At 60.2% G+C, this 230686-nt stretch carries 206 protein-coding genes and 3 tRNA genes (1 of these 209 cut by a window edge); 94 read left to right on the plus strand and 115 right to left on the minus strand.

Translation table 11 applies throughout. The annotated features are described in order from the left end of the window. Nucleotides 1-254 precede the first annotated feature (254 nt). Together nadA and HBO09_RS11785 are read right to left on the minus strand one after the other, a co-directional pair. Nucleotides 255-1313 carry a quinolinate synthase NadA gene (gene nadA / locus HBO09_RS11780; RefSeq protein WP_029300280.1) on the minus strand — a complete coding sequence of 353 codons (1059 nt, stop codon included), beginning with the start codon at nt 1311-1313 and terminating at the stop codon, nt 255-257. A gap of 154 nt (nt 1314-1467) precedes the next feature. Further along, the gene (locus tag HBO09_RS11785; RefSeq protein ID WP_169993650.1) at nt 1468-2361 is read right to left on the minus strand and encodes a LysR family transcriptional regulator; all 894 of its coding nucleotides are present in this window, start codon (nt 2359-2361) and stop codon (nt 1468-1470) included. A gap of 108 nt (nt 2362-2469) precedes the next feature. Between HBO09_RS11785 and lldD the strand changes: the two genes are divergently transcribed. Then, nucleotides 2470-3612, plus strand: coding sequence for an FMN-dependent L-lactate dehydrogenase LldD (lldD, locus tag HBO09_RS11790; protein ID WP_070994429.1), 1143 nt, complete (start codon nt 2470-2472; stop codon nt 3610-3612). 10 nt (nt 3613-3622) lie between these two features. On the opposite strand, the gene HBO09_RS11795 is transcribed toward lldD, so the two are convergent. Continuing rightward, the gene (locus tag HBO09_RS11795) at nt 3623-4315 is read right to left on the minus strand and encodes an RES family NAD+ phosphorylase (protein WP_169993652.1); all 693 of its coding nucleotides are present in this window, start codon (nt 4313-4315) and stop codon (nt 3623-3625) included. Further along, nucleotides 4309-4713 carry an antitoxin Xre-like helix-turn-helix domain-containing protein gene (locus tag HBO09_RS11800; RefSeq protein ID WP_169993654.1) on the minus strand — a complete coding sequence of 135 codons (405 nt, stop codon included), beginning with the start codon at nt 4711-4713 and terminating at the stop codon, nt 4309-4311. Before HBO09_RS11800 ends, HBO09_RS11795 begins: the two co-directional genes overlap by 7 nt. Nucleotides 4714-5142: 429 nt before the next feature. Between HBO09_RS11800 and HBO09_RS11805 the strand changes: the two genes are divergently transcribed. The 4 genes from HBO09_RS11805 to idi all read left to right on the plus strand — a co-directional run bounded on the left by HBO09_RS11805 (nt 5143) and on the right by idi (nt 10190). Next, nucleotides 5143-5733, plus strand: a complete 591-nt coding sequence (locus HBO09_RS11805) for a hypothetical protein (RefSeq protein ID WP_169993656.1) — start codon at nt 5143-5145, stop codon at nt 5731-5733. Between the two features lie 858 nt (nt 5734-6591). Next, entirely contained in the window at nt 6592-8817 is a 2226-nt protein-coding gene (locus HBO09_RS11810) for a cytochrome P450 (RefSeq protein ID WP_169993658.1), read from the plus strand. Beyond that, a complete protein-coding gene (locus tag HBO09_RS11815; protein WP_169993660.1) occupies nt 8814-9629 on the plus strand; it encodes a class I SAM-dependent methyltransferase in 816 nt (271 codons plus the stop codon). Before HBO09_RS11810 ends, HBO09_RS11815 begins: the two co-directional genes overlap by 4 nt. A gap of 18 nt (nt 9630-9647) precedes the next feature. Beyond that, nucleotides 9648-10190: an isopentenyl-diphosphate Delta-isomerase gene (gene idi, locus HBO09_RS11820; protein WP_169993662.1), complete on the plus strand. Its 543-nt coding sequence runs from the start codon at nt 9648-9650 to the stop codon at nt 10188-10190. 263 nt (nt 10191-10453) lie between these two features. Here idi and HBO09_RS11825 read toward each other — a convergent pair. The 18 genes from HBO09_RS11825 to HBO09_RS11910 form a co-directional block, all read right to left on the minus strand. Continuing rightward, nucleotides 10454-10529, minus strand: a tRNA-Lys gene (locus HBO09_RS11825). A gap of 63 nt (nt 10530-10592) precedes the next feature. Further along, on the minus strand, nt 10593-11282 hold the full coding sequence (gene queC / locus HBO09_RS11830) for a 7-cyano-7-deazaguanine synthase QueC (RefSeq protein ID WP_169993665.1): 690 nt from the start codon (nt 11280-11282) through the stop codon (nt 10593-10595). A gap of 1 nt (nt 11283) precedes the next feature. Continuing rightward, nucleotides 11284-11931 (minus strand): 7-carboxy-7-deazaguanine synthase QueE, encoded by a 648-nt coding sequence (gene queE, locus HBO09_RS11835; protein ID WP_169993667.1) that lies wholly within the window; start codon nt 11929-11931, stop codon nt 11284-11286. Nucleotides 11932-12096: 165 nt separating this feature from the next. Continuing rightward, a complete protein-coding gene (ybgF, locus tag HBO09_RS11840) occupies nt 12097-12921 on the minus strand; it encodes a tol-pal system protein YbgF (RefSeq protein WP_169993669.1) in 825 nt (274 codons plus the stop codon). 6 nt (nt 12922-12927) lie between these two features. Then, on the minus strand, nt 12928-13428 hold the full coding sequence (gene pal, locus HBO09_RS11845; RefSeq protein ID WP_029300299.1) for a peptidoglycan-associated lipoprotein Pal: 501 nt from the start codon (nt 13426-13428) through the stop codon (nt 12928-12930). Nucleotides 13429-13483: 55 nt separating this feature from the next. Next, nucleotides 13484-14764 (minus strand): Tol-Pal system beta propeller repeat protein TolB, encoded by a 1281-nt coding sequence (gene tolB, locus HBO09_RS11850; RefSeq protein ID WP_169851059.1) that lies wholly within the window; start codon nt 14762-14764, stop codon nt 13484-13486. 17 nt (nt 14765-14781) lie between these two features. Next, a complete protein-coding gene (tolA, locus tag HBO09_RS11855) occupies nt 14782-15855 on the minus strand; it encodes a cell envelope integrity protein TolA (protein WP_169993671.1) in 1074 nt (357 codons plus the stop codon). After that, nucleotides 15855-16307, minus strand: coding sequence for a protein TolR (gene tolR / locus HBO09_RS11860; protein ID WP_162473200.1), 453 nt, complete (start codon nt 16305-16307; stop codon nt 15855-15857). The genes tolA and tolR overlap by 1 nt, the downstream gene beginning before the upstream one ends. A gap of 23 nt (nt 16308-16330) precedes the next feature. After that, nucleotides 16331-17026: a protein TolQ gene (tolQ, locus tag HBO09_RS11865; RefSeq protein ID WP_029300305.1), complete on the minus strand. Its 696-nt coding sequence runs from the start codon at nt 17024-17026 to the stop codon at nt 16331-16333. A gap of 1 nt (nt 17027) precedes the next feature. Beyond that, the gene (ybgC, locus tag HBO09_RS11870) at nt 17028-17483 is read right to left on the minus strand and encodes a tol-pal system-associated acyl-CoA thioesterase (protein WP_169993673.1); all 456 of its coding nucleotides are present in this window, start codon (nt 17481-17483) and stop codon (nt 17028-17030) included. A 138-nt stretch (nt 17484-17621) separates the two neighbouring features. Then, nucleotides 17622-18680 carry a Holliday junction branch migration DNA helicase RuvB gene (ruvB, locus tag HBO09_RS11875; protein WP_029300308.1) on the minus strand — a complete coding sequence of 353 codons (1059 nt, stop codon included), beginning with the start codon at nt 18678-18680 and terminating at the stop codon, nt 17622-17624. Next, the gene (gene ruvA / locus HBO09_RS11880) at nt 18681-19292 is read right to left on the minus strand and encodes a Holliday junction branch migration protein RuvA (RefSeq protein ID WP_169993675.1); all 612 of its coding nucleotides are present in this window, start codon (nt 19290-19292) and stop codon (nt 18681-18683) included. A gap of 63 nt (nt 19293-19355) precedes the next feature. Next, nucleotides 19356-19880 (minus strand): crossover junction endodeoxyribonuclease RuvC, encoded by a 525-nt coding sequence (gene ruvC / locus HBO09_RS11885; RefSeq protein WP_005790910.1) that lies wholly within the window; start codon nt 19878-19880, stop codon nt 19356-19358. A gap of 156 nt (nt 19881-20036) precedes the next feature. Next, nucleotides 20037-20783 (minus strand): YebC/PmpR family DNA-binding transcriptional regulator, encoded by a 747-nt coding sequence (locus HBO09_RS11890; RefSeq protein ID WP_038442836.1) that lies wholly within the window; start codon nt 20781-20783, stop codon nt 20037-20039. A 136-nt stretch (nt 20784-20919) separates the two neighbouring features. Continuing rightward, nucleotides 20920-22695: an aspartate--tRNA ligase gene (gene aspS / locus HBO09_RS11895; RefSeq protein WP_057960524.1), complete on the minus strand. Its 1776-nt coding sequence runs from the start codon at nt 22693-22695 to the stop codon at nt 20920-20922. A 110-nt stretch (nt 22696-22805) separates the two neighbouring features. Next, on the minus strand, nt 22806-23027 hold the full coding sequence (locus HBO09_RS11900; protein ID WP_057441377.1) for a zinc ribbon domain-containing protein: 222 nt from the start codon (nt 23025-23027) through the stop codon (nt 22806-22808). Between the two features lie 164 nt (nt 23028-23191). Next, nucleotides 23192-23542, minus strand: coding sequence for a ribbon-helix-helix domain-containing protein (locus tag HBO09_RS11905; protein WP_169993677.1), 351 nt, complete (start codon nt 23540-23542; stop codon nt 23192-23194). A 193-nt stretch (nt 23543-23735) separates the two neighbouring features. After that, nucleotides 23736-24209 carry a Dps family protein gene (locus tag HBO09_RS11910; protein ID WP_169993679.1) on the minus strand — a complete coding sequence of 158 codons (474 nt, stop codon included), beginning with the start codon at nt 24207-24209 and terminating at the stop codon, nt 23736-23738. A gap of 406 nt (nt 24210-24615) precedes the next feature. On the opposite strand from HBO09_RS11910, the gene HBO09_RS29135 reads away from it, so the two are divergent. Beyond that, entirely contained in the window at nt 24616-25218 is a 603-nt protein-coding gene (locus HBO09_RS29135; RefSeq protein WP_029300321.1) for a cold-shock protein, read from the plus strand. A gap of 82 nt (nt 25219-25300) precedes the next feature. Here the strand turns inward: HBO09_RS29135 and HBO09_RS11920 are convergent, their stop codons facing one another. Both HBO09_RS11920 and HBO09_RS11925 read right to left on the minus strand, forming a co-directional pair. Continuing rightward, entirely contained in the window at nt 25301-25507 is a 207-nt protein-coding gene (locus HBO09_RS11920) for a SlyX family protein (RefSeq protein WP_057441383.1), read from the minus strand. Between the two features lie 3 nt (nt 25508-25510). Further along, nucleotides 25511-25936 (minus strand): HIT family protein, encoded by a 426-nt coding sequence (locus tag HBO09_RS11925; protein ID WP_169993681.1) that lies wholly within the window; start codon nt 25934-25936, stop codon nt 25511-25513. A 725-nt stretch (nt 25937-26661) separates the two neighbouring features. Between HBO09_RS11925 and HBO09_RS11930 the strand changes: the two genes are divergently transcribed. Then, on the plus strand, nt 26662-27957 hold the full coding sequence (locus tag HBO09_RS11930) for an OprD family porin (protein WP_169993683.1): 1296 nt from the start codon (nt 26662-26664) through the stop codon (nt 27955-27957). Nucleotides 27958-28133: 176 nt separating this feature from the next. On the opposite strand, the gene HBO09_RS11935 is transcribed toward HBO09_RS11930, so the two are convergent. Beyond that, complete coding sequence (locus HBO09_RS11935; protein WP_169993685.1) at nt 28134-28976, minus strand: mechanosensitive ion channel family protein; 843 nt, start codon at nt 28974-28976, stop codon at nt 28134-28136. 124 nt (nt 28977-29100) lie between these two features. After that, entirely contained in the window at nt 29101-29586 is a 486-nt protein-coding gene (locus tag HBO09_RS11940) for a YajQ family cyclic di-GMP-binding protein (protein WP_057440144.1), read from the minus strand. 137 nt (nt 29587-29723) lie between these two features. Here HBO09_RS11940 and HBO09_RS11945 point away from each other — a divergent pair, with 137 nt between their 5' ends. Genes HBO09_RS11945 through HBO09_RS11955 form a run of 3 tightly spaced genes read left to right on the plus strand, consistent with a single transcriptional unit; the run spans nt 29724 to nt 33305 of the window. Beyond that, nucleotides 29724-30641, plus strand: a complete 918-nt coding sequence (locus HBO09_RS11945; protein WP_169993688.1) for a putative 2-dehydropantoate 2-reductase — start codon at nt 29724-29726, stop codon at nt 30639-30641. A gap of 46 nt (nt 30642-30687) precedes the next feature. Then, nucleotides 30688-32724: an ATP-binding protein gene (locus HBO09_RS11950; RefSeq protein WP_169993690.1), complete on the plus strand. Its 2037-nt coding sequence runs from the start codon at nt 30688-30690 to the stop codon at nt 32722-32724. Between the two features lie 2 nt (nt 32725-32726). Further along, a complete protein-coding gene (locus HBO09_RS11955; RefSeq protein WP_169993693.1) occupies nt 32727-33305 on the plus strand; it encodes a cob(I)yrinic acid a,c-diamide adenosyltransferase in 579 nt (192 codons plus the stop codon). A 126-nt stretch (nt 33306-33431) separates the two neighbouring features. On the opposite strand, the gene HBO09_RS11960 is transcribed toward HBO09_RS11955, so the two are convergent. From HBO09_RS11960 to secA, 3 genes are all read right to left on the minus strand, one after another. Further along, nucleotides 33432-34376 (minus strand): Nudix family hydrolase, encoded by a 945-nt coding sequence (locus tag HBO09_RS11960; protein WP_169993695.1) that lies wholly within the window; start codon nt 34374-34376, stop codon nt 33432-33434. 58 nt (nt 34377-34434) lie between these two features. Continuing rightward, nucleotides 34435-35652 (minus strand): bifunctional glutamate N-acetyltransferase/amino-acid acetyltransferase ArgJ, encoded by a 1218-nt coding sequence (gene argJ / locus HBO09_RS11965; protein WP_169993697.1) that lies wholly within the window; start codon nt 35650-35652, stop codon nt 34435-34437. Between the two features lie 120 nt (nt 35653-35772). Next, nucleotides 35773-38508 carry a preprotein translocase subunit SecA gene (secA, locus tag HBO09_RS11970; RefSeq protein WP_169993699.1) on the minus strand — a complete coding sequence of 912 codons (2736 nt, stop codon included), beginning with the start codon at nt 38506-38508 and terminating at the stop codon, nt 35773-35775. A 308-nt stretch (nt 38509-38816) separates the two neighbouring features. On the opposite strand from secA, the gene HBO09_RS11975 reads away from it, so the two are divergent. Continuing rightward, nucleotides 38817-39272, plus strand: a complete 456-nt coding sequence (locus HBO09_RS11975) for a DciA family protein (RefSeq protein ID WP_169993701.1) — start codon at nt 38817-38819, stop codon at nt 39270-39272. 129 nt (nt 39273-39401) lie between these two features. Here HBO09_RS11975 and HBO09_RS11980 read toward each other — a convergent pair whose 3' ends face one another. Then, entirely contained in the window at nt 39402-40880 is a 1479-nt protein-coding gene (locus HBO09_RS11980) for a helicase HerA-like domain-containing protein (protein WP_169993703.1), read from the minus strand. Nucleotides 40881-41077: 197 nt separating this feature from the next. On the opposite strand from HBO09_RS11980, the gene HBO09_RS11985 reads away from it, so the two are divergent. Continuing rightward, a complete protein-coding gene (locus HBO09_RS11985; RefSeq protein WP_169993705.1) occupies nt 41078-42967 on the plus strand; it encodes a methyl-accepting chemotaxis protein in 1890 nt (629 codons plus the stop codon). 51 nt (nt 42968-43018) lie between these two features. Here the strand turns inward: HBO09_RS11985 and HBO09_RS11990 are convergent, their stop codons facing one another. Both HBO09_RS11990 and purU read right to left on the minus strand, forming a co-directional pair. Continuing rightward, complete coding sequence (locus tag HBO09_RS11990) at nt 43019-43210, minus strand: hypothetical protein (RefSeq protein ID WP_133715367.1); 192 nt, start codon at nt 43208-43210, stop codon at nt 43019-43021. A gap of 86 nt (nt 43211-43296) precedes the next feature. Further along, on the minus strand, nt 43297-44145 hold the full coding sequence (gene purU, locus HBO09_RS11995) for a formyltetrahydrofolate deformylase (protein ID WP_029295472.1): 849 nt from the start codon (nt 44143-44145) through the stop codon (nt 43297-43299). 349 nt (nt 44146-44494) lie between these two features. Here purU and mvaT point away from each other — a divergent pair, with 349 nt between their 5' ends. After that, nucleotides 44495-44869 (plus strand): histone-like nucleoid-structuring protein MvaT, encoded by a 375-nt coding sequence (gene mvaT, locus HBO09_RS12000; protein ID WP_029295469.1) that lies wholly within the window; start codon nt 44495-44497, stop codon nt 44867-44869. An 89-nt stretch (nt 44870-44958) separates the two neighbouring features. Here the strand turns inward: mvaT and sbcB are convergent, their stop codons facing one another. Beyond that, nucleotides 44959-46386: an exodeoxyribonuclease I gene (sbcB, locus tag HBO09_RS12005; protein WP_169993707.1), complete on the minus strand. Its 1428-nt coding sequence runs from the start codon at nt 46384-46386 to the stop codon at nt 44959-44961. Between the two features lie 210 nt (nt 46387-46596). On the opposite strand from sbcB, the gene HBO09_RS12010 reads away from it, so the two are divergent. Genes HBO09_RS12010 through HBO09_RS12035 form a run of 6 tightly spaced genes read left to right on the plus strand, consistent with a single transcriptional unit; the run spans nt 46597 to nt 53264 of the window. Beyond that, on the plus strand, nt 46597-47289 hold the full coding sequence (locus HBO09_RS12010; RefSeq protein WP_159909291.1) for an RDD family protein: 693 nt from the start codon (nt 46597-46599) through the stop codon (nt 47287-47289). Then, the gene (locus tag HBO09_RS12015; protein WP_169993709.1) at nt 47286-48266 is read left to right on the plus strand and encodes a stage II sporulation protein M; all 981 of its coding nucleotides are present in this window, start codon (nt 47286-47288) and stop codon (nt 48264-48266) included. The genes HBO09_RS12010 and HBO09_RS12015 overlap by 4 nt, the downstream gene beginning before the upstream one ends. Continuing rightward, entirely contained in the window at nt 48253-49782 is a 1530-nt protein-coding gene (locus tag HBO09_RS12020; protein ID WP_169993711.1) for a DUF4129 domain-containing protein, read from the plus strand. Before HBO09_RS12015 ends, HBO09_RS12020 begins: the two co-directional genes overlap by 14 nt. Then, on the plus strand, nt 49779-50936 hold the full coding sequence (locus tag HBO09_RS12025; RefSeq protein WP_169993713.1) for a DUF4350 domain-containing protein: 1158 nt from the start codon (nt 49779-49781) through the stop codon (nt 50934-50936). Before HBO09_RS12020 ends, HBO09_RS12025 begins: the two co-directional genes overlap by 4 nt. Then, nucleotides 50933-51925: a MoxR family ATPase gene (locus tag HBO09_RS12030; RefSeq protein ID WP_169993715.1), complete on the plus strand. Its 993-nt coding sequence runs from the start codon at nt 50933-50935 to the stop codon at nt 51923-51925. Before HBO09_RS12025 ends, HBO09_RS12030 begins: the two co-directional genes overlap by 4 nt. Before the next feature lie 7 nt (nt 51926-51932). Continuing rightward, on the plus strand, nt 51933-53264 hold the full coding sequence (locus HBO09_RS12035; protein WP_169993717.1) for a DUF58 domain-containing protein: 1332 nt from the start codon (nt 51933-51935) through the stop codon (nt 53262-53264). Nucleotides 53265-53325: 61 nt separating this feature from the next. Here HBO09_RS12035 and HBO09_RS12040 read toward each other — a convergent pair whose 3' ends face one another. Together HBO09_RS12040 and HBO09_RS12045 are read right to left on the minus strand one after the other, a co-directional pair. Beyond that, nucleotides 53326-53685, minus strand: a complete 360-nt coding sequence (locus tag HBO09_RS12040; RefSeq protein ID WP_169993719.1) for a PilZ domain-containing protein — start codon at nt 53683-53685, stop codon at nt 53326-53328. A 226-nt stretch (nt 53686-53911) separates the two neighbouring features. After that, nucleotides 53912-54286 (minus strand): tetratricopeptide repeat protein, encoded by a 375-nt coding sequence (locus tag HBO09_RS12045; protein WP_169993721.1) that lies wholly within the window; start codon nt 54284-54286, stop codon nt 53912-53914. A 175-nt stretch (nt 54287-54461) separates the two neighbouring features. Here HBO09_RS12045 and pyk point away from each other — a divergent pair, with 175 nt between their 5' ends. After that, nucleotides 54462-55913 (plus strand): pyruvate kinase, encoded by a 1452-nt coding sequence (gene pyk / locus HBO09_RS12050; protein ID WP_169993724.1) that lies wholly within the window; start codon nt 54462-54464, stop codon nt 55911-55913. A gap of 229 nt (nt 55914-56142) precedes the next feature. On the opposite strand, the gene HBO09_RS12055 is transcribed toward pyk, so the two are convergent. Together HBO09_RS12055 and HBO09_RS12060 are read right to left on the minus strand one after the other, a co-directional pair. Then, nucleotides 56143-56892, minus strand: a complete 750-nt coding sequence (locus HBO09_RS12055) for an enoyl-CoA hydratase-related protein (protein WP_169993726.1) — start codon at nt 56890-56892, stop codon at nt 56143-56145. A 28-nt stretch (nt 56893-56920) separates the two neighbouring features. Next, nucleotides 56921-57853 carry an iron-sulfur-binding ferredoxin reductase gene (locus HBO09_RS12060; protein ID WP_169993728.1) on the minus strand — a complete coding sequence of 311 codons (933 nt, stop codon included), beginning with the start codon at nt 57851-57853 and terminating at the stop codon, nt 56921-56923. A gap of 300 nt (nt 57854-58153) precedes the next feature. On the opposite strand from HBO09_RS12060, the gene HBO09_RS12065 reads away from it, so the two are divergent. From HBO09_RS12065 to HBO09_RS12080, 4 genes are all read left to right on the plus strand, one after another. After that, the gene (locus tag HBO09_RS12065) at nt 58154-59677 is read left to right on the plus strand and encodes a fumarate hydratase (RefSeq protein ID WP_169993730.1); all 1524 of its coding nucleotides are present in this window, start codon (nt 58154-58156) and stop codon (nt 59675-59677) included. Nucleotides 59678-59929: 252 nt separating this feature from the next. Further along, nucleotides 59930-61696 (plus strand): ATP-binding protein, encoded by a 1767-nt coding sequence (locus HBO09_RS12070; RefSeq protein WP_169993732.1) that lies wholly within the window; start codon nt 59930-59932, stop codon nt 61694-61696. Next, on the plus strand, nt 61690-63024 hold the full coding sequence (locus HBO09_RS12075; RefSeq protein WP_169993734.1) for a sigma-54 dependent transcriptional regulator: 1335 nt from the start codon (nt 61690-61692) through the stop codon (nt 63022-63024). Before HBO09_RS12070 ends, HBO09_RS12075 begins: the two co-directional genes overlap by 7 nt. A 456-nt stretch (nt 63025-63480) precedes the next feature. Further along, complete coding sequence (locus HBO09_RS12080; RefSeq protein WP_029295432.1) at nt 63481-64800, plus strand: MFS transporter; 1320 nt, start codon at nt 63481-63483, stop codon at nt 64798-64800. 65 nt (nt 64801-64865) lie between these two features. Here the strand turns inward: HBO09_RS12080 and HBO09_RS12085 are convergent, their stop codons facing one another. After that, a complete protein-coding gene (locus tag HBO09_RS12085; RefSeq protein ID WP_169993736.1) occupies nt 64866-65621 on the minus strand; it encodes a hypothetical protein in 756 nt (251 codons plus the stop codon). Between the two features lie 185 nt (nt 65622-65806). Here HBO09_RS12085 and HBO09_RS12090 point away from each other — a divergent pair, with 185 nt between their 5' ends. Beyond that, on the plus strand, nt 65807-66439 hold the full coding sequence (locus HBO09_RS12090; RefSeq protein WP_169993738.1) for a flavin reductase family protein: 633 nt from the start codon (nt 65807-65809) through the stop codon (nt 66437-66439). Between the two features lie 147 nt (nt 66440-66586). Here the strand turns inward: HBO09_RS12090 and HBO09_RS12095 are convergent, their stop codons facing one another. Together HBO09_RS12095 and HBO09_RS12100 are read right to left on the minus strand one after the other, a co-directional pair. Next, nucleotides 66587-66868 carry a hypothetical protein gene (locus HBO09_RS12095; RefSeq protein WP_169993740.1) on the minus strand — a complete coding sequence of 94 codons (282 nt, stop codon included), beginning with the start codon at nt 66866-66868 and terminating at the stop codon, nt 66587-66589. A gap of 8 nt (nt 66869-66876) precedes the next feature. Then, nucleotides 66877-67218 carry an antibiotic biosynthesis monooxygenase family protein gene (locus tag HBO09_RS12100; RefSeq protein WP_024077189.1) on the minus strand — a complete coding sequence of 114 codons (342 nt, stop codon included), beginning with the start codon at nt 67216-67218 and terminating at the stop codon, nt 66877-66879. Nucleotides 67219-67545: 327 nt separating this feature from the next. Between HBO09_RS12100 and HBO09_RS12105 the strand changes: the two genes are divergently transcribed. Then, nucleotides 67546-68475, plus strand: a complete 930-nt coding sequence (locus HBO09_RS12105) for an AraC family transcriptional regulator (protein ID WP_169993742.1) — start codon at nt 67546-67548, stop codon at nt 68473-68475. A 60-nt stretch (nt 68476-68535) separates the two neighbouring features. Here the strand turns inward: HBO09_RS12105 and HBO09_RS12110 are convergent, their stop codons facing one another. From HBO09_RS12110 to edd, 4 genes are all read right to left on the minus strand, one after another. Continuing rightward, nucleotides 68536-69963, minus strand: coding sequence for an ATP-binding protein (locus HBO09_RS12110; RefSeq protein WP_169994045.1), 1428 nt, complete (start codon nt 69961-69963; stop codon nt 68536-68538). Between the two features lie 16 nt (nt 69964-69979). Then, nucleotides 69980-70711 (minus strand): response regulator transcription factor, encoded by a 732-nt coding sequence (locus HBO09_RS12115; protein ID WP_169993744.1) that lies wholly within the window; start codon nt 70709-70711, stop codon nt 69980-69982. Nucleotides 70712-70837: 126 nt separating this feature from the next. Beyond that, nucleotides 70838-71794 (minus strand): glucokinase, encoded by a 957-nt coding sequence (locus HBO09_RS12120; protein ID WP_169993746.1) that lies wholly within the window; start codon nt 71792-71794, stop codon nt 70838-70840. Further along, nucleotides 71791-73617 (minus strand): phosphogluconate dehydratase, encoded by a 1827-nt coding sequence (gene edd, locus HBO09_RS12125; protein ID WP_146492553.1) that lies wholly within the window; start codon nt 73615-73617, stop codon nt 71791-71793. Before edd ends, HBO09_RS12120 begins: the two co-directional genes overlap by 4 nt. A 221-nt stretch (nt 73618-73838) precedes the next feature. On the opposite strand from edd, the gene gap reads away from it, so the two are divergent. The 7 genes from gap (at nt 73839) to HBO09_RS12160 (ending at nt 82917) form a co-directional block, all read left to right on the plus strand. Further along, entirely contained in the window at nt 73839-74840 is a 1002-nt protein-coding gene (gap, locus tag HBO09_RS12130; RefSeq protein WP_169890980.1) for a type I glyceraldehyde-3-phosphate dehydrogenase, read from the plus strand. A gap of 217 nt (nt 74841-75057) precedes the next feature. Beyond that, entirely contained in the window at nt 75058-75576 is a 519-nt protein-coding gene (locus HBO09_RS12135) for a sigma-70 family RNA polymerase sigma factor (RefSeq protein WP_169954629.1), read from the plus strand. 82 nt (nt 75577-75658) lie between these two features. Continuing rightward, nucleotides 75659-76627, plus strand: a complete 969-nt coding sequence (locus tag HBO09_RS12140; protein WP_169993748.1) for a FecR domain-containing protein — start codon at nt 75659-75661, stop codon at nt 76625-76627. Nucleotides 76628-76742: 115 nt separating this feature from the next. Continuing rightward, entirely contained in the window at nt 76743-79310 is a 2568-nt protein-coding gene (locus tag HBO09_RS12145) for a TonB-dependent receptor (protein WP_169993750.1), read from the plus strand. A gap of 127 nt (nt 79311-79437) precedes the next feature. Then, on the plus strand, nt 79438-80046 hold the full coding sequence (locus HBO09_RS12150; RefSeq protein ID WP_169993751.1) for a biliverdin-producing heme oxygenase: 609 nt from the start codon (nt 79438-79440) through the stop codon (nt 80044-80046). Between the two features lie 201 nt (nt 80047-80247). Next, complete coding sequence (locus HBO09_RS12155) at nt 80248-80652, plus strand: YbaN family protein (RefSeq protein WP_169993753.1); 405 nt, start codon at nt 80248-80250, stop codon at nt 80650-80652. 126 nt (nt 80653-80778) lie between these two features. Continuing rightward, complete coding sequence (locus HBO09_RS12160) at nt 80779-82917, plus strand: methyl-accepting chemotaxis protein (RefSeq protein ID WP_169993755.1); 2139 nt, start codon at nt 80779-80781, stop codon at nt 82915-82917. Nucleotides 82918-83043: 126 nt separating this feature from the next. Here HBO09_RS12160 and HBO09_RS12165 read toward each other — a convergent pair whose 3' ends face one another. After that, nucleotides 83044-83607: a nitroreductase family protein gene (locus tag HBO09_RS12165; RefSeq protein WP_169993757.1), complete on the minus strand. Its 564-nt coding sequence runs from the start codon at nt 83605-83607 to the stop codon at nt 83044-83046. Nucleotides 83608-83755: 148 nt separating this feature from the next. On the opposite strand from HBO09_RS12165, the gene HBO09_RS12170 reads away from it, so the two are divergent. From HBO09_RS12170 to HBO09_RS12190, 5 genes are all read left to right on the plus strand, one after another. Further along, nucleotides 83756-85186: a di-heme oxidoredictase family protein gene (locus HBO09_RS12170; protein ID WP_169993759.1), complete on the plus strand. Its 1431-nt coding sequence runs from the start codon at nt 83756-83758 to the stop codon at nt 85184-85186. A 31-nt stretch (nt 85187-85217) separates the two neighbouring features. Next, entirely contained in the window at nt 85218-86282 is a 1065-nt protein-coding gene (locus tag HBO09_RS12175; RefSeq protein ID WP_029295394.1) for an imelysin family protein, read from the plus strand. A gap of 2 nt (nt 86283-86284) precedes the next feature. Beyond that, nucleotides 86285-87382, plus strand: a complete 1098-nt coding sequence (locus tag HBO09_RS12180) for a DUF1513 domain-containing protein (RefSeq protein WP_169993761.1) — start codon at nt 86285-86287, stop codon at nt 87380-87382. 136 nt (nt 87383-87518) lie between these two features. Further along, nucleotides 87519-88682: an efflux RND transporter periplasmic adaptor subunit gene (locus HBO09_RS12185; protein ID WP_169993763.1), complete on the plus strand. Its 1164-nt coding sequence runs from the start codon at nt 87519-87521 to the stop codon at nt 88680-88682. Between the two features lie 3 nt (nt 88683-88685). After that, nucleotides 88686-91718, plus strand: coding sequence for a multidrug efflux RND transporter permease subunit (locus HBO09_RS12190; protein WP_169993765.1), 3033 nt, complete (start codon nt 88686-88688; stop codon nt 91716-91718). Between the two features lie 232 nt (nt 91719-91950). On the opposite strand, the gene HBO09_RS28925 is transcribed toward HBO09_RS12190, so the two are convergent. From HBO09_RS28925 to colR, 5 genes are all read right to left on the minus strand, one after another. Then, nucleotides 91951-92178, minus strand: coding sequence for a hypothetical protein (locus tag HBO09_RS28925; protein WP_262381222.1), 228 nt, complete (start codon nt 92176-92178; stop codon nt 91951-91953). After that, complete coding sequence (locus tag HBO09_RS12195) at nt 92178-92894, minus strand: lipopolysaccharide kinase InaA family protein (RefSeq protein ID WP_169993767.1); 717 nt, start codon at nt 92892-92894, stop codon at nt 92178-92180. The genes HBO09_RS28925 and HBO09_RS12195 overlap by 1 nt, the downstream gene beginning before the upstream one ends. Nucleotides 92895-92898: 4 nt before the next feature. Further along, the gene (locus tag HBO09_RS12200; protein ID WP_169993770.1) at nt 92899-93579 is read right to left on the minus strand and encodes a class I SAM-dependent methyltransferase; all 681 of its coding nucleotides are present in this window, start codon (nt 93577-93579) and stop codon (nt 92899-92901) included. A 187-nt stretch (nt 93580-93766) separates the two neighbouring features. Then, nucleotides 93767-95047, minus strand: coding sequence for a HAMP domain-containing sensor histidine kinase (locus tag HBO09_RS12205; RefSeq protein ID WP_169993772.1), 1281 nt, complete (start codon nt 95045-95047; stop codon nt 93767-93769). Then, the gene (gene colR, locus HBO09_RS12210) at nt 95037-95720 is read right to left on the minus strand and encodes a two-component system response regulator ColR (RefSeq protein WP_029295378.1); all 684 of its coding nucleotides are present in this window, start codon (nt 95718-95720) and stop codon (nt 95037-95039) included. The genes HBO09_RS12205 and colR overlap by 11 nt, the downstream gene beginning before the upstream one ends. Before the next feature lie 201 nt (nt 95721-95921). Between colR and HBO09_RS12215 the strand changes: the two genes are divergently transcribed. Further along, complete coding sequence (locus HBO09_RS12215; RefSeq protein WP_169993774.1) at nt 95922-97859, plus strand: LTA synthase family protein; 1938 nt, start codon at nt 95922-95924, stop codon at nt 97857-97859. Nucleotides 97860-98255: 396 nt separating this feature from the next. Here the strand turns inward: HBO09_RS12215 and groL are convergent, their stop codons facing one another. From groL to HBO09_RS12235, 4 genes are all read right to left on the minus strand, one after another. Then, nucleotides 98256-99902, minus strand: coding sequence for a chaperonin GroEL (gene groL / locus HBO09_RS12220; protein WP_169993776.1), 1647 nt, complete (start codon nt 99900-99902; stop codon nt 98256-98258). Between the two features lie 49 nt (nt 99903-99951). Next, nucleotides 99952-100248: a co-chaperone GroES gene (locus HBO09_RS12225; RefSeq protein ID WP_169993778.1), complete on the minus strand. Its 297-nt coding sequence runs from the start codon at nt 100246-100248 to the stop codon at nt 99952-99954. 229 nt (nt 100249-100477) lie between these two features. Beyond that, a complete protein-coding gene (locus HBO09_RS12230; RefSeq protein ID WP_057439377.1) occupies nt 100478-100954 on the minus strand; it encodes an FxsA family protein in 477 nt (158 codons plus the stop codon). Between the two features lie 66 nt (nt 100955-101020). Further along, entirely contained in the window at nt 101021-101752 is a 732-nt protein-coding gene (locus HBO09_RS12235) for a HugZ family protein (protein ID WP_169993780.1), read from the minus strand. A gap of 75 nt (nt 101753-101827) precedes the next feature. Here HBO09_RS12235 and HBO09_RS12240 point away from each other — a divergent pair, with 75 nt between their 5' ends. Continuing rightward, nucleotides 101828-102586 carry an SDR family oxidoreductase gene (locus tag HBO09_RS12240; protein ID WP_169993782.1) on the plus strand — a complete coding sequence of 253 codons (759 nt, stop codon included), beginning with the start codon at nt 101828-101830 and terminating at the stop codon, nt 102584-102586. A gap of 97 nt (nt 102587-102683) precedes the next feature. Here the strand turns inward: HBO09_RS12240 and HBO09_RS12245 are convergent, their stop codons facing one another. Then, nucleotides 102684-103691 carry a DUF481 domain-containing protein gene (locus tag HBO09_RS12245; RefSeq protein ID WP_169993784.1) on the minus strand — a complete coding sequence of 336 codons (1008 nt, stop codon included), beginning with the start codon at nt 103689-103691 and terminating at the stop codon, nt 102684-102686. 165 nt (nt 103692-103856) lie between these two features. On the opposite strand from HBO09_RS12245, the gene HBO09_RS12250 reads away from it, so the two are divergent. The 4 genes from HBO09_RS12250 (at nt 103857) to HBO09_RS12265 (ending at nt 108666) form a co-directional block, all read left to right on the plus strand. Beyond that, nucleotides 103857-104210 carry an MGMT family protein gene (locus HBO09_RS12250; protein ID WP_169954607.1) on the plus strand — a complete coding sequence of 118 codons (354 nt, stop codon included), beginning with the start codon at nt 103857-103859 and terminating at the stop codon, nt 104208-104210. A 43-nt stretch (nt 104211-104253) separates the two neighbouring features. Continuing rightward, nucleotides 104254-105786, plus strand: coding sequence for an AmpG family muropeptide MFS transporter (locus HBO09_RS12255; RefSeq protein WP_169993786.1), 1533 nt, complete (start codon nt 104254-104256; stop codon nt 105784-105786). 190 nt (nt 105787-105976) lie between these two features. Then, a complete protein-coding gene (locus HBO09_RS12260) occupies nt 105977-107692 on the plus strand; it encodes a proline--tRNA ligase (protein ID WP_057439372.1) in 1716 nt (571 codons plus the stop codon). A gap of 20 nt (nt 107693-107712) precedes the next feature. Continuing rightward, nucleotides 107713-108666: a hypothetical protein gene (locus HBO09_RS12265; RefSeq protein ID WP_169993788.1), complete on the plus strand. Its 954-nt coding sequence runs from the start codon at nt 107713-107715 to the stop codon at nt 108664-108666. Nucleotides 108667-108694: 28 nt separating this feature from the next. On the opposite strand, the gene dinB is transcribed toward HBO09_RS12265, so the two are convergent. Beyond that, a complete protein-coding gene (gene dinB / locus HBO09_RS12270; RefSeq protein WP_169993790.1) occupies nt 108695-109753 on the minus strand; it encodes a DNA polymerase IV in 1059 nt (352 codons plus the stop codon). Nucleotides 109754-110044: 291 nt separating this feature from the next. On the opposite strand from dinB, the gene HBO09_RS12275 reads away from it, so the two are divergent. From HBO09_RS12275 to HBO09_RS12290, 4 genes are all read left to right on the plus strand, one after another. After that, nucleotides 110045-110121 (plus strand) — tRNA-Met (locus HBO09_RS12275). 272 nt (nt 110122-110393) lie between these two features. Continuing rightward, a tRNA-Met gene (locus HBO09_RS12280) sits at nt 110394-110470 on the plus strand. A gap of 279 nt (nt 110471-110749) precedes the next feature. Next, a complete protein-coding gene (gene mprF / locus HBO09_RS12285; protein ID WP_169993792.1) occupies nt 110750-113392 on the plus strand; it encodes a bifunctional lysylphosphatidylglycerol flippase/synthetase MprF in 2643 nt (880 codons plus the stop codon). After that, a complete protein-coding gene (locus tag HBO09_RS12290; RefSeq protein WP_169993794.1) occupies nt 113392-114672 on the plus strand; it encodes a virulence factor family protein in 1281 nt (426 codons plus the stop codon). The genes mprF and HBO09_RS12290 overlap by 1 nt, the downstream gene beginning before the upstream one ends. A 93-nt stretch (nt 114673-114765) precedes the next feature. Here HBO09_RS12290 and HBO09_RS12295 read toward each other — a convergent pair whose 3' ends face one another. Beyond that, complete coding sequence (locus tag HBO09_RS12295; RefSeq protein WP_169993796.1) at nt 114766-116667, minus strand: potassium transporter Kup; 1902 nt, start codon at nt 116665-116667, stop codon at nt 114766-114768. Nucleotides 116668-116983: 316 nt separating this feature from the next. Here HBO09_RS12295 and rimO point away from each other — a divergent pair, with 316 nt between their 5' ends. The 5 genes from rimO to tsaA all read left to right on the plus strand — a co-directional run bounded on the left by rimO (nt 116984) and on the right by tsaA (nt 121011). Next, nucleotides 116984-118312, plus strand: a complete 1329-nt coding sequence (gene rimO, locus HBO09_RS12300; RefSeq protein ID WP_169864525.1) for a 30S ribosomal protein S12 methylthiotransferase RimO — start codon at nt 116984-116986, stop codon at nt 118310-118312. 103 nt (nt 118313-118415) lie between these two features. Then, nucleotides 118416-118886, plus strand: coding sequence for a GNAT family N-acetyltransferase (locus HBO09_RS12305; RefSeq protein WP_169993799.1), 471 nt, complete (start codon nt 118416-118418; stop codon nt 118884-118886). A gap of 187 nt (nt 118887-119073) precedes the next feature. Then, on the plus strand, nt 119074-119784 hold the full coding sequence (locus HBO09_RS12310; RefSeq protein WP_169993802.1) for an rRNA pseudouridine synthase: 711 nt from the start codon (nt 119074-119076) through the stop codon (nt 119782-119784). A gap of 66 nt (nt 119785-119850) precedes the next feature. After that, on the plus strand, nt 119851-120312 hold the full coding sequence (locus HBO09_RS12315) for a DUF1456 family protein (RefSeq protein ID WP_029295331.1): 462 nt from the start codon (nt 119851-119853) through the stop codon (nt 120310-120312). A 3-nt stretch (nt 120313-120315) separates the two neighbouring features. Further along, nucleotides 120316-121011 carry a tRNA (N6-threonylcarbamoyladenosine(37)-N6)-methyltransferase TrmO gene (gene tsaA, locus HBO09_RS12320; RefSeq protein WP_169993804.1) on the plus strand — a complete coding sequence of 232 codons (696 nt, stop codon included), beginning with the start codon at nt 120316-120318 and terminating at the stop codon, nt 121009-121011. A 177-nt stretch (nt 121012-121188) separates the two neighbouring features. Here tsaA and fpr read toward each other — a convergent pair whose 3' ends face one another. Further along, a complete protein-coding gene (gene fpr, locus HBO09_RS12325; RefSeq protein ID WP_003172178.1) occupies nt 121189-121968 on the minus strand; it encodes a ferredoxin-NADP reductase in 780 nt (259 codons plus the stop codon). A 125-nt stretch (nt 121969-122093) separates the two neighbouring features. On the opposite strand from fpr, the gene HBO09_RS12330 reads away from it, so the two are divergent. Then, on the plus strand, nt 122094-123020 hold the full coding sequence (locus HBO09_RS12330; RefSeq protein ID WP_029295328.1) for a LysR family transcriptional regulator: 927 nt from the start codon (nt 122094-122096) through the stop codon (nt 123018-123020). Here HBO09_RS12330 and HBO09_RS12335 read toward each other — a convergent pair. The 3 genes from HBO09_RS12335 to HBO09_RS12345 form a co-directional block, all read right to left on the minus strand. Further along, nucleotides 123017-123379, minus strand: coding sequence for a diacylglycerol kinase (locus tag HBO09_RS12335; RefSeq protein WP_029295326.1), 363 nt, complete (start codon nt 123377-123379; stop codon nt 123017-123019). The genes HBO09_RS12330 and HBO09_RS12335 overlap by 4 nt on opposite strands. 74 nt (nt 123380-123453) lie before the next feature. Continuing rightward, nucleotides 123454-124104, minus strand: a complete 651-nt coding sequence (gene erdR, locus HBO09_RS12340; RefSeq protein ID WP_169993806.1) for a response regulator transcription factor ErdR — start codon at nt 124102-124104, stop codon at nt 123454-123456. Between the two features lie 161 nt (nt 124105-124265). Next, on the minus strand, nt 124266-124976 hold the full coding sequence (locus tag HBO09_RS12345; protein WP_169993808.1) for a tRNA-uridine aminocarboxypropyltransferase: 711 nt from the start codon (nt 124974-124976) through the stop codon (nt 124266-124268). A 193-nt stretch (nt 124977-125169) separates the two neighbouring features. On the opposite strand from HBO09_RS12345, the gene HBO09_RS12350 reads away from it, so the two are divergent. Both HBO09_RS12350 and HBO09_RS12355 read left to right on the plus strand, forming a co-directional pair. Continuing rightward, nucleotides 125170-125604 carry a PA3611 family quorum-sensing-regulated virulence factor gene (locus HBO09_RS12350; RefSeq protein ID WP_169993810.1) on the plus strand — a complete coding sequence of 145 codons (435 nt, stop codon included), beginning with the start codon at nt 125170-125172 and terminating at the stop codon, nt 125602-125604. Between the two features lie 270 nt (nt 125605-125874). Then, on the plus strand, nt 125875-126987 hold the full coding sequence (locus HBO09_RS12355; RefSeq protein ID WP_169993812.1) for a TIGR00730 family Rossman fold protein: 1113 nt from the start codon (nt 125875-125877) through the stop codon (nt 126985-126987). Between the two features lie 168 nt (nt 126988-127155). Here HBO09_RS12355 and recX read toward each other — a convergent pair whose 3' ends face one another. From recX to HBO09_RS12470, 23 genes are all read right to left on the minus strand, one after another. Then, nucleotides 127156-127623: a recombination regulator RecX gene (recX, locus tag HBO09_RS12360; protein ID WP_092237924.1), complete on the minus strand. Its 468-nt coding sequence runs from the start codon at nt 127621-127623 to the stop codon at nt 127156-127158. Nucleotides 127624-127631: 8 nt separating this feature from the next. Continuing rightward, on the minus strand, nt 127632-128690 hold the full coding sequence (gene recA, locus HBO09_RS12365) for a recombinase RecA (RefSeq protein ID WP_169993814.1): 1059 nt from the start codon (nt 128688-128690) through the stop codon (nt 127632-127634). A gap of 83 nt (nt 128691-128773) precedes the next feature. Continuing rightward, entirely contained in the window at nt 128774-129274 is a 501-nt protein-coding gene (locus tag HBO09_RS12370; RefSeq protein WP_169993816.1) for a CinA family protein, read from the minus strand. A gap of 81 nt (nt 129275-129355) precedes the next feature. Next, nucleotides 129356-129862 carry a lysis system i-spanin subunit Rz gene (locus tag HBO09_RS12375; protein ID WP_169993818.1) on the minus strand — a complete coding sequence of 169 codons (507 nt, stop codon included), beginning with the start codon at nt 129860-129862 and terminating at the stop codon, nt 129356-129358. Beyond that, a complete protein-coding gene (locus HBO09_RS12380; protein ID WP_169994048.1) occupies nt 129853-130401 on the minus strand; it encodes a glycoside hydrolase family 19 protein in 549 nt (182 codons plus the stop codon). Before HBO09_RS12380 ends, HBO09_RS12375 begins: the two co-directional genes overlap by 10 nt. Before the next feature lie 20 nt (nt 130402-130421). Next, nucleotides 130422-131432, minus strand: coding sequence for a contractile injection system protein, VgrG/Pvc8 family (locus HBO09_RS12385; protein WP_169993820.1), 1011 nt, complete (start codon nt 131430-131432; stop codon nt 130422-130424). Nucleotides 131433-131441: 9 nt separating this feature from the next. After that, nucleotides 131442-131654, minus strand: a complete 213-nt coding sequence (locus tag HBO09_RS12390; protein WP_169993822.1) for a tail protein X — start codon at nt 131652-131654, stop codon at nt 131442-131444. After that, nucleotides 131647-132030: a phage tail protein gene (locus tag HBO09_RS12395; RefSeq protein WP_169993824.1), complete on the minus strand. Its 384-nt coding sequence runs from the start codon at nt 132028-132030 to the stop codon at nt 131647-131649. Before HBO09_RS12395 ends, HBO09_RS12390 begins: the two co-directional genes overlap by 8 nt. Then, on the minus strand, nt 132030-133388 hold the full coding sequence (locus HBO09_RS12400; RefSeq protein WP_262381223.1) for a tail tape measure protein: 1359 nt from the start codon (nt 133386-133388) through the stop codon (nt 132030-132032). Before HBO09_RS12400 ends, HBO09_RS12395 begins: the two co-directional genes overlap by 1 nt. A gap of 128 nt (nt 133389-133516) precedes the next feature. After that, on the minus strand, nt 133517-134083 hold the full coding sequence (locus HBO09_RS12405) for a phage tail assembly protein (protein ID WP_169993826.1): 567 nt from the start codon (nt 134081-134083) through the stop codon (nt 133517-133519). Between the two features lie 181 nt (nt 134084-134264). Further along, nucleotides 134265-134771: a phage major tail tube protein gene (locus HBO09_RS12410; RefSeq protein WP_169993828.1), complete on the minus strand. Its 507-nt coding sequence runs from the start codon at nt 134769-134771 to the stop codon at nt 134265-134267. Continuing rightward, the gene (locus HBO09_RS12415; RefSeq protein ID WP_169993830.1) at nt 134771-135937 is read right to left on the minus strand and encodes a phage tail protein; all 1167 of its coding nucleotides are present in this window, start codon (nt 135935-135937) and stop codon (nt 134771-134773) included. Before HBO09_RS12415 ends, HBO09_RS12410 begins: the two co-directional genes overlap by 1 nt. A 2-nt stretch (nt 135938-135939) precedes the next feature. After that, nucleotides 135940-136143: a hypothetical protein gene (locus HBO09_RS12420; protein WP_029295291.1), complete on the minus strand. Its 204-nt coding sequence runs from the start codon at nt 136141-136143 to the stop codon at nt 135940-135942. 90 nt (nt 136144-136233) lie between these two features. Then, on the minus strand, nt 136234-136470 hold the full coding sequence (locus tag HBO09_RS12425; RefSeq protein ID WP_169993832.1) for a tail fiber assembly protein: 237 nt from the start codon (nt 136468-136470) through the stop codon (nt 136234-136236). Between the two features lie 11 nt (nt 136471-136481). Further along, nucleotides 136482-137234, minus strand: a complete 753-nt coding sequence (locus tag HBO09_RS12430) for a hypothetical protein (protein WP_169993833.1) — start codon at nt 137232-137234, stop codon at nt 136482-136484. Nucleotides 137235-137267: 33 nt separating this feature from the next. After that, nucleotides 137268-137801 (minus strand): phage tail protein, encoded by a 534-nt coding sequence (locus tag HBO09_RS12435; RefSeq protein ID WP_169993835.1) that lies wholly within the window; start codon nt 137799-137801, stop codon nt 137268-137270. Then, nucleotides 137798-138436, minus strand: a complete 639-nt coding sequence (locus HBO09_RS12440) for a phage tail protein I (protein ID WP_169993837.1) — start codon at nt 138434-138436, stop codon at nt 137798-137800. The genes HBO09_RS12435 and HBO09_RS12440 overlap by 4 nt, the downstream gene beginning before the upstream one ends. Continuing rightward, the gene (locus HBO09_RS12445) at nt 138433-139428 is read right to left on the minus strand and encodes a baseplate J/gp47 family protein (protein WP_169993839.1); all 996 of its coding nucleotides are present in this window, start codon (nt 139426-139428) and stop codon (nt 138433-138435) included. The genes HBO09_RS12440 and HBO09_RS12445 overlap by 4 nt, the downstream gene beginning before the upstream one ends. After that, the gene (locus tag HBO09_RS12450; protein WP_029295280.1) at nt 139425-139757 is read right to left on the minus strand and encodes a phage baseplate protein; all 333 of its coding nucleotides are present in this window, start codon (nt 139755-139757) and stop codon (nt 139425-139427) included. Before HBO09_RS12450 ends, HBO09_RS12445 begins: the two co-directional genes overlap by 4 nt. Before the next feature lie 9 nt (nt 139758-139766). Beyond that, on the minus strand, nt 139767-140378 hold the full coding sequence (locus HBO09_RS12455; RefSeq protein WP_169993841.1) for a phage baseplate assembly protein V: 612 nt from the start codon (nt 140376-140378) through the stop codon (nt 139767-139769). Between the two features lie 3 nt (nt 140379-140381). Next, nucleotides 140382-140894 (minus strand): hypothetical protein, encoded by a 513-nt coding sequence (locus HBO09_RS12460; protein WP_169993843.1) that lies wholly within the window; start codon nt 140892-140894, stop codon nt 140382-140384. Between the two features lie 21 nt (nt 140895-140915). After that, complete coding sequence (locus HBO09_RS12465) at nt 140916-141248, minus strand: phage holin family protein (RefSeq protein WP_032858418.1); 333 nt, start codon at nt 141246-141248, stop codon at nt 140916-140918. A 601-nt stretch (nt 141249-141849) separates the two neighbouring features. After that, nucleotides 141850-142578: an XRE family transcriptional regulator gene (locus HBO09_RS12470; RefSeq protein WP_071610020.1), complete on the minus strand. Its 729-nt coding sequence runs from the start codon at nt 142576-142578 to the stop codon at nt 141850-141852. Between the two features lie 198 nt (nt 142579-142776). Between HBO09_RS12470 and mutS the strand changes: the two genes are divergently transcribed. Together mutS and fdxA are read left to right on the plus strand one after the other, a co-directional pair. After that, complete coding sequence (mutS, locus tag HBO09_RS12475; protein ID WP_169993845.1) at nt 142777-145368, plus strand: DNA mismatch repair protein MutS; 2592 nt, start codon at nt 142777-142779, stop codon at nt 145366-145368. Between the two features lie 142 nt (nt 145369-145510). Beyond that, the gene (gene fdxA / locus HBO09_RS12480) at nt 145511-145834 is read left to right on the plus strand and encodes a ferredoxin FdxA (RefSeq protein ID WP_169993847.1); all 324 of its coding nucleotides are present in this window, start codon (nt 145511-145513) and stop codon (nt 145832-145834) included. Nucleotides 145835-146333: 499 nt separating this feature from the next. Here fdxA and apbC read toward each other — a convergent pair whose 3' ends face one another. Beyond that, nucleotides 146334-147428, minus strand: a complete 1095-nt coding sequence (gene apbC / locus HBO09_RS12485; protein WP_169993849.1) for an iron-sulfur cluster carrier protein ApbC — start codon at nt 147426-147428, stop codon at nt 146334-146336. 171 nt (nt 147429-147599) lie between these two features. On the opposite strand from apbC, the gene metG reads away from it, so the two are divergent. From metG to HBO09_RS12525, 8 genes are all read left to right on the plus strand, one after another. Then, complete coding sequence (gene metG / locus HBO09_RS12490) at nt 147600-149651, plus strand: methionine--tRNA ligase (RefSeq protein ID WP_169993851.1); 2052 nt, start codon at nt 147600-147602, stop codon at nt 149649-149651. Between the two features lie 106 nt (nt 149652-149757). Continuing rightward, nucleotides 149758-150309 carry an Rnf-Nqr domain containing protein gene (locus tag HBO09_RS12495; protein ID WP_169993854.1) on the plus strand — a complete coding sequence of 184 codons (552 nt, stop codon included), beginning with the start codon at nt 149758-149760 and terminating at the stop codon, nt 150307-150309. Further along, the gene (gene rsxB, locus HBO09_RS12500) at nt 150306-151514 is read left to right on the plus strand and encodes an electron transport complex subunit RsxB (RefSeq protein WP_169993856.1); all 1209 of its coding nucleotides are present in this window, start codon (nt 150306-150308) and stop codon (nt 151512-151514) included. The genes HBO09_RS12495 and rsxB overlap by 4 nt, the downstream gene beginning before the upstream one ends. Beyond that, nucleotides 151501-152466 (plus strand): RnfABCDGE type electron transport complex subunit D, encoded by a 966-nt coding sequence (locus HBO09_RS12505; protein ID WP_169993867.1) that lies wholly within the window; start codon nt 151501-151503, stop codon nt 152464-152466. Before rsxB ends, HBO09_RS12505 begins: the two co-directional genes overlap by 14 nt. Further along, nucleotides 152463-153068, plus strand: coding sequence for an RnfABCDGE type electron transport complex subunit G (locus HBO09_RS12510; protein ID WP_169993882.1), 606 nt, complete (start codon nt 152463-152465; stop codon nt 153066-153068). The genes HBO09_RS12505 and HBO09_RS12510 overlap by 4 nt, the downstream gene beginning before the upstream one ends. Continuing rightward, the gene (locus HBO09_RS12515) at nt 153061-153561 is read left to right on the plus strand and encodes an Rnf-Nqr domain containing protein (protein WP_169993885.1); all 501 of its coding nucleotides are present in this window, start codon (nt 153061-153063) and stop codon (nt 153559-153561) included. Before HBO09_RS12510 ends, HBO09_RS12515 begins: the two co-directional genes overlap by 8 nt. A 16-nt stretch (nt 153562-153577) precedes the next feature. After that, nucleotides 153578-154216 (plus strand): endonuclease III, encoded by a 639-nt coding sequence (nth, locus tag HBO09_RS12520; RefSeq protein WP_169993888.1) that lies wholly within the window; start codon nt 153578-153580, stop codon nt 154214-154216. Nucleotides 154217-154323: 107 nt separating this feature from the next. Next, on the plus strand, nt 154324-154506 hold the full coding sequence (locus HBO09_RS12525; protein ID WP_169993893.1) for a hypothetical protein: 183 nt from the start codon (nt 154324-154326) through the stop codon (nt 154504-154506). A 61-nt stretch (nt 154507-154567) separates the two neighbouring features. Here the strand turns inward: HBO09_RS12525 and HBO09_RS12530 are convergent, their stop codons facing one another. From HBO09_RS12530 to HBO09_RS12540, 3 genes are all read right to left on the minus strand, one after another. After that, a complete protein-coding gene (locus tag HBO09_RS12530; protein ID WP_032858436.1) occupies nt 154568-155200 on the minus strand; it encodes a response regulator transcription factor in 633 nt (210 codons plus the stop codon). Nucleotides 155201-155819: 619 nt separating this feature from the next. After that, nucleotides 155820-157037, minus strand: a complete 1218-nt coding sequence (locus HBO09_RS12535; RefSeq protein WP_029295244.1) for an argininosuccinate synthase — start codon at nt 157035-157037, stop codon at nt 155820-155822. A gap of 214 nt (nt 157038-157251) precedes the next feature. Continuing rightward, nucleotides 157252-158160, minus strand: a complete 909-nt coding sequence (locus tag HBO09_RS12540) for an OmpA family protein (protein ID WP_169993896.1) — start codon at nt 158158-158160, stop codon at nt 157252-157254. A 156-nt stretch (nt 158161-158316) separates the two neighbouring features. Here HBO09_RS12540 and pyrC point away from each other — a divergent pair, with 156 nt between their 5' ends. Both pyrC and rnt read left to right on the plus strand, forming a co-directional pair. After that, nucleotides 158317-159363 (plus strand): dihydroorotase, encoded by a 1047-nt coding sequence (gene pyrC, locus HBO09_RS12545; protein WP_032858441.1) that lies wholly within the window; start codon nt 158317-158319, stop codon nt 159361-159363. After that, nucleotides 159360-160031: a ribonuclease T gene (gene rnt, locus HBO09_RS12550; protein ID WP_057958607.1), complete on the plus strand. Its 672-nt coding sequence runs from the start codon at nt 159360-159362 to the stop codon at nt 160029-160031. Before pyrC ends, rnt begins: the two co-directional genes overlap by 4 nt. Before the next feature lie 69 nt (nt 160032-160100). On the opposite strand, the gene HBO09_RS12555 is transcribed toward rnt, so the two are convergent. Next, nucleotides 160101-160703 (minus strand): peroxiredoxin, encoded by a 603-nt coding sequence (locus tag HBO09_RS12555; protein WP_032858443.1) that lies wholly within the window; start codon nt 160701-160703, stop codon nt 160101-160103. 235 nt (nt 160704-160938) lie between these two features. Here HBO09_RS12555 and HBO09_RS12560 point away from each other — a divergent pair, with 235 nt between their 5' ends. Then, complete coding sequence (locus HBO09_RS12560; protein WP_038442994.1) at nt 160939-161157, plus strand: bacterioferritin-associated ferredoxin; 219 nt, start codon at nt 160939-160941, stop codon at nt 161155-161157. Nucleotides 161158-161358: 201 nt separating this feature from the next. After that, nucleotides 161359-161829 carry a bacterioferritin gene (gene bfr, locus HBO09_RS12565; protein ID WP_038442996.1) on the plus strand — a complete coding sequence of 157 codons (471 nt, stop codon included), beginning with the start codon at nt 161359-161361 and terminating at the stop codon, nt 161827-161829. A gap of 163 nt (nt 161830-161992) precedes the next feature. Here the strand turns inward: bfr and grxD are convergent, their stop codons facing one another. After that, a complete protein-coding gene (gene grxD / locus HBO09_RS12570; RefSeq protein WP_032858447.1) occupies nt 161993-162331 on the minus strand; it encodes a Grx4 family monothiol glutaredoxin in 339 nt (112 codons plus the stop codon). A gap of 103 nt (nt 162332-162434) precedes the next feature. Continuing rightward, nucleotides 162435-164543, minus strand: a complete 2109-nt coding sequence (locus HBO09_RS12575; RefSeq protein ID WP_169993899.1) for a molybdopterin oxidoreductase family protein — start codon at nt 164541-164543, stop codon at nt 162435-162437. A 435-nt stretch (nt 164544-164978) separates the two neighbouring features. Here HBO09_RS12575 and argF point away from each other — a divergent pair, with 435 nt between their 5' ends. Then, nucleotides 164979-165899 (plus strand): ornithine carbamoyltransferase, encoded by a 921-nt coding sequence (gene argF / locus HBO09_RS12580; protein WP_169993902.1) that lies wholly within the window; start codon nt 164979-164981, stop codon nt 165897-165899. Further along, nucleotides 165896-167005, plus strand: coding sequence for an ABC transporter ATP-binding protein (locus HBO09_RS12585; protein WP_169993905.1), 1110 nt, complete (start codon nt 165896-165898; stop codon nt 167003-167005). Before argF ends, HBO09_RS12585 begins: the two co-directional genes overlap by 4 nt. Before the next feature lie 157 nt (nt 167006-167162). Here HBO09_RS12585 and ybaK read toward each other — a convergent pair whose 3' ends face one another. Continuing rightward, entirely contained in the window at nt 167163-167633 is a 471-nt protein-coding gene (gene ybaK / locus HBO09_RS12590) for a Cys-tRNA(Pro) deacylase (RefSeq protein ID WP_169993926.1), read from the minus strand. Nucleotides 167634-168004: 371 nt separating this feature from the next. Here ybaK and HBO09_RS12595 point away from each other — a divergent pair, with 371 nt between their 5' ends. From HBO09_RS12595 to HBO09_RS12645, 11 genes are all read left to right on the plus strand, one after another. Continuing rightward, the gene (locus HBO09_RS12595; RefSeq protein WP_169993929.1) at nt 168005-168859 is read left to right on the plus strand and encodes an MIP/aquaporin family protein; all 855 of its coding nucleotides are present in this window, start codon (nt 168005-168007) and stop codon (nt 168857-168859) included. A gap of 78 nt (nt 168860-168937) precedes the next feature. Further along, nucleotides 168938-170443 (plus strand): glycerol kinase GlpK, encoded by a 1506-nt coding sequence (glpK, locus tag HBO09_RS12600; protein ID WP_070994780.1) that lies wholly within the window; start codon nt 168938-168940, stop codon nt 170441-170443. 97 nt (nt 170444-170540) lie between these two features. Then, a complete protein-coding gene (locus tag HBO09_RS12605; RefSeq protein WP_169993932.1) occupies nt 170541-171296 on the plus strand; it encodes a DeoR/GlpR family transcriptional regulator in 756 nt (251 codons plus the stop codon). 293 nt (nt 171297-171589) lie between these two features. Then, nucleotides 171590-173128, plus strand: coding sequence for a glycerol-3-phosphate dehydrogenase (glpD, locus tag HBO09_RS12610; protein ID WP_169993935.1), 1539 nt, complete (start codon nt 171590-171592; stop codon nt 173126-173128). Between the two features lie 316 nt (nt 173129-173444). Next, complete coding sequence (locus tag HBO09_RS12615; RefSeq protein WP_169851094.1) at nt 173445-174377, plus strand: glutamate/aspartate ABC transporter substrate-binding protein; 933 nt, start codon at nt 173445-173447, stop codon at nt 174375-174377. A 192-nt stretch (nt 174378-174569) separates the two neighbouring features. Then, nucleotides 174570-175316: an amino acid ABC transporter permease gene (locus HBO09_RS12620; RefSeq protein ID WP_169993938.1), complete on the plus strand. Its 747-nt coding sequence runs from the start codon at nt 174570-174572 to the stop codon at nt 175314-175316. Next, a complete protein-coding gene (locus HBO09_RS12625; RefSeq protein ID WP_032859909.1) occupies nt 175316-175987 on the plus strand; it encodes an ABC transporter permease subunit in 672 nt (223 codons plus the stop codon). Before HBO09_RS12620 ends, HBO09_RS12625 begins: the two co-directional genes overlap by 1 nt. After that, complete coding sequence (locus tag HBO09_RS12630; protein ID WP_169993941.1) at nt 175984-176718, plus strand: amino acid ABC transporter ATP-binding protein; 735 nt, start codon at nt 175984-175986, stop codon at nt 176716-176718. The genes HBO09_RS12625 and HBO09_RS12630 overlap by 4 nt, the downstream gene beginning before the upstream one ends. A 60-nt stretch (nt 176719-176778) precedes the next feature. Beyond that, on the plus strand, nt 176779-178680 hold the full coding sequence (locus tag HBO09_RS12635) for a sensor histidine kinase (protein ID WP_169993944.1): 1902 nt from the start codon (nt 176779-176781) through the stop codon (nt 178678-178680). Next, complete coding sequence (locus tag HBO09_RS12640; protein WP_169993947.1) at nt 178677-180017, plus strand: sigma-54 dependent transcriptional regulator; 1341 nt, start codon at nt 178677-178679, stop codon at nt 180015-180017. Before HBO09_RS12635 ends, HBO09_RS12640 begins: the two co-directional genes overlap by 4 nt. Nucleotides 180018-180036: 19 nt before the next feature. Continuing rightward, nucleotides 180037-180366 (plus strand): GlpM family protein, encoded by a 330-nt coding sequence (locus HBO09_RS12645; RefSeq protein ID WP_169994054.1) that lies wholly within the window; start codon nt 180037-180039, stop codon nt 180364-180366. Between the two features lie 119 nt (nt 180367-180485). Here HBO09_RS12645 and HBO09_RS12650 read toward each other — a convergent pair whose 3' ends face one another. From HBO09_RS12650 to HBO09_RS12675, 6 genes are all read right to left on the minus strand, one after another. After that, nucleotides 180486-181883, minus strand: coding sequence for a sigma-54 dependent transcriptional regulator (locus HBO09_RS12650; RefSeq protein WP_169907045.1), 1398 nt, complete (start codon nt 181881-181883; stop codon nt 180486-180488). Continuing rightward, nucleotides 181873-183651: an ATP-binding protein gene (locus HBO09_RS12655; RefSeq protein ID WP_169993950.1), complete on the minus strand. Its 1779-nt coding sequence runs from the start codon at nt 183649-183651 to the stop codon at nt 181873-181875. The genes HBO09_RS12650 and HBO09_RS12655 overlap by 11 nt, the downstream gene beginning before the upstream one ends. After that, nucleotides 183648-184775: a GNAT family N-acetyltransferase gene (locus HBO09_RS12660; RefSeq protein WP_169993954.1), complete on the minus strand. Its 1128-nt coding sequence runs from the start codon at nt 184773-184775 to the stop codon at nt 183648-183650. The genes HBO09_RS12655 and HBO09_RS12660 overlap by 4 nt, the downstream gene beginning before the upstream one ends. A gap of 138 nt (nt 184776-184913) precedes the next feature. Beyond that, entirely contained in the window at nt 184914-185768 is an 855-nt protein-coding gene (locus HBO09_RS12665; RefSeq protein ID WP_104910839.1) for an alpha/beta fold hydrolase, read from the minus strand. Beyond that, nucleotides 185765-187159 (minus strand): aminotransferase class III-fold pyridoxal phosphate-dependent enzyme, encoded by a 1395-nt coding sequence (locus HBO09_RS12670; protein ID WP_029295153.1) that lies wholly within the window; start codon nt 187157-187159, stop codon nt 185765-185767. Before HBO09_RS12670 ends, HBO09_RS12665 begins: the two co-directional genes overlap by 4 nt. Continuing rightward, on the minus strand, nt 187152-187850 hold the full coding sequence (locus HBO09_RS12675) for an MtnX-like HAD-IB family phosphatase (protein WP_169993957.1): 699 nt from the start codon (nt 187848-187850) through the stop codon (nt 187152-187154). Before HBO09_RS12675 ends, HBO09_RS12670 begins: the two co-directional genes overlap by 8 nt. Nucleotides 187851-188080: 230 nt before the next feature. On the opposite strand from HBO09_RS12675, the gene HBO09_RS12680 reads away from it, so the two are divergent. After that, complete coding sequence (locus HBO09_RS12680; RefSeq protein WP_169993960.1) at nt 188081-188845, plus strand: MipA/OmpV family protein; 765 nt, start codon at nt 188081-188083, stop codon at nt 188843-188845. 170 nt (nt 188846-189015) lie between these two features. Here the strand turns inward: HBO09_RS12680 and HBO09_RS12685 are convergent, their stop codons facing one another. From HBO09_RS12685 to HBO09_RS12705, 5 genes are all read right to left on the minus strand, one after another. Further along, on the minus strand, nt 189016-189429 hold the full coding sequence (locus tag HBO09_RS12685; RefSeq protein ID WP_029297410.1) for an EamA family transporter: 414 nt from the start codon (nt 189427-189429) through the stop codon (nt 189016-189018). Further along, complete coding sequence (locus tag HBO09_RS12690; RefSeq protein ID WP_065944150.1) at nt 189426-189806, minus strand: EamA family transporter; 381 nt, start codon at nt 189804-189806, stop codon at nt 189426-189428. Before HBO09_RS12690 ends, HBO09_RS12685 begins: the two co-directional genes overlap by 4 nt. Then, on the minus strand, nt 189803-190723 hold the full coding sequence (locus tag HBO09_RS12695; RefSeq protein WP_169993963.1) for an arginase: 921 nt from the start codon (nt 190721-190723) through the stop codon (nt 189803-189805). The genes HBO09_RS12690 and HBO09_RS12695 overlap by 4 nt, the downstream gene beginning before the upstream one ends. Nucleotides 190724-190942: 219 nt before the next feature. Beyond that, nucleotides 190943-191596 carry a DsbA family oxidoreductase gene (locus HBO09_RS12700; RefSeq protein ID WP_169993967.1) on the minus strand — a complete coding sequence of 218 codons (654 nt, stop codon included), beginning with the start codon at nt 191594-191596 and terminating at the stop codon, nt 190943-190945. Between the two features lie 61 nt (nt 191597-191657). Further along, nucleotides 191658-192677, minus strand: coding sequence for an alpha/beta hydrolase (locus HBO09_RS12705; protein ID WP_169993969.1), 1020 nt, complete (start codon nt 192675-192677; stop codon nt 191658-191660). 182 nt (nt 192678-192859) lie between these two features. Here HBO09_RS12705 and metR point away from each other — a divergent pair, with 182 nt between their 5' ends. Further along, a complete protein-coding gene (gene metR, locus HBO09_RS12710) occupies nt 192860-193777 on the plus strand; it encodes a transcriptional regulator MetR (RefSeq protein ID WP_032859924.1) in 918 nt (305 codons plus the stop codon). Nucleotides 193778-193780: 3 nt separating this feature from the next. Here the strand turns inward: metR and HBO09_RS12715 are convergent, their stop codons facing one another. From HBO09_RS12715 to HBO09_RS12725, 3 genes are all read right to left on the minus strand, one after another. Then, nucleotides 193781-194419 (minus strand): LysE family translocator, encoded by a 639-nt coding sequence (locus tag HBO09_RS12715; protein ID WP_169993972.1) that lies wholly within the window; start codon nt 194417-194419, stop codon nt 193781-193783. 25 nt (nt 194420-194444) lie between these two features. Then, on the minus strand, nt 194445-194858 hold the full coding sequence (locus HBO09_RS12720) for an NUDIX domain-containing protein (RefSeq protein ID WP_169993975.1): 414 nt from the start codon (nt 194856-194858) through the stop codon (nt 194445-194447). Nucleotides 194859-195136: 278 nt separating this feature from the next. Beyond that, the gene (locus HBO09_RS12725) at nt 195137-196468 is read right to left on the minus strand and encodes an HD domain-containing phosphohydrolase (protein ID WP_169993978.1); all 1332 of its coding nucleotides are present in this window, start codon (nt 196466-196468) and stop codon (nt 195137-195139) included. Between the two features lie 240 nt (nt 196469-196708). Here HBO09_RS12725 and HBO09_RS12730 point away from each other — a divergent pair, with 240 nt between their 5' ends. Genes HBO09_RS12730 through HBO09_RS12745 form a run of 4 tightly spaced genes read left to right on the plus strand, consistent with a single transcriptional unit; the run spans nt 196709 to nt 202790 of the window. Next, entirely contained in the window at nt 196709-198583 is a 1875-nt protein-coding gene (locus HBO09_RS12730) for a GGDEF and EAL domain-containing protein (RefSeq protein WP_170060912.1), read from the plus strand. Nucleotides 198584-198640: 57 nt separating this feature from the next. After that, nucleotides 198641-199588: a cytochrome c peroxidase gene (locus HBO09_RS12735; protein WP_262381230.1), complete on the plus strand. Its 948-nt coding sequence runs from the start codon at nt 198641-198643 to the stop codon at nt 199586-199588. Continuing rightward, nucleotides 199585-201390: a DAHL domain-containing protein gene (locus tag HBO09_RS12740; RefSeq protein WP_169993984.1), complete on the plus strand. Its 1806-nt coding sequence runs from the start codon at nt 199585-199587 to the stop codon at nt 201388-201390. The genes HBO09_RS12735 and HBO09_RS12740 overlap by 4 nt, the downstream gene beginning before the upstream one ends. A 2-nt stretch (nt 201391-201392) precedes the next feature. After that, nucleotides 201393-202790 carry an ATP-binding protein gene (locus HBO09_RS12745; RefSeq protein ID WP_169993986.1) on the plus strand — a complete coding sequence of 466 codons (1398 nt, stop codon included), beginning with the start codon at nt 201393-201395 and terminating at the stop codon, nt 202788-202790. 12 nt (nt 202791-202802) lie between these two features. On the opposite strand, the gene HBO09_RS12750 is transcribed toward HBO09_RS12745, so the two are convergent. Continuing rightward, complete coding sequence (locus HBO09_RS12750; RefSeq protein WP_169993989.1) at nt 202803-203075, minus strand: type B 50S ribosomal protein L31; 273 nt, start codon at nt 203073-203075, stop codon at nt 202803-202805. Nucleotides 203076-203309: 234 nt separating this feature from the next. Here HBO09_RS12750 and HBO09_RS12755 point away from each other — a divergent pair, with 234 nt between their 5' ends. Next, nucleotides 203310-204929 (plus strand): FMN-binding glutamate synthase family protein, encoded by a 1620-nt coding sequence (locus HBO09_RS12755; protein ID WP_169993992.1) that lies wholly within the window; start codon nt 203310-203312, stop codon nt 204927-204929. Nucleotides 204930-204972: 43 nt separating this feature from the next. Here HBO09_RS12755 and HBO09_RS12760 read toward each other — a convergent pair whose 3' ends face one another. From HBO09_RS12760 to HBO09_RS12770, 3 genes are read right to left on the minus strand one after another with little or no spacing between them, the layout of a single operon-like run. Continuing rightward, nucleotides 204973-206478, minus strand: a complete 1506-nt coding sequence (locus tag HBO09_RS12760) for a glucosyltransferase domain-containing protein (RefSeq protein ID WP_169993995.1) — start codon at nt 206476-206478, stop codon at nt 204973-204975. Next, entirely contained in the window at nt 206468-207424 is a 957-nt protein-coding gene (locus HBO09_RS12765; RefSeq protein ID WP_169993999.1) for a glycosyltransferase family 2 protein, read from the minus strand. Before HBO09_RS12765 ends, HBO09_RS12760 begins: the two co-directional genes overlap by 11 nt. Then, the gene (locus tag HBO09_RS12770; protein ID WP_169994060.1) at nt 207421-207795 is read right to left on the minus strand and encodes a GtrA family protein; all 375 of its coding nucleotides are present in this window, start codon (nt 207793-207795) and stop codon (nt 207421-207423) included. The genes HBO09_RS12765 and HBO09_RS12770 overlap by 4 nt, the downstream gene beginning before the upstream one ends. Nucleotides 207796-208042: 247 nt before the next feature. Between HBO09_RS12770 and HBO09_RS12775 the strand changes: the two genes are divergently transcribed. Together HBO09_RS12775 and HBO09_RS12780 are read left to right on the plus strand one after the other, a co-directional pair. Then, entirely contained in the window at nt 208043-209176 is a 1134-nt protein-coding gene (locus HBO09_RS12775) for an OpgC domain-containing protein (protein WP_169994002.1), read from the plus strand. A 70-nt stretch (nt 209177-209246) separates the two neighbouring features. Next, nucleotides 209247-215741, plus strand: a complete 6495-nt coding sequence (locus HBO09_RS12780; RefSeq protein WP_169994005.1) for an NEL-type E3 ubiquitin ligase domain-containing protein — start codon at nt 209247-209249, stop codon at nt 215739-215741. A 36-nt stretch (nt 215742-215777) separates the two neighbouring features. On the opposite strand, the gene HBO09_RS12785 is transcribed toward HBO09_RS12780, so the two are convergent. Then, nucleotides 215778-217196, minus strand: coding sequence for an amino acid permease (locus tag HBO09_RS12785; RefSeq protein WP_169994008.1), 1419 nt, complete (start codon nt 217194-217196; stop codon nt 215778-215780). A gap of 626 nt (nt 217197-217822) precedes the next feature. On the opposite strand from HBO09_RS12785, the gene HBO09_RS12790 reads away from it, so the two are divergent. Next, on the plus strand, nt 217823-220981 hold the full coding sequence (locus tag HBO09_RS12790; RefSeq protein ID WP_169994012.1) for a transglycosylase domain-containing protein: 3159 nt from the start codon (nt 217823-217825) through the stop codon (nt 220979-220981). A 231-nt stretch (nt 220982-221212) separates the two neighbouring features. After that, nucleotides 221213-226189, plus strand: coding sequence for an NEL-type E3 ubiquitin ligase domain-containing protein (locus HBO09_RS12795; protein ID WP_169994015.1), 4977 nt, complete (start codon nt 221213-221215; stop codon nt 226187-226189). Between the two features lie 1134 nt (nt 226190-227323). On the opposite strand, the gene HBO09_RS12800 is transcribed toward HBO09_RS12795, so the two are convergent. The 4 genes in view from HBO09_RS12800 to HBO09_RS12815 are tightly spaced (at most 57 nt apart) and all read right to left on the minus strand, a layout consistent with a single transcriptional unit that may run on beyond the window. Further along, complete coding sequence (locus tag HBO09_RS12800) at nt 227324-227806, minus strand: CS1 type fimbrial major subunit (RefSeq protein ID WP_169994018.1); 483 nt, start codon at nt 227804-227806, stop codon at nt 227324-227326. Nucleotides 227807-227811: 5 nt separating this feature from the next. Next, the gene (locus HBO09_RS12805; RefSeq protein ID WP_169994021.1) at nt 227812-228573 is read right to left on the minus strand and encodes a molecular chaperone; all 762 of its coding nucleotides are present in this window, start codon (nt 228571-228573) and stop codon (nt 227812-227814) included. A gap of 57 nt (nt 228574-228630) precedes the next feature. Next, nucleotides 228631-229875 carry a hypothetical protein gene (locus HBO09_RS12810; RefSeq protein WP_262381227.1) on the minus strand — a complete coding sequence of 415 codons (1245 nt, stop codon included), beginning with the start codon at nt 229873-229875 and terminating at the stop codon, nt 228631-228633. Nucleotides 229876-229880: 5 nt separating this feature from the next. Continuing rightward, nucleotides 229881-230686, minus strand: the 3' end of a protein-coding gene (locus HBO09_RS12815; protein ID WP_169994024.1) for a CS1-pili formation C-terminal domain-containing protein. It continues 1714 nt past the right edge of the window; only the last 806 of its 2520 coding nucleotides appear in the window; its start codon lies beyond the right edge, outside the window; it ends in the stop codon at nt 229881-229883.

The following is a 230686-nucleotide window of genomic DNA, read 5'->3' on the forward strand; positions in this document are numbered from 1 at the left end:
AAAAAGCCCGCCGCGTTTCTTCAGATAAACCGCGATGGCCGGGTTTAGGGCTGCTTCGCAGCCCAGCGCGGGCGATGCGGCGTTCCGACAAGCCCGCTCGCCACAACTGCGCTATCTGCCAGGATTTAGGCGTTGCGGCAAAGTTGTGTAGATACCGCTGCTGCGATAGAGGTTTATCAGTCACTGCAATATTGACTGCTATATCGCTATCGCAGGCAAGCCAGTTCCCACCGTTTGATCGTGGCAGCCTCGAATCAGGCGTTGCCGGCCAGCTTGAGGCGGGCCGCCTGGGTAAAGTCCAGCATGCGCTTGAGCGGGCGCACGGCATGGGGAATCAACGAGGGCTCGACGAAAATTTCGTTGCTGCCTTCGCGCAGGCATTGCAGCGTGCGCTCCAGGGTATTCATCGCCATCCACGGGCAATGCGCACAACTGCGGCATGCCGCGCCGTTACCGGCGGTTGGCGCCTCGACAAACACCTTGTCCGGGCACAGCTGCTGCATCTTGTAGAAAATGCCGCGGTCAGTGGCGACGATAAACGTCTTGTTCGGCAACCGTTGCGCCGCCGCAATCAACTGGCTGGTGGAACCCACGGCATCCGCCAACTCGATCACTGACGTAGGTGACTCCGGGTGCACCAGGATCGCTGCATCCGGGTACAGCGCCTTCATGTCTTCCAACTGCTTGGACTTGAACTCTTCGTGGACGATGCAGGCACCGTCCCACAGCAGCATGTCGGCACCGGTCTGGCGCTGGATATAGGTGCCCAGGTGCTTGTCCGGCCCCCAGATAATAGTCTCGCCGTTATCCATCAGGCTTTCGACGATTTCCAGGGCACAACTGGACGTTACCACCCAATCTGCCCGGGCCTTGACCGCCGCCGAGGTGTTGGCATACACCACCACGGTGCGCTCCGGATGCTGGTCACAGAACGCTGAGAACTCCTCCACCGGGCAGCCCAGGTCCAGGGAGCAGGTGGCTTCCAGGGTTGGCATCAGGATGCGCTTTTCGGGGGTGAGGATTTTCGCCGTCTCGCCCATGAATCGCACGCCGGCGACCAGTACGGTCTTGGCCGGATGGGCAGCGCCGAAGCGGGCCATTTCCAGGGAGTCGGAAACACAACCGCCTGTTTCTTCGGCCAGGGCCTGAATCACCGGGTCGCAATAGAAGTGAGCCACCAGCACCGCGTCTTGAGCCTTGAGCTCGGCGGCAATGGCAGAACGTAAGCTTGCCTCTTGCTCGGCACTGAGCACCTTGGGTTGCTTGGCATCGAGGTGGGCTTGGACCAGAAGGCGTTCGGAAATTTGCGTCATGTTCGCAAGACCTACAGGCGCAATTGCGCGAAAGTCGAGTGTACCACCGGCTCTGGAGCCCTTCGGGCGCCGCCGGACGAAGTGATTGTGTTCATCAAGCACGGGTTTAGGTGAAGCTGCGCAAGGCTACAGAATATCGATTGGATTCAAAAGCCTAATATGGCGCGGGAACATTACCCATTTCCCTGGCCAGTTCCAACCAGGCTCGTGCAGCCGGCGGCAAGTGAGCATTACGCCGCCAGGTCAGGGCGATATGCCAGTCGGTCCGGGGCTCATCCAACTCAATCAACGCAATGCCGGCATGCAGGTGTTTGTAGGCCAGCATGCGCGGCAGGAAGGCGACACCCAGGCCCGCGCCGACCAGGTCGACGATAAAGTCGATCTGGGCGCTGCGCACGGAAACCTTCGGCGAGACGCCTCGGCGCTCGCAGGCACTAAGAATGATGCGGTTAAGGGCGAACCCGGCTTCGAACAGTATGAACGGCGAGTCAGACAGGTCGGAAAAATCCACACTCTTGCGCCCGGCCAATGGATGACTGCTGGGCAGGACCACCATCAACGGCTCGACGCGCACGTCCTGATACTCGAACTCGCCCTCCACCGGTACCAATAGCGCGGCGACATCCACTTCCCCCGCTTGCAGGCACTCGCCTAGCTTCTTGCTGCCATGCTCGATCAACTCGATTTCGATCTGCGGATAACGCTGGCGGTACACCGCAAACATCACCGCAAATAATTCACCACTGCCCACCGGCGGCAAGCCAATACGCAAGACGCCACGCTTGAGCCCCAGCAGGTCATTGATCTCCGCCACCAGGTCACTGCGCTCTGCGAGCAACACCAGGGCGCGGCGGTAGGCAATCTCACCGGCGGCTGTCAGTTCGTTCTTATGGCCGATACGGCTAAAAAGCGGAGTGCCTAACTCCTCCTCCAGGGTCTTAACCGCTTTGCTGACGCTCGATTGCGTGAGCGAAACCATCTCGGCCGCTTGTGAGAAACTGCCTTGGCGCACCACTTCGACAAAGGCTCGCAGCGTTCGCAGGTTCATGACTATTCCATTTGCGACTTGAATGAAGTTGTAAAAGTTGTTTTTACCATGAAAAGCCTTTGACTATCCTCCACCCACCGTTTTCTTTATTCCGGGGCCTCACTGTTCATGATCATTTCGTCTGCATCGGATTACCGCGAAGCCGCACGCCGCAAACTGCCGCGTTTCCTGTTCGACTACATTGACGGTGGCGCCTACGCCGAGCACACCCTCAAAGCCAACAGCTCAGACCTGGCAGACATCAGCCTGCGCCAGCGCGTCCTGCGCAACGTCGAGAGCCTGAGCCTGGAAACCACGCTGTTCGACCAACCGCTGGCGATGCCGGTGGTCATGAGCCCGGTGGGCCTGACCGGCATGTTTGCCCGGCGCGGGGAAGTCCAGGTGGCCAACGCGGCGGCCAATAAAGGCATTCCTTTTTGCCTGTCGACCGTTTCGGTGTGCCCGATCGAGGAAGTCGCATCGCAGACCGCGCAATCGATCTGGTTTCAACTCTATGTGCTCAAAGACCGCGGCTTCATGAAGAACGCCCTGGAGCGCGCCCAGGCCGCCGGGGTGAAAACCCTGGTGTTCACCGTCGACATGCCAACCCCCGGCGCCCGCTACCGCGATGCCCACTCCGGGATGTCCGGCCCGTATGCCGCCCAGCGGCGCATGTTGCAGGCCGTGACCAAGCCAGCCTGGGCTTTTGATGTGGGACTTATGGGCCGCCCCCACGACCTGGGCAACATCTCCAAATACCTGGGCAAACCGACCCACCTGGAAGACTACATCGGCTGGCTGGCCACCAACTTCGACCCTTCCATCAGTTGGAAAGACCTGGAGTGGATACGCGAGTTCTGGAAGGGCCCAATGATCATCAAGGGCATCCTCGACCCACAGGATGCCAAGGATGCGGTGAGCTTCGGCGCCGACGGTATCGTCGTGTCCAACCATGGCGGCCGCCAGCTCGATGGCGTGCTCTCAACTGCCAAGGCCTTGCCTGAGATTGCCCAGGCGGTTGGCAGCGACCTCACAGTGCTGGTGGACTCCGGGGTGCGCTCGGGGCTGGACGTGGTGCGCATGCTCGCCCTGGGTGCCCGAGGCGTGTTGCTGGGACGAGCGCCCGCCTACGCGTTGGCCGCTGACGGCCAGCGCGGCGTGGAGAATCTGCTGGATATCTTTGCCAAGGAAATGCGCGTGGCCATGACCCTGACCGGGGTTACGTCGATTGCGCAGATCGATGAGTCAATCCTGGTGCGCGGGCAGATCTGACCCGCCTGGGTCAGGCTTCGCTGATCTTGCTGACACTGGTGATCTGTCCATTCCAGACCATCTCGTAATGGGCGGCCTGGATAATCGACGACACCGGCCTGGGTGTCAGCAAGGCCCAGCAGTGATCGCCCTCTGAGCGCACCGACAAGTACCGAAGGCCGGGACATCCGGCCTTCTTCAGCGCACCACCCAAGCGCTGGGCGTGGCCGTAGTCGTCTGGGTCGTAGATCGGGTCGCTTATCGGTACCGACGTCGCATCCTTCATCGAATCGCCGGCAAAACTGCACGACAGTCCGCGAAAGACAAAACGCTCATAATTAAGGCCATGGACCCCGGACCAATACTGGTTCTGGTGATGACGCACCTCTGCCAGTGCCGTCTCGATAGTGGCCGCCAAGTACAGCACACCAAAATCACCAGCGCTGAAACGCGATCCAGCCGGGTTGACGTGGGTGAACGGCGCAATTGCGTAAGAGCATCCCACAATCCCGAAGGGGATTTCCCTACGGGGTATCAGCTCAATCCGGCCGACCTCATTGCCCAGTCGCGGGTTGGTCAGGGCCTGGATCTGATAGAGCGCGTCAAACTCGTCGGCATCCGCCACATCGTCAAATAACGCAATCGGCGGGAATTTGGAATTGACCAGGCGGTAGGCCTGTAACTGCGCCCCGGGCAAATCGCCCAACTGGCTGACCCTCACCATTGCGCGCCACGCAGCACATCGATGCGCCGGAAAGTTTCGTATAGGGAAATCATATCGCCCTGGGCCATGATCTCCAGGGGCGAGCGCCCGTTGAAAAACGCGTTGTCGTTAGCCATCGCCGCAAAGCCATACACGTTCTCGGGGTTATCGAACACCATGCGCAGCGTGGCGTGGATATTCAGCACGAAGCTGATGCGCTGCATCTGGTCGGCATCCAGGCTCACGGACCAGGCGGCATCGCGCTGCCGGGCGCGGGTGTAGGTACTACGCGAGATGCGCAAGATGCGGCAGGCCTGGTCGCTGCTGGCCTGCCATTTCTCCAGGATGCTCACGGCCGCTCGTAGTCCGGCGACACATTGCTCGCGGGTAAAGGGCTGTACTTGGAGGGCCAGGCTCATGGTTGCCACCTCAAATTAATCTACAGACTCAAATATAGACGCCTGAGGTCTACAGAGCAAACCACTACAACATCCCGCGTCAGTTTTTAAAACCAAAGGTCCTAGTGGCATGCTTTTAGTTATTTCGAATCGCACTTTAAAGCCTGATGGGTGAGAATGGTTCCCGTCTACATTTTCTCCAATCCATTGTGTATGAGCCCCCAAGAAATGGAATTCAACGCGCCTTCTTTATCTCGCTGGTTACTGGCCTTGTTCGGTGCAAGCCTACTGTCCCTGTCCGGCTGCCAGAGTCAAACGCCAGAACAAACAGCAGCCTCGGCGGCAGAACAGGCACAGGGACGACAGGAATACGCAAAGTTCGTCAACTCGTTCAAAACAATACTGCGCAGTTATGCCCTGGCCGCCAATGAACAGGAGCTGACAGGTGTGATGAATATGATCATGACCGTCGACACGCAAAACCATGTGGTGGACTGCTCAACCCAACGCGGAACGCTGTTGCCCAACGAGGGCCAGAACCAACTGCGTCAGGCCAAGCTGGCCAAACTGGTCACCGAGCTGTGCTGGACCACGCTGTTTCCCGAGGTCTCACAAAAGGCCTTCTCCGATAACAAGGATTCCCAGGTGATTGTCGCTCCCATGGTGTTCACCCCTCTGATTGGGCTCTCGGAAGAACAGCAACAGCTGCAGAAAACCCGTATCGACCTCTATAGGCAGATCCGTTTCTTCCGCGAACAACTGTTTGTAGGGCATGACATCCAGAGCATTGGCGTCGCCAGCTTCCACTTCATTGCCGACGCACAGGGCAAAGTGAATGAGTGCATGGTCAACCTGAATCAAAGCCCGTTCCGCTCGCAGGGGTTCAAGGCAGATAGCGCGTTGCAGCAACGCCTCGCCACGCAGTGCAAACGGCTGGACCTGCGCCAGATGCCGGGGTTTGCCAACTACCCTGAGGGGCTGCCCATGGGGTATGTGCAGGTGGACTACAGTCCGTGGATGAATGGGCGCAAGCAGCTTTAAGGCTAGGGTTGGTACGGACCTGAGGGGCTGCCGCTTCATCGTGGAAAAATATCCGGAGATTCTCACTTACGTAGGGTTTCCGGGGACTCGTATCGACGTATCAATCACTAACTGTGGACTCACCACTGACCAAATAACTCCCGACCAGCTTATAACATCATCCAACACCTCCCACAGCCAATCGTCATAACAATTACAAAAGACTCTCCACCTGTTAAAAATACCTGTCAACTATGACAGTAGACACAACCCGAAAAGCAAGCTCATAGTTTCACAAGTACATCTAGAGGATGCACAAAGTGAAAAGCTCAACTGTCGGTTTTTTTCTAGCACTTGCAGTGCTGCTTCAAACACAAGCCGTTCATGCTGAAGATTTCAACACATGCAAAAATGCCTGGCAAAGCAGCCCTGCCTATCAGTCATGCAGCAAGGGAGACTCTGTTCGCATCAACGCTGAGGGCACTTGCTGGATCACCGCAAGCTGCAAAATGGCCAACGGCGGAAATTTCATAACCTCCTTCAGTGGACCCGCCGCGATTGTAAAAACCATAAACGACTGTAGCGAAAAACCAAGATCATCATGTTAGTCGTGCGCAGCGAGGTAACAAAAGTGTGACACTTACAACTTATCCACTCGACCCAATATCTACCTTTGTGCTAGTCGAGGTTTTTTCTTTATATATTTCAGATAATTCCTCCATCAGGTAATGTTAATTTTCGAGTAAGGTCACGCAGGCTGAAAAACATTACTTACCTTTATTTGCGCCTCCTTCGTAGCCAACGCAGACGTTGCGACCGCGATAGCCAAGTAGTTACTCAAGTGCTTCTTATAAAAAGTTGATTGACAAGGAAAGCATCATGCCAACGGCACACCGTGAAGGCGATCCCGGCTCCCGCCACAGCGATCATTTACCACCGACACCGCTGATTATTCCCGATATCCGGCTGCCCTTCGCCGGTCCGCCACCACGCTCCGACAGCGATCAGTTGCGCACGCATGCTCTCGCCTGGGCACAGCAATACGGCTTGATAGGCCGCCGCGGCGCGCATAGGTTGAGTACCACTCCACTGCTTGACCTGGGAATGGCTTTGTGTGGGCGGGCTCCTACGCACCGAGCCGAAATTCTGGTGTGCTGGTATCTGTGGGCGCTCACTCTCGATGACCGCATCGATGATGGGCCATGGGCGGAAAACGGTGCGTTGGAGCGTTTCATCACGGCGATACAAGCGTTGATCGAACGCAGCGGTGCTGATCCATCGGGTCAAGCAAGCCGATTTGATGACCCTATGCTCGTTGTCCTGGTCGATGATCTGTGGCCTCGAACCCTGAGTTGGGGGGACGAGCGTTGGCGGCAGAGGCTTGTACGAGACCTGCTCCGACATCTGCGCGCACAGGCAACACTGGTACGAGTACGGGAAACCGACTCGGCACTCACGTTGGCCGAGTATCTGCCGTTGCGCCGGGACTCGTTCGGCGCACTGTTCTTCTTTGACCTCATCGATGCGGCCGAAACCCTCGACCCGTACGAGCATTCAGCGGACACCCAATGGTGGAACACGCTGCGTGAACACAGCGCCGATATCATTGCGTGGACGAACGATATCCATTCGATTGCCAAAGATGTGGTGTGTGGTGAGCGCTTCAACTTGGTGTCGATACTGGCGCAAACCGCTGGCATCGACTGGCCTACCGCGGTCGAGTCCGCCCATCAGATGGTGAACAGCGCGGTCGCACGGTTCACTGCGCTCGCCCCTGAGCACGCAAATCACCACCCGGGCGCCGCAACCGACCCGGACCGGCTGCGTCAGGTTGTCCGGGCAGCGGGAGACTGGCATCAGAGCGTTTCTCGCTATCACTTGCATACCGTCGATTCTACGACACAAGACAACCGGCAAATGGACCTGAAACTTACCCCGCCGACCTTGAAATCCCGGCAGTTCGAAATTGACCCCTACCCACTATATGAGCGTTTGCGTACCACTCTACCGATTGTTTACGACGAACCCACAGATGTATGGCTGGTCAGTCGGTATGTGGACGTCAAAGCCGCACTGACCCATTCCGGGGCAAGCAACAACAACTACACCTGGCAGATTGGACCGCTGCTGGGACACACTATTGTCACTATGGATGGCTGTGAACACGCCCAGCACCGAGCGCTGCTTAGCCCATCGTTTCGCAGTAAGGCCCTCGCAGCGCTCGAAGCATCCATCACCTCGGTGACCACAGACCTGCTGGCGCACATGCACGGCCGCCCCAAAGTAGACCTCATTGCTGATTTCACCGCAGCGCTGCCGGTGCGGGTGATGGCTCGTGCACTGGGTCTCCCGGCTGAAACTCGCGAGGAGGTGGAACGGCTAAAGAACTGGTGTGCCATCGGCTTCGCTTACATGGGCAACTATCGCCAGGATCCGGCATTGTTGACCGGCGGGCTATCCAACCGAGACAGTTTCTACGACTTTATCCAGCCACACATCGACGCCCGCCGCGCTGCCCCCTCAGACGATTTGATCTCGCAGCTCCTGGCAGCACGGATTGACGGTCAGCCACTATCCGAGACGTTCGTGCGGTCCTACTGCGCGATCCTGATGACCGCAGGTAGCGAAACCAGTCACGGCGCCCTGGCGAATCTCATCGTCAATCTGTTGAGCGAACCTGGCCTCAAAGAAGCGGTGATGGCCAATCCAGAGTTGATGGACAATGCGCTCGCCGAAACGCTGCGACGCAACCCACCTCTGCAACTGGTACTCCGGGAGGCCCGAGAATCGCTGGTGCTGCCGTCGGGAACGATTCCTGCTGGCGCAACCTTCGCTTGTCTTATCGGCTCGGCCAACCGTGATCCGGACCAATTCAGCGACCCGGACACCTTCAATATGTCACGCACCGACCAGGCGACAAATCATTTCGCCTTTGGTGCGGGGCGTCACTTCTGCCTGGGATCGATGCTGGCACGGATGGAGATCACGATCAGCGCTCGCATGCTGTTACAGACCTTTCCAGACGTGCGCTGGGCTCCGGGGTTTCAACCCTGCGAACGTGGATTCCTCAATCGCTGCCCTGATCGACTGGAGGTCATACTGTGACCACTACTGACTCCACCGGGGAACCCGGCTATAACTGCAGCTATCTCGCTGATCAACACGCTGGCCAATTGTCACGGCTGCGTACTCTGGAACGTGTATTTGATCCGTTGAGCCAAGCGTTTTTTGCTCAATTGGATCTTGCGGGCAAGTCGACCATCCTCGACCTCGGTGCCGGTGCCGGATCGCTCGCCGGCTGGCTGGCCAAGCGATACCCCGAGGCAACGGTCACCGCCACCGACATCGATACTCGATTCCTCACCGATATACCCGGCATTCAGGTGCTGACCCATGATGCCAGGACCGACAATTTTCCTGCTGCCTCCTTTGACGTGGTGCACGTTCGAGCGCTTTTGTGTCATCTCTGCGAACGCGAAGACATATTGACGCGCGTCGCCACTTGGGTCCGCCCGGGCGGCTGGCTGGTAATCGAAGACGTGAGCCTACAACCGAGCTTGAGAACTGAGCACCCGTTGTTCCGCAAAGTAGCCCAAGCCGGAATCACTCTCCTGGAGCGCTCCATTGGGTCCGACATGCTCTGGGCAGATACTCTCCCCAGCCGATTACGCGATCTGGGGCTCTCCAACGTTGGGCATCGCACCCTTGAAGGCCGAATCGGCGACAACAGCCCTGCCGACACATTCTGGGCTGCGACCACCGCACAGGCCGGGCCAGCGCTGCTGAAACAAGGACTTCTCACGCAAAACGAACTTGATGCGATGGCCAGCCTGCGTGCCGACCCAAAGTTCACTGACACAGCTTTGACACTGGTCAGCGCCTGGGGGCAAGTCCCCTACCTGGATAGAAAAGCGTAGCGACGAAGAGAATACAGAATGACCAACGATGTAGTGCTAGTTGACGCACAAGACGTACCGATTGGCGTTTGTGACAAGCGCGATGCACACGTGGGAGAAGGACGGCTGCATCGCGCATTTTCCGTGCATCTGATCGACAGCGGCGGGCGCCATCTGCTTCAGCGTCGTGCTGCGGGTAAAATGCTTTGGCCAGGTTTCTGGTCGAATGCTTGCTGCAGTCATCCCGCACTTGGCGAGACTATTAAGGATGCTGCGTCTCGTCGTCTACGCGAAGAGTTGGGGGTCTCTGCCTCCTGCCGCTTCCTATATAGCTTTGAGTACCATGCCCGCTTTGGTTCGATCGGCGCGGAACACGAACTGTGTCATGTATTGGTTGCTCAATCAGACGCCGTAGTCTCACCCGCCACTGAGGAAGTCAGCGAGATCAAGTGGCAGACCCGGGCCGAGATATCAGCCCGACTTTCAGAGTCTCCCGCACAATTCACGCCCTGGTTTCAAATGGAGTGGCGTCGCCTTCTATCGGAGCATCCTTCGTTCGATACACCAACGTCGCGGGAGTAAACAAACCACCTCGACGGACACTGCAACCCGCAGTCAAAACCGTCGGGGTGACAACATTTGCCCAGTCGTTGAAACAGGAGAGGGATATCTTTCGTGTGATTACCGCAATTCCGGTGAGCGACGTGCAGGAATACGCCCCATCGCCAGGTGGAGTCGCCGATCAATAGACATGGAGAGCATTACGCTTGCCTTTGCACCAGGCAAAAAAAAACCCGGAAATCCTCACTTGCGTGGGCCTTCCGGATTTTCTAAACCGCCAAAAATGGTGGGTCGTGTGGGATTCGAACCTACGACCAATTGGTTAAAAGCCAACTGCTCTACCAACTGAGCTAACGACCCGCTGTGTGGTGGCGCGTATAATACTGATTTCTAAGGATTATTCAACACCTTATTTTAAATAAATCAGAAATAACGCGTTGGGTCAGTAATTCCGGCCGCTTGGAAGCCTTCTGCACGCAGTCGGCAGCTGTCACATTTCCTACAAGCACGGCCGTCATTGTCTGCCTGGTAGCAGGAAACAGTCAGCGAGTAGTCGACACCAAGCCTTACACCCGCTTTGACGATATCCGCCTTGCTCAGGTTTTGCAGTGGTGCCTGGATACGGAAGCCGCGCCCTTCAACGCCAGCCTTGGTCGCCAGGTTGGCCATGCGCTCGAACGACTCGACGAACTCTGGACGGCAGTCCGGGTAGCCGGAGTAATCCACGGCGTTGACGCCGATAAAGATGTCGCGGGCGTTGAGCACCTCCGCCCAGCCCAAGGCCAGCGACAGGAACACAGTGTTGCGCGCCGGTACATAGGTGACCGGGATGCCCTCAGTGGGCGCCTCAGGCACGTCGATGGTGCTATCGGTCAAGGCCGAGCCGCCAATGCCGTTGAGGTTCAGACCAATCACCTTGTGCTCCACCACGCCGAGGTCGCGGGCGACACGGGCGGCGGCGTGCAACTCGGCATGGGAGCGCTGGCCATAGTCGAAGCTCATGGTGTAGCAGCTGTAACCCTCGGCACGCGCCATCGCCACCACGGTGGCGGAGTCGAGGCCGCCAGACAGCAGGATTACGGCACGTTTTTGATCAGTGGTTTGGTCAGTCATTTCAGCGTCCTGGCTCATCGTTCCAAAGGTATTTATGCAACTGCAATTGCAGGCGCACCGGCAGGTTGTCCGCGACCACCCAATCAGCCAGGTCGCGAGCGTTCAAGTCATGGTGGCTTGGAGAAAACAGCACCTCGCCGGCGCGTCGGTCCAAACCGTATTGGATCAGCTTGGAATTGGCCCAGTCATAGTCGTCCCGCGAGCAGATGACGAACTTGACCTGGTCGTTGGCGGTGAGCAGCTCGATATTTTCATAGCGATTGCGATGCGCTTCCTTGGAGTCTGGCGTCTTCAGGTCAACCACTCGGCTGACGCGAGGATCGACTGCGGAAATATCCAGGGCACCGCTGGTTTCAAGGGACACCTCGTAACCGGCGTCACACAGCTGCCTGAGCAAAGGAATGGCATTGGGCTGGGCCAGGGGCTCGCCGCCTGTTACACAGACGTAGCGAGGCCTGTAGCCTGCAACTTGCTCCAGGATGTCGTCGAGGGTACGAATGGTGCCGCCGCTGAAGGCGTAGGCACTGTCACAGTACTGGCAGCGCAACGGGCAACCGGTCAGGCGCACAAATACAGTGGGCAGGCCGGCAGTGCGCGTTTCACCCTGTAACGAGTAAAAAACTTCGGTGATGCGTAATGTGTCTTGCATAGTCGCCACGGGCGTAACAGCTAAACAGGCTGTCCGCCTCCGTCAGGCACTTTATGGGATCCCGGCAAAGCGTGAACCCCAAAAAGCGTATTTCATAAAAGGGCGTGGATTCTAACGAAAAAACCCGCGACAGGCGCGGGTTTCTTCCAAGCGGGACAGCAATGCTTACAAGCGTTGCAAGTCGCGCTGAGCCAACTGGGCGGCAGAGGTACCCGGATATTGGGCCACCACTTGCTGCAGAATGCCTTTGACCTTGTCGGTATGACCCAGGCGGCGCTCTACATCAGCCAGTTTGTACAGCGAATCAGGCACCTTGGCGTGCTTGGGGTAAAGCTGGCTGACCTTGGCAAACGCCTGGCCTGCACCCTGCAAATCACCCTTGGCCAAATTGACTTCGCCCAACCAGTACTGGGCATTACCCGCATACTGGCTGTTTGGATAACGACCCAGGAAAGCGGTGAACGCTTTGCTGGCCTTGTCGAAATCCTTGGCCTTGATCAGGTCGAAGGCTGCGTCGTAATACAGCTTTTCCTTCGCCGGGTCAGCCGGTTCGCTGCTGGCGGCAGGGGCCTGTGTGGCGCCTGCGGCTGCACCACCGGCGGCGCTTGCGGCGCCACCGGCAGAAGAATTATCAGGAGTAGCGGCTGGTGTAACGCCGGCTCCTATACGTCGGTCAAGATCCTGGTAACGCTCCAGGCCTTCCTGCTTGAGCTGACGCACCTCATTCTGCAGAACTTCAATGGTGCCTTGTTGCTGCGCCAATTGATCCTGCATGCGTTGCAGTTGGTTGAACAGCTCGCCCTGTGCCGAAGGAGCGGCCGTGGCCGCTCCCCCCGCATAGGCGCCGTTCGTGCCATAACCTGCAGGTGGATAGCTGCTCCCACTATTGTTATAGCCAGAGTTGCTATCTTCCACGGGAACCGCAGCCCACACCGCAAGCGGTGCGAGGCTGAGAGCCAATACGGTTACAACACGACGGCACGTTCGCATGACGAATTACTTACGCAGTTCGACGCGACGGTTTTGAGCCCAGGATTGCTCGTCGTTGCCGGTAGCAACTGGACGCTCTTCACCGTAGGAAACCAGTTCCAGCTGAGCTGGGGAAACACCTTGCAGTACCAGGTAACGCTGAACGGCTTTCGCACGACGCTCGCCCAGTGCCATGTTGTACTCACGAGTACCACGTTCGTCGGTGTTGCCTTCCAGAACAACGCGAGCGCCGTTACCTTTCAGGTCTTTAGCGTGAACGTCCAGAGCGCGCATGGCTTCTGGCTTCAGGTCCGAACTGTCGTATTCGAAGTAGAAAGTGGTGATCGCGCGCAGAGCAGCTTCTTCGCTCAGGGAGCCGTCAACTGCACCAGTGTTAGCGCCGTAACCAGCGTTTGGATCAACAGCTGCGCCTTCACCGGCATTGTCGCCGCCTTTAGACGAGCAACCAACGGCTACGGACAGAGCCAGAGCCAGAGCAGCAAACTTACCAAACTTCAGCATTTCCATCGTGAAACTCCTAATGAACCCCAGTGTGTTAAGTACTTCTTTTTGTAGCGCCGCGTCAGTTCAGGTAAGGGGACCAGGATGGTTCTCTGACTTCGCCTTGTGCGGTAGGAAGCGGGAGCCTTACGCGTCCATTAATGGACACGAGCATCAAGACTCCCCGGCCCTGCTGGCGGGTGGCGTAGATTACCATGGTGCCGTTGGGCGCAACAGTAGGCGACTCATCAAGAGTGCTATCTGTGAGGATTTTTACGCTTCCGCGCTGCAAATCCTGGGCCGCGACCTTGAAATTAGTGAAACCATCCTGGCGATGGATCATGACCAGGGTCTTTTCATCAGCCGAAAGCTTCGGATTGGCGTTGTAGTTGCCAATAAAGGTCACACGTTCTGCACCACCGCCGCCAACACTGCTCTTATAGATCTGTGGTTTGCCGCCACGGTCTGAAGTGAAGTAGATGGTCGAACCATCCTTGCCCCAGAACGGTTCGGTGTTGATGCCAGGGCCGGAAGTGACACGGGTGATCTGACGCGAACCGAGGTTCATCACGTAGATATCCGGGTTACCGTCCTTGGACAGCACGAATGCCAGGCGATTGCCATCCGGCGACCAGGCTGGCGCACCGTTCAGGCCTTCGAAGTTGGTGATCTGCTCACGGCGACCGGTGTCGATATGCTGGACGAAGATGCGCGGACGCTTCTGTTCAAACGACACATAGGCGATACGCTTGCCATCCGGCGCAAAACGCGGCGACAGGATTGGCTCGCGCGATTGCAACAGGGTCACTGCACGAGCACCGTCGTAGTCCGAACGTTGCAGGGTGTAGCGAGTGTTGTTCACCGAGAAACGCTCAGCCGTCACGTACAACATACGGGTAGAGAACGCACCTTTGATACCAACCAGTTTTTCGAACGACTGGTCGGCGATGTAGTGCGCCATGTCCCGCAGTTGATCGACGCTGCCCGACACGCTACCGGTCAGCACTTGCTGCTCGGTGGCTACGTTGAACAGGGCATATTGCACCTGCAGGCGACCGCCCGCTGGCACGATGCTACCTACCATCAGGTACTGGGCGCCCAAGGCTTTCCAGTCACGGTAGATCACTTCGCTGCCTTGGGTCGGCTGACTGATCATATTCTGTTTCGGAATAGGCGCGTAGTAACCCGAGTTGCGCAGGTCATTACCAATGATTTCCGCCATATCGTCCGGCAGCACGCTGCCGCCCTGCCAGCCAAACGGCACAACTGCAATCGGGGTCGCCCGATCGCTACCGCTGGTTACCAGGATGTTCTTTTCATCCGCCGCCGCTATCCCTGCCATACAGCAAATAACGACAAGCATTCCTCGAAGAAGGTTTCTCACAAGGCTAGATCCTCAGGTGTGAATGTCATCTTGAATGAACGATAGGGAGCGAAGTCGCTTGGTTTCATTCCCTGCATCTCGGTCAACCGGCCAATATTCTTGACCGCTGCAACCGCTGAACTGTCGAACGAACCGTCGCCACTGGACTTGGCCACGCTGACCGAAGTCACCGTACCGTCCGGCAACATGCCGATCTGCAGCACGACTGTCATGCCTTTGCGTGCTGAAGGTGGACGTGTCCAGCCTTCTGCCGCGCGCGCCCGAATCAGGTCGTCGAAACTGCCCGCGACTTCGTCACCACGCTCATCGGCCAAGGCCTGCTGACGTTGCGGCGTGTCAGAAAGCAAATCTGCCAAGGCCTGGGCCTTTTTGTCTTCGGCGGATTTGCGAGCTGCTTCCTGGGCCTTTTTCTTCGAGGCATCGGCGGCAGCTTTCTTCTTCGCATCATCGGCGATTTTCTTCTTCGCCTCGTCTGCTTCAGCTTTTTTCTTGGCGTCTTCGGCGGCTTTCTTCTTCGCGTCTTCGACTATCTTCTTCTTGGCTTCTTCAGCGGCCTTTTTCTTGGCCTCTTCTTCAGCCGCTTTCTTGGCTTCTTCTTCAGATTTCTTCTTGGCTATATCAGCCAATTGTTTCTCTTCGGCTTTTTTAGCTTCGGCAGCTTTCTCGGCTTTCTTGGCTTCATCAGCCTTTTTCGCCTCGTCGGCCTTCTTCGCTTCGTCAGCCTTTTTCGATTCTTCGGCCTTTTGAGCCGCCTCTTCTTTCTTTTGTTCCGCAGCAGCCTTCACCGCTTCCTGCTCGACCTTCTTCTGTTCCATCTGTTCGACTTCAGTCTGGCGCGCAGCCGACTTCTGGGCCTCACCCGCAATCTTCTGATTGGTCTGGGTGGTGGCCTGACTCTTCGATTTCAGTTGATACAGGGTCGCCTGCACGATCGGCTTGGCTGGCGGCAGCTCCGGCGTCATGGCAAAGCTGACAAACAGCATGCCAAACACCAGAACGTGCAGGGCAATTGCCCAGACGCTAGGCCAGAAGAAGCTTTCCGAGGCGGACGGCTCTCGCTGTTGGTGCATCAGGGCGCCTCGGTAATCAAGCCAACATTACCGACCCCGGCCTTCTGCAGCCCGCCCATGGCGCCCATGACGGAACCATAGTCGACCGACTTGTCACCGCGGATGAAGACCTGGGTGTGCTTGCCGCCTTCGTTGCCGGCGCGGATGATCTTGGTCACGGCGTCGGTCATCTGCGGCAAGGTCATGGCCTTGTCCTGTTGCTTCTGGGTGTCGACTTCGCTGCCAAGGTTCCAGTAATAGGTCTTGTCAGCCTTGATCGAGATGGTCAGGACCTGGGTGTTGTTGTCCTGGGGCAAGGCTTCGCTGGAAACCTTGGGCAGATCAACCTTCACACCCTGATTGAGCATCGGCGCGGTCACCATGAAGATCACCAGCAGCACCAGCATCACGTCGATGTAAGGCACTACGTTCATCTCGGCGACCGGCTTGCGCTTTTTGCGAGCTCGAGCGATTAAAGCCATTGGGAATTACCTGCTTATTCTTCGCTGGTGTGCACTTTACGGTGCAGGATCGCCTGGAATTCATCGGCGAAGGTGTAGTAACGGCCAATCAGGGTTTCGCTGGTTGCGGCGAAACGGTTGTAGGCAATTACTGCGGGGATTGCAGCGAACAGGCCGATGGCAGTGGCGATCAGCGCTTCGGCGATACCCGGGGCCACGGTGGCCAGGGTCGCTTGCTGGGCCGTTGCCAGGCCGCGGAAGGAGTTCATGATGCCCCATACGGTACCAAACAGACCGATGTACGGGCTGACCGAACCGACGGTAGCGAGGAACGGCAGGCTCTGCTCAAGCTTTTCTTCCTCCCGGGAGATCGCTACGCGCATTGCACGGGCCACGCCCTCCATGACCGCTTCGGGGTCAACGCCGGACTGCTGGCGCAGGCGGGAGAATTCCTTGAAGCCGGCGCGGAAGATCTGCTCGACGCCAGAGTCCGGGTCCGGGTTGCTGCCCGCTTGGCGATACAGTTTGGACAGGTCGATACCCGACCAGAAGCGCTCTTCGAAGCTCTCCAGGGCGCGTCGACCGGCGCGCAGCAGGTTGCTGCGCTGAAAAATCATGACCCATGAGGTAACCGATGCGGCTACCAGGGTCAGCATGACCAGTTGAACCACGACACTGGCATTGCTGACCAGGCTCCACATGGAGGAATGGTCGACGACGGTAGGTTCCACGCTAAATCTCCTGCTTTGATTGTTGACCCGCGCCGCTCACGTTGGCAAAGGCCGCACGTAGAGTTTCGGGAATGGCCCTGGGTTTCAAACTGTTGGTGCGCACACACGCCACCAGGAACTGCCCCTCACAGAGCAGCGTTGCATCCGTTGCCCGCCTGACCTGCTGTTTAAAGCGCAGGCTGGCACGGTTCAATTCGATTACCTCTGCGCTGACCAGCAATTCATCGTCCAGTCGCGCCGGCGCGTAGTAACGTGCCTCGCTGGAATGCACGACAAATAACAGGTCCTCCCCTGCAAGCGCGGATTGGGCAAAGCCCAGCTCCCGCAACCGCTCGGTTCGAGCCCGCTCCATGAATTTCAGGTAATTGACGTAATACACGATGCCGCCCGCATCGGTGTCCTCGTAATAAACGCGACAGCGATGTGCGAACGACTGATCCCCGTTTTGCGCGCGCATACTCTAGTGCTTACTCCTCAGGTTGCCAATCCGGCCAGGCAACTGTTTTTCATTCTCTGCAACATTTCTAACGAAAGAATGACGACGCCAGCCACTAGGACAGCACAAACGTCGAATAAATCGACTCGCCATGCCTTTTTAATCGTCCACTGCATCAAGGAATTCGTCTACCACAGGCATCTCCCCCAATCGTGACGGAATGTTTAACCCAAAGTGCAAATACGCATGGCGCGTGACCACACGCCCCCTCGGCGTACGCATGATGTAACCCTGTTGAATCAGGTAGGGCTCCAGAACATCCTCGATGGTATGACGCTCCTCACTGATGGCAGCGGCCAGGCTGTCCACGCCCACCGGTCCACCATCGAATTTCTCGATCATGGTCAACAGCAGACGCCGGTCCTGATGATCGAAACCATGTTCATCGACGTCCAGCAGGTTCAGTGCCAGGTCGGCCACGGCTTTGGTGATATGCCCCTTGGCCCGCACTTCGGCAAAGTCCCGTACCCGGCGCAGCAAGCGGTTGGCGATCCGCGGCGTGCCACGGGCGCGCCGGGCAATCTCGAAGGCGCCTTCCGGGTCGAGCGGCAAGCCGAGAATTCCCGCCGAGCGACTGACAATCGTCGCCAGGTCAGCAGTGCTATAGAACTCTAGACGTTGAACAATGCCGAAACGGTCTCGCAACGGGTTAGTCAGCATACCCGCACGGGTGGTGGCGCCGACCAGGGTGAACGGCGGCAGGTCGAGCTTGATCGAGCGCGCAGCCGGCCCTTCGCCAATCATGATATCCAGCTGAAAGTCTTCCATGGCCGGGTACAGCACTTCTTCGACGATGGGTGACAGCCGGTGGATTTCGTCGATGAACAGCACGTCATGGGGTTCAAGGTTGGTCAACAGCGCGGCCAGGTCACCCGGGCGCTCCAGCACCGGGCCAGAAGTGCTCTTGATGGACACCCCCATTTCCTGGGCGATGATGTTGGCCAGGGTGGTCTTGCCCAGACCCGGCGGGCCGAAAATCAACGTGTGGTCCAGGGACTCGGCACGCCCGCGCGCCGCCTGGATGAACAACTCCATCTGCTCGCGCACGGTGGGCTGGCCAATGTAGTCGGCAAGGCTCAGGGGGCGGATGGCCCGATCCTGGACCTCTTCACGGTCACGAGGGCCAGTGGCCGCAATCAGACGATCAGCTTCAATCACTTAAATCATTCCCTTCAGGGCTCGGCGGATCATGTCTTCAGCGCTCAGGTTCTTGTCCTTGATGGCCGACACCGCCTTGCTGGCTTCCTGGGGTTTGTAGCCCAGGGAAATCAGCGCATTGACGGCGTCGCTTTCGGCACTGGCGATCTGCGCCGCCGGCATATCCGGCTGGTTGGGTACCAGGGCAAACATGCTCGGCGCCACTTCCCAGGCTTTGAAGCGGTCCTTGAGCTCCACCAGCAGGCGCTCAGCAGTTTTCTTGCCGACACCCGGCACCTTGGTCAGCGCCGAGGTGTCCTGGGCCGAAACGGCGCGTACCAGTTCGTCCACTTCCAGGCTCGACATCAATGCCAGGGCCAGTTTCGGGCCTACGCCATTAAGGCGGATCAGCTCACGGAAGAAGTCCCGGTCGCGCTTGCCGATGAAACCATAGAGTAGTTGCGCGTCTTCGCGCACCACCAGGTGGGTGTGCAAGGTTATCGGTTCACCGACCGACGGTAGGCGATACAGGGTGGTCATGGGCACTTCCAGCTCATACCCCAACCCGTTTACATCCAGAATCAGGTGCGGCGGCTGTTTCTCAGCCAGGGTGCCGCGCAAGCGTCCAATCACGGTTCAGATCCTTAAAGCTTGAGGTCAGATCGGGGGCTGACCATAACGATTGCGCTGATGCTATCAGAGACGCAGGCGCCCGCCACGACTGCGTGCCGTACCGAGGCCGTGGGGCAGCAGACTGGAGCGGGTGTGGGCATGGCAAATGGCGATGGCCAGAGCGTCAGAGGCGTCGATCTGTGGTTTTGAAGTGAGCTTGAGCATGTGCATGACCATCATCTGCACCTGTTCTTTATTAGCCGCACCGGTGCCGACCACGGCCTGCTTGACCTGGGTCGCGGTGTACTCGGCGATTTCCATGCCCTCCTCGGCGCCGGCAACAATGGCAGCACCACGGGCCTGACCCAGCTTCAGGGCCGAGTCGGCGTTTTTGGCCATGAACACCTTTTCAATGCCCATGGTCACCGGCCCATAGGTCTGGATCACTTCCCGCACGCCGCGATAGACAATCTGCAAACGCTCGGCCAGCTCCCCGGCGCCGGTACGGATACACCCCGACGCCACGTAGATGCAGCCACGCGGAGTCTGCTGCACCACGCCAAAGCCGGTGATGCGCGAACCGGGGTCGATACCTAGGATTAAAGTCATAACGCCTGCAGGTTGGGTGAACACATTTTTTATACAGAGAAGATCCCATGTGGGAGCGGGCTTGCTCGCGAAAGCGGTACTTCAGTCACGCATGTACTGATTGACAGACCGCTTTCGCGAGCAAGCCCGCTCCCACATTTTGGTCTACACCAGCCTTCAGACTAGCTGTGCGGCCACGTCTTCTGGAATGTCGGCGTTGGAGTAGACGTTCTGCACGTCATCCAGGTCTTCCAGCATATCCAGCATCTTCAGCACTTTCTGTGCGCCGTCCAGGTCCAGCTCGGCGCTGGTGGTCGGCAGCATGACGATTTCCGCGTCGGTACCTTTGAAGCCAGCAGCTTCCAAGGCGTTACGCACCGCATAGAAGCCGGCAAACGAGGTGAACACGTCGATGGAGCCGTCTTCATTGGTCACCACATCGTCGGCATCCGCCTCCATCGCGGCTTCCATCAGCGCATCTTCATCCGTACCCGGCGCGAAGGTGATCTGCCCCTTACGCTCGAACAGATAGGCTACCGAGCCATCCGTACCCAGGTTGCCGCCACACTTGCTGAACGCATGGCGTACGGCTGCCGCAGTACGGTTGCGGTTGTCGGTCATGCACTCGACCATCACCGCGACGCCTCCCGGGCCGTAACCTTCATAGGTCAGCTCGACCATATCGTCGGTGTCCGCCGCACCGGCACCACGGGCCACGGCGCGATCGATGATGTCGCGGCTCATGTTGGCGCCCAGGGCCTTGTCCAGCGCCAGGCGCAGGCGCGGGTTGGAGCCTGGATCACCGCCACCCTGGCGGGCAGCGACGGTCAGCTCGCGAATCCACTTGGTGAAGATCTTGCCTTTCTTGGCATCCTGACGCTCTTTGCGGTGCTTGATGTTCGCCCACTTGGAATGGCCAGCCATAACACAACTCCGAAATTCTTATAGAAACCTTTCAATCCCACCCCAGGCAGGATTTCCCTCGTTTAAACACAAAGGCGCATCCGAAGATGCGCCTTTTTGACTGCGTACAACCTTATCGCGCTTTCACGCCGCAGCCTTACTCAGCCTTCGGCGCCTCGCGCAGACGGATGTGCAGCTCGCGCAGTGCCTTGGCATCCACCACACCTGGAGCCTGGGTCATTACGTCCGCAGCACTCTGGGTTTTCGGGAAGGCAATCACTTCACGGATCGACTGGGCACCGGTCATCAGCATCACCAGACGGTCAAGGCCGAAGGCCAGGCCACCGTGGGGTGGAGCGCCGTATTTCAGGGCGTCGAGCAGGAAGCCGAATTTTTCTTCCTGCTCCGCTTCGTTGATGCCCAGCAGGCGGAAGACCGATTGCTGCATCTCTTTGCGGTGGATACGGATCGAACCGCCACCCAGCTCAGTGCCGTTGAGCACCATGTCGTAGGCACGGGACAGAGCGCCAGCCGGGTTGGCTTCCAGCTCTTGCGGCGTGCACTTGGGCGCGGTGAACGGGTGGTGCAGGGCGCTGAAGCTGCCGTCGTCGTTTTCTTCGAACATCGGGAAGTCAACGACCCACATCGGCGCCCACTTGCAGGTCAGCAGGTCGAGGTCGTGACCCAGCTTGATCCGCAGCGCGCCCAGGGCTTCGCTGACGATCTTGGCCTTGTCGGCGCCGAAGAACACGATATCGCCATCAACTGCACCCACGCGATCGAGGATCACATTGAGCTTGTCTTCCGGGATGTTCTTGACGATTGGCGACTGCAGGCCTTCAACACCTTTGGCACGCTCGTTGACCTTGATGTAAGCCAGGCCCTTGGCGCCGTAGATGCCGACGAACTTGGTGTAGTCATCGATCTGCTTGCGCGGCATGCTCGCGCCGCCTGGCACACGCAGTGCGGCGATACGGCATTTCGGGTCGTTGGCCGGGCCGCTGAACACCTTGAAGTCCACTTCCTTGAGCTGATCGGCAACGTCGACCAGTTCCAGAGGGTTACGCAGGTCTGGCTTGTCGGAACCGTAGCGGCGCATGGCCTCTTCGAAGGTCATGTGCGGGAACTCGCCGAACTCCAGACCCAGCACTTCCTTGAACAGGTTGCGGATCATTTCTTCGGTCAGGCCCATGATCTCTTTTTCATCGAGGAAGCTGGTCTCGATGTCGATCTGGGTGAATTCAGGCTGGCGATCGGCGCGCAGGTCTTCGTCACGGAAGCACTTGGCGATCTGGTAGTAACGGTCGAAACCGGCGACCATCAGCAGTTGCTTGAACAACTGCGGCGATTGCGGCAGGGCGAAGAAGCTACCGGCGTGGGTACGGCTTGGCACCAGGTAGTCACGTGCGCCTTCTGGGGTAGCACGGGTCAGGATTGGCGTTTCTACATCGAGGAAGCCATTTTCGTCGAGGAAGCGACGGATGCTGGTGGTCATGCGCGAACGCAGGCGCAGCTTTTCGGCCATTTCCGGGCGACGCAGATCGAGGAAGCGATAACGCAGGCGGGTTTCTTCGCCAACGTCGGAGAACTCGTTGAGTGGGAACGGCGGGGTTTCCGATTCGTTCAGCACTTCCAGCTCGTAACCCAGGACTTCGATCATGCCCGACGCCATGTTGGCGTTGGTGGCACCGGCCGGACGCAGGCGAACCTTACCGGTGATTTTCACGACGTACTCGCTGCGCACGCGGTCAGCGGCGGCGAAGCTCTCGGCGCGATCCGGGTCGAATACCACCTGGGCCAGACCGTCACGATCACGGATATCGAGGAAAATCACCCCGCCATGGTCGCGGCGACGGTGAACCCATCCGCAAAGGGTGATTTCCTGACCTTCCAGGGTCTCGTTCAGTTGGCCGCAATAGTGGCTGCGCATCATGGTAGTGGTTTCACTTCTCGTAATTCGAAATTCGGTGGAGTTCCTGCTCGGACACCGCACCTGTTGAGTCAGGTCACGGATAATGCAGGAGCTCGCGCGTAGAGTTCAACTCAGTCTGCTTTGTCGCCGCCCGCCAGATTCTTCTTGGCGCCGGTCTTGAAGTCGGTTTCGTACCAGCCGCTACCGCTCAGGCGAAAGCCCGGCATGGACAACATCTTTTTCAACTCGGGCGCCTGGCAAGCAGGGCAATCGACCAACGGCGCGTCGCTGATCTTTTGAATGGCTTCCAGCTGGTGACCACAGGAAGCGCATTGGTAATCGTACATGGGCATGGAATATCTCGGCGATCACGTCACTGCTGCGCCACGCCCCGTACCAGCCGGTATGCGCAGCAAAGGGCGAGATTATATCCGTTAAATCGAGGCTGTGCAGCCGTGGCAACGTACAGCGCGTCATATAGAAACACCCCTGCCCCTTCTGATACAGGGTAACCCGGCTACATAACCCCAGCCTGATCTGCGGTGGATACCTGCCCTTTCAACGCATGGACCACACACACCACCCTGACCAGACCGCTGAAATTCTTGACCCCGCCATAACGCAAGTGCACCTCGCGATCCACGTAAGACAGCAACGCACTGACCGAACAGGTATTGATCCTGGCTATTTCGCCAAGAATATTCCAATAGACCTCTTCAAGCCGCAGGCATGTGGAAAAACCATTCAACCGGACAGAACGCGATAATGGCCGTGCCAGCGCCATGTCGAACCCTTTGACGAAGGGATCGATCTTTATCTTGTAGACGCCAGAAGTTTCCAGCCCCCCTTTACCCACACTACGCGACATACACTTGACACTCCCTTGCCAAACGGCTCTTGAATACGCGGCTGTTATTGGCCGTTGAGCCTATAAAACATCAAGCAGGCAAGTGCAGCCAGAAGACGGAGAGTCGCTGTTCGTAGGACAAGCCAACACATGTGTCAGGAAGCAATCAGGCAACACCAGCGGCGCCTGCCAGACGCCACTGGACAGCGGGGGCTTACTTGCCTTCGAGCAGTGAGCGCAACATCCAGGCGGTTTTTTCGTGAACCTGCATGCGCTGGGTCAGCAAGTCTGCGGTCGGCTCGTCGCTGACCTTGTCAAGCAACGGGAAAATCCCGCGGGCCGTACGGGTAACCGCTTCCTGGCCATCGACAAGTTGCTTGATCATGTTTTCAGCGCTGGGTACGCCTTCTTCTTCCTTGATCGAGGACAGGCGGGCATAAATGGAGTAAGCACCCGGCGCAGGAAAGCCCAGGGCACGAATACGTTCGGCGATCGAGTCAACGGCCAGCGCCAGCTCGTTATATTGCTCTTCAAACATCAAGTGCAATGTACGAAATTGCGGGCCCGTGACGTTCCAATGAAAATTATGGGTTTTCAAATAAAGTACATAGGTATCTGAAAGCAGCCGCGAAAGCCCGTCAACAATGGATTTACGATCTTCTTCACTGATACCGATATCGATTGCCATGTTTATTCCCTTCAATTAATGAAAATTCATTGATCAGGTGCTAACCCACTCTAGCAAGAGTGCTCGCCTTGCGCAGCCCTAGCGCCGCAGGAGGCCTGCGGCAAATCGCCCTTTTGCAGCGCCCACGACCACAAGCGGCAAGGCCTGGCGCGGCTAGAAAACCCCCGAACCTCTCTAAAACAAGGGTTTGCCGCACAAATGCCATGATCTTCGCAACGCCTTGAAACGCTTGATTTGAGAAGGCACAGCCTTTGCTGTTAAATAGGCAGCGTGTCGCCACCGCTATTTCCTGCGGCAAGCGGCATAGGCTGATAACCGCGCACGTGCCCAACGCCTCCCATTGTTCAGAAGCGAACCGTGCCAGTCAGCTCTTCCTCGTGATCCGTCTTAACGTGAGTTAATCAAAATGTTGAAAATCGTCCACCTGCTAACGGGCGCTGCAGCTTTGCTGCTGTCCTTTATCCCGAGCCTGCAACCAGAAAGCCTGCCGTACCTGCAACAACACGACGCGCTGTACCTGGCTCTGTTCGGCCTTCTCAACCTGACGCTGGCGCCAGTGATTCCCTACTGGAACAAAGGCACACGCCATCAACTGCAAAACCTGGTCAGCGCTTTGCTGGTGCTGACTGTCGTCGTACAAACCCTCACCCTCCTGGCCCCCATGCCTGAAGTCGGTGGCCATCCAGCCATCCTGCTCAGCCTGGCCATCGCTGTGGTCGCTATCGTTCTTCACCTGGCCATCAGCTTCTACCGTTCGTCTGCCCCTGCCACCTCGCAAAACTACGACATGACCAACCGGGATACCGGGACCGTCAAGTGGTTCAACACTTCCAAAGGCTTCGGCTTTATTTCCCGAGACTCGGGCGACGATATCTTCGTCCACTTCCGGGCCATCCGCGGCGAAGGCCATCGTGTTCTGGTGGAAGGCCAGCGCGTGGAGTTTTCCGTCATGAACCGAGACAAAGGCCTGCAAGCTGAAGACGTGATCGCCGCCCTGCCGCGTCGCTGATTTCAGACCAGACCCGAAAAAAAACCGCGATGCAGTTGAAACTGCATCGCGGTTTTTTTTGGCCGCAAGTTTCCCCCTGCCCTCAATAATGAGGCGGTGGCGCTTCCTCCTCGGAGGATTCGAACTGCCCGCCCATTTCTTCCTGCCGCTTGAGCAGGGCAGTCATCTGCAATTGCAGGCGTTCTACCGCCCGCTGCTGGGCAACCAGGATGTCATTCAATGTCTCGATGGTGTCGTCCTGGAAAGCCAGGCGGCTCTCAAGGTCCATCACGCGGTCTTGCAGGTCCATGGTTCAGTCCTGGGCAAAAGTGAATTCGGGCGGCAGCAACTCCCGCAGGCGGGCTCGAATGACCGCCACCTGATCGTCGGTATAAGGCACCGCCGGGTGCCTGCCCCAGACCGGTGCAGGCCAGGCTGCATCGTCGCGTTTGCGCACAATCACGTGCACATGTAACTGGTTGACCACGTTGCCCAGGGCACCGATGTTCATTTTGTCGGCGCTGAACCCTTCATTGAGCAGCTGCGCCAATATCGTGGTTTCGTGCCACAACCGGGACTGGTCGCCAGCATCAAGCTGGAACACTTCGCTGATACCGGCAATGCGCGGCACCAGGATAAGCCAGAGGTAGTTAGAGTCGTTGGACAGCAGCAGCCGGCACAGGGGGAATTCCCCGATGGGCAAGGTGTCGTTTTGCAGACGTGGATCCAAGGCGAACACCGCAGGCACTCCGTTCGGCTAGTCAGTTTCAGGCGCCCAGCATACCTGCGAATGACGACTGCTTCACGGGGCAATCGGCGCCTCACCACGGGGAATCTGCCGCCCGGGCGCCAACGCACCAAAATGAGTCTTTTATGCCCCGCATCGGGCAGGACCTATCCGCCGATTACTCACTGCACAGGGTGGACCGGTAACATTTCCTACAGAAACTTATTTTTACCCGTTCGAAATCCCGCACAACCGACGCCTTGAATTCCAAAAAAAACCACGCAAAAGCCCCGTGCCCAGGCGGTTTTCACAGACTCACCACATTTTTCACGAAAAAATGACATCTGCCTGGCAGTTTGAGCACGCTTGTTGCATTCACTCCCACATCGTCGACAACGGCACCTGCCAGGAAGGCGGTGTTTCACGATAAAAAAACAGTGAGTCAATACACAAACAGGAAGTTTTAAACTTTGGACAGGGTACTTTTGACCTCTTTCCAGGGTATTAAAAACAGTATTGAAGTTGTCAGTCTGGTTACAAACAGACTGTAGATTTGCGACATGGATCTAGCAATTTACGACAGCCTCGTAAAGAAGCTGAAAGGACAGATGTGCAAGTATCGCCAATTATTGCCAGCGTGCTATAAGTTTTCGCTGTCACAAAAAAGAAAGAGCCGCCCAGACAAAAATACAGGTGGGACGGCAGTACTCTTCCTAAAACCAAAGGAGCAAATCACGATGCGCGTGATGAAGTGGAGCATGATCGCCCTCGCTGTTTCAGCAGGCACCTCACAGTTCGCAATGGCGTCCGCCCAAGATGATGCCAAAGGTTTTGTCGAAGACAGCACCTTCAGCATCAATACCCGCGCCTTGTACTTCAGCCGGGATAACCGCAACAACAAATCGGGGGCAAGCTACAGCCGGGAATCCGGCCTGGGCTTCAACGGTTTGTACCAGTCGGGCTTCACCCAAGGCACCATCGGTGTAGGCGTTGACGTTATCGGCCTGCTGGGCGTGAAACTGGACAGCGGCAGAGGCCGTAATGGCACTGGCCTGTTCCCGGAAGGTTCGGATGGCCGCTCAGAGGATGAATACTCCAAGGGCGGCGGCGCCATCAAGTTCCGCCTCTCCAATACCGTGCTGAAAGTCGGCGACCAGTACACCACCGCACCGGTATTCGCATCCGACGACAGTCGCTTGCTGCCAGAGCTGCCACAAGGTATCTCGATCGTCAGTAACGAGATCAAGAACCTCAAGCTGGAAGCCGGTCACTTCACTTCCAGCGTTGCCCAGGCGCAAACCTTCAAGGACAGTATCCTCGACTTCCCTGAAACCTCCCGAGGCATCAAGCAAGCCAATTTCGTAGGCGGCACCTACGGTTGGACGCCTGAGTTCACCACCAGCCTCTACTACTCGAAAGTCGAAGACTACTGGCGCAAATACTACGCCAACGTCAACTGGACCCACGCCCTGAGCGATGACCAGTCGGTGGCCGTAGACTTCAACATCTACGATACCAAGAGCGAAGGTGCCGGCCTGCAACGCGCCGCCAAAGACGACGTTACCAAACTCGACAACCGTGCGTTCAGCTTGCAGGGTGCCTACACCATCGGTGCACACACCTTCACCCTGGCAGCACAGAAGGTTACCGGTGACGGCGATTACGGCTACGGCATCGATGGTGGCGGTACAGTGTTCCTGGCCAACTCCGTGGCCCGTTCCGACTTCAACGCCGAAGGCGAAAAATCCTTCAAGGCCCGTTATGACATCGACATGGCCACCTTTGGTGTACCTGGCCTGAGCTTCCTGGCTGCGTACGTCACCGGTAGCGGCGCCAACACCGCCTCGACCTCGAACGGCAAAGAGTGGGAACGCGACCTTGAAGCCAAGTACGTGATCCAGAGCGGCCCAGCCAAAGACCTGAGCCTGCGTATTCGCCAAGCGACTTATCGTTCGTCTGATGGTGTTTACTACGGTTCGGCGTCTATCGACGAACTGCGTCTGATCGCGCAATACCCGCTGAACATCTTGTAAGCAAAGATGCTCGAGGGCTTCGGCCCTTAATGAAAAAGCCGCTCACTTTTAACCAGTGAGCGGCTTTTTTATTACACTTTTATTTCTATGAGCCGGATAACTAGCAAGCTAACTATCGAGTTTATTATTGAGATCAAACCTGACCATTCAGCCAAGTTGGATCCCTGCACCCGATATTACTTGGCAGGCGCTTCTTGCATCACGCGAATAACACGCTGCGGGAATGGAATATCAATTCCGGCCGCTTTCAAACGGTCCCGCGCCAGTTCATTGAACATGAACATCACATCCCAATAATCCGCCGTCTTGGTCCATACCCGCAGGGAAACGGTAATCGAACTGTCGCCCAGGGTCGAAACCACTGCGACCGGCTCTGGGTCCGCCAGAACCCGTGGGTCCTTGGCCAGTTCCAGCAACACTGCGCGGGCTTTCTGCAGGTCGGCTTCGTAGTCGACACCCACGTCAAACACCACCTTGCGGGTCGGTTGGCGATTGGTGTTGGTGATGATGCCGTTGGACAAGATGCCGTTAGGCACGATGACCGTCTTGTTGTCACCAGTACGGATCACCGTATGGAAAATCTGGATGCTATCGACGGTACCCGCCGTGCCCTGGGCTTCGATCCAGTCACCGATACGGAACGGACGGAACAGCAGGATCAGCACGCCGCCGGCAAAGTTGGCCAGGCTGCCTTGCAACGCCAGGCCAATGGCCAGGGTCGCGGCACCGATCGCGGCAACAAACGAAGTGGTTTCAACGCCGATCATCGAGGCCACGCTGACGATCAGCATCACCTTGAGCACGATGTTCGCAAGGCTGGTCACAAAGCCTTGCAACGCCAGGTCGGCATTGCGCAGGGCCAGCAGACGCCCTACCTTGTGGGTCAGCTTGTTGATCAGCCACCAGCCAATGGCCAGGGTCAATACCGCCAGCAATACCCGGCTGCCGTATTCCATGATCATCGGGACCCAGGCTTGGGAAGCCTTGATCAATTGATCCACTTCAGCGTTCAAGTCCATCTAGATTCTCCTGTTTAGTGCCTATAAAGGTCGCCACAGCAATTGAGCCCCGAAGGGCTCAATCGTTTCTGCAGGTTCTGGGGCGTGGGACGTCGAAAAGCCCACTGGGTTCCCCAAAACGCGATTAGTCGCGGAAGTTATTGAACTGCAGCGGCATATCGAAGGTCTTGGCGCGCAGGGCGGCAATCGCATCCTGCAAGTCGTCGCGCTTCTTACCGGTGATACGCACTTGCTCGCCCTGGATCGCCGCCTGGACCTTGAGCTTGGCGTCCTTGACGTGAGCGACGATTTTCTTCGCCAGCTCCTTGTCGATACCTTCCTTGAGCACGGCTTCCTGCTTCATCAACTTGCCCGAAGCATAGGCATCCTTGACTTCAAGGCACTGCACATCGATCTTGCGCTTGACCAGGGCCAGCTTGAGGATCTCGATCATCGCTTCCAGCTGGAAATCGGCTTCAGCGGTCAGGTTGACCGTCAGTTCCTTTTCCTTGAACTCAAAGCTGCCCTTGCCTTTCAAGTCATAACGACGGTCCAGCTCCTTGACGGCGTTCTCGACGGCGTTGGTGACTTCGTGCTTGTCCAGTTCAGATACCACGTCGAACGACGGCATGTAGTTTCTCCAATAAAAAAGGGGCGCCGCTCAGTAGAGATGGAGCGCGCCTGGCTTGCGGGTAAAATGCCGGGGCATTATAACGACTCTTTACCCTGAGCTGCTTGGCTCACCCAGCGGCTTATGGAGCAAAATTGATGTCCACCACCTGGCATGTCATCGGCGCCGGCAGTCTCGGTACCTTGTGGGCCGTACGCTTGGCCCGCGCAGGCCTGCCTGTCACGCTGATCCTGCGCGATCAGGCACGCCTGGCCAGCTATCGGGCAACGCCCGGGCTGACCCTGATCGAGCAGGGGCATGCCCAGTCGTACCCGGTTACTGCACAAACATCCGACAGTCCCGAGCCGATTGATCGCCTGCTGGTCGCGTGCAAAGCCTACGACGCACCCGGCGCGGTCGCACAACTGACCCGACGCCTGACACCCAATGCCGAAGTGATCCTGCTGCAGAATGGCCTAGGCAGCCAGGATGCGGTTGCCGCGCAACTGCCCCAGGCCCGCTGTATCTTCGCCTCCAGCACCGAGGGTGCGTTTCGCCAGAGCGATGGCAGTGTGGTTTTCGCCGGCCATGGCTTTACCTGGCTCGGTGACACTACCCATCCCACGGCGCCGCTGTGGCTGGACGACTTGGAGGCCGCCGGCATTCCCCACCAGTGGAGCACCAATATCCTCACGCGCCTCTGGCGAAAACTGGCACTCAACTGTGCGATCAATCCTCTGACCGTGCTCTATCAATGCCGCAATGGCGGGCTGCAGGAACACCAATGCGAAGTAGCGACCCTGTGCGCCGAACTCGCCGAGCTGCTGGAGTACTGCGGCCAGCCGGCAGCGGCGCAGGACCTGCAGACCGAAGTGGAGCGGGTCATCCAGGCGACGGCGGCCAACTTCTCGTCGATGTACCAGGATGTGGCCAACGGGCGACGCACCGAAATCCACTATCTGCTCGGCCATGCCTGCCAGGCGGCCTTGCGCCATCGCCTGAGCCTGCCGCACCTGCAACAACTGCATGTGCGCCTGGCCGCCTACCTGGACGCACGCGGATTGCCCAGCGACTGAGGCACGCGCTACCCTGCCCACTTGATCCTTGCCTGCGAACAACCTGATGCCACTGCGCCAGCGTCTCGAAAATCTCCCCGTCGGGCAGAAACTGCTGGCGGCCCTGCTGGTGTTGCTGACCACCGTACTGCTGGTGGCCAACCTGACCTTTATCAGCGCCGCCTACTGGATATCCCAGGAAAGCATGGCCCCCCAAGCCTTGCAGGCGCTTGGCCGACTGGTTTCCAATCCGGCCCTCGCCGCGCAAGCCCTGGACTCTCCCGCCAAGGCCGATGCCCTGCTCAACGAGCTGACCAGTTATTCGCCACTGCGGGCGGCGGCCCTGTACGACGGCGAAGGCAATCGCCTGGCGCAGTTGCAACACGGTGAGCGCCTGCAATTGCCGGCGCACTACCGCGATATCGAAGCCTGGCGGGTCACCGAGTTTCGCAGCAATCAAGTCATCACCCTGCCCCGCCCCGGCCTGCCCTCGGGGCATCTGCTGCTGGTGGCCAGCAGCGAGCTGCCGGTGGCCTTCTACACCGGCACCCTGACCGCCAGCCTCGGTATCCTGGTGTTCAGCGTCTTGCTGTGGCTGGTGATCGCCCGGCAGATCAAGCGCCTGATTACCCGGCCGATCCACGAGCTGGAAGAGTTGTCGCGCCAGGTCACTCGCGAGGAGAACTACGCCTTGCGGGCCGGTCGCGGCAACCATGACGAAATCGGCAGCCTGGCCGAAGCGTTCAATACCATGCTGTCACGCATCGAGGCCCGCGAGCAGCAACTCAAACGCGCGCGGGACGATTCCCAGGCTGCCTATGACCAGGCCCAAGGCCTGGCCGAGGAAACGCGGCATACCAACCGCAAGCTGGAACTGGAAGTCCAGGTGCGCAGCAAGATCGAGAAAAAACTCACCGGTTTCCAGAACTACCTCAACAGCATCATCGACTCCATGCCCTCTGCCTTGATCGCCCTGGACGAGCAGCTCTACGTCACGCAATGGAACCAGGAAGCCAGCGCCCTTTCCGGCACGCGCCTGGACCAAGCGCTGAACCAGCCGATCTTCCTCGCCTTCGAACCGCTCAAGCCGTACCTGCCGCAGCTCAAGGCCACCGTGGAGCAACACACGGTGGAACGCATCGAGCGCGTCACCTGGATCAAGGACGAAGAACCCAAGCACTATGCCCTGACCTTTTACCCGCTGATGGGCGGCGCCGGGCGCGGGGTGGTGATCCGCATCGATGACATCACCCAGCGCCTGTCCCTGGAAGAAATGATGGTGCAGTCAGAGAAGATGCTGTCCGTCGGCGGGCTGGCTGCAGGCATGGCCCACGAAATCAACAACCCCCTGGGGGCGATCCTGCATAACGTGCAGAACATCCGCCGGCGCCTATCGACGGACCTGCCGAAAAACCTGGAGCACGCCGAGCAGGTGGGCGTGGAGCTGGAAACCGTCAACCGTTACCTGCAAAGCCGCGAAGTGCCGCAACTGCTCGACGGTATCCAGCAAGCCGGAGCCCGTGCGGCAAAAATCGTCACCCACATGCTCAGTTTCAGCCGCCGCAGCAACCGCCAGATGGCACCTTGCGATCTGCCGGCGCTGATCGACCAGGCCGTGGAGATCGCCGGTAATGATTTCGACCTGGCGATCGGCTTTGACTTCAAGGGCCAGGCGATCATTCGCCAGTTCGATCCAACGCTGGGCCCGGTGCCCGGCACTGCCAACGAGCTGGAGCAGGTACTGCTCAATCTGCTGAAAAACGCCGCCCAGGCCATCCACCTGCGCGAAGACGACAGCGAACCAGGGCGCATCATCCTGCGCACCCGGCTCAACCCGCCCTGGGCCGAAATCCAGGTGGAAGACAATGGCATCGGCATGAGTGAGAGCGTGCGCAAACGCACTTTCGAACCGTTCTTCACCACCAAGGAAATCGGCCAGGGCACGGGGCTGGGCTTATCAGTCTCGTACTTCATCATTACCAACAATCACAAGGGCCAGATGGAGGTTCACTCCACCCTGGGCCAGGGCACCTGCTTTACCTTGCGCCTGCCGCTGGCCGGCAGCCAGCTTGCCCCCCTCGAACAGACTCAACTGGAGCAATGACCATGGGCTTTCGCCTGTCGAAAATCTACACGCGTACTGGCGACAAAGGCGAAACCGGCCTGGGCGACGGTCGCCGCGTGCCCAAGGATCACCCGCGGGTGGAAGCAATCGGCGAAGTGGACAGCCTCAATAGTCAATTGGGCCTGCTGTTGGCCGGGCTCGAGGAGCAAAGCGGCCAGCATCCTGCGTTAATGGATGTGGTCGAGGTACTGACCCCTTGCCAGCATCGACTGTTTGACCTGGGTGGCGAGTTGGCGATGCCGGTCTACAAGGCACTTAATGCGGGCGAAGTGGACCGCTTGGAAGCCGCGATTGATCGCTGGAATGAAGAAGTGGGGCCTTTGGAGAATTTCATCCTGCCCGGTGGTTCGGCGCTGATTGCCCAGGCCCATGTGTGCCGCAGCCTGGCCCGCAGCGCCGAGCGGCGTTGCCAGCAATTGAATGCACTGGAGCCGTTGGACGGGGTGGGGTTGGCGTATATCAATCGGCTATCGGATTTGCTGTTTGTGGCAGCGAGGGTGATTGCCAGACGCCAGGGGGTTGCGGAGATTTTGTGGCAGGCGGCGGCTAAGCCGCACTGAGATTCTGCCGGGTTTTGTATTGCTTTATCGGGCCCCATCGCAGGCAAGCCAGCTCCCACATTTGAATGTATTCACAAATCAAAATGTGGGAGCTGGCTTGCCTGCGATGGGGTCATCACTGACGACTCAAACCTCAGGCCAGAACGCCCGAATCCCCGCCACACCCTGCGCCCCGCTCTCCCAGGCTTTCTCCCGCTCGTCAGGCCCAACCCCACCCAACAGGAACACCGGCTTGCTGAAGCCCTTGATCAACTGCGCCGCCGCTTCCCAACCCAGTGGCTGAGCATCAGGGTGAGTCTGCGTCGGCTGCACCGGCGACAGGGTGACAAAGTCCACATCCATCAATTCGGCCAATGCCAGCTCCTCGGCATTGTGGCAAGACGCCGCCAACCAGCGATCCTTGGGCAACGGACGGCCTTTGCTGGCGTATTTACGCAGTTGCGCCGACGTCATGTGCCAGCCAGCCGCCGGGAAATCACCGAGCCATTCAAACGGCCCCTTGAGCATCAACTGCGCCTTGCCGGCACACAACCCCACGGCATCCACTGCCAGGTCGCGGTACTTGGGGTCATAGCCATTGGGCGCGCGTAATTGGATCAGCTTGATGCCACCAGCAATGGCTTTCTGGATGCCACGCAACAACACCGGGGCCCCCAGCTCGCCTGGGGTGATCAGGTAGTCAGCGGGCAAGCGGGCGGCGGCGACGATTGGCGCGTTGGCCGCTGGAAACTCGTAGTTCTGCAAGTCCCGTGGCGCCACCCATTCAAGGGGTTGCCCTTCCACGCCATGGGGTTCGCCGGTAAACGCCGAGACCTCCCAGACATCCAGCAACACCTGCTTGTCCGGGTAATCATGCTGGATCTGGATCAACGGCCGCGCGGTGGTGACCTGGATACCCAGCTCCTCCTGCAGCTCTCGGCCCAGTGCGGTGAAAACCGATTCATCGGCCTCCACCTTGCCACCGGGAAATTCCCAGAGGCCGCCCTGGTGCTGGGTATCTGCACGACGCGCCAGCAAAATCCGACCATCGGTACCGCGAATGACTGCGGCTGCTACATGAACTCGTTTCACGGTATTACGTCCTCTAAGCCGGCGCCTGCCGGGGCATTGCCAGTGCCCCGGGCAGGTATCAAGTGCGGTATTCGGCGTTGATCTTCACGTATTCGTGGGACAGGTCGGTGGTCCAGATGGTTTCGCTGCAATCACCGCGCCCCAGTTCGATACGGATGGTGATTTCTTCCTGCTGCATCACCGCCGAGCCCTGGGCTTCGGTGTAGGTTTCGGCACGGGCGCCACGGCTGGCGATGCACACATCACCGAGGAACACGTCGATCTTGCTCACGTCCAGGTTCGGCACGCCGGCACGACCCACCGCTGCGAGGATCCGGCCCCAGTTCGGGTCGGAGGCAAACAGCGCGGTCTTGATCAGCGGCGAGTGGGCCACGGTGTAGCCGACATCCAGGCATTCCTGGTGATTGCCGCCGCCATTGACTTCAACGGTGACGAACTTGGTCGCGCCTTCGCCATCACGCACGATGGCCTGGGCCACTTCCATGCACACTTCAAATACCGCCTGCTTCAACGCTGCGAACAGCGGGCCGTTGGAGGAGGTGATTTCCGGCAGGTTGGCTTTACCGGTGGCAATCAACATGCAGCAGTCGTTGGTCGAAGTATCGCCGTCGATGGTGATGCGGTTGAACGACTTGTTGGCGCCATCGAGCATCAGGTTCTGCAACACATCGCGGGAGACTTTGGCGTCAGTGGCGATGTAGCCGAGCATGGTCGCCATGTTCGGGCGGATCATGCCCGCACCTTTGCTGATGCCGGTCACGGTGACGGTCACGCCTTCATGCACGAACTGGCGGCTGGCGCCCTTGGGCAGAGTGTCGGTGGTCATGATCCCTGTGGCCGCGGCCGCCCAGTTATCCACCGACAGGTCATCCAGCGCAGCCTGCAGGGCGCCTTCGATTTTTTCCACCGGCAACGGCTCGCCGATCACCCCAGTGGAATACGGCAGCACCTGACTGGCGTCCACACCGGTCAACTCCGCCAGCTTGGCGCAGGTACGCGCAGCCGCAGCCAGGCCAGGCTCGCCGGTGCCGGCGTTGGCGTTACCAGTGTTGGTCAGCAGGTAGCGTACCGGCCCTTCGACACGTTGCTTGGCAAGAATCACGGGCGCTGCGCAAAACGCGTTCAGGGTAAACACGCCAGCGATGGTCGAGCCTTCGGCACAGCGCATCACTACCACGTCCTTGCGCCCGGGGCGCTTGATGCCGGCCGAAGCGATACCGAGTTCAAAACCGGCAACCGGGTGCAACGTGGGCAAAGGACCAAGACCAACAGCCATGAATGCGCTCCTTAACGATGTGATGTCTGCACCGTCGTCATCGACGGTGAATAAATGGCAAAACGCCGCGACGGCTGATGCCGGTCGCGGCGCGGGGTATTGCAGCGTCAGGCAAAAATCTTAGTTGATTTCGCCGTGGCAGTGTTTGAACTTCTTGCCCGAACCGCACCAGCATGGCTCGTTGCGACCCAGCTTCTGCTCGTTGCGCACAGGAGCCTGGGCCAGGGCCACATCGACCTCTTCACCCAACACTTCCGGCGACTCAAGGCCCGGCGCTTCGTCATGCTGGAACTGCATGCGCGCGGCCAGGGCTTCGGCTTCCTGGCGCAGGCGGGCTTCTTCTTCGATCGGGTCTTCGCGGCGTACCTGAACGTGGGACAGCACACGAATCGAATCGCGCTTGATCGAATCCAGCAACTCGGAGAACAGCGTGAACGACTCGCGCTTGTACTCCTGCTTCGGGTTCTTCTGGGCATAGCCACGCAGGTGGATACCGTGGCGCAGATGGTCCATGGTCGACAGGTGGTCTTTCCACAGGTCGTCCAGCACACGCAGAACGATTTGCTTCTCGAAGGTGCGCAGCGCTTCGGCACTGGCTTGCTCTTCTTTCTCGTTGTACGCGGCCAGCAGTTCGGCCATCAGTTTTTCGCGCAGGGTTTCTTCGTACAGGTGGTCATCTTCGTCGAGCCATTGCTGGACCGGCAGATCGACACCGAAGTCGCTCTTCAACGCAGCTTCCAGGCCGGCAACATCCCATTGCTCAGGCAGCGACTGTGGCGGGATATGGGCGCTGACGGTAGCGTTGAGCACGTCCTGGCGGAAGTCGGCAATGGTTTCGCCGATATTGTCGGCAGCCAGCAACGTGTTACGCATGTGATAAATCACTTTACGCTGTTCGTTGTTGACGTCATCGAACTCCAGCAGTTGCTTACGAATGTCGAAGTTGCGGCCTTCGACCTTACGCTGGGCCTTTTCGATGGCGTTGGTCACCATACGGTGCTCGATCGCTTCCCCAGACTGCATCCCCAGGGCCTTCATGAAGTTCTTCACCCGGTCAGAGGCAAAGATGCGCATCAGGCTGTCTTCCAGGGACAGGTAGAAACGGCTGGAACCAGCATCACCCTGGCGACCGGCACGGCCACGCAGCTGGTTGTCGATACGGCGCGATTCGTGACGCTCGGATGCGATCACCTGCAAACCACCGGATTCCAGCACCGCCTGGTGGCGTTTCTGCCAGTCGGCCTTGATCTGGGCGATCTGCTCAGGCGTCGGGTTGTCCAGGGACGCCACTTCCACTTCCCAGTTACCGCCCAACAGGATGTCGGTACCACGACCGGCCATGTTGGTAGCGATGGTCAGTGCGCCTGGGCGACCGGCCTGGGCAATGATCTCGGCTTCTTTTTCGTGGAACTTGGCGTTGAGGACCTTGTGCTCGATGCCTTCCTTGTTGAGCAGGTTGGACATGTGCTCGGAGGTTTCGATGGTTGCAGTACCCACCAGGACCGGACGGCCATGGGTCATGCATTCCTTGATGTCGGCAACGATTGCAGCGTATTTCTCGTCGGCGGTCAGGAACACCAGGTCGTTGTAGTCTTTACGCGCCAGCGGCTTGTTCGGCGGGATCACCATCACCGACAGACCGTAGATCTGGTGGAATTCGAACGCTTCGGTATCAGCAGTACCGGTCATGCCGGACAGCTTGTTGTACAGGCGGAAGTAGTTCTGGAAGGTGGTCGAGGCCAACGTCTGGCTCTCGGCCTGGATATTGAGCACTTCCTTGGCTTCGATGGCCTGGTGCAGGCCTTCGGACAAACGACGACCGGGCATGGTACGGCCGGTGTGTTCGTCGACCAGTACGACCTGGCCGTCCTGGACAATGTATTCGACGTTGCGATGGAACAGCTTGTGGGCGCGCAGGCCGGCATAAACGTGGGTCAACAGGCCCAGATTGTGTGCCGAGTAGAGGCTTTCGCCTTCAGCCAGCAGGCCGATCTGGGTCAGCATCTCTTCGACGAACTGGTGACCGGCTTCGTTGAGCTCGACCTGACGGGTCTTCTCGTCGATGGAGTAATGACCTTCTTTGGTCACTACGCCTTCCACTTCCTCGATATGTTGTTCGAGGCGCGGGATCAGCTTGTTGATTTCGGTGTACAGACGCGAGCTGTCCTCGGCCTGACCGGAGATGATCAGCGGGGTACGGGCTTCGTCGATGAGGATGGAGTCGACTTCGTCGATCACGGCAAAGTTGAGTTCACGCTGGAATTTTTCTTCCATGCTGAACGCCATGTTGTCGCGCAGGTAGTCGAACCCGAACTCGTTGTTGGTGCCGTAGGTGATGTCGGCGGCGTAGGCGGCGCGCTTCTCTTCCGGCGGCTGGAACGGCGTTACCACGCCGACGGTCAGGCCGAGGAATTCATACAGCGGGCGCATCCAGTTGGCGTCCCGGCGGGCCAGGTAGTCGTTCACCGTCACAACGTGCACGCCCTTGCCGGACAGTGCGTTGAGGTAAACGCCCAGGGTTGCCACCAGGGTCTTGCCTTCACCGGTGCGCATTTCGGCAATCATGCCTTCATGCAGGGTCATGCCACCGATCAACTGGACGTCGAAGTGGCGCATACCCATTACCCGCTTACCGGCTTCGCGGGCGACCGCAAAGGCTTCGGGCAGCAGTTTGTCGAGGGTTTCACCTTTGGCTATGCGGGCCTTGAACTCTTCGGTCTTGGCGCGCAATTGCTCGTCCGACAAAGCAACCATCTGCTCTTCGAAGGCATTGACCAGCTGCACCGTCTTGAGCATGCGTTTGACTTCGCGCTCATTCTTGCTTCCAAAAAGTTTCTTTAACAAAGGCGCAAACATATCGGCAGGTTCTTCCACACATTAGGGATGAAGGGGCGTCCCGTGAGTCGCCCGAGCAGCCCTCACGGCCGCATGCGAACGAGCATTCTACCCGGAAACGAGGGTGAGGAAAGTGGCGTTGTTCCACGATGCAGGCACAGCGTCCCAGGAGGGCTTGTTTAAAATAAGGGCTTTTTGCTGAACTTCAACCCATTCGAGCGAGAAGTTACTTATTGATTTAATGGATAAACTGCTGACAAAGCAATGACCACGGTGCCGCACACGCTTTCTGCTACCATGGCGGCTCTGTTACCTAAGGTGTCTAGACCATGGCATTTCGCCCTCTTACGGCCCGTGCTCCCGCCGTGTTGCTGCGCGAAGCCAAGCCTTTAAAAGCCATCTTTGGCCACGCTCAGCGCCTGGGCCACCTGCAACGCCTGCTGGAAAGCCAACTGCAACCAGCGGCCCGTGAGCACTGCCATGTAGCCTCGTGGCGTGAAGGTACGCTGCTGCTGATTGTCACCGACGGGCATTGGGCGACCCGTCTGCGCTACCAGCAAAAACGCTTGCAGCGCCAGCTCCAGGCGTTTGACGTATTTGAGAGCCTGCTGCGTATCCAGTTCAAGGTCCAGCCTCCGACCGTACAGCAAGGTGCAGTGGGGCATACCATGGATTTGTCAGTGAATGCCGCCGAGACCATCCAGGCGACAGCGGACGGGATTACCGATCCGAAGCTGCGTGCGGCGCTGGAGCGGTTGGCGGCTCACGCCAAGCCCAAAACCTGAGAGCGGCACAGGCCAATGTAGGAGCGAGCTTGCTCGCGAATGCGGTGTATCAGTCAGTACATGTGCCTGCTGATACACCGCAATCGCGGGCAAGCCCGCTCCTACAGTTGATTCCATCTGCCGTAAGAACTACTTACGCTTGCTACCGCCAAGCAACGAGCCCAGCAGCCCGCGCACCAACTGGCGACCCATCTGATTGGCCGCCTGCTGCATCGCCGACTTCAAGGCCTTGCCCGCCGTAGTTCCCAGAAAGGCCCCGGCCTTGTCGGTGAAACTCGGCTCTTCTGCGGCAGGCGTAGCACTCGCCTGCGCCCCCAACTCCTTGCGTGCCATCAGCACTTCATAGGCCGACTCACGATCAACCGGCTTGTCGTAGCGCCCCAGTAGCGACGAACTGGCGATCAAGGCCGCGCGCTCGGCAGCGGTCAACGGCCCGATCCGCGATTGCGGCGGTGCTACCAGCACCCGCTGGACCACCTCGGGCGTGCCTTTTTCCTGCAGCGTACCCACCAGCGCCTCACCGGTACCCAGTTCGGTCAACACCGCCAGTGCATCGAACGCCGGGTTCGGCCGGAAACCATCCGCCACCGCCCGCAGGGATTTCTGCTCCTTGGTGGTAAATGCCCGCAGGCCATGCTGGATGCGCAAACCCAACTGGGCCAGCACGTTGTCCGGCAAATCGCCCGGCGACTGGGTGACAAAATACACGCCCACGCCTTTCGAACGAATCAACCGCACCACTTGCTCCAGGCGGTCCTGCAAGGCCTTGGGCGTATCGGTAAACAGCAAATGCGCCTCGTCGAAAAACAGTGCCAGCAGCGGCTTGTCGGCATCCCCACGCTCCGGCAACTGCTCGAACAACTCCGCCAGCAACCACAACAGGAAGGTCGCATAGACCTTGGGCGACTCGTGCACCAGACGACTGGCATCCAGCAGATGAATGCGCCCTCGCCCATCGCTGGCCGGTTGCAGAATATCTTCCAGCTGCAGCGCCGGCTCGCCGAACAAGGCTTCTGCGCCCTGCTGTTCGAGCACGGCCAAGCGCCGCAGCAAGGCCTGGCTGGAGCCGGTCGTCATCAGGGCGGCGTCATCGCCCAGTAGCTCAGGGTGGAACTTGAGGTGGTTGAGCAGAGCCTTGAGGTCCTTGAGATCCAGCAGCAGCAAGCCCTCGCGATCTGCCACTTTGAACGCCGCATATAAGGTCGACTGCTGGCTGTCGGTCAGTTCCAGCAGACTGCCCAGCAACAGCGGCCCCATTTCGCTCAAGGTTGTACGAAGTGGATGACCGGATTGACCATGGATATCCCACAGCGTTACCGGATATGCCTTAGGCGTGTAATTCAGGAACGGCATGCCGGCGATCCGCTCGGCCACCTTGCCCTGGGGATTGCCTGCGGCGCCCAGGCCACACAGATCACCCTTGATATCGGCGGCGAACACCGCGACGCCGGCATCACTGAATGCCTCCGCCAGCCGCTGCAACGTCACGGTTTTGCCTGTGCCGGTGGCACCGGCGATCAGGCCATGGCGATTAGCCAGGCGCATGGCCTGGGCGATGGGTTGGCCTTCGAGATCTGCGCCAATAAGAAGTTGCGAGGAGTCAGGCATTTTTTCACCCATGGTTAATCTTTAACGCTGCACGGTCGATACAGACAAAGCGAGAGACCAAAAAAGTCTAAAAAAGTTAGACCGGATAATTCCTGCAGGAGCAGATGGAAATATCACACTTTATTTAATGCTGCCATTTGTGCGTCTCCATAAAAGATGCGCCTCGGACACTAAGACCTTAGCGGACACGACGAGCCATGAATAAAAATCTGCGCTTCAGCCACAAAATCCTGCTTGCAGCCGCCCTTATCGTCATTGCCGCATTTGCGTTGTTCACGTTGTACAACGACTACCTGCAACGAAACGCGATTCGCGGCGACCTCGACAGCTATCTGCATGAAATGGGCAGCGTCACCGCCAGCAATACCCAAAGTTGGCTGGCCGGGCGCATTGTCCTCGTGGAAAACGCCGCCCAGAACATCGCCATCAATCCCGAGCCGGCCATGGTTGCCAGCCTGCTGGAGCAGAAGGCCCTGACGTCATCGTTCATGGCGACCTACCTGGGTGACAGCAAAGGTGGGTTCACCATTCGCCCCGATACGAAGATGCCCGACGGCTTCGATCCGCGCGTGCGCCCCTGGTACAAAGGCGCCCAGACCAGCAACGGCTCGACCCTGACCGAACCGTATGTCGATGCGGCCACCGGCCAGTTGATCATTTCCATCGCCACCCCCAGCAGCAAGGCCGGGCAAAGCGTCGGCGTGGTTGGCGGTGACCTGAGCCTGCAAACCCTGGTGGACAACATCGGTGCGCTGAACTTCGGCGGCATGGGCTACGCGTTCCTGGTCAGTGCCGACGGCAAGATCCTGGTACACCCGGATAAAAGCCTGGTGATGAAGACCCTGGGCGAGGCGTACCCGAACCAGACCGTCAAGATCAGTGCTGACTTCAGCGAAATCGAGGTCGATGGCAAAACCCGTATCGTCACCTTTGCCCCGATCAAGGGTCTGCCGTCGGTGAACTGGTATATCGGTCTGTCGGTAGATAAAGACAAATCCTTCGCAATGCTCAGCGAATTCCGCACCTCGGCCATCATTGCCACTGCGATAGCCGTCGCGATCATTATTGCGTTGCTGGGCATGCTGATCCGCGTGCTGATGCAACCGCTGTATGTCATGACCCGCGCCATGGAAGACATCGCCGATGGCGAAGGCGACCTGACGCGCCGCCTGACGATCCAGAACCATGACGAATTCGGCATCCTCGGCAAAGCCTTCAACCGCTTTGTGGAGCGGATTCACACCTCGATTCGCGAAGTGTCCTCCGCCACCGGCCAGGTCAATGAAGTGGCATTGCGCGTGGTCAGCGCCTCCAACTCCTCGATGATCAATTCCGACGAACAAGCCAACCGCACCAACAGCGTCGCGGCAGCGATCAACCAGTTGGGTGCCGCCGCCCAGGAAATCGCCCGTAACGCCGCCCAAGCCTCGCACCAGGCCAGCGATGCGCGTCACCTGGCCGAAGATGGCCAGCAAGTGGTGGAGCGCAATATCAAGGCCATGACACAACTGTCCGAAATGATCAGCGCCTCAAGCAGCAACATCGAGGCACTCAACAGCAAGACGGTAAATATCGGGCAAATCCTTGAAGTGATCACCAGTATCTCCCAGCAAACCAACCTGCTGGCGCTCAACGCCGCCATTGAGGCCGCGCGCGCCGGGGAAGCCGGGCGTGGGTTTGCGGTGGTGGCAGACGAAGTGCGCAACCTGGCCCATCGCACGCAAGAGTCTGCGCAACAGGTGCAAAAGATGATCGAGGAGCTGCAAGTCGGCGCCCGGGACTCGGTCAGCACCATGAGCGAAAGCCAGCGCCACAGCCTCGACAGCGTAGAAATCGCCAACCTGGCAGGTGAGCGCTTGAGTAGCGTGACCCAGCGTATCGGTGAAATCGACGGTATGAACCAATCGGTGGCGACCGCGACCGAGGAGCAGACGTCGGTGGTGGAATCGATCAACATCGATATCACCGAAATCAATACGCTCAATCAGGAAGGCGTGGAGAACCTGCAGTCCACCCTGCGCGCCTGCTCCGATCTGGAGCAGCAAGCGGCGCGCCTGAAACAACTGGTGGGCAGCTTCCGTATCTAAACCCGAGACAAATGTAGGAGCTGCGTCGCTCGGGCTCGATGGCTCCTACATTCAACCTGCATTGTTTCTGTCAGGGCCGGGCGTGTCGGGCGACTCTTCCTGCAACTGCTCCCACAACCGGGCAGCACCGGGGAAATCCGTGCCGTCCTCGGCATCCAAATCATCCGGGTCATAGCGGCTCAAGCACCCCTCGCCCAAGGTAGCAGGTGCCTTGGACGTGGCTTTATCCAGGGGATCACTCATCGTGCGGTCCTCATAGCTGACACAAATAAAAAGGGCCTGGGTGATTTAACGCCCAGGCCCTTTTTGCTTCAACTAAAACCAGTCGGTCAGAACACCACGGTCTTGTTGCCGTGCACCAGCACACGGTCTTCCAGGTGATAGCGCAAGCCACGGGCCAGGACCATTTTCTCGACGTCGCGGCCGAAGCGCACCATGTCTTCAATGCTGTCACTGTGGCTGACGCGCACCACGTCCTGCTCGATGATGGGACCGGCGTCCAGTTCCTCGGTGACATAGTGGCAGGTTGCACCAATCAGCTTCACGCCGCGCAGGGACGCCTGGTGGTACGGCTTGGCCCCGACAAACGACGGCAGGAAGCTGTGGTGAATGTTGATCACCTTGCCTGCATATTCGCGGCACAGTTCCGGCGGCAGGATCTGCATGTAGCGCGCCAGTACCACGACGTCCGCTTGATGCTGCTCGACCAGGCGCGAGACCTCGGTGAAGGCCGGCTGTTTATTCTGCGAGTCGACCGGCACGTGGTAGTAAGGAATACCGTGCCATTCAACCATGCTGCGCAGGTCGTCGTGGTTGGAAATCACGCAGGCGATTTCACAGTCCAGCTCATCGCTGTGCCAGCGGTGCAGCAGGTCCGCCAGGCAATGGGACTCGCGGCTGGCCATCAGCACCACGCGCTTTTTCTGCTCGGTATCGGTAATGCGCCATGTCATTGAAAACTCTTCGGCGATAGGCGCAAACGCCTCGCGAAATGCCTCAAGACCAAAGGGCAGCGTGTCGGCACGGATTTCGTGACGCATGAAAAACCAACCACTGAGATTGTCCGAGTGATGACTCGCTTCGGTGATCCAGCCGTTGTGGGAGGCTAGAAAGTTACTGACTTTAGCGACGATACCAACCCGATCCGGGCAGGCAATCACCAGACGAAAAGTGCGCATTAGGGGCAAACTCCAGAACTTCGCAAAGGCCGCCATTCTAGCGACACCGTAGAAAAACTGCAGTATTCCTCAACGCTTATTCGAGCGATTCCTTGCGGTACCCCTAAACAGCGTACGGTTTTTACCCGAGCACTATGTCAGTACAAGCATCTGTTACCGCAATAAGCCAAGATCTAATGAGAATATCTTTAGCCGGTCGAGCGCACTAAATAATGCACTCAGCGTCTCTGACTACAAACGTTCAAAGTAAATTACATAAAACAGAGCTTAAATGTTTACTTGGGGAAACTGTCTGACTATTATTAGGCCACTATCCCTGTCCCTCAGCGCCCCGCATAAGGTAGTCCACATGTCCCTGATCAACGAATACCGTGCCACCGAAGAAGCTATCAAAGAGCTGCAAGCCCGTTTGAAGAATCTGTCCCAAGACGACAAACTGCAAACCGAGCTGGAATTCGAAGGCAAATTGCGCACCCTGATGGGTGAATATTCCAAATCCCTGCGTGACATCATCGCGCTGCTGGATCCGGAATCGAAAGTTAAAGCACCACGCGGTGCAGTAAAAGTTACCGGCACCAAGCGCGCCCGTAAGGTCAAGCAATACAAAAACCCGCACAACGGTGAAGTGATTGAAACCAAAGGTGGCAATCACAAGACTCTGAAAGAGTGGAAAGCCAAGTGGGGCGGTGACGTGGTTGAAGGCTGGGCTACCCTGCTGGGCTAAGGCTCCCTAGGGTGTCACCTGATTCGCGACACAATAAAAAACGCCAGCTTGCTGGCGTTTTTTATTGCCCGCTTTTTATCAAGCGCTGATTACAGGCTCAGGCGCTGGCGTAAAGCATCAACATATTCCTGCCATTCATCCAGTACCTGACGCTGAAACGATGTAGCACTAACGTCCAATTCAAGCCTGGCCTTATTGAAACTCTCGAGGGTATTGGGTGCGCCGTAATCCGCGTCTGACAAGCGCTGCTGACAGAATAGTTTCCAGCGTTGTTGCTCTTCGTCATCCAAGGTGTACGCAAAGTTACGGGCACGATAGCGAAACAATAATTCCGGCAAACGATGATCATCAAAAGGCCACTGCTGGCGTGCTAATTGCGCAGGTTCCGCAGCCCGGACTTGTTCACATAAACGCCGATCCCGATCACCAATAAAACCATCGTAGAGCTGTTGCTCCGGGTCGGCGGTTGCGGCGAAATCTTCTTCGGCATAAATCGCTGGCAATTTATCCTGCCAAAGTTCCTGTGCGTCAGTTAGCCGCAGCGCCCGAGCCTGATATTCACTCATATCCAGATTCAAACGCTGCTGGTCTTGCGCCCGCAACACACTCAACGGCGCGACCACCGGGCAGCGATTGATGTGTATTAATTTGAGCGGCACCGGCAACTCGCCTTCAGCCAACTCATCGCGCCGAGTGTACAAACGCTGGCGCAGTGTCTGAGCATCCAGGTCCAGCAACCCCTGTGGGTCGAGCCCCAGATCACAGACAATCAACGCGTTGCGATTGCGCGGATGCCACGCCAACGGCAGCACCACCCCCAGGTAATGGCGCTCGGCGGAAAAACGCCCGGAAATATGCACCATGGGCTGCAACAGGCGGATTTGATCCATGACCCGTTGCTTGCTACGCAGTTGAAACAGCCAATCGTACAACTTCGGTTGTTTGTCCCGGACCAGGCGCGCCAGGGCAATCGTGGCCCGTACGTCGGCCAGGGCTTCGTGGGCCTGGCCATGGTCGATTCCATTGGCCGCCGTCAAACGCTCCAACTTGAGGGTCACGCGCCCGTCCTGCTCGGGCCAGACGATGCCATCTGGCCGCAGCGCGTAGGCCGTGCGCAGCACATCGATCAAATCCCAACGGCTGTTGCCGCCCTGCCATTCCCGGGCATAGGGGTCGAAGAAATTGCGATACAGACTGTAGCGGGTCATTTCATCGTCAAAGCGCAGGGTGTTATAGCCTGCGCCGCAGGTGCCGGGGGCCGCCAGCTCGGCATGCACCCGCGTCATGAAATCGGCTTCGGCCAGGCCTTTTTCCGCCAGTTGGCCGGGGGTAATGCCTGTGATCATGCACGCCGCCGGGTGCGGCAGGATATCGTCGCTGGGCTGGCAATAGAGGTTGACCGGAGGCCCTATCTCATTAAGGTCAAGGTCGGTGCGAATCCCGGCCACCTGCAGCGGACGGTCGCTGCGTGGGTTGATGCCAGTGGTTTCATAGTCGTACCAGAAGATCGAGGTCACGGGCTATTCCTGTGCTGAAGACCGACAAAGTCTAGGCGCTGGACGCCGCCCGGGGCCAGCGCCATGTGCACTGGATAAACATTCAGTGAAACCTTGGCGCATTTTCAGGTGTCACTTCCATCGACGACACTGCTAGCATCGGCCTCTCAATTTACGGGCTGCCCCAGAGGGTTGCCCATGCCAAGCCACGCCGCACTGCCAGGGAACGCAATGCCCATCGCGCCATTGGACACTCGCTACCAGATCGAGACCCCGGAAGGCATCGACCTGCCCTTGCGCCCCGCCGGGCTGATGCCTCGAGCCCTGGCCTTCGGCTTCGACCTGGGCCTGCGCGGCCTGATCCTCGGCATTCTTTTCATTGCCCTGGCGTTTCTCGGCAACCTGGGCGTCGGCCTGGGCTCGATCCTGCTGTTTCTCGTCAGTTGGTGGTACATGGTGCTGTTCGAAGTGCTCAACCAGGGCTGTTCACCGGGCAAGCAGGTCATGGGGCTGCGCGTGGTACAGGATGACGGCACGCCCATTGGCTGGTCTGCGTCGCTGATCCGCAACCTGCTGCGCTTTGTCGATATGTTGCCGTTCGGCTACTTCCTCGGTGCCATCAGTTGCCTGCAACATCCCCACTTCAAACGCCTGGGTGACATCGCAGCCGGGACCCTGGTTGTTTATCGCGAACAGCCCCTTTCTCGTCCCCAGTTGCCCCAGGCCCCGGCATTGCGCCTGCCCTTTGCCCTTGAGTTGAACGAGCAGCGCGCGATCCTGGGTTTTGCCGAGCGCCAGGGTGAACTTTCCGCCGAGCGGACCCATGAGCTGGCAGCGATTCTGGCCACGCCCTTGCAGGTTTCCCCGGCACGTGCCGTGGAGCAGCTCAATGGCGTGGCTCGCGGCCTGTTGGGGCCAACATGAAACAGAGCCTGTTCGAAACCCGTCACCAGCCGCACTGGCAGGCCTTTGCCGCGCAACTGGCACTGCTTGAACAAGGCAAGGCCAAAGCCCACGATCTGACGCGCTTCCCCCACGATTACCGACGCCTGTGCCAACACCTGGCACTGGCACAGGAGCGCGGCTACAGCAGCTACCTGGTAGACCCGCTGCAACAACTGGCCTTGCGCGGCCATCAACAGCTGTATCGCCATCGCAGCCAGCTCGGCGCCAAGACCCTGGGCTTCCTGCTGGCGGATTTTCCCCGTACGGTTCGCGAACAATGGCGCTTCGTGCTGGTAGCCAGCCTGCTGTTCTTTGGCAGCCTGGTTGGCATTGCCTTGCTGGTCTATCTGTTCCCCGACTTGATCTACACCATCGTCAGTACCCAGCAAGTGACCGAGATGCAAAGCATGTACGACCCCGACGCCAGTCGCCTGGGGCGTGCGGCCGAACGGGCATCGAGTGAGGACTGGATGATGTTCGGCTACTACGTCATGAACAACATCGGCATCGCATTCCAGACCTTCGCCGGCGGCTTGCTGTTCGGCCTGGGCAGCGTGTTTTTCCTGTTTTTCAATGGCCTGATGATCGGGGCCGTTGCCGGGCACCTGACACAAATCGGCTACGGGCAAACCTTCTGGTCCTTTGTCATCGGCCATGGCGCCTTCGAACTGACAGCCATTGCCCTGGCCGGCGCGGCAGGCCTGCAGTTGGGCTGGGCGTTGATCGCTCCGGGAGCGTTGCCCCGGGGTGAGTCACTGCGGCTGGCAGCCCGCAAGAGCGTGCAAATGATCTGCGGTGTGATGGTGTTCCTGCTTATCGCAGCCTTTATAGAAGCCTATTGGTCCTCCACCACCGCCGTACAGCCTTGGGGCAAGTACCTGGTGGGCGCTGCACTTTGGGCGCTGGTGATCGCCTATCTGTTGTTCGCCGGCAGGAGTCGTCATGCGCCTGAGTGACGCCAGCGTGGTGATTCGTCCTCGCTCCTCGTGGGAAGCCATGGACCTGGGGGTGTTGCTGGCCCGCGAGCACCGCGTGCTCTTGATGAGCAGTTGGGCCCTGGTGAGCCTGCCGATGTTTATCCTGATCAGCGTTTTGCTGTGGGACTACCCGTCTGTAGCCGTGCTGGTGTTCTGGTGGCTGAAACCGGCCTTTGAGCGCCTGCCGCTGTATATCCTGTCCAAGGTGCTGTTTGGCGAGACGCCCACGCTCAAACAGGCGCTGCGCCAATGGCCAGGACTGCTCAGGGGGCAACTGCTGGCCAGCCTGACCTGGAGGCGCTTTAGCCTCAGTCGCAGCTTTGCCATGCCCGTGGTGCAACTCGAAGGCCTCGGTGGCCTGGCCCGCCAACAACGGTTGGGGGTCCTGCAACAACGCAACGCTGGGGCGGCGCGCTGGCTGACGCTGATCGGCATTCACCTGGAAACAGCGCTATGGATTGGCTTGATGGCGCTGTTCTACCTGTTCCTGCCACAACAGGTAGAGCTGGACTGGGACTGGCAACAGTTGGCGCTGGCCAGCAGCCAGGACTGGCTCTGGCTGGAGCACCTGAGCAATGCCTTCTACGCCTTGATCCTGGTGTTCTGGGAGCCCATCTATGTAGCGTGTGGATTCAGCCTCTATCTGAACCGGCGTACGGTGCTCGAAGCCTGGGACCTGGAGTTGGTGTTCCGCCGCCTGCGCCAGCGCCTGGAAACGACAGTGGCCATCCTGCTGCTGGCGGTCGGCCTACTAGTGATCGTGCCAACACCCCAGGCCATGGCCAATTCACCGGTCGACTCGAAACCATTGAGCACGTCGCAGGCCAGCCAATCGATCAAGCGCCTGCTGGAACAACCCCCGTTCAAGAATCCGGAAACCGTCACCCGCTACCGTTTCGGCGAGGACAAGGGCACCAACAAAGCCAAGCCCGTGGATGATGCCAAGTTACCTGCCTGGCTTAAATCCTTGCTGGACAACCTCAACAGCGACACATTCAAGTCCCTGGCCATGGTGATGGAGGTGCTGCTCTGGGGCCTGCTGATCGCCGGGATTAGCCTGCTCGCCTGGCGCTATCGCGACTGGCTGCAGGCCTTTGTCAGCCGCCGCCGCGCCCCACGGTCCAAGGCGGCGCAGCCTGTGCCGTCACAACTGTTCGGCCTGGACATGGGCGTGGAAACCTTACCCGATGACATTGCCAGTGCCGCCGAGCAGCTGTGGGCCACCGAGCCCCGGGAAGCCCTTGGCCTGCTGTATCGCGGCCTGCTCAGCCGGCTGCTGCATGACTTCAACCTGCCACTGAAAAACGCCGATACCGAAGGCCAGGTCCTGGAACATGTGCGCCACTTGCAGCAGCCGCAATTGCTGGCATTCAGCGACGACCTGACCCGGCACTGGCAAAACCTCGCCTACGGCCATCGCGTACCGCCTGCCCTGGCCCAACAACAGCTCTGCGCCCATTGGCGCAGCTTGTTCGCCAGCGAGGCCGTGCGATGAACCGGCCGCTGATCTGGTTCGGCCTGATCCTGGCTTGCCTGCTGACAGCCGGGGGCTTCTTCGCCTGGCACAAGGCGATTCCCTACGAAGAAGTGGTCGACCGCGGGCCGTCACCCGAAGCCCAGGCCAACCCCTATCTGGCGGCAGAGCAGTTCCTGCGCCAGCAAGGCCTGGCCGTCGAGCAAGCCCACAGCCTGGAGCGCCTGGCCACCCTGCCCGCCAAGGGCGCCAGCCTGCTGTTGCTCAGCGAGCGCAGCAGCATGACCCCGCATCAGGTTGACCAACTGCTGGACTGGACCCAGGCCGGCGGCCATCTGCTGTTGGTGGCCGAAGCCATATGGGATGAAGAAACCCAAGACAGCGGCGACTTGCTGCTCGATCGCCTGCAGTTGCGTCAGGCCTTCAGCGATGACTTCGACCAGCCGTCCACTGCCCGCAAGAGCAAGAAACTTGACCTGACACGCCTGTATGTCGATAACGAAACTGCACCGGCGTTTTTCAGTTTCGACACCGACTTCACCCTGATCGACCCCAGGCACCTGGCCCAGTTTTCGGCCAACAGCGCCAAGTCCAGTCACCTGATGCAACTCAATCTCGGGCATGGTCGCGTGACCGTGATCACCGACAGCGAGCTGTGGAAGACCCCGGCCATCGGCTTGCACGACAACGCCTGGTTGCTCTGGTACCTGACCCAGGGCAGCGATGTAACCCTGCTGTCCAACACGGACGTCGAAAACCTGTTCAGCCTCTTGCTGCGGTATTTCCCCCAGGCCCTGGTAGCACTTGCTGCCTTGATTCTGCTGGGGTTGTGGCGTGCCGGCATACGCCTGGGGCCCATCCGGGCGCCAGCGCCGAAAGCCCGCCGCCAGTTACAGGAACACCTGAATGCCAGTGCCGATTTCCTGCTGCGCCGCAGCGGGCAAAACAGCCTGTTGCAAGCCTTGCAGCGCGACATCCTGCGCACCGCGCGCCGCCGCCATCCCGGTTTCGACCAGTTGGACGCTGCAGGGCAGTGGCAGGCACTCGAACGCCTGACCCGCCAACCATCTTCAATTATCAGCCAGGCCCTCGGCCCTCTCCCGGCAAAGCGGCTTTCCAGCGCCGACTTCAGCCGCCAGGTGGCTTGCCTGCAAACCCTCAGGAATGCCCTATGAGCGATTCTCCAGTGGATGTATCCAACCCCCTCGACAGCGGGCGAGCCACCCAGTTGGCTCAAGCTTTGCGCACCGAGTTGCGCAAAGCCGTGATTGGCCAGGATGCGGTGATCGATGATGTGCTGACTGCGCTGATCGCCGGCGGCCATGTGTTGCTCGAAGGGGTTCCCGGCCTGGGCAAGACCTTGCTGGTGCGCGCCCTGGCCCGCTGCTTTGACGGCGATTTCGCGCGTATCCAGTTCACCCCGGACCTGATGCCCAGCGACGTCACCGGCCATGCCGTGTACGACTTGCACACCGAGCAGTTCAAGCTGCGCAAGGGGCCGTTGTTCACCCACCTGCTGCTGGCAGACGAGATCAACCGCGCACCAGCGAAAACCCAGGCCGCCTTGCTCGAAGCCATGCAGGAACGCCAGGTCACTCTCGAGGGTGAAGCCCTACCCATCGGCCAACCCTTCATGGTGCTTGCCACCCAGAACCCCATCGAACAGGAAGGCACTTATCCGCTACCGGAGGCGGAACTCGACCGCTTCATGCTCAAGGTACGCATGGACTACCCTGACGCGCAGCAAGAGTTGGATATGGTGCGTGAAGTGACCCGCTCCTCCCGCGCCGACATGCTTGACGTACAGCCGCTGCGCACCGTGCTCCAGGCCGATGATGTGCTGATGTTGCAGCAGGTCGCCAGTGAGTTGGCCCTGGATGAACAGGTGCTCGACTATGCCGTGCGCCTGGCACGCACCACGCGCACCTGGCCCGGCCTGGCCCTTGGCGCCGGTCCTCGCGCCTCCATCGCCCTGGTGCGCGGTGCCCGCGCCCGTGCGTTGCTGCGTGGTGGCGAGTTCGTGACCCCGGACGACATCAAGAGCTGCGCGCTGGCGGTATTGCGCCATCGGGTACGCATCGCCCCGGAGCTGGATATCGAAGGGTTGGAGGTGGATCAGGTGCTTACCCAGTTGCTCGACCAAGTGCCAGCGCCACGCCAGTGACTTGCCCATGAGACCCACTCGCCTGTTGCTCATCTGGCTCGCGGTGCTGCTGGGTCTGGGCATCGCCCTCGGAACGGCCATGGCCCTGCAACTCAAGGTGCCGGTCGCCCTGCACTCCGTGGCCTGGGGCCTGCTGCTGGCGCTGCTTTTGCTCGCATTGCTCGATGCTGTCCGCCTCAAACGCCGCCCTTCGCCACGCCTGCGGCGGCAGATGCCGGGCAGCCTGGCGCTAGGACGCTGGAGCGAGGTGCGGATTACCCTGGAGCATGACTATGCACAACCCCTGGCCGTGGAGGTGTTTGATCACGTACCAGATGGGTTGAGCGTGCAAAACCTGCCACAGCCCATCGCCCTGCGCCCCGGCGAACACAGCGAGCTGGGCTACCGCCTGCGCCCCTTGAGCCGCGGACACTTCAGCTTTGAGTGTTGTGAGGTGCACCTCCCCAGCCCTCTTGGGTTATGGACCGCAAAACGCCAACTGCCGCTCAAGGATGCCACCCGGGTCTATCCGGACTTTGCGCGCCTGTACGGTGCGCAATTGTTGGCGGTAGACAACTGGCTCAGCCAACTGGGTGTACGCCAGCGCCAGCGTCGCGGCCTGGGCCTGGAGTTTCACCAACTGCGTGAGTTTCGCGAGGGGGACAGCCTGCGTCAGATCGACTGGAAAGCCACGGCACGGCAACGCACACCGATCGCCCGGGAATACCAGGATGAGCGCGACCAGCAGATTGTCTTCATGCTCGATTGCGGACGGCGGATGCGCAGCCAGGACGGCGAACTGTCGCATTTCGACCACGCCCTCAACGCCTGCCTGCTGCTCAGCTACGTGGCCTTGCGCCAGGGCGATGCGGTGGGCCTGTGTACCTTCGCTTGCGACCAGCCGCGCTACTTGGCTCCAGTCAAGGGCAGCGGCCAGTTGAACCAGTTGCTCAACGCCGTATACGACCTGGACAGCACCCGGCGCGCGTCCGATTACCAGGCCGCAGCCAATCAGTTACTGGCTCGTCAGAAACGTCGGGCGCTGGTGATAGTCGTGACCAACCTGCGTGATGAAGACGACGAGGATCTGCTGACTGCGGTCAAGCGCATCAGCCGCCAGCATCGGGTCTTGGTGGCAAGCCTGCGCGAAGAAGTGCTGGATCACCTGCGCCAGGCCCCCGTGCAAACCCTGCCGGAAGCGCTGGCCTACTGTGGCGGCGTCGACTATCTCAACGCCCGCGAAGAACTCCATGACCGCCTGAAGGCACAGGGCCTCGCCGTCCTGGATGCTCACCCGTCGGATTTGGGTGCGGATCTGGTAACGCGCTATCTGGGTTGGAAAAAAGGCGGCGTGCTATGAAGGTGTACCTGGTACAGGTATCCGTTCAACGATCAGCACGTGGCCAACAACTGTCGTCGCGCTAGGCCGAAGCCTGCTGGGGAGCAAAACTGAAGTACTGCGACAACGCAAGGATCAATTGCCCGTACTCGGCAGGTGCCTGTAACAGCGTGAAACCCGAATCATAATGCTGAGGGTTGACGTCTTCACGGCTCCACAGGCACTTGGCAATGAAGTCGATTACATGCACATCCCCCTCGAGCCCGGGGATTTTCAAGCACAGCTCGAAATCCACGTTGATCATCATCGGTAGCTGACTGACCAGCATCAGGCCCTCACTGGAGATGTTCCCCAGATAACCGATGGGTTTGTCCGTGAAGCGGTTGAACACCTGCAAACAACAGGGCAACTGATGCCGCTCAATCCGTCGATTGGTAAACATGATGCCATCCAATGGCCATTATTCTGACCGTTCAGTGATTCGGGCCGGAGCGTTACCAACAACACCCCACTCTCCTTGGATCTCGGTGGGGCAACAGCCTCTGCCCTATCACTTTACCGCCGCCGAATCCGGAAACTGTATCTGTTTGAATTGAAAGTTGTACAAACAGACATCGAAAGGATAGCCCATCTCTGGCAAGAGGCCAGCTATGAAATGATAGGCGCCATCACAAAGCGGCTGGCCTTGCTCGTGCAGGGCTTACACCTGGGTAATGCCCCAGTTGTTGCAGCGTATCCAGGCGTGCACGAGCGCGGAACGCGTATTCGCTCGACGGGTACTGGCTGATGATGAACTGATAGGTCTGCACCGCGTCCACAAACAACTTCTGCCGCTCCAGGCATTGCCCACGCAGCATCGAGACTTCCGGTTGCACATAACGACGCGAGCGGCTCTCACGGTCGACCTGGGACAATTCCAGGGTGACCCGTTCGCAGTCACCGACGTTGTACGCCCGGTAGGCATTGTTCAAATGATGGTCCATCGACCAACGGGTGCAGCCGACAACACTGACGGCCAGGGCAGCAATGATCAAAACTCGCATGGGGTGTTCTCCTGTCTTGAGCAGTGTATCGACCCTTGGGCGAAAATCTTCAAGGTTGTTCGTAGGCGTCATAGAGTGAAAACAAGCGAATCGACAATAAGTAGTGCAAACGAACAATGACTACAGCCAAAGAGCATAGTAGCCTTCCCCAGCGCTAGAACTCAGGAGTCCGTGCATGTCCGTCCGTCGTACCAAAATCGTCGCCACCCTTGGCCCGGCCAGTAACTCGCCGGAAGTCCTCGAACAGCTGATTCTGGCTGGCCTGGACGTTGCCCGTCTGAACTTCTCCCACGGCACCCCGGACGAGCACAAGGCTCGCGCCAAGCTGGTACGTGACCTCGCCGCCAAGCATGGCCGCTTCGTCGCGCTGCTGGGTGACCTGCAAGGTCCGAAGATCCGTATCGCCAAATTCGCCAACAAGCGTATCGAGCTGAAGATTGGTGACAAATTCACCTTCTCCACCAGCCATCCGCTGACCGAAGGCAACCAGCAGGTCGTGGGTATCGACTACCCGGACCTGGTGAAAGACTGCGGCGTCGGCGACGAACTGCTGCTGGACGACGGCCGTGTGGTCATGCGTGTCGACACCGCCACCGTCACCGAGCTGAACTGCACCGTGATCATCGGTGGCCCGTTGTCCGACCACAAAGGCATCAACCGTCGCGGTGGCGGCCTGACTGCACCGGCCCTGACCGAGAAAGACAAGGCTGACATCAAGCTCGCCGCCGAAATGGAAGTGGACTACCTCGCCGTGTCCTTCCCACGCGACGCTGCCGACATGGAATACGCCCGCCAACTGCGCGACGAAGCCGGCGGTACTGCCTGGCTGGTGGCGAAGATCGAGCGCGCTGAAGCCGTGGCCGACGACGAAACCCTCGACGGCCTGATCAAGGCGTCCGACGCCGTGATGGTTGCCCGTGGCGACCTCGGCGTGGAAATCGGTGACGCTGAACTGATCGGCATCCAGAAGAAAATCATCCTGCACGCACGCCGCCACAATAAAGCGGTGATCGTTGCGACCCAGATGATGGAGTCGATGATCCAGAACCCGATGCCGACCCGTGCCGAAGTGTCCGACGTGGCCAACGCCGTGCTCGACTACACCGACGCCGTGATGCTCTCGGCCGAAAGTGCTGCCGGCCCGTACCCGCTGGAAGCGGTCCAGGCCATGGCGCGGATCTGCGTCGGCGCTGAAAAGCACCCGACCAGCAAGACCTCCAGCCACCGCATCGGCAAGGTGTTCGAAAGCTGCGACCAGAGCATCGCCCTGGCCGCCATGTACACCGCCAACCACTTCCCGGGCGTGAAGGCGATCATCGCCCTGACCGAAAGTGGCTACACCCCGTTGATCATGTCGCGCATCCGCTCCTCGATCCCGATCTACGCGTTCTCTCCGCACCGCGAAACCCAGGCCCGCGCGGCCATGTTCCGTGGCGTGTACACCGTACCATTCGATCCGGCGTCGCTGCCGCCTGAGCAAGTCAGCCAGGCAGCCATCGACGAACTGCTCAAGCGTGGCGTGGTGGAGAAAGGCGATTGGGTGATCCTGACCAAGGGTGACAGCTACCACACCATCGGCGGCACCAACGGCATGAAGATCCTGCACGTTGGCGACAAGATGGTCTGAGTGACCCGCTGAAAGCAAAAGCCCTGGCATGTGAGTGCCGGGGCTTTTTGCTGTTCAGATCATGGTGATGTGCTGACTGGACCGACCTCATCGCGGCATAGGTATCTACACAACTTTCAGAAACTGACGAACTCCCCCGTGGCGAGCGGGCTTGCCACAACAGCCCTATCTGCTTGGCTTTATGCGATGCAGCAAAATTGTGTAGATACCTATGCCCGCGAAAGCGTCATCAGCGCCGGGCAATAAACCCCGACAACGCCGCAATCGCCTCCGGCGACCTCAACCGCTGGGTAAACAATGCGCCCTCCTCCTCAATCACCTGGCGCAACTGTTCGCGGTCAACACTCTTCATCAACTGCTTGCTGATCTGCACCGCGCCCGGCGCCAGGGTCTCGAAGCGTTCAGCTACCTCCCGCGCCTTGGCCAAGGCTGCTTCACCACTGTCCAGCGCTTGCGTGGCAATGCCCCACTGCGCAGCCTGCTCCCCACTGAACCCTTCGCCCAACAGCAGCAACTCAGCGGCTTTCGCATGCCCGAGCAAGCGCGGCAGGATCAGGCTGGAGCCAAATTCCGGGCACAGTCCCAAGTTGACGAACGGCATGCGCAACCGGGCATCACGGCTGACATACACCAGGTCGCAATGCAGTAACAGCGTGGTACCAATGCCCACAGCAGCGCCGGCCACAGCGGCAATCACCGGTTTGCGGCAGTTCAGCAGGCTTTTCATAAAGAGGAACGGGGGGCTGTCCAGGTCCGTGGGCGGTTGCTGCAAGAAGTCGCCGATATCGTTGCCGGCGGTAAAACACGTACTGCTGCCCTGCAGCAGCACGGCATTGACCGTGTTGTCCGCATCGGCTTGCTCCAGCGCCGTCGCCAAGTGGTGGTACATGGCGCGAGTCAGGGCATTTTTCTTGTCGGGGCGGTTGAGCTGCAGGATCAGCAACCCACGGTCACGTTGCAGCAGGATGGCTTCGGTCATGGTGAGTCTCGCAGATAGACATCAGCGCTCAACCACGAGGCAGAAAAACATCGGCCAGCAGTTGATTGCGCGGCAAGCCAGCCAGGAACAGGCGCTTGGAAAAGGCCTCGACACTGCTGGGGTGCCCGCAGAGTAAAGCCAGGGTTTGCCGGGAAACAAGCCGCAGTTGCGCCAAAGCGCCGGCCAACTGCGCCGCTGTCCACAGCTCGACGGTGAGGTTTTCATGGCGGGCAGCAAGCTGGGCCAGGGGCTCGGCCAGATAATGGGCGTGCGTATCATGGGCCAGGTGAATCACGCGGATGGCGCCCTGGTGATCCTGGCGCAACGCTTCGCGCAATACCCCCCACAACGGGCCCAGGCCGGTGCCGGAGGCCAGCAGCCACAGTGGCCGGGATTGCCAGTCGGGGTCGTAGTGCAACGCCCCGCCGCGCAATTGGCCCAGACGCAGTTGATCACCAGCCTGTAGCCGCCGGGCAAGATCGCTGAACTCGCCGGGCAGGCGGCAATCGAGATGGAACTCCAGGAACGGATCTTCCCCAGGCAAGCTGGCCAGGGAGTAAGGCCGCGCCACCGTACCCGCCCATAACACCAAATGCTGCCCGGCCCGGTAACGCAGGCCCCGCTCCGGTTGCAGGCGCAGACGCAGCACCGTCGGGTGCAACCAGTCCGCGCTCAGTACCGTGGCCGCCGTGCCGTCGCGCAACGGATCAAAGGCCTCAACCTGCACATCACCCGTGACCAGGCATTGGCAGGCCAGGCGCCAGCCATCCTGGCGCTGGGCCGGGCTCAGGGCGTCAGGTTGCTGGTCCTCGACCTCACCCCGGCAACGCACCAGACAGGCATGGCAACTGCCCGCCCGACAGCTGTAGGGCACGGCCACCCCGGCCTGGTTCAAGGCATCCAGCAGATTGCTGCCGGTGGAGACCGACCAGTGGCGTGCGCCGACGTGCAGTTCAGGCATAAAACTCTTCAACTGTAGGAGCGAGCTGGCTCGCGAATGTCGCTAACGATAACGCGGGCTGCCTGACGAAACCCACCAGATTCACGTTTTTCGCTAGCAAGCTCGCTCCTACAACTCAATCGAGCCAGCCATTCATGACCATCGTCGGGTGTATCGGCCACCGCACCGGGTTATACTGCCGCGCCTTTTTAGCGTCGCGCCAGCACTACCCGGCGTGCCTTGGAAAGGGTGGCTCCAGCGACCGATGCACCCATCTGAAGCCACCTTTATTGAATGTTCCCTTATAGAGGAGCGCGACTCATGACCGTGATCAAGCAAGACGACCTGATTCAGAGCGTTGCCGACGCCCTGCAATTCATTTCCTACTACCACCCCGTTGACTTCATCCAGGCGATGCACGAGGCCTACCTGCGCGAAGAATCGCCAGCTGCCCGTGACTCCATGGCCCAGATCCTGATCAACTCGCGCATGTGTGCCACCGGCCACCGCCCGATCTGCCAGGACACCGGGATCGTTACCGTGTTCGTGCGCGTAGGCATGGATGTACGTTGGGATGGCGCCACCATGGGCCTGGACGATATGATCAACGAAGGCGTGCGTCGCGCCTACAACCTGCCGGAAAACGTCCTGCGGGCCTCGATCCTCGCCGACCCGGCAGGTAGCAGGAAGAACACCAAGGACAACACCCCAGCGGTAATCCACTACTCCATCGTCCCGGGTAACACCGTGGAAGTGGACGTGGCCGCCAAAGGCGGTGGTTCCGAGAACAAGTCGAAAATGGCCATGCTCAACCCGTCCGACTCGATCGTCGACTGGGTCCTCAAGACCGTTCCGACCATGGGCGCCGGCTGGTGCCCACCGGGCATGCTCGGCATTGGTATCGGCGGCACCGCCGAGAAAGCCGCCGTCATGGCCAAGGAAGTGTTGATGGAATCCATCGACATCCATGAGCTGAAAAAGCGCGGCCCTTCCAACCGTATCGAAGAGATGCGCCTGGAGCTGTTCGAGAAGGTCAACCAACTGGGGATCGGCGCCCAGGGCCTGGGTGGCCTGACCACCGTGCTCGACGTGAAGATCATGGATTACCCGACCCACGCCGCCTCGTTGCCGGTGTGCATGATCCCCAACTGCGCCGCCACCCGTCACGCACACTTCGTGCTCGACGGTTCGGGCCCGGCCTCGCTGGAAGCGCCGCCGCTGGACGCCTACCCGGAAATCGTCTGGGAGGCCGGCCCGTCGGCCCGCCGCGTCAACCTTGACACCCTGACCCCGGAAGACGTGCAGAGCTGGAAACCGGGCGAAACCGTGCTGCTCAACGGCAAGATGCTCACCGGTCGCGACGCGGCGCACAAGCGCATGGTCGAGATGCTGAACAAGGGTGAAACCCTGCCGGTGGACCTCAAGGGTCGCTTTATCTACTACGTCGGCCCGGTCGATCCGGTGCGCGAAGAAGTGGTTGGCCCGGCTGGCCCGACCACCGCTACGCGGATGGACAAGTTCACCCGCCAGATCCTCGAGCAGACGGGCCTGTTGGGCATGATCGGCAAATCCGAGCGCGGCCCGACCGCCATCGAAGCGATCAAGGACCAGAAGGCTGTGTACCTGATGGCCGTGGGCGGCGCCGCCTACCTGGTGGCGCAAGCCATCAAGAAGTCGCGTGTGGTGGCCTTCGCCGAACTGGGCATGGAAGCGATCTACGAGTTCGACGTCAAGGACATGCCGGTCACTGTGGCTGTCGACAGCAACGGCGAGTCGGTCCACATCACTGGCCCTGCCATCTGGCAGAAAAAGATCAGTGAGAGCCTGGCGGTAGAAGTGCAGTAAGCACCTCCCTGCAAGGATAAAAGGCGACTGTGGCTCCATGCCGCAGTCGCCTTTTTTGTGTCTGGTGATTTTGTCGCAGCGAGCGGGCTTATGTGGGAGCGGGCTTGCCCGCGATGGCCTCACCTTGGTGTTACTGATACACCGAGGCGCCTGCATCGCGGGCAAGCCCGCTCCCACACAAGCCCGCTCGCCACAAGATCCAAGCGGCACATGTTATGGTGCTCGCCCCCTACTGCAGCTGTTCATTCTCGTATGATCGCGATCCCTCGCCCATTGCGTTTGACCTTCTACTCCCTGCTGATTATTGCCGGCGCCGTCTTGGCTGCCGCAGTCGCCATCCGCCAGGCCGAACGCCAGTCCCTGGTGGACGATGCCGGGCGTGCGAACCAGCAGTTGGCGCTATATGCCAACTCCTTGCACACCCTGATCGAACGCTACCGCGCCCTGCCCGCCGTGCTGGCCCTGGACTCGGAAATGATCCGCGCCCTGAAAAGCCCGCTGGATCCGACGACCCAGGAGGTGCTCAATCACAAACTGGAGCGCATCAACGGTGCCGCGCAGTCTTCCACCCTGGAATTGATGGACCGTACCGGCCTGGCCGTGGCTGCCAGTAACTGGCGCTTGCCCAGCAGTTATGTCGGCCACAACTATGCGTTTCGTCCCTACTTCAGCCAGACCCGCAGCCAGGGCACCGGGCGTTTTTATGCGGTGGGGGTGACCACCGGGATTCCGGGGTATTTCCTCTCCAGCGCCGTGGTGGATGAGCAGAATCAGTTCCTCGGCGCCATGGTAGTGAAGCTGGAGTTCCCGGAGTTGGAACGCGAATGGGCCCAGGGCGATGACCTGCTGCTGGTCAGCGATGCCCGGGGCATCGTGTTTATCGCCAATAAACCCGGATGGCGCTACCGCAACCTGCGCGCGCTGTCGGCCAACGACCTAGCCGAACTCAAGGCCACGCGTCAATACGACAAGAAACAACTGCTGCCCCTGGATACCCAGACCTTGCAGCGCTTCGACGAAAACAGTCACCTGGTCCGCGTGGCCGGCCCCGAAGGCACCGCCAACTACATCTGGGAATCCCTGCCGCTCAAAGCTGAAGGCTGGACCCTGCACCTGCTGCGCAAACCCCAGGTGGCCTTTGAGGATCAGCGCAACGCTGGCCTCGCCGCCGCCGGCCTGTGGTTGGCGCTGGTGTTCCTGCTGTTGTTCCTGACCCAGCGCTGGCGCCTGGCCCGCTTGCGCCAGCGCAGCCGCGAAGAACTGGAGCGCCTGGTGCAAGAGCGTACCCAGGCCCTGCGCACCGCCCAGGATGGCCTGGTGCAATCGGCCAAGCTGGCGGCGCTGGGGCAGATGTCTGCGGCCCTGGCCCATGAAATCAACCAGCCGCTGACCACCCAGCGCATGCAACTGGCAACCTTGCGCCTGCTGCTCGATCACGGGCGCATCGACGACGCGTACCAAGCGCTGACGCCATTGGACGATATGCTCACCCGCATGGCCGCCCTGACTGGCCATCTGAAAACCTTCGCCCGCAAAAGCCCCAGCGGCCTGCGCGAACGCCTGGACCTGGCGACCGTGGTCGACCAGTCCCTGCACTTGCTCGACGCCCGCCTGCGTGACGAAGCCGTCGCCACCGTGCTCGACCTGACCCGCCCGGCCTGGGTCCGCGGCGATGCCATTCGCCTGGAACAGGTGCTGATCAACCTGCTGCGCAATGCCCTGGACGCCATGGCCAACAAACCGCGCAAACGCCTGGAAATCCGCCTGCACGCCGATCAACAACTGTGGCACCTGAGCGTCAGCGACAGCGGCGGTGGCATTGCCGAGGAGCACCTGAATAACGTGTTCGACCCGTTTTTCACCACCAAGCCGGTGGGTGACGGGCTCGGACTCGGGTTGGCGGTGTCCTACGCTATCGTGCATGAACTGGGCGGACGCCTGAGTGTTGCCAATCACGGCGACGGCGCCGTATTCACCCTGACCCTGCCCATCGCACTGGAGGCGCCAGACCTATGCTGAACGCGGTGATCGTGGTTGATGACGAGGCCAGCATCCGCACGGCCGTGGAGCAGTGGCTGAACCTCTCGGGGTTCGAGGTGCAGTTGTTCAGCCGCGCCGAGGACTGCCTGGCGCAACTGCCCAGGGATTTTCCCGGGGTGATTCTCAGCGATGTGCGCATGCCGGGCCTCAGCGGCCTGGAGTTGCTGGCCGAGGTGCAACGGCGCGATGCCGGCTTGCCGGTGATCCTGCTGACCGGCCACGGTGACGTGCCGATGGCCGTCGAAGCGATGCGCGACGGCGCCTACGACTTTCTGGAAAAACCCTTCAGCCCCGACGCCCTGCTCGCCAGCCTGCGCCGGGCCCTGGACAAGCGCGGGCTGATCCTGGAAAACCGCCGCCTGCACCAACAGGCCGATCATCGGGCCAAGCTGGAGTCGAGCCTGCTGGGGGTGTCCCGCAGCCTGCAGACACTGCGCCGCCAGGTCCTGGATTTGGCGGCCCTGCCGGTCAACGTGCTGATCCGTGGCGAGACCGGCAGCGGCAAGGAACTGGTCGCTCGCTGCCTGCATGACTTCGGGCCACGGGCAAAAAAACCTTTTGTCGCGCTCAACTGCGCCGCGATTCCCGAGCAACTGTTTGAAGCCGAGTTGTTCGGCCATGAAAGCGGCGCCTTCACCGGCGCCCAGGGCAAGCGCATCGGCAAACTGGAGTATGCCAACGGCGGTACGTTGTTTCTCGACGAGATCGAAAGCATGCCCCTGGCCCAGCAGGTGAAACTGCTGCGGGTATTGCAGGAGCAGACGCTGGAGCGCCTGGGCTCGAACCAGAGCATCAAGGTCGACCTGCGCATCATTGCCGCGACCAAGCCCGACCTGCTGGACGAAGCCCGTGCCGGCCGTTTCCGTGAGGACCTGGCCTACCGCCTGACCGTGGCGCAACTGCGCCTGCCACCACTGCGCGAACGCCGCGAAGATATCCCGCTGCTGTTCGAACACTTTGCCCAGAGCGCCGCCGAACGCCTGGGCCGCGAAGCCGCACCACTCAGCGGGCCGCAACTGGGGCGACTGCTCAGCCATGACTGGCCCGGCAACGTGCGCGAACTGGCCAACGTTGCCGAACGCCAGGTGCTGGGTCTGGGCGAGCCGGAACCGGAAGGTATCGAGGCAGGGCAATCCCTGGCGGCGCAGCAGGAAGCCTTTGAGGCTCACTGCTTGAAAGCCGCGTTGACCCGGCACAAGGGCGATATCAAGGCGGTGCTGGCCGAGCTGCAACTGCCAAGGCGTACGTTCAATGAGAAGATGCAGCGCCATGGGCTGACCCGGGAAATGTTTATGTCGATGGACTGAGGGGGCTGCTGAGGGCCTCATCGCTGCTATCTACACAACTTTCAGAAACTGACGACCTCCCCTGTGGCGAGCGGGCTTGTCGGAACGCCGCATCGCCCGCGCTGGGCTGCGAAGCAGCCCCAGTAAGCCGAGTGCGCCGTATTAGATACATCGTGGAGGCTGATTTGGGGCTGCTCCGCAGCCCAGCGCGGGCGATGCGGCGTTCCGACAAGCCCGCTCGCCACAGGGGAGTTCGTCAGTTTCTGAGGTTGTGTAGATACCGATGCTGCGACAAGGACAGTCGCCATAAGCGGATTTCCGCTCACCACCCAAAAATAATCAGCGGCTTTCCGCTCAAAAAAATCCCCCACCCCTTCTAGACCGGGCCTCACCCGGCTTGGCACAGCTCCTGCTATAGCTTGCGCCAGGCTGCGCTGACGCGCGCTCCACAAAAACAATGACATGAAGGATCCTTCAATGGATAACTCCAACTCCCTGCCTCTGGGGTCGGCCGCCGTGCCGGCAAAAGAACGCACCACCTCCAGCCGGATCAAGTCGATCTTCAGCGGATCGGTCGGCAACATGGTCGAGTGGTACGACTGGTACGTCTACGCGGCCTTCTCGCTGTACTTCGCAAAAACCTTCTTCCCAAAGGGCGACACCACTGCCCAACTGCTCAATACCGCTGCGATCTTCGCCGTGGGCTTCCTGATGCGCCCGATCGGCGGCTGGTTGATGGGCCTGTACGCTGACAAAGTCGGGCGTAAAAAAGCCCTGATGGCCTCGGTCTACCTGATGTGCTTCGGCTCATTGCTGATTGCCCTGAGCCCGGGCTATGAAATCATCGGTATCGGCGCGCCGATCCTGCTGGTATTTGCCCGTTTGCTGCAGGGCCTGTCGGTGGGCGGCGAATACGGCACCTCCGCCACTTACCTCAGCGAGATGGCGACCAAGGAACGTCGTGGTTTCTACTCCAGCTTCCAGTACGTGACCCTGATCTCTGGCCAGCTCATCGCCCTGGCCGTATTGATCGTGCTGCAACAATTGCTCACCACCGAAGAACTGTATGCCTGGGGCTGGCGTATCCCGTTCGCCATCGGCGCCCTGTGTGCGGTGGTGGCGCTGTACCTGCGACGCGGCATGGAAGAAACCGAATCGTTCACCAAGAAGGAAAAAGCCAAGGAAAGCGCCATGCGCACCTTGATGCGCCATCCCAAGGAACTGATGACCGTGGTCGGCCTGACCATGGGCGGCACCCTAGCCTTCTACACCTACACCACCTACATGCAGAAGTACCTGGTGAACACCGTCGGCATGAGCATCTCCGACTCCACCACTATTTCTGCGGCCACGCTTTTCCTGTTCATGTGCCTGCAGCCGATTGTCGGCGGCCTGTCGGACAAGGTCGGTCGCCGGCCGATCCTGATCGCGTTCGGCATCCTCGGGACGCTGTTCACCGTGCCGATCCTCACCACCCTGCACACCGTCCAGACCTGGTGGGGCGCGTTCTTCCTGATCATGGCGGCACTGATCATCGTCAGCGGCTACACCTCGATCAACGCCGTGGTGAAAGCCGAACTGTTCCCGACCGAAATCCGCGCACTGGGTGTAGGCCTGCCTTACGCACTGACCGTGTCGATCTTCGGCGGCACCGCCGAATACATCGCACTGTGGTTCAAGAGCATCGGCATGGAAACCGGCTACTACTGGTACGTGACCGCGTGTATTGCCGTGTCGCTGCTGGTCTACATCACCATGAAAGACACCCGCAAACACTCGCGGATTACCACGGACTGACCGTTCGCCAGGTATAGAAAAGGGGCCATGTCATGCAATGACATGGCCCCTTTTTTCATCCTCTATCAGGACAGCTCAGCCAGCGGCTGGCGGTTGTCCCGGCGCTGTACATACCAGGCCCCGGCGATCATCACCACCAGCACCGCCGCCAGCACCGCCGACGAGCCCACCGTGCCAAAGTCCAGGCCGCCCTTTTCATGGGGTTTGGTCAGGAAGTCGCCGAGGGTCGCGCCAAAGGGTCGGGTCAAGACAAACGCTATCCAGAACAACACCACCGACGAAACTGTCGTGCAGTACTTGAGCGCCACCACCAGCAGGATGCTTGCGCCGATCAACATGGCACCGCCGGCAAAGCCTAAGCCCGAGTCGTCGGCCAGGAAGTCGCCCAACGCCGTGCCCAGAGTGTTGGAGAGCAGGATCGCGATCCAGTAGAACAGCTCGCCACGCGGGGTCTGCACCTTGTTCACGTTCAGCGAATTGCCGCTCAAGTACCAAACGGCGAAGACCATCAACAACAGCACAATCAGGATCATCGAGCCGGAGGCGTACCCCAGGCCCAGGGTGCGGTCCATAAAATCGGACATGGTGGTGCCCGCCGTGCTCGTCGACAGAATCACGATCCAGTACAGCACCGGGTTGTAGGTTTTCGACCATAACTGCGTCAGTAACGTGATCAGGAACACGCTGAGCAGGATCATCGAACTGATGGCATAGCCGACGCTCAGAGTCATCGACAACAAGTCCCCAGCGGTTTCGCCAAGGGTGGTCGCACAGATCTTCATGACCCAGAACGCCAGGGTAATCTGAGGAAGTTTGTTCATTGTGCAGAAGGCTCCAGAGTTCAGTCTCTAAAGGCCGACTCATGGGGGGGTATCGACCTGGCGTGAAGACTGGCCGTACAGCTGTGAAAAATAGGTGGGCACTGGATGAAAATTCCATACGCTCGCTAGAAATCCTGCCCTTGGGCCTGCACTATTGCGCTTTTCCCGCCGCAGGAACCCCGTCCATGCACGACGACATCCATTTCTATGAACCCGCCAACGGCCACGGCCTGCCCCATGACCCGTTCAACGCCATCGTCGGCCCGCGACCGATTGGCTGGATTTCGTCCCAGGACAACGAAGGCCGCCTGAACCTGGCGCCCTACAGTTTTTTCAACGCCTTCAACTACATTCCACCGATCATTGGTTTTTCCAGCGTCGGGCGCAAAGACAGCCTGAACAACATTGAGCAGACCGGCGAATTTGTCTGGAACCTGGCCACGCGCCCACTGGCCGAGCAGATGAACCAGAGCTGCGCCGCCGTGTCCCCCGAGGTCAACGAGTTTGAACTGGCCGGGTTGACGCCGGTGGCGTCCAAGGTGATTGCCGTGCCCCGAGTGGGCGAAAGCCCGGTGTCGTTCGAGTGCAAGGTGACGCAGATCATTCAGCTGCAACGGGCCGATAAGGAGCTGGTGCCTAGCTGGCTGGTGCTCGGCGAAGTGGTCGCGGTGCATATCGCCAAGTGGCTGCTCAAGGATGGGGTATACGACACGGCGGCTGCCGAGCCGATTCTGCGAGGTGGTGGGCCGGCGGATTACTTCCAGTTGGGCCCGGAAGCGCTGTTCAAGATGTACCGCCCGGGTGCTAACAAACCCTGATTGGATGGAATGCAATTAAAAATGTGGGAGCGGGCTTGCTCGCGAAAGCGGTGGATCAGTACCAAATTGGTTGGCTGACACAACGCTTTCGCGAGCAAGCCCGCTCCCACACAAAACCCGCTCCCATAGCTGGGTCGGTGGTGTTCTCTAGTTTGTTGCGGTCGCCCAGGCCAGTTGGCCCTCTTGATCGATATCGATCAAGCGCTCCAGTTGCTGGGCCGCTGCATCGTCAGCGTCGTCGGCAGTCTTGAACAGTTGGCCATCAAGGATCTTGTGAAAGCGCGGTGCGCTCATGCCATCCAGTGCCTTGACGGCGATGGCGGCGCTATAGCCCCCTTGGTCTTCACGCACCAGGGCGGAAACAGCTTCGTGGTGGGCAAACTCTTTACGTGCCATGTTGCAGGTCCTGGCCAATGGAAAGTCGGCCATTCTAAACCCTAACCGGCCAATTGCAGGTACTCGCCGTAGGCATTGGCGGCGGATGCGTCGGTGAAGGTCTGGAAGTCCATGCTGCGCACGACCATGTCGTTCAACAGCTCGGTAAACAGCATCAGCGCCGGCGAGCTGAAGTAGGCGCTCATCGCCTGTTCGCTGCTCCAGAAACCTGAGACCAGCCATACATCGGGGTCAACCTGGGAATGCTGCAACGAGAATTGCAGGCAACCCTGAGCCTGGCGGCCCGGTTCGATCAAACTGCTCAAGCGTGCACCCAGTTCGGTGCTGCACCCGCTGCGGGCGCGGATAAAGGCCATATGGCTCGCGGGAATGGGGGTGGACATGTTCGACTCTCCCGTTGAGAAGTGATGCTCGGCAAGCACTGTGGGGGCGTGCTGCCACACGGTCAAAGATACGGGCGCGAGCCTCTGCTCGGTTAGTCGATTTCTGCCGGCTTATTGCACAATCCTGCCAGAAACCTAGAGAGACGCTGTGGCGCCAGGCTTTATTTCATGGACAGGCGCCTTGTTTCAGGGAGATGACAGGCCGTGCGCTTGCCTGATTCAAGACGCGCCGCAGGATCAGGCAAGGATTGTGCAGAATCGGCCTAACACCACTGGAACAGGCACCGCTAAGCTGTGCCGATCAAAGAAGCATGCAGAGGACGCCCCATGTCGTCGCCCGAACAACAGTCCATTCCCCTCGATGCCGAGATGGAAAAACAGCGCGCCGAGCTGGCCGGTATCGTGCGCAGGCATACCTGGGAGGACGGTTCCTACGGCACGGCGATCACCTCGTTGTACCTGAACCGCCACAACACGCCGCGCGACTTCATGCCAGTGCTGGTGGAGCCCGCCCTGTGCATCCTCGCCAACGGCAGCAAAGAGGTGCGCCTGGCCGACGAAATCTTTGCCTACGACCCACTCAACTACCTGGTGTTCTCGGTCGCGATGCCAGTGGCCGGGCGGATCATCGATGCCACGCCCGAAGACCCCAACCTGTCAGTACGGATCAATATCGACCCGGCGCAACTGACCGCGTTGATTGCCGAAGCCGGCCCGATGGGCGTGCCTACGCGCCCGACATCGCGCGGGATGTATGTCGACCGGATCGACACCCAACTGCTCGATGCGGTACTGCGCCTGGCACGCCTGTTGGATACGCCCAAAGACATCGCGATGTTGGCGCCGTTGATCAATCGCGAAATTCTCTACCGCCTGCTGCGCGGGCCACAGGGCTATCGCCTGTACGAAATTGCCGTGGCCAATAGTCAGAGCCATCGGGTCAGCCGTGCGATCACCTGGTTGAACGGAAACTACGAACAACCGCTGCGCATCGACGACCTGGCCAAGGAAGTGAATCTGAGCGTGTCGACCCTGCACCACCGCTTCAAGGCCATCACCGCCATGAGCCCGCTGCAGTACCAGAAACAGCTACGCCTGCAGGAAGCACGGCGGCTGATGATCGCCGAAGGCCTGGAGGCCTCGGCGGCCGGATATCGGGTGGGGTATGAAAGCCCGTCGCAGTTCAGCCGGGAATACAGCCGATTGTTTGGCGCGCCGCCGTTGCGCGACTTGGCCAGGCTACGCCAAAACATCTGACCCACCGCGTCACCCTGTAGGAGCTGGCTTGCCAGCTCCTACAGGGTGACGCGGTGTTGCTTAGTCCTGGGATCGGGGCAGTTGCAAGGTCACCCGCAGGCCACCTTCACGCAAATTCTGCAGGCTTACTTCGCCGCCATGGCTGTGGGCGATATTGCGGGCAATCCCCAACCCCAGGCCATAGCCCTGCTGCTGCCCGGCCAGGCGAAAGTGCGGTTCGAAAACCTGCTCCAAACGCTGCTCCGGCACACCCGGCCCCTCGTCATCCACGTGCAGGATGAACTGCGCACCATCGTCTTCGATACGCAGGTGAGCGTTCTGCCCGTACTTCAGGGCGTTATCGATCAGGTTGCCAATGCAGCGCTTGAGCGCCAGGGGCTTGCCCGGATAGGCCGTCAACGCCCGACCGTGCTGGGTCACGCGCCCATTGCCATTGGGTGCCAGGTACGGCTCCACCAGGCAGTCGAGCACATGATTGAGGTCCACCGGCTCGATGTTCTCGTGGATATCCGTGTCCTTCACGCACTGCAACGCGCCCTTGACCAGCAGCTCCAGCTCATCCAGGTCACGGCCAAACTTGGCTTGCAGCTTTTCATCTTCCAGCAGTTCCACGCGCAGCCGCAGGCGTGTGATCGGGGTGCGCAGGTCGTGGGAAATTGCGCTGAACAACTGGCTGCGTTCGGTCAGGTAGCGACTGATCCGCTCGCGCATGACATTGAACGCACGCCCCACTTCCACCACTTCGCTGCCGCCACCTTCGGCCACCGGCTCCACGTCGGCGCCCAGGGACAGGTCCCGCGCCGCCCGCGCCAGGCGCTTGAGCGGCCGGCTCTGCCAATGCACCAGCAGACCGATAAACAGCAGCAGGAAGCCACTGGTCAGTACGATAAACCACACCTGTTGGGAGGGCAGGCCCTGTTCTTCGAGGCTGGTGTAGGGTTCGGGCAGCAACGAGGCGATATACAGCCACTCGCCGGCGCCCAACTCGATCTGCGTCACCAGCACCGGCGGGTTGACCGGTTCCAGGGTCAATGCGTAATGCGCCCAGGAACGTGGCAACTCATCGAGCTTGAGCCCGGCATTGAAAATGCGCAGGTCTTCGGCACTGACAAACTCCACCGAAAAGTGCACGTCACTGCCCAGGGTCTGGCGTAGCACTTCATCCACGGCACCGAGCACTGCCTGTTTGCGTGGGGTTTGCGGCAAAATCTGCATATCCAGCGGCTTGTCGTTGAGCGTCACGACAAAGCGCGTACCGCCCATGCTGCGCAGTTGGTCAAGCACCAGCGGCCGATAAGCCACCGGCAGCGAGCGGAAATAGCTGACGCTTGCAGTCATCGAGTGGGCCAGGCTACGGGCGCTAGTGACCAGGCCTTCAAGCTGGGTAGCGCGCAACTGCGACACCCAGATCACGCTGGATAAGGCCTGGGCAAACAGCACCGCCAACAGGGTCAGCAGCAGCATGCGCCCCAGCAACGAGCGCGGCACCGGAATGCGCCGGCGTTCAGTGGGCATTGCTGGCAACCACACTGGCCGCCAGTTGGTAACCGCTGCCACGCACGGTGCGGATCAACCGTGGAGGTTTCTCGGTATCGCGTAGGCGTTGTCGCAGACGGCTGACAGCCATATCGACAATTCGGTCGAGGGGCATCAGGTCGCGACCACGGGTGGCGTTGCCAATGGTGTCGCGATCAAGGATTTGCTGCGGATGATCAAGGAACAGCTTGAGCAGGGCAAAGTCGGCGCCGGACAGGATGACTTCCTCACCATCGAGGTGAAACAGCCGATGACTGACCATATCCAGCCGCCACTCATCGAACACCAGCACATCGCCACCGGTACGCTCCTGGCCAAACTGGCAGCGGCGCAACAGGGCCTTGATGCGGGCCTGCAGCTCTCGCGGGCTGAAGGGTTTGCCGATGTAATCGTCGGCGCCCAGCTCCAGGCCGATAACCCGGTCGGCTTCGTCGGAACTGGCAGTGAGCATGATGATCGGCACCTGGGCCTGGCGCGGGTGCTGGCGTACCCAGCGGCAGAGGCTGAAGCCGTCTTCGTCCGGCAGCATCACGTCGAGGATCACCAGGTCGCACGGGGCCGCGTCCATGGCCTGGCGAAACCCTGCGCCATTGGGCACGCCCCGCACCTGGAAGCCGGCGCGACTGAGGTAGGTTTGCAGCAACTCGCGGATTTCCTCGTCGTCATCGACGAGGAGAATGGATTTACTGATTACGCTCACGGGGGCCTCCTTGTTGTTATGGGGTGCTCTCTAGGGCCTCATCGCGGGCAAGCCCGCTCCCACACTTTGATGTGTGAATACATCCAAATGTGGGAGCGGGCTTGCCCGCAATGGGGCCATCACTGCCTACGCAAATGCCTGCTCCAATGCCACACCCGCCCCGGTCAACCCGGAATACGGCGCTGTCACCAACCACACCGGGATACCCTTGAAGTAGTCGCTCATGCAGCCTTTGTCTGCAAAACTCTTGGCAAAGCCACTGTTGATAAAAAACTCGGCAAACCGTGGGATCACCCCACCCACGATATACACACCGCCCCGGGCACCCGTGGTCAGCACGTTATTGCCGGCCACACGGCCCAGCCAGATGCTGAACTGATCCAGGACCTCCAGCGCCACCGGATCACCTGCCAGGCCCGCCGCCGTGATTGCCTCCGGGGTTTCCAATACCGCCGGGTGACCGTCCACCGCGCAGATCGCCCGGTACAGGCGTGGCAAACCGGCGCCGCTCAAGGCGGTTTCAGCACTGACATGCCCGATCTCGTTGTAGATGTGCTGCCACAACTGGGTTTCCCGTGGGCTGCTCAAGGGCAGGTCGACATGCCCGCCCTCCCCCGGCAACGCTGCCCAACGGCCAGCGCCCAGGTCGAGCAAGGTGCCCACGCCCAAGCCCGTTCCCGGGCCAATCACCACCGCCGGGCGCCATGGCTCCGGGGTGCCTGCGCACACAACGCGATACTCATCGGGTTGCAGGCGGGTCATGCCCAGGGCCATGGCCGAGAAGTCATTGACCAGCAATAGCTCGTCCACTTGCAGGGCCTTGCAGAATGCGACCTTGCTCAGGCGCCAGTGGTTGTTGGTGAACTTGAACTCATCACCGCTTACCGGCCCGGCGACCGACAGGCACACCGCACCTATGGAGCCCGGCTCCAAGCCTTCCTCGGCGAGGTAGACCTTGATCGCATCCTCGGGGCTGGCGTGATCCGCCGTGGCCAGCACTCGGATCGAATGCAGTGCCTGGTCCCGCCACAACGCAAACCGGGCGTTGGTACCGCCAATATCACCAACCAGCGCAAGCTTCACTTAAGTGTCTCCAGGGCAGAGGTAAAGGCGCTGGCGCCCTGCTCTGCGGAGCTTGCGGCCAGGCGCATAAATGCAAACAGCTCGCGACCGGCCCCCACGTTATTGCCCAACAGGCCCGTGGCAGGCGCGCGCGCTGCAAATTCTTCGGCGTCCACCTTAAGCTCCAGGGTGCCTTTGACGCCATCGACGCGAATGATATCGCCATCCCGGACCCGCGCCAGCGCCCCACCGCGCTGGGCTTCGGGGCTGACGTGAATCGCGGCGGGAATCTTACCCGAGGCGCCGGACATGCGCCCGTCTGTCACCAGTGCCACCTTGAAGCCACGGTCTTGGAGCACGCCGAGGAACGGCGTCATCTTGTGCAACTCCGGCATGCCATTGGAACGCGGGCCCTGAAAGCGCATCACGGCGACGAAATCCTTCTCCAACTGGCCGGCCTTGAACGCATCGGCCAGGTCCTGCTGGTCCTGGAACACTACCGCCGGCGCTTCGACGATTTGATGTTCGAGGGCCACCGCCGAGACTTTCATCACGCCACGGCCGAGGTTGCCTTGCATCACACGCAAGCCACCTTCGGGGGAGAACGCGCGGGCTACCGGGCGCAGGATGGTTTCGTCGAGGCTTTCGATCGGGCCTTCGCGCCAGACCAGTTCACCGTCCACCAGGAACGGCTCGCGGGTGTAGCGGCTCAGGCCGTGACCGGCGACGGTGTTGACGTCTTCGTGGAGCAGCCCGGCTTCCAGCAGCTCGCGGATCAGGAACGACATACCGCCCGCCGCCTGGAAGTGGTTGATGTCAGCCTTGCCGTTCGGGTAGACGTGGGACAGGGTCGGCACCACTTCCGAGAGGTCGGCCATGTCCTGCCAGGTAAGAATGATGCCCGCCGCCATGGCGATCGCCGGCATATGCAGAGTGTGGTTGGTCGAACCGCCGGTGGCGTTGAGGGCGACGATGGAGTTGACCAGGGATTTTTCGTCGACGATCTCGCCAATCGGCGTGAAGTTGCCATTGGCCTTGGTCAAGCGCGTGACCTGGTGCGCAGCTTCACGGGTCAGCGCATCGCGCAGCGGCGTGTATGGGTTGACGAACGAGGCGCCCGGCAAGTGCAGGCCCATCACTTCCATCAGCAACTGGTTGGTATTGGCGGTGCCGTAGAAGGTGCAGGTGCCGGGGCTGTGGTAGGACTTCATCTCCGATTCCAGCAGCTCTTCGCGGCTGGCCTTGCCTTCGGCATAGCGCTGGCGCACATCGGCTTTCTGCTTGTTGGAGATCCCCGACGGCATCGGCCCACCGGGCACGAAGATCATCGGCAGGTGGCCATAACGCAGGGCCCCCATCATCAGGCCCGGAACGATCTTGTCGCAGATCCCCAGCATCAGCGCGGCGTCAAACATGTTGTGGGACAGCGCTACCGCCGTGGACATGGCAATCACTTCGCGGCTCAGCAGGCTCAGCTCCATACCGGGCTCGCCCTGGGTCACGCCGTCGCACATGGCCGGGGTGCCACCGGCGAACTGGCCGACCGAGCCAACCTCGCGCAGGGCTTTCTTGATCTGTTCCGGGAAGTGTTCGTAGGGCTGGTGCGCCGAGAGCATGTCGTTATATGACGAAACAATTGCCACGTTGGCGGCATTCATCATTCGCAGACTGTTTTTGTCTTCGGTGCCGCATCCGGCCACGCCGTGGGCAAAGTTGGCGCATTGCAGCTTGCCGCGCATCGGCCCGTCGCTGGCCGCGCCGCGAATCAGCGCTAGGTACGCCTCACGGGTTGCCCGGCTGCGGGCGATAAGGCGTTCGGTGACCTCAAGTACGCGGGGATGCATGTGTAGAACTCCAGGCTAACGGATGTGGCGACCTGAGTGTCTATGCTGGTCAAAAGCCCGCCGCGAAGAGGTTGGCAGGAAGTTACTTGACCAATCGGACCAGTTGATTCAGGTCACTCGTTGTAGATTGAACAAAATATTGCCACTAAAAAGGCTTGTTTTCTATTTTTATGCGAATAATCTTGTAATTCTTACAACAAATCGACGACAGGCGCTTTCAAATGACTCTTCGAATTGCAATCAATGGTTTTGGCCGCATTGGCCGCAACGTCCTGCGCGCACTTTATACCCAAGGCTACCGCCAGGATTTGCAGATCGTCGCCATCAATGATCTGGGCGACAGTTCGATCAATGCCCATCTGCTCAAATACGATACCGTCCATGGCACTTTCGATGCAGAGGTCGCCCACGATCAGGAAAGCCTGACCGTCAATGGCGACCGGATTGCCGTGAGTGCCATTCGCAACCCCGCCGACCTGCCGTGGGCTGCGCACAAGATCGACGTGGTGTTCGAATGCACCGGTCTGTTCACCGACCGTGACAAAGCTGCCGCCCATATTAGCGCCGGTGCGCGCAAGGTGATCATCTCTGCCCCGGCCAAAGGCGCGGATGCGACCGTGGTCTACGGGGTAAACCATGACATTTTGCGTCAATCGCACCAGATCATCTCCAATGCGTCCTGCACCACCAACTGCCTGGCGCCGGTCGCCCAGGTGCTGCATCGCGAACTGGGTATCGAAAGTGGCCTGATGACTACCATTCATGCCTACACCAATGACCAGAACCTGACCGACGTCTACCACAGCGACCCGTACCGCGCCCGTTCGGCCACGCAGAACATGATCCCGAGCAAGACCGGCGCCGCCGAAGCAGTGGGCCTGGTGCTACCGGAGCTGGCAGGCAAGCTGACCGGCATGGCGGTGCGGGTGCCGGTGATCAACGTGTCGCTGGTGGACCTGACCGTGCAACTGAAAAAAGAAGCCACGGCCGATGAGGTCAACGCGCTGCTCAAAGAAGCCAGCCAACACTCGAAAATCCTCGGTTACAACACCTTGCCGCTGGTTTCCAGTGACTTCAACCATAACCCGCTGTCGTCGATCTTCGATGCCAACCACACCAAGTCCAGCGGCAAGCTGCTCAAGGTATTGGCTTGGTACGACAACGAATGGGGCTTCTCCAACCGTATGCTGGATAACTGCCTGGCGCTGTGTAACGCCGAATAACCCCACTGAAAACCTGATCGACCCGATCACTGTAGGAGCGAGCTTTCTCGCGAGAAACGCAAAGGCGCCACGCTCATTCAGGATGCCAGCGTTATCGTTGACGATCTTCGCGAGCAAGCTCGCTCCTACTGGGTTGAGCAGATTGCAGCAACGTGATACTTGCCATTTGCGTTGATGATAAGCATTATCATTAACTACCAATCGGTCCGGTACCACTGTGAGCCTATCCCGCTTCAATCAAGTCTTCCTCACCCAACGGGTGGTGCTACTGCGCACCTTGCAGCGGATGGTGAACAACCACAGCACCGCCGAGGACCTGTTGCAGGAAACCTACCTGCGCGTGACGCGGGCCCTCAGCGAACGACCGATTGATCACCTCGAACCCTTCGTGTTCCAGACTGCGCGCAACCTGGCTCTGGATCATCTGCGCTCGCGTCGGATTCAGTCCCGCACCTTGCAGGAAGATGTTCCGATGGACGTCCTGCAAAGCGTCGCCTCCCCGGTCACCACTCCTGAAGATGCCGCCCACGCCGAGCAACTGCTGGAGCACCTGAGCGTCAGCCTTGGGCAGTTGAGCGCTCGCCAGCAGCAGATCTTTATCCTCAGCCGCCTGCACGGCTGCAGCTATCAGGAGATCGCCGATCAGTTGCAGGTGTCGTTGAGCACCGTACAAAAGGAACTGAAGTTGATCATGGCCATCTGCATAGGTGTGGCCGAACGACTCGATCACCCTTAAGCTTTGTCGGGACACGCCGACAGAAAAGTCGCAAAAATACGCAAGACACTGAATAAAACGTGGCGAAGACCCGAGGAACACCGTGACGGACCCGAACAAACTGCACCCCCATGAGCTGGCTCATGAGGTGTTGCAACATGCGGCCATGGACCAAGCCCTCGACTGGCTGATCGCGTTGCAGTGCCCGCAGCCTGGGCAGCAAGCCGAGTTCCAGGCCTGGCTGGATGCCGACCCGAGTCACGCCCAGGCCTTCGCCAAAGCCCAGGCCGCCTGGGGCGGTGCGCCGGTGCACAGCGCCGCCGTGGCTCTCAATGCGCCGCGCAAGCCCAGCGCCTGGCGGCGGATCAAGCCGCACTGGAAGCCCTTGGCCACTGCTGCGGTACTGTTGCTGGGGCTGTTCAGCTTCAGCAATCTGCCGGTGCGCCTACAGGCCGACCACTTGACCGTGGTCGGCGAGCGCCAGCGCCTGCAACTGGATGACGGCTCCAAGGTGCTGCTCAATACCAACTCGGCGTTTTCCAGCACCATCGACGAGCATCAGCGCATCGCCCGCCTGTATCAGGGCGAGGCGTTTTTCGACGTCGCGGCCAACCGTGGCCTGCCCCTGCAAATCGACGCCGGCCCGGTGCGCGCCAGCGTCAGCGATACCGCGTTCGCCGTGCGTTATCTCAACGGTGAGGCGCAGGTCCAGGTACAACGCGGGGATGTCGACCTGAGTACCACTTTCGGCAACAACCGGGTGCGCCTGAGTGCCGGCGAGAGCATCCGCGTCGGCCCCAAAGGCTTCGGCCAACCGGCCAAGCTCGATGCCACTAAGGAACTGGCATGGGTCCAGGGCCGGCTGATCTTTGAAAACTGCCCGATGAGCGAAGTGCTGGCAGAGCTGCGGCGCTATTACCCAGGCTGGATCGTCAACACCAACGAGCAACTGGCCAGCGTCGCCGTGACCGGTAACTACCGCTTGGACCAGCCGCTGGACGTGGTGCGCTCCCTGGCCCACATCACCTCGGCCAAGCTCTCGGAGTTCCCTGCGCTCGTGATTCTCAACTGAGAATAATTATTTTTACTCGATAGCTCCTGCTGGTACGTCTCGTCTTAGTCAATGCAACTGATTCCTATTTGATTCAGGTTCGCAACTATAAGACTCGTCCCTCGGAGCGCTCTCGATGTCCTCTCGTTTCAACCGCCGGCCCTCTTCGCCCACGCTGTGCCTGCTGACCGCCGCCATCCTGCTGGCGGGCAGCCCGATGCTGACGGCCAATGCCGCCGAACCTGCGGCGCGCAGCCACGCCAATTACACTTTCAGCATCGAGCAGCAACCCCTGGTTTCGGCGCTCAACGCCTTTACCGCCGTCACCGGCTGGCAGATCGGCCTGCCCGCCGAACTGGGCCAAGGGGTTTCCTCCCCCGGCGCTCGCGGTTCGCTGACCCCGGAAAAAGCCCTGGACCGGCTGTTGGTGGGGACCAACCTGAACTACCGCAAACTGGGCAATAACAACATCGTCCTGGAAAAGCGCACGGCGGAGAGTGCCATCACTCTGCAACAAATGACCATCAGTGCCACCCGTACAGAACAGGCGGTCGATAGCGTGCCCAGCACCGTCAGCGTGCATGAGCGCGAGGAACTGGACCGCCAGAACGTCAACACCATCCGCGAACTGGTGCGCTACGAGCCGGGTGTCTCGGTGGGTGGCGCTGGCACCCGCTCCGGTAATTCCGGCTACAACATTCGGGGGATCGACGGCGACCGTATCCTCACCCAGGTGGACGGCGTAGAGGTCCCGGACAACTTCTTCAACGGCCCGTATGCCAAGACCCGCCGCAACTATGTCGACCCGGAAATCGTCAAGCGCGTCGAGATCATCCGCGGCCCGGCCTCGGCCCTGTACGGCAGCAGCGCCATCGGCGGCGCCGTCAGCTACTTCACCCTCGACCCGAGCGACATCATCAAGCCCGGCCAGGACGTCGGCGCCCGCCTGAAGACCGGCTACAGCTCGGCTGACGAAAGCTGGCTGACCTCCGGCACCGTCGCCGGGCGTGTGCAGGACTTCGATGGGTTGCTGCACCTGAGCCAGCGCAATGGCCATGAGATGGAATCCTACGACGGCAACAACGCCACCGGCCTGGCCCGCACCGGCGCCAACCCCGAAGACGTGCGTACCACCAACGTGCTGGCCAAGCTGGGCTGGAACTATGGCGAAGACAACCGCCTGGGCCTGACCTACGAGAAGTACAAGGACGACCGCGACATCAATCAGAAAAGCGCAGTAGGCGGGATTTTCCTCGAAGGCCAGGGCATGAATATGTACCGTGACCGCCGCGGCAACGACACCATCACCCGCGAACGCTTTGGCCTGGAAAACAAGTTTGCACTGGACTCGCCGATTGCCGATCACATCAAGACCAGCCTGAACTACCAGATCGCCAAGACCGACCAGGCCACCAGCGAAATCTATCAGGTCGGCCGCCGCGTACTGCGCACCCGCGACACCCTCTACGAAGAAAAGCAGTGGGTGTTCGACGCACAACTGGACAAGGCCTTCGTCATCGGTGATACCGACCACCTGCTGACCTACGGCACCACGATCAAGCAGCAGAAAGTCACCGGTTCGCGCGAAGGCGCGGCGACCTGCCTGGCCGTCGGTGCCGGCTGTACCGCCATCGGCGCACCGAGCCCATCCCCTGCCGACAGCGTGAAAAAAGCCAGCGACTTCCCGGACCCGACTATCAACAGCTACGCGCTGTTCGCTCAGGATCAGATTAGCTGGAACGACTGGACCATCATGCCCAGCCTGCGCTACGACTACATCCAGCTCAAACCCAAGCTGACCGAAGAGTTCCTCAATACCACCGACCCGGATCGCAAGTACCCCCACAACAACTCGAACAAAACCTGGCACCGCTTCTCGCCAAAACTCGGCGTGACCTATGCACTGACCGAGCAATACACCTGGTTCGGCCAGTACGCCGAAGGTTTCCGCACGCCATCGGCCAAGGCACTGTATGGCCGCTTTGAAAACCTTGGCGAAGGCTATGTCGTCGAGCCCAACTCGAGCCTCAAGCCGGAAACCAGCAAGAGCTATGAAACCGGGATCCGTGGCAATTTCGATGCGGGCAATTTCGACGTCGCGCTGTTCTACAACAAGTACCGCGACTTCATCGACGAAGACAACGCCGCGCTGGGCCCGTCTGGCACCATCTTCCAGCCAGGCAATATCAAGCGCGCCACCATCAAGGGCATGGAAGTCAAAGGCCGCTTGAACCTGGACGCCTTCGGCGCTCCACAAGGCCTGTACACCAAAGGCGCAATTGCCTACGCCCACGGTCGCAACGACGAAACCGGCCAGCCGCTGAACAGCGTCAACCCACTCAAGGGCGTGTTTGGCCTGGGCTACGACCAGCAAAACTACGGTGCGCTGGTCAGTTGGACCCTGGTCAAGAAACAGAACCGGGTCGACAGCGCCACGTTCTTTACCCCGACCGGCATCACGGCCAACGGCCCCTTCAAGACCCCAGGCTTTGGCGTGGTCGACCTGACCGGTTTCTACAAAGTCACCGACGACCTGACCGTCAACGGCGGCCTGTACAACCTGACCGACAAGAAATACTGGAACTGGGATGACGTGCGCAGCTACGACGGTGTGGGTGAAGCCGGCGTGACTTCGCCAGCCAGCCTGGACCGCCTGACCCAGCCCGGGCGCAACTTTGCGATCAACCTGATCTGGGACATCTGACCCAAGCAACCTCACCCCGCCGGATTTATCGCCTGCGGGGTGAGGATTTTTTACTGTGACGCGTCTTCTTGTTCGTCTAGTAATAACAGCCTGGCAACAAGGCGCTTTTCCTTCTCAAGGACCTCCAATGACCGCTTCCACCACCGCAGAACGCGCAAGCCTGCGCTCCCAGCGCCTGAACCAGATCACCAACGAGCCGCACACCAAGCTCGATGCCCTGGTCAAGGCCCACGCCCCGTTTGAAACCCAGGCCAACTTCGCCCGTTTCGTGGTCGCGCAATACCTGTTCCAGTCGGAACTGGTGGCGCTGTACAACGATCCGCAGCTGATCAAGCTGGTGCCAGACCTGGCCGAGCGCTGCCGCGCCGAAGCCGCCAAGCTGGACCTGGCCGACCTGGGAACCGAAGTGCCAGCCCCCGTGGCCGGTGCCGTGCAGAACCCGAGCAAAGCCGAGGCCCTGGGCTGGCTGTTCGTGTCCGAAGGTTCCAAGCTGGGCGCGGCGTTCCTGATCAAACGTGCCGTCGGCCTGGGCCTGAGCGAAACCTTTGGTGCTCGTCACCTGGGCGAACCGGCCGGTGGCCGTGCCGAAGGCTGGAAGCGCTTCACCCGCACCCTCGACAGCCTGGAACTGAGCGCCGAAGAAGAAGCGGCGGCGGAGAAAGGCGCGGTGGATGCCTTCGTACGCTTCACCGTATTGCTGGAACAGGCGTACGCTAGCGCCCCAGAACTGGCCTGATCCACTGCTGGTGTAGGTGCTGGCTTGTGTGGATGCTGACTTGTGTGGGAGCTGGCTTGCCTGCGATGCAGGCGCCTCGGTGTATCAGTTAGACCGAGGCGATGCTATCGCAGGCAAGCCAGCTCCCACACAAGCCAGCTCCTACATGGGCCTGCTCCGTATTCCAATTTTAAATTCTCATATTCCATACCCATTGCTCCCATGACCGGTTCAACCCAATCCTCCTCCAAACTCGCCCGAATCCTGTTCGGCCTGCTGGCCTATGTCAGCCTGGGGATCGGCTTGATCGCCATCGTCGTGCCGGGCCTGCCCACCACCGAATTCATCCTGCTCGCCGCCTGGGCTGCCACCAAAAGCTCGCCGCGCCTGAGCGCCTGGCTGGAAAACCACCGGCTGTTCGGGCCGATCCTGTTCAACTGGCGCAACGGCAAGATCATCGCGCGCCGGGCCAAGGTCAGCGCCACGGTGAGCATGCTGCTGTGTGCCGGCCTGATGCTGGTGATGCTCGATCACGGCTGGCCGATCTACCTGGCCATCGCGGGGATGAGCCTGGGCAACCTGTGGATCTGGTCACGCCCCGAACGCCTGGCGCAAACCGCGACCTGAGCGCGCTACCGCTCATCGCCTGCCCCTCATGAATTACCCGTCGGTGCCGATGTTCCGGGCATAGCGCCGAATGGACTTGGCCGTTGCCCTGCTTGCACACCAACAAGTCCAATCGCGAGTAAGCCCATGTTCGACACCCTCTCCATCCGCTTGAAAATCGTGCTGCTGTCCGGCCTCTGCCTGTTGGGGGTGATTGCGCTGATCGTCAGCCTGAATATCTACCAGTCCAACCAGAACGACCAACTGGTCAGCGCCTCCAGCTCGCGCATGCTCACCACCAGCGTGGAGAATCTGCTCCAGGCCAGGGCCGCCGAGCAAGCCGTGCAGCTGCAGAAAGCCTTTGGCGAGAGCCTGCTGGTGGTCACCGCCCTCGCCGACCAGGTCAAGGATTTGCGCAATATGGCCGCCAAGCGTTCGCTGGAAGCCGGGGCCGTGCGCGAGGAGCTCAACCAACAGATCAAGACCGCCTTCGAACGCAACACCAAGGTGCTGGGGATCTGGTTGTCGTTTGAGCCCAACGGCCTGGATGGCAAGGACAGCGAGTTTATCGACGACAAGCTGCGCGCCTCCAACGAAGCCGGGCGTTTCTCCAGCTATTGGAGCCGAGCCGGCGGTGAAGGCCTGAACACGATAATGGTCGAAGCGGACCTGACCAAGACCACCCTCAATCTCAGCGGTACGCCCTACAACATCTGGTACACCTGCCCACGGGATACCCGCAACGTTTGCCTGCTGGACCCTTACGCCGACGAAGTCGCTGGCAAATCAATGCTGATGACCACCATCTCGCTGCCGCTGCTGGCAGATGGCAAAGTGATTGGTGTGATCGGCGTCGATATTGCCCTGGACGCCCTGCAAGCGGCGGCCAATACCGCGCAAAAAGAATTGTTCGATGGCGCGGGGATCATGGAAATCCTCTCCAGCAGCGGCCTGATCGCCAGCTACAGCGGCGAGCCGGACAAAGTCGGCAAGAGCATCGTTGATGTACTGGGCGGCGAAGGCAAAGAGATCGTGCAGTTGCTGGCCAGTGACACGCGCAAGGTGCGCGAGCAAGACGATACGATCCGCGCGGTGTACCCCGTCAAGCCAATTGCCGATGCCAAGCCCTGGGGCGTGGTGATCAAGCTGCCCAAGCACGTGCTGCTGGCCGATTCGGTCAAGCTGCAAGCGGTGCTCGACGACGCCCAGGCCCGAGGCACACTGCAAGCGCTGCTGGTGGGCGCCGCAGCCGGCCTGCTGGGCCTGCTGCTGATGTGGCTGACCGCCACCGGCGTGACCCGGCCGATCAACAGTGTGGCCGCGATGCTCAAGGACATTGCCAGCGGCGACGGCGACCTGACCCAACGCCTGGCCTACACGAAAAAAGACGAACTGGGGGAACTGGTCAACTGGTTCAACCGCTTCCTCGACAAGCTGCAGCCGACCATCGCCCAGATCAAGCAGAGCATCACCGAAGCCCGTGGCACCGCCGATCAGTCCTCGGAAATCGCACGCCAGACCAGCGAAGGCATGCAGGTGCAGTTCCGTGAGATCGACCAGGTAGCAACCGCCTCCAACGAAATGAGCGCCACCGCCCACGAAGTCGCCAACAGCGCCTCAAACGCTGCCAGTGCAGCTCGTGGAGCCGATCAATCAGCCCGCGACGGCTTGGCGATCATCGAACGCAGTACCCGCGATATCACCACCCTTGCCGAAGAAGTCAGCAAGGCGGTGACCGAGGTTGAAGCCCTGGCAGTCAACAGTGAGCAGATCGGTTCGGTGCTGGAAGTGATCCGCAGCATTGCCGAGCAGACCAACCTGCTGGCCCTCAACGCTGCGATTGAAGCCGCGCGCGCCGGGGAAAGCGGGCGGGGTTTTGCGGTGGTCGCAGACGAAGTGCGCAACCTGGCGCGACGCACCCAGGATTCGGTGGAAGAAATCCGCCTGGTGATCGAACGCATCCAGAGCGCGACCCGTGGGGTCGTGACCACCATGCATTCGAGCCAGAGCCAGGCGCAGAACAACGCCGGGCAGATCCAGCAGGCGGTACAGGCCCTGGGCAAGATCAGCGATGCGGTGACGGTGATCAGCGACATGAACCTACAAATCGCCAGCGCCGCCGAAGAACAGAGCGCCGTGGCCGAAGAGGTCAACCGCAACGTCTCGGCGATCCGTACCGTGACCGAGACGCTGACTGGCCAGGCGACAGAATCAGCGGCGATCAGCAGCCAGTTGAATGCCTTGGCCAACCAGCAGATGAAACTGATGGATCAGTTCCGGGTGTAGACCCAAATACCCATGTGGGAGTTGGCTTATGTGGGAGCTGGCTTGCCTGCGATAGCATCACCTCTGTGTCACTGAAGCACCGAGGCGTCTGTATCGCAGGCAAGCCAGCTCCCACACAGTGTGAGGTCAGAGCCCGGTCCAGGCACTGACAAACGCGGTGATGTCTTCCTTTGCCGCCGTACGCGGCGGGTTTTGCGCGGTGCCCAAATACAGGAAGCCAATCACCTCCTCACCCGCGCTCAACCCCAACCCCTTGGCCACATGCGCCGAATACGACAACTCCCCGGTCCGCCACACTGCGCCAATCCCCTGGGCATACGCCGCCAGCAGAATGCCGTGGGCCGCACAGGCCGCTGCCAGCCGTTGCTCGGACTGCGGCACTTTGAAGTGTTCCTGCAGACGGGCAATCACCACCACCACCAACGGCGCACGCAACGGGCCGTTCTGCGCCTTGTCGATCACCGCTTGCGGGGCCGCGGGGTCTTGCAGGCGGGCCGCTTCGGCCAGCAGGGTGCCCATTTGCTCGCGGGCCTGGCCTTCCACGGTGAGAAAACGCCAAGGCCGCAACTGGCCGTGATCCGGCGCACGCATGGCTGCCGCGAACAGCACTTCGCGCTGTTCGGCAGTAGGCGCTGGCTCCAGCAAGCGCGGCACGGAAACACGGTTGAGCAAAGCGTCGAGAGCCTGCATTGGCCACCTCCAGGAAAAATGTGCGGCCATTCTAGCGGGAATGCATCAGATTGGAGCAAACGATAATTGCTCTTATTCAATCCGCCCCGCCCTGTTAGACTTTGCCCCCTGAATTTCACCCACCGTCGCCCGTCTTCCAGGATTATCGATGCCCCGTTTGCTGCTTCGCCTGTCTGCGCTCTTGATGGCCGTGAGCCTGAGTGCCTGCGATGACGCCGCGCCGCCGACGTTTACCCAGGCCGAGCCGGGTGAAGCGCGTTCGGGAGGCAGCACGACGGTCAGGAAGACGGACCAGAATGCCTTTTCGCTGCCTTCAGCGAACCTGGCGCCGACCCGCCGTCTGGATTTCAGCGTCGGCAACAGCTTTTTCCGCAATCCGTGGGTGATCGCCCCGGCCACCACCACCGCCCGTGATGGGCTGGGGCCGCTGTTCAACACCAACGCCTGCCAGAACTGCCATATAAAAGACGGGCGCGGTCATCCACCCTTGCCCGAGGCCAGCAATGCGGTGTCGATGCTGGTGCGTCTGTCGATCCCGGATTCGCCGCCCTACGCCAAGGTCATCGAGCAACTGGGTATCGTCCCTGAGCCGGTGTACGGCGGGCAGTTGCAGGACATGGCCGTGCCCGGCGTGGTCCCGGAAGGCAAGGTGCGGGTCGACTACACCCCGGTCAACGTCACATTCAAAGACGCCACGGTGGTCGAGTTGCGCAAGCCGCGCCTGCAGATCACCCAGCTTGGCTACGGGGCGATGCACCCCGATACGCGGTTTTCCGCTCGCGTGGCTCCGCCGATGATCGGCCTGGGTTTGCTCGAAGCCATCAGCGACGCAGACATCCTGCAAAACGCCAGCAAGCGCCCGGACAAAAACGGCGTGCTCGGCCGCCCGAACTGGGTCTGGGACGATGCCCGACAAAAAACCGTGCTCGGCCGTTTCGGCTGGAAAGCCGGGCAACCGAACCTCAATCAACAAAATGTTCACGCGTTCTCGGGTGATATGGGCCTGACGACCAGCCTCAGACCCTTCGATGACTGCACCGACGCACAGGTCGCCTGTAAGCAGGCGCCCAACGGCAACGGCGAAAATGGCGAGCAGGAAGTCAGCGACAACATCCTGCGCCTGGTGCTGTTCTATACCCGTAACCTGGCCGTGCCGGCGCGCCGTGATGTCAACGAACAACAAGTGCTGGCCGGCAAGAACCTGTTCTTCCAGGCTGGCTGCCAGTCGTGCCATACGCCGACATTCACCACCGCAGCCAACGCCGCTGAACCTGAGCTGGCCAATCAGGTGATCCGCCCCTACACCGACCTGTTGCTGCACGATATGGGCGAGGGTCTGGCCGATAACCGTACCGAATTCAAGGCCGGTGGCCGCGACTGGCGCACGCCGCCGTTGTGGGGCATCGGCCTGACGCAAACCGTCAGTGGCCACACCCAGTTCCTGCATGACGGCCGTGCCCGCAACCTGCTTGAAGCCGTGCTATGGCATGGCGGTGAAGCCCAGGCGGCGCAGCAGCATGTGTTGTCGTTTAACGCCGAGCAGCGCGCCGCGTTGCTCGCGTTCCTGAATTCTCTATAAGCTTTGCCCCAATTATTGAAGGGAGCTCGACATGTTCCGTCCCAAGTTGTTGTTCACCAGCCTGGCCGCCCTGGCCCTTGGCGCCTGCTCGCCGCAGGATCCGCAAGCAGTCACTTCGGCGGCCATCGCCAAACAAGTGATCCTGCCGACCTACAGCCGCTGGGTCGAAGCTGACCGGCAATTGGCCGTCAGTGCCCTGGCTTACTGCCAAGGCAAGGAATCCCTGGAGACCGCCCGCGCCGACTTCCTCCACGCGCAAAAAGCCTGGGCCGAGTTGCAACCGCTGCTGATCGGCCCGCTGGCCGAAGGCAATCGCGCCTGGCAGGTGCAGTTCTGGCCCGACAAGAAAAACCTCGTCGGCCGCCAGGTCGAGCAACTGGCCACCGCCCAGCCGCAGATCGATGCCGCCGCCCTGGCCAAATCCAGCGTCGTGGTGCAAGGCCTGTCGGCCTACGAATACATCCTGTATGACGCCAAGACCGACATCGCCAACGACGCCCAGAAAGCCCGTTACTGCCCACTGCTGATCGCCATCGGCGAGCGTCAGAAACAACTCGCCGAGGAAATCCTCGCCAGTTGGAACAGCACCGACGGCATGCTCGCGCAGATGACCAAGTTTCCTAACCAGCGCTACGCCGATTCCCACGAAGCTATCGCCGAATTGCTGCGCGTGCAGGTCACGGCCCTCGACACCCTGAAGAAAAAGCTCGGCACGCCGATGGGCCGCTTGTCCAAGGGCATCCCCCAGCCGTTCCAGGCCGATGCGTGGCGCAGCCAATCGTCCCTGCAAGGCTTGCGCGCCAGCCTCGCGGCAGCCCAGACCGTGTGGGTCGGGGTCGACAACAAAGGCCTGCGCGGTCTGCTGCCCGCCGACCAGAAGCCTTTGGCCGAGAAGGTCGATGCGGCCTACGCGGCTTCCCTGAAACTGTTCGACAGCAACCAGCGCTCGCTCAACGACCTGCTGGCCGACGACGCCGGGCGCCAGCAACTCAACGATATCTATGACAGCCTCAATGTCGTCCACCGCCTGCACGAAGGCGAGTTGGCCAAGGCGCTGGGCATCCAACTGGGCTTCAACGCCAACGACGGTGACTGATAATGCTCAGGCGACAGGCTTTGGCCATCGGCAGCGTGCTGCTCAGTGCAATTACCCTGGGCGGCTGGACGCTGTTCAAGCGCAAGGGCGACAGCCCGCTGCTGCTATCGGCCCGGGATGATGGCGACGGCAAGCACTACGCCGTGGGCTATCGCCTGGATGGCACCCAGGTGTTCGCCACCCAGGTCGGCCAGCGCTGCCACGACATCATCAACCACCCGACCCTGCCCATCGCCCTGTTCGTGGCCCGTCGCCCGGGCACCGAGAGCTATCTGGTAGACCTGCGCGACGGCACGCTCCTGCAAACCGTGACGTCCCAAGCCAACCGGCACTTCTATGGCCATGCGGTGATTCACAAGAGCGGCGACTGGCTATACGCCACCGAAAACGACACCACCGATCCCGGTCGCGGCCTGTTGGGCGTGTACAAGTTCGAAGGTGAGCGCCTGATACACGCCGGTGAGATTTCTACCCACGGTATCGGCCCACACCAGGTGTCGTGGATGCCCGACGGTGAGACCCTGATCGTGGCCAATGGCGGTATTCGCACCGAGGCCGAAAGCCGGGTCGAGATGAACCTCAACGCCATGGAGCCCAGCCTGGTGCTGATGCAGCGCGACGGTACGCTGTTGAGCAAGGAAACCCTGGGCCAGCAGATGAACAGCGTGCGCCATATGGGAATCGCCAGCGATGGCACGATCCTCACCGGGCAACAGTTCATGGGCCCGTCACAGGAGCGTTCCGAGCTGTTGGCGATCAAGCGTCCGGGGCAACCATTCGTGGCATTCCCGGTGGCCGACGAGCAATTGCAGGCCATGGGGCACTACACCGCCAGCGTCTCCGTGCACAGTGAGTTGCGCCTGGTGGCACTGACCGCACCACGGGGCAATCGCTTTTTTATCTGGGACATGGACAGTGGCGAACTGCGCCTGGACGGGCCGTTGCCCGACTGCGCCGGCGTGGGTGCGGTGGCGGACGGGTTTGTCGTGACCTCGGGCCAGGGCCGCTGCCGCTTCTATGATTGCCGGCAGCCACAACTGGTGGCCAAGCCCCTGGAATTGCCGGCGGGGCTCTGGGACAACCATTTGCATCTGATCTGATCGTAGGCGCCGGCTTGCCGGCGCCTACAGGGGGAACTGACGGCTAAAAATGCCAGTTGGAATCCCCCAGGCACTCGGAGTAATGTGCCAAATCGTTCGTCTTCGTCTGCCTCAGTTTTTTCCAAGGAACCGGAATATGCTGCGTCGTCGCATGCTGATCATGTTGGCCGTTGTGCTGTTAATCGTCCTGCTGCTGGGGGGCTACAAAGCCTTCTCCATTTACCAGCAGATCCAGGTATTTTCCGCGCCTAAACCGCCGATCAGCGTGGCGGTGACCACGGCGGTCGAACAACCCTGGCAACAGCGCCTGCCGGCGGTGGGCACGCTCAAAGCGTTGCAAGGGGTGAACCTCGCCCTGGAGATTGCCGGCACCGTCAAGAGCGTGCAGTTCGAGTCCGGGCAGAAGGTCAACGTCGGGCAACCGCTGGTACAACTGGACAGCGCGGTGGAAGACGCCCTGCTGCAAACCGCCCAGGCCGACCTCGGCCTGGCCCAGCTCGATTACGGGCGCGGCAGCCAACTGGTGGGCAGCCAGGCGATCTCCAAGGGCGAGTTCGATCGGCTCTCGGCGCAACTGCAAAAAAACAAGGCCACGGTCAACCAGCTCAAGGCGTCCCTGGCCAAGAAGCACATCCTCGCCCCATTCAGCGGCACTATCGGCATTCGCCAGGTGGATGTCGGCGACTATCTGGCCAGCGGCACGGTGATCGCCACGTTGCAGGATCTGAGCAGCCTCTACGTGGACTTCTATGTGCCCGAGCAATCGGTGCCCAAGTTGGCCGTCGGCCAGGGGGTGCAAGTGCAAGTCTCGGCCTACCCGCAACTGACCTTCTCCGGCACCCTCAGCGCCATCAACCCCAAAGTCGAGAGCAGCACCCGTAACGTGCTGGTGCGGGCGACCCTGGCCAACCCGGACAACAAACTGCTGCCGGGCATGTTCAGTAGCCTGCAAGTGCTGTTGCCCGATCCGCAGGCACAGGTGGTGATACCGGAAAGTGCGATCACCTACACCCTCTACGGCAACTCGGCTTATGTGGTGGCGCAGAAGAAAAACGAAGACGGTAGCCTCGAAAAGGATGCCAACGGCCAACCGATACTGATCGCCGAGCGGCGCTTTATCGAAACCGGCGAACGACGCGACGGCCTGGTGCTGGTCACCAAGGGGCTGAGCAGTGGCGAACAAGTGGTCAGCGCCGGCCAACTCAAGCTCGACACCGGCGCGCATATTGCTATCACCGCGGACAAAAACCTGCCGGCCGCCCCTGGCCAACCTCCGCGCAACGACGGTTCAAGGAACTGAGCCATGGCGTTTACCGACACGTTTATCCGCCGCCCGGTGCTGGCCATGGTGGTCAGCCTGCTGATCGTGCTGTTGGGTTTCCAGGCCTACAGCAAACTACCGTTGCGCCAATACCCGTCCATGGAGAATGCGCTGATCACGGTGACCACCGCTTACCCCGGGGCCAATGCCGAGACGATCCAGGGCTACATCACACAACCCTTGCAGCAAAGTCTGGCGAGCGCTGAAGGCATCGACTACATGACCTCGGTCAGTCGCCAGAACTTCTCGGTGATTTCCATCTATGCGCGAATCGGCGCCAACAGCGATCGCCTGTTCACCGAGCTGCTGGCCAAGGCCAACGAGGTCAAAAACAAACTGCCCCAGGACGCAGAAGACCCGGTATTGAGCAAAGAAGCCGCAGACGCCTCGGCGCTGATGTACATCAGTTTCTCCAGCCAGCAACTGAGCAACCCGCAAATCACCGACTATCTATCGCGAGTGATCCAGCCCAAGCTGGCCACCCTGCCCGGCATGGCCGAGGCCGAGATCCTCGGCAACCAGGTATTTGCCATGCGCCTGTGGCTGGACCCGGTCAAGCTCGCGGGCTTCGGCCTGAGCGCCGGCGACGTCACCAATGCCGTGCGCAACTACAACTTTCTCTCCGCCGCCGGCGAAGTGAAGGGCGAGTATGTGGTCACCAGCATCAATGCCAACACCGACCTCAAGACCGCCGAAGCCTTCGCCGCCATCACCGTGAAGACCGATGGCGACAGCCGGGTGCTGCTCGGCGACGTGGCCCGGGTGGAAATGGGCGCGGAAAACTACAACGCCATCAGCTCCTTTGGCGGCACGCCCTCGGTGTATATCGGCATCAAGGCCACGCCCAGCGCCAACCCGCTGGATGTGATCAAGGAAGTACGCAAGCTGATGCCGGAGCTCGAGTCCCAGTTGCCGCCCAACCTCAAGGCAGAAATTGCCTACGACGCCACGCTGTTTATCCAGGCGTCCATCAACGAGGTGGTCAAGACCCTGTTTGAAGCGGTGCTGATCGTGATTGTCGTGGTGTTCCTGTTTCTCGGGGCGCTGCGCTCGGTGGTGATCCCTGTAGTCACCATCCCGCTGTCGATGATTGGCGTGCTGTTTTTCATGCAACTGATGGGCTACTCCATCAACCTGCTGACGCTGCTGGCAATGGTCCTGGCCATCGGTCTGGTGGTGGACGATGCAATTGTGGTGGTGGAGAACATCCACCGCCATATCGAAGACGGCAAGAAACCATTGGATGCCGCGTTGGAAGGCGCGCGGGAGATTGCGGTGCCGGTGGTGTCGATGACCATCACCCTGGCGGCGGTGTATGCGCCCATCGGTTTCCTGGAGGGGCTGACTGGGGCTCTGTTCAAGGAGTTCGCCCTGACCCTGGCCGGGGCGGTGGTGATTTCCGGCATCGTCGCCCTGACCCTGTCGCCGATGATGTGCGCCCTGCTGTTGCGCCACGACGAAAACCCCAGCGGCCTGGCCCATCGCCTGGACCGGATCTTCGAAGGCCTCAAGCGCCGCTACCAGAGCCTGTTGCACGGCACCTTGAACACCCGGCCGGTGGTGATCGTGTTTGCCCTGATCGTGCTGTGCCTGATCCCGGTGTTCCTCAAATTCACCCAGTCGCAACTGGCTCCAGACGAAGACCAGGGCATTATCTTCATGATTGCCAGCGCGCCGCAGCCGACCAACCTGGACTACCTGAACACCTATACCGACGAGTTCATCACGATCTTCAAGGACTTCCCGGAGTACTACTCCTCGTTCCAGATCAATGGCTTCAATGGTGTGCAATCGGGTATCGGCGGCTTCCTGCTCAAGCCGTGGAACGAGCGCGAGCGCACCCAGATGCAAATCCTGCCTGAGGTGCAAAAACGCCTGGAGCAGATTCCGGGCTTGCAGGTATTCGGCTTCAACCTGCCATCGCTGCCGGGCACCGGCGAGGGCCTGCCCTTTGGTTTTGTGATCAATACGCCCAATGACTATGAGTCACTGCTGCAAGTGGCCGACCGTGTGAAAAAACGCGCCATGGAGTCGGGCAAGTTCGCCTTTGTGGATATCGACCTGGCGTTCGACAAACCCGAGGTGGTGGTGGATATCGACCGTGCCAAGGCCGCGCAGATGGGCGTCTCGATGCAGGATCTGGGCAGCACCCTGGCGACCTTGCTGGCGGAGGCGGAAATCAACCGGTTCACCATTGATGGCCGCAGCTACAAGGTCATCGCCCAGGTCGAGCGGGCCTACCGGGACAACCCCGAATGGCTGAGCAATTACTACGTGAAAAACGCCCAGGGCGAACTGCTGCCGCTGTCGACCCTGATCAGCGTCAGCGACCGCGCCCGGCCGCGCCAACTGAACCAGTTCCAGCAACTCAACTCGGCGCTGATCTCGGGCTTTCCGATTGTCAGCATGGGCGAGGCCATCGACACCGTGCGCCAGATCGCCATCGAAGAAACCCCGGCCGGCTACGCCTTCGACTACAGCGGCGCCTCGCGCCAGTTCATCCAGGAAGGCAGCGCACTGTGGGTCACCTTTGGCTTGGCACTGGCGATTATCTTCCTGGTGCTGGCGGCGCAGTTCGAGAGCTTCCGTGACCCACTGGTAATACTGGTGACGGTGCCGCTGTCGATCTGCGGCGCGCTGATCCCGTTGTTCCTCGGTTGGTCGAGCATGAACATCTACACCCAGGTGGGGTTGGTGACGTTGATCGGGCTGATCAGCAAGCATGGGATTCTGATCGTCGAGTTTGCCAACCAGTTGCGCAAGGAGAAGGGGCTGACACCCCGCGAAGCCGTGGAAGAAGCCGCGGCGATTCGCCTGCGCCCGGTATTGATGACCACGGCGGCGATGGTGTTTGGCATGGTGCCGTTGATCTTTGCCACGGGCGCGGGGGCGGTCAGCCGGTTTGATATCGGGATGGTGATTGCTACAGGGATGTCGGTGGGTACGTTGTTTACGTTGTTCGTATTGCCGTGTGTGTATACGTTGTTGGCCAAGCGTGATCCCTTGGCTGATTGAGTACCTATCCATTTGTGCGGCAACGGCACTGACTTGTGGGGAGGGGACTAGTCCCCCGTTGGGCTGCGAAGCAGCCCCAATCTGTAATCTCCACTGCGGCTGATCAGATACGCCGAGGTGGCAGGTTTTGGGGCTGCTTCGCAGCCCAACGGGGGACAAGCCCCCTCGCCACAGGTACGCACAAAACAAAAGGCCTCGCAATGCGAGGCCTTTCATAGGGGCGGCGATCTCTTCAACTCGCGGGCCTCATCCCTTGGGACATTCCAAACATAAACAGCAAAAGCTGATGATCAGGCTGCGTAACCCCCGTGGTCTTGGCGATGCGCGGCAGCGGGCATTGCCCACCACTGTGCTCCGCGCTGAGGACTTCTGTGCGGGGCTGCTCCCAGGCAGCCAGGGCCAGGGAGGCGATGCCCAAGGCCCCCACCAGAAACAAACCTCGTGCTATTTCTAGCTTCATTAGGTTAAACCCTTGATAGCGCTGCCAAACGCCGTTTCGTAAAAGTAGCTGAGTTTTTGCCAGTCGGCGGCATTCCACGACGAATGGCGACGCAATTGCTCCATGTCATGGGCGGCGGCCCGCCGGGCGGTCAAGCGTTGGCGACACTTTTCCAGATCCAGTAGCGCCACTGCCACCGTCGCGCCCTCACCCGCCCCGCTGACCCGCACAAAGATATGCTTGCTGTACAAGCAGCCATGCTGCCAACGCCCTTTGTGCATGCGCGCCAGGGTTTGCGCCAGTTCATCAAGCAGTCGCTCATGCGCCAGTTCCCCGCATTGCTCGCGGCCACCGGTGGCGTACCAGCTGTCGATTTCCTCGAAACCCTCCAATGACGCCGTCACCAACAAGGCCTTCCATTGATGTTCAGGGTCACGACGGGCGCCACAGAACACCAACTCCGGAACACCGACATCGAGCAAACGCAGGCCCCTGAGCGCATCACGCTCACGCAGCACCGTAGGCCGCCCAAAGGGGTGCAGCCAGCTGCGATAGGTATGACCGGTCTGGCGCTTGCTGTAGAGCAGCCGCCCATTGGTCCCGATCACCCGCTGTACGCCGCTTTCGCCACCACGACGTCGATTGGGTGCCTCGACCCACTCGCCCTGCTGCCGCCAAAAATAATCAAACCGCTCTTCGGGAGCTACGTGACTGCCTGCTACGTACTCAACTGCCATCCTGCTACCTCTTGCGCAATACATACACTCGCCACATGGCGTACAGCGGTATGAAGTCCAAATACTCCTGGACGCGGAAACCAGCTTGCTCAAACTCAGCTTCAACAGTAGCAGCCGGTAACACAAATCGATTTCGGTAACTGTCTTGCTCACTTTTGTTGCGGCGCTGCACTTCCAGGCGCTTGCGTTTCCAGGCCTTGAAGTTGCCATCCACCCACAATGAAATGATCACGCTGTCGCGGGTAACTCGTTGAAATTCCTTCAATATCGCCATTCGGTGGGCAGGATCGCCAATGTGGTGCAACAGGCGCATGCAAAAAATGCTGTCCACGGCGTTATCTGGCAAATCGATATCAAAGGCAGATGTCTGCAAGGGCCGTACCTGCTTGACCACATCCGCCGGTTGCGACCCCATGGCGATGTTCAGCATGGACTCGGAATTGTCCGCACCAATAACGATCCGGTTGGGCTTTTCTGTCAGCAGCGGCCAGAAACGTCCGGCACCGCACGGCAAGTCCAATACCAGGCCAGGCTCACCGGCCATCGCCAGCGCACCACGGGCCAATTGCTCGTCCCGTTTGTGGGATAACCGGCGCGCCAAAGTGTCCTGGTGTTTAAGCAAGTACTGCTGAGCGTGCCGGTCGTCGTACTTGTCGGAAAATTCAAGCTTGATCGGGGTAGCCATCAACGGGTCTCCTGGACTGATGCCTACAACCTTAAGCAGTCGCACGTCATCCGCAGGTCAACCCTTTGTGAAAAAAACGTCCCGTCCAACCCCAAAGAATTACAAGGTTTTACAGGGAAAAAGCATGGCAGGAGGCCATCTTCGTCGAAAAGGAGGGAGTCTGCCCCAGGATAGGGGCAGGAACGGATCAGGGTTTGACGTGGCTCAATTCAACATGGAAACGGCAGCCGCTGGGTTCCATGGTGCTGAGACTGACGACCCAGCCCTGGTTATCGCAGATCCGCTGCACCAGCGATAACCCCAGGCCCAGGCCATCGCCGCGTTTTTCATTGCCGCGTACAAAGGGCTCGAACATGGCTTCGCGCTTGTCCTCGGGGATGCCCACGCCGGTGTCTTCCACCACAAACCCCGTGGGTTCCAGGGTCAGGCGGATAAAACCCTGTTCCGTGTAATGCAGGGCGTTGCGCAACAGGTTACCCATCACCGCATGCAAAAAGGTCGCGTTGTAGCAGATATCGAGGGGGGTGCCCGGCTGGTAGAACAGCTCGATGCCCTTGCGCTCGATGGGTTCACGCCAGATCCCCAGCAAGTCCTCGGCGACTTGGGTCAGGCTGACCTGGGGTGACATGGTGGTGTCGTCATGCTGGGCACGGGCCAGCATCAGGAAGGTTTGCACCAGCTCGCGCATTTCCTCGCAGGCCCGGGCGATGCGCTCGACCTGTTTGCGTCCCCGTGCGTCAATGGCCGGGTTTTCCAGCAGCAGTTCGCAGGAACTGGCCAGCACCATCAGCGGCGTCCGCAGTTCATGGCTGACATCACTGGTAAACAGGCGCTCACGGGTCAGCGCCTGGCGTAGGCGGCCGAGGGTGGCGTCGAACGCCACTGCCAGCTCGCCCACTTCGTCGGCGGCGTAGTCCGGAGCCAACGGCGGGGCCAGACCCAACAATTGGTCACGATGACGCACCTGGCGCGCCAGGCGCACCACCGGAGCCATCACCTTGCGGGCCAGGACCCAGCCGAGGAATACCGCCAGCGCCAGGCTGAGAACAAACCCCACCAGCACCACCGCAAACAGCACCCGCTCGCGCTCTTCAAAATCGCTCTGGTCTTGCAGTAGAACATAACGCCGGCCGTCTACGATCTCGACCATGGCGTGGTAGGACAGCGCTTCGCGAAACACTTCGTGAAAGCCCGCATCCAGATGCCGCAAGTCCTTGGGCAGCTCAAAATCCCCGCGCCCGCCGCTGAAGTAGAACAACTGGTCCGGCTCGGGCCGGTGGCGCCAGTCTTCGACACTGTCCATCAGCAGCAGGCGTTGCAAATCGCCGCCCAGGCCCGCTGAAATCAGTTTTTCTTCCACCAGGTGCACCGTGGCGACGATGCCCATGGCAAAGGCCCCCGCCACCAGCGCGCTCATCAGCGCAAAGGCGATGATGATCCGCTGGGCAAGGCTTTGCTTAAACTCCATCACGGCCCTCGGCCAAGCGATAACCCACGCCATGCACGGTTTGCAGCAATGGCTTGGCAAATGGCTTGTCGATCACCTGGCGCAGTTGGTGGACATGGCTGCGCAGGCTGTCGCTGTCCGGGCAGTCATCGCCCCATAGGGCTTCTTCCAACACTTCGCGACGCAGGACGTGAGGGCTTTTCTGCATCAGCACGGCGAGCAGTTTCAGGCCGACCGGGTTGAGCTTGAGCAAACGCCCTTCGCGGGTCACTTCCAGGGTATCGAGGTCGTAGGACAGATCACCGACTTGCAGCTCCCGCCGACCACCGCCCTGGGCCCGACGCAGCACCGCTTCGATACGTGCGGCCAACTCCGATAGGGCAAACGGCTTGAGCAGGTAGTCGTCGGCACCCGACTTGAAACCTTGCAGGCGGTCGTCCAGTTGATCGCGAGCGGTGAGCATGATCACCGGCGTATCGCGACGCGCATCTTCACGCAGGCGTTTGCACAGGGTGTAGCCATCAATGCCGGGCAGCATGATATCGAGCACGATCAGGTCGTAATGCTCGGTGGCGGCCAGGTGCAGGCCTGACAAACCGTCCTGCGCACAGTCCACGGTGTAGCCCTTGAGCCCCAGGTAATCCGCCAGGTTGGCCAGAATATCGCGGTTGTCTTCAACCAATAAAATTCGCATGGGCAGTGTCTCCGTACGCGGTAACGGCCTTGTTGGCTCGCGCAGCTTAAGGCCAAGTATGGCTTACCGCTAGGGCTGAGCGGTCAACCTATAAATCTTTTCAACCGATTGCCCATTGCAACGAGTTTTTCACTATCGCTTCACAGCTCGACTACAGTGCCAGAGTGAAAATCGCCCCCCATTGATATAAGGAACTTGGATATGGGTTTTATCAAAACTGCGCCAATGCGCTATTTGCTGTTGGTAACCGGCGCCTGGCTGGTCATTTTTCTATTGACCCGCAGCGTACTGCTCCTAACCCACATGGATGAAGTCAGCGGCAACCTGCTGCCCGTGTTCGGCGTAGGCCTGCTCTACGACCTGGGTTTCCTGGCCTATGCCGCGCTGCCCCTGGGCCTGTATCTGCTGCTGTGTCCACCCGCTCTCTGGCGGCGACGCGGCCATCGCTGGTTCCTGCAAGGCGTACTGACCGTCAGCCTGTTCGCCATGTTGTTCACCTCAGTGGCCGAATGGCTGTTCTGGGATGAGTTCGGCGTGCGCTTCAATTTTATTGCCGTCGATTACCTGGTGTACTCCGATGAGGTGTTGAACAACCTGTTGGAGTCCTACCCGATCGGCAAGCTGTTGAGCCTGTTGGCGATACTGGCGATTGTCTTGAGCCTGGCCTTGCGCAAACTGTTCAACGCCGCACTCGACTCACCGCTGCCGGCCATGCGCGGGCGCTTGGTCAATGCCTTGGGGCTGCTGCTGGTCGCCGGCCTGAGCCTGCAGTTGATCAGCCAGGACAGCCCCCGTAGCCAGGGTGGTAACGCCTATAACAACGAGCTGGCGAGCAATGGCCCTTACCAATTCTTCGCTGCGTTCCGCAACAATGAACTGGACTACAGCCAATTCTACAAAAGCCTGCCGGCCGACATTGTAGCCCGCCAATTACGTCCGGAACTCAGTGAACCCAATGCCCGTTTCATCGGCACTGACCCACTGGATATCCGCCGCGCCATCGACAACCCCGGCACCCTGCGCAAACCCAATATCGTCCTGGTGACCATCGAAAGTTTCAGCGCCAAATACATGGGCAGTAATGGCGATGGACGCAACCTGACCCCCAACCTTGATGAGTTGCGTAAACACAGCCTGTATTTCAACAATTTCTACGCCACCGGTACCCGCACCGACCGCGGCCTGGAGGCCATTACCCTGGCCATTCCGCCCACTCCAGGGCGCTCCATCGTCAAGCGGATTGGCCGGGAAAGCGGCTTTGCCAGCCTGGGTCAACAGCTCAGTGCAATCGGTTATGACAGCGTGTTTGTGTATGGTGGCCGCGGCTACTTCGACAATATGAATGCATTTTTCAGCGGCAACGGTTATCGGGTGGTCGACCAGAGCAGTGTCGCCGAATCCGAAATCAGCTTTAAAAACGCCTGGGGCATGGCCGATGAAGACCTCTTCAAGCAAACCTTGAAGCTGGCGGATGCCGGTTATGCCAAGCAGCAACCGTTTCTATTGCAGTTGATGACCACCTCCAACCACCGGCCCTACACCTATCCGGACGGCAGGATCGACATCAAGTCCGGCAATGGTCGTGACGGTGCGGTGAAATACACCGACTACGCCATCGGCCAGTTCCTGCAGGCGGCACGCCAAAAACCGTGGTTCGACAATACGATCTTCGTGTTTGTCGCCGACCACACTGCCGGCAGCGCGGGCCAGGAAGACTTGCCCATCGCCAACTACCAGATTCCGTTGTTTATCTACGCGCCGAAATTGATCGAGGCCCGGGAAAGCGCACAACTGGCCAGCCAGATCGACATCGCCCCGACCCTTCTGGGCCTGTTGAACCTAAGCTATGAATCGACATTTTTCGGCCGCAACCTGTTGCAGGACAACCCGTTGCCACCTCGTGTGGTGGTCGGCAACTATCAGCACCTGGGCTTGTTTGACGGTACCAACCTGGCCATCCTCAGCCCACGCCAAGGCCTGCGGCGCCATGACCAGGCCCTGGGGGCAAGCCAGGAATCGCGGAGCGACAGCGATGATCCGCTGATCCTGCGCGCGATCACTTACTACCAGGCGGCCAGTTATAACTTCAAGCAACACCTGCTGAACTGGAAGTTACCCAAGAACGCAGCAGCCCTGTAGGAGCGAGCTTGCTCGCGAAGAACCTGAGGGCGATGCGTTTGTTCATGGTGAACGCATTATCGTTGACGTTTTTCGCGAGCAAGCTCGCTCCTACAGATGCACATAAAAAAGCCCCGCCAGCCGAGCCTTCTTTCTTCGGTGCATCCGTGATCGCAGCTTCGGTCGTCAGGATCACTACCAGGCGGCCAGTGATGACTTCAAGCAACGCTTGCTAGAACGCAGCAGCCCTGTAGGAGCGAGCTTGCTCGCGAAGAACCTGAGGGCGATGCGTTTGTTCATGGTGAACGCGTTATCGTTGACGTTTTTCGCGAGCAAGCTCGCTCTTACAGAGGCACATAAAAAAGCCCCGCCAGCATGACGCTGGCGGGGCTTTTTCAGTACAGGGGTAAGGCTGGCTTACATCATGCCGCCCATGCCACCCATGCCGCCCATGTCTGGCATACCGCCGCCAGCCGAGCCTTCTTTCTTCGGTGCATCAGCGATCGCAGCTTCGGTGGTCAGGATCAGACCGCCGATGGAGGATGCTGCTTGCAGCGCCGAACGAGTCACCTTGGTTGGGTCCAGGATGCCCATTTCGATCATGTCGCCGTAGACGCCAGTCGCAGCGTTGTAACCGTAGTTACCTTTGCCGTTCTTGACTTCGTTGACCACAACGCTTGGCTCGTCGCCGGAGTTGGCAGCGATCTGGCGCAGCGGTGCTTCAACAGCACGACGCAGTACAGCAATACCCACGTTCTGGTCAGCATTGTCGCCGGTCAGACCGGTCAGGGCTTCCAGAGCACGGATCAGCGCAACGCCACCGCCAGGTACCACGCCTTCTTCAACGGCTGCACGAGTTGCGTGCAGGGCGTCTTCAACGCGGGCTTTCTTCTCTTTCATTTCAACTTCGGAACCAGCGCCAACCTTGATCACTGCAACGCCGCCAGACAGCTTGGCCAGACGCTCTTGCAGTTTTTCACGGTCGTAGTCCGAGGAGGTTTCAGCAACCTGGGCACGGATCTGGGTGATGCGCGCCTGGATGTCCAGCTCAACGCCAGCACCGTCAACGATGATGGTGTTTTCCTTGGAGATGGTCACGCGCTTGGCGCTACCCAGGTTTTCCAGGGTGGCGCTTTCCAGGCTCAGGCCGATCTCTTCGGAGATAACGGTACCGCCGGTCAGAACGGCGATGTCCTGCAGCATGGCCTTGCGACGGTCGCCGAAGCCTGGAGCCTTGACGGCTGCGACTTTAACGATACCGCGCATGTTGTTCACAACCAGAGTCGCCAGGGCTTCGCCTTCAACGTCTTCGGAAACGATCAGCAGTGGACGGCCGGCTTTGGCAACGGCTTCCAGCACTGGCAGCATTTCACGGATGTTCGAGATCTTTTTGTCGACCAGCAGGATCAGCGGGCTGTCCAGCTCGGCAACCATGGTCTCAGGCTTGTTGACGAAGTACGGGGACAGGTAGCCACGGTCGAACTGCATGCCTTCTACAACCGACAGTTCGTTTTCCAGGCCAGTGCCTTCTTCAACGGTGATCACGCCTTCTTTACCGACTTTTTCCATGGCTTCGGCAATGATGTCGCCGATGGAGCTGTCGGAGTTGGCGGAAATGGTGCCTACCTGAGCGATAGCCTTGGTGTCAGCGCATGGCTTGGACAGGTTTTTCAGCTCAGCAACGATGGCGATGGTCGCCTTGTCGATGCCGCGCTTGAGGTCCATCGGGTTCATGCCGGCAGCGACGGCTTTGTAGCCTTCGTTGACGATTGCCTGAGCCAGAACGGTGGCGGTGGTGGTGCCGTCGCCTGCGTCATCGTTGGCACGGGAGGCAACGTCTTTGACCAGCTGCGCGCCCATGTTTTCGAAACGGTCTTCCAGTTCGATTTCTTTGGCTACGGAAACGCCGTCCTTGGTGATGGTCGGAGCGCCGAAGCTCTTCTCGATGATCACGTTACGGCCTTTCGGGCCCAGGGTCGCTTTTACTGCGTCAGCCAGGATGTTGACACCGGTGAGCATTTTCTTGCGGGCGGAATCGCCGAATTTAACTTCTTTAGCAGCCATGATCGATATTCCTTAAATACTTTGTAGTAACGGGAAAATGAGCGGGGAATCAGTCTTCCAGAACGGCGAGAATCTCGTTCTCAGCCATAACCAGCAGGTCTTCGCCGTCGACTTTCACAGTGTTGCTGCCGGAGTAAGGACCGAATACAACCTTGTCACCGACTTTAACGGCCAGCGCACGCACTTCACCATTTTCCAGAGTCTTGCCTGGGCCTGCAGCGACGATCACACCGTGGTTGGCTTTTTCAGCAGCCGAACCTGGCAGAACGATACCGCCAGCGGTTTTCTTTTCTTCTTCGCTGCGACGGATAACGACGCGGTCGTGCAGAGGACGAAGCTTGCTCATTGTCGATCTCTCCTAATTGTAAGTTTCATCGGCCGGTATCAGTACCGGCTGGTTGTAATCCGGCGGTGCCGGTCGCGGTTCGCCAGGCGAAACGCGGAAGTCTGTCTGGTGTCGCCACCAGAAACCTTGCGGTGACCGTTACATAAGGGCGTATATGCTTATTACAAGGGCCACAAGTGAAAATTTTTGTGTCAGCAAGGCACCCAAAGGCGCCTTATCTGGGATGGCGTTACTTGGAGTCGCGGTGTTCGAACTCACCTTCGATCACATCACCTTCGCGCCCCAGGGGCTGGCGAGGTGCCGGGCCGCCACGTGGCTGCAGGTCATCGGCAAAGGCGCGCTGGCGGATCGCCGCTTCTTCGGCACGCTGGCGCAGCTTGCCTGCCAGCAACCGACGAGTGAATGGCAGCAACAGAATCAAGCCCAGCACATCGCTGACAAAACCCGGCACGATCAACAGGCCACCGGCCAAGGCCATCATCAGGCCTTCAAGCATCGTCTGGGCTGGCAGTTCGCCGCGATTCAGGCTTTCACGGGCACGCAGTGCAGTGGCCAGGCCGGCGATACGCAGCACGAACACGCCGAGCATCGAGCCGAGAATGATCAGCAGCAGCGCCGGGAAAAACCCGATAGCCCCGCTGACCTTGACGAATACGAACAGCTCCAGCACCGGAAACAGCAGAAAGAGCAATAAAAAAGGGCGCATCAAATGGTTCCTCAACGCAAGAATGCCTTGCTACTAGACCTTAGATGACGTCGCCCTTTCGTGAATTCAAGCTTCGGTAACAGCTTTTTTCGGCCAGACCTGGGCGTGAGCCAGGGAAACCAAGGCCTCGCGCACTTGTGTCGGGGTATTGCAAGTTGCGGCAAAGGGCAGCCAATACACGCCCAGGCCGATGCGCAAGTGCATGCCTTCGCTGTCGATGCCGACCAGTTGTGCGGGCTCGAACGTCGGCAAGCCAGCCAGCTCGACGTAATGGGCAATGGCCTTGGTGTGATCGCTGTTCATGTGCTCGATCATGCTCAGCTCGGCCTTGCCAGCAAACGGATTGGCCAGGGTCAGTTGGTCAACCCAGTGGATCGCGCCGAAGCCGCCGATATAACGATGACGCACCGGCTTGAGCACCCAGAAATCGAAGTCATGGGCCTTGTGGTAGTTCGCCGAATCCGGGAAATACCGATAGTAACGCTCGGCGGCAGCGGCGATGGCCGCCTCGTCCTCGAGCTTTTCGGCTTCGGCCAGGTAGGTTAGGCGCCCGACGGCCTGCACGTCATCCGCCTCACGCTCGCCCACCAGCAATGAGCATTTTGGATCTTTTTGCAGGTTATGGGTGTGCTGGGCAATACGGCTGATCAGGATCAGCGGCCGGCCCTCTGCGTCCAGGCAATAAGGCACCACCGAACCAAAGGGAAAGCCAGGCATGGCCTTGGAGTGTGTGGCGAGCGCCCCACGGTATTCCTTGAGCAGTAGTTCTCGGGCATTCTTGGCAACGTGGACGCTCAACTTATGACTCCTTCGATAAGATCCGTCACAAAACGGACTTGGACAACCGCTTAAATCTGCTCACAGGACATGCGAATGCATCTCAACGACAAAGTAATCATTATCACCGGCGGTTGCCAGGGTTTGGGCCGTTCCATGGCTGAGTATTTTGCAAGCAAAGGTGCTCACTTGGCACTGGTGGACCTCAATCAGGAAAAGCTCGATACGGCAGTGGCTGCATGCCAGTCCCATGGCGTCACCGCACGCAGCTATCTATGCAACGTGGCAGATGAAGAACAGGTGACACATACCGTGGCTCGGATCGCCGATGATTTCGGCGCGATCCACGGTTTGATCAACAACGCTGGAATCCTGCGCGATGGCTTGTTGCTTAAGGTCAAGGACGGCGAGATGACCAAGATGAGCCTGGCCCAGTGGCAGGCGGTGATCGACGTCAATCTGACCGGCGTGTTCCTCTGCACCCGCGAAGTGGCGGCGAAGATGGTCGAGCTGAAAAGCCAGGGCGCCATTATCAACATCTCGTCGATCTCCCGCGCGGGGAATGTGGGCCAGACCAACTATTCGGCGGCCAAGGCCGGCGTAGCCGCAGCGACGGTGACCTGGGCCAAGGAACTGGCGCGTTATGGCATCCGTGTAGCGGGGATTGCGCCGGGCTTTATCGAGACCGAAATGACGCTGGGCATGAAGCCCGAAGCGCTGGAGAAGATGACGTCGGGGATCCCGCTCAAGCGCATGGGCCGGCCACAAGAGATCGCCCACTCGGCTGCCTATATCTTCGAGAACGACTACTACACCGGGCGCATCCTGGAGCTGGATGGCGGGTTGCGGTTGTAATAGCAGGGCTGCCCAGTGTCTGGAGCTGGCTTACCGGCGATGCAGGCACCTCGAGGTGATGCTATCGCTGGCAAGCCAGCTCCCACAGGAGGGTGGCTTACCAGGTCACGCCAAAGCCTGCGGTGTAACGGGTCTTGCTCAAGTCGCTGTCCGAACTGCCGCTGATGATGTCGCGCTCAGCCTTGAGGTTGAGGGAAGCCCATTCGGTGACTTTATAACGCAGGCCCATTTCGGCATCGAGGGCGTAGTCGGCCGGACCGGCCAGGGGTTTGCCCACTTCGCCGTTGGTGAAAAACTCCACGGTCTTGCCGATCAGGTAGCGGTTGTAGTCCCACTTCATCGCCAGGGAATAGAAGTTGTCGTTACCGCCGTCCTTGTACTCATAGTCAGTGCGGTTGAGCAACGAGCCCAGGGAGAATGCCCCCAGCTCATCGTCCCAGAACTGATAACCCGGACCGGTACCGACGGTGCGCTGGCGACGCAGGTCTTCAACTTTGTCGTGCTTGTAGGTCAAGCGCCCCTGCCAGAACCACTGGTCGGTAATAAAGCGGTCCAGCGCGTACTCGGCGCGCCAGTTATCGGTGGTGACCACCTCGTTCTGGAATTCGCGGTTGTATTCGCCTTCGGCTATATGGCGCCACTTGCCGTGACGGGCAGTGGTCTTGAAGTCGATGTCATAGTCGTCGGTGTCTTTTTCCGCACGCTTGTAGTCCAGCGCCACGTCGACATTGCCCTTCCACACCAGGTCTTCGATCACAGGCTTGGGCTTGATGATCTGCTGGATGCTGGCCAACTCCACCGTCTTCGGTGTCTCGCCGTTGGCCAGGACCACCTTGCCACCCTCGGCCGGATGCAGGGACTTGGCCTTCTCGCCGATGTAGGCATCCTGCTTGACCAGCAACTCCTGGTCGCTTTCCAGGGTTTTTACCTGCTTCCAGTCCACCGGGATTGCACCCGCGTATTCGGTCTGGATCAACAGTTTGCCGCCGTCGAAAACCTTGATCTTGCCAGTCAGGCGATCACCGTTTTTCAACCAGACCGTATCGGCCAGCACAGGGGTAGAAGCAGTAAAGACAGCGAGGCACAGCAGGGTTCTGGACAACATAAGCGGTTATGGGGCTCAAGTTTGGCGAAAAAGGAGGCATTATCGGCGTAGCTGAAGTCTTAGCAAGGACTGACTCAAGGTTTTCTATTGAGTTCAAATCTCAACAGCATTTTTACAGACGTTTCTTACATATCCACGACCAATTTCAACAGAGTCGCCTGAACAGTGAACGAGCCCGCCGACACCCCGCAAAACCCGGCCGAAATGCGCCGTACCGCGCTGTACCTGACCTTGGCCCAAGTGCCCGAAGGCTGCGTAGTCAGTTACGGCGAACTGGCGCACCTGGCCGGACTGGGGCGTGCCGCGCGCTTCGTGGGCCGCACGTTGAGCCAACTTCCCGAGGGTTCGAAGTTGCCCTGGCATCGGGTTGTCGCCGCCGGCGGTCGGATAAGTCTGCCGGTGGGCAGCGCTTCGGGTGATGAACAACGTGCGCGTTTGCGTAGCGAAGGTGTCAGTATCCTGAACAATCGCGTTGATATTCAGCGCCATGGCTGGCGCCCGGTAGAGCACAGCGGTTAGAGTGCGCGCTTTGTTTCCGTAAATCTGAGGCAGACTCCAGCCCATGCCCCGTAAAACCTGGCGCGCCGCGCTCGCTGCCTATGCCAGCCCCTCGACTTTAGTGCTGTTACTGCTCGGTTTTGCCGCCGGCCTGCCTTACATGTTGGTGTTCTCGACGCTTTCGGTCTGGTTGCGCGAAGCCGGTGTGGCACGCGAGACCATCGGCTATGCGAGCCTGATCGGCCTGGCGTATGCGTTCAAGTGGGTCTGGTCACCGCTGTTGGACCAATGGCGCCTGCCGCTGTTGGGCAAGCTGGGACGTCGTCGTTCCTGGCTGGTGCTGTCCCAATCCCTGGTGATTCTCGGTTTGATCGGCATGGGCTTCTGCGACCCGCAGAAACACCTGTCCTGGCTGATCGCCATTGCCGTTATCGTCGCATTTGCCTCCGCAACCCAAGACATTGCGGTGGACGCCTATCGTCTGGAAATCGCCGATGACAGCCGCCAGGCCGCCCTGGCCGCCAGCTATATGTCCGGCTACCGCATCGCCGCCCTGCTAGCCACCGCCGGCGCGCTGTTCTTTGCCGAAGGCTTCGGCTCCACGGGGTTCAACTACAAGCATTCGGCATGGACCGGCACCTATGTACTGTTCGGCGTGCTGATGATCCCCGCCCTGCTGACCAGCTTTTTCATGCGTGAACCCGATGTGCCCCTGCGCACCCAGTTGCAGGCCGGGCGCTATACGTTTGCCCACCAACTGATGTCGGTATTTGTACTGATCATCCTGTTGGTGTCAGTACCGGCGATGTTCACCCAGCTCTACAACACCGACTTTGCCAGCGTGCTGTTCGAAGGCGTGAGCCTGCTCGACCTGCTGCTGGAAGACCGCGCATTCCTGCGCGCTATCCTCTATATCACCCTCACCGCCCTATGCCTCTCGGCCATGGGCCGTCGAGGCCTGGCGCCGGTGCTGACGCCGGTCAACGACTTTATCCTGCGCTACCGCTGGCAGGCCCTGCTGCTGCTGGGGCTGATCGCCACCTACCGCATGTCGGACACGGTGATGGGCGTGATGGCCAACGTGTTCTATATCGACCAGGGGTTCACCAAGGACCAGATCGCCAGCGTCAGCAAGATCTTCGGCCTGATCATGACCCTGGTCGGCGCCGGTATGGGCGGCCTGTTGATCGTGCGGTTCGGCATCCTGCCGATCCTGTTCATCGGCGGCATCACCTCGGCCGGCACCAACCTGCTGTTCCTGATGCTGGCCGACATGGGCGCCGACCTGCAGATGCTGATCTTCACCATCTCCCTGGACAACTTCAGCTCAGGCCTGGCGACCTCGGCGTTCGTCGCTTATCTATCGAGTCTGACCAACCTGAAGTTCTCCGCCACCCAGTACGCCCTGCTCAGCTCGATCATGTTGCTGTTGCCACGGCTGATCGGCGGTTACTCGGGGGTCATGGTGGAAAAGTTCGGTTATCACAACTTCTTCCTGATCACCGCAATGCTCGGTGTGCCGACGCTGCTGTTGATTGCCTTGCATTGGTACCAGGAAAGCCGACGGATCCGTTTGAATCCCCCCGAAGAAGGTTGACACCTGCAGGGCCGGGCTTGTGTGGGAGCGGGCTTGCCCGCGATAGCATCACCGCGGCTTGCCCGGCACACCGAGGCGCCTGCATCGCAGGCAAGCCAGCTCCCACATAAAGCCAATGCCTGTACTCTGGCGGCGACCGCCCGTACAATCCCAGGTCACTTCAAGTCCAAGCAACCGACAACGGCCTACCATGCGCACCAGTCAATATTTGCTCGCCACACAGAAAGAAACGCCTTCCGACGCGGTCGTGATCAGCCACCAGCTGATGCTGCGCGCCGGTATGATCCGCAAACTGGCCTCCGGCCTGTACACCTGGCTGCCCATGGGCTTGAAGGTGATGCGCAAGGTCGAAGCGATCGTTCGCGAAGAAATGAACGCCGCCGGCTCTCTGGAAGTATTGATGCCGAGCACTCAGCCGGCTGAACTGTGGCAGGAATCCGGGCGCTGGGAAGAGTACGGTCCGGAATTGCTGCGCTTCAAGGATCGTCATGGCCGCGACTTCTGCGCAGGCCCGACCCATGAAGAAGTGATCACCGACCTGATGCGCAACGAGTTGAGCAGCTACAAACAGCTGCCCCTCAACCTGTATCAGATCCAGACCAAGTTCCGTGACGAAATCCGCCCACGCTTCGGCTTGATGCGTGGCCGCGAATTCATCATGAAGGACGCCTATTCGTTCCACGCCGACCAGCCTTCGCTGCAAGTCACCTATGACCGCATGCACCAGGCCTATTGCAACGTGTTCACTCGCCTGGGCCTGAAGTTCCGCCCAGTCGAAGCGGATAACGGTTCCATCGGCGGCGCGGGCTCCCATGAGTTCCACGTACTGGCAGAGTCCGGCGAAGACGATATCGTCTTCAGCGACGGCTCCGACTACGCAGCCAACATCGAGAAAGCCGAAGCCGTGCCACGGGAAACTTCCCGTCCGGCGCCGGCTGAAGAGCTGCGCCTGGTCGATACCCCAGACACCAAGACCATCGCGGCCCTGGTCGAGAAATTCAATCTGCCGATTGAAAAGACCATCAAGACCCTGATCGTGCATGCCGAGGAAGAAGGCAAGCTGATCGCCCTGGTTATCCGTGGCGACCACGAGCTCAACGAAATCAAGGCTGCCCAGCAACCTGGCGTGGCCAGCCCGCTGGTCATGGCCTCGGACGCCGAACTGCGTGACGCCATTGGCGCCGGCGCTGGTTCCCTGGGCCCGCTGAACCTGCCACTGCCGATCATCATCGACCGTTCGGTCGAGCTGATGAGCGACTTCGGCATCGGTGCCAATATCGACGACAAGCACTACTTTGGCGTCAACTGGGAACGTGACCTGCCAGTACCGACCGTGGCCGACCTGCGCAACGTGGTTGCCGGTGACCCAAGCCCGGATGGCAAGGGCACTCTGGAAATCAAACGCGGTATCGAAGTGGGGCACATCTTCCAGCTGGGCAACAAGTACAGCAAGGCGATGAAGTGCGAAGTGCTGGGCGAAAACGGCAAGCCGGTAACCCTGGAAATGGGTTGCTATGGCATTGGCGTTTCCCGCGTGGTGGCGGCTGCCATCGAGCAGAACCACGACGACAAAGGCATCATCTGGAGCGACACCCTGGCGCCGTTCCAGATCGCCCTGGTACCCCTGCGCTACGAAACCGAGCAGGTTCGCGAAGCCACCGACAAACTGTACGCCGAACTGACGGCCGCCGGTTTCGAAGTGCTGCTGGATGATCGCGACAAGAAGACCAGCCCGGGCATCAAGTTTGCCGACATGGAACTGATTGGCATCCCTCACCGGATCGTGGTCAGTGACCGCGGCCTGGCCGATGGCAATCTGGAATACAAGAGCCGGACCGAAGCCGAAGCCCAACCGTTGCCGGTGGCTGACGTGCTGCCCTTCCTTCAGGCGCGTATTCGTCGCTGAAAACCAGATCAAGAGAAGTCATGTTCAAGCGAAACACCAAAGCCCTGGGGGGCGCCGCCTTGTGCGGCGCCCTGCTGGTCAGCGGCTGCGCCAATCAGATGTCGCAGCGTAGCGAGCACGAGGAACGGATCGAGCGCAAATTGCTCGACCACAGCCTGCAGATTGATGTCGGCGACCCCAAAGTGCTCGAGCTGCCACAACGCCGCGTGCGCATTCATGAACAGCGGACTTTCGAAGTCACTGAATTTGAAGTCACGCGCCACTATGATCGCTACACGCCCTACCAACCCTGGCGCGAACTCTATGAGATCCCGCTGGGCGCCGTGGCAGTTGTGGCGGGCGCTGGGGCCAACGTGGCGAACATCTTTGCCCTGGGCAACCTGCCGGACAGCATGACCCACGACTGGATCAGTTACGGCGTGGCCGGGCTCAACCCGTTCATGAACGTGCAGTCCCATGGTCGGGCGCAACAGAACCTGGCGGGCATCGATGAAATCCAGCGTGACCGACGCCTGGAGTACACCAGCCTGCCCTGGAGCGAGCGACCGGTGCAGGTAAAGGCCGGCAAGCAGACCCATGAGATGACCACCGACCGCAACGGAGTCCTGCGCCTGAACCTGCTGGACAGCCCGTTTGCCGAACAAGACCTGAGCCAGGTCCGTACCTTGCGGATCAGCATTGAAGATGCCCAGGACGATGTGCATTCGGACGCATCCCTGGCCATCAGCACCACCCTGCGTGGCAAGCTGCTGGAGGCCCATACGCTGATCTACGACGATCTGGAGGATGACGAAGTCAGCCAATGGGTACATCGGGTCAAGCGCTTGTCGGAGTTGGGTCTGGAAGAAGAAGCCAGCGAGCTGGAACAGAGCCTGATTGAACTGACGCGCAATGATCCCGAATTGCAGCAGGAATTTCTCAAGGCCCTGACCAAGGATGGCGGCCGACTGGTGGCCGACCCCGGCACCCACTGACCCTCTGTAGGAGCCGGCTTGCCGGCTCCTACAGGGACAGTTCCAGCTGTTCATTTCCCACGCTCAAATCGAGCAACCGCACACCAATCCCCAGCAACCGCACCGGCTTACCGCCCCGATTGAACGCCTGGGTCAGCAACTGCCGATAGCTCTCCAGATCCCGCCCCGCCACCGCCTGCTCCAGGGTGGTCTGGGTAAAGTCGTGGAACTTCACTTTGACAAAGGGTTTGCCCGGCCGATAACTGCTGTCGATACGCTGCATGCGCCCAGCCAGTGTTTCCATCAGTTCCGGCAGCTTTTCCAGGCAACTGGGCAGGTCCGGCAGATCGACATCGTAGGTGTTCTCCACGCTGATCGATTGCCGGCGACTGTCGTTATGCACCGCACGATCATCAATCCCACGCGCCAAACTCCATAAGCGCTCACCAAAGCTGCCGAATTCGCGCACCAGCGCCAGCTTGTTCCACTCGCGCAATTGCAGACAATCCTCAATCCCCAGGCGTGCCAGCTTGTCGGCGGTGACCTTGCCGACGCCGTGCAGCTTGCTGACTGGCAACTGCGATACGAAATCTTCCACCTGGTCCGGGGTGATCACAAACAGTCCGTTGGGCTTTTTCCAGTCGCTGGCGATCTTGGCCAGAAACTTGTTGGGTGCCACCCCCGCAGAAACCGTGATGTGCAGCTGATTGGAAACGCGCCGACGGATATCCTGGGCGATGCGTGTGGCGCTGCCGCCAAAATGCGCGCAGTCGGAAACATCCAGGTAAGCCTCGTCCAGGGACAACGGCTCGATCAGATCGGTGTAATCGCGGAAAATCGTGTGGATTTCCTTCGACGCTTCTTTATAGGCATCCATACGCGGCTTGACGATGGTCAGGTCGGGGCACAGTTTCAACGCATGGCGCGACGACATCGCCGAACGCACGCCGTAGGCCCGGGCCTCGTAGTTGCAGGTGGCAATCACCCCGCGCCGGTCCGCCGAGCCCCCTACCGCCAGCGGCTTTTGCGCCAGGCTCGGGTTATCCCGCATTTCGATGGCAGCGTAGAAACAATCACAGTCGACATGGATGATTTTGCGCTGCGTCATATAAAGGAAGGCGTGATCGAGACGTAAAGTAGACGGATCGCCAGTATCGCACTCACACCTGTATATAGCACCAGTACTTTGAATCATCTGACAAAGCGGTAGGAAAAAGCCTCGATGAATTCGTTTTTTCAATCGAAAGACTCCCCCCAATAGAGCTGGAAGCCACGGCCAGACTGGCCTCAAACCCTTCCAGCACGCCTCTTGGAGAGCTAAGCGATTGAAGCACAAGCGCTTTTCTTGAAATCAGCGGTTGACACACAGTCATTCCTCTGTAGAATGCCGACACACAGACGCGGGATGGAGCAGTCTGGTAGCTCGTCGGGCTCATAACCCGAAGGTCGTCGGTTCAAATCCGGCTCCCGCAACCAAACATCAAAAAAGGCTACTCGAAAGAGTGGCCTTTTTTGTGCGCGTCGATTTCCTTCCCATCCTGCAGGAGCGAGCTTGCTCGCGAAGGGCGTTAACGATAACGCGGACATCCAGCATCAACTCGGCGCCCTTGGGCTTTTCGCCAACAAGCTCGCGCCTACAGTGAAAACTCGTTTTCAATCGAGCACTTAGGCTGATTCGCAGTTATTTTGCCCTTTATGTCATTAACGGTTGACACCTCGTCGCTGCGCTGTAGAATGCCGCCCACAGACGCGGGATGGAGCAGTCTGGTAGCTCGTCGGGCTCATAACCCGAAGGTCGTCGGTTCAAATCCGGCTCCCGCAACCAAACATCAAAAAAGGCTACTCGAAAGAGTGGCCTTTTTTGTATCTGTAGAAAAAGTTCTTTTGAAACAATGGCATGGCATCTTTCATGAAACCGCGCGCGGGTTTCGAAGTCCTTCCATTTAAGGGCTATGCTCAAGTGCCGAGCACATCCTTGCGCGACCAATGGACGCTGTCGCCTGCCCCGGTGATCCGCGTTACTATTTGTAATTATTTTGTACATAGGGATTGGTAACTTGGCTGGATACCCCCATCCTGTCGCGCACAATCCAAGAGGTGATTGATGCGCGCCAATTCGTCTGAACCACAAGACACCGTCACAGCTACACAACCGATCGCGCCCACCCGCCTGCGCTGGCTGGATCTGTTGAGCAAGTATCGGCAACCCATTGGGTTGGCGGTCACGCTGCTGCTGTTTGCAATCGCCTTGATCGCCTGCCGCCACTTGCTGCTAGAGCTGGATCTGTACGCCCTCCACGATTCGATCCTGGAAGTACCGAAGCCTTCCCTGCTGGGTGCCTTTGCCGCTGCGATCGCCGGGTTCATCATTCTATTGGGCTACGAATTTTCCGGCGCACGCTACGCCGGAGTAAAACTTCCCGCCAGGACCCTGGCCTATGGCGGTTTTACTGCATTCGCCATCGGCAATGCGATTGGCCTGTCGATGCTGTCCGGCGGCTCGGTGCGCTACCGTCTATATGCACGACATGGCATCGGGGCTTCGGAAGTGGCCCGCATGACCGTATTTGCCAGCCTGGCCTTGGGCTGCGCCTTGCCGCCACTCGCCGCCCTGGCAACCTTGAGCAACCTGCCAGCCGCTTCCAACGCCCTGCACTTGCCCGCAGTGCTGCTTGGCGGGATCGCAGGTGCGGTGTTGTTGCTCTCGGCCGTGTTGTGTATCGGGATCTATCGCCGCCGCCTGCCCGAACAACCCTACCCCGACAACCTGCTGGTCAAGGCTGGCCGCCGCACTTTGCGCCTCCCTGGGCGCCGCCTGACCTTCCTGCAACTGATCATCACCGCCCTGGACGTCGCTGCCGCCGCTACCGTTCTCTATATGTTGCTGCCGGAAGCCCCACCGTTCGGCCCGTTCCTGCTGGTGTACCTGCTGGCGCTCGCGGCGGGCGTGCTCAGCCATGTACCGGGCGGTGTCGGCGTGTTCGAAGCGATCCTGCTGGCCGCGTTTGCCGACAAGCTCGGCGCCGCGCCGCTGGCCGCCGCCCTGCTGCTGTACCGCATGATCTATGTGGTACTGCCACTATTGATCGCGTGCATTCTTCTGCTGATCAACGAAGCTCAACGCCTGTTCCAGACCCAGCACAGCCTGCGGGTGGCCTCGGGTCTCGCGGCACCGGTGTTGGCCGTGCTGGTTTTTTTGTCCGGGGTGGTGCTGCTGTTCTCCGGCGCCACCCCAGAAATCGACTCACGCCTGGAAAACATCGGCTTCCTGATTCCCCACCGCCTGATTGACGCCTCGCACTTTGGCGCCAGCCTGATCGGCGTGCTGTGCCTGTTGCTGGCCCAGGGCCTGCGTCGACGCCTGTCGGCAGCCTGGATGCTGACCATGGTGCTGTTGCTGGTGGGCGCCCTGCTCTCACTGCTCAAAGGCTTCGACTGGGAAGAAGCCAGCCTGATGACCACCACTGCGGTGCTGCTGGCGATCTTCCGGCGCTCGTTCTACCGCGCCAGCCGCCTGACCGAGCTGCCGTTTTCGCCGCTGTACCTGGTGGCCAGCGTGTGCGTGCTGGGTGCGTCGATCTGGCTGCTGCTGTTTGCCTATCAGGATGTACCTTATAGCCATCAACTGTGGTGGCAGTTCACCCTCGACGCCAACGCCCCGCGCGGCCTGCGCTCGCTGCTGGGCGCCGCCATCCTGCTGGTAATTGTGTCGCTGACCTGGCTGTTGCGCACCGCCCGCCCAGTGATCCACCTGCCAACCGCCGATGAGCTGGAACGTGCCACCAAGATCCTGATGGCCTCGTCGCAACCCGACGGCGGCCTGGCACTGACCGGCGACAAGGCCCTGCTGTTTCACCCCAACGACGAAGCGTTCCTGATGTACGCCCGTCGCGGCCGCAGCCTGGTGGCGCTGTACGACCCGATCGGCCCGACCCAGCCACGGGCCGAGATGATCTGGCAGTTCCGCGACCTGTGCGACATTCACCACGCCCGCCCGGTGTTCTACCAGGTGCGCGCGGAGAACCTGCCCTTCTATATGGACATCGGCCTGACCGCGATCAAGCTGGGCGAAGAAGCCCGGGTCGATCTCAAGCGCTTTGACCTGGAGGCCAAGGGCAAGGAGATGAAAGACCTGCGCTACACCTGGAACCGCGGGACGCGGGACGGCCTGTCCCTGGAAATCTTCGAGCCGGGCCAGGCGCCGATGGCGGCGCTGAAAGTCATCTCCGATGCCTGGTTGACGGGTAAGAATGTGCGCGAAAAAGGCTTCTCCCTGGGACGTTTCAGCGACGAATACCTCAAGCACTTTCGCATTGCGGTGATTCGTTTCGAGGGGCAGCCGGTGGCGTTCGCCAACCTGCTGGAGACCTACAGCCATGACCTGGCCAGCCTGGACCTGATGCGCGCGCATCCCGAGGCGCCAAAGCTGACCATGGAGTTCATGATGATCGGCTTGATCCAGCACTATAAGAGCCACAACTATGCGCGCTTCAGCCTTGGCATGGTGCCGCTGTCGGGCCTGCAACCGCGCCGTGGCGCACCGCTGACCCAGCGCCTGGGCTCGATGGTGTTCCGCCGTGGCGAGCAACTGTATAACTTCCAAGGTTTACGCCGCTTCAAAGACAAGTTCCAGCCTGACTGGGAACCTCGTTACATGGCCGTGCCCGCAGGACTTGATCCGCTGGTGGCACTGGCCGATACCGCCGCCCTGATCGCAGGCGGCTTGACTGGATTGGTGAAACGCTGATGATTCGACGCTCCTGGCGGTATGTATTGGCAAGTCTGGTGGTGCTGGCCCTGATTCTCGGTGGCGGCTACTGGTACTGGAGTCGCCCCGCCCCTCAACCGACCCTGGAACAACTGCCCCAGGCCGACGGCTCGACCATGACCCGTGTAACCCCTGGCACCAGCACCAAGGCCCGCGTAGCGGTAGCCGTGATGGCCGACGCCAGCCTGACCGACAGCCAACTGATAGCCCTGAGCCGGGGCGGCAGCGCACAGATCGTGCAAGTGATCCTGCCCAAGGACGATTGCAAGCTGCAGGAGCAAGCCTTGCAGGCGGCCCTCGGCCAGCTCAATGGCCCGGCCACCCTGGTCAGCGGCATCGGCCCTGGCGCCGCGCTGGCCTGGCGCTGGCTGGCAACGCAGAACGACGACAAAGCCAATGCCATCTCCGTGGGCTTCGCCCTGGTCCAGGAAGGCTGCAAGGACCCACTGCCAAAGACCGCCGCCCACGGCAACTGGCTGGTGGCCTGGAACGATAACCCTGACGACGAAAGTGCCAGCTTCGTACGCGACACCCCGCGTGCCACCACCAGCATCAGCGACTACGACATCAACTACCCACAAGTACTGAACAACGAACTGCGCAAGCAACTGGTGGGCTCGGACAATGGCGGCCTGGCGATCCCGGTGGTTGAAGTACCGGCCGGCCAGGCAAAGGACACCGTGACCCTGTTCCTTTCCGGCGACGGCGGCTGGCGCGACCTGGACCGCGACGTGGCCGGCGAGATGGCGAAGATCGGTTATCCGGTGGTCGGCGTCGATACCCTGCGCTACTACTGGCAGCACAAAAGCCCGGAGCAGAGTGCCAAGGACCTGAGCGAGCTGATGCAGCACTATCGCCAAAAATGGGGCACCAAACGCTTTGTACTGACCGGCTATTCGTTCGGCGCCGATGTGCTGCCGGCCATCTACAACCGCCTGCCGGAAGCCGAGCAGCAACGGGTAGACGCTATTATCCTGCTGGCCTTCGCCCGCACCGGCAGCTTTGAGATCGAAGTGGAAGGCTGGCTGGGCAATGCCGGCAAGGAAGCCGCCACCGGCCCGGAAATGGCCAAGCTCCCAGCCGCCAAGGTGGTGTGCATCTACGGCGAGGAAGAAGTCGACGAGAGTGGCTGTACCGACAAGACTGCGGTGGGTGAAGCCATGAAGCTACCGGGCGGCCATCACTTCGACGAGAACTACCCGGCACTGGCCAAGCGCCTGGTGGATATCATCGAGAAGCGCCAGGCCAAGGACGAATAATCCCCCATCCTTTTAGGCGTCGGCTTGCCGGCTCCTGCCCCAAGACACTAAAAAGCCCCCGCTGCCGCACGGCAACGGGGGCTTTTTGTTGGGTTACATTTCTACCTGGGTACCCAGCTCAATCACCCGGTTCACCGGCAGCTTGAAGAAGCGCAGGTTGCCGTTGGCGTTCTTCAGCATGAAAGCGAACAACCCTTCTCGCCAGCGCGCCATGCCCTCGAGCTTGGAGGCGATGACCGTCTCGCGGCTGAGGAAGTACGTGGTGCGCATAGGGCTGAAGTCCAGATCATCCAAGTGACACAGCTTCAGGGCTTCGGGCACGTCCGGCTCGTCGGTAAAGCCGAAGTGCAGGATCACCCGGAAGAAGCCGTCACCGTAGGAGTCCACCTCGAAGCGGCGTTGGGCCGGAACGCGCGGGATGTCTTCATAGACCACCGTCAGCAGCACCACCTGCTCATGCAGCACCTGGTTGTGCAACAGGTTATGCAGCAAGGCGTGGGGCACCGCATCCGGGCGCGCGGTAAGGAACACCGCCGTGCCCTGCACGCGATGGGGCGGCTGCACGCGGATGCTGCCGATAAAGATCGGCAGCGGCAGCCCGCCCTCGTCCAGTCGGTCCACCAGCAATTGCTTGCCGCGCTTCCAGGTGGTCATCAGCACAAACAGCACGATCCCCGCCAACACCGGGAACGCGCCGCCCTGCACGACTTTCGGCACGTTAGCCGCGAAGAACAGGCCATCCACCAGCAAAAAGCCCAGCAGTACGGGCACGGCCAGCACTGGCGGCCATTTCCACAGCAGCAGCATCACGGCGGAGACGAGGATGGTGGTCATCAGCATGGTCCCGGTCACGGCCACACCGTAAGCCGAGGCCAGGGCGCCCGAGGACTCGAAGCCCAGCACCAGCAGGATCACACCGACCATCAGCGACCAGTTCACCGCGCCAATATAGATCTGGCCCTGTTCGGCGCTGGAGGTGTGCTGGATATGCATGCGCGGGATGTAACCCAGCTGGATCGCCTGGCGCGTCAACGAGAACGCACCGGAAATCACTGCCTGGGAAGCAATTACCGTCGCCAAGGTGGACAAGCCCACCAGCGGCAGCAATGCCCAGCTTGGCGCCAGCAGGTAGAACGGGTTGCGCGCAGCTTCAGGGTCGCCCAGCAACATCGCGCCCTGGCCAAAATAGTTGAGCACCAGGGCCGGCAGCACCAGGATGAACCAGGCGCGGGCAATGGGTTTGCGGCCAAAGTGGCCCATGTCGGCATAGAGCGCCTCGGCACCGGTCAAAGCCAGCACCACCGCGCCCAGGATCGCCACGCCGATACCCGGATGAACCATGAAGAAACGCACGCCCCACATCGGGTTCATCGCATTGAGCACTTCGGGATGCTGGACGATGCCATAGATGCCCAGGCCGCCAAGAACCAGGAACCAGGTGACCATCACCGGCCCGAACAGCTTGCCGATGCGGTCTGTCCCGTGCTTCTGGATCAGGAACAACCCCACCAGCACCACCAGCGCTACGGGCACGACCCAATGCTCCAGGCCATCGAACGCCAGCTCCAGGCCCTCGATCGCCGACAATACCGAAATCGCTGGGGTGATCATGCTGTCGCCATAGAACAGCGCCGCACCGCACAAGCCGCACACCACCAGGAAACTGCGCAATCGCGGGTGATTGCCGGCCGCCCGTCGTGCCAGTGCGGTAAGGGCCATGATGCCGCCCTCCCCCTGGTTGTCGGCGCGCAGCACGAACAACATGTATTTGATTGACACCACCCAGATCAGCGACCAGAAGATCAGCGCCAGGATCCCCAGCACCCCATCATGATTGACCTGAACCCCATAGTTGCCAGAAAACACCTCTTTAAGGGTGTAGAGCGGGCTGGTACCGATATCGCCGTAGACCACCCCGACAGCTGCCACCAACATGCCGATTGGCTTTGCGCTGGAATGCCCGGCATCCGCCGCCTGACTATTTGCCTGACCCATCAACCACTCCTGCCCTTTTTGACCTAAGGTCTTTTATAAACAACACAGCTGTATAGCTAAGCCTAAGCTGTTCACAGCATGCGCTGTTTTACTTCTAGTAACAGATGATTTGTTGACCATCGGCTTTACCCAAATGCAACGGCGCGAAGCATAGCGCAGCACTCGTCGTATTTCCCTGCATAAAGCTGGTCAAGCGCGTTTCCCACCGCTAGAATTGCGCACTTTTTGATCAGAGGCACATCAAGTGCCCATCCGCAGCCCTGTCGTGCCCGACTGGCGGCGTCATTCAATACCGAGGTTAGACATGTCCACCACCATCGCAAAAGCCAACCCTAAGGTTGGCTTTGTTTCCCTGGGTTGCCCGAAGGCTCTGGTCGACTCCGAGCGCATCCTCACGCAACTGCGCATGGAAGGCTACGACGTCGTGTCCACCTACCAGGACGCCGACGTGGTGGTGGTCAACACCTGTGGCTTCATTGACTCGGCCAAGGCCGAGTCCCTGGAAGTGATCGGCGAAGCCATCAAGGAAAACGGCAAGGTCATCGTTACCGGCTGCATGGGTGTGGAAGAAGGCAATATCCGCAACGTGCACCCAAGCGTATTGGCCGTGACCGGACCGCAGCAGTACGAGCAGGTGGTCAACGCCGTGCACGATGTGGTGCCGCCGCGTCAGGACCACAACCCGCTGATCGACCTGGTGCCGCCACAAGGCATCAAGCTGACCCCGCGCCATTATGCGTACCTGAAGATTTCCGAAGGCTGCAACCACAGCTGCAGCTTCTGCATCATCCCGTCGATGCGCGGCAAGCTGGTCAGCCGCCCGGTGGGCGATGTATTGGACGAGGCCCAGCGCCTGGTCAAGTCCGGCGTCAAAGAGCTGCTGGTGATCTCCCAGGACACCAGCGCCTACGGCGTCGACGTGAAATACCGCACCGGCTTCTGGAACGGCGCGCCGGTGAAAACCCGCATGACCGAATTGTGCGAAGCCTTGAGCAGCCTGGGTGTGTGGGTGCGCCTGCACTACGTCTATCCATACCCGCATGTCGACGAGTTGATCCCGTTGATGGCCGCCGGCAAGATCCTGCCGTACCTGGACATCCCGTTCCAACACGCCAGCCCGAAAGTGCTCAAGGCCATGAAACGCCCGGCCTTTGAAGACAAGACCCTGGCGCGGATCAAGAACTGGCGCCAGATCTGCCCCGAGCTGATCATCCGCTCGACCTTTATCGTCGGCTTCCCCGGCGAAACCGAAGAAGACTTCCAGTACCTGCTGGACTGGCTGACCGAAGCCCAACTGGACCGCGTCGGCTGCTTCCAGTACTCGCCGGTTGAAGGTGCACCGGCCAACCTGCTGGACCTGGCCGTGGTGCCGGATGACGTCAAGCAGGACCGCTGGGAGCGTTTCATGGCCCATCAACAGGCCATCAGCTCGGCACGCCTGCAACTGCGCATTGGCAAGGAAATCGAAGTGCTGATCGACGAAGTGGACGAGCAAGGCGCGGTAGGCCGCTGCTTCTTCGACGCTCCGGAAATCGACGGTAACGTATTCATCGACGATGCCAGCGGCCTCAAGCCAGGCGACAAGGTGTGGTGCACGGTCACCGACGCCGACGAGTACGATCTCTGGGCGCAAAAACGCGACTAAGCTGTAAAAAATTGAAAAAGCCCTGCTTCTGGACAAGATGCGGGGCTTTTTTCGGTCTATCGTTTGCCCCATCAACGCCAACAAGCAGCAAGGAGCAGCGGGCATGGGCCAGCACTCGGTTATCCACACCCCGAAAACCAGCGACTATCAGGAGCTGACCCGGATCTGGGAGGCGTCGGTGCGGGCTACCCATGACTTCCTGCCGGAAAGCTACATCGAGCGCCTCAGACGCCTGGTGCTGACGCAGTACCTCGACGCGGTGATGCTGATCTGTACCAAGGACGCGCGCCAACGGATCACCGGGTTTGCCGGCGTTGCCGCAGGCAAGGTCGAGATGCTATTCATCGACCCGCAGTACCGGGGCCAGGGCCTGGGGCGGCAATTGCTGCACTATGCCGTTGCGTCAATGAATGCCGATGAGCTGGACGTCAACGAACAGAATCCCCAGGCCCTGGGCTTCTATATCAAGCAAGGTTTTGAAGTGATCGGGCGCACCGAGCATGACGGCATGGGCCAGCCTTATCCCTTGCTGCACATGCGCCTGAAACAGGCCCAGCAAACACGCAGCGCCTGACACAACCCAAATCAAATGTAGGAGCTGGCTTGCCTGCGATGGCATCACCTCGGCATACCTGATGCACCGAGTTGACCGCATCGCAGGCAAGCCAGCTCCTACAAAAAGCGCGAGCACTGAAATGGGGCCGGGATTAACCGGCTCCAGGCAGGTACAATAGCGGCCCCCTTTTGTTACGGCCCTTGTCATGACTGACCCCATACGCCTCTCCAAACGCCTCATCGAACTGGTCGGTTGCTCCCGTCGGGAGGCCGAACTGTTCATCGAAGGCGGCTGGGTCTCGGTAGATGGCGAAGTGATCGATGAGCCGCAGTTCAAGGTCACGACACAAAAAGTCGAACTTGATCCCGAGGCCAAGGCCACGGTTCCGGAGCCGGTGACTATCCTGTTTCATGCACCGGCCGGCGTAGACGTCGACAGTGCGATGCAGTCCCTGAGCGCCGAAACCCTGTCCGAAGAGCACCGCTTCAGCAAGCGCCCGCTCAAAGGCCACTTCCTGCGCCTGACCGCCAGCGCTGATCTGCAAGCCAAGGCCAGCGGCCTGCTGGTGTTTACCCAGGACTGGAAGATCCTGCGCAAGCTGACGGCCGACGCCGCCAAGATCGAGCAGGAGTATGTGGTTGAGGTCGCAGGCGACGTGGCAGAGCACGGCCTGAACCGCCTCGCCCACGGTCTGATGTACAAAGGCAAGGAATTGCCTGCGGTCAAAGCCAGCTGGCAGAACGAGAACCGCCTGCGCTTTGCCCTGAAAAACCCGCAGCCCGGCATCATTGCCCTGTTCTGCGAAGCCATTGGCCTGAAGGTTGTGGCCATTCGCCGGATACGCATTGGCGGCGTGTCCATCGGCAAGGTGCCGGTTGGCCAGTGGCGCTACATGTCCGGCAAAGAAAAGTTCTAAGTCGCCCTATCTATCGACATCGCCCGTCCGGGCGGTGTCTACAGTCGAATACCAGGATTGCCCAACATGATTCACAACGACGTACTGCGCAGCGTGCGCTACATGCTCGACATCAGCGACAACAAGATGGTCGAGATCATCAAGATCGGCGGCATGGAAGTGTCCAAGGAAGACCTGCTGACCTACCTCAAAAAGGACGAGGAAGAAGGCTTCGTGTTCTGCCCGGACGAGGTCATGGCGCATTTCCTCGATGGCCTGGTGATCTTCAAGCGCGGCAAGGACGAAAGCCGTCCACCGCAGCCGATCGAAACCCCGGTGACCAACAACATCATCCTCAAGAAGCTGCGCGTGGCCTTCGAACTCAAGGAAGACGACATGCACGCCATCCTCAAGGCGGCCGAGTTCCCGGTGTCCAAGCCAGAGCTGAGCGCGCTGTTCCGCAAGTTTGGCCACACCAACTATCGTCCGTGTGGCGACCAGTTGCTGCGTAACTTCCTCAAGGGCCTGACCCTGCGGGTTCGCGCGTAAGCCATGAGTTACAACGTCTCGCCCGTGGGCTTTGTGCGCTCCTGCTTCAAGGAGAAGTTCGCCATCCCGCGCCAGCCACAACTGGCGCCCGCCGCCCGGGGCGTCTTGGAGCTGGTGGCGCCGTTCGACCAGGGTGAGGCGGTGCAAGGCCTGGAGCAGGTCAGCCATGTGTGGCTGTTGTTCCTGTTTCATCAGGCCCTGGAAGACAAGCCACGCTTGAAAGTGCGCCCACCGCGCCTGGGCGGCAACACATCCATGGGTGTCTTTGCCACCCGCGCGACCCATCGCCACAATGGGATCGGCCAGTCGGTAGTAAAACTGGACAAGGTGGAGCCAGGCCGGCTATGGATTTCCGGGATTGATCTGCTCGATGGCACGCCGGTATTGGATATCAAACCGTATGTGCCCTATGCCGACATCGTCGACACGGCTACCAACAGCATCGCCAGCAGCGCGCCGCAACTGATTCCCGTGCAGTGGCTGAAGACTGCCCTGCACCAGGCGCAAGGCCACGCCCAGCGCCTTGGCGAGCCGTTGGTGGAGCTGATTGAGCAATGCCTGGCGCAGGATCCGCGGCCGGCCTATCAGATACCCGGGCCGGAACGCGAATACGGCGTGCGGTTTTGGGATGTGGACGTGCGCTGGCACTATCCCGAGGCTGGGGTGATTTGTGTGCTAGAGGTGGTTGCCGCGCAGTAAATCGCAGAAATGAAAAAGCCCGCACTGCCTTCACAGGCAATGCGGGCTTTTCTTTGCAAACGCCTTCATCTGTAGGGGCGAGCTTGCTCGCGAAGAACCCAAGGGCAACGCGTCAACTCGACCGCGTTATCGTTGACGACTTTCGCGAGCAAGCTCGGTCCTACAGGTGTGCCGGGGTCACTTCTCGACGAATGCACGCTCAATCAGGTAGTCACCCGGCTCACGCATCCGTGGCGAAACCTTCAGGCCGAAGCTGTTCAGCACTTCGCTGGTCTCATCCAACATGCTTGGGCTACCGCACAGCATGGCGCGGTCGTCTTCAGGGTTGATCGGCGGCAGACCGATATCGCTGAACAGCTTGCCGCTGCGCATCAGGTCGGTCAGGCGGCCTTCGTTTTCGAAGGGCTCGCGGGTCACGGTCGGGTAGTAGATCAACTTTTCACGCAGCGCCTCGCCGAAGAACTCGTTCTGCGGCAGGTGCTCGGTGATGAACTCGCGATAGGCGACTTCGTTGACGTAACGCACGCCGTGGCACAGGATCACTTTTTCAAAGCGCTCGTAGGTTTCCGGGTCCTGGATCACGCTCATGAATGGGGCGAGGCCAGTACCGGTGCTGAGCAGGTACAGATGCTTGCCCGGCTTCAAATCGTCCAGCACCAGGGTGCCAGTCGGTTTTTTGCTGATGATGATCTCGTCGCCTTCCTTCAAATGCTGCAATTGGGAAGTCAGCGGGCCATCCGGGACCTTGATGCTGAAGAACTCCAGATGCTCTTCCCAGTTCGGGCTGGCGATGGAGTAAGCGCGCATGAGCGGGCGGCCGTTAGGCTGTTGCAGGCCGATCATCACGAACTGACCGTTCTCGAAGCGCAGGCCCGGGTCGCGGGTGCACTTGAAGCTGAACAGAGTGTCGTTCCAGTGATGAACACTGAGGACACGCTCGTGGTTCATGTTGCTCATGTACGGGGAACTCCTGGAAATGGGTCTGCGCCAAAATGATAGGTGCGCAATTGCACAGTATTCTAATGGCGGCGACAATATCTGTTAACTGGATTATTAAGATAAGGGTTATCGGTTATATCGATATGCGATTTACTCTCCGTCAACTGCAAGTCTTCGTCGCCGTCGCCCAGCAGGAAAGTGTGTCACGCGCTGCTGGCCTTCTGGCCTTATCTCAATCCGCCGCCAGCACCTCGATCACCGAGCTGGAGCGCCAATCCAGCTGTCAATTATTCGACCGCGCCGGTAAACGCCTGAGCCTCAACGCCCTCGGCCATCAATTGCTACCCCAGGCGGTGGCGTTGCTGGACCAGGCCAAGGAGATCGAAGACCTGCTCAACGGCAAGTCCGGCTTCGGTTCCCTGGCGGTCGGCGCCACCCTGACCATCGGTAATTACCTGGCCACCCTGCTGATCGGCAGTTTCATGCAGCAGCATCCCGAGAGCCAGGTGAAGCTGCATGTCCAGAACACTGCGCATATCGTGCATCAGGTTGCACATTACGAAATTGATCTGGGTCTAATCGAAGGTGACTGCAGCCACCCTGACATTGAGGTGCAAACCTGGGTCGAGGATGAACTGGTGGTGTTCTGCGCGCCGCAACATCCCCTGGCCCAGCGCGGTCAGGCGACCATGGAACAGTTGACCCATGAAGCCTGGATTCTGCGGGAACAGGGCTCCGGGACACGCCTGACCTTTGATCAGGCCATGCGCCATCATCGCAGCGCGCTGAATATCCGCCTGGAGCTGGAGCATACCGAGGCGATCAAGCGGGCGGTGGAGTCGGGATTGGGGATTGGCTGCATTTCGCGCCTGGCGCTACGGGATGCGTTCCGCCGTGGCAGCCTGGTGCCAGTAGAGACGCCGGACCTGGACCTGGCCCGGCAGTTCTACTTTATCTGGCATAAACAGAAGTACCAGACCTCGGCCATGCGCGAGTTCCTCGAACTGTGCCGCGCCTTCACCGCCGGGGTGCAGCGCAGCGACGAGATCGTCCTGCCGAACATCGCCTAGATCAGGATCACGGCCCACACCACGGTGATCATGGTCAGCGCCACGAATTGCGCGGCGCTGCCCATGTCCTTGGCGTTTTTCGACAGGGGGTGGCGATCCAGGGAAATCCGATCGATTGCCGCCTCCACGGCCGAGTTGAGCAACTCCACAATCAACGCCAACAGGCACACGGCAATCAGCAGTGCACGCTCTACGCGACTGACCGTGAGGAAGAAGCTCAATGGAATCAGAATGACATTGAGCAAGACCAGCTGGCGAAAGGCCGCCTCGCCGGTGAAAGCTGCACGCAGGCCATCGAGGGAGTACCCCCCTGCGTTGAAGATACGTTTGATACCGGTTTGACCCTTGAAAGGCGACATAGATAGGCAACTGAGTAAAAAAGATGGGAGGAAGCTAGAGCACGCGTGGTCAAAAAAGCGTGAATCGAGCCACCCTACGCGCGGGAAACTGACTCAAGTTGTTGCAACAGTAGCGCCGCCTGGGTCCGGGTGCGCACACCCAGCTTGCGGAAAATCGCGGTGACGTGCGCCTTGATAGTGGCTTCGGACACGCTCAATTCATAGGCGATCTGCTTGTTCAGCAAGCCTTCGCAGACCATGGTCAACACACGGAACTGCTGTGGCGTAAGGCTGGCGAGCCCTTCTTGGGCAGCCTTGGCTTCGGCGGACACGTTGATTTCTTCGAATGCCTGGGGCGGCCACCAGACATCACCGTCCAACACCGTACGCACCGCTGCTTGAATCTGCTCCAAGGAGCTGGACTTGGGGATAAAACCACTGGCCCCGAACTCCCGGGAACGCACTACGACGTCTGCCTCTTCCTGAGCCGACACCATCACCACCGGGATCTGCGGGTATTGCCCGCGCAACAGCACCAGGCCGGAAAACCCGTAGGCGCCGGGCATGTTCAGGTCCAGCAGCACCAGATCCCAATCGGTCTTGTCAGTCAGGCGGGCTTCCAGTTCAACGATACTGCCCGCTTCCACCAGGCGTACATCCGGGCCAAGGCCCAATGTGAGAGCCTGGCGCAGCGCGCCGCGGAACAGCGGGTGGTCATCGGCAATCAGGATTTCGTATGTGGCCATTTATTAAATGATCCTGTTTTTTATGGGAGCACCGATGGGTTCGGTGCTCACCAACGTACAAGGTGCCAGCCAGCGGCTGTCACGAACAGTTACGCTTGATGGCATTTTAGCCGGCTCAGGCGCTGCAGTGCCATCATGCAAACGTCATCTGGCCTCAACGCCTACAGATAAGGTGCAAGACGCTTGTGGACAGTGTCCGTCGGGTCCAGCGCCAACTGGAACTTGGCCGCTAGGTAATGAGTACTGAAAACATCCAGGTAGGCATCCAGCACTTCGCTGGCCTGTTGATCCTCGGCCAGCTCCAGGCACAAGGCCGCCACTTCGGCTGTGCAGAAATGGTCATCGCGTTTGGAACGGCGCAACTTGTAGCGCGATAGCTGCTCCGGCTCCAGGCTCAGTACCGGCAGATGCTCCAGATACGGGCTCTTGCGGAACATCTTGCGCGCTTCGCTCCAGGTGCCATCCAGCAGGATGAACAACGGGCGCTTGCCATCCGCCACCTTGACCTCGTTGACTACCCGCTGCGGCGCTACAAACTCGCCGGGAAAGACGATGTAGGGTTGCCATTGCGGGTCGGCCAACAGCGCCAGCAGCTCAGGCTCGACGGCGGTGCGCGCCCAGGGGAAAGCGCTTGTATCGTCGATGACATCGGCGATCAGCCAACCGGTATTGCTGGGTTTCATCGGCTCCACGTCATGCATCAACAGACACATGGCCGACTTGGCCGCGACCTTGGGGCGCCAGGCACACAGACAGTATTCGGGGATGACCCGGCACCTGGGGCAACGTTCGGCACGCGAGCCCCGGGCAACAAAGGGAGTGACAGCCCGGGCCAGGCGCTGGGTACGCAGACGGAACACCGCGTGGCTCATAGCGGGTGCCGTTGTGAAGCGATGAAAGTCGACACGGAGAAAACTCGGGGGCAGCAAAAGTGCCGGCAGTTTAGCAGAGCCGCCCAGCCAATACGCCTGGCCGTCGCGGCTAGAGGTCACCTATAATCCTGCGCCACTGAACGCACTGCGCAGTGACGGGTCTATGGACCAGTAACCGAATCAGGAGAGTTTCATGCTGCGTCTTATGTTGCGTCTTGCCGCCCCCACAGTTGCCCTGGCGCTTGTATTGCCCGTGGGCGCACAAGCGGCCTCCCTGCTGGAGGCGCAAATGAACAAGAAACTGCAAAGCGTCGCAGCGGAAAGCAACAAGGACCTGCCCAGGGAAATTGATGACAAAACCTTAGAGGTGGCCTACACCGTCGAAGGCATGCATCTGATTGACCACCTGAGCGTGCTGCCAGAACGGGCCGAACAAATGCGCGCCAACCCCAAAGCTGTATATTTTCAGTTGGGACAAAGCGTTTGCCTGAACAAAGGCTATCGCGAGTTGATGGCCAAGGGCGCCGTGATGCGCTACGAAATCACCGAGAACAAGACCAATCGTCCGGTGGCGTCGGTCAAGTTCGTTGAAGCTGATTGCCCGGGCCCGGCCAAGAAGAAAAAGTAAGCCCCTCCCCGAGAACCCTGCGGCGAGGGGTACACCCCTCACCACAATTCCCCCTGCAAAACCCTCGTCAATCCCCATTAAGTTATTGCCAGACAAGACTTTAGGGGCTCATGATCAAGTGATCCGATAACATTCCCAGGGTAAAAAAGGTTGCCCTCGCGTGACTTGCAGTGCCAAGGTTTTTAATCACAAGGAACATACAGAGCCTGTTTCGTCGCCGCCAGTAGCCTGCAATAAGACGCCGGGGCTCTGTAACGAAGGAGAAGCTGAATGCCTGATCAACCGAATGACCTCCTGACCCGTCATTTTCCAGAAAACGGGGCCGACCTTACGCAACAGGTCGAAGCGCAACTTAACCTGATTGCCCCCAGCAGCCCGAATATTCCTCTTTACCGTGACATGATCCTCACCGTGCTGCGCATGGCCCAGGACGACCGTGACCGCTGGAACGCGAAGATCACCTTGAAAGCCATTAATGAACTGGACCACGCGTTTCGTGTGCTCGAACAGTTCAAGGGCCGCCGCAAGGTCACCCTCTTCGGCTCGGCCCGTACCCCTGTCGAAAGCCCGCTCTATGCCCTGGCCCGGGAAGTGGGCGCGGCCCTGGCCCGCTCAGACCTGATGGTCATCACCGGCGGCGGTGGCGGCATCATGGCTGCCGCCCACGAAGGCGCTGGGCTGGCGCACAGCCTGGGGTTCAATATCACCCTGCCCTTTGAACAGCATGCCAACCCGACCATTGATGGCACGGACAACCTGCTGTCGTTCCACTTCTTCTTTACTCGCAAACTGTTTTTCGTCAAGGAAGCCGATGGGTTGGTGCTATGCCCGGGTGGCTTCGGCACCCTGGATGAAGCGCTGGAAGTCCTGACCCTGATCCAGACCGGCAAAAGCCCACTGGTTCCCGTGGTTCTGCTGGACGAGCCCGGTGGTGGATTCTGGCAAGGTGCCCTGGACTTTATTCGCAGCCAGTTGGAAGCCAATCGCTACATTCTGCCTACCGATCTCAAGTTGGTACGCCTGGTGCACAGCGCGGAAGAGGCCGTGAATGAAATCAACCAGTTCTATGCCAACTTCCATTCCACCCGCTGGCTGAAGCGCCAGTTTGTGGTACGCATGAATCACCCGCTTAGTGAGCGCGCATTGGCGCATATACAGACCGAATTCGCTGACCTGCGCCTGAGTGATGACTTCCAGCAATCGGCCTATGGGGGTGAAGAACACGATGAAGCGCGCTTCAGCCACCTGACACGCCTGGTGTTCAGCTTCACCGGCCGCAACCAGGGGCGGTTGCGGGAGTTGGTGGATTACATCAACTTGCCGGAAAACTGGGCGCAAGCTCAGGGCAAAACACAGCAACGGGTGACGCCAGAACCCGCGTGATGCCGTAGAACGCAAAAAAGCCCCGCTATTTTCATAGCGGGCCTTTTTGTATAAACGCAAAATCCATGTTGGCGCTGGCTTGCCAGCGATAGTGGTCAATCCGTCACTGCATTGATACCTGACCCACCGCTATCGCCGGCAAGCCGCCTACAAGGGCTCGGTCACATTTCAGTCGTCCAGGTCGCGACCACTCAATAAGCGGCTGATCATCTCCATCGAAAATCCGCGATAGCTCAAAAAACGCCCCTGCTTGGCACGCTCACGAGCATCAATCGGCAGATGGCCGGCAAACTTGCGACGCCAGGTGTCCTCCAGTTGCGCTTGCCAACTGATACCACACTCACGCAGCGCCAGATCGATATCGGCGCGTTGCAAGCCTCTCTGGCTCAGCTCTTCGCGAATCCGCGCCGGACCGTAGCCCGAGCGTGCCCGGTAGGAAACAAAACTTTCGAGATAACGGGCTTCTGAAAGCAGCCCCTCTTCCGTCAAGCGGTCGAGGGCTGTTTCGATCATTTCGGGAGGGGCGCCACGCTGACGCAGTTTACGCGTCAGCTCGACACGACCATGCTCGCGTCGTGCGAGCAGGTCCATTGCCGTACGCCGTACGGCAACCAGCGTATCGAGTACAACGGTCATCGTTGGGCTCAGATATCAGCGTCGGCTTCTGCCATATCGTCAACAGGTTCGCGGTTGGCAGCGGCCTTGACGTCTGGCACTGGGGTCAGCAGCTTGTCGCGGATCTGCTTCTCAAGGGTCGCCGCGATATCAGGGTTGTCCTGCAGGAACTTGGCCGAGTTGGCCTTGCCCTGACCGATTTTGCTGCCGTTGTAGGCATACCAGGCACCGGACTTCTCGACAAAACCGTGCAGCACGCCCAGGTCGATCATCTCGCCGTTCAGGTAAATACCCTTGCCGTAGAGAATCTGGAACTCAGCCTGACGGAATGGCGGAGCCACCTTGTTCTTCACAACCTTGACGCGAGTTTCGCTACCGACAACCTCATCACCTTCCTTCACCGCGCCGGTACGGCGGATGTCCAGGCGGACCGAAGCGTAGAACTTCAGCGCGTTACCACCGGTAGTGGTTTCCGGGCTGCCGAACATCACGCCGATTTTCATCCGGATCTGGTTGATGAAGATCACCAGGCAGTTGGCGTTCTTGATGTTACCGGTGATTTTACGCAGGGCCTGGGACATCAGACGGGCTTGCAGGCCGACGTGCATGTCGCCCATTTCGCCTTCGATCTCTGCCTTCGGTACCAGGGCAGCCACGGAGTCGACCACGATCACGTCGATGGCGTTGGAGCGCACCAGCATGTCGGTGATTTCCAGGGCTTGTTCGCCGGTGTCCGGTTGCGAAACCAGCAGGTCGTCAACATTGACGCCCAGCTTGCCAGCGTATTCAGGATCCAGGGCGTGCTCGGCATCGACGAACGCGCAGGTGGCGCCCATTTTTTGTGCCTGGGCAATCACCGACAGGGTCAGGGTGGTTTTACCAGAAGACTCTGGACCGTAGATTTCAACGATACGGCCTTTTGGCAAGCCGCCAATGCCGAGCGCGATGTCCAGACCCAGAGAGCCAGTGGAAATAGCCGGGATCGCCTGACGGTCGTGATCGCCCATACGCATTACGGCACCCTTGCCGAATTGACGTTCGATCTGACCCAGGGCCGCAGCCAAGGCTTTCTTCTTGTTGTCGTCCATTAAAGTCCTCACGTAATCAATAAGGCCTGACGGCCAACACCTGTATAAGTAGACAGTATTGTTCCATAAAGATCGGGGATCGCCTACCCCTGATTTTCTATTTCTGCTGCAGCTCGTCGCAACAGCCCCTCTAATGCGGCCTTTACCGTTTGTCGGCGGACCTCGTCGCGGTTGCCAGGGAAGTGCTGGCACTCGGCCGTAACCTCTTCGCCGACACCCCAGGCCAGCCAGACGGTGCCTACCGGTTTGTCCGGCGAGCCGCCATCGGGGCCCGCCACACCGCTGACCGCCACGGCAAACCGCGCCAGGCTTTTTTCCTGGGCGCCCCGGGCCATGGCCTCGACCACTTCACGGCTCACCGCGCCAACCTCGGGGAACAACCCTTGCGGCACATTCAGTTGGAGGGTCTTCTGCCGATTGGAGTAGGTCACGTAGCCGGCCTCGAACCAGGCCGAACTTCCGGGGATCCGCGTGATGGCTTCAGCGATACCGCCACCGGTGCAGGACTCGGCGGTGGTGACGTGGGCATTGAGCACCTGCAAACGCCGGCCAAGTTCGGCGGCGAGTTGGGTAATTTCCTTCACGGTCGTCTCCAGGAAAGTGCGGGGGTTTGCCTACCCTACAGGAGCCCATCGGCCACGCAAGCTGCAGACGGCTTCAACAGATTACCGGGCGACGCCCCGAACATATGCCTGGCAGGCCCGCAATGCGATCAATCCGTTATCGCCGGCGTCGGTGATGCCGATAATTCGTTGAGCATGCGCCGGGTCAAGTCGGCCTCGCGGGGCTCCATGAACCACGCTGCGGGTGGCGGCGGTGGCTGGCATTGCGGGGCTGTCGCCGGGGTCGGTGGCGTCGAGTAGGACTGACAAGCGCACATCAGCAGTGGCCAACCGATCACGCAGATAAACCTGGTTACGCTGTGCATCGCTCAACTCCCGTGTGTGCTGTTGGTCGCTGGCGCGCAGTTGTTGCTCCAGGGCCTGGCGCTTGCGTTGTTCGACCTGGTGTTGAACCAATGCTGCCTGGCTTTGCTGATTGAGCACCTGTGAATGCCGCGCGGCCTGGCGCTCAAAGGCAAGGCCATGGCGCCAGGCCTGGACCTGCCAACTGGCCGCTGCCGGGATGAGCATCAGCAAGGCAGCAGCCAGCATGCGCCAGCTCAGTTGCATAGCACCGCCCTCGCCTTCGCCCACAATTGCTGGCGATGTTCCAGCCCATTGAGGCCGCCATTGATCCGGCGGGTGATCGCGGTGAATTGGTCCTGATCCGCCAGCTCATTCAAGCCATTGCTGAGCCAGAACCAGGCGGCGGATTCGGCTGCCCATTGCGGTTGCTCCAGCAACTCAGGAAAGTGCAGCAGGCGCTCATCGCCAAACAGCGCCCGGCTACAGGCCAGGTAATTGCGCCGCCCGGTAATCTGGATCAGGCCACGGCCGCGGAACTTCTGGCCGTCTCCGTCGGCTTCGGGGCTGTTACCCAAGCGCGCGGCCAAGGTGCCGGTGTCGTACTTGCTCAGGTATTGCTCGCCACCCAGTTCCCGCACATAGCGCAACTCACCGGACTCGTGGCCGACCTGGGCGATAAAGGCTGCCATACGCTTGGGTGCCGTAATGCGGTGATGGAGCATCGCCGCGTTCAGCGCAGATAGAAAAACGCCCGCTTGGGCGCGGGCGTTGGGCAGGATCTGTTGCAGTTGCGTGAGTGTCATCATCCTTGATCTCCAACGGTCTAAGAGGCCAATCCACGGGCCATGATCGAACTGCGATAGCCCGTCGCCGTGTCGCCTACGTGGGTCACCTTGTCAATCGACCAACGCCCCTGCATATACCCCGGCCAGGTTTCATCCAGCAGCAGCAACCCTTCGGCAGACAGCAACGGGTTGCCGGGGCAATCGATGGCGATGGTCAACCCTTCCCTCCCGACCCGACGCAACTCGCCCTCGGCCACGGACCGCGCTTCGGTTTCGCTCTGGCAGCGCTGACGCAAGGTCTTGAACGGCGCGATCCCCACCTCGACCACACGCTGGCGAGACGCGGCGGCATCCCACCAACTGACTCGGCAGCCCTGATATTTGGCCCGCGCGTTTTCATCAATCCGGGCGCTGATAAATGCCTGTTCGCCGGGGCGATTGTCGTGGGTCACCGATAGCCGTACATCCGGTAACTGCTGGCCCGACAGCGATTTGACCTGGCCACTTTCAGCCAGCACATACAGCTCGTTGACCGGTTTGGTCACCGCGTTGTAGCGCCCGGCCAGGCGGGTGATAAAGCCCATGTCGGTCTCGTTGGACTGGTCGATATGATCAATCGCGATTCCATCCAGTGCCGGCGCTACCCTGGGTGAAAACCCGTGCCGCGTGGCCAGTTGACGAAACAGCGCGCCCAGGGTGGTGGGACCATGGCTGGCGGAACGGCGCTGGCGGTAACCGCTCGGGTCCTGCACGCTGAACGGCGCCGCCGTGGCCACGATCGCCAGGCGCATGGGAAACAGGTAGGGGGTGCGCTGGGTGATCACAAACTCGCCTTTCTCCACCAGCCCCGACTCGCGATACCCCACGCGCAGGCCGATCTTGGCGCCCAGGCTCGGCAGGCCTTCCAGGCCCTCGATATTGATGGTCAGTTCCAGGCGGTCGGATTCGATACCCGCCGCGTCGGTGTGTTTCCACTGCATCAGCCGTGGATTGATCAACGCCGCGTTGGCGCCATAGATTTCCACGACCGGGGTAAATCCCATTGCCATGCTGCCTCCTTAATCCCAGGCCGAAACGGGTTTTGCGACACCCGGTTGCGTGTCCATCTCGGGCACGATCACCCATACGCCCGCCGGCAACACCGGGCCATGCTCGGCAAGCCCGGGGTTCAAGCGCCAGAGGGTTTCTTCGGCCGCGTCATCGCAACGCCCCAGCTCGCGGTAAAGCAGCAGGTTGACCGAATCACCGGCAATACTTCGCACTCTACGCATTGACGAACTCCTCCAGCACCAGCGACCAGGTGATCACCATGGCGGTGCCGTCATCGATCACATTGGCCTGGTTTTCGGTGACTGCCGTGATGCGCCACAGGCCCCAGTTGCGGCCGATACCATCGACCAGCGGCAGCGGCGCCCGTGCATCCTGCAAGGCGCGCAACTGGTCGAGGCGCTGCATGCCAACGGCCGCCATGGCGGTGCCGGCGAAGGTCAGTTTTTCCAGCTTCTGGCCGTTCTGTCGCGACTGGGGCTTGCTGGCAATAATCTCCAGGTCGCCCCAGCCGCCATCACTGCTGCGCTGGAGCGTGGAATAGGCGAACCCTCGGGACAGCCCGAAAATAAAGTCGCCCAGCACCATCTGCTGTCGCATTAATCACCTCCATCGGTCAGTGCCGCGTTGCGCCGAACCGCCAGAGAATCGGTGAGCATCGGCACGCATTGGTTTTGCAGGGTTTGCAGGACCCGGTCGACCACCTGCTGGGCGTCGGCAGGGTTGACGCCGGTGATCTGGATGCTCGGCGCCAGGGTGACCTGGACGTTGTCCGAGCGGGCGCTGTTGAGGTTTTTGCTCAGGGTCTCGGGCGCTGGCAGGCGATTGCTGGAAGGGAAGAGTTTCTCACCCAACCAGGTGCCCGCCTCGCCACCCAACAGGCCGCCGATAACGCCACCGACGGCAGTGCCAACGCCTGGAAAAACCAGGGTGCCAAGGGCTGCGCCCGCAGTGGCGCCGGCCCACGCACCGCCGGCAGTGCCGAGGCTGCTGCCGACCGCTTGCAGGTCGCCGTTGCGCACGCCCTGGACGAGGTTGATGGCGGTGTCGGCGTAGCGCAGAGGCGCAAAGGATCGAGTGCCGACGGACTCCAGTTTGGTCATCGTTGAAACCAGGCTGGAGGGGATCGTCTTGGGCAAAGCGAGCGCTGGAGCGCTGAGCAACACCGGCCCCCGAACGGGTGAACCAGGCACCTTGGATGAACGTTCACCCAGGCGCGGAGCGGGCCGACCAGCTTGAAACGATGCGCCCTGAAAACTCACTTTGGGCCCCTCAAGCAACTTGCCGGCCCGTCCCAAAACACCCTGCAACGTTGCCATTGATCCGGCAAGGCGGCTGCCGACACGGGTGGTTTTTTTCGACGACGACCGCTTCGTGAGTCTCTGGCGCACCGTTGTTTTAGGCAGAAACCGCTCACGCCCCTTCAAGGTTTCGGTTGCCCCTGGGCAGCAGCAATCCTTGCTATCGTCGCGGAACAGTTTCCCCACGCCGGGCAACTTGCCAAGCGTCACATCGACAGCCTTGCCAGTTAAGCGGCTCCTGGCCGTATCGAGATAACCCTCCCCCAACCACTTGGCCCCCTTGGTGTACCAGGAGTCCGCTGCTGGCTCCTTGTCTTTGGCGGCCTCTTGAGCCACAGGCGCGGGGCTTGTAGCAACACTACCGAGTAGGGACCCGCCGGCGATAAACAGGGTGCTGTTGAGGGTTTCCAGGCTCTCGCGCAACCGCACCTGTTCCTCGGTCAACGCATGGATGTGCAGGCTGGCGTTGGCCAGGGCCAGGCCCAGTTCGGACGGTGGCTCTGTCACCACGCCCATATTGGAAGCGCCAATCAGACGTTCATTCGGCTCGGTAAGCAGGCCCGACAGTTGCGAGACGCCACTTTCGGCCAGCCCGGGAAAGGTCATCCAGCGTTTGTCTTCGTCGGCGAGCTTGAGCGTATATCGAGGGTCTTGCATCTCGCTCTACTCCTATTTGACGCCAAGGCGATTAATCGCGATGTCGTAGCGGCGCAATGCTTTGGCGGCATTCCATTCGAGAATTTCCGCTTCGTTTACCGAGTAAACCAGCGGGACGACGTCGAGGATTACTTCGATGTCGCGCTGCGAAAGAAGTCCGCCGGTTTGTTTAAAAAATCGTCGATGCGCTCCTGCAGTTGCGTCCAGTCGGGCACGGTCAGGCCGTCCAGGTCGGGGATCATCAGGCCGGTGCAGTGGGAGGTGATGAACTCGGCACGCTCTTTGTTGGTGGCGAGTTTTTTCATCACCTTGGTGGCACGCAGGGCGGGCATTTCCAGGGTGACGCTGGTCAACACACGGCCGGCCACTTCCAGCGGCAACAGCAGTTGCACCTGCTCGCCGGGCTCGGTGGAGTCGCCCAGAAAGAACGAGGTCGGGCGCGTCGACATATCGTGTACGTGCTGGGCAATGCTCACGTAGTCCGGGCGCTTGAGTTGGTCGAGTTCCTTTTCCGAGAGGCCGGTGGCCAGTTTGGCCAGCTCGAAGAACTGGTCGTCCTCGTCCTCGCCGGCGCGGGCCAGCGCTTGTTTTTGCGCGGCGTAGAACAAGGGTTTGAGTTGGATCTGCTCGATGCTCGCACCGCTGTCGGCGGTGATGGGCGCCAGCAGGATGTGCAGGGGTGGCTTCCAGGCCATGGGCGAAATTCCTTGAGTAAAAATATTGAAGGCACTGCGGATCCGTCGTGGGCACGGTCAATGTGGGAGCTGGCTTGCCTGCGATACAGGCAGCGCGGTCTTTCAGATGAACTGAGGTGATGCAATCGCTGGCAAGCCAGCTCCCACACTGACCGCGCCCGCTTCTAATCCGTGGCCAGGCTTACGGCATCAGCACGGCGCGCCGGGCATCGCCGAGGATATCGACGCCGTTGAGCACAAACTTCTGGGTGCGTACGTCGATGTCGATCACCGATACGCCATTGTCCAGGCGGTGGTAGGTGCGGCAGGACAGATCCAGGGTGGTGATGGCCTTTTCGCCCATCTTCAGCTTGGCTTCTTCCAGGGATTTGAGCTTGCCGCCGACGGTGTGGTAGGTGAAGTAGGTCTTGCCGTCCTGGTCCTGGCCCGCCTCACGCACGTTGAGCAGGATGTCGTCGCCCAAGCGCACACCCAGGGCCAGCATGATTTCGGGACCGGCGCCTTGCAGCACCAATTTGGCGTTCAGCACCTTGGCGCTCTTGGCCATTTCTTCGGCGATAAAACGCCCGCCGGACATGGGCTCCATCTCGAACTCGATCTTCGGCGGGGTGAACTCTTCGACGGTCGCCGACAGCGGCAGGCCCTGGAGGGTGGCCGCAATGGCCTGTCTGACTCGGTTGGTAAACATTAGAGAACGTCCTCCAGGAATTGCTCGATGATTTCATCGCGGGCATTGAGTTGATAAACCATGTGTTCGTTTGGCGCGTAGCGCCCGTAGTCGATCACGATGAACCAGGTGCCGTTCTTGTACTTCTCGACACTGTTGAGTTCCGGGTGCAGGTACACGCTGCCGCCAGGAATGGTTTCGTCGGCCACCAGGGTTTGCAGCCAGTCGTTGATACGCTTGACCTCCTGGTCCATGAACGACTTGGTCAGGTTGTGCGCCATGGCTTTCTGCCCGGCCTTGACCAGCTTGCGGCTGATGGCGTCTTCCAGGCCCACATAGCTGATGAACTTACCGGTGATGGAGCGATTACCCAGCAGCGAGAAGCCGCCGAGAATGGTGCGGGCGTAGTAGCTCACGCCGTAGCGGTTGAGCAGGTCGCCTTCGGTGGAGGTGTCGAGGATGTTGTATTCGACCACCCGCGACACGTCTTCGGCGAAGGTCACCTGGTTGCCCGGGCTTTCCCACTGCTTGACCTTGGCCAAGGCGGCGATGGCCAGGCACGACGGCGCAAGGAACACGTTTTTCTTCGCGGCCTTGGAGTACACCGACGGCATGTTGTGTACCAGCAGGCAGCGGTCGAAACCCAGGTCAGCACCGCCCAGCTCGCCGCTGTAGGTCACTTGGTCGGCGACGCTGGCGTCTTTGCCGTCCAGCACCACACGGGCCTTGATGCGCTTGCCGAACGCGGCGAACTCACCGGCCACGGCCTTGGTCCCGGTAAAGCCTGGAGCGCCAATGATGGTCAGGTCCTCGGGGACGCTGCTCAGCGCCGCGAGGCCCAGTTTGCGACCGGTCACCGGCTCATTGCCGCCGATCACGTTATTGAGCGTATCGGCGGGGGTGCTGCCCTCGTCGACGATCACCACATAGACCGGCACCTTGACCACCTTGAGGATCTGGTACACCGCATGAAACAGCGTGCCCGACTCGGCGCCGGTGGGGTCCAGCAACGCCTGGGCGGTGAAGCTGTTGATGCGAAACGGGGCGTTTTTCGGGATCGACAGATGCGCATTGGGCGCGGTGCCGACCAGGCCGATTACGTTGTCACCCAGGCCACCCATGGCCTCGGGGGATTCGCTGGCATTGACGGTGATGCCGTTATGCTCGAAGTTCAAAACCTCAGCCATGATTATTCAGCCTTCTTGGTGACGGCCTTCTTGGCCGGTGGGGTGTCTTGGGCGGCAGCCAGCACGCTGGTCAGTTCCAGGCGGCCGGCAGTGCGCAGGGCGGATGCTTCGACGTCCAGCAGGTCCAGTTCCTGGCCGACGGTGGACCAGTGGCCACCTCCGGTGGGAAATGGGATGAGGACGGTGTAGGTTTGGCGGTTGGCCATGGGGGGAATTCTCCGGGTGCAAAAAGCGCAAAGCCCCTGCGGGAGGGGCTTTGGGCGGGCGAAAAAAAACCGCTTTCGCGGTGGGGTGTATTACTTTAGGAAGGCTGGTTTTTCGGGCCAGATCACGGCGTCCGGATCGGCGCCCTGGTCGGGGATATCGCGCAGGGCCTTGCGGTAGGCGATGAAGACCGGGCGGTCCTTTTCCGTCATGGGGTAATCGGGCATGGCTGCATAATCGCTGGCGGAAAGATCGGCGTCGCGGGAGGCCCGAATGACGCTCCATTTAATCAAAGGATGCAGTTCAGCAGATGCAAATACAGGTTTCATCAAAGATCTCCTTAACCCAAAGCCAGCATGCAAGACCAGTCGGCCGGATTCGTCACGACACCCGTACAGGCGCCAGCAAGCATGACCTCGACTGTCCCACCGACTGAGACACGCGCCGGGTGCATAATCATGTACTGACCAAACACACCGGTCGGCTGGATCACTAACGAACACCAACGCCATTTGCCTGCCTCGGCGCCGGTCGCCCAAGCGCCCTTGATCTCGCCCTCAACTACACGGACAAAGGCCCCCATCGTCAGCGTCGAGTTCAAAAGCAGGGTTCCGCCACCACCCAGTCGCCCAGCGTCGACGGAGTGAGGAAACGCAAGCCACGGGCTTGCGACGTTTTCCGACCATTTCATCTGCCAGACGTGGACAGCATTTCGCCAGAAGTCGGAAGCTTGGATATCGAAGTCCGGAAACTTCTCTCGCACGTCGGCTTGTACTTGTCGCATAAAGTCGACATCGGCCTGAGGGCGACCTGCACTCTGCGAGGTGGCGGTAATCGAGCGTAGTTTAGTGGTGGTGATCTGTTGATGAATATCCCAGCCATCAACCAAGTTGCCATTGGCGTCCGGGACCATGGTGAAGTTTTTCGTAATCGCCAGCCTGGGCAAGCGCTGATTCAAGCTGGCGAGCTGTTCGCGGTAGGTTTGTTGCGCCACTTCAAGGGCCCGATCAATCTCTCCGATCTTGCCCGTCACTACACCCGTCAGATTATTTGCCGCGCTGACAACCGCAGCCAATTGCTGTTCAGTACTCAATGTTTAAACTCCTTGTAGTGCATTGATCTTGTGTTAAGCCTTCGCTTCAAGCGCCATCAATCGAAATAGAACTCCGACCCCTCGCGTCATGTTGTCGATGCTGGCCGTCGAGAGCGACGCCAACTCATCCACCATCAGGATGTTGAGGTTTTCCGACCCCACCACCACGGTGACGCTATCGGCCGGCAACGGCGAAATATCCAACGTAAACTTCTGCAGCACCCGTGCCGCTGCCGCCTTATACGTCAGCAACTTCCCCGCCACCGAATACACAGCCAATAACGTGCCACTGGCGAGATAAAACCCAAACTCGCCAATCTCATACTCGCCATCGCCATCAAACAGCGCGGCCATGCGCAGTTGGCGCTGGCCCAGGTCTTCGTAATCCACAATCGCCACGCGCTGGCGCTCGTTGCGCAGGGCGGTTTCGTTGCCGGTGGGGTTGTAGCGGCCGGTGCCGGCGGCGATGTGGGTGATTTCGCCTTTCAAGCCTTGGTTCTTTGCCTGCAGCACTTCATCCAATCCCTTGGAGGTGAAGCGCACCAGGCGCGTAATGTCATCGGTCATGGCTGCGCCCTGAGGTCGTAGTCGTTAATGGTGTAGTGCTGGGCGACGCCCGCACTGTTAAGCCTTGAACTCAATACAAGTTCCGGCAGCGCGCCGCACAGCGACAACTCGCCGTCGTTCAGCGCCCGGTGGGCGACGCCGGTGATCGGCAGCCCACCGAGCACTTCATGCACCAGGGTGATGGTGGCCAGGTCGCGCTCACTCTTGGCGGCGTTGATGCGGCGGATCAAGCGGTTGTGGTCGCCACTGGACCAACTGCGGCCGATGATCGCTTGCACGTCGAAGGTGTACGGCTGGGCCAGCGGACGCTGTTGGTACCAGGCCAGGATGTTGGGGGTAAACCCCAGGGATTCGACCGCGTGGCTCAACGCCTTGGGCGTGCCGGCCTGGCGCTGGATCTGCCAGGACAGCGCCACCGTCAGGCGCTTTTCGGTTTCGCTAGCATCGGCATTCCATTCGCTGACGCCACGGTCGGCGGCCAGGTATGGCAGGAACGGCGCTGGTGTTTGCAGTGGGTTCATCAGCGCTGGAAATGGCGGCACGACCCGTTCGAGCAGGCGGCCAAAGCCCAGGTCCAGCGCCTTCTCCAGCGGTGAGCTGTTGGCGGGCAACAAGCTGGGAGATTGCTCACTCATAAGCTGCGCACCTCCACCTCGACACCCGTGCAATACGGGGCCTGGAACGCCGTGGTGATAATCGGCGCCAGCGGTTCAAGGATCTCCAGTTGCGCCGCCCCCGCGGTGTGGATGGTGTAGTCGATCCAGCTCGGGTCCACGCGCCCTTCCAGGCAGTGACAGGACTCGGCATAGGTCTGCAACAACTGCTGGGCCGCCACTTGCGTCAGCCCCGAGTCCGGGCCGGCGTTGATCTTGGCTATCACGCGGATTTTGTAAGGCACGATCTGCGCGCCCTGCACCGTGACCCAATCGGTTTCCGGGCGCACATCGGGCCGGGCGAAATGGCGCCGCACCCCTTCAAGCAAATCTGCCGAAGGCGTGCCATTGCCGGCACGGGACAGCACGGTGACCATCACTTCCCCTGGCGCGGTGCGCCGGGCGTTGCCGTCCTTGACCTGGGCGGCATAGCCATCCGGGTCGAAGGTATAGCTGACCGTGACCACACCCGCAGCGGTACTGTGGACTTTCACCGCAGGCCGTTCGCCGAGGGTAAACACCTCGCGCCGATACTGCATGCGCGAACCGGCAGCCGGCGCGTGGGGTGCCAGGTAGTAACGCAGCCGGGCATCGTCATCGCTTTCCAGGGTCGGCGGCACAGGCGGGAACGCCGCCGGGTCGCCCGGGTCGAGCACCTGGCGCTCCAGGCCCATATCGGCCAGGCGAGCATCCAGGTTGCTGCCGGTGGCCCACCACGCCAGCATCTGCTGGATGCGGGCGTTGTACTTGCGCTCATGGGTTTGCAAGCGCACACAAAACGCTTCCAGGGCGAGGGTCAGCAACTCACTTTCGTTGTCCAGGCTGACCCTGAGCTTGGCCGCGCTTTGCGGGGCGCGAGCGGCCACGTAGTCGACGACAAACGCCTTGAACTGCGCCAGCAGCGGCTCGAACTCATCGACAGCGATCAGGTCAGGCGGCGCCAATTGGTTCTGCCCGGGGATCAACATGCTCATGTCACCACCTCGAAGGATTGCTTGCGGTTTTTCCAGGTGCCGGCAAACCGCAGCAACAGGCCAGCGCCCTGGCGATTGGCGACGATGACTTGCGGCACAAAATCGCCGATGCCGTTCTGCGGGTTGTAAAAGGCTTGGGCGGCGTGGCTTTGGGCGAGGATCAACAGATCGTCGCCTAGGTTCTGCCCCAGTAGTTGCGGGATCAGCGAACCGTACAGCGGGCGTTTCTGGCGTGTGCCCAAAGGTGTGGTCAGGGCCCGGGTGGCGCGCTGGACGAATTGCGGCCAGTCGTCCACCACGGCCCCGGTGTTTCTCTCAATTCCGATCATGGCAAATCCTTATGCCGTGCTGATAACTCGGCCCTGGTGATCCACCACCGGGCCACTCAAGTGAACGCCGGACGCATCCAGCAGCATGCCGACGGCTCCGACGTGCACACTGATGGTTGCGGCGGTCATGACCAAACGGGCGGCGCCCAAACTCATTTCCACTTGCTCGCGAGAGCCGCTGAATGCCGTGGGGCCGTTGTTCCAATCCAGGACGTGACCTGCGGCGTCGTAGGCGCTTTGCGTACCGTCCTGATAACGCCGGCTCGTCAGGCTGGCCACACGGGACAGCGGCGGGAAGCGATCACTGTTGAGGCCAAACAACGCCACCGACTGCCCGCCGCCCTCGCCGCCGCCGTAGTTGAGCAGCAGGCATTGCTCACCCACCGTGGGAATCCGCGTTTCCGTCTGCGCCCCGGCGCTGGGGTTGAAAAAGCGAATCGCCGGGGTCAGCAATTCACCATGGCTGACCTTGCAGGTATTGCTGGACGCGTCGACCTCCTGGCACACGCCGATCCGGCAAAAACTCTCGGCCCGCCGATAGAGGTCTTCAAGCTGGGTTTCCATCTGCGCCAGGCGCTCGACGATGGGTGCCAGTTGCAGCCGTAACAGAGCATCGAACATGGGCTACTCCTGCAATGGCCGGTATTGATCGGGATCGTCGATATTCGACACTTCCCAGGTGCAGGCAAACAGCGGCTTGCCGATGGGGTCGTCGAGCAGCGGCGGGCCGAGGTACAGGGTTTGGTTGAAGGACACGGTCCAACTGTCGTAGTTGATGTCGGCCCCCGCCAGGGTCGACGGCAGCGCGACGATATTCACGGGCACATCGCACTGGGCCGCCGGCAACTGCCAACGGTTATCCAGCACCAGGTCCATTAACTGGCTCGCCAGGTCGCAGGCCTCAAAGGGCTGTGCGCCCTGGGCGGCCATAACCTTGAGTGAAATCGACAACACATGGGCCTTGCGCCCTTCAAGGGAGCGTACGCCCGGGCCATTACGCTCGACCGTGATCGCCACTCCGGTTTGATCCGCCGCCAGAACGCCCGGCGGGCTGCCCACCCGTAGCTCGGGGAACGTCGCACGCAACGCCTGGCCGATGGCTATCGGCAGTTGTGAAGGTTTTTCAATAAGGGTCATGGTGTGGCTTCCTTGCAACAATCACTTTGAATCCGGAGGCTGGTTGACCCCGATGCGCTTGGCGGCCCAGCGCTCATACAGGCCGATGGCAACATCGGCGCCGGCCATGGCGGTCAAGCACCCCAGAGCGCCGGCCGTCCAGATCGACATGCCGGCGGCGTACAGCAACATCAACGCGGAAACCCCGCACACCATGCATGCCCCGGAACGCAGGGCCAGGCGACGGACCAGCGACCAACCGCGGGCGCCCTCCTTGTCGGCGCGCCACATCTCCCCGGACACGCCGCCGATCAGGGCCAGAATAATCACCAGCCAGATAGGCATTTCTGCCAACGCTTGCTGCTCGTTTGTCATGTCACGCCTCCTGGAATGCGTAAAACCGGCAGGTGGCCGGTGCTTTGATAAATAAGTGGTTGGGTGTATCGGTAGGCATTCCAAAAAGCCCGGAGGCCCGGGCTTTTCAGTAATGCGGTCCGTGCGATCTTTCGGCGCTACTGGCGCGGTACGGATCTTTCCTCGATGTTTTTCCGACCACGATCCCTGTCTGCCGGATAACTGCTTCTGGTGCTTTACGCTGCACACCCGGGTCAGTTGCCAACCCTCTGAACCGTCAAGGCCGGTTCATCGCTGCCTGTTGTAAAACCGTGAAACTAAAGAGCGTCGGCATCCTTGCCGGTGTTGCCTGGCGTCCTTGCCATCACTCGATGGCGTCCATGCCAGTGTTGCGTGCCTTCCTTGTCTTCCTTGGCAGCATCCTTGCCGCCTCCACCAGGCCTTGTTGGCTGGCTTGAGATGGAGAATATGCATGTATGCATATACAGTCAATGCATAAATGCATTTAATTTTGCAGTTGAAATGCACAAACGCATTAATCCCTTGGGCAGCGGGCACTTGGAGGTTTTCCACAGGCGAAAAAAAGCCCGCTCTCAGGCGGGCTGTTTCTTACAGATAAGGTTTAGCGGGCGTACATGCCCCACCAGAAAACGTGGCCGAGAATGCTGATCTGCTCCTCCTGGATATCCTGGAAGCTGTAGTCCTCATCCGGATGCTCATCGCGATTGAAACTGCGCAGGCGGATCCCCGAAGGCAGGCGATATAGTTGTTTGACCCGCAGTTGACCGTTGTGGTTGATGGCATACAAGTCACCATCCACGATATCGCCGATCCCGCTCTTGCCAGCATTTACCCCCACCGTCGCCCCATCGCGCAACACCGGCAACATGCTGTTGCCACGTACTGTCACACACTTGGCTTGGTCGAACTGCACACCGTTATGTCGCAGGCTGCGCTTACCAAAACGCAGACTGGCCTTCTCGCTTTCCTCGATGACGAATCTTCCTGATCCAGCAGCCAATTCAACCTCGCGCAAAAAGGGGATCGACACCTCGTCATCATTAACGGGCGTGTCGTCGTCCCACAGGCTTATATCCTTGAGCTCCGAATGCATCGGGTCGCGCTCTTCCTGCCACGCCGACCCGGCGCGCCCGCGCAACTGGTCGGTGCTGACCCGAAAATAATCGGCGATACGCGAGATGTGCTTGTCCGACGGATCAACGATCTTGCCGCTGAGAATCCGGGACAGAGTGGATTGAGGCACGCCGGTACGCCGGTGAAGCTCCGTGGGGGAGATCCCGTCGCGATCGAGCAGCTCTCTTAAGACGATTGAAACGTTGCGTTTTTGCATAATCGGGATAGTGACGGGAGTTTTTCGGGTTGGCAAATGCTAATTTGCATATTTTGTGCATGGGGTCTGTGGTTGTACCTAGCCGTTTGTGAACTGCGAAGCACTGACCTCGCATGTTAACCTTGCCGCCATCGCAAAAAATGCTGGGCCAAGCGCCCCCTTTGCCCCATCACTTTCAACGAATTTGCCTACTATCCAATGAGTAAAAACACGTCCGATCTGTCCTCCCACACCCCAATGATGCAGCAGTACTGGCGCCTGAAAAACCAGCACCCTGATCAGTTGATGTTCTATCGCATGGGCGACTTCTACGAGATCTTCTATGAAGACGCGAAGAAGGCCGCCAAGTTGCTGGACATCACCCTGACCGCGCGCGGGCAGTCGGCTGGGCAGGCGATTCCGATGTGTGGGATTCCTTATCACTCGCTGGAAGGTTATCTGGCCAAGCTGGTCAAGCTCGGCGAGTCGGTGGTGATCTGTGAGCAGATCGGCGACCCGGCTACCAGCAAGGGCCCCGTGGAACGTCAGGTGGTGCGCATCATTACCCCGGGGACGGTGAGTGATGAGGCGCTGCTGGATGAGCGGCGTGACAACCTGATCGCGGCGGTGCTGGGGGATGAGCGGCTGTTCGGCCTGGCGGTGCTGGATATCACCAGTGGCAATTTCACGGTCCTGGAAATCAAGGGCTGGGAAAACCTGCTGGCGGAACTGGAGCGCATCAATCCGGTGGAATTGATGATCCCGGATGACTGGCCCAAGGACCTGCCGGCGGAAAAACGCCGTGGGGCCAAGCGTCGTGCGCCGTGGGACTTTGAGCGCGATTCGGCGCTGAAAAGTCTGTGCCAGCAATTTTCCGTACAAGATCTGAAGGGGTTTGGTTGCGAGAGCCTGACCCTGGCCATCGGCGCCGCCGGTTGCCTGCTCAACTACGCCAAGGAAACCCAGCGCACCGCCCTGCCCCATTTGCGCAGCCTGCGCCATGAGCGCCTGGACGATACGGTGGTGCTCGATGGGGCCAGTCGACGCAATCTGGAGCTGGACACCAACCTGGCCGGTGGGCGCGACAATACCCTGCAATCGGTGGTGGACCGTTGCCAGACCGCCATGGGCAGCCGCTTGCTGACCCGTTGGCTGAATCGCCCGCTGCGCGACTTGACCGTGCTGCAGGCACGCCAGTCGTCTATTACCTGCCTGTTGGACGGCTACCGCTTTGAAAAGCTGCAGCCGCAGCTCAAGGAAATCGGCGATATCGAGCGGATTCTCGCGCGAATCGGCCTGCGCAATGCCCGCCCGCGAGACTTGGCGCGCCTGCGTGACGCACTGGGCGTACTGCCCGAGCTGCAACAGGCGATGACCGAACTGGAAGCGCCGCACCTGCAGCAACTTGCCGTCACCGCCGGCACCTACCCGGAACTGGCTGCGCTGCTGAAAAAAGCCATTATCGACAACCCGCCGGCGATCATCCGCGACGGCGGCGTGCTCAAGACCGGCTACGACAGCGAGCTGGACGAGCTGCAAGCCTTGAGCGAGAACGCCGGGCAGTTCCTGATCGACCTGGAAGCCCGCGAAAAAGCCCGTACCGGCCTGGCCAACCTGAAGGTCGGCTACAACCGCGTGCACGGCTACTTTATCGAGTTGCCGAGCAAGCAGGCCGAACAGGCACCGATCGATTACCAGCGCCGCCAGACGCTCAAAGGTGCCGAGCGCTTTATTACACCCGAGCTGAAAGAATTCGAAGACAAGGCACTGTCGGCCAAGAGCCGCGCCCTGGCCCGAGAAAAGATGCTCTACGAGGCCCTGCTCGAAGACCTGATCGGCAAGCTGGCACCGTTGCAGGACACCGCCGCGGCTCTGGCCGAGCTGGATGTGTTGAGCAACCTGGCCGAACGCGCCCTGAACCTTGACCTGAACTGCCCGCGCTTTGTCAGCGAGCCGTGCATGCGCATTGTCCAGGGTCGCCATCCGGTGGTGGAGCAAGTTCTGACCACACCGTTCGTGGCCAATGACCTGTCGCTGGATGACGATACGCGCATGCTGGTGATCACCGGTCCGAACATGGGCGGTAAATCCACCTACATGCGCCAGACCGCATTGATCGTGTTGCTGGCCCATATCGGCAGCTTCGTGCCGGCGGCCAGTTGCGAGTTGTCACTGGTGGACCGCATCTTCACCCGGATAGGCTCCAGCGATGACCTGGCCGGTGGCCGTTCGACCTTTATGGTGGAAATGAGCGAGACCGCCAATATCCTGCACAACGCCACTGACCGCAGCCTGGTGCTGATGGATGAAGTGGGGCGCGGCACCAGTACTTTCGACGGCCTGTCCCTGGCCTGGGCTGCCGCCGAGCGCCTGGCGCATCTGCGGGCCTATACGCTGTTCGCTACCCACTACTTCGAACTGACCGTGCTGCCGGAAAGCGAGCCGCTGGTGGCAAACGTGCATCTCAATGCCACCGAGCACAACGAGCGCATCGTGTTCCTGCACCATGTGCTGCCTGGGCCGGCCAGCCAGAGTTACGGCCTGGCCGTGGCACAACTGGCCGGTGTGCCGAACGACGTGATCCTGCGTGCCCGCGAGCATCTCAGCCGCCTGGAAACCACGGCCCTGCCCCATGAAACCGTGGTTGCCAGCCCAGCCAAGGCCGCCAGCAAACCTGCGGCACCGCACCAGAGCGATATGTTCGCCAGCCTGCCTCACCCGGTACTGGATGAGTTGGCAAAGCTTGACCTGGATGACTTGACACCACGAAAAGCGCTCGAAATGTTATATGCACTGAAGACTCGGATATAACGCAGACGCTTGCAAGCTGGTAGACTCTCGCGCGGTTTGGGATGCTGCGGGCTTTTAGCCTGGCCTGCAGACTATCGCTCCCGAACCTCGCGAGCCCTGCCACAAGGGGTTTCGCTGCCGCCGCCTGAGGAGAGAATTAGAAATGACCTTCGTCGTCACCGACAACTGCATCAAGTGCAAGTACACCGACTGCGTAGAAGTGTGTCCGGTGGACTGCTTTTACGAAGGCCCGAACTTTTTGGTAATCCACCCGGATGAGTGCATCGACTGCGCCCTGTGTGAGCCAGAATGCCCGGCCGTTGCGATTTTTTCCGAGGATGAAGTCCCGGCTGAGATGCAGGAATTTATTCAGTTGAACGTTGAGCTGGCGGAAATCTGGCCAAACATCACCGAGAAGAAAGACTCGCTGCCCGACGCAACCGAGTGGGATGGCGTAAAAGGCAAGATCAAAGACCTCATACGCTAATCGCGTCGCGCCCCCTCTAAAAGGCCCCTTGCGGGCCTTTTTGCGTTTCTGGGAGCCGGTGATTTACTTTTCTGCAGGCAAAAAAAAGGGGCGGTTTGACCCGCCCACATTTTTTCCCTAGTCCCTGTGTTCCTTTTCATCGTCCTGATGAATCGCATCCTGCGAGGTTCCCTGAGTCATCGTTCCTTGATGACTGTGTCAATCCGTGGACACAGGGCTGATATTAGAGACTTCCCGAACAAGTTCAACGGGATCCGTTCCCAAGCACAACACCCAATCGCTCGCGACCAAGAATAAATAATCGTTATTTTTCAATGATATAGAAATACATCCAAGTAATTCGAGACGTCTCGGCGCGGTTAAAAAACCAAACACTTACGAAAAAGTAAGCGAATGCTTACATGGCCGATTAGGGAAATGCGTACTCAGCCTCCCAAAAGGTTTACGCCAGACATTAAAAAGCCCCGACAAGGTCGAGGCTTTTCTGCCTTCAGGTCGATCAGTCGTCGCTGACAGTGATGGTCGGCATTGCCTGGGAACCGGCTTCCTGCAAGACAATCCGCGCACCCACGTGACGGGCCAGTTCCTGGTAGACCATGGTGATCTGCCCATCGGGCTCGGCGATCACCGTCGGTTTGCCACCATCGGCCTGTTCACGAATGCCCATCGACAGCGGCAGCGATGCCAGCAGCTCAACGCCATATTGGGTGGCGAGCTTTTCCCCGCCGCCTTCACCGAACAGATGCTCGGCATGACCGCAGTTGGAGCAGATGTGCACCGCCATGTTTTCCACCACACCCAGCACCGGGATATTGACCTTGCGGAACATCTCCACGCCTTTACGCGCGTCGAGCAGCGCCAGGTCCTGGGGGGTGGTCACGATCACGGCACCCGCCACCGGCACCTTTTGCGCCAGGGTCAGTTGGATATCACCGGTGCCTGGCGGCATATCGATCACCAGGTAGTCGAGGTTGCCCCAATCGGTCTGCATCACCAACTGCATCAAGGCACCGGAGACCATCGGCCCACGCCAGACCATCGGCGTATTGTCATCCGTAAGGAACGCCATCGACATGACTTCCACGCCATGGGCCTGGATTGGCACGAACCACTTCTGGTCCTTGATCTTGGGCCGTGAACCTTCGGCAATGCCAAACATCACGCCTTGGCTGGGGCCGTAGATATCGGCGTCGAGAATCCCCACCCTGGCCCCTTCACGGGCCAGGGCCAGGGCCAGGTTGGCCGCCGTGGTCGACTTGCCCACGCCGCCCTTGCCGGACGCCACGGCCACCACGTTCTTGACGTTGGCCAGGCCAGGAATCTGCGCCTGGGCCTTGTGCGCGGCGATCACGCACTGGATGTCGACCTTGGCCGAACGCACACCGTCCAGGCCTTCAATGGCCATTTGCAGCATCTGTGCCCAGCCACTCTTGAACAAACCTGCGGCGTAGCCCAGTTCAAGCTGGACCGTGACCTGATCGCCCTGCACATCAATGGCCCGGACACAGCCGGCGCTGACCGGGTCCTGGTTCAGATAGGGATCGGTGTACTGGCGAAGAACGGCTTCCACCGCTGCGCGATTGACGGCGCTCATGGGCTACTCCCGGAAAAGACAGACTAAAACAGGCGGCTATCCTAACCGTTCCGGCGCTTGAGGGGCATGCTTTCGCGAGATTGGAAAACGCTGAAACGGCCTCACGGGGTGAAATAAATTTCCCGGCGCTTTATAGTGGCCGACCTCCGTTTCATCAAGTAGCCGAGCCCCATGTCCGAGCCACGCAAGATCCTCGTCACCAGCGCCCTGCCCTATGCCAATGGTTCCATCCATCTTGGCCATATGCTTGAGTACATCCAGACCGATATGTGGGTGCGCTTCCAGAAGCATCGCGGCAATCAATGCATTTATGTCTGCGCGGACGACGCCCACGGTTCGGCCATCATGTTGCGCGCCGAAAAGGAAGGCATCACCCCGGAACAACTGATCGCCAACGTCCAGGCTGAACATAGCGCCGACTTTGCCGAGTTCCTGGTGGATTTCGACAACTTCCACTCGACCCATGCCGAAGAAAACCGCGAGCTGTCGAGCCAGATCTACCTGAAGCTGCGTGACGCTGGGCACATCGCCACCCGCTCGATCACCCAGTATTTCGACCCGGAAAAGAAAATGTTCCTGGCCGACCGCTTCATCAAGGGCACCTGCCCCAAGTGCGGCACTGAAGACCAGTACGGCGACAACTGCGAAAAATGCGGCGCCACCTACGCGCCGACCGACCTGAAGGATCCGAAGTCGGCGATCTCGGGCGCCACCCCGGTGCTCAAGGATTCCCAGCACTTCTTCTTCAAGCTCCCGGATTTCCAGGAAATGCTGCAGACCTGGACCCGCAGCGGCACCCTGCAGGACGCCGTGGCGAACAAGATCGCCGAATGGCTGGATGCCGGCCTGCAACAGTGGGATATCTCCCGCGATGCGCCGTACTTCGGCTTCGAGATCCCCGATGAGCCGGGCAAGTACTTCTATGTATGGCTGGATGCGCCGATCGGCTACATGGCCAGCTTCAAGAATCTCTGCGACCGTACGCCTGAGTTGGACTTCGACGCGTTCTGGGGCAAGGACTCCACCGCCGAGCTGTACCATTTCATCGGCAAGGACATCGTCAACTTCCACGCCCTGTTCTGGCCGGCGATGCTCGAAGGTTCGGGCTACCGCAAGCCAACCGGCATCGCCGTGCACGGTTACTTGACGGTCAATGGCCAGAAGATGTCCAAGTCCCGTGGCACCTTTATCAAGGCGCGCACTTACCTGGACCACCTGTCGCCGGAATACCTGCGCTACTACTACGCGTCCAAGCTGGGCCGTGGCGTCGACGACCTGGACCTGAACCTCGAAGACTTCGTGCAGAAGGTCAATTCGGACCTGGTGGGCAAGGTGGTCAACATCGCCAGCCGTTGCGCCGGTTTTATCCACAAGGGCAATGCTGGCGTGATGGTGCCGGTCAACGCCGCGCCGGAACTGACCGACGCCTTCCTGGCGGCCGCGCCAAGCATCGCAGATGCCTATGAAGCCCGTGACTTTGCCCGCGCCATGCGCGAGATCATGGGCCTGGCCGACCGTGCCAACGCATGGATCGCCGACAAGGCGCCATGGTCATTGAACAAGCAGGAAGGCAAGCAGGATGAAGTCCAGGCCATCTGCGCCACCGGCATCAATCTGTTCCGCCAGTTGGTGATCTTCCTCAAGCCGGTGCTGCCGTTGCTGGCCGCTGACGCCGAGGCGTTCCTCAACGTTGCACCGTTGACCTGGAATGACCACACCAGCCTGCTCAACAACCATCAGCTCAATGAGTTCAAGCCGCTGATGACCCGTATCGACCCAGTCAAGGTGCAGGCCATGACAGACGCATCCAAGGAAGACCTGACCGCCAGCCAAACCGACACCGGCGAAGCCGCCCCGGCGGGCAATGGCGAGCTGGCCAAGGATCCGCTGTCGCCCGAAATCGATTTCGACACGTTCGCCGCGGTGGACCTGCGGGTCGCGCTGATCATCAAGGCCGAAGCCGTGGAAGGCGCCGACAAGCTGTTGCGTCTGACCCTGGATATCGGTGACGAGCAACGCAACGTGTTCTCCGGGATCAAGAGTGCCTACCCGGACCCGTCCAAGCTCGATGGTCGCCTGACCATGATGATCGCCAACCTCAAGCCACGGAAAATGAAATTCGGCATTTCCGAAGGCATGGTGATGGCAGCCGGTCCCGGCGGCGAGGAAATCTACCTGCTCAGCCCGGACAGCGGCGCCAAGCCTGGCCAGCGCATCAAGTAACCCGAAGTGCCCTGTCGCGGTGATTGGCCGCGACAGGGCGGTTTGCGCTAGTACCCTCTTCCTGCTTGCCGGATAATCAGGCCCTGTTTGCTTAACCGGCTCGACCATGACCGAACTGCTTGTCGCCCTTCTCAGCGCCGCCCTGATCAGCCACTACATGCTGCGTCTTTCGCTGCCCGGTGATCCGCAGCTGGAGCGGCGGCGGGTGCATGCCCTTGGGTTGGCGACCGCGCTGTTGCTCGCATTCAGCGGCCTATCGGCCTGGCTGCTTGATAACTTTGTATTACAACCCTTGGCGCTGGGCGCGTTATGGCTGTTTGCCTATGTGCCCGTGACGATCCTAGTGAGCCAGCCGTTGCTGAATGTGCTTTCCCGCCGCGTGCCCGCACTGCCCTTCGATGGGTTATGGGTGCCGCTGCTGGCTAGCACCGGCGTGCTCAGTGTGGCCCTCCTGGGCCCGGGCAACGCCAGCGAGCTGATCTATAGCCTGGGCATCGGCCCGGCATTCTGGCTGATCCTCAGCCTGTTCGACGACTTGCGCCAGCGAATCGACGAAAACGATATCCCCCGGCCCTTCAAAGGCCTGCCCGTGGACCTGCTCAGCGCCGGACTGATGGCCGTGGCGTTCCTGGGCTTAAACGCAATGATCAAACCATGAGCCTGATTCAACGTATCGACGCTCTGCTGCCCCAGACCCAATGCGGCAAATGCGGGCACCCGGGTTGCAGACCCTACGCCGAGGGTATCGCCCAGGGCGAGGCCATCAACAAGTGCCCGCCGGGTGGCAGCGAGACCATCGCCGAGCTGGCGCAGCTGTTGAACCTGCTCCCCCTGGCGCTGGACAGCACCCGTGGCGAAGCCCCCGCGCAGATCGCCTTCATCCGCGAGGCCGAGTGCATCGGCTGCACCAAGTGCATCCAGGCCTGCCCGGTGGACGCGATTGTCGGCGCGGCCAAGCTGATGCACACCGTTATCGTGGATGAATGCACCGGCTGCGACTTGTGTGTCGCGCCTTGCCCGGTGGATTGCATCGACATGCTGCCACTGCCCCTGGCCACGGTACTGCCGATTGTCGCGGGCTATGCCAGCACGGCCGAGGAGCGCCAGGCGCGGGCGACCAAGCGTGATCGCGCCCGACGTCGCTTCGAGCAGCGCAATGCGCGGCTGCAGCGTGAGGAAGAGCACAAACTAACCGAACGCCTGGCCCGCAGCACACGCCCGGCACCCAGCGCAGAGGCCAGCAGCAACCCGTTACAGGCCGCCATAGAACGCGTGCGCGCGCAAAAAACCGCAGACATCGACGCGGCGCTAAAAAAAGCCAAGATCAACCTGGCGATGAGCCGGGCACAACTGCACAAATCCCTGAAAGCCTTTGGCCATCCGCCAACCTTTGAGCAGCAGTCGCAGTTGATCATCCTGCAACAGCAATTTGAAGCCGCCGAACGGGCATTGACCTCGCTCGAAGCAAACGCCCCAACTGTGGCGATGCCCCAGGCCAATAAAGATCCCGAGCTCAAGCGTGCAAAAATCCAGCTGGCCATGCGCCGCGCCGAGCTAAAAAAAGCCCAGGACACCCTGGCCGACGCCGAACAGTTGGCCGCGCTGGGCGCAGCCCTGGCCGCCGCTGAACAAGCCTTGCATACAGCCGAAGAAAGCTCCGAGCAGCCCCGGCCTGACCTGCAACGTGTCGAGAAGCGGCCGATCGACAGCCAGCTTCGCCAATTGAAAACGGCGCTGGCCTATGCCCGCGCCGACCTGAGCAAACTCGAACGCCAACCCACCAGTAGTACAACCGACTTGATGAACGCCAGGCAGCGCCTGGATGACGCCCAGCGCTTGGTGGATGAACATGTCGGCGCCTGACGTTGTCGAGCGCCAGCAACAGGCCATGCAGCGCCTGTTAATGGCGGCAACGCCTGGCTTGCTGGTGCTGTTCTGGCTGTATGGCTGGGGCGTGTTGATCAATCTATTGCTGGCCGGCACCTGTGCCTGGGTTGTGGAAGCCGGAGTACGCCGCTTGCGGGGCCAGGGCTCCAGCGACCTGAGCGGCCTGGTCAGCGCGGTGCTACTGGCCCTGGCGCTGCCGCCTTATTGCCCGTGGTGGTTATGCCTGGGCGCGGTCAGCAGTGGATTGCTGTTGGGCAAACACCTGTATGGCGGCAAGCAGAACCCCTTCAACCCGGCCATGCTCGGTTATGCGCTGATGCTGCTGGCCTTTCCCCAACCCATGACCCATTGGCCGGCGTCCCACGGGCTGGATCTGCTGGCAGGCCTGCAACAGGTATTGGGCCTGCACGGCGAGACCGCCGATGCCTGGGCCAGGGCTACGGCGCTGGACGCTTTGCGCATCAATAACAGCCTGACCATCGATGAGCTATTCGCCCGCCACCCAGCTTTCGGCCAGATCGCCGGTAAAGGCAGCGAGTGGGTGAACCTGGCGTTTCTCGCCGGCGGCCTTTTTTTGCTGCAGCAGCGGGTCTTCAGTTGGCATGCACCGGTGGGCATGCTCGCCAGCCTGTTTGTTATCAGCTTGCTGTGCTGGAACGGCTCCGGGTCCGACTCCCACGGCGCGCCGCTGTTTCATCTGTTGACCGGGGCCACCATGCTCGGGGCGTTCTTTATCATCACCGAGCCAGTGTCGGGGGCGAAAAGTGCACGGGCGCGCCTGCTGTTTGGTGTGGGCGTTGGATTGCTGACCTATCTGATCCGCACCTGGGGCAGCTACCCGGATGGCGTGGCGTTTGCGGTGCTGATGATGAACCTGGCGGTGCCGGCACTGGAGCGCTGGACGCGGCCGCAGGCGGTGAATGCATGAAGCGCACGTCTCAAGCAGTGATCGTGCTGCTGATAGCCACCGGCGCGGTGAGCCTGACGATCGGCCTGCAACAGCTGACCGCCAAGTCGATTGCTGCGCAGCAGCGAGAGATGCAGAGTCGGGCGCTGCTGGATGTGCTGCCCGTTGGCAGTTATGACAATCAACCGCTGGAGCGCCCACTGGGCATCACCTCGCCAATGCTGGACAACAGTCAACTGCAGGGTGGTTACCTCGCGACCTTGGCCGGCAAACCCAATGCGGTTGTGCTGCGCTCACAGGTCGATGGATATGGTGGGCGCATAGAGTTGCTGATTGCCATCGACCACAACGCCAAGCTGCTCGGGGTAAAGACCCTGGCGCACGCGGAAACGCCGAGCCTGGGCGGGCATATTGGCGAGCCTGGCAATGCGTGGCTGGCCTCATTCAAGGGTCTGTCGCGGGAAAACCCACAGGCTTGGGCGCTAAAGAAAGACAGCGGTCAGTTCGACCAGATGGCCGGCGCGACCATCACTTCCCGCGCAGTGATCAACGCGATCCATGATGCCTTGCGTTACTTTGACGAGCATCGTCAGGCACTGCTGGAGACCACCGCCCATGACTAAGCCGTTCGCCCTCGGCAGCCTGCTGTTGCCTGCGCTGCTGAGTGTCAGCGCTACGCTGGCGCACGCCGCTGCCTTTTGGGCTCTATGGGTACTGGTCTTGACGCTCCATGGCTGGAGCTGCGGCTGGGTGCGCAATCGCCTCAGTGACCACTGGCGGCTGACTGCCAATGTGTTGCTGGCCACCACCTGGGCCAGTTGCGCATATCTGGTGGCGCAGGCTCTGGCCTATGGCTCGTCTACGCCCCTGGGGGCATACCTGGCGCTGATCGGTATGCAATGCGTACTGCTTGAGCATGCTGGTTTGTTCGCCACCGACCGGCGTAGGGCGCGGCTGCAGCTGTTCGCCGTATTCGCCGGGTTGCTGCTTGCAATCGCCCTATTGCGCTATTTACTCGGCAGTGGCATCGCCCCCCTCGCCCCCACAGGGTTTATCCTGCTCGGGTTGTTGCTTGCCGGGTGGCAGGCCTGGACCCAACGCCGCAAACCACAATGAAGGAACCGCTCGCCCCATGAATGCCGCAAAACGCCTGGAGATCTTTCGCCGGTTTCACGAGGACAACCCGGAGCCCAAGACCGAGCTGGCCTACTCGTCGCCGTTCGAGTTGTTGATTGCCGTGATCCTGTCAGCGCAATCGACGGACGTGGGCGTAAACAAGGCCACGGCCAAGCTGTTTCCCATAGCCAATACTCCGGCCGCGATCCACGCCCTGGGGGTTGAAGGGTTGTCGCAATACATCAAGACCATTGGCCTTTACAACAGCAAGGCGAAAAACGTCATTGAAACCTGTCGCCTGCTGGTCGAGTTGCATAGCGGTGAAGTGCCACAGACCCGCGAAGCATTGGAGGCACTGCCTGGCGTGGGCCGCAAGACGGCCAATGTGGTGCTCAATACTGCGTTTCGGCAACTGACCATGGCGGTGGACACCCACATTTTTCGCGTCAGCAACCGCACCGGAATCGCTCCGGGCAAGAATGTGGTGGAGGTGGAGAAACAACTGATGAAGTTTGTGCCCAAGCCTTACCTGCTCGACTCACACCACTGGTTGATCCTGCACGGTCGTTATGTGTGCCAGGCCCGCAAGCCGCGCTGCGGCAGCTGTCGCATCGAAGATTTGTGTGAATACAAGGAAAAGACATCGGACGATTGAGCAATCATTGGTTTTATTGATCAGTCGATTGAAAAAATCTTTTTTACCCGGTGCACGATTGTCGATATAAGGAGCGCCAACGGCAGTCTTAGCCTGGAGTTAACCTTATGAGCACTGGCAAAGAACAACTGGATGTAGAAGATGACTTCGTGGCCACGGACCCTGACGAGGCAGCCGAGGCACCTGTAGAAGTTGCCAAGACCAATTTGAGCAAACGCCGCACCATCGACAACCTTCTGGAAGAGCGACGCCTGCAAAAACAGTTGGCCGATTACGATTTCGATCTCTAGCCAAACGATCACACAGAAGCCTCCGCCATGGAGGCTTTTCCTGCCTGTTGCTCCCTGCGTCTTAAACCAGGCCGTTGCGCTGAGCGAGCTCGATCAGGTCCACCAGGGACCTTGCATTGAGCTTGAGCAGCAAGCGCGTCTTGTACGTGCTCACAGTCTTGTTGCTGAGGAACATGCCATCAGCGATCTCCTTGTTGGTCTTTCCCTGGGCCAATTGCTGCAACACCATCATCTCCCGGCCTGACAGCCGCTCGACCATATCGGCTTCGCTGGTGTTGCCCTGTGTGGAGCGTACCGAGTTGAGTGCCTGGTTGGGGAAGTAGCTGTAGCCAGACAGCACCGCCTTGATCGCGCTCAGCAACTCGGTGAGGTCCTGCTGCTTGCACACATAGCCCGCTGCGCCTGCCTGCATGCAGCGCATGGAAAAGTGGCCTGGCGCCTGTGACGTCAGCACCAGTACCTTGAACGGTTGTGCCTGCTTTGTGGAAGACAGGCGACAAATAACTTCCAAACCGTCAAGTTTGGGAATTCCAATATCCAGGATGACAATATCCGGCATATGCTCCCGCGCTAGTTGCAACGCGTCGACTCCGTTATCGGTCTCTGCAACGACCTCATAACCATGACGCTCCATTAGCATGCGTACAGCAAGACGAATGACGGGATGATCATCCACGATCAGCACTTTATTCATGGGCAAGTCCAATTTCGCTGTTCGAATTATTCAGAACCAGCACAATAGCCTAGTCGTTTCCTCCTTGGCATAGCACTCCCCCCCAAGTAACGACAAGCAGAGACCCAACCCACAAAGTTATGAGAATAGACCTACAAAAAAACGCCTATATGGATGTGTTGGTTTTTGTTCGGCCTTTCAGAACTTTCCGTGGGCAAACATATTTTGAGCCAAAAAAGCCCCCTGCGCCCCGGAAAAGTAAACGGGACGCACACCATTCACAGCAAATACCTATTGCACAGCCAGCTTGTACGGGGGCCGCAGCCCTCCCAAGGCGTTTCCAAAAAGTTCCCGCGTGCAACAGCCACTGACAATACCTGGAATTATCTGACAGATAATTCCACAAACTAAATAAAACGCTTCATCCGTCCTACTTAATAACCGAATGAATTTAAACACAAATAACGCCAGACACCTGGCAGACCAACTTCCAGATACAAAATCCAAGCATAAAAAACCAATAAACACTGACAGCCCCGATCCCGGGAACAATATTAAACATCAATAAACGCTCACCTGATTTCAGGCAAAAAAAATGGCTCCTCTCACGAGGAGCCATTTTTATGAGGCTTCAGATACTTCAGAACAACTTGCGGCCTTTGTTCGCCGCAATGCGCATGCGCAGTGCGTTGAGCTTGATGAAACCCGCAGCGTCAGCCTGATTGTAAGCACCGCCATCTTCTTCAAAAGTGGCGATATTGGCATCGAACAGCGACTCATCGGACTTGCGACCGGTAACGATCACATTGCCCTTGTACAGTTTCAGGCGCACAACACCGTTCACATGGACCTGGGACGCGTCGATCATCTGTTGCAGCATCAGACGCTCAGGGCTCCACCAGTAGCCGGTGTAGATCAGGCTGGCGTACTTGGGCATCAGCTCATCCTTGAGGTGCGCCACTTCGCGGTCCAGGGTGATGGACTCGATGGCGCGGTGAGCGCGCAGCATGATGGTGCCACCTGGGGTTTCGTAGCAGCCACGGGACTTCATGCCCACGTAGCGGTTCTCTACGATATCCAGACGGCCGATACCGTGCTCGCCACCAATACGGTTCAGGGTCGCCAGTACGGTGGCCGGGGTCATTTCGACGCCGTCCAGCGCAACGATATCGCCGTTGCGGTAGGTCAGCTCAAGGTACTGCGGCTTGTCGGGAGCGTTCTCCGGGGAGACGGTCCACTTCCACATGTCTTCTTCGTGCTCGGTCCAGGTGTCTTCCAGCACGCCGCCTTCATAGGAGATATGCAGGAGGTTGGCGTCCATCGAGTACGGGGACTTCTTCTTGCCGTGGCGCTCGATCGGGATTGCGTGCTTTTCAGCGTAATCCATCAGTTTTTCGCGGGACAGCAGGTCCCACTCACGCCAAGGGGCAATCACTTTTACGCCGGGTTTCAAGGCATAGGCGCCCAGTTCGAAACGCACCTGGTCGTTGCCCTTGCCGGTGGCGCCATGGGAAATGGCGTCTGCGCCGGTTTCGTTGGCAATTTCGATCAGGCGCTTGGCGATCAGCGGACGCGCGATGGAAGTACCCAGCAGGTACTCGCCTTCGTAGACGGTGTTGGCGCGAAACATCGGGAAAACGAAATCGCGGACGAATTCTTCGCGCAGGTCGTCAATGTAGATCTCTTTGACGCCCATGGCTTGCGCCTTGGCTCGTGCAGGTTCGACCTCTTCGCCCTGACCCAGGTCAGCGGTAAAGGTCACCACTTCACAGTTATAAGTATCCTGCAGCCACTTGAGGATCACCGAAGTGTCCAGGCCGCCGGAATACGCGAGAACGACCTTGTTTACGTCGGCCATGCCATCACTCCACGGGGTTTTACGGAAAGGCGTCGATTCTACCGATCAAAACCGTGAAATTACAGGGGCGCGACAGCAAATGAAGATAAAGCGACAGATTATGTCGGGCGAGCGACGAATGGCCGCACCTTAAAACGCCTTGGCTGTGGGGAATCAGATGCCTAGCGTCATCGTTGACGAGCATCGCTGACCAGCCAGCTCCCACAGAGAAGTATCAGGAGGTCGCTGCCGCATTCGCCGGGGACGGGGCCTGGGGCGCCGGTTTTTCGGGGGCAGGCACGCGGTCGAGGTGGATATTGACCCGCCGGTTCTTCGCCCGGTTGGCCGGATTGGTGTTGGGGACCAGTGGATAACGCTCACCATGAAAACGCAGGACAATCTGCGACTCAGGGATGCCGTTGGCCTTGAAGAAGTCCATCACCGCCAGACCCCGGCGCCGTGACAGGTCACGATTGGTCAGGCGGTTGCCGCTGTTGTCCGAATGGCCGTCCAGTTCGATATGGTTGACCGTAGGGTCGGCCTTGATGAATTCAAGCATCACCATCAGCTTGGCCTTGGCTGCCGGATCCAGGTCAATCCCCCCGCCCGGAAAACCGACTTCAGCCTGCTTGACCTGCTCGAAGTTCATCGGCAGCAACTTCGCGGTACACAACTGGTAGTCAGTGTACGCCTTGTTAAAGCGCACCGGCAGCAGGCGGATCTCCGAATAGCCGCCGTCCCTGGAATAGTGGCGCACGGTGGGGCTGCGGCCATCCAGCAAGCCATTGAACAGGCGTCCGGCCTGGGCTTGGGAGCTGTTGAACAGCACATCGCCGCTGCCCGCACGCACGGCACCGAGGTTGATATCACCGCGCCCAGGCTGCCACGGCGCGGCCGCCGCCAATAGCGTCGCGGAACCAACGCCCAGCGCGCTATTGTAGGCTTTCAGACGAAATGTAGCCTGCTCGCCGGCCCTGCGCACGAACTCGCCCGAGCCAAAATCGGCGATAGGCTGGCTCAAGCGGCACTCGAACTTGTCGCCTTCCACCTTCCACTCGACATTCTCCAGGCGCGTCTGGAATGTCAGGGCCATCGCGGGCAGGCTGGCGAACACGCTGAGCAGGGCTAGATATTGCTGGCGCACGGGCGGCTCCACTGGTTTCTACAACACATCAAGGCGTCATACATCGTTAAGGCATACCCAGGGATATCGGTCGCGTCCTGCAAAACTTGATAGCGAGTGCCTGCAAGAGTCTTTTCCGGTAGCATTCCCACCAGATTGACCCGCCTGGAATCCCCAATGTCCGACCGCCTGACCCTGCTGCGTCCCGACGACTGGCATATTCATCTTCGCGATGGTGCTGCGTTGCCCCAAACCGTGGCCGATGTTGCGCGCACGTTTGGCCGTGCCATCATCATGCCTAACCTGGTACCTCCGGTGCGTAATGCCGCTGAAGCCGACGCCTATCGCCAGCGCATCCTCGCTGCACGACCGGCCGGTAGCCGCTTCGAACCGTTGATGGTGCTCTACCTGACCGACCGCACCCAGCCCGCCGAAATCCGCGAAGCCAAGGCCAGCGGTTTTGTGCACGCCGCCAAGCTGTACCCGGCCGGCGCCACGACCAACTCCGACTCCGGCGTAACCAGTATCGACAAGATCCTGCCCGCCATCGAAGCCATGGCCGAAGTGGGCATGCCGCTTCTGATCCACGGTGAAGTCACCCGTGGCGATGTCGATGTGTTTGATCGCGAGAAGATCTTCATCGACGAGCACATGCGCCGTGTGGTCGAGCTGTTCCCGACGCTCAAGGTCGTGTTCGAGCACATCACCACCGCAGACGCCGTGCAGTTCGTCACCGAGGCTTCGGCCAACGTCGGCGCAACCATCACCGCGCACCACCTGCTATACAACCGCAACCACATGCTGGTGGGTGGGATTCGACCGCATTTCTATTGCTTGCCGATCCTCAAGCGCAACACCCATCAGGTGGCGTTGCTCGATGCTGCTACCAGTGGCAGCGCAAAGTTCTTCCTCGGCACCGACTCGGCGCCCCACGCCCAGCACGCCAAGGAAGCCGCCTGCGGTTGTGCCGGCTGTTACACCGCCTATGCGGCAATCGAGCTGTACGCCGAGGCCTTCGAAGCGCGCAATGCCCTGGACAAACTCGAGGCCTTCGCCAGCCTCAATGGCCCGCGTTTCTATGGCCTGCCGGCGAATACCGACCGTATTACCCTGGTCCGTGAAGACTGGACCGCCCCCACCAGCCTGCCATTTGGCGAGCTGACCGTTATCCCGCTGCGCGCCGGTGAAACACTGCGCTGGCGCCTGCTGGAGGAACACAAGTGAGTGAAGACCATTACGACGACGAACAGGAACACAGTGGCGGCGGTTCGCGCCACCCGATGGCCGAGCGTTTCCGCGGCTATCTGCCTGTCGTTATCGACGTAGAAACCGGCGGTTTCAATTGCGCCACCGATGCACTGCTGGAAATTGCGGCGACCACCATCGGCATGGACGAACAGGGCTTTGTGTATCCAGAACACACCCACTTCTTCCGCGTCGAGCCGTTTGAAGGCGCCAATATCGAAGCCGCAGCCTTGGAGTTCACCGGGATCAAGCTCGACCACCCGTTGCGCATGGCCGTCAGCGAAGAAGCGGCATTGACCGACATCTTCCGTGGCGTACGCAAGGCCTTGAAGGCCAACGGCTGCAAACGCGCGATCCTGGTCGGGCACAACAGCAGTTTTGACCTGGGCTTTCTCAACGCCGCCGTGGCGCGCCTGGACATGAAGCGCAACCCGTTTCACCCGTTCTCCAGCTTTGACACCGCCACCCTGGCTGGCCTGGCTTATGGCCAGACCGTGCTGGCCAAGGCATGCCAGGCAGCCGGTATCGACTTCGACGGTCGCGAGGCCCACTCGGCTCGCTACGACACCGAGAAGACCGCCGATCTGTTCTGCGGCATCGTCAACCGCTGGAAACAGATGGGCGGCTGGGAAGATTTCAGCGACTGATTGCGTCGCCAAATCCCACGCATAAAAAACCGGCCCTCTCAGGCCGGTTTTTTTCACCGCGAATCTGGCTTACAGCTTGCCAGCGTTCTCGGTCAGGTAAGCCGCAACGCCTGCAGGCGAAGCGTTCATGCCCTTGTCGCCTTTTTTCCAGTTGGCCGGGCAGACTTCGCCGTGCTCTTCGTGGAATTGCAGAGCGTCGACCAGGCGGATCAGCTCTTCCATGTTACGGCCCAGCGGCAGGTCGTTGATGATCTGCGAGCGCACAACGCCCTTGTCGTCGATCAGGAACGCGCCACGGAAAGCCACGCCGCCTTCGGACTCAACGTCGTAGGCCTTGGCGATGTCGTGCTTCATGTCGGCAGCCATGGTGTATTTGACTTTGCCGATGCCGCCATCATTGATAGCGGTGTTGCGCCAGGCGTTGTGGGTGAAATGGGAGTCGATGGAAACGGCAACCACTTCAACGTTACGCGCCTTGAAATCGTCCATGCGGTGATCCAGGGCGATCAGCTCGGACGGGCAGACGAAGGTGAAGTCCAGCGGGTAGAAGAACACCAGGCCGTATTTGCCTTTGATGGCTTCAGACAGCTTGAAGCTGTCAACGATTTCGCCATTGCCGAGGACGGCTGGTACGTCGAAATCCGGGGCTTGTTTGCCGACGAGTACGCTCATTGGTTATCTCCTGATGGTATTTGAAGTAAATGGACCGCCCTCGAGTCTGCCGTGAATTGACGACAGGCCTGTGACGCGATCACGCTTCGTAAAGACCGGCCATCATACCTGAAAAAAACCGTTCGTCAGTGAGGGCCCCATGGCGAGCAACAGTTTGAGAAAACACTTTGACAATCATTCTCGTTAACATTAAGATCCATCGCACTTAAGCCTTAAACCGCGATGGTTCTCCCTTATGTATGTCTGCCTCTGCACTGGCGTCACCGACGGACAAATCCGCGAAGCGATCTATGAAGGTTGCTGCAGCTACAAGGAAGTGCGTGAAACCACCGGCGTTGCCAGCCAATGCGGCAAATGTGCTTGCCTTGCCAAGCAAGTGGTACGGGAAACCTTGACTAAACTGCAGGTAGCCCAGGCGGCGATCCCCTACTCGGCAGAATTTACACACGCCTGAAACAACCTATTTTAAAGAACCGGACTTAGTGTCCGGTTTTTTTATGCCTGTAATTCAAATAGTTAGGTCCAAGACGCGGAACACAAACATTCTTATTCCGATTAATTTTCATTTATTATTCAATAACTTAGGTTTGACACTAGTAATCGTGCAGCTCAAACTCCGCCCTATATACAACGAATACAGGGCAGGACCCCAATCATGAAAGGCGACATCTCAGTCATCCAGCAACTCAATAAAATCCTTGCCAATGAACTGGTCGCGATCAATCAGTACTTCCTGCATGCGCGCATGTATGACGACTGGGGCCTGGAAAAGCTCGGCAAGCGCGAGTACAAGGAATCGATCAAGGCCATGAAGGACGCAGACGCGCTGATCAAGCGCATCCTGTTCCTCGAAGGGCTGCCGAACGTACAGGACCTGGGCAAGCTGAATATCGGCGAGCACACCCTGGAAATGCTCAACAGCGACTTGGGCTTCGAGCGCAAGAGCCATGCCGACCTCAAGGCCGCCATCGCCCACTGCGAGACCAAGGGCGACTTCGGCAGCCGTGAGCTGCTGGAAGATATCCTGGAAGACCAGGAAGAACATATCGACTGGCTGGAAACCCAAGTTGGCCTGATCGACAAAGTAACTCTGGAAAACTACCTGCAATCGCAGATGGGTGAGTAATCGCTAAATGTAGGAGCGAGCTTGCTCGCGAAAAGCGTGAAGGCGCCGCGTTCATTCAGAATGCTCGCGTTATCGTTAACGCCCTTCGCGAGCAAGCTCGCTCCTACAGGTACAAAAAAGCCCCGCTCTCGAATGAGAAGCGGGGCTTTTTATTGCGCGCGAATCAGGCTTCGGTCTTGGCCGCCGCCTTTTCAGCAGCATCCTTGATCAGCGCCTGCAACGAACCATCAGCCGCCATTTCGGTGATGATATCGCTACCGCCGACCAGTTCACCGGCCACCCACAGTTGTGGGAAAGTTGGCCAGTTGGCGTACTTCGGCAGGTTGGCGCGGATTTCCGGGTTTTGCAGGATATCGACGTAGGCGAACTTTTCGCCACACTGCATCACGGCCTGGGAAGCCTTTGCGGAGAAGCCGCACTGCGGGGCATTCGGTGCGCCCTTCATGTAAAGCAGAATGGTGTTGTTAGCAATCTGCTCTTTAATCGTTTCGATGATATCCATGGAACACCTCGGCTGGAACTTTGCGACTCACAGGTCGGCACGGTGGCGCATTGTAACGCAAAATCCGAGCGTGGTGCTCGGGCTCCCCGACAGACTCACTGCGTCACGCCGCCGCGACCTGCACCGGTACGCCATTCAATGCCGCGTTGCCCGACAACTCATCCAACTGCCGCTCATCCGTCAGGTCGTTGGCACTCGCCCCAGGCTGCGCGCTGGCGATGTTCATATGCACACCCGGCCGATCATGGCCCCAACCGTGGGGCAGGCTGACCACGCCAGGCATCATTTCCAGGCTGGCCAACACCTGCACTTCGATCATGCCGATCCGCGAACTGACCCGCACCCGCTGCCCGTCACTCAGTTGGCGGCTGGCGAGATCATCCGGGTGCATCAACAGTTGATGCCGGGGCTTGCCCTTCACCAACCGGTGATAGTTGTGCATCCACGAATTATTGCTGCGCACATGCCGGCGACCGATCAACAGTAACTCGTCGACCTTAGGCAGCGGTAAGACCGCAAACCGCGCCAGGTCCGCCAGGATCACGGGCGGCGCCGCCTGGACCCGGCCATTGGCAGTTTTCAAACGCCCCGCCAGATTGGCCTTCAGCGGCCCCAGGTCCAGGCCATGGGGATGATCGGCCAGCATGGCCACCGACAGCTTGTGCGTGGAGGCATCACCATAGGCGCCCGCCCGCAAGCCAAGATCAATCATCTGCGCTGGCGCCATCGTCGGCTTGAGCGGGTTGCCGGTGCGGGCCGCAAATGCCTGGGCCAGACCGACGAAAATTTCCCAGTCGTGCAACGCCCCTTCGGGCTTGGGCAAAATCGCCCGATTGAAGCGCGTGACGTTGCGCACCGCAAACATATTGAAGGTCGTGTCGTAGTGATCGTTTTCCAAGGCCGACGTCGAGGGCAGGATCAAGTCGGCATAGCGGGTGGTCTCGTTGATATACAGGTCCACGCTGACCATAAACTCCAGGCCATCGAGCGCCTGCTCCAGTTGCCGACCGTTAGGCGTAGACAACACCGGATTGCCAGCCACGGTGACCAGCGCGCGGATTTGCCCTTCACCGGCGGTAAGCATTTCTTCGGCCAGGGCCGATACTGGCAGCTCGCCGCTGTATTCGGGCCGCCCCGAGACCCGGCTCTGCCAACGATTGAAATGCCCGCCTGACGTGGCCGCCACCAGGTCCACCGCAGGCTCGGTGCACAAGGCGCCGCCCACCCGGTCCAGATTGCCGGTGACCAGGTTGATCAACTGCACCAGCCAGTGGCACAAGGTGCCGAATGCCTGGGTCGACACCCCCATGCGTCCGTAGCAGACCGCCTTGTCCGCGGCTGCAAAGTCCCGCGCCAACTGGCGAATCTGCTCGGCCGGCACCGCGCATTGAGCGCTCATGGCCTCGGCGGTGAAGCTCGCGATGGCGCGGCGTACCTCGTCCAAGTCGTCCACCGGCAAGTGGCTGTCACGGGTCAGGTGTTCTTCGAACAACGTGTTAAGCACCCCGAACAGCAACGCCGCGTCCCCACCAGGGCGTACAAACAGATGCTGGTCGGCCATGGCCGCCGTCTCACTGCGCCGAGGGTCGACCACCACCACTTTGCCGCCCCGCGCCTGAATCGCCTTCAGGCGCTTTTCCACATCCGGCACGGTCATGATGCTGCCATTGGAGGCCAGTGGATTGCCGCCCAGGATCAGCATGAAGTCGGTCTGGTCAACATCCGGGATGGGCAGTAACAGCCCATGTCCATACATCAGGTGGCTGGTGAGGTGATGGGGCAACTGGTCCACCGATGTCGCGGAAAAACGATTGCGTGTTTTCAACTGCCCAAGGAAATAGTTGCTGTGGGTCATCAAGCCATAGTTATGCACGCTGGGATTGCCCTGATACACCGCCACCGCATTCTGCCCATGCCGCGCCTGGATGCCCGTCAACCGCTCGGCCACCAGGGCGAAGGCCTCGTCCCAGGGGATCGGTTGCCACTCGCTGCCCACCCGCAGCATCGGTTGGTGCAGGCGATCGGGATCGTTCTGGATATCCTGCAGGGCCACGGCCTTGGGGCAGATATGGCCACGACTGAAGGTGTCCTGGGCGTCACCCTTGATCGAGGTGATGGCAATGCTGCCTGCGTCCGAGGTGGTGGTTTCCAGGGTCAGGCCGCAGATGGCTTCGCACAGGTGGCAGGCACGGTGATGGAGAGTCTTGGTCATGGCCAGTCTCTTTATTAGGGCTTTGGCCCGACTATGGGCCGCGCCCAGCAGCGGCGCCAGTAACGTTCGCCCCGTGAATCAACGGGCATCAGGCCAAGCCATGGGCAAGCATGAGCAAATGTTTCAGAAACCTCCCGAACACCCATTGAAACCGACGAAACCTGGCCCCGTGCCGCCATCACGCATTGCAAAAGGTCTCGACGCCAGTGTACAAATGACCCGCTGCTGTCCGTAAACAGGCTTCAAAAGTGCTATTCCCGCCCCTTTGAACACCCCTAAAAAACCGTAGCCTATTGGTAAGACGCGACATTTAATGTCAATATCGCGCCTTCCCCTATTTCGTCGCCCCGTGCGGCTTTCGCCGCAGGTCTCGCCCGTTGTCACAATAAACAAGGCTTTGAGTATCTGCGGTCTGTTGCAAAAAGGTAGTTAATGATGAGCGCAAGGCACTTTCTCTCCCTGATGGATTGCACGCCCGAAGAGCTGGTCAGCGTGATCCGTCGAGGCATTGAGCTTAAAGACCTGCGTAATCGCGGCGTACTGTTCGAGCCTTTGAAAAACCGCGTACTTGGGATGATTTTCGAGAAATCGTCCACCCGTACCCGCCTGTCCTTCGAAGCCGGCATGATCCAGCTCGGCGGCCAAGCCATCTTTCTGTCGCCCCGGGACACTCAACTGGGCCGTGGCGAGCCAATCAGCGATTGCGCAATCGTCATGTCGCGCATGCTCGATGCGGTGATGATCCGTACCTTCGCCCATAGCACCCTCACCGAATTTGCCGCCAACTCGCGAGTGCCGGTGATCAATGGGCTGTCCGATGACCTGCATCCGTGCCAGTTGCTGGCCGATATGCAGACGTTCCTCGAACATCGCGGCTCGATCCAGGGCAAGACCGTGGCCTGGATCGGCGATGGCAACAACATGTGCAATAGCTATATAGAAGCGGCGATCCAGTTCGACTTCCACTTACGCATTGCCTGCCCCGAAGGCTACGAGCCCAGCGCCGAATTCCTGGCCAAGGCCGACGCCCGCGTACAAATCGTGCGCGACCCCAAGGACGCCGTGGTCGGCGCGCACCTGGTAAGCACCGACGTCTGGACCTCCATGGGCCAGGAAGACGAGACTGCCAAGCGCCTGGCGCTGTTCGCACCTTATCAAGTCACCCGTGAATTGCTCGACCTCGCCGCGCCAGACGCACTGTTCATGCATTGCCTGCCGGCCCATCGCGGCGAAGAAATCAGCCTCGACCTGTTGGATGACCCGCGCTCCGTCGCCTGGGACCAGGCAGAAAACCGCCTGCATGCCCAGAAGGCCCTGCTGGAGTTCCTGGTCCCACCGGCGTATCACCACGCATGAGCCAGCCACTTCTGCTGAAACTCCGCGATCTGGCATGCGGCTATCAGGACCAGCGGGTGGTGCAGAACCTCAACCTGCACCTGAATGCCGGCGATATCGGTTGCCTGCTGGGCTCCTCGGGCTGCGGCAAGACCACCACCCTGCGTGCGATTGCCGGGTTTGAGCCGGTCCACGAAGGCGAAATCAACCTGGCGGGCGAAGTGATCTCCAGCGCAGGTTTTACCCTGGCACCGGAGAAACGTCGGATTGGCATGGTGTTTCAGGACTACGCACTGTTTCCGCACCTCAGCGTGGCCGACAACATCGGCTTCGGCATTCGCAAACACCCGCAAAAAGAGCGGGTGGTGGCTGAATTGCTGGAGTTGGTCAACCTAAAGAACCTGGGCAAGCGCTTCCCCCACGAACTGTCCGGCGGCCAGCAACAGCGCGTGGCCCTGGCCCGTGCGTTGGCTCCGGAGCCGCAGTTGCTGCTGTTGGACGAGCCCTTCTCCAACCTCGACGGTGAACTGCGACGCAAGCTCAGCCATGAAGTGCGGGACATCCTCAAGGCCCGCGGCACCAGTGCGATCCTGGTCACCCATGACCAGGAAGAAGCCTTTGCCGTGAGCGACCACGTAGGTGTGTTCAAGGAAGGCCGGCTGGAGCAATGGGACACGCCCTACAACCTCTATCACGAACCGCTGACGCCTTATGTGGCAAGTTTTATTGGCCAGGGGTACTTCATCCGCGGGCAGTTGAGTTCGCCGGAATCGGTCAGCACCGAACTGGGTGAGTTGCGCGGCAATCGTGCCTATACCTGGCCGACGGGCAGCGCGGTGGATGTGTTGCTGCGCCCGGATGACATCGTGTATGCGCCGGACAGCGCCTTGAAAGCGCAGATCGTCGGCAAGACTTTCCTCGGTGCCTCAACCCTGTACCGTTTGCAGTTGCCGACCGGTGCCCAGCTGGAATCGATTTTCCCCAGCCATGCCGACCATCAGGTAGGTGCACAGGTGGGGATCCGCGTGGCGGCTGAGCATCTGGTGCTGTTCCAGGCCTCGGGGAGCACGGCGGCGCAGATTGCGCAGGTGGAGTCCGGTGTACGGCGCTATAGCACCGCCAGCTGAAGAACCCCGATCCGACATTTAGCAGCGGGCTTGTGTGGGAGCCGGGCTTGCCCGCGATGCAGGCACCTCGGTCTGTCAGCTGCATCGGGGTGATGCTATCGCAGGCAAGCCAGCTCCCACAGAGGCTGGCTTGCCCATTTGACTCCCACTGTTGAAATCACACCCGGCCAATCGGCGCAAATGTAGCCTGGGTGTGCTCTGCCAGCACCGCCGCCGCCAACTCCACCTCAAGCCCTCTCCTGCCAGCGCTGACAAAAATTGTCGTAAAAGGCTGTGCGCTCACATCGATGAACGTGCGCAAGCGCTTCTTCTGCCCCAGCGGGCTGATCCCCCCCAACAAGTAACCGGTAGAGCGCTGCGCCGCCGCCGGGTCGGCCATCTCGACCTTCTTCACGCCCGCCGCATGCGCCAGGGCCTTCAAATCCAGACTTCCGACGACCGGCACCACCGCCACCAACAATTCACCTTTTTCGCTACTGGCGAGCAAGGTCTTGAACACCTGCGCCGGGTCCAGGCTCAGTTTTTCCGCGGCCTCCAGGCCATAAGAGGCGGCCTTGGGGTCATGTTCGTAACTGTGGATGCGATGTTCGGCGCGAACTTTTTTCAACAAGTCCAATGCGGGTGTCATGGGGGCTCCAGGCTTGGGGGAAACGTGGAAAAGCAGACCACCGATTCTAGGACAAACCCAGGCAAAAGGCTCTAGTGCAGGGCACCGTGCGACGAATCCGCGCAGATCCTGGGCACGCTTGCCGCCCGTTGCGACGACGTATTGCCGCGATCATTCATCACATTAATAGTTTGAAAATGACCGACCGTTCACTTTCGACCTTTGACAGCGGTGTTTCTTGTCTATATTTTTTCGTTTCCGAATACTGTAGGAATACACTCGCAGTATCCGAGCAGTAAGCCGTGGCCAGAATGGGGATTCTGTTTACGGTGAAAATCGCGCATGGCCCGTTGTGGCAGAGCGCCAGACAAGAAAAAAAATCGAGGTTTTCAATGACAACTGCTCTTCAACAGCCTTCACTTTCAAGCCAATGCATGGCCGAGTTCCTCGGCACCGCGCTGCTGATCTTCTTCGGCACAGGCTGCGTTGCTGCGCTCAAGGTCGCGGGTGCCAGCTTTGGCTTGTGGGAAATCAGCATCATCTGGGGGATCGGCGTAAGCATGGCGATCTATCTGAGCGCCGGCATTTCCGGGGCTCATCTCAATCCAGCCGTCAGTATCGCGCTGTGCATCTTTGCCGATTTCGACAAGCGCAAACTGCCCTTCTATATCATCGCCCAGGTCGCCGGCGCCTTTTGTTCGGCGGCGTTGGTCTACACGCTCTACAGCAATCTTTTTTTCGATTACGAACAAACTCACCACATGGTCCGTGGCTCGGCTGCCAGCCTGGAACTGGCCTCGGTGTTCTCCACCTACCCCCACGCGCTGCTGAATACCGCCCAGGCATTCCTGGTGGAGATGGTCATCACCGCCATCCTGATGGGTGTGATCATGGCCCTGACCGACGACAACAACGGCTTGCCCCGTGGCCCTCTGGCCCCGCTGCTGATCGGTTTGCTGATCGCCGTGATTGGCAGCGCCATGGGCCCGCTGACCGGGTTTGCCATGAACCCGGCCCGGGATTTCGGCCCCAAGCTGATGACCTTTTTCGCCGGTTGGGGTGAAATGGCCTTCACCGGCGGGCGCGATATTCCTTATTTCCTGATTCCGATCCTTGCACCGATTGTCGGTGCCTGCCTCGGCGCTGCGGCCTATCGCGGGTTGATTGCCCGCCATCTGCCCAACGCCGCACCTGCTACAACTGATGCAGCCGAAACCGCCGCCAGCGGTAACACCCGAACTTCCTGAAAGCGGTAGCCTGAGCCCTTCTGCCCTTTGCGGCCCAGGCTACTTACCCACTCCCTTTTTCCGTCCAAGGCAATCGACATGACCGACACACAGAATAAGAACTACATCATTGCCCTCGATCAGGGCACCACCAGTTCCCGGGCGATCATCTTTGATCGTGACGCCAACGTGGTGTGCACCGCCCAACGTGAATTCGTCCAGCATTACCCACAAGCCGGCTGGGTCGAGCATGACCCGATGGAAATCTTCGCCACCCAGAGCGCCGTGATGGTCGAGGCCCTGGCGCAAGCAGGCCTGCACCACGATCAGGTGGCCGCCATCGGCATCACCAACCAGCGTGAAACCACGGTGGTCTGGGACAAGATCACCGGCCGCCCGATCTACAACGCCATCGTCTGGCAATGCCGCCGCAGTACCGAGATCTGCCAGCAGCTCAAGCGCGACGGCCACGAGCAATACATCAGCGACACCACCGGCCTGGTCACCGACCCGTACTTCTCCGGGACCAAGCTCAAGTGGATCCTCGATAACGTCGAAGGCAGCCGCGAACGCGCGCGCAATGGCGAACTGCTGTTCGGCACCATCGACAGCTGGCTGATCTGGAAATTTACCGGCGGCAAGACCCACGTCACCGACTACACCAACGCCTCGCGCACCATGCTCTTCAACATCCACACCCTGGAGTGGGATGCGAAGATGCTGGAGGTGCTGGATATCCCACGGGAAATGCTGCCAGAAGTTAAATCTTCCTCGGAAATCTACGGCCGCACCAAAAGCGGGATTGCCATCGGCGGTATCGCTGGCGACCAGCAAGCCGCCCTGTTCGGCCAGATGTGCGTCGAGCCTGGCCAGGCGAAAAACACCTACGGCACCGGCTGCTTCCTGCTGATGAACACCGGCGACAAGGCGGTCAAGTCCAAGCACGGCATGCTCACCACCATCGCCTGCGGCCCTCGTGGCGAAGTGGCCTACGCCCTGGAAGGCGCGGTGTTCAATGGCGGCTCAACCGTACAGTGGCTGCGTGACGAGCTGAAAATCATCAATGACGCCCATGACACCGAGTACTTCGCCAACAAGGTCAAGGACAGCAACGGCGTGTACCTGGTGCCGGCGTTCACCGGCCTCGGCGCTCCATACTGGGACCCCTACGCCCGTGGCGCACTGTTCGGCCTGACCCGTGGCGTACGTGTCGATCACATCATTCGCGCAGCCCTGGAGTCGATTGCCTACCAGACCCGCGACGTGCTCGACGCCATGCAACAGGACTCCGGCGAACGCCTCAAATCCCTGCGGGTAGACGGCGGCGCCGTGGCCAACAACTTCTTGATGCAGTTCCAGGCCGACATCCTCGGCACCCAGGTCGAGCGCCCGCAAATGCGCGAAACCACTGCATTGGGCGCGGCCTACCTGGCTGGCCTGGCCTGTGGTTTCTGGGGCAGCCTGGATGAGCTGCGCGGCAAGGCGGTAATCGAGCGCGAGTTCGAACCGCAACTGGACGAGCCCGCCAAAGAAAAACTCTACGCAGGCTGGAAAAAAGCGGTCAGCCGCACCCGCGACTGGGAACCCCACGAAGGCGCTGAGTAAGCCAAGCGCCGGACCCTCTTAGGGTTGTAACTGGCAGGGAGCAGATTCCTGCGTCATCATGGGCCACTTTTTTGTACGGCAGCCCAAAGGACGCCCCATGAATCTGCCTCCCCGTCAGCAGCAAATCCTCGAACTGGTTCGCGAACGCGGCTATGTCAGCATCGAGGAAATGGCGCAGTTGTTCGTTGTTACCCCGCAAACCATCCGCCGCGATATCAATCAACTGGCGGATGCCAATCTGCTGCGTCGCTACCACGGCGGCGCCGCCTATGACTCCAGCGTCGAAAACACCGAGTACGCGATGCGTGCCGACCAGATGCGCGATGAAAAACAGCGTATCGGCGAAGCCATTGCCGCACAGATTCCTGATCATGCCTCGCTGTTCATCAATATCGGCACCACCACCGAATCCATCGCACGGGCGCTGCTCAACCACAGCCACCTGAAGATCATCACCAACAACCTCAACGTCGCCATGATGCTCAGCGCCAAGGACGACTTCGACGTGCTGCTGACCGGCGGCAATGTGCGCCGTGACGGCGGTGTGGTGGGCCAGGCCAGCGTGGACTTTATCAACCAGTTCAAGGTCGACTTCGCCCTGGTGGGGATCAGCGGTATCGACGAAGACGGCAGCCTGCTGGACTTTGATTACCAGGAAGTCCGGGTTTCCCAGGCGATCATTGCCAATGCGCGCAAGGTGATCCTGGCGGCGGACTCCAGCAAATTCGGGCGCAATGCCATGATTCGCCTGGGGCCAATCAGTTTGATTGATTGCCTGGTCACCGATCAGCAGCCGGTGCCGGCGCTGGTGCAGTTGCTCAATCAGCATAAGATTCGCCTGGAAGTCGTCTGATCTATCTCTGAGATCTCTGGCGCCTAGGCCACCGCCTTCGCGGGCAAGCCCGCTCCCACAGGTTGATCGCATTCCAACTGTGGGAGCGGGCTTGCCCGCGAAAGCGGCCCCTAAGGCAACAACTCTCTTGAGCCAGCACAAGGCTCAATGTTCACAAATTTTCCTTTTCCCGCCCTTCGATGAGTTTTTTCAATCGAAGTCAGCTGGCTGTGCCCGCGTTTATGAGCTACCATTTTCGCAAATGAACATTAATGTTCGAATTCAAATATAAATAAAGATCGCGAGGCCAGCCGATGACCCCTTCTACCTTGCCTGCTCAACCCCTTGCCGAAGTCTATGATGTTGCCGTTATCGGTGGCGGGATCAATGGTGTGGGGATCGCGGCAGATGCAGCCGGTCGCGGCCTGTCAGTATTCCTTTGCGAAAAGGACGATCTGGCCAGCCACACCTCATCCGCCAGCAGCAAGCTGATCCACGGCGGCCTGCGCTATCTTGAACATTACGAATTCCGTCTGGTGCGCGAAGCCCTGGCCGAACGTGAAGTGCTGCTGGCCAAGGCGCCGCACATCGTCAAGCAGATGCGCTTTGTACTGCCCCATCGCCCACATCTGCGCCCGGCGTGGATGATCCGCGCTGGCCTGTTCCTGTATGACCACCTCGGCAAGCGCGAAAAGCTCGCTGGCTCCAAAAGCCTGAAGTTCGGCGCCGACAGCCCGCTGAAAAGCGAAATCACCAAGGGTTTCGAATACTCCGACTGCTGGGTCGATGACGCGCGCCTGGTAGTACTCAATGCCATGGCCGCCCGGGAAAAAGGGGCGCATATCCACACCCAGACCCGTTGCGTCAGCGCCCATCGCAGCAAGGGCCTGTGGCACCTGCACCTGGAGCGCGCCGATGGCAGCCTGTTCTCGATCCGTGCCAAGGCCCTGGTGAACGCTGCCGGCCCGTGGGTCGCCAAATTCATCAAGGATGACCTGAAGCTCGACTCGCCCTACGGCATCCGCCTGATCCAGGGCAGCCACTTGATCGTGCCGAAACTGTACGAAGGCGCCCACGCGCACATCCTGCAGAACGAAGACGGGCGCATCGTCTTCACCATTCCGTACCTCAATCACCTGACCATCATCGGTACTACCGACCGCGAGTACACCGGCGACCCGGCGAAAGTGGCGATCACCGAAGGTGAAACGGACTACATGCTCAAGGTGGTCAACGCCCACTTCAAGCAGCAGTTGAGCCGCGACGACATCGTCCATACCTACTCCGGCGTGCGCCCGCTGTGCAACGACGAGTCCGATAACCCGTCGGCCATCACCCGCGACTACACCCTGGCGCTGTCGGGTACTGGCGAAGAAGCACCGATCCTGTCGGTGTTCGGCGGCAAGCTGACCACCTACCGCAAGCTTGCGGAGTCGGCACTGGCGCAACTGGCCCCCTACTTCCCCCATATCAAGCCAAGCTGGACCGCCAAGGCCAGCCTGCCCGGCGGCGAAGAGATGACTACGCCAGAAGCCCTGGCCACGGACATTCGCAGCAAGTTCGAGTGGATCCCCAGCGAAATCGCCCGCCGCTGGTCGACCACCTATGGCAGCCGCACCTTGCGCCTGCTCGAAGGCGTGCAATCCTTGGCCGACCTGGGCGAACACCTGGGTGGCGGCCTGTATACCCGGGAAGTCGACTACCTGTGCGCCGAGGAATGGGCGACCCAGGCCTACGACATCCTGTGGCGCCGCACCAAGCTCGGCCTGTTCACCACCCCTGAGGAACAGGAAAACTTGCAGCGCTACCTGGTCAAAGTGGAGCAGAACCGCAGCAAGATCGAAGCAGCCTGATTCACCAAGCCCCCGCACCGAAAGGTCCAGGGGCTTTTTTTTGGCTACTACCTTCTCCCCCCTCAAAATTCGGATTTCCGAACGCTATACCGCCACCTATTCGGTTTGCCGGACTTAAACACCGTATAAACACCGTCACATAAAGTTAATAACTATATAAATCATATAGTTAGATCTTTATTCACAGTCTGGCACGACTCATGCTCTACACTTGGGACGTGTTTGCCTGAGATGCTTCAGGAGCCGTCACAGGCATTCGCTGTATCGAAAGAGCCGTCCAGGCTTCATAAAAAAAACAAATGTCGAGGAAGTATTGATGCGTATCGTTCCCCATATTTTGGGCGCAGCCATCGCTGCCGCTCTGATTAGCACTCCAGTTTTTGCCGCTGAGCTCACCGGCACCCTGAAGAAAATCAAAGAGTCGGGCACCATCACCCTGGGCCACCGCGACGCCTCCATCCCGTTCTCCTACATCGCGGACGCCTCCGGCAAGCCAGTGGGCTACTCCCACGACATTCAACTGGCCATCGTCAAGGCTGTCGAGAAAGACCTCGGCATGAAGGAAGGCGAGTTGAAGGTCAAATACAACCTGGTCACTTCGCAAACCCGTATCCCTCTGGTGCAGAACGGCACCGTAGACGTTGAGTGCGGCTCCACCACCAACAACGTGGAACGCCAGCAACAAGTCGACTTCTCCGTCGGCATCTTCGAAATCGGTACCCGTCTGCTGTCCAAAAAGGACTCGACCTACAAGGATTTCGCTGACCTAAAGGGCAAGAACGTCGTAACCACCGCGGGTACCACGTCCGAGCGCATCCTCAAGTCCATGAACGCTGACAAGCAGATGGGCATGAACGTCATCTCCGCCAAGGACCACGGTGAATCCTTCCAGATGCTGGAAAGCGGCCGTGCCGTTGCCTTCATGATGGACGACGCACTGCTGGCCGGTGAAATGGCCAAGGCCAAGAAGCCAACTGACTGGGCCGTGACCGGCACGCCACAATCCTTCGAAATCTACGGCTGCATGGTTCGCAAAGGCGATGCCCCGTTCAAGAAGGCTGTGGATGACGCCATCGTCGCTACCTACAAGTCCGGCGAAATCAACAACATCTACACCAAGTGGTTCAGCTCGCCGATCCCACCAAAAGGCCTGAACCTGATGTTCCCGATGAGCGACGAACTCAAGGCCCTGATCGCCAATCCGACTGACAAAGCAGCCGACGACAAAACGGCTGAAAAAAAGTCCTGATTCCGAACTAACCTTATCCCCTGAGGGAGCCAACCCTCCCTCAGGTGCCTGTTACTACCTGCTGGCATTATTTGGAACATTCGACCTGGCGGTTTGCGAGCCGATCGTGTGTGCCTGACGTTCACCGTCAGGCGGGAATGGATCCTCCCCAAGCGGGTGCTTGTACATCGATCGATTTCGGGGGAGACCCTAATGAATTACAACTGGGACTGGGGCGTATTCTTCAAGTCCACCGGCGTGGGCAGCGAGACCTATCTCGACTGGTTCATCTCCGGTTTGGGCTGGACCATCGCCATCGCCGTCGTGGCGTGGATCGTCGCCTTGCTGCTGGGCTCGGTACTGGGCGTGATGCGCACGATGCCTAACCGGCTCGTGGCCGGCATCGCCACCTGCTACGTGGAGCTGTTTCGTAACGTGCCACTGCTGGTACAGCTGTTCATCTGGTACTTCCTGGTACCCGACCTGCTGCCGCAAAACCTGCAGGACTGGTACAAACAAGACTTGAACCCGACCACCTCGGCCTACCTGAGCGTTGTCGTGTGTCTGGGCCTGTTCACCGCCGCCCGCGTATGTGAACAAGTGCGTACCGGTATCCAGGCGCTGCCCCGTGGCCAGGAAGCCGCCGCCCGCGCCATGGGCTTCAGCCTGTCGCAGATCTACTGGAACGTGCTGCTGCCCCAGGCCTACCGGATCATCATTCCGCCGCTTACCTCGGAATTCCTCAACGTCTTCAAGAACTCCTCCGTGGCGTCCTTGATCGGCCTGATGGAATTGCTGGCGCAAACCAAGCAGACCGCCGAGTTCTCGGCCAACCTGTTTGAAGCCTTCACCCTGGCTACGCTGATCTACTTCACCCTGAACATGAGCCTGATGTTGCTGATGCGCGTGGTCGAGAAGAAAGTCGCAGTGCCCGGCCTGATTTCCGTGGGGGGCAAATAATGGAATTCGATTTCAGCGGCATTATCCCGGCCATCCCTGGCCTGTGGAACGGCATGGTCATGACCTTGAAGCTGATGGTCATGGGCGTGGTCGGCGGCATCATCCTCGGTACCATCCTGGCACTGATGCGCCTGTCCTCCAGCAAACTGCTGTCCCGCGTGGCCGGCGCTTACGTGAACTACTTCCGCTCGATCCCGCTGCTGTTGGTGATCACCTGGTTCTACCTGGCGGTGCCGTTCGTGTTGCGCTGGATCACCGGTGAAGACACGCCAATCGGTGCGTTCACCTCCTGCGTCGTGGCCTTCATGATGTTTGAAGCCGCGTACTTCTGCGAAATCGTGCGGGCCGGCGTTCAGTCGATCCCCAAGGGCCAGATGGCAGCGGCACAAGCGATGGGCATGACCTACGGTCAGACCATGCGCCTGATCATCCTGCCCCAGGCGTTCCGCAAGATGACCCCGCTGCTGTTGCAGCAGAGCATCATCCTGTTCCAGGACACCTCGCTGGTGTACACCGTCGGCCTGGTGGACTTCCTCAATGCTTCGCGCGCCAATGGCGACATCATCGGTCGGTCCAATGAGTTCCTGATCTTCGCCGGTGTCGTCTACTTCATCATCAGCTTTGCCGCCTCGCTGCTGGTCAAGCGTCTGCAAAAAAGGTTTGCCGTATGATCTCTATCAAGAACATCAACAAGTGGTATGGCGACTTCCAGGTGCTGACCGATTGCAGCACCGAGGTCAAGAAAGGCGAAGTGATCGTGGTGTGCGGGCCGTCCGGCTCGGGCAAATCCACCCTGATCAAGTGTGTCAACGCCCTGGAACCCTTCCAGAAAGGTGACGTTATAGTCGACGGCACCTCAATTGCCGACCCGAAGACCAACCTGCCGAAACTGCGTTCGCGCGTCGGCATGGTGTTCCAGCACTTCGAACTGTTCCCGCACATGACCATCACCGAAAACCTGACGGTTGCGCAGATCAAGGTGTTGGGCCGCAGCAAGGCAGAAGCCGAGAAGAAAGGCCTGCAACTGCTGGAACGCGTGGGTCTGTCAGCGCACAAGGACAAGCACCCGGGCCAACTGTCCGGCGGCCAGCAGCAGCGCGTGGCGATCGCCCGTGCTCTGGCCATGGACCCGATCGTCATGCTGTTCGACGAACCGACTTCGGCCCTGGACCCGGAGATGGTCAACGAAGTGCTGGACGTGATGGTGCAACTGGCCCAGGAAGGCATGACCATGATGTGCGTGACCCACGAAATGGGCTTCGCCCGTAAAGTGGCCGACCGCGTGATTTTCATGGATGCCGGCAAAATCATCGAAGACTGTCCGAAAGAAGAGTTCTTCGGAGATATCAGCGCCCGCTCCGAACGTGCGCAGCACTTCCTCGAGAAAATCCTGCAGCACTAAAAAAGCCGCAACTCGCTCCTACAAGAGCAGGCAAGCTGTAGCTGACCCAAGGCATCTGTGATGAAATGCGACCCCACCCTCTATCGCGCCGCCCCGCCATCACTTGCCGTGAAGCCCCGTCTGATTCGCCAATTGTTCCTGCCGCCCCTGATCATCCTGTTGATGATCGGCCTGGGCTTTATCGGCTTCTGGACCAGCGAGTACTACGGCATCCGCACCCTGGGCGAGAACGGTGAGCGCCAGTTAGAGTTGCATGCGCGCACGGTCGAAAGTGAAATCAGCAAATACACCTACCTGCCCAGCCTGCTGGAGCTGGAGTCCAGCGTTTCCAAACTGCTGGCCGAACCCAATCCGGAACACCGCCAAGCAGTCAACGAATACCTCGAAGGCCTGAACCGGCGCAGCCGCAGTCGGGCGATTTATGTGATGGACACCACCGGCCGGGTGATGGCCACCAGTAACTGGCGCGATGTCGACAGTTACCTGGGTGAAGACCTGTCGTTCCGCGCCTATTTCCAGAATGCGGTGCGTGGCCAGCCGGGCCGTTTCTATGGCATCGGCAGCACCAATGGCGAACCTGGCTACTACCTGGCCCATGGCCTGGAAGAACGCGGCAAGATCATTGGCGTCGCGGTGGTCAAGGTGCGCCTGGAAGCGTTGGAAGAGCGCTGGCAGCGCGCGCGCCTGGAGGCCTTTGTCAGCGACGAGAACGGCATCATCATCCTCTCCAGTGACCCGGCGCGCCGGCTCAAGGCCGTACGCCCGCTGAGCGACGAGACCAAGGAGCGCCTGGCCCGCAGCCTGCAGTATTACTGGGCGACCCTCAACGAACTGCAACCCCTGGCCCGCGAACACCTCGACGCCGGCACCGAAAAGCTGACCTTCCCCGCCAACAGTGAAGTAGTGGCCGACGACCAGGAGGTCACCTACCTGGCCCAGACCCGGCCGCTGAACGACACACCGTGGAATTTCACCCTGCTCACCCCGCTCAACGACCTGCGCCAGGCAGCGATCAACCAGGGCATCCTGGTTGCGGTGGCCTTTGCCCTGGTGGCGTTCCTGCTGATTGCCTGGAATGAGCGGCGCAAGGTCATCGCCACACGCCTGGCCGCCCGTGAGGCCCTGCAGGAAGCCAACAACCAACTGGAGCGGCGGATCGCCGAGCGCACCGCCGACCTGCGCGCCAGCAACGAACGGCTCAAGGCGCAGATCCGCGAACGACGCCAGGCCGAAGAGACCCTGCGCCGGGCCCAGGACGAGTTAGTCCAGGCCGGCAAGCTGGCAGCCATCGGCCAGATGTCCACCAGCATTGCCCATGAACTGAACCAACCCCTGGCAGCCTTGCGCACCTTGTCTGGCAACACCGTGCGCTTCCTCGAACGCGGCGCCCTGGATACTGCCAGCACCAACCTCAAGACCATCAATGAACTGATCGACCGCATGGGCCGCATCACCGCCAGCCTGCGCTCGTTCGCCCGACGTGGCGACGACCAGGGTGAAGCCAGCCTGGGCAAGGCCGTGGACGCAGCGTTCCAGGTCCTGGGCAGCCGCCTCGACAGCCTGCCGCTGACCGTACACCGCGGCTTTAGCCAGGCCACGTTGCAGATCGACCAAACGCGCCTTGAGCAGATCCTGGTCAACCTGATCGGCAACGCCCTGGATGCAATGCACGCCCAACCCGCCCCCGAGCTGTGGCTGGAAAGTGACATTAGCGATGGCAAATACCGCCTGCGGGTGCGGGACAACGGGCATGGCATCGCCCCTGAGACCCGCAAGCATTTGTTCGAACCCTTTTTTACCACCAAACCCGGCGAGCAAGGGTTGGGCCTGGGCCTGACCCTGTCGGCCAGCCTCGCGGCGGCCACCGGCGGCAATCTGGCCGTCGAGCACCCGGCCGATGGTGGTACGGCCTTTGTCCTGAGCCTGCCCCTGGCAGGCCATCAACCCGGCGAATCGATATGAACAGCCAACCCAATACCGAACTGACCGTGCTGATCGTCGAAGACGATCCCCATGTGTTGCTCGGCTGCCAGCAAGCCCTGGCCCTGGAAGATATTCCCAGCGTCGGCGTGGCCAGTGCCGAAGAGGCCCTGCAGCGCGTCGGCGAGAACTTTGCCGGCATTGTGATCAGTGACATCCGCCTGCCCGGCATCGACGGCCTGGAGCTGTTGACCCGCCTCAAGGCCCTGGATAAAAGCCTGCCGGTGGTGCTGATCACCGGCCACGGCGACATCTCCATGGCCGTGGGCGCGATGCGCAATGGCGCCTATGACTTCATGGAAAAACCCTTTTCCCCAGAGCGTCTGGTGGACGTGGTGCGCCGCGCCCTCGAACAACGCGGCCTGGCCCGGGAAGTCTGGGCGCTGCGCCGGCAACTGGCCGAGCGTGACTCCCTGGAAGGCCGGATCATCGGGCGCTCGCCGGCGATGCAGAACCTGCGGGAATTGATCGCCAACGTCGCCGATACCTCGGCCAACGTGCTGATCGAAGGCGAGACCGGCACCGGCAAGGAACTGGTCGCCCGCTGCCTGCACGACTTCAGCCGCCGCCACGCCCACCAATTCGTGGCCCTGAACTGCGGTGGCCTGCCGGAAAACCTGTTTGAAAGCGAGATTTTCGGCCACGAAGCCAACGCCTTTACCGGCGCGGGCAAGCGGCGTATCGGCAAGATCGAACACGCCCACGAAGGCACGCTGTTCCTCGACGAAGTGGAAAGCATGCCGATGAACCTGCAGATCAAACTGCTGCGGGTCTTGCAGGAGCGCACCCTGGAACGCCTGGGTTCGAACCAGAGCGTGGCCGTGGATTGCCGGGTGATCGCCGCCACCAAGTCCGATCTCGACGAATTGAGCCGCGCCAACCAGTTCCGCAGCGACTTGTACTACCGCCTGAACGTAGTAACCCTGGAGCTGCCGCCGCTGCGCGAGCGTCGCGAAGATATCCTGCAACTGTTCGAACACTTCCTGCAGCAATCTTCCCTGCGCTTCGACCGCATCGCCCCGGAGCTGGACAACCAGACCCTGTCCAGCCTGATGAGCCATGACTGGCCCGGCAACGTGCGTGAGCTGCGCAACGTCGCCGAACGTTTTGCCCTGGGCCTGCCGGCCTTCAAGAAAAGCGGCACCAGCCCCGATAACCATGGCCTGGCTTTTACCGAGGCGGTGGAAGCCTTTGAGCGCAACCTGCTCAGCGACGCCCTGCAGCGCAGCGGCGGCAACCTGACCCAGGCCAGCCTGGAACTGGGAATGGCCAAGACCACCCTGTTCGACAAGGTCAAGAAATACGGCCTGAGCCACTGAGGAGTACCGCGTGGATTTAATCTTCAAGGCCGCCCTCGGTGCGGCGGTGGTGTTGCTTTTGGCAGTGCTAGCCAAGACCAAGAACTACTACATCGCCGGCCTGGTGCCGCTGTTTCCGACCTTTGCCTTGATCGCCCACTACATCGTCGGCAAGGGCCGCTCGGTGGACGACTTGAAAACCACGATTGTGTTCGGCATGTGGTCGATCATTCCGTACTTTGTGTACCTGGCGACCTTGTATGTGATGGTCGACCGCATGCGTCTGGAGGCCTCGCTGGCAGTGGCTGCAGTAGCCTGGCTGATGGCCGCGACGGTGCTGGTCAGCGTGTGGGTACGCATCCACGCCTGATTCACCTCAATCACATGTGGGAGCGGGCTTGCTCGCGAAAGCGGTGTATCAGTCGACATCTAAATTGACTGATACACCGCTTTCGCGAGCAAGCCCGCTTCCACATTTTGATCAGCGTTTCAGCGCACGATCTTGTCGATCTGGATCCCGAGCTTTTTCAAACGGTACCAAAAGCTGCGCTCGGAGATCCCGATTCTCGTCGCCGCCGCCGCCTGCACGCCATTGCTCTCCTGCAGCGCCGCCAGGATGTACGCCTTCTCTACTTCTGCCAGCGCGGCATCCAGGTCCCGAGGCACGCCCGGGCCCTCGCTGAGAATCGTCGTTACATCGCCCGCCGTCGGCTGCGACGCGAACAGATAGGCTGGCAAGTCGATATCTTCAATCACCGGGCTCGCTGCCACGATGGTCGCGCGCTCCACGCAGTTTTGCAGCTCGCGGATGTTGCCCGGCCAGCTGTAGGCGGCCATGGCCTGCAAGGCATCTGCGCTGAAGCCGGTGATGCGTTTACCGGCATTGGCGCTCAAGCTGCGGGCGAAGTGGCGGGCCAGCGGGGCGATGTCTTCGACACGCTCGCGCAGGGCGGGCAGCGGGATTGGGAACACGTTGAGACGGTAGTAGAGGTCCTCGCGAAACTCCTTGTTCGCCACCGCTTCCAACAGGTTCTTGTTGGTGGCGGCAATCACCCGCACATCCACCTTGCGCTCGCGCGGGTCACCCACCGGCTCAATCACCCGTTCCTGCAAGGCGCGCAGGATCTTGGCCTGCAACGCCAAGGGCATATCGCCCACCTCGTCGAGAAACAGCGTGCCCTTGTCGGCCTGCATGAAACGCCCGACCCGGTCGGCCACGGCGCCGGTAAAGGCGCCCTTGCGATGGCCGAACATTTCGCTTTCCAGCAAGCCTTCGGGGATCGCGGCGCAATTGACCGCGACAAAGGGTTTATCGGCGCGGTTGCCATGCTTGTGAATGGCGCGGGCGACCATTTCCTTGCCGGTGCCGCTTTCGCCGGTCAACAGGATGGTGGCGTTGCTTTCGCGCACCGAATCCACCGCTTGCAGCACACGGCGGAACGCTGGGCTGTCGCCCACCAGGCTGTCGAACTGCGCGTGCTCGTCGAGCTCGGCGCGCAGCCGTGCGTTGTCGCGCATGATGTCGCGAAACTGCAAGGCCTTGGCCACGGTGATATCCAGCTCGTCGATATCGAAGGGCTTGGCAATGTAGTCGTAGGCACCATTGCGCATCGACTGCACGGCATTTTTCACGGTGCTGTAGGCCGTCATCACGATCACCGGCAACTGCGGGTAGCGCACCTTGATCTCGGCCAGCAGCTGCGGGCCGTCCATGCCGGGCATGCGCCAGTCGCTGATCACCAGGTCGATATCTTCCTGCTCCAGCACCTTGAGGGCATGCAGGCCATTGCCGGCGATAAACACCTGGATATCGTTCTGGCTCAGGGCCGACGCCAGCAAATCGCAGAGCTTGGGCTCGTCGTCGACCACCAATATGTTATGCGTCATGACTGTCCTCGTCGTCGCCGTCATCTTCACCGTTGGCCGGAATGTACAGGCTGAAGGTGGCGCCGGCATCCTTCTCGCTGGTGCATTCGATGCGGCCATCGTGACTTTCCATGATCGAATAGACTTTCGCCAGGCCAAGGCCAGTGCCCGAGGCCTTGGTGGTGACGAAGGGGGTAAAGATCCGCTCGATCATCTCTGCCGGGATGCCCTGCCCGCTGTCGCTGACACTGATCACCGTGGACTGATCCGCGCGGCTGATGCTTAACGTCAGGCGCCCACCCTGGGGCATGGCATCGATGGCGTTGAGAATCAGGTTCAGGCACGCCTGCTTGAATTGCTTGGCGTCCACATAGAGGGTCGCGCCGGGCGCCTGGTCGTCGAGATGGGCGTCGATGGCGTGGCTCGCCAGCTCCGGCGCGCAGAACCCGAGGATTTCTTCCACCAGCGGCCGCGCCAGTTGCTGGCTGCGCAGGGGCTCACTGGGTTTGGCGAAGTCGAGAAAGTCGGTGATCAGGTCATTGATCCGGCTGACTTCGCTGACCACATATTCCAGGTGGCGCTTGTCGGTCTCCGGCAGGTCCGTGCGCCGGTGCAGCAACTGCGTCGCGGTCTTGATGATGCCCAGGGGGTTACGGATTTCATGGGCCAGGCCCATCGCCACTTCGCCCAGGGCATGCAGGCGGTCGCGGCGGCGCAGTTGGGCTTCAAGGTGATGCAACTCGCCCAGGCGCTCGGTCATATGGTTGAAGGTGCTGCTCAATTGCGCCAGCTCGTCACCGCCGGTGACGGCCACGCGGTGCTGGTAGTTGCCGCTGATCACCGCACTCACGCCCTGGGACAACTCGCGCAGCGGCCGCGTCAGGTGCCGTGAAACCAGCACGCCCGCGCCCAGGGACAAGGCGGAGCTGAGCAGGAAGATCAGCACGAACAGATTGCTCTGGTTCACCAGCCCCACCAGGCTGGTGTGGCGTAGCAGGCCGCTGAAGATCACGCCCTGCAACTCGCCGGTGTCATTGAAGATCGGCCAGTACAGGCCACTGTAGTTGCTGGTGAACTGCTCGCTAGGCTGCTTGGTGCTGCGCAGCAGGGTTTCCACGGATTTCGGCACGCGGGTGGGGTGGTCTTCAAAACGCTGGGTCGAGAAGATCTCCGAGAAACCGTCGGTGTTGGCCAGGTACAGGCGCAAGTCCAGGGAGTGGACCTCGGCAACACTGGTCAGGAAGCTGCTGTCCAGATAAGTGCCCACCAACAGTTCGTAATCGACACCGTCCTGAGTGGTTTCAAACGAGGAAATCACCGCCCCGGTGGCCACGCCGCCAACCTGCACGGTTTGCAATACGGCATTGGGCGCGAGGCTGATTTGCTTCACCACATCATCGCCCACGGTGCTGAACATCACCTTGTTGTCACTGCTGCGAATCAGCGTTACCACGTCAATATCAGTGGCGCTGGCAATGTCCGCGATCAAACGGTCATGCCGCATTGCTTCATGGCTGGAGGGCGCACGCACATAACGCAGGAAGATCTGCGCCACACGGGCGTTGTCGTGGAGGATGTCGCTGACTTCGTCCTTGACGATGCGGGTCGACTCTTGCAGCCAGATGCGCACGTTACTGTCGAAAATCTGCGACAGGGTGGTGGCCGCCAGCTCTGCGGCGATCATCGTCGGGATCACCGTCACCAGCCAGAACGCCAACACCAGCTTGCGCTGCAGGCTCCAGCGGGAAATGGCAAACGGGCGGGCTTTCTGGCGGGTTTTGGCAATCATCGGGTTTCGCTTATTGCAGCAGCCATGGCAGGGTCGGATCGGTCCGGGCGAATAAACACTTTTACCACCTTGAGCAGGGTGTCGAGCAAGCGGTTGCGGTGCTGGAAAAACAGCGTATTGCCGGCGAACTCGCAGCCCAGGCGTAGCTTACTGGCATACCCGGCCTGCCCGCACTCATACAGCGCAATATTATGTTCGATGCAGTAGTCGACGTTGGTCAGCCAACTGCGAAAGTACAGGTTGTGTTCGCGGCTGTGGGCCAGGTCGTGGGCAAAGAACTTGTCGATCAGGCGGTGCTGGTCGAGCAGCACCAGGTTGAACGCCACCAATTGCCCGTCCACCCAGTAAAGTACACAGCGCGCCCGTTGTTCAAGCTGGGCGAGCACCTGGCTGAAATAACCGGCGGGCAGGCGTTCGAATTGCAGGTCGGCGCGGGCCAGGGTCGCTTCGTAGAGACGCATGATATCCGGCAACACGTCATCCACATTGTCTCGCCACTCCACCTGCGGCCCCGGCGCACGCAGCTTGCGCCGCAAGTCCTTGCGCGTGGATTTGCCCAGGGAGCCCAGGTAGGCATCCACCGAGCCGTAGGGCAGCGGCAGCAACCCGGTAGGCAGGCTCGGCATGCTGTGCAGGCCGGCAGCCTTGCAGCTGTCGGTCCAGTCCTGATCCCGGGTCGGTGCGTCTTTGACCGCCAGCAAACCGATACCGGACGCATCGGCATCGCGCCGTGCAGCGGCCAGCAGTTGTTGCAGCAAGGCGCCACGACGCGCCGCCGGCACATGGCTGGCGACACCGGCATGACACTGTTCGGCCACCGGCGAACCGATGGCGTACAGGCCCAGGCGCAACACCCCGGGCCACCAGCGCTCCAGGCGTTGGGTAACGCGTTTGCCCACGCCCGAGATGGTGGTGTCGAGGCGGTAATGGGTGATGAACGCCGGGGCCACCGCCAGCAGCCGCCCATCCTCATAGAGGGCCAGGTAGCGCCATTGGAAATCGTCGATGGCGGCGTTTTCCACGGCGACGTAGTAATCCCAATCCTCCAGCGCTTGGGGAAAACAGTCGTTCCAGGCACTGCGTTCGATGGCGTGGATGGTTGAATAGGCTTTAGCGCTGATCACAGCAGTTCCTTAATCTAACGCCAACCCCTGTAGGAGCTGGCTTGCCAGCGAAAAACTCAAGGGCGCCGCGTTGAACCAGACAGTACGTGTCATCGTTAACGACCATCGCGGGCAAGCCCGCTCCTACAGGGGGCGGTGTCAGGCCCGGCGATATTCGTCCACGGGAGTGGCGTGCTGCTCGATGAAGTCGGCACTCAACTCGATCACCCGCCGGTATTGCAGGTCGACGGTGATCATGTGGTAGCAGTTGTCCAACAGGATCTTGGTCACCGGGCCGCCAAGGTGGCGTTCCACGTAGTCGGCGTTCCAGCGGCTGGTGATGTCGTCCTCGATGGAGTGCAGCACCAGCGCTGGGGTTTTGATCGATGGCATGCGTTTTTTCACCACGGCGTTCATCCAGTGCAACTCGCGCACGGTGACGCCTTCCATGGTCAACAGCCCGGCTTCACTGCTCTCCCCCTCTTTCATCTGCCGCTCGACGATCGCCCGCAGGCGTTCGTTCTTGATGCCGTAGGGCGGCTTCTCGGTAAAGCGGAACAGGCGCACGCCGAACGGAATACGGATCAGCAACGGCGTGATGAACGCCATTTTGTTGATGCTCCAACCGTCGTACTTGAGGGTCGTGGAGTACATCAGCAACCCCGCGACCTGGCCCGGAAACTCCGAAGCCAGGTACATCGACATCACCGCGCCCATGGACAAGCCACCGACAAACACCTGCGCATGACGCTGCTGCACGCCGACAAAGGTCTTGCGCACCCCCTCGTACCAATCGCGCCAGCCGGTGGCCTGCAGGTCTTCGTTGCCCCCGCAGTGCCCGGCCAGGGTGGGCACGTACACCGTGCAATTACCCGCCTTGACCAGGCCCTGGGCAACCCGACGCAACTCGGTCGGGGTGCCGGTCAGGCCGTGGATCAACAGGACCCCGACCGGACCGTTGCCGAGAACGAAGCCGGCGTTGCCTTCGCCGAGATCGATATCGGCCAGACTCACCGCTTCATCGCTCGGGTCAGCAGTTGCTCCAGCAGCTTCAAGCCCAGGTCGATTTCCGGGTAGCTGATTTCCAGGGACGGCGCCAGGGTGATGACGTTCTTGTAGTAGCCGCCCACATCGAGGATCAACCCGAGTTTCTGGCCGTCTACCAGCATGTCGCCTTTCATGCCTTCCTCAACCATGTAGTCCAGGGTCGCCTTGTCTGGGGTGAAACCATCAGGGCCGCAGATTTCACAGCGCAAGGCCAGACCCAGGCCATCCACATCGCCGATGATCGGGAAGCGTTTTTGCAGGTCCTGCAGGCCTTCAAGGAAGTATTTGCCCTTGGCCATGACCATCGCGCCGTAATCGACTTCGCTGGTCATCTTGAACATTTCCAGGCCCACCGCCGTGCCCAGCGGGTTGGAGGCGAAGGTGGAGTGAGTGGAACCCGGCGGGAACAGTTTCGGGTTGATCAGCTCTTCCTTGGCCCAGATGCCGCCCAGGGGGTTAAGGCCGTTGGTCAGGGCTTTACCGAACACGATCACGTCCGGTTGCACATCGAAGTGCTCGATCGACCACAACTTGCCGGTGCGCCAGAAGCCCATCTGGATTTCGTCGACCACCATCAGGATGCCGTGCTGGTCGAGCACCTGCTTGAGTTCGCTGTAGAAGTTCATCGGCGGGATCACGTAGCCGCCGGTGCCCTGGATCGGCTCGACGTAAAACGCTGCGTATTCGCTCTGGCCGACTTTCGGGTCCCAGACACCGTTGTATTCGGTCTCGAACAGGCGCGCGAATTGCTGCACGCAGTGGCTGCCGTATTCTTCCTTGGTCATGCCCTTTGGCCCACGGAAGTGGTACGGGAACGGGATGAAGTTGGCACGCTCGCCAAAGTGGCCGTAGCGGCGACGGTAGCGGTAGCTGGAGGTGATGGACGACGCGCCGAGGGTGCGCCCGTGGTAGCCGCCTTCGAAGGCGAACATCAGGCTCTTGCCGTTGCAGGCGTTACGCACCACCTTCAGGGAGTCCTCGATGGACTGCGAACCGCCGACGTTGAAATGTACGCGGCCATCGAGGCCGAATTTTTTCTTGGCATCCACCGCGATCATTTCCGACAGCTCGATCTTGCCCTTGTGCAGGTACTGGCTGGCGATTTGCGGCAGGGTATCGATCTGCTGTTTCAGCGCATTGTTCAGGCGCGGGTTGGCGTAGCCGAAGTTGACCGCCGAGTACCACATTTGCAGGTCGAGGTAGGCCTGGTCTTCGGTGTCCCACACATAGGAGCCTTCGCAGCGGCTGAAGATACGCGGTGGGTCGATGTAGTGGACGGTGTCGCCGTAGGAGCAGTATTTGGCTTCTTTATCCAGCAGAACCTGGTCTTCGGCGGTAGCGATACGGATATCAGACATGATGAAAGAGTTCCTGATTTTCTGAAATGAAATGGGTGGCGTTGGCGGCAATGCCCTGGGGCAGCTTGGCCAGCAAGGCCGGCAGTTCGGCAAAGGTGTCGAAGCGCAGATGGGGGATGGCGTGGGCCTGGCAGTACTGCGCCAGGCTGCCTTTGGCGAAGACGAAATCAGCGGTGGTCGATACGCACATATCGGACTTGCCGTCGCCGATCACCAACACCCGCTTGTTGCGCGGGGTGGACTTGCATTTGCAGTTGCCCGAGGCCGCACGGCAGGCATCGCTGGTGTGCGGGAAGTCGATGCGCCAGCTGTTTTGGTCGACCTGGCGCAGGCGGTTGGCGATGATCGGCAACAGGGTCACGTAGTTGCGCGAGAGGATCCGCGCGATGCCCTGCTCGATGCCGTCGCTGACCACCTCAAGGGAAGCACCGAGACCAAGGACATGGTCGACGAAATCCGGGAAGTCCGGATCGATCTCGACCGTGTCGAAGTACGCCAGCAGCTCGGTCGGTGTCGCCTTGATCAGCGCCAGTTGGCGGCTCAGGCATTCACGCGAACCGATATGGCCGTCCAGCCATTGCTGCTCGATGGTTTCCCATTCGGGGCCTGCGAAGCGTTGGAGAACGTTGTCGATGACATCGGTGGGTGTGATGGTCCCATCGAAGTCACACACGATATGCCAGTCATTCATCTGCGTTTACCTTGGATGCTAGCGCGCTGATGCGCCGTTACAAGGGATAGAGCAGGGACTGTGCCAAGTGGGCAAAACCCAGCAGGGCTGGGGCTCGCGGGCATGCCAGGGTGATAAAGGCTGCGGCGAAGCTACAATTTTTGTAGGTCGCTACAAACAATATGAGTGCTTGCATAAGCACCCGCGCCTGCGCGTTCATGCGCGCATGTTTTGCAAGAGGAGCAAGCAATATGTTCAGGGTGACTTCGCTGGTGTGCGCCGGCGTCCTGGGGTTATGGACGGGCTCGGCAGCGGCTGCCGGCATCAGCGGCGAGGTAGGTCTGGGCCTGAGCTATCAGCCACGGGAACCCACCGCCAGCCGCTATCAGACGGTGCCGGTGCCGTACTTCGACCTCGATTGGGGAGACGTCAGCCTCGATACCGATGACGGCCTGACCTGGAGCGCGCTCAACAGCAATGGCTTGAGTGCCGGGCCGTACCTCAATTACCTGCCGGGACGCACGGCCAACGGGCCGCTAAAGGGCCTGCGGGACGTGTCGGACATGGCCGAGGTCGGCGGGTTTATCCAGTATGCGCCGGCCGATTTCTGGCGGGTCTATGCGCAGCTGGGGCGCAGCGTTGGTGGCGCCAATGACCAGAGCGGCGTACTCGGCAAGCTCGGCGGCGAACTGGGTTATCCGCTGGGCGGCGGGGTCATTGGCAGTACGGGACTGGTGGCGCACTTTGCCGACGATAACCTGACCCAGACGTTTTTCGGGGTCGATGAGCATGAGGCGCAAGCCTCGGGAATTCGCCCGTACAACGCCAGCGGCGGGTTCCAGAACCTGACATTGACCCAGAGCCTGCAGATCCCGCTGGCGCCCAAGTGGTCGCTGCTGGCCAGTGCCAGTTGGGTACACCTGACAGGTTCGGCGGCCGATAGCAGCATCGTGCGCCAGACCGGCGAGGTGAACCAGGGGCAGGTACAGACAGCGATCAGCTATACCTTCGATTGATTGTCCAAAGCCCAAGCCCCATTCGACCGCGTCCATCCTGTGGGATACGGTCAAAAATGTGGGAGCGGGCTTGCTCGCGAAGGCGGTGTGTCAGCCTGGAATTACTTAACTGACCCACCGCCTTCGCGAGCAAGCCCGCTCCCACATTTGTCCGGCATTCCAGCCTGGGATTAGTTTTCTTCGCCCTCGGCCAAGAGCGCGATCCCGCCAATGATCACCACCACGCCCACCCAGTGCAGGAAGCTGATGTGCTCGCCCAGGCCCAGCCACGAGCCGAGCAACACCACCACGAACACCAGCGAACTCAGGGGGAAAGCCAGGGACAGGCTGCTGCGCCGCAGGATCAGCATCCACACAAAGAACGCGCCGATATAACAGGCGATCGCCGCCAGAATCCCCGGGTTGACCGCCACTGCCGCCAACCATTGCCAATTGAAATCCATCTGCCCCAGCTGATCGCCGGCCACCTTGGTAAACAACTGGCCGCCGCTTTCGGTCAAGATTAACAACGCCCACAACACCAGCGTCCCCAGGCGACCGTGCAGCCAGCCAACCGGACGGATAGCGATATTTTCCGAATTCATGCTTGAGTCCCCGCAACAGCAACCAGCATCACGCCGGCCGTAATCACCAGGGTACCCAGCCAGCGACGGCGGCTGACGGTTTCCCCCAGTACGACTTTGCCCACCAGCACCACCAGGCAATACGCCAGCGCCGCCAGCGGAAACAACAGGCTCAGGGGCGCACGGGACAAGGCCTCCAGCCACACGAAAAATTCAATCACATAGGCGCCGATGCCCGCCCAGAGCAACGGTGCATTGAGCACCTGGCCCCAAAATGCACTCAGGCGAAAACCGCCATTGATCTCGGGCAAGCGGTCCACGCCCAGCTTGAAACACAACTGGCCAATCACATCGAGCACGATGGAAAAGACCAATAACACCACCACGGTCAGGGTCACGGGAACAGCTCCTCAAACAGGTTGATCAACGCTTCATTGGTCGCCGCGTTGCGCAGCAAATCGTCCGCGCTCCAGCGCTCAGCCGGCGGCTGATCGGACTTGGCTTCCCAGCGTTTGAACGCGTTGCTGAATGCAGGCTGGGCAAACTCGCCACACACGTCGATGCCAATGATCCGCTTGCTCGCCGCCAACGCCCGCAGGGCTTGCAGCAGATGCGTCAGGCGCATGCCGCCCTGGTCCCAGTTGGTGGCGGCGTCTTCGCTGGCCAGCACGTCTTTGTCCAGGGTGATCCACACGGCCTCAGTGGGCAGGCTGGCGATCATTTGCTCAAGGAATACGCCCCAGTCGAGCTCAGCCAGGTTGCGCCAGTGCAGATGATTTTCCTGCTGCGCATGGCCGGCGCCATCCCCTACCCGGCCCCAGACTTTCGACGGCGCGTGCTGCCAGGGAAACAACTGCAAGTGCCCGCGCTTGAGGGCGCCCAGGTTGCCGCCGCGCAGTTGCGGGTTATGCAGGTCATCGCTGCAGGGGCCGAGGGTGACGATGCGCTTGATCGCCGGCATCTTCAGGGCCTGGTTGACCCACGAACCGCAGTGCCGGCGCGGTGCCAGGCGCACCCAGTCGGGATGGTTATCGAAGTGGATCAGGCTGATGGGCTCCTGCACCTCGGCGAGAAAGGCCGGGGTCAGGTGGTGATAATCGCCAGAGCCGACAAAGAAGATTTCGGGTCGCGCCGTGGTCGGCCGGGGCCGTTGGGCCAGGCGCTGGGCAAAGCGTTTCCAGGTTTTTTCGGTGGACCACAGGCGCAATTTCGGGCCCAGGTCGAGCAGGTCCAGGCGCGTGGCGTGACCGCTGGCCAGACGCAGGGCAATAGGTGCCTGGGCCGTAAGGCTGTGGTCGAGATCGAGGATATTCAAGGTAATGTTTCACCCCTTGGCAGCGCCCAACCGCACGCCGGCTGGGCTTTAAGGGGGTAATGCAAGGGATGGGCCAGGAGCCAATGTGGGAGCTTATGTGAGGACTGGCTTGTGTGGGAGCGGGCTTGCTCGCGAAGGCGGTGGGTCAGTTAAGAAATACTTAGCTGATATACCGCTTTCGCGAGCAAGCCCGCTCCCACATTTGGTCGGTGGTGTTTGTTAGCTTTTGGCTTCGTTGATGATCTGGCGGATCGCGCCGACAAACGCCTCAGCCGGCTGCCCGCCGCTGACCGCGTACTGGTCGTTGAACACGATGGTCGGCACCGAACTCACCCCGCGCGATACCCACAGTTGCTCCTGCTCGCGCACTTGTGCGGCGTACTCGTCCGAAGCCAGAATCTCTGCAGCGCGCTTGAGGTCCAGCCCGACGCTTTCGGCAATGATTGCCAAGGTAGCGTGGTCGGAAGGGTCCTGGCCATCGCTGAAATAGGCCTTGAACAGCGCTTCCTTGAGGTTGTACTGCAACCCCTCGAGGCCGGCCCAATGCAACAGGCGATGGGCGTCGAAGGTATTGTAGATACGGCTCTGGCCATCGGTACGAAACGCAAAGCCCAGCGCAGCGCCCATGTCGCGGATGCGGGCGCGGGTGGCCTGGGATTCTTCGGCAGTGGAGCCGTATTTTTCGGTGATGTGCTCAACGATGTTCTGCCCTTCGGCGGGCATGTTCGGGTTCAGTTCGAAGGGCTGGAAGTGGAGCTCGGCCTGCACTTCGGCGCCCAGTTGGTCCAGGGCTTCGGTCAGGCCGCGCAGGCCGATGATGCACCAGGGGCAGGACACGTCGCTGACGAAATCGATTTTCAGGGAAGTACTCATTTACGCAACCTCGCAGGCATTACACGCCACAAAGCTCGCACCATACACCCCTAGGCGCCGCTCATAAAACCTTGGCGGGCAGCAACGGATCGACCTGCGCCCAATGCGCCGCTTCTTCGCGGTGAGCTTGCAGGTAAGGCAACACCGCCGCCAGCAACGGTGCCTTGAACGCCTCCTGGAAACGGTGAGCCAAGCCCGGGATCAGCCGCAACTGGCTGCCCTGGATATGCGCCGCCAGATGTACGCCATGCATCACCGGCAGCAGCGGGTCGGCTGTGCCGTGGACCACCAGGGTCGGCACCCGCAATTGATTGAGCAACGGTACCCGGCTCGGCTCGGCAAGGATTGCCATGATCTGGCGCTTCACACCCTCGGGGTTGAATGCCCGGTCGTAGGACTGCGCCGCCTGCTGCAACAGGGCCTGGCGGTCATCCTTGACCTCGGGGCTGCCCAGGGCCGCGAGCAAATCGGCCTGCTGCTCCAGGGCCACTTCGCGGTTGGGCGCGCTGCGCCGTGACAGCAGTTGTACCAGCGCGGCATTCGGCGCGGGCAGGCCTTCGGCGCCGGAACTGGTCATGATCAGGGTCAGGCTTTCCACGCGCTGCGGGGCCATGGCCGCCAGGTGCTGGGCGATCATCCCGCCCATGCTGGCGCCCAGCACATGGAACTGGCGCACCTGCAGCGCATCCATCAACCCCAGGGCGTCGTCGGCCATATCGGTCAGGGTGTAGGGCGCGGCCACCGGCAGGCCCAGTTTGTAGCGCAGCACTTCAAAGGTCAGGTTGGCGCTGGCGGGCGCCTGGCGCCAGGTGGACAGGCCGACGTCGCGGTTGTCGTAGCGGATCACCCGGAAACCTTGTTGGCACAGGGCGACCACCACTTCGTCCGGCCAGTGGATCAATTGCCCACCCAGGCCCATCACCAGCAGCAAAGCCGGATCGGAAGCACGACCAATGCTCTGGTACGCCAGGCTCACCTGGTCCAGATCGACCCGCTCAGTCGGGACATTGACATCACATCGAGACGCCGCAAAAGACGGCAGGCCGAACAGTAAGGCGGCCAGTAAAAGCAACACGCGCATGAAAAACACCGAAACGCAGAACCCCAGTAGAGCGCGAGTCTGATGAAGTTTGTTCAAGCGCGCTGCCACAGTTACGTGACAGTTTGATGAAGAGTGCCCAGCGGTCATGGTCGACAGATTCGGCAACATGAGACAAACTCACGCCATTCGAACTTGTCACAAATTATCTTCATGGAGAGCCCGTGCTCGAAATCCGTCATCTCAAGACCCTGCACGCCTTGCGCGAGGCCGACAGCCTGGTGGAAGCCGCCGAACGCCTGCACCTGACTCAGTCGGCGTTGTCCCACCAGTTCAAGGAGCTGGAAGAACGCATGGGCATGCCGCTGTTTGTGCGCAAGACCAAGCCCGTGCGCTTCACCAGCGCCGGCTTGCGCCTGCTGCAACTGGCGGATGCCACCCTGCCGCTGCTGCGCGGGGCCGAACGGGATATCGCGCGCCTGGCCGGTGGCACTGCCGGGCGCCTGCACATGGCGATCGAATGCCACAGCTGCTTCCAGTGGCTGATGCCGACCATCGACCAGTTCCGCGATGCCTGGCCAGAGGTCGAGCTGGACCTGGCCTCCGGCTTTGCCTTCGCCCCGCTGCCGGCCCTGGCCCGTGGCGACCTGGACCTGGTGGTGACCTCCGACCCACTGGAACTGGCGGGCATCACCTATGTGCCGCTGTTCACCTACGAAGCAATGCTCGCGGTCGCCAACCAGCACGCGCTGGCGAACAAGCCGTATATCGTGCCCGAGGATTTGCTCAGCGAAACCCTGATCACCTACCCGGTGGAACGTGATCGCCTGGACATCTTCACCCGTTTCCTGGAACCCGCCGACGTCGAACCCGCCCAGGTGCGTACCTCGGAGCTGACGGTAATGATGATGCAGTTGGTGGCCAGCGGCCGCGGTGTATGTGGCATGCCCCACTGGGCGCTGCATGAGTACAGCTCGCGGGGTTATGTGAAGGCCAAGCGGCTGGGAGAAAAGGGGTTGTTTGCCACGCTGTACGCCGGAATCCGTGCGGATATGCTGGATGCGCCGTACATGCGCGACTTTTTGCTGACGGCCAAGGACACGTCGTTTTCGACCCTGGATGGGGTCAGCGCGGTCCGTTGATGTTCACGCGTTGCGCCGTTGCTCGAGCATCAGGCGCACCGCCAGGGCCGCCAGCACGAATCCCATGAAATAGCGCTGCACCGCCAGCCACGTTGGGTTGTGGATAAACCACGCGGCGATGCTGGCGGCGCACAGCGAGATCAGCAAGTTGACCACAAAGCTGACGCTGATCTGGGTAAAGCCCAGCATCAGGCTCTGGGTGAAGATCGAGCCGTGCTCCGGGGTGATGAACTGCGGGAACACCGACAGGTAGAACACGGCGATTTTCGGGTTTAGTGCGCTGGTCAGAAAGCCCATGGTTACCAGCTTGCGCGGCGAGTCAGCGGGCAGTTGCTGGGCCTCGAACGGCGAACGCGCGCCCGGTTTCACTGCCTGCCAGGCCAACCACAGCAGGTACAGCGCACCGGCCCACTTCAGTACTTCATAGGCCAGCGGCACGGTGAGAAACACGGCGGTCAAACCGGCGGCCGCCGCGAACAGGTGCACAAAAAACCCCGCGACCACCCCCAGCAACGACGTCACCCCGGCCTTGCGGCCCTGGCAAATCGAACGGGAGATCAAATAGATCATATTCGGCCCGGGGGTCAGCACCAGCAGCAGCGAGGCAGCGGCAAAAATCAGCAAGTCATTGAGAGGGATCACGGCTCAGTCCTTTGTGCCCGACAGCTCAGGCAGTGGTGGTCAGCGATGCTCGATAGAACGGCAGGATCAGATCACGTGTCAAGGGCGCCAACTGCAGGCCGCCGTCGCCTGCCGGGTCGATCCAGCGCACTTCTTCGATCTCGGCGGCGGGGTTTACCGGCACATCAATACGCACTTCAAACAGCTCGGCCTCCACGGTAAACCCTGGCTCATTGGCTGCCGGTGCCGAGAAATGCCCAAGGTACTGCGCCGCAGCCGGGTCGATCCGCAAGCCAAGCTCTTCGTGCAGTTCACGCGCCAGGGCCTGCGCCGGCTGCTCGCCCGCATCGATCTTGCCGCCCGGTTGCATGAAGGCCTGGGTACCGCGCTTGCGCACCAGCAGGGTCTGGCCGTCGCTACCGATCAACAGGGCGGCGGCGATACGGATGGTCTTGGACATGAAATAAGCGCCTTGGAATAAAGGCGCGAAGGATCACATGACTGTGCTCCGTGCTGCAATGCCACCTTGTGGTTGTGGTTGTGGTTGTGGCTGTAGCTGTGGCGAGCGGGCTTGCCCCGCGCTGGGCTGCGAAGCGGCCCTAATCCGTTCACTGCGTTCTTTCAGTTAAAACTCATTGGCAGGTCTGGGGCCGCTTCGCAGCCCAGCGCGGGGCAAGCCCGCTCGCCACAACCACAGTCACAACCACAACAACAGCCACAGCCACAGCCACAGCTGGCTTACTCTTCGGGTTCCTTGATGAATACGCTGTACTTGGCGCCTTCCATCGCTTCAAACGCGATCAGCTTGTCCACCAGCGGCAGGTTGAGCACTTTGCCGGCGTTGAGCAGCAGCATGCCGTTGTCGGCATTGAGGTTGCGCGCCAGGACCATGCCTTCGGCCAGCTCGCGAGTGCCGAGCACCTTGACCGTCGGGTCGCCCAGGGTCACGTCGCTGAGGAATGCCGCGCAGGCCTGGACGAAGTCTTCCACCATGTCCGGGTCATACAGGCGCCCAGCGTATTTGCGGATATACAGCAGCGCCTCGTCGCTGTTCATCTGCCGCTCAAGAATCAAGCCGCGCTGCAGTTCGATAAAATCCACCGCCAGCTTGAGCAAGCGCGAACCAAAGGGAATCCCCTCACCCTTGAGATGGTCAGGGAAACCACTGCCGTCCCAGCGTTCCTGGTGATGGCGGATGATGCGCGCGGCATCCTTCATCGGTTCCAGGGTCATCAGCAGGGATTCGCTCTGGGTCGGGTAGGTCCGATAAAGCTCGCGGTCGGTGCTGTGCAGCAGGTCAGCGGGGGCGATCATCATTCTGTCGGTCCAGCTCAACTTGCCGACGTTGTAGAGCGCCGCAGCCATGGTCAGGTCGCGCACACTGGACTCATCCATCGCCTGGGCCCGGCAATACACCCGGATCAACTCGATCAATGGCCGATTAGTCTGCTTTTCCTTGGGCAGGCGCAAGTTGGCCAGCAGGGAAAACACCTCGGTGCCGGTCACGTAGCTGCGCTTGAGTTCATCGTAGGCCAGGTCAAGCATGTCGGCGGTTTGCTGCAACTCGCTGGTGCGCGCGAGTACGCGCTTTTCCAGGGTGGCATTAAGGGCCTTGAGCTGATCATTCTGTTGCTGGGTCAGTTGCTCCAGGCGCAGCCGTTCGCGGTAGGAATACTGGTGCTCCAGGGACTGGCGCAAGACCAGGAGCATTTCCTCATCGTTCCACGGTTTGCTGATATAGCGATGGATCTGCCCCTCGTTGATGGCCTTGATGATCATCGTCAGGTCAGCGTAGCCCGTCAGCAGGATCCGAGACGTCGCCGGATACAGGCGGTGGGTCTCGGCCAGCAGCGTCGCACCGTCCATGGCCGGCATCCGCGCGTCCGTCATCACCAGGTCGACAGTCTGGGCAGCCATGATTTCCAGGGCCTGGGCGCCGCTGCCGGCCAGCAACACTTCATAGGGCTGCCCGCGTAGCAGGCGACGCAGGCTGTTGAGGATCGACTCTTCATCATCCACCAGCAAAACCGTGGGTTTGTAAGGGGAGGTTGTAACGAGTTGCTCATCCATGGCGATACCTGCTGTAACTTGAACCAAATTGAACCCTTGCACCTTGCAATCCACTGCGCGGTGCTTGCCCTGGCAACCAGCGCTCCACATCAAGGGACGAACTGCCACCGATTTGACGCCAACCCGCCGACTTATTCAAGGGAACCGACTACGCTTGAAGCTAAAGTCCATGATTGACTCCCCCAGGAAAGGAAGCCCTATGCACCCGTCCACTTTGCTGTACGTCAATGGATGCGAGGCATGACCTCTCGACCCGAACGGGCCAACCGACGCATTCTGATCGTCGACGATACGGCATCGATCCATCAGGATTTCCGCAAAATCCTCTGTGCCGAGGCGATCGCTGACCAGACGCTGGAGAGTATCGAGCAAAGTCTGTTCGGCACTGCGCCTGCCGTTCACCAGCGCTATACCCTGGATTCGGCCTACCAGGGCCAGGAAGCCCTGGCACTGGTGAGCCAGGCGCTGGCCGACAACGAGCCATATGCCCTGGCCTTTATCGACATGCGCATGCCACCGGGATGGGATGGCCTGGAGACCGTCGAACAGTTGTGGAACATCGACCCCAACCTGCAAATCGCCCTGTGTACGGCTTATTCGGACTACTCCTTCGAAGCGATTGAAGCGCGCCTGAAGTTCAACGATCAGTTGCTGATCCTGAAAAAGCCTTTCGACCACTTGGAAATCCGCCAGATGGCCAGTGCCCTGACCTGGAAATGGCAGTTGGCCCAGGATGCACTGCTCAAGGTGCAAAGCCTGGAGCGCACGATCGAAGAGCGTGTGCAGGAGCTGCTCAAGGTCTCGCACCTGCTGCAATACGATGCCCTCACCGGCCTGCCCAACAGCACGTTGCTCGGCGACCGCCTGACCCAGGCCATTGCCCTGGGCCGGCGCCACGATACGCAACTGGCGCTGATGTTTATTGGCATGGACCGTTTCAAACGCGTCAACAATGCACTGGGCTACCCGGTGGGCGATCAGGTGTTGCAACAGGTCAGCCAGGATCTGCTGGCAACGGTGCGTGAATCCGACTCGGTGTTCCGCTATGGCTCGGATGAATTCGTGATGATCCTCAATGACATTCATCACCCCCAGCAAACCCAGAGCATTGCCGAGAAGATCCTCAAGGCCCTCGGTCGTACCCGCCATGTCGCGGGTCATGACCTGCGTGTCACCGCCAGCCTGGGCATCAGCATTTACCCCAATGACAGTTTCAACGCCGTGGAGTTGATCAAGAACGCGGAAACCGCCATGCGTAACGTCAAGGAGCAAAAGCCTGGCCACTTCAGCTTCTTCATCAATGACATGAACCTGATAGCGCGCCAGCAACAAACCCTGGAAGCCGCGATTCGACTGGCCCTGGAGCGCGACGAGTTTGTCTTGCACTATCAACCGAAACTGGACTTGAACAGTGGACGCGTAGTCGGCGCTGAAGCGTTGATCCGCTGGTATCGCCCCGAGCATGGCTGGGTTTACCCTTCGGCCTTCATCCCGGCGGCCGAAGACAGTGGCCTGATCGTGCCCTTGAGCCAATGGGTATTGCGCCAGGCTTGCGCACAGGCGCAACACTGGCAGGCCCAGGGGTTGGTGCCCATTTGTGTTTCGGTGAACATCTCGGCTATCGATTTCCGCCAGCACGACTTTGTCGCCAACCTCGCCGTCATACTTGAGCAAACCGGCCTGGCGCCCGCCCTGTTGGAGTTGGAGATTACCGAAAGCGTATTGATGCAAAACGTCGAGGACACCGTGGCCACCCTGCGGCAGATCAAACAGATGGGCGTACGGTTGGCTATCGATGACTTTGGCACCGGTTACTCCAGCCTCAGTTATCTGCGGCGCTTTCCTGTCGATGTGTTAAAAATCGATCAGTCGTTTATTCGCGGCATGGGCCAAAGCCCTCAGGACATGCAACTGATCGGAGCCATTATCAGCCTGGGCAAGAGCCTGGACCTCACCGTCATTGCCGAGGGCGTGGAGACTGTTGAACAACTGGAGTTTCTCCAGGCGCGCAACTGTGAGGAAGGCCAGGGTTATCTGTTCAGTAAAGCCGTGGCTGCCGAGGATTTTGCCCTGTTGCTGGAACCCGGCCGCAGCCGTCTGATGCCGGGTCAATGATCCTCTGCTCACAAGGAATTGAAGTTGAGCAATACACCACTGCATTACCCGCCGGCCTTGGTGATTAGCCTGGTGTCCGGCATATGGCTGGGCAGCTCGGCGGCAATCGCCGCGCCGCTCGATGAGGCGCTCAAGCCCCTGCCAGCAGCGCCGGTGCTGGATGCGCCACGCGTTGAATTGGGGCGGCAGCTGTTCAATGACACACGCCTGTCGATCAACAACACCCTGTCGTGTGCCAGTTGCCATCAATTGGACAAAGGCGGCGCCGATGACAAACCCTTTTCCCTGGGCTTCGACGCCAAGCCCGTGATGCTCAACACGCCCACGGTGTTCAACGCCAGCCTGAACTTCAAACAGTTCTGGAACGCCCGGGTGGATACCCTGGAGGCTCAGATCGAACAAGTGGTGACCAGCCCCGTGGAAATGGGCAACACCTGGCAGACCGTGGTCGCGACGCTGGCCGCCGCGCCGGAGTATCAACGCGCATTCACCCAGGCCTACCCCGACGGCCTGACTGCCACCAACGTACAGAATGCCCTGGCCACCTATGAGCGCAGCCTGCTTACGCCCAATTCACGCTTCGATCAGTACTTGCTGGGCAACACCGAGATCCTCAGCTACGACGAAAAACAGGGCTACTTGCGATTCAAGGAGTACGGTTGTATTGCCTGCCATCAAGGGGTCAACATCGGGGGCAACATGTACCAGAAGTTCGGCGTAATGGGCGATTACTTCAAGGCCCGGGGCAACCCGGTGCAAGCCGATCTGGGACGCTACCTGGTAACCCTGGACGAGGAAGACCGCAACGTATTCAAAGTGCCCAGCCTGCGTAACGTCGCCGTCACCGCGCCCTACTTCCACGACGGCTCGGCCCAGACCCTGGAAGAGGCGATCGACGTGATGTTCAAGTACCAACTGGGGCGCACACCTTCAGCGGACGACAAGACCCTGATCGCCCTGTTCCTCAAGACGCTGACGGGCGAGTGGGCGGGCAAGCCGCTATGAGGCTCAATCGCCGCTACAGCCTGCTCCTGCTCGGTGCCGTGACCCTGGTGCTGGCCTCGATCCTGGTGTTTTTGTACATCAAGTCCTCCACTGACCAGAGCGCCAACTACACCCCGTCCCGCGACCTGATCCGCCATATCCAGCAATTGAACGCACAGTGGGACAGCGAGGTGCTCAAGGCGCGGATCGCCCTGACCCACAATTACGACCCGCTGGTCGCGCCGCTCAACGAAATGAACAGCCTTTGGGCCGAGCTGGAAGCGCGCGAGTCCCTGCACCAGCATGCCGATCCAGCCAACTGGCACGCTGTGCAAAGCCAATACCAGGCGGCGCTCCAGGAAAAAGCGCGACTGGTGGACCAGTTCAAGGCCCATAACGCATTGCTGCGCAACTCCCTGGCCTTCCTGCCGACCGCCGAGGACGATATCCAGGCGCAATTCGGCCAGCTGGACAACAACAGCCGACTGCAATTGCAGGATATCGCCACCGACACCTACGACTTGTTGCTCAGCAGTCTTGAGTTCGCGCTGGTAGCCAATGACGACAAGGCTGCAGAGATCCTTGTAGGGTTGAATAAACTGGCGATCAACAAGGAACACCTGGCAGCGGACTTCCAGGGCCCCGTCGAGCTTCTCAGCAAACACATTTCCCTGATTCTGCGTGAACAACCGGTGGTCAACAGCCTGCTTGAGCGCATCGCCGCGATCCCGCTGGCCGAGCAGTTGAATGACCTGACCAACCAACTCAATCAGGATCAACGGGTCGCCGACCTGACCGACCAGAAATACCACCGTTACCTGCTGGTATTTTCGACGTTACTGATGATGGTGCTGGTGTACCTGGCCGTTCACCTGTTGCGCAGCTTCGCCGAGATCAACCGGGTCAACCGCGCCCTGCAGGCCGCCAATGAATGCCTCGAACAACGGGTCGAGGAACGCACCCGGGAACTCAAGGACGCCCAGAGCGAGCTGCTCGACAGCGCCCGTCAGGCCGGCATGGCGGAAATCGCCACCAATGTGCTGCACAACGTCGGCAACGTGCTCAACAGCGTGAATGTCTCCGCCGACCTGGTCACCCGAAAGCTGCGGGCCAGCAAGGCCATGGGGCTGAGCAAGGCCATGCAGTTGATCAACGCGCACCCCCATGACCTGGGCAGCTTCCTGACGGAGGATGACAAGGGCAAATTGTTGCCGGGCTACCTGAATCAATTGGTGGACGCGATTGCCATCGAGCAGCAAGGCATGGCCGATGAATTGGTGCAGTTGACCAAGAGCGTCGACCACATCAAGGATATCGTCTCCACCCAACAGTCCTATGCCGGCGCCTCCAAGCTGCTGGAGCCCGTGCATATCAGCGTTCTGGTCGAAGACGCACTGCGCATGAACTCCGGCGCCTTGAACCGCCACCATGTCACGGTGGTCAAGGACTACCAGCCGGTCCCCGAGGTCATGGTCGACAAACATCGGTTGCTGTTGATCCTGGTGAACCTGATCAGCAATGCCAAGTACGCCATGTCCAACCTCAGCGACCGGCCACGCCAGATAACCCTGACGGTCCGGCTCCTGGATGAGCTGACGCTGCAGATCAGTGTCAAGGACGAAGGTGAAGGCATCCCCGCAGAGAACATGACGCGGATCTTTACCCACGGTTTCACCACCCGCAAGGAAGGCCACGGCTTCGGCCTGCATAGCTGTGCGTTGGCGGCCATCGAAATGAATGGGCGCCTGACCGCACACAGCGATGGCCCTGGCCAGGGCGCCTTGTTCACCTTGTCTATCCCCCTTGAACGTGCCGAGACCTGAACATGCCCTCTCTTTGCAACCGGCGCATTCTGCTGATTGATGACACACCGTCGATCCACGAGGACTTTCGCAAGATCCTCATGCCACCGGTCGAACAGAACCCGGCGCTGGACGAATTGGAAAGCACGCTGTTCGGCGAAACCGCCGCGCCCCTTGCCCAACCGTTTGAACTGGACTCGGCCTATGGTGGCGAGGAAGGCCTGCAGCTACTGTGTGCGGCCATGCAAGAGGCACGTCCCTACGCCCTGGCGTTTGTCGACATGCGCATGCCCCAGGGCTGGGACGGCGCACAGACTATCGAAGAACTGTGGAAAGTCGCCCCGGACCTGCAAGTGGTGGTGTGTACCGCCTACACGGACTATTCCTGGGAAGAACTGCTGTCGCGCCTCAATGCCCACGATCGGCTGCTGATTCTGAAAAAGCCCTTCGACAATATCGAAGTCCAGCAGATGGCCAATACCCTGGCCGCCAAATGGGACATGGCCCGGCGTGCCAACCTGAAAACCGCGCACCTGGAGCAGTTGGTAGAACAACGCACCGCGGCGCTGACCCTCACCAGCCAGGCCTTGCAACAGGAAATAGACGAGCGCAAGCAGCTGCAAAACCAGTTGATCCAATCGGAGAAACTGGCCTCCCTGGGGCAACTGGCTGCCGGGGTGGCGCACGAAATCAACAACCCCGTGGGCTTTGTCACCTCCAATCTCGGCACACTCGATGGCTACTTCAAGCAGTTGCAACGCATGCTCGAGGCCTATCAACAGGCTGAAACCGCATTACCGCCTGGCGAATGCCTGGAACGCCTGAGCGCCTTGCGCAAGGACATGGACCTGGACTTCCTCAAGGAAGACATCCCGATCCTGATCCGCGAATCCAAGGACGGCATCGGCCGTGTGACGCAGATCGTCAAGGACCTGAAGAACTTCTCGCGGGTCGACAATGACGATAAATGGCAATGGGCCAACCTGCAGCAAGGGATCGACTCGACCCTGAACATCGTGGCCAGTGAGCTCAAGCACAAGGCCGATGTGATCAAGCATTACCAGCCCTTGCCGGATATCGAATGCCTGGCCTCGCAAATCAACCAGGTGGTGATGAACCTGGTGATCAACGCAGCCCAGGCCATGGGCCCGGAACGCGGCACGATCACCCTCAGCAATGGTGTCGAGGGCGATCAGGTGTGGCTGGAAGTGGCAGATAACGGCTGCGGGATTGCCCCGCAGAGCCTGCAGAAAATCTTCGACCCTTTTTTCACCACCAAGCCGGTGGGCGAAGGCACGGGCCTGGGACTGTCGCTGTCCTATGGCATCGTCAAGAAACACCATGGGGATATTTCGGTGAGAAGTGAAGTCGGCACGGGCACCACCTTCCGGGTGGTGCTACCGATCCGCCAGACAGCGTGACGCCTTTGCTGTTCAGGCTTGAGCAGGCTTGGGAGCGGAACCAAACGAAGCAAATCGCTTGTTGAACCCGGCAATCCGCCCTTCGACCTGGGTCTTGCGCTGCTGGCCGGTGTAGATCGGGTGGGAAGCGCTGGACACGTCGAGGGCCATATAAGGATAAGTCTTGCCGTCGCTGTGTTGATGGGTGCGGTCCGTGTCCACCGTTGAACCGATCAGGAAAAACACATCGGCGGCAGTGTCGTGGAACAGTACGGTGCGATAGTCAGGGTGGATACCAGCTTTCATAGGGCCTCCGGGGCATCTGGACAAAATAAATACGTTATACAGTAACGCAAATAATGCACCCAAACGAGAACCTATTGCAATACCGATAGAAGCCCAGGTTCTATGCGGTTGCCCTGGCAAGGAACTCGCCCGTAAGCTGGGACTCAGTCTTGAACCGTGAACCCGCCTAAAGAAAAGAACCTTGTAGGAGCCGGCTCCTACAGGTCATAGAGAGTCCGAACCCAAGGAAACCGTATGAGCCTGTCGTTGCTTAGCCGTTATGCATTCTTTGCCCTGTGCGTCATTTTCACTCTGGCCAGCCTGCCCTTTATCCAACACGAATGGTTATGGCCGATTACCCTGGTCACCGCTGTACTGAGCCTGATCGGCGTGTTCGACCTGCTGCAAAGCCCCCATGCGGTACGCCGCAACTACCCGATCCTGGGCAATATCCGCTACCTGGTGGAAGGCATTCGCCCGGAAATCCGCCAGTACCTGCTTGAATCCGACAGCGACGCCCTGCCCTTCTCCCGGGCCCAGCGCTCGCTGGTGTATTCGCGGGCGAAAAACGAAACGGCTGACAAGCCCTTCGGCACCCTGATCGATGTGTACCAGTCCGGTTTCGAGTTTATCGGCCACTCCATGCGCCCGGCGCCGCTGAGCGATCCCAGCGCATTCCGCGTGATCGTCGGCGGCCCGCAATGCACTCAGCCGTATTCGGCCTCGGTGTTCAATATCTCGGCAATGAGCTTCGGCTCGTTGAGCGCCAACGCCATTCGCGCCCTCAACCAAGGGGCCAAGCTCGGCAACTTTGCCCACGACACCGGCGAAGGCAGCATCAGCCCCTATCACCGCGAACATGGCGGCGACCTGACCTGGGAACTGGGCAGCGGCTACTTCGGCTGCCGCACCAGCGATGGTCGTTTCGACCCGGAGCGCTTCGCCGTACAGGCGCAAAACCCGCAAGTGCGGATGATCGAAATCAAGATGAGCCAGGGCGCCAAACCGGGCCACGGCGGGATCCTGCCCAAGCACAAGGTGACCAAGGAAATCGCCGAGACCCGCGGAATCATGATGGGCGAAGACTGCATCTCGCCGTCACGCCACAGCGCGTTTTCCACGCCGATCGAGTTGATGCAGTTCATCGCTCAATTGCGTGAACTGTCCGGCGGCAAACCGGTGGGTTTCAAATTCTGCCTGGGCCACCCGTGGGAGTTCATGGGCATAGCCAAGGCCATGCTGGAAACCGGAATCCTGCCGGACTTTATCGTGGTCGACGGCAAGGAAGGCGGCACCGGCGCCGCCCCCGTGGAGTTCACCGACCATATCGGCGTGCCCCTGCGTGAAGGCCTGCTGTTTGTGCACAACACCCTGGTGGGCCTGAACCTGCGCGACAAGATCAAGCTCGGCGCCAGTGGCAAGATCGTCAGCGCCTTTGATATCGCCAGCGTCTTGGCCATCGGTGCCGACTGGGCCAACTCGGCCCGAGGCTTTATGTTCGCCATCGGCTGCATTCAGTCGCAAAGCTGCCACACCAACAAATGCCCGACCGGCGTCGCCACGCAAGACCCGCTGCGCCAAAGGGCGCTGGTAGTGCCGGACAAAGCCCAGCGCGTGTTCAACTTCCACCGCAACACCCTCAAGGCACTGGCGGAAATGCTCGCGGCGGCTGGCCTGGATCACCCTTCACAGTTGTCGGCCAAGCACCTGGTACGGCGTATGTCGGCCACCGAGATCAAGCTGTTCTCGCAGTTGCATGTGTTCCTCAAGCCCGGTGAATTGCTCACTGGCGAGGTGAACGGCGAGTTCTATTCGCGGATGTGGCAGATGGCGCGGGCGGATAGTTTTGAGCCCCATGAAGTAGAAGCAGCTTGACCAACAAGTCGCTGGCGCCGAGTTTCGGCGCCTCTTCCCACGTTCATTTTTCCTTGAGTTGCAGAGTGTAATCTTCAGGGTCGAGAATTTCCTTGAAGACAATAAAACCAGCCTGCTCTGTCAGGTAAATCGAATAAAATTTTCTGTCCACCACTGGACTGTAAACAGCAGCATCAAACGCCACGTGATCACCTTCCACGACATTATTAATACCAAGCCTCGTCATGAACTGTGGATGCAGCAAAGCATTGGAACCACTCAATACATATCTGAGGCTAGGCATATATGTCATTGCCGCATGACCTCGCGGCAGCCAGTTACCACCCGTTCGCGGACCAACATAATAAAAAATCGGCGCAGCACTAAGTTTCTTATTCGCCACAATGTCGTAGGCAATATATTGCGCCACGGCTGACTCGAGTTCTTTCTTGGCAATCAAAATCTGCCCATAGGCATAACAAAAAGAAAACATGAGCAAAATGGGCATCACCAGAAGCAACCGCAACTTTACCCAGAGCACTCCCAGCAGATCATAACCAAGTAAAAGCAGTAACACCAACAGAGCAGAAAACCCTATATAATTCCTGGCGTCCAAGTTAGTTTCAACCAAAAACAACATCACTCCAGGCACACACAACAGCAAGATAGGTATTGTACTTATGCAGATGACCAGAACAGTTAACTTCCCGTACCCGCTGCCTTGAAGGCTGGCAATGTTTTTCAGCCAATATAAAAAACCTGCACCGGCAACGACCAGCATGACGGCAATCAACATAACGCTCCATGAATTCACCAGTAAACAGATACTGTCCATCGCGAACAAAAACTTCCCGCGCACAATACTGGCCCACTGCGAGTCAAACGGAACGGTGTTGCCACGATGACTTATATTCAACTGATTGGCTGTGAGAAAATAGATAACGCCTCCCCCCAGCAACTGCAACCCACGCTGAATCAGCAATACCAAAATTTTTCTTACCTCAACGTTATTCCTCACATTCCATAAACATTCAACACAGCAAAGCCCTACAAACAACGTAATCGTCAGCTGATACAACGCCAAGCTGATCGCAATCAATATAGCGGCAAGCAGCCCACGTAAAAATACCGACTTCTGCTCGCAGGTAACTGCATAAATAATAGCCACTACGGCCAGCATCATTCCCGGCCCATCATATTGATAACTTATATTACCCAGAAAAAATGGATTACACAGAACCGGCAACACCACCAAACATGCAAAGATATCCGGCCGCGAAAAATACCAGAATGTCAAACGTGTCATCGCCAGGGCCATGGCAAATACAGCAATAAATAATGGCAATGGAAAGATGTTGGTGGTACCACCGGTGAAGGTTAAGAACTTGTGCAAAATTTCCAGTAAAATCCGGCCTTGGTCTCTCCAGGCGGAGCCCGCCCATAACAGCGCGCGCCAATTGTCATCGACATAGGCATAGTCCGCGCGAATGATCGGGTACACATAGATCAGTGAAACCACAGTAAAAAAAACCACCACCTGTTTTTTAGTCAATACCTGTTCATTCCACATTGAGCATGCCCTCCTTCGCAGTTTTGCCCCGTATTACATCCCTCACCACGTACCTCGGCCGATGCTTGGCCTCCATATAAATCCGCCCGATGTACTCCCCCAAAATCCCGATGCCGACCAGTTGCACGCCGCCCAAAAACAGAATCGCAGTCATGATCGACGGATAGCCCGGCACCTCGTTGCCAAACACTACTTTGTCCAATACCAGATACCCCGCGTACACCAGCGCCAGCAACGAAATACAGCCACCGACATAGCTCCACAACCGCAACGGCAAGGTGCTGAAGGAAGTAATACCGTCCAGCGCCAGGTTCCACAGTTTCCAGGCGTTGAACTTGCTCTGCCCCAACGTGCGGCAAGCGCGATCGTATTCGACGATGGCCACGTTAAAACCAGCCCACGACAGCACACCCTTCATAAACAGCTGCTGCTCAGGCAAGGCCTTGATCACATCCACCACCTTGCGGTCCATCAGCCGAAAGTCGCCGACGTTTTCCTCGATGTGGGTGTAGGCAATACGATTGAGCAGACGATAGAACAGCGAGGCGCTCTGGCGTTTCAGGTAGCTGTCACTGGAGCGGTCCCGTCGCTTGGCCAGCACCACATCAGCGCCATTGCGCCATTGCTCAACCAACTGTGCGATCACTTCAAGGGGGTCCTGCAGGTCAACGTCGATCGGTATGACGGCATCGCCGGTGGCGTATTCGAGCCCGGCGAACAGGGCGGCTTCCTTGCCGAAATTGCGCGAAAAATCAATCAGCACCACATCGCGGTCGACCGATGCGATAGCCCTGGCACAAGCGGCCGTACGGTCGCTGCTGCCATCGTTGATAAACACGATCTCGACACTGTAAGCCTGCAACGCAGGTTCCCGGCGCACCGCCTGGTGAAACACGTCGATGGCCTGCTCTTCATTGAAGACCGGCACAATCAGCGACAGCTTCATGCCCCACCTGTGCGAAAGATCAGGTACTTGGATAGCAGAAATCCAACAATCAGGCTGATCAGTGAAAACGCCACGACGGTAAGCAGCCCGGGCAGTTGCCAGCGATCCCCCATCGCGCCTACCAGCAGGCTCAAGCCGCCCATGCACAGCATAAACAGCAGGTAGCGGCCCAGCGTCGCGCGCATGTCGAAGGTGTAAAGCGCGTTGGCATAGAAAGAAAAGGAAGCGGCCAGGCAGAAAGCCAGGAAGTTGCTGCACGCCTGACTAAGATCAAGGGCAGCCCTGAGCACGAAAAAGACCTGCCAATGAATCACGGTATTGGCAATGCCAATCACCGTGTAGCTGGAAAAACCCATCCATAATTTACTCATTCGGCATTGCGCTCCATCGGTCATGACCGAATTCAAGCAAGCCATCGACTGGCCGAAGCGTCTACTGTGAGAAATGACAGTTCAGCCCTGATTTACGACCAGCGGTAGAAAACCCTCCGTAAAATTGAGACATTCAGTAATACCCAGCCTTTGCAATTGCTTACAAATACCGCCAACCTGCGCCCGCCCGACGCACGGCAGGACCATTCGCGTCGCTATTCAATCCATTGTTCAAGAGCCCGCAGCCATGCTTAACGGACGCGACCCGCGCATCGATTTTTTTCGGGGCCTGGCGTTGATCTTCATTTTCTGGGATCACGTCCCTCACAACCCACTGGGCCAGATCACCCTACGCAACTTCGGCTTCAGCGATGCCGCCGAGGTCTTTGTGTTTCTCGCCGGCTACGCCTGCGTGCTGGCCTACGGCAAAATCCTGCAGGGCGAAGGCTATTGGATGGCCAGCCTGAAGATCCTGCGCCGGGCCTGGGTGTTGTATGTGGTGCATATCTTTTTGCTGGCGATGCTGATGGGCATCGTGTTCTTCGCCAACAGCAAGGTGGAGACCCGCGACCTAGTGCAGGAGATGGGGCTGACGCACTTCATCACCAACCCGCAACAAGCCCTCACCGATGAGCTGCTGCTGCGCTTCAAGCCCAACCTGATGGACCCGTTGCCCCTGTACATCGTGCTGTTGCTGGGCCTGCCGCTGGTATTGCCGCTGCTGCTGCGCAAGCCGTGGGCGGTGGTGGGTGTATCGCTGACGGTGTACCTGCTGGCGCCGCGCCTGGGCTGGAACCTGGCGGCGATTGCCGACGGTGTCTGGTATTTCAACCCGGTGACCTGGCAGTTCCTGTTCATCCTCGGCGGTGCAGCGGCGGTGCATGCCAGCCGGCCCCGAGTGCCTGATACACGGCGGTTGCGCCAGCAACCACTGTTTATCGGCGCAGCCACCTACAGCCTGCTGGCCGCGGTGATTACCCTGTCCTGGCGCTGGCCCGAAATCCACGATGCCGTGATGCCCGCCGTCGTCAGCGATTGGTTGTACCCCATCAGCAAGACCGATCTGTCACCGGTGCGCCTGTTGCACTTCCTCGCCCTGGCCTATGTCACCGCCAAGCTGCTGCCGGGTCGTGCCTGGACGCAAAACTGGCTGGCGCAGCAGAGCTGTCGCATGGGCCGCTATTCCCTGGAAGTGTTTTGCCTGGGCGTATTGCTGGCGCCCCTGGCGGACATGCTCAACGCCCAGGTCAATGATGCCTGGCCGATGCAGGTGTTCAGTGCACTGCTCGGCCTGGCGCTGATGGCGGCACTGGCCGCTTGGCTTGAGTTCAACAAAAACCTCGATAGCGCCCGGCACGTATGCCTTGCTACGGATAAATAGTTAGCCCCGGGCGCCAAACACGGGGTGATTAGATCGGCCTTCCACTTTATTTGTGAAAGGCCAACCCCTCATGCCGACCCATCAGTTAGCCAACGGCTTATCCGGCAACCTGCAATCGAGTATTACCTGGGCCCAACAGGAGGCCGTGGATCAGATACGGCATAACCTGACCCAGGCGCTGGGCAACCTCACCCTCGCGGAAAAAAAGCGCTATATCCAACTGCAGCGCGATGCCCTGGCCGCTCTGGCGGCCGTCGAAACCGAAAAAGAACGCGTGGTCCAGACCTTCAAGTCCGAAGGCATCGCGCAGTTACGCAGTCGCATTGGCGATCGCGATCCCGAAGCCTTTCAATTCCAGACCACTTACCGGGAGAAAGTCGAAAAACCTTTCCCCTGGGAGCCTCAGCCCTCCGAACGCCCACGCTATCGCCGCCGCTCCTACACTGAAGATTGGCATTACATTGACCACGTCAAAAGCATGTCGCTGTGGGAAGCGGCCTGCCTCAATTTTGGCTTCACCTATGGCCGGATCACCGAGTCTGGCTACAGTCTGGTCCAAGCCAGCAAGGTCATTGGCCCAGGCGATGACCGTAGTCTCACCGCGCAAGAGTTTATCGATGTGGCGCGTGAGCTGGACCTGGGCGGCCAACTGAAAAGAAGGATCAATGCCACCTTGGGAGAAGACGGTACCTTGCGCCGTCTGATGGAGGTTTCGGCCCGTGCGCTCCTGCAATTCGACGTGCTGGAAGCCTGGCGCAACCGTACCGAAAGCGGCCTGACCCAAGAGATGTACGAGCACCTGAACGCGGCGATCGAAGGCAGCGGGACACAACCGGAGATTGAGTCCCTGGGCCTGACATCGGGCGTTACGCTGGTGGTGGCCGTTCCATTCGTGCCCTGGGACAACATCATTCCAATCCCCCTGCTGCTGATTCGCGTCGCAGCCCTGGGCGTGCTGTCGTACTTTCCGTTCCGCCCAGGCGGGGCGCTGCGTTATCACCCGGACGCACGCAGCGCAGAGCAAGCCTTCCGCCAGCAATTGCTCGACAGCCATCAACAAGAAGACCTGGGGTGGTTTTCCCGGCAATTGCCCCTGGTGGGCATGTCCGTTTTCAGCAAACTGATCACCCGCAAACCCCGGCCAGATGGCATGAGCTGGCTTGCCGGAAAACTCTACGACGGCTTTCACAAAGCCTTCCCGGCCCGCACGCTTGACGATATCCGCTTTAGCGCAGACCCCAAGACCGAGCGGCCCGTGAGCCTGGTGCAGGCACTGACTTACCGGCAGATCCAACGCTGCCAGGCAGACCTGGATACGCTCGCCGTCGACCGCTCCGAAGCCGATTGGCAAGCCCTCAAGGACGCCGCGCAGGAGATCAAGGCGGAGATCCTCGGCTTACTCCTGACCCCGCTCCCCGGCGGTGTGATGGGCATGATGCGCACCACGCAATTGCTGATTCTCGGCAGCCTGACCTACGCCGTGATCGAAGGCCTGGACCAGGCGATCAAGGGCGACGCCAGTGCCTTTGCCAACAGTCTGACAGACGTGGCCGACCTGATCGTCAGTGGCCGGCTGACCACCACCGCAAGCCGCTTGCAGCGCCAGCGCGTACACGCGCTGATGCAGAAAATAGGCAACCCGCGCAAGATCATTCACCCAGGCGGCAGCCACCGACTGTGGAAACCCGATGCAAAACCCTACGCCCACGATCGCCAGTCGCTGCTCGACGGCCGTAGCCCGGACGCATTCGGGGTCTTCAACGTCGATGGCGAGCAATACGTCAAGTTGAGCCAGGATCAACAAGTGCTGGTGGCCAAGGTCAAGCACGACGACCAGCAACTGCGCTTCGTGCTCCAGCACCAACGCAACGACGGCTACACCCCGCCGATCGTGTTCAACCCGGCGCAACAGACCTGGGTGTTCGACCTGCACAATGTCCACACCCTATCCGACATCGAGTTGCTGCAACACATGTTGCCCGACGGCTCTTCCGGGGTGCCGGCAGCAGACCTGGAAACCATGCTGCGCAGCACCGCCACGACCCGTCAGACCCTGGACAAGGTCTGGCGCTCGGAGCCCGCGCCCTTGAACCTGACCGAAGGGGTCCGGCGTTTGCAGGTCGACCGGCTGCTACAACTGATGATCGATCGCTTCACCGAGTCCGGCTACCTGCCCCCCCACGGTGACAGCGCAGTGCTCTGTGTGCTGACGCAACTGCCCGACTGGCCGGCCAACGCCACCTTAAGCATCAGCGACCCACAGCGCACGGTGATCGAGAGCTACAGCAAAACCGAGTTGCCATCGCCCGATAGCCACGCCATCGACATTATCCGCGACGATGATGGCAACTACAGCGCCCTGAACGCGGCGCACCTGCCAGCCGATACCGACGAGCCGCTGCTGAGCCTGGTGATCGCGTTGCAACCGAGCACCTCGCGCCTGGGCCTGGAAGGCCATGCCGTGCAGACCACCGCGCAACGTATCAGTGTGGTGCGCCGAAACGTCAGCACCCTGGTCGGTAAAGAGCGCTTGACCCTGTTCAGCGCCCTGGTCAATTACGCCGGGTACGAAAAAAGCGAGCACCTTGCCCCAGCCCATGTGCGCCGTTTTCTCCCCACCAAGGCCTCGCCACCGCAGGTCGTCATCACGCCGTTGCTGAAAAAACTGCGCGATCTCAATCCCCCCTTGTCCCCGGCTAACCTGGAGCGCCTGCTGGAGCAACATCCCCTGACACCCCGTCAGCAACAGGCCTATTTGCAACATGGCGTGCTGCCCAGTGCGTTTCTTGAGCCGTTGGAAAATCACCGCACCGCGCTGCGCATCGATGCCGCCATCGACGGTTTGTACCACCCCCGCCCCTACAATGGCGACATTGACCAATGGGCCCGGGAGTTCGCCTCGGCGCTGGTGCGCAACACCCTCAAGCGCCCCTTCGTGGTCACCGAAGTGGTCGCCGGGCACGTCGCCAAACCCTACGTTTCCAGCGGCCCCGAGGACCCGACCGTGGAACTGCGCCATTACGGCAACGGCGTCTATGAGGCCTACGACATGCTCAACGGCGGGACGATTCCCGTGGCCGCCACCGTGGACAGTTTCTACCTGGCCATCGGCTCGGTGCTGCAACCCCACGAACGCCAGTTGCTGGGCATGACCAGTGCCACGGATGCCCAGGGCCTGCGCACCCGGCTGGGCGACTACATGAGCAGCCAGCGCAGCGCGGCAGGTTTTGTCAGCCTGGTCGACGGCTCGCTGATGCAGTACGAACAGACCCTGAAACTGCCCACCGACCTGGCACCTGACAGCCAGGGGATTTTTCAATGGCATGCCCAACAGTACCTGCCGCTCTACGGCTCGCTGTACCGGATCGTGTTTGACAAGAACCTGCACAAATGGCGCCTGGTCCACCCAGAAAAAGTCGGCGTCGACACCCCCGTGCTGGCGCACAACGGCCAAGGTGCCTGGCGCCTGGCCAAGGAAAACCCAATGACCTGGGACAACCACGAACTGCTGTACCGCCTGGGCAACCACATCTACGCGTTTACCGAAGCAGAGTCGGCCAACATCCTCGCCCTCACCAACACCCCGCCCAGGCTTCTGCGCCACGTCCATAGCGGCGGGCTGGCCGCTCCACCGCTGCTGACCGACACCTGCAAGCGCCTGAAGATCGAGCAGCAGATCCAGCAGTTCATCCAAGCGCTGGGCAACACCCCGATGTCACGCATTGCCCGCCCCGACTTGCAACTGCTGGTGCTTTCCAGCCTGCCCAGCTGGCCCGACAGCCACGCCATCCGTGTGGTCGATGCCGACAACCGGGTGTTCCAGCAATACCCCGAGGGCAACCGCTCAAACGACCAGGCATTGCAGGTCAAGAAAACCGACTATGAAAACGCCAGGCTGCTGGACACCGTTATCACCCACGATGAAGTGACCCAGGCCTTGCTGGGTGAACTGCCAGCGTCCCGCGATGACCGCCTGTTCAAGCTGGTCAAACTGATCGTCGAGTTCACTGAAAAAGAAAAACCTCAGTTACTCAAATCGATCTACCAGCGCAGTGAAAACGATGGCTCCGAGTTGGTGCGTCACTTCAAGGTCCATCACCCCCAATTGCCCACCAGCAGCGTCGAGGCGATTCTCGGCCAAGCCACCCCCCGGGAACTCAAGCAACTGCAGCAAAAGAAAACACCCGGCTTGCGCCTCGCGGAGCAGGCGCGCCTGTCTGCCGACGATGTGCGCCTGAACCGCGCCTATGAGGGCCTGTATAGCGACGCCTGCCGCAACGCCGACAGCGACCGGATCACCCTGCATCTGCTCAAGGATGTACCCACGTGGCCCGCGGACCTGCGCATCGACATCCACCAAGGGGATAACAGCGGGCGCCTGCTGCACAGCGCAGGCCCCCTCGACGGTCGCGAGCGGCGGCAGATCGCCAAGACCCCGCACGGCTACCAGGCCTATGACGCGACGGGCAACCCCCAGGGGCAGCCGTCAAACCAGTTGTTGGAGGTGATTGTTTCAACCTTGTCCGACAGCCAAAAAAGCACGCTGCAGGTGACCGATGAAGCGGGGATCGCCGGGTTGCGCCAACAGATTCTCACCCTGGCACTCAGCCAGCGGGTCGAGATCAAAAGCCTGCTGGACCTTAAACACCTGCAACCCTGGATGGTGCCGCCAATGGGCGGTGACCGCACATTCCTGGTGTACCCGTTCTGGAGCCAGCTCTGGCCATTTGGCGGCAATCGTCCGCCCGATCTGGTCAGCAAAGTCCAGGAGCTCTACCCACGGATGGACAACGACCTCGCCCGGCAATTCATCCGGTCGCTGAACCTGAGCGAGCCGGCGGCGCTGATTGAAATCGAACGGCGGCGCACCGAATACCAGGCCATGGACACGGCGCTGTCACGCTGGGCCGACACACCGCAGAGCGCCGACGAGCAACTGCATGACCCCCTGGGTATGCGCCTGGCCAGTCGTCGTTACATTGCCCAACAGCTGTGTGCGGCCTGGCGTCGTGAAAATCGCTCGCTCTGGCTGGCAGGGGTACTGGATGCCCAGTTCCTGGACCTGCAACTGGATGACGGCGATCTGCCCCCCGCCGACTTCATCAGCGGCACCCAGGGTTTTGCGCACATCGACTACCTGAAAATCGCGGGCAATCACTTCCCTCCAACGGGCAGTGATTTCCTGAGCAAGTTCGTCGGGTTGAGAGGCCTGCAACTGGATTGCCGCTTGACCGAGTTGCCCACCGCTATCACCGACATGTCGCAACTCACGCACCTGAACCTGCGCCACAACGACATCCGACTGACGGACGCTTCGGCCCAGCGCCTGGCGGCCATGGTCAACCTGAACGAGCTGATTCTGGACAACAACCCGAATCTGGGCGTGGCTCCGGACGTCAGCCGCATGACAAACCTCAACCGACTGTATCTGGTCAATACCGGGTTGACCCAATGGCCGATCGGAGCAGAAGCGCTCCTGCGCCTGGAGGATCTGCACCTGCAGGAAAACGCCATCACCCAGATCCCGGAAGCCGTATTCACCCATCAACGCACCGATTCACAACGCCGCGACATCCTGCTGCACGACAACCCGCTCTCGCCTAACGCCCTGGAACGCCTCGAAGACCACCGGCGCAATACGGGCGTGAGGCTCGGTGGCGCATTGACACACAGACATCATCCCGCCGTGGTTGACGGCGCCTCCCAATGGTTGAGCGGCGTGCCGGCTGCCGACATTCCGGCGCGCAGGGCACTGTGGGAACAACTCAAAACCCATGAAGGCGCAAGTTCTGAGGATGCCTTCAGGGTGCTGACAGACCTGACCCAAACCTATGCCTACATCGAAGGGGGCGCATCGCGCAACGCCTTGACCCAGCGAGTCTGGGCCTTGTTGCAGGCCATGGGCGAATCCACCGAGTTGCGCAACAACGTGTTCCTCAACACCTACGGGTCAGGCGACTGTGGCGACAGTGTGCTGCTGGCTTTCACCAACATGGAGCTTGAGCACCAGATCCACCTGGCCAAGGAGCAGAGCCGCAGCTATGCCAGTGATCGTGAGCTGATCGGCTTGTCCACCGGGCGCTTCTACCTGAATCAACTGGACTACATTGCCGACAAGTTTATTCATGATCGGGAGGTGGCCGGCCAGGAAGTCGACCCGGCCGAGGTCACAGTTTACTTCCGTGCCAAGTTGGCCGCGGAGTTCAAACTGCCCTTTCAACCGCTTGAGCTGCTGTACACGGTTGAGGACTATGTAACGACGCAGGTCCTCGACGACACACGCGCGCAACTGCGCAGGCTCGGTCAAAGCCCGGCCCTGCAAGAGTGGCTATTGATGGAAAGGTTCTGGATCGAATACTTGGCCAGGAGCCATCCAGAGCCCTTTGCGACCGTCAAGGACACCATCCGCTACAAAGTCGGACTGCTGGAGCAGGAGATACCGGACAGGCAATCGGACCAGTACCTGGAACGGCGCCAGTCCCTGATAGATCTGGAGCAGGCAGAACAAAATCGCCTGGTGCGACAACTGACCGTTGCCACCCAGGCGGCATTGCAACGCACGTAATCCCTGCCCCGGCCATTGCGGTCGGGGCACGGTGCATCAAGCCGAGCGGGGCGAACCCTGACTAGCCTGGGTCGGTTGCAGCTTGAACACGTAGAACAACACGGTCAGCAGCACCAGGAAGGCTGGGCCGACATACAACGCAATGCGGGTATCCGGGAAGTACGCCATCAGGCCCACCACCAACACCAGGAAGGCCAGCGCCAGGTACGAACTGACCGGGTACAGCCACATGCGGTACTTCAACGCCTTGTTCTCGGCGGGGCTCAGGCTCTTACGGAACTTGAGCTGCGCCAGCAGGATCATGACCCACGTCCAGATCGCGCCGAAGGTGGCGATGGAGGTCACCCACACGAATACTTTTTCCGGCACCAAGTAGTTGAGCAATACGCCCAACAGCAAGGCGAAGATCGACAGCAACAGCGCACGACGCGGTACGCCGTTGCTGGAGGTGGTGCCGAACGTCGCCGGGGCCTGGCCGTTCTGCGCCAGGCTGTAGAGCATGCGCCCGGTGCTGAAGATCCCGCCGTTGCAGGACGACAGCGCGGCGGTAATCACCACGAAGTTGATGATACCGGCCGCCGTCTTGATGCCCAGACGCTCAAAGGTCATGACAAACGGGCTGCCCTGGGTACCGATTTCGTTCCATGGGTAGATCGACAGAATCACGAACAACGCACCGACGTAGAACAGCAGAATCCGCCAGAACACCGAGCCAATGGCGTTCGGGATCGTCTTCTGCGGGTTCTTCGCTTCGCCGGCAGTCAGGCCGATCATCTCTACACCGAGGTAGGCGAACATCACCATCTGCAAGGACATCAACACGCCCTGCACACCGTTGGGCAGGAAGCCGCCGTGGGCCCACAGGTTGGAAATGCCCAGCGCCACGCCGTCATTGCCAAAGCCAAAGGCGATGATCCCGACGCCGCCGATGACCATGGCAATGATGGTGACGATCTTGATCAGTGCGAACCAGAACTCGAACTCACCGAACGCTTTTACCGCGATCAGGTTGATCGTGCCCATGCTCACCAGGGCCGCCAGGGCCCAGATCCAGCGAGGCGTATCGGGGAACCAGACGCCCATGTACACAGCGACGGCGGTGATTTCGGCAACGCAGGTCACCAGCCACAGGAACCAATAGTTCCAGCCAGTGAGAAAGCCCGCCAACGGGCCGAGGTAATCCTGGGCATAACGGCTGAACGAACCGGCGACGGGGTTATGCACCGCCATTTCGCCAAGGGCCCGCATGATCACCAGGATCGCCAGACCGCCGATGATGTACGACAGCATGATTGCCGGGCCGGCCATTTCGATGGCCTTGGCGGAACCGAGGAACAGGCCGACACCGATACAGGCGCCAAGCGCCATCAGGCGAATATGCCGTTCGCCCAGTTCACGTTTGAGCGGGCCGCCGGAAGCGGTCTCGCCGTGGGGCAGGTGATTGCCAACGGGCATAGGGGTACAACCTCATCTTGTTATTGGATAGGAACCACCCAGTGTCCACCCACACGGCGGGTCGCCATGAGGACGTCGTACCAGGCTCGCCTTTTGGACAAGCCCGTCTGGCCCGGGTAAACCGGCCAGCTCGGCGGCGGTGCAGTATAAAAAGCCACAAGCAGGGCTTTTCACTCAATAAGCAGTAAAGATCAGCGATAAATCTCGGAAAACCCCGGTCCTGCAGAGGAGCATTCCCTGAGACATGTAGGAATCGCCTTCAATAAACGCCGGCGAGTATTGCACAGGGAGGGTGCGCCGTCATGCCCCTACCTTCGGCGGATTTACCTGTCATAAAGGCTCTAGAACAGCCATTCCAGACCAATCGCCCTGTTGCCGTGCCCCTAGCCACATTTACCGCGCCAGCCTACCTATTGTGGGCAGAGGACCTATTGTGGCGAGCGGGCTTGCCCCGCGCTGGGCTGCGCAGCAGCCCCAACAAAGCCACCCCAGTTACCCCAGGCACACCGAGCAAACAGGTTTTGGGGCGGCGCCCTCCACGACCACATACAAATTCTGCCTACCCGCCAACCAGCGTCTAAGCTTCAGGCAAGTCCGATCAATCTGCGTGAATGGATCAATCGACTATGGGCGCGTTATGGCAAACCGGTTCGACCACCGCTGCGCAACCCACCGACAGTCCGGACGATCAGCCATTGCCACAAATTCCCCCTAGACGCAGGCGCGGGTGGCGCTGGTTCTGGCTTTTGCTGGTAGTGGGGCTGGTCGCGCTCGCGTATGCCGCCTCCCGGGAAGTGCGTAGCGCCAAGTGGCAGGCTCGGGAGTTCAGCCGTGTGGCGGCGACTCTGGTATACACGGTGCAACCGGGCCCCAGCGACGCCATTGTGTACCCAGGGAACGGTCCCTTCGATAAGCGCTTGGGCTACAGCGCACTGGGTGATTTCCTGCCGCGCCTGCTCAAGCGCAATTACGTGATCCAGAGCCAGGCCCATTTTTCCCAGGACTTGCTGGACTACACCCGCCATGGCCTGTTCGTGCCCTACGCCGAGAAGATTCAGGCCGGCCTGTCGATCAGCGACTGCCGTGCGCAACCGCTGTATCAGTTCAACTATCCACAACAGTTCTATCCGACCTTCAGCGCCATCCCGCCGGTGATCGTCAACAGTCTGCTGTTTGTAGAAAACCGTGACCTGCTCGACCCCGCGCAGCCCCAGGCCAACCCCGCCGTGGACTGGCCGCGCTTTGCCAAGGCCGCCTGGTCCCAACTGGCCAAGCTGGCGCACCTTCCAGGCCAGACCGCTGGGGGCAGCACCCTGGCCACACAGTTGGAAAAATACCGCCACTCGCCCGATGGGCTGACGCTTTCCGGCGGCGAGAAGATCCGTCAGATGATTTCCGCCAGCGTGCGCACCTATCAAGGCGGCCCCCAAACCCTGGCCGCCCGGCAAAATATCGTGCGTGATTACCTCAACAGCGTGCCGCTGTCCGCCGTTCCAGGTCATGGTGAAGTGCATGGCATCGCCGAAGGCTTGCGGGTGTGGTATGGCGCCGACTTCAATCAGACCAACGCCCTGCTGGCAGCCGACGATCCAAAAACCCTGGCGCAAAAAGGCCTGGCCCTGCGCGAAGTGTTGTCGCTGATGATCGCCCAGCGCCGACCGTCCCATTACCTGTCCAAGGGCCGTAACGAGTTGGCCGGTCTCACCGACAGTCACCTGCGCCTGCTGGGGCAAAGTGGCCAGATCGAACCGGCGTTGGTCAGCGCCGCCCTGGCGAGCAAGGTGACTTATCGCGACTGGCAGCAACAGCCGACGATCCAACCGATCGAAACCAACAAAGGTATCAGCGTGGTGCGCAGCCGCCTGGCCACTCTGCTCAACCGTCCGTTGTACGATCTGGATCGGCTGGACCTGGCCGCCACCAGCACCCTGCAAAGCGAGCTGCAAACCCAGGCCACCGACTACCTCAAACGCCTGGCAGACCCGGCGTTCGCCGCGCAACTGGGGCTGATCGGCCCGCGTCTGTTGACGCCCACCAGCACCGCCCAGGTGCGCTACAGCTTCAACCTGTACGAGATGACCGCCGACGGCGCGCGGGTGCGGGTGCAGACCGACAGCACCGACCAACCCTTCGATATCAACGAGGGCAGCAAGCTGGAACTGGGCTCTACCGCCAAACTGCGGGTGCTGACCACCTACCTGCAAATCATCAGTGAACTGCACGAGCGCTTTGCCGGCCAGACACCCGCCGCACTGAAAAAAATCGAAGTCAACGACCAGGATCGCCTGACCCGCTGGGCCGTGGATTACCTGCTGCAACACAGCGATCACAGCCTGGCGAACATGCTCGATGCGGCCCTCGACCGGCAATACTCGGCCAGCCCCGGCGAAGCTTTTTTTACAGGGGGCGGCTTGCATCGCTTCCACAACTTTCGCAATGAAGACAACGGCCGCAACCCGACTCTGCGCGATGCCCTGCGTGAGTCGATCAACTTGCCGTTCATTCGCCTGATGCGTGACCTGGTGCGCTACAGCACCTACCAGGGGCCCAACAACAGCGCCGAGCTGCTCAAGGACGACAGCGACCCGCGCCGCCAGGAATACCTGGCCCGCTTTGCCGACCGCGAGGGCACCACGTTCTTGCTGCGCTTCTGGAAAAAGTACCGCAACAAAGACACCCAGGCCCGACTCGACACCTTCCTCGACAGCATGCATCCCACAGCCATGCGCTTGGCCGCGGTCCATCGCTACCTATTGCCACAGGCCAGCCAGCAGAGTTTCAACAGCTTCGTCCGGGCCCACCTGCCGGCGACCAAAAGCGCCGAGAAACTCACCGATGCGCGCCTCGACACGCTCTATATCAACTACGGCCCCGGGGCCTATGACCTGCCCGACCAGGGCTATATCGCCAAGGTCCACCCGCTGGATCTATGGCTGTTGGGCTACCTGCTCAACCACCCCGACGCCACCTTCAGCCAGGCCGTTGCCGCCAGCGAGCATGAGCGCCAGGAAGTCTACAGTTGGCTGTTCAAGAGCCGGCACAAGAGCGCCCGCGACAGTCGCATCCGTACCATGCTGGAGATCGAAGCGTTCCTGGATATTCACCAGCGCTGGCAGCAGGTCGGCTACCCGTTCGACCATCTGGTGCCGTCGCTGGCCACCGCCATTGGCAGCTCGGGCGACCGGCCCGCAGCGCTGGCGGAGCTGGTCGGCACGATCCTCAACGATGGTGTGCGCCAGCCGCCCCTGCGCATCGACAGCCTGCACTTTGCCGCCGACACGCCCTATGAAACCCGCGTGGTCAACGACCCCGACCGGGGCAAGCGGGTGATGCCCAGCGCTGTTGCCACGGCCTTGCGCGGGGCGTTGTCGCAAGTGGTGGATGCCGGCACAGCCAAACGCGTGGCCGGCAGCTTCAAGCTCGCCGATGGCACGCCCTTGACCATGGGCGGCAAGACTGGCACCGGCGACAACCGCATCGAAGCCGTGGGTGCCGGTGGCCGCATTCTCAGCTCCAAGTCCATCAACCGCACGGCCACCTTTGTGTTCTACATCGGCGAACAGCACTTCGGCACGCTGACGGCGTTTGTACCGGGCACCTCGGCGCAGAATTTCACCTTCACCTCGGCCCTGCCCGTGCAAGTGCTCAAGGGCATGGCGCCGTTCCTCACCCCATATCTGCAACCGGGCGCGCGCACCTTGTGCCAGGCCCCGCCACCCCGTCAGGCGCACTACACGCCGGCGCTGCAACAGGGCGTCAGCTATGTAGATCATGCATTTGAATAATGAATTTTTGCCGCACTTCACACGTGCATTGACCGCAGGATTTTGAACTTTTGTTCTGAACTTCAACGGATACGCTAATGCTTAAAACCATTTAGCGAGCTTTATTGCATGTCCGAATTGCCCCGACCCGCGCCCTCTATCCCAACGCACCACAAAGGGCCTCACTATGCACTGATAAAACAGAAAATCCCCCTCTGGCTCAGCACCGCCACCCCAACCAGAATCGCCTCGTTGAGCAGCGCCGAACTGTCCCGTCCCGCCTGGTACGCCAGCGCCTCCCCCCACCAACATGAAGTCCTGCAACGTACCAATGCCGAAGGCTGGCGCACCCAGAACGAGGTGGATCGGCAGTTGGGCGAAGTACAAGATGTGTATGCGTTTGCCGAACCCTTGTTGAAAAAAGCCATCGGCGACCGATACGACCTGCACCTGGATGTAAAAACGACGTTTCTAAACCTGTTTATCGCCAAGACGCTACCTTGGTACACGCTCAATATTTCTCCGGGAGTCACCAGCCGCAAAGTGTCACTGCTGGATGCGGCGCTGCATAACTTTGCCGCCGGCGAAACCTTTGAAGATGACTCCTGCTACATCTCCCAGCCCGACTATCGCGGTCACTTCACGATCCAACCCTTGCACGACAAGATGACCATCGCGCAATTCAAGGCGCTGTGCCGTGAACTGGACCTGGGCGCACGCTATCAACAGCACCTGAACAGCCACCTGCTGCCCACCGCCCCCACCACCCGCGCCACGCTCAAGCACAACATCATCGCCAGCCAGAAGGCCGCGCTCAAAGTCGCCGCGCAACTGGCCGCGTTGAAGACCAATGGCCAACAAGCCCCCGACCTGGGCGCTGCAGCCTACGGGACGCTGATGCGTGCATTACGGGGTGAACGGGGGTTGATGCAGTTCTACCAACTGAGCATCCTGGATGCGCAACTGACCGGGATCTTGCTGATTGCCGCAGACCTGGACCGAATATCCGGCGTGTCGAAAGTGATCGCCTATATCCCCCATGACCCCGAAAGCCCGGTCAAGGAATACGACTCCAGCCTGGCCTTCATGCGCGACCTGACGCGCAAACTGCAAACCAACGCGCCCATCCCCTCACGGGACCAGCAGACGTACCAACAGTTCTTCAGCCAGTTTGTCGACCATAGCCTGCGCGGGCATTTCTTTGCCGGGCTGGACCAGCGTTTATGCCAGGTACAGTGGCATGAAAAAGCGCCCCTGGACCCGCGCCCGCACTGGCGCGAGACGCCCCTGGACAACCCCCGCCTGCAGTTTTCGGCGGTGCGCATCGACGGTGATCTGTGGGAGCACCTCTATCAACAGGCTCTCAACAAGATCCTCAATGACGGGCGCACCCTGGTCGTTTCCACCGCCGATGCCGACAGCGCACAACGCTGGGCCTGGTGGGACAACCTGACAAAAATCGTCGCGGACATTTTCAATATCGCCCTGATGGTGGTCACACCTTTCGTGCCCTTTCTCGGCGAATTGATGCTGGCCTATACCGCTTATCAACTGAGCAGCGATGTCATCGAAGGCCTGGTGGACCTGAGCGAAGGACAATTCAGGGAGACCGGCGAACACCTCATCAGCGTCGCCACCGATATCGTGCAACTGGCAACCTTCGCCGCTGGTACGACCCTTGGCGGCGTCTTCAAACGCTCGGCGTTTGTCGATGGCCTGCACAAGGTCGACGTCGGCGCGCAACAACGCTTGTGGCACCCCGACCTGGCGCCCTACGCGCGCAACGACCTGCAACTGCGACACGACGCGCAGCCCGATGCCTTGGGCCTGCATTCACACAACAAGCAGCCCATCCTGCGCCTGGATGAGCGGCACTATGCGCTCGAGCACGATCCCGCCAGCGATACCTACCGGATCAAACACCCGACGCGGCCGCAAGCGTATGCACCCAAGCTCGAACATAACGACCATGGCGCCTGGCTCCACGAAGGCGAAGACCCACGCACCTGGGACAGCGAAACCCTGCGCAACCGCCTCGGCCCCTTGGTGCAAGGGCTCTCCCCCGCCGAACGCGAGCAGGCCTGCGCCACCAGCGGCACCCACGACGGCGCCTTGCGCATGATGTACGCCCACCGCGAACCGCCCCCGCCGCTGCTGGCCGACAGCCTCACACGCCTGCAGCTACGCCACCAGGTCAGAGCGGCGCCGCAGCTCATGCGCACCGCAGGCGCGCCGGACCTGCCCACCAACTGGTCAGTACAAACCACCAGCGAGCTTCCCGGCTGGCCGGCGGACAAAGCCATCGATGTCTTTATCAATCACGACTTGAGCAGTTATGCCATGCGCTACGGAGCGAGCGAGGCCACACCGGCCAACACCCTGACAATCCGCCATGACGACGTACGCGCCGGCAAGCTGCCCGAGCAGGTCGTAGAATTTCTCAGCGAGGCGCAGCTCAAGGCGCTGCTGCCCACGCCACTGCCAGCCACCGCATCCGCGCGGGTCGAGGCCTTGCGCGAGCAACTGGCCAAACGCCTGGAGGCGCAGACGACCACGATCTTCAATCACCTCTACAGCGTGCGCGAAGTGCTTGATACGCCCCACGGCCAACTGATTCAGCAGCAGTTCCCGGACCTGCCCGCCGATCTGGTGAGCACTTTGCTGCTGCGCACCTCACTTCAGGAATTGGAGGTGATGAGCCAAGAACAGCGAATCCCTCTGCGCCTGAAAAACCTCGCGCGCGAGCTGGCCAACGAAGTACGCGCCAGCCACGCCGCCGAAGGGTTGCACGAAGACGCCCTGCTAACGCCAGACACCGAGCGCATGGCCCTCAATATCGTGCGCCTGAACACCGATGCGCTGGGCGACCTGAACCTCGCCATTTATGAGCAATCACCCGACGGCGCCTTGCGTTGTCAGGTGGGTCCGGCTGACGCGGGCACGCAAAAAATACTCTTGTACAAAGGCCCCGGGCGCTACCAGATCCATGATCCGCAGCTCGCAACGCCCAACGCGCAGTACAGTTTTTACGAAGCCTTGCTGCGCGTGCTGCCCAGCGATGCCGTCGATTACCGGCCTGGCCAAGGCGAGATATTGCGCGCCTGGCTCAGGGAGCAACTTGAACCCATGGCCGCACGCCGCACCGTGCTGCAGGAGCCCAGCCGGCGTCAGGCAGACGACCGCACGCTGCAACGCCTGCTGCAAAAACCCGGCTTTGAGGCGTTTCGACGCTTGTTTCGACGCCAGCCTGCGCCAACCCCAACGCTTCAGGAAACCCTGGGCAAACTGTGCCCCTTACTCAACGAGCAAGAGATCGAGCAGGTCACGCCATTTCTCAACACCCCACCCGGCAAGCAATTGCTGAGCAAGCTGGAAGCCGACCACCGGCTGCTGCTCGAAGACCTGCGGCGCATTCGCAAAAGCCGCACGCTCGGCATGCCAGGCAGCGTGCTCGAAGAAAACGAACTGCTGATGCGCAAACTGATCGTCAGGGAGCTGCGTACCTGCTGGGAAGAAGGGGCCTACTTGAGCATGCTGCCCCCGCAACCCTCTGCCCGCGGCACCCTGCTGGATTTGAGTGAACTGGTACTGGGCCGCTATGTCCACCACATGGCCCCCCTGCGCGCCGACTTCAGCCATGTCACGCGCCTGAACCTGAGCGGTACACACCTGTTGGATCAGGAGATGGGCTTTCTCGACAACTTCCCCAACGCGCGCATCGTGGACCTGTCCGACAATAATCTGACCGGTATTCCTCCCCAACTGACCGACTTGAAAAGCCTGACCACGTTGAACCTGAGGCTCAACCCGATCAGGTGGGTGAACTATGACTACGAAGTGCTCAAGCGTTTGCCGCAGTTGCGCTCATTGAACCTGGAAGGTCACACCCTGCTGCAAGTGCCGCCGGATCTGAGCCTGATGCCCGAATTGCGCCGGCTGGTTCTGCGCCGAAGCGGTATTACCCAATGGCCGGCCGGCATGGAGGCCCCGAGGCTGGCCATCACCGAACTGGATATGACCAGCACCGCGATCAGCAGCGTTCCGCCGTTCGCCGAAGACTCGGTGGGCGCGCGCATAGTGGCCAGCAGTTGGCTCGATCGCAGCAAACTTGAACCGGAGGATGAAACCCGCTTCGTCAGCTACCGGCGGGCCTTTGGTTTCGACCCCTATCGCACCGTGCCACGCGGGGGGGCGGCCGACCGGCAATACTGGTTGTCCGGCCTGAGCGGCGAAGAGCGCAATGTGGCCATCAAGGTTTGGGACGATGTGGAAAAAGAACATGGCTCCCAGGGGTTGTTCGACCTCCTCAAGCTGTTGCGCCCACCTGAAGGCTTCCAGACCGAGGCCGACGCGCAACTGTTCAGCGCAGGTCAGGAAGACCTGGCCATACGGGTCTGGCAACTGCTGTTTGCGGCGGATGAAAACCCGCAGTTTCGCGAGCGCATCTTCAGCCTGGCCGCGACCCCGGCCAATTGCGCGGATGCCGGCGCGCATATTTTCAACCGCCTGGGGATCGAGACCTTGCTTGAACAGATCCTCAAGGACAACTCCCCGCAAGCCCTGCGCCAACGCGAAAACCGGCTGGTGAGCCTGGCCAGACAGGCCTGGCGCCTGGAACAGGTCAACCGCCTGGCCCGTGAAGAAGTCCGGCATCGGCTCACGCCGACCAGCGAAGGTGGCCTGGGGCAGACCTTTGGCGCCGACGAAGGCCAGGTGGATGACGTGCAGGTGTACCTCGCCTACCAGAGCGGGCTCAAGACACACCTGAACCTGCCATGGGTGTCGGAACACATGGTGTACCGCAACACGGCCAAGGTGACCCAGGCCCACCTCGACAAAGCCGCGCGCACGATTCGCCAGATGCAGCACGGCGACGGCCTGGTCAATGGCCTATTGGAACAGCCGTTCTGGAGCGACTACCTGCACGACGCCTACCTGCAAGACTTCAATGCCCAGGGCGAACAACGCGACAAGGCCGGCAGCCAACTGCAGGAGCTGTTGGAACTGCAACAGCAATGGGCCACCGGGCAACTGCCCGCCGAAGCCAAGGCACGCCTGCGCGAACAATTAGTGGCCCTGGCCGACGAACTGGTTATCCCGTATAGCGTAGTGCTTGCCGACCAGGTGTTGTCAGACAGCACCGTGCTGGGCCTTTATGAGCATATCCAGCATGACTACAACGAACTGGCCCGCCGCCTGACCCGCCAGGCCCTGACACGGCTCGGTTAAATGTCGCGAGCGGGCTTGTCGGAACGCCGCATCGCCCGCGTTGGGCTGCGCAGCAGCCCCAATAAAGCCACTCCAGTTACCCCAGAAACACCGTGCAAGCAGGTTTTGGGGCGGCTTCGCCACCCAGCGGGGGACAAGCCCCCTAGCCACTTTTACCGCGCCAGCCTGCCTATTGTGGGCAGAGGGCCTATTGTGGCGAGCGGGCTTGCCCCGCGCTGGGCTGCGCAGCCGCCCCAACAAGGTCACCCCGATTACTCCAGACACACCGAGCAAGCAGGTTTTGAGGCGGCTTCGCCACCCAACGGGGGGCAAGCCCTCTCTCCACTTTTACCGCGCCAGCCTGCCTATTGTGGGCAGAGGGCCTATTGTGGCGAGCGGGCTTGCCCCGCGCTGGGCGGCGTAGCCGCCCCAACAAACCCACCCCAGTTACCCCAGGTACACCGCGCAGGCAGGTTTTGGGGCGGCTTCGCCACCCAACGGGGGACAAGCCCCCTAGCCACTTTTACCGCGCCAGCCTGCCTATTGTGGGCAGAGGGCCTATTGTGGCGAGCGGGCTTGCCCCGCGCTGGGCGGCGCAGCAGCCCCAACAAGGTCACCCCGATTACTCCAGGTACACCGCGCAAGCAGATTTTGGGGCGGCTTCGCCACCCAACGGGGGACAAGCCCCCTCTCCACATTTACCGCGCCAGCCTGCCTATTGTGGGCAGAGGGCCTATTGTGGCGAGCGGGCTTGCCCCGCGCTGGGCTGCGCAGCCGCCCCAACAACCCCCCCCCAGTTTCTCCAGGCACACCGAGCAAGCAGGTTTTTGGGCGGCTTCGCCACCCAACGGGGGACAAGCCCCCTCTCCACATTTACCGCGCCAGCCTGCCTATTGTGGGCAGAGGACCTATTGTGGCGAGCGGGCTTGCCCCGCGTTGGGCTGCGCAGCAGACCCAACAAACCCACCCCAGTTTCTCCAGGCACACCGCGCAGGCAGGTTTTGGGGCGGCTTCGCCACCCAACGGGGGACAAGCCCCCTCGCCACACAGGCCCCCTCGCCACAACAAGCACCCTCTCCACAACAAGCACCCTCTCCACAACAAGCACCCTCTCCACAACAAGCCCCTTCTCCAGCCCCCCCTCTCCACTGCAGATCACGGTGCCAGGAAGTCAAACACCAGATGCACCGTGCCGTAGTACTCCCCGCCGCGATAGCCGCCCTCGGGCTCTATCGCCGCGATGTCCAGTTCGGCACGCCGGCCCACACGCGCCTCATTGGCGTTGACCACTTCGATCGGGTCCAGGGTCAATGCCACGCGGTTGAATTGCACTTGCAAGTCGATACGGTTGCGCCCGTTGTGCAAGTAGGGCTCGGCCCCCAGGCGCGCTGCGACGCCGCCATTGAGGTTTTTTACGTCGAAGTTCTTGCGCAGTCGGCCCAATTGCGACGTCACCAGGTTCCAGGCCAGCAGTTGCTCCTGGCCTATCCAGTCCGACTCGGACGGCAGCACATACGCCTCATGCACCGGGATGGTCACCGAGACGTCGAACGAGTGACGCTCCTGGATCGCCGCGGTGTGGTTCGCCGCCAATATGCAGGCCGCGAGTACACCGAGTCTTGTCAGCTGCTTGAACATCATCATCACCCGTTAGTCTTCTCGACCTTCAGCGGTTTTTTATCCAGCCCTTCCACCAGCATGAAGCTGTAGCGTCGGCCCGGCTTTTTCTCGAACGTCAATTGCCTCCCAGGCAGGATGTGGTGCTTGGTGGTAGGCACACAGTCCGTGGCGTTGGCGATCGAGCAATCATGGAACTCGTCGAGCACCACCGTGCTGTTGCCAGCGTTACGCAACTGGTATTGGTCGACCGTTTCGTTGACCCGCGTGTCGAAACGCGTGTCTTTGGGGCGCACGAAAAACACGGTGCCGTAGCCGGCCATCACATTGATCCCGGCAGCAAGGTGGTCCTTGTACTCGGCACGCTCCTCATCGCTGATGCCAAAGTTGTCGTCTTTTTCCGGGACCACCGGGATAAAACGCAAACGGAAATAACGCTCCTTGTCCCGTTGCCCCATGAACAACAGACGGGTGCCCTGGCGCCCATTCGCCGGCACGATCAAGCGCGACGGGCTGGCCATCAGGCCGTCGCGACTGCTGGTGGTGCCCTTGTCGTTGGCGATCGAGGCTACCGGCACTTCGCGGGTGGTGCCGTCCGGGTTGTAGAGGATTTCCAGCACGTTGACCTTGATGAACGCCGTGCTGGTGCCGCCATTGGACACGCGCTTGAGGTAGGAGCTGCGGCTGCCTTCCAGGTAGTCATACACCACCCCGACGTTGATCATCGGCCCGGCCTGGGCGGTAAGTGACATCAGGCATAACCCGATCCATAACACTGCTTGTTTCATGTTGACTACGCCTCATTGATTGAATGCGGCGGGCCCGGCCCGCCGTGCTGCGGCAGGTTAGATATCTGAATCCCAGATCACCGTTACCACGCCCGAATAGGTGCTGCCCGGCTGGTTGAGCATGTCGGCCATGTCGTCGCGCAGCACTTCAAAGTGCAAGGTGCCGGGACGGTCGTTGACGTAGAACAGCGGCTGGAACAATTCGGTGCCGTCACCATCCAGGCGCAACGGACGCTTGAGCACAGCCTGGCTACCGCGTCCATCGATGCCGCTAGGCAGGGTCACGGCAATCTGCAGCGGCACCTCATCGCCATTGGCGTTGCGCAAGCCACAGGTATTGCCCATGACGATCGAGCACTCCAACTGCATCTTGAAACGCGAACTGGCGGCGATGCGGAAGGTCTGGTCGCGGTACAGGCGCGTCGGCGCACGGCCACGGTTGAGCCAGGCTTGCCAGCCACCCTCGGGGATCAGCTCGATGCGGTCGCCGCCGGGTGGCAGGTCGACTTTGAGGTCGTGCTCCACGCTCAGGGTGAAGTTGAACGTGATGGCGTTTTTGTTCGGGACCAGGACGTCACCAAAATCGTAATCGCCACCCGGTCCCATGGTGTAGGTGATGCTGCCGTAGTATTGGCCACCGGACATGGTCAGGGGGTTGGGGGTCCTGAGTTCGTAGGCATATTCCATCGTGGCCACGTTCATATAGCTCAGGTCGTCGGACGGTTTAAGGCCGCAAGGGCCAGCCCCTTCAGGCGTCAGCCAAAAATAGGAGGCGTCCCTGACACCGGCGGCAAGGTGGCCGGTACGCCGACAGGGACTTGGTGGATTCACCCACTGACTCTGCCAACTGAATCCGGGTTTGGCCCAGGTCGATACACCTGGCGGTCTGGGTATAAGCCAATTTGCACCGATGCCTGCGATACGTAACTGGACAATTTCAGTTTCCCCTGTTGCGGCATGGGTCACTAACAGGTCACGCCAGTCCGACGGCACCTTGACCATGAAGCCTTTGCGCTCATCCTCGTGATTGGCCAGGATCGGCTGATTGGATAGCGCCCTGAGCTCGTTGTCCCTGAGGCTGAAAATCCCCAACGCCTTGCACTGAGTCGGAATATGCGCCGCACAAATCGAACTGATCGGCGTGGTGTTTTCGAAGTCGTTCTTCATCGGATTGGCCGGGTCAGGCCGGAACCGCGCGGTGATGTTCTCGTCCGCCAGTGAGGCGCTGGCGCTGAACAACAGCGCCGCGCCCACGGCCATGATCAAGGTGTTGAAGGGTTTCATCGTGGGTGTTCTCGTCATGGCACTCAACCTGCGGTCTGGGTGCTGGATATGTTTTCGGCGAGGGTGTCCGGCGTGCAACGCAGGTCACCGATCATCAACACGTCGTGTTCATTGGCGGCGGTGGCCGGGTCCAGACGGAACTGGCACAGCAACTGGTTGCGGTAGCGCACTTCGAGGGTCGGCGAGCTGGCGCTCATTTCCATGGAGAAGAACCCGTCGGCCTCGCTGACCCCACGGCTGGCGTGGTTGATGACGTGATGGCCCCTGAGCGGCTGGCCCTGGGCATCGAGCAGGCGCCCGAGCACCGACACGGTTTTCATGACGGTGATTTTCCGGTAGTCCACCCCGCCCTTGTTCAGGTGGTAGGTGGTCCGCGCCGGCTGGATATTGGCCGCCGGTGGGTGGTTGCCTTCAAAGTCGAAGTTCACCGTGCTGCTCTTGTAGGCCGCCACCGGGACGAAGTTGCGCCCGGGACGCAGGATCGCGCCGCCGCCGCTGAAGTCGTCGGCACGCAGGCTGATCTCATCCAGATCGGTTTCGACGTCGACGATCATGCCCGCGCCATTGCTCTGGTACTGGCTGGTCATCAGCATCTGGTCGCCACCGGCAACGAAGGTGCTGTGCAGGTTCAGGCCACCGCTGAGGTTGCCGTTGAACGAGCTGCGTTGGACGAAGCCGTCACCGCTGACGACGTCGCTGTCAAAGCTGGCCATGCCCGACAGGCCGACGCCGTAGGTGTCGGTGATCGCCGTGGCCGAAACACTTTGCAGCAGGTGGTCAGTGAGGTCCTGGCGGTAGGTGACCGAGGCATTGTTGTCACGGCCGCCGT

The sequence above is a fragment of the Pseudomonas sp. WS 5027 genome (assembly GCF_012985695.1).
In the GTDB taxonomy this organism is placed as follows: domain Bacteria; phylum Pseudomonadota; class Gammaproteobacteria; order Pseudomonadales; family Pseudomonadaceae; genus Aquipseudomonas; species Aquipseudomonas hygromyciniae.

Bases quoted from the DNA above. Each gene is read 5' to 3' on its own strand.
- nadA (WP_029300280.1), bottom strand. From the start codon at position 1,313: ATGACGCAAATTTCCGAACGCCTTCTGGTCCAAGCCCACCTCGATGCC.
- HBO09_RS11785 (WP_169993650.1), bottom strand. From the start codon at position 2,361: ATGAACCTGCGAACGCTGCGAGCCTTTGTCGAAGTGGTGCGCCAAGGC.
- lldD (WP_070994429.1), top strand. From the start codon at position 2,470: ATGATCATTTCGTCTGCATCGGATTACCGCGAAGCCGCACGCCGCAAA.
- HBO09_RS11795 (WP_169993652.1), bottom strand. From the start codon at position 4,315: ATGGTGAGGGTCAGCCAGTTGGGCGATTTGCCCGGGGCGCAGTTACAG.
- HBO09_RS11800 (WP_169993654.1), bottom strand. From the start codon at position 4,713: ATGAGCCTGGCCCTCCAAGTACAGCCCTTTACCCGCGAGCAATGTGTC.
- HBO09_RS11805 (WP_169993656.1), top strand. From the start codon at position 5,143: ATGAATATGATCATGACCGTCGACACGCAAAACCATGTGGTGGACTGC.
- HBO09_RS11810 (WP_169993658.1), top strand. From the start codon at position 6,592: ATGCCAACGGCACACCGTGAAGGCGATCCCGGCTCCCGCCACAGCGAT.
- idi (WP_169993662.1), top strand. From the start codon at position 9,648: ATGACCAACGATGTAGTGCTAGTTGACGCACAAGACGTACCGATTGGC.
- queC (WP_169993665.1), bottom strand. From the start codon at position 11,282: ATGACTGACCAAACCACTGATCAAAAACGTGCCGTAATCCTGCTGTCT.
- queE (WP_169993667.1), bottom strand. From the start codon at position 11,931: ATGCAAGACACATTACGCATCACCGAAGTTTTTTACTCGTTACAGGGT.
- ybgF (WP_169993669.1), bottom strand. From the start codon at position 12,921: ATGCGAACGTGCCGTCGTGTTGTAACCGTATTGGCTCTCAGCCTCGCA.
- pal (WP_029300299.1), bottom strand. From the start codon at position 13,428: ATGGAAATGCTGAAGTTTGGTAAGTTTGCTGCTCTGGCTCTGGCTCTG.
- tolB (WP_169851059.1), bottom strand. From the start codon at position 14,764: ATGCTTGTCGTTATTTGCTGTATGGCAGGGATAGCGGCGGCGGATGAA.
- tolA (WP_169993671.1), bottom strand. From the start codon at position 15,855: ATGCACCAACAGCGAGAGCCGTCCGCCTCGGAAAGCTTCTTCTGGCCT.
- ybgC (WP_169993673.1), bottom strand. From the start codon at position 17,483: ATGCGCGCGCAAAACGGGGATCAGTCGTTCGCACATCGCTGTCGCGTT.
- ruvC (WP_005790910.1), bottom strand. From the start codon at position 19,880: ATGACTTTAATCCTAGGTATCGACCCCGGTTCGCGCATCACCGGCTTT.
- HBO09_RS11890 (WP_038442836.1), bottom strand. From the start codon at position 20,783: ATGGCTGGCCATTCCAAGTGGGCGAACATCAAGCACCGCAAAGAGCGT.
- aspS (WP_057960524.1), bottom strand. From the start codon at position 22,695: ATGATGCGCAGCCACTATTGCGGCCAACTGAACGAGACCCTGGAAGGT.
- HBO09_RS11900 (WP_057441377.1), bottom strand. From the start codon at position 23,027: ATGCCCATGTACGATTACCAATGCGCTTCCTGTGGTCACCAGCTGGAA.
- HBO09_RS11905 (WP_169993677.1), bottom strand. From the start codon at position 23,542: ATGTCGCGTAGTGTGGGTAAAGGGGGGCTGGAAACTTCTGGCGTCTAC.
- HBO09_RS11910 (WP_169993679.1), bottom strand. From the start codon at position 24,209: ATGGCAATCGATATCGGTATCAGTGAAGAAGATCGTAAATCCATTGTT.
- HBO09_RS29135 (WP_029300321.1), top strand. From the start codon at position 24,616: ATGTTGAAAATCGTCCACCTGCTAACGGGCGCTGCAGCTTTGCTGCTG.
- HBO09_RS11920 (WP_057441383.1), bottom strand. From the start codon at position 25,507: ATGGACCTGCAAGACCGCGTGATGGACCTTGAGAGCCGCCTGGCTTTC.
- HBO09_RS11930 (WP_169993683.1), top strand. From the start codon at position 26,662: ATGCGCGTGATGAAGTGGAGCATGATCGCCCTCGCTGTTTCAGCAGGC.
- HBO09_RS11935 (WP_169993685.1), bottom strand. From the start codon at position 28,976: ATGGACTTGAACGCTGAAGTGGATCAATTGATCAAGGCTTCCCAAGCC.
- HBO09_RS11940 (WP_057440144.1), bottom strand. From the start codon at position 29,586: ATGCCGTCGTTCGACGTGGTATCTGAACTGGACAAGCACGAAGTCACC.
- HBO09_RS11945 (WP_169993688.1), top strand. From the start codon at position 29,724: ATGTCCACCACCTGGCATGTCATCGGCGCCGGCAGTCTCGGTACCTTG.
- HBO09_RS11950 (WP_169993690.1), top strand. From the start codon at position 30,688: ATGCCACTGCGCCAGCGTCTCGAAAATCTCCCCGTCGGGCAGAAACTG.
- HBO09_RS11955 (WP_169993693.1), top strand. From the start codon at position 32,727: ATGGGCTTTCGCCTGTCGAAAATCTACACGCGTACTGGCGACAAAGGC.
- argJ (WP_169993697.1), bottom strand. From the start codon at position 35,652: ATGGCTGTTGGTCTTGGTCCTTTGCCCACGTTGCACCCGGTTGCCGGT.
- secA (WP_169993699.1), bottom strand. From the start codon at position 38,508: ATGTTTGCGCCTTTGTTAAAGAAACTTTTTGGAAGCAAGAATGAGCGC.
- HBO09_RS11975 (WP_169993701.1), top strand. From the start codon at position 38,817: ATGGCATTTCGCCCTCTTACGGCCCGTGCTCCCGCCGTGTTGCTGCGC.
- HBO09_RS11980 (WP_169993703.1), bottom strand. From the start codon at position 40,880: ATGCCTGACTCCTCGCAACTTCTTATTGGCGCAGATCTCGAAGGCCAA.
- HBO09_RS11985 (WP_169993705.1), top strand. From the start codon at position 41,078: ATGAATAAAAATCTGCGCTTCAGCCACAAAATCCTGCTTGCAGCCGCC.
- HBO09_RS11990 (WP_133715367.1), bottom strand. From the start codon at position 43,210: ATGAGTGATCCCCTGGATAAAGCCACGTCCAAGGCACCTGCTACCTTG.
- purU (WP_029295472.1), bottom strand. From the start codon at position 44,145: ATGCGCACTTTTCGTCTGGTGATTGCCTGCCCGGATCGGGTTGGTATC.
- mvaT (WP_029295469.1), top strand. From the start codon at position 44,495: ATGTCCCTGATCAACGAATACCGTGCCACCGAAGAAGCTATCAAAGAG.
- HBO09_RS12010 (WP_159909291.1), top strand. From the start codon at position 46,597: ATGCCCATCGCGCCATTGGACACTCGCTACCAGATCGAGACCCCGGAA.
- HBO09_RS12015 (WP_169993709.1), top strand. From the start codon at position 47,286: ATGAAACAGAGCCTGTTCGAAACCCGTCACCAGCCGCACTGGCAGGCC.
- HBO09_RS12020 (WP_169993711.1), top strand. From the start codon at position 48,253: ATGCGCCTGAGTGACGCCAGCGTGGTGATTCGTCCTCGCTCCTCGTGG.
- HBO09_RS12025 (WP_169993713.1), top strand. From the start codon at position 49,779: ATGAACCGGCCGCTGATCTGGTTCGGCCTGATCCTGGCTTGCCTGCTG.
- HBO09_RS12030 (WP_169993715.1), top strand. From the start codon at position 50,933: ATGAGCGATTCTCCAGTGGATGTATCCAACCCCCTCGACAGCGGGCGA.
- HBO09_RS12035 (WP_169993717.1), top strand. From the start codon at position 51,933: ATGAGACCCACTCGCCTGTTGCTCATCTGGCTCGCGGTGCTGCTGGGT.
- HBO09_RS12040 (WP_169993719.1), bottom strand. From the start codon at position 53,685: ATGTTTACCAATCGACGGATTGAGCGGCATCAGTTGCCCTGTTGTTTG.
- HBO09_RS12045 (WP_169993721.1), bottom strand. From the start codon at position 54,286: ATGCGAGTTTTGATCATTGCTGCCCTGGCCGTCAGTGTTGTCGGCTGC.
- pyk (WP_169993724.1), top strand. From the start codon at position 54,462: ATGTCCGTCCGTCGTACCAAAATCGTCGCCACCCTTGGCCCGGCCAGT.
- HBO09_RS12055 (WP_169993726.1), bottom strand. From the start codon at position 56,892: ATGACCGAAGCCATCCTGCTGCAACGTGACCGTGGGTTGCTGATCCTG.
- HBO09_RS12060 (WP_169993728.1), bottom strand. From the start codon at position 57,853: ATGCCTGAACTGCACGTCGGCGCACGCCACTGGTCGGTCTCCACCGGC.
- HBO09_RS12065 (WP_169993730.1), top strand. From the start codon at position 58,154: ATGACCGTGATCAAGCAAGACGACCTGATTCAGAGCGTTGCCGACGCC.
- HBO09_RS12070 (WP_169993732.1), top strand. From the start codon at position 59,930: ATGATCGCGATCCCTCGCCCATTGCGTTTGACCTTCTACTCCCTGCTG.
- HBO09_RS12075 (WP_169993734.1), top strand. From the start codon at position 61,690: ATGCTGAACGCGGTGATCGTGGTTGATGACGAGGCCAGCATCCGCACG.
- HBO09_RS12080 (WP_029295432.1), top strand. From the start codon at position 63,481: ATGGATAACTCCAACTCCCTGCCTCTGGGGTCGGCCGCCGTGCCGGCA.
- HBO09_RS12085 (WP_169993736.1), bottom strand. From the start codon at position 65,621: ATGAACAAACTTCCTCAGATTACCCTGGCGTTCTGGGTCATGAAGATC.
- HBO09_RS12090 (WP_169993738.1), top strand. From the start codon at position 65,807: ATGCACGACGACATCCATTTCTATGAACCCGCCAACGGCCACGGCCTG.
- HBO09_RS12095 (WP_169993740.1), bottom strand. From the start codon at position 66,868: ATGGCCGACTTTCCATTGGCCAGGACCTGCAACATGGCACGTAAAGAG.
- HBO09_RS12100 (WP_024077189.1), bottom strand. From the start codon at position 67,218: ATGTCCACCCCCATTCCCGCGAGCCATATGGCCTTTATCCGCGCCCGC.
- HBO09_RS12105 (WP_169993742.1), top strand. From the start codon at position 67,546: ATGTCGTCGCCCGAACAACAGTCCATTCCCCTCGATGCCGAGATGGAA.
- edd (WP_146492553.1), bottom strand. From the start codon at position 73,617: ATGCATCCCCGCGTACTTGAGGTCACCGAACGCCTTATCGCCCGCAGC.
- gap (WP_169890980.1), top strand. From the start codon at position 73,839: ATGACTCTTCGAATTGCAATCAATGGTTTTGGCCGCATTGGCCGCAAC.
- HBO09_RS12145 (WP_169993750.1), top strand. From the start codon at position 76,743: ATGTCCTCTCGTTTCAACCGCCGGCCCTCTTCGCCCACGCTGTGCCTG.
- HBO09_RS12150 (WP_169993751.1), top strand. From the start codon at position 79,438: ATGACCGCTTCCACCACCGCAGAACGCGCAAGCCTGCGCTCCCAGCGC.
- HBO09_RS12155 (WP_169993753.1), top strand. From the start codon at position 80,248: ATGACCGGTTCAACCCAATCCTCCTCCAAACTCGCCCGAATCCTGTTC.
- HBO09_RS12160 (WP_169993755.1), top strand. From the start codon at position 80,779: ATGTTCGACACCCTCTCCATCCGCTTGAAAATCGTGCTGCTGTCCGGC.
- HBO09_RS12165 (WP_169993757.1), bottom strand. From the start codon at position 83,607: ATGCAGGCTCTCGACGCTTTGCTCAACCGTGTTTCCGTGCCGCGCTTG.
- HBO09_RS12170 (WP_169993759.1), top strand. From the start codon at position 83,756: ATGCCCCGTTTGCTGCTTCGCCTGTCTGCGCTCTTGATGGCCGTGAGC.
- HBO09_RS12175 (WP_029295394.1), top strand. From the start codon at position 85,218: ATGTTCCGTCCCAAGTTGTTGTTCACCAGCCTGGCCGCCCTGGCCCTT.
- HBO09_RS12180 (WP_169993761.1), top strand. From the start codon at position 86,285: ATGCTCAGGCGACAGGCTTTGGCCATCGGCAGCGTGCTGCTCAGTGCA.
- HBO09_RS12185 (WP_169993763.1), top strand. From the start codon at position 87,519: ATGCTGCGTCGTCGCATGCTGATCATGTTGGCCGTTGTGCTGTTAATC.
- HBO09_RS12190 (WP_169993765.1), top strand. From the start codon at position 88,686: ATGGCGTTTACCGACACGTTTATCCGCCGCCCGGTGCTGGCCATGGTG.
- HBO09_RS28925 (WP_262381222.1), bottom strand. From the start codon at position 92,178: ATGAAGCTAGAAATAGCACGAGGTTTGTTTCTGGTGGGGGCCTTGGGC.
- HBO09_RS12195 (WP_169993767.1), bottom strand. From the start codon at position 92,894: ATGGCAGTTGAGTACGTAGCAGGCAGTCACGTAGCTCCCGAAGAGCGG.
- HBO09_RS12200 (WP_169993770.1), bottom strand. From the start codon at position 93,579: ATGGCTACCCCGATCAAGCTTGAATTTTCCGACAAGTACGACGACCGG.
- HBO09_RS12205 (WP_169993772.1), bottom strand. From the start codon at position 95,047: ATGGAGTTTAAGCAAAGCCTTGCCCAGCGGATCATCATCGCCTTTGCG.
- colR (WP_029295378.1), bottom strand. From the start codon at position 95,720: ATGCGAATTTTATTGGTTGAAGACAACCGCGATATTCTGGCCAACCTG.
- HBO09_RS12215 (WP_169993774.1), top strand. From the start codon at position 95,922: ATGGGTTTTATCAAAACTGCGCCAATGCGCTATTTGCTGTTGGTAACC.
- groL (WP_169993776.1), bottom strand. From the start codon at position 99,902: ATGGCTGCTAAAGAAGTTAAATTCGGCGATTCCGCCCGCAAGAAAATG.
- HBO09_RS12225 (WP_169993778.1), bottom strand. From the start codon at position 100,248: ATGAGCAAGCTTCGTCCTCTGCACGACCGCGTCGTTATCCGTCGCAGC.
- HBO09_RS12230 (WP_057439377.1), bottom strand. From the start codon at position 100,954: ATGCGCCCTTTTTTATTGCTCTTTCTGCTGTTTCCGGTGCTGGAGCTG.
- HBO09_RS12240 (WP_169993782.1), top strand. From the start codon at position 101,828: ATGCATCTCAACGACAAAGTAATCATTATCACCGGCGGTTGCCAGGGT.
- HBO09_RS12245 (WP_169993784.1), bottom strand. From the start codon at position 103,691: ATGTTGTCCAGAACCCTGCTGTGCCTCGCTGTCTTTACTGCTTCTACC.
- HBO09_RS12255 (WP_169993786.1), top strand. From the start codon at position 104,254: ATGCCCCGTAAAACCTGGCGCGCCGCGCTCGCTGCCTATGCCAGCCCC.
- HBO09_RS12260 (WP_057439372.1), top strand. From the start codon at position 105,977: ATGCGCACCAGTCAATATTTGCTCGCCACACAGAAAGAAACGCCTTCC.
- HBO09_RS12265 (WP_169993788.1), top strand. From the start codon at position 107,713: ATGTTCAAGCGAAACACCAAAGCCCTGGGGGGCGCCGCCTTGTGCGGC.
- dinB (WP_169993790.1), bottom strand. From the start codon at position 109,753: ATGACGCAGCGCAAAATCATCCATGTCGACTGTGATTGTTTCTACGCT.
- mprF (WP_169993792.1), top strand. From the start codon at position 110,750: ATGCGCGCCAATTCGTCTGAACCACAAGACACCGTCACAGCTACACAA.
- HBO09_RS12290 (WP_169993794.1), top strand. From the start codon at position 113,392: ATGATTCGACGCTCCTGGCGGTATGTATTGGCAAGTCTGGTGGTGCTG.
- HBO09_RS12295 (WP_169993796.1), bottom strand. From the start codon at position 116,667: ATGGGTCAGGCAAATAGTCAGGCGGCGGATGCCGGGCATTCCAGCGCA.
- HBO09_RS12305 (WP_169993799.1), top strand. From the start codon at position 118,416: ATGGGCCAGCACTCGGTTATCCACACCCCGAAAACCAGCGACTATCAG.
- HBO09_RS12310 (WP_169993802.1), top strand. From the start codon at position 119,074: ATGACTGACCCCATACGCCTCTCCAAACGCCTCATCGAACTGGTCGGT.
- HBO09_RS12315 (WP_029295331.1), top strand. From the start codon at position 119,851: ATGATTCACAACGACGTACTGCGCAGCGTGCGCTACATGCTCGACATC.
- tsaA (WP_169993804.1), top strand. From the start codon at position 120,316: ATGAGTTACAACGTCTCGCCCGTGGGCTTTGTGCGCTCCTGCTTCAAG.
- fpr (WP_003172178.1), bottom strand. From the start codon at position 121,968: ATGAGCAACATGAACCACGAGCGTGTCCTCAGTGTTCATCACTGGAAC.
- HBO09_RS12330 (WP_029295328.1), top strand. From the start codon at position 122,094: ATGCGATTTACTCTCCGTCAACTGCAAGTCTTCGTCGCCGTCGCCCAG.
- HBO09_RS12335 (WP_029295326.1), bottom strand. From the start codon at position 123,379: ATGTCGCCTTTCAAGGGTCAAACCGGTATCAAACGTATCTTCAACGCA.
- erdR (WP_169993806.1), bottom strand. From the start codon at position 124,104: ATGGCCACATACGAAATCCTGATTGCCGATGACCACCCGCTGTTCCGC.
- HBO09_RS12345 (WP_169993808.1), bottom strand. From the start codon at position 124,976: ATGAGCCACGCGGTGTTCCGTCTGCGTACCCAGCGCCTGGCCCGGGCT.
- HBO09_RS12350 (WP_169993810.1), top strand. From the start codon at position 125,170: ATGCTGCGTCTTATGTTGCGTCTTGCCGCCCCCACAGTTGCCCTGGCG.
- HBO09_RS12355 (WP_169993812.1), top strand. From the start codon at position 125,875: ATGCCTGATCAACCGAATGACCTCCTGACCCGTCATTTTCCAGAAAAC.
- recX (WP_092237924.1), bottom strand. From the start codon at position 127,623: ATGACCGTTGTACTCGATACGCTGGTTGCCGTACGGCGTACGGCAATG.
- recA (WP_169993814.1), bottom strand. From the start codon at position 128,690: ATGGACGACAACAAGAAGAAAGCCTTGGCTGCGGCCCTGGGTCAGATC.
- HBO09_RS12375 (WP_169993818.1), bottom strand. From the start codon at position 129,862: ATGCAACTGAGCTGGCGCATGCTGGCTGCTGCCTTGCTGATGCTCATC.
- HBO09_RS12380 (WP_169994048.1), bottom strand. From the start codon at position 130,401: ATGACACTCACGCAACTGCAACAGATCCTGCCCAACGCCCGCGCCCAA.
- HBO09_RS12385 (WP_169993820.1), bottom strand. From the start codon at position 131,432: ATGGCAATGGGATTTACCCCGGTCGTGGAAATCTATGGCGCCAACGCG.
- HBO09_RS12390 (WP_169993822.1), bottom strand. From the start codon at position 131,654: ATGCGTAGAGTGCGAAGTATTGCCGGTGATTCGGTCAACCTGCTGCTT.
- HBO09_RS12395 (WP_169993824.1), bottom strand. From the start codon at position 132,030: ATGCGACAGCAGATGGTGCTGGGCGACTTTATTTTCGGGCTGTCCCGA.
- HBO09_RS12400 (WP_262381223.1), bottom strand. From the start codon at position 133,388: ATGCAAGACCCTCGATATACGCTCAAGCTCGCCGACGAAGACAAACGC.
- HBO09_RS12405 (WP_169993826.1), bottom strand. From the start codon at position 134,083: ATGGCCTGGAAGCCACCCCTGCACATCCTGCTGGCGCCCATCACCGCC.
- HBO09_RS12410 (WP_169993828.1), bottom strand. From the start codon at position 134,771: ATGTTTACCAACCGAGTCAGACAGGCCATTGCGGCCACCCTCCAGGGC.
- HBO09_RS12415 (WP_169993830.1), bottom strand. From the start codon at position 135,937: ATGGCTGAGGTTTTGAACTTCGAGCATAACGGCATCACCGTCAATGCC.
- HBO09_RS12420 (WP_029295291.1), bottom strand. From the start codon at position 136,143: ATGGCCAACCGCCAAACCTACACCGTCCTCATCCCATTTCCCACCGGA.
- HBO09_RS12425 (WP_169993832.1), bottom strand. From the start codon at position 136,470: ATGAAACCTGTATTTGCATCTGCTGAACTGCATCCTTTGATTAAATGG.
- HBO09_RS12435 (WP_169993835.1), bottom strand. From the start codon at position 137,801: ATGACCGATGACATTACGCGCCTGGTGCGCTTCACCTCCAAGGGATTG.
- HBO09_RS12440 (WP_169993837.1), bottom strand. From the start codon at position 138,436: ATGAGTGAGCAATCTCCCAGCTTGTTGCCCGCCAACAGCTCACCGCTG.
- HBO09_RS12445 (WP_169993839.1), bottom strand. From the start codon at position 139,428: ATGAGCATGTTGATCCCCGGGCAGAACCAATTGGCGCCGCCTGACCTG.
- HBO09_RS12450 (WP_029295280.1), bottom strand. From the start codon at position 139,757: ATGATCGGAATTGAGAGAAACACCGGGGCCGTGGTGGACGACTGGCCG.
- HBO09_RS12455 (WP_169993841.1), bottom strand. From the start codon at position 140,378: ATGTTCGATGCTCTGTTACGGCTGCAACTGGCACCCATCGTCGAGCGC.
- HBO09_RS12460 (WP_169993843.1), bottom strand. From the start codon at position 140,894: ATGACCCTTATTGAAAAACCTTCACAACTGCCGATAGCCATCGGCCAG.
- HBO09_RS12465 (WP_032858418.1), bottom strand. From the start codon at position 141,248: ATGACAAACGAGCAGCAAGCGTTGGCAGAAATGCCTATCTGGCTGGTG.
- HBO09_RS12470 (WP_071610020.1), bottom strand. From the start codon at position 142,578: ATGCAAAAACGCAACGTTTCAATCGTCTTAAGAGAGCTGCTCGATCGC.
- mutS (WP_169993845.1), top strand. From the start codon at position 142,777: ATGAGTAAAAACACGTCCGATCTGTCCTCCCACACCCCAATGATGCAG.
- fdxA (WP_169993847.1), top strand. From the start codon at position 145,511: ATGACCTTCGTCGTCACCGACAACTGCATCAAGTGCAAGTACACCGAC.
- apbC (WP_169993849.1), bottom strand. From the start codon at position 147,428: ATGAGCGCCGTCAATCGCGCAGCGGTGGAAGCCGTTCTTCGCCAGTAC.
- metG (WP_169993851.1), top strand. From the start codon at position 147,600: ATGTCCGAGCCACGCAAGATCCTCGTCACCAGCGCCCTGCCCTATGCC.
- HBO09_RS12495 (WP_169993854.1), top strand. From the start codon at position 149,758: ATGACCGAACTGCTTGTCGCCCTTCTCAGCGCCGCCCTGATCAGCCAC.
- rsxB (WP_169993856.1), top strand. From the start codon at position 150,306: ATGAGCCTGATTCAACGTATCGACGCTCTGCTGCCCCAGACCCAATGC.
- HBO09_RS12505 (WP_169993867.1), top strand. From the start codon at position 151,501: ATGTCGGCGCCTGACGTTGTCGAGCGCCAGCAACAGGCCATGCAGCGC.
- HBO09_RS12510 (WP_169993882.1), top strand. From the start codon at position 152,463: ATGAAGCGCACGTCTCAAGCAGTGATCGTGCTGCTGATAGCCACCGGC.
- HBO09_RS12515 (WP_169993885.1), top strand. From the start codon at position 153,061: ATGACTAAGCCGTTCGCCCTCGGCAGCCTGCTGTTGCCTGCGCTGCTG.
- nth (WP_169993888.1), top strand. From the start codon at position 153,578: ATGAATGCCGCAAAACGCCTGGAGATCTTTCGCCGGTTTCACGAGGAC.
- HBO09_RS12525 (WP_169993893.1), top strand. From the start codon at position 154,324: ATGAGCACTGGCAAAGAACAACTGGATGTAGAAGATGACTTCGTGGCC.
- HBO09_RS12530 (WP_032858436.1), bottom strand. From the start codon at position 155,200: ATGAATAAAGTGCTGATCGTGGATGATCATCCCGTCATTCGTCTTGCT.
- HBO09_RS12535 (WP_029295244.1), bottom strand. From the start codon at position 157,037: ATGGCCGACGTAAACAAGGTCGTTCTCGCGTATTCCGGCGGCCTGGAC.
- pyrC (WP_032858441.1), top strand. From the start codon at position 158,317: ATGTCCGACCGCCTGACCCTGCTGCGTCCCGACGACTGGCATATTCAT.
- HBO09_RS12555 (WP_032858443.1), bottom strand. From the start codon at position 160,703: ATGAGCGTACTCGTCGGCAAACAAGCCCCGGATTTCGACGTACCAGCC.
- HBO09_RS12560 (WP_038442994.1), top strand. From the start codon at position 160,939: ATGTATGTCTGCCTCTGCACTGGCGTCACCGACGGACAAATCCGCGAA.
- bfr (WP_038442996.1), top strand. From the start codon at position 161,359: ATGAAAGGCGACATCTCAGTCATCCAGCAACTCAATAAAATCCTTGCC.
- grxD (WP_032858447.1), bottom strand. From the start codon at position 162,331: ATGGATATCATCGAAACGATTAAAGAGCAGATTGCTAACAACACCATT.
- HBO09_RS12575 (WP_169993899.1), bottom strand. From the start codon at position 164,543: ATGACCAAGACTCTCCATCACCGTGCCTGCCACCTGTGCGAAGCCATC.
- argF (WP_169993902.1), top strand. From the start codon at position 164,979: ATGAGCGCAAGGCACTTTCTCTCCCTGATGGATTGCACGCCCGAAGAG.
- HBO09_RS12585 (WP_169993905.1), top strand. From the start codon at position 165,896: ATGAGCCAGCCACTTCTGCTGAAACTCCGCGATCTGGCATGCGGCTAT.
- ybaK (WP_169993926.1), bottom strand. From the start codon at position 167,633: ATGACACCCGCATTGGACTTGTTGAAAAAAGTTCGCGCCGAACATCGC.
- HBO09_RS12595 (WP_169993929.1), top strand. From the start codon at position 168,005: ATGACAACTGCTCTTCAACAGCCTTCACTTTCAAGCCAATGCATGGCC.
- glpK (WP_070994780.1), top strand. From the start codon at position 168,938: ATGACCGACACACAGAATAAGAACTACATCATTGCCCTCGATCAGGGC.
- HBO09_RS12605 (WP_169993932.1), top strand. From the start codon at position 170,541: ATGAATCTGCCTCCCCGTCAGCAGCAAATCCTCGAACTGGTTCGCGAA.
- glpD (WP_169993935.1), top strand. From the start codon at position 171,590: ATGACCCCTTCTACCTTGCCTGCTCAACCCCTTGCCGAAGTCTATGAT.
- HBO09_RS12615 (WP_169851094.1), top strand. From the start codon at position 173,445: ATGCGTATCGTTCCCCATATTTTGGGCGCAGCCATCGCTGCCGCTCTG.
- HBO09_RS12620 (WP_169993938.1), top strand. From the start codon at position 174,570: ATGAATTACAACTGGGACTGGGGCGTATTCTTCAAGTCCACCGGCGTG.
- HBO09_RS12625 (WP_032859909.1), top strand. From the start codon at position 175,316: ATGGAATTCGATTTCAGCGGCATTATCCCGGCCATCCCTGGCCTGTGG.
- HBO09_RS12630 (WP_169993941.1), top strand. From the start codon at position 175,984: ATGATCTCTATCAAGAACATCAACAAGTGGTATGGCGACTTCCAGGTG.
- HBO09_RS12635 (WP_169993944.1), top strand. From the start codon at position 176,779: ATGAAATGCGACCCCACCCTCTATCGCGCCGCCCCGCCATCACTTGCC.
- HBO09_RS12640 (WP_169993947.1), top strand. From the start codon at position 178,677: ATGAACAGCCAACCCAATACCGAACTGACCGTGCTGATCGTCGAAGAC.
- HBO09_RS12650 (WP_169907045.1), bottom strand. From the start codon at position 181,883: ATGACGCATAACATATTGGTGGTCGACGACGAGCCCAAGCTCTGCGAT.
- HBO09_RS12655 (WP_169993950.1), bottom strand. From the start codon at position 183,651: ATGATTGCCAAAACCCGCCAGAAAGCCCGCCCGTTTGCCATTTCCCGC.
- HBO09_RS12670 (WP_029295153.1), bottom strand. From the start codon at position 187,159: ATGTCTGATATCCGTATCGCTACCGCCGAAGACCAGGTTCTGCTGGAT.
- HBO09_RS12675 (WP_169993957.1), bottom strand. From the start codon at position 187,850: ATGAATGACTGGCATATCGTGTGTGACTTCGATGGGACCATCACACCC.
- HBO09_RS12680 (WP_169993960.1), top strand. From the start codon at position 188,081: ATGTTCAGGGTGACTTCGCTGGTGTGCGCCGGCGTCCTGGGGTTATGG.
- HBO09_RS12685 (WP_029297410.1), bottom strand. From the start codon at position 189,429: ATGAATTCGGAAAATATCGCTATCCGTCCGGTTGGCTGGCTGCACGGT.
- HBO09_RS12700 (WP_169993967.1), bottom strand. From the start codon at position 191,596: ATGAGTACTTCCCTGAAAATCGATTTCGTCAGCGACGTGTCCTGCCCC.
- HBO09_RS12705 (WP_169993969.1), bottom strand. From the start codon at position 192,677: ATGCGCGTGTTGCTTTTACTGGCCGCCTTACTGTTCGGCCTGCCGTCT.
- HBO09_RS12720 (WP_169993975.1), bottom strand. From the start codon at position 194,858: ATGTCCAAGACCATCCGTATCGCCGCCGCCCTGTTGATCGGTAGCGAC.
- HBO09_RS12725 (WP_169993978.1), bottom strand. From the start codon at position 196,468: ATGGATGAGCAACTCGTTACAACCTCCCCTTACAAACCCACGGTTTTG.
- HBO09_RS12730 (WP_170060912.1), top strand. From the start codon at position 196,709: ATGACCTCTCGACCCGAACGGGCCAACCGACGCATTCTGATCGTCGAC.
- HBO09_RS12740 (WP_169993984.1), top strand. From the start codon at position 199,585: ATGAGGCTCAATCGCCGCTACAGCCTGCTCCTGCTCGGTGCCGTGACC.
- HBO09_RS12745 (WP_169993986.1), top strand. From the start codon at position 201,393: ATGCCCTCTCTTTGCAACCGGCGCATTCTGCTGATTGATGACACACCG.
- HBO09_RS12750 (WP_169993989.1), bottom strand. From the start codon at position 203,075: ATGAAAGCTGGTATCCACCCTGACTATCGCACCGTACTGTTCCACGAC.
- HBO09_RS12755 (WP_169993992.1), top strand. From the start codon at position 203,310: ATGAGCCTGTCGTTGCTTAGCCGTTATGCATTCTTTGCCCTGTGCGTC.
- HBO09_RS12760 (WP_169993995.1), bottom strand. From the start codon at position 206,478: ATGTGGAATGAACAGGTATTGACTAAAAAACAGGTGGTGGTTTTTTTT.
- HBO09_RS12765 (WP_169993999.1), bottom strand. From the start codon at position 207,424: ATGAAGCTGTCGCTGATTGTGCCGGTCTTCAATGAAGAGCAGGCCATC.
- HBO09_RS12770 (WP_169994060.1), bottom strand. From the start codon at position 207,795: ATGAGTAAATTATGGATGGGTTTTTCCAGCTACACGGTGATTGGCATT.
- HBO09_RS12775 (WP_169994002.1), top strand. From the start codon at position 208,043: ATGCTTAACGGACGCGACCCGCGCATCGATTTTTTTCGGGGCCTGGCG.
- HBO09_RS12780 (WP_169994005.1), top strand. From the start codon at position 209,247: ATGCCGACCCATCAGTTAGCCAACGGCTTATCCGGCAACCTGCAATCG.
- HBO09_RS12785 (WP_169994008.1), bottom strand. From the start codon at position 217,196: ATGCCCGTTGGCAATCACCTGCCCCACGGCGAGACCGCTTCCGGCGGC.
- HBO09_RS12790 (WP_169994012.1), top strand. From the start codon at position 217,823: ATGGGCGCGTTATGGCAAACCGGTTCGACCACCGCTGCGCAACCCACC.
- HBO09_RS12800 (WP_169994018.1), bottom strand. From the start codon at position 227,806: ATGTTCAAGCAGCTGACAAGACTCGGTGTACTCGCGGCCTGCATATTG.
- HBO09_RS12805 (WP_169994021.1), bottom strand. From the start codon at position 228,573: ATGAAACAAGCAGTGTTATGGATCGGGTTATGCCTGATGTCACTTACC.
- HBO09_RS12810 (WP_262381227.1), bottom strand. From the start codon at position 229,875: ATGACGAGAACACCCACGATGAAACCCTTCAACACCTTGATCATGGCC.